Below are 227,373 nucleotides of genomic sequence, written 5' to 3'. Positions count from 1 at the left end.
TGTAGGCGCGGCGATCGGACAACCTCTGGTGTTCGACACCTCCGATCACGCCGTCCGGCGTCTGGACGACGTGTTCGGAGACAACTGGGCGCTGGTCGGCGTCGACGTCGACGAAAGCGACTGGCACGCAGTCGAACCACTCACGGATCGACTCGGGGTCACCACCGCGTCGATGGCGCTGGGTGAATACCTGCCCCGCACTCACCGGCGTCTGCTGATCGACGTCGACGGCGCTGCGCTGCGTGAATTCGGCCTCTATCCCAACCAATTCGTACTGATCCGCCCTGACCGGGTTGTCGCGGCCGCGTGGTCACCACGCGACTCCGCCGAGACGGTCGCCGCGATCACGTCCTGGACGCCGGAACCGGTGTCGGCAACTTCGACAGAGAGGGCTATGAGCCATGGATAAACCACAGCGGGTCGTACTGCAGGAACGCGATGCGGCCGGAACGCTCACGCGCACCACTGTTTCCCATATCGGCTTCTCGGTCCCCGACGTCGAGGCCACCGCCGCGTTCTACGGCAGAGTCCTGGGCTTGGTCGTACAGGAACAGCTCGCCAACGGCGGCCTACGTCTGGGCTGGGGAGCCGGCCATCACGTCATCGAACTCGTGCCAGGCGAGAAGAGCCTGCACCACTACGGGTTCGAGGTCCGGGACCTCGACGGCGTCGAAGGCATCGCGAAAAGACTGACCGCTGCCGGGCATCACGTCGAGACACTGGACGCCGCCTACCTCGACGCCGCCGTGGGTGTCGGTGTCGGCATCGTCGTTGCCGACCCTCACGGCACTCCGGTCCATTTCCATACCGCCGTGCAGCGTCAGGGTGAGAACGCTGCCGACACCGGCCGCCGACCTATCAAATACCAGCACATCACGCTGGCCACCGACGACGTGGTGCCGGTCGTGCAGTTCTTCGTCGACGTGATCGGCTTCCGCATTTCTGATCAGCTCGAGGACGGCCGCTTCGCGTGGCTGCGCAGCGATCGTGACCACCACACCCTCGCGGTGGTGAATGTGGGTCGTGGTGGGGACATCGACCACTACTCCTACGATCTCGCGGAGTGGGAGGACTTCAAGTCCTGGTGCGACCGGTTGACCGACGAGAACGTCGATGTCAGCTGGGGTCCGGGCCGGCACGGTCCCGGCAACAACCTGTTCATCTTCTTCGATGACCCCGTCGGCAATCACATCGAACTCTCCGCGGAGATGGAGAAGTTCCATGACGATCGCGTGACCTACGTACCGCGCCGATGGAAGCCGGTACCCAACTCCGTGAATCTGTGGGGCGGACAGCTCGCCTCGTGGCGCAAGACGAGCGAAGGACACTGACATGGCGTACGCAACCTACGAGCATCGCGGCGTACGCCGCGTCGGTGAGGTACAAGGCTCGACACTTGTGCCGTTGGACGGGCTCACTGAAATCGGTGCTGCCACCACGTCGGAGATACTGACCAACGCCGACCGCAATGCCCGCGGCAGTGTGGATATCGACGCGGTCACGGTGCTGCCGGTGGTGCCGAAACCGTCGAAGGTGTTCTGTGTCGGTTTGAACTACCGCGAGCACGTCACGGAAACGAAAAGGGAGCTGCCCACCTATCCGGTGCTGTTCCCCAAATACGCGGCCAGCCTGATCGGCGCGTACGACGACATCGTGCTGCCGCCCGAATCCACACAGGTCGACTACGAGGGTGAACTCGCGGTGATCATCGGACGGGCGGGTCGTCGCATCCCCGAGGCCGACGCTCTCGACCATGTGCTCGGCTACACCGTCGCCAACGACATCACGATGCGCGACTTCCAATACAAGACCCATCAGTGGATGCAGGGAAAGGCCTGGGACGCAAGCACTCCCATCGGTCCGTTCCTGGTGACGCCCGGTGCACTCGATCTGTCGAGCGCGGGCATCCGCACCGTGCTCAACGGTGAGAAGGTGCAGGAGTCGGATCTTTCGATGCTGATCTTCTCCATTCCGCGCCTCATCGCGGACATCTCGACCTTCACCGCACTCACTCCCGGCGATGTGATCCTGACCGGCACTCCGGGTGGGGTGGGCTACCGCCGCGACCCACAACTCTTCCTGAAGGACGGTGACTACGTGACTGTCGAAATCGACGGTGTCGGTATGGTGCGCAACCGCATTCGAGTGGAGGCCAACTCATGAACACACGACCCGAGGCCCCGAGCATCGACCGATCGATCACACTTCAGCTGAAGGGCGATTGGGGTACCGCCAACCTGCATCGGGTCTGCGGTTGGATCAGCCAGGAACTGACCGACCGTGCCGGGCCGCACACCCGAGTCGGCATCTGGAATGGACGCGGGTTCTCCGACAACGTGCGCGCGGTCGGACGAGGCGAGGTCGATGTCGCGCTGACCACGCCGACCGCCTTCACGGTGGCCGCACTCGACGGGCGAGGCGTTTACCGCGACGAGTTCTACCCGGATCTGCGCGCGTTGGGTGTTGTGCCGCAACGTGACCGGCTCGTCGTGGCCGTGCATGCGTCGCTGGGAGTCAACTCCTTCGCTGAACTGCGAGAGAAGAAGCCGGTTCTACGGGTCGCCACCTCGGTGAACGACGGCGTCAATCATGTCGGCCTCGCCGCGCATGCGATCTTGCAGCGTTCGGGAATCAACGTGCTGGACTGGGGAGGGCACTTCCTGTCCGATGAACGGCCGTTCGAATCGCTGGACAATGTGCTCGACGGGCACGCCAATGCCATTGTGCACGAGGCGGTTATGCTGCCGCATTGGCAGCAGTTCGGTGGCGACTACCGATTCTTGGAGATCGAGCCAGAAGTACTCGACTCCTTCGAGCACGACTTCGGTTGGCCGGCAGCGACGGTAGCAGCAGACTTCTTCCCCGGTCAGCCGGAATTCCGCACATTGGATTTCTCCGACTTCTTGGTGCTGGCGCGCGCAGACCTGCCCGACGATGTCGCGTATGCGATCGCGTGGATCCTGGGCGAGACCCGCCATCTCATCGAGGCCCAGTACCGGCACCTGCCGCCCGAGCGCAGTCCCATCACCTATCCGCTGGATCCGCCGACCATGGGCATCACCCCGGTCCCGTTGCATCCGGGCGCGGCAACGTACTACCGGGCGCTGCCGACCGCTGCACTCATTCGGTAGCCGAAACGCGCTGGTACACAGCGCTACCCGAGACAAGGAGGTCTCCATGAGCGTCGTCATCGAAGACGTCATGATCATGACATCGGATCAGCCGTTACGCAGCCTCGAACGCGACGAGCACAGCTTGCTCGCCCCGCCTCATCCGAGCAAGATGCCGGTGAAGCTGTGGCGTGATCACCCGCCACTGAATGTCGTACATTTCCCGCAGCAATACCAGGCGCAACCATTCGCTCCGCCACGGGGCGTCTACGAAAACGATCAGATCCGTATCGAATGGCAGACGATGGACAATCGTCAGCCCTTCTATCACCGCAACTGCGACGTCGATGAGATCTCGTACCAGATCGACGGCGAGCGCACACTGATGACCGAACTCGGCATCATCGAGCACAGACCGGGTGAGTTCTCTCGCATCCCGCGCGGCGTTGCCCACGACAACTACGGTCGCGCGGAAAGCCATCTGTTGTTCTATACCCCCGCCCCGGTCGCTGAAATAGCCGCGGCTGCAAGGACTTCAGAACCGGTATCGCCACCCTTCCCCGGCTGGGTACCCGGCCCTATCAATGAGGCTGTCACCCAGTGCATGGGCTCGCTCGGTCACGACATCACCGTCTTTCCTGCTGATGAACAAGCTCTGCTCGACCGGGTCAATCAAGAGAGTGACCGGATGGCAGTCCTGACAGCCCCCGATGCGCCTGGCGCGGCATGGCTGTACCAGGCCGAGCAATTCCGTATGGGGACCATAGGCTTTACTGCGCAAGGAGGTTCGGCGCGTCGTTATCGGCGCACTCTCGATGCCGATGAGATCCAATATCAGATCAGCGGCACCCGCACTGTGCTGACCCAGCGGGGGGTTGTCGACCTCGGTCCAGGAGATTTCGTGCGCATTCCGCTCGGCATCGCCCATGCCACTGTCGGGCACGAGGTCGGGAGCTATATCTCGCTGCTCTCGCACCGCGAGCTGCCGCAGGTCGCTGAGACCTCCCGTACAGCGCAACCGTATTCACCTCAACAGCTTGCCGCCTTCACCGGGGAAAGTAGCTCGCGATGACCATGCTCGCCGCACGTGCGCACCAAGGCTCGGATTCTCTGACGCTCGAACGGATTTCGATCCCGGAGCCGGGGCCGCTCGACGTCGTGGTCAAGGTGGTCTCCGCCGGCCTGGCGCCCGGGATGATGAATCTGCTGAAGATGGGTGCGTTCAAGCATCTTCCGACCACCCTCGGCCACGAGGCGGCCGGCACCGTGGCCGCGGTAGGCGAAGAGGTCATCGATGTTGCCGTCGGAGACCGAGTGCGTGTGCATCCGAATCTCAACTGCCGCAACTGCGACTACTGCCGCACCGACCGCGACATGATGTGCGCACAGCAGGCCATGCTCGGGCATGCGGGATTCGGCAGTGTGCCGATGCCGCTGTACGAGCGCTACCACGACGGTGGCCTGGCGGAATATGTGCGCGTACCGCACTGGTTGATCGATCAGCTGCCGGCAAATGTCAGCTTCGACGTCGCCGCCAAAGTGCACGACCTGGCGAACGTGGTGCGAATCCTCAAATGTGCCCAGCTCCCGCTCGGAGCAACCGTTGTGGCCACGGCCGCCACCGGGACGATGGGAACCGCCACCATCAAGCTCGCGGAACACTTCGGGATTTCCCGGCTGCTACTCGTGGGCCGCAGTGCAGAACGACTGTCCGCAGTCGCTCCGCTGGCAGGCAAGGTCGAGGTCGACACCATCGCCCTCGACCAGCTACCCGAAAACTGGGAAACCACCGGCGCACTCACCCGGCGACTGCGCGAGCTGGCACCGGAGGGCGCGCACGCCGTCGTGGACTACATCCCGACCGGCATGGCCACCAGCCAGGCGATGGCAGCGCTTCGCACCGGCGGTGTCCTGGCACACATGGGTGGGAACACCACGCCATTGGCGTTGCCACCGATCGCGCTGATGGTCAACTGCTGGCGTTTCGTCGGGACCCGCGCCTGCACCCGGTCCGACGCCGAAGACGTACTGGCCCTGCTCAGGTCCGGCGCTCTGAACGTGGATGAACTGATCAGCCAGCGCTACCCACTCGCAGAGGTCGACGAGGCGATCGAAGCGATGGTCAACCGCAAGGAACCCATGTGGATGACCGTGGTCAATCCCTGAGCAGCACATCAACGATAGGAGGCTATCCGGCATGAAGATCACCCACTACGGACATGCCTGCGTCCTCGTGGAAATTCCCGGGGCCGAAGGCTCGACTCGGGTTCTGTTCGACCCAGGCACGTATTCGCAGGGTTTCGAGGAACTGCGGGACCTGGACCTGATCATGATCACCCACTCGCACCCGGACCATCTCGATTCGGATCGGCTTGCCGCTCTGATCACGGCCAATCCGCAGGTGCAGCTGGTAGTCGGCGCGGGAAGTCTTGCCGCCCTGAACAACCCGCAATATCCGGAGCCCATGCGAGAGCCGCAACATGTCGTCGTACCAGGGGAGAAGATCTCACTGCACGGCGTCGAGATCGTGGTGACCGGTGGTGAACACGCCTGCATCCATTCAGCGCTGCCCGCCTCGGAGAACCTGGGCTATCTGCTCGACGAGAGCGTGTTTCACCCGGGAGACTCCTTCGACGAGGTTCCCGGTTCGGTCGAGTTGCTGCTGCTGCCGATCGGCGGGCCTTGGATGAAGATCGGCGAAGGAATCGACTACCTGCGCGCGATCGCTCCGAAGACCGTTGTTCCGATTCACCAAGCGGGCCTGGCCGCAGTACATCAGAACATGCACTGCCAGCTCCTGAAGAACCTCGCACCCGAGAACACGACAGTACTGGTGCTGGAACACGCCACAACACAACACATTTCGCACTAGCGAAACCCGACACGCGTTCAGCGTCGCCGAACATCGGCGCTGCGCGCGGGCCCGGACCAGGAATATCCCAGGTTGCTTCTGATGTCTGTTGTGTTGCCCCGCCCGGCGGCACGCCAAGGGCGACGGTAGCAGTCCCACCTGGTCCCGGCCGCCTGCGAGGTGCTGATCCTCCTCGCCGGCACCTGGCCTTCCACCACCGGACTCACGGTGGTGGAAGGCCATCCGACTCTACGGCCCACACCCGAGACGGATGAACGCTCTTCGCAGGAGGACGCATGCGGCGCAAAGTATCCAGATCCACTGTCTGGCAGCACTTCACAGCCGGTCTGATACTCCTTGGAGTCGGCGCAACGGGTTATGTCAACGCCTACCGCGAATACACCCTGTACCACCATCTGAACGACGCTGTCGACCACGCTGAATGGGATTGGAACGTCCCGGACCAGTGGTTTGACCAAGCGTCCTCATGACCGGGTGACCCGGACGAACATATCCTCGCGACGAGCATGGGTGCGTGATCGGCGTCTGCGACATGGACCAACAGGCGTCGCGCAGCGATCCAACGGCTGTACGTGATCCTGTGAGAGCGATATGGCTTCAGCGGCGATTTCCGTTGCGCGCGTGGGTATCCGGCGAGAAGCAGTGGGATGGCGGCGGTATGAAGGGAGGTCGAACTCCGGGGTGCTTACTGAACTGCGGTGCAACGCCACCGTTTGGCGCCCGGATCGGATCTGGATACTTCCGCTGAAATGGTTGCCGATGCCGGTCGAGAGTTTGAGCTCGCGCCCATCGGCACCCCGCCGACGGTGTCGAGCTGTCACAGGTGCATCGGCACCTCACGCCGCAAGCGGTAGATCATCTGATCGGCTTCGTCATGCGGATGTGTGCGATGAGTATGGCAGCGGTTATGTGCCGGGGCGATGACGTTCTTGAAATTCAGGACACGCCCCGCATTGCGTCGACCGGAAGGTGCCCTGCCGGCGCTTGCGGGATCCGTTATTTGTGCAGTCTCGCGGACGGGCCAGTCGCGGTCCCGCACAAGGCGTGTTGCGATCGCTTGATCCTATATATCAGGATGATGGTTACGTATGGCAGTACGTATTTCTATGATGGCGTGATCCCTGTTACTTGCTGTGAGTGGCGGGTCCGCTCAATGTCGAGAAGGATCGCGATGATCACGCTGAATGATCTCACCCCGGCTGCCTTGAACAGGCCCGGTGAAAGATCGGTCCTCGTTGTCAACACTTTCGTTGTTTCGGAGGGGGTGTCGGCAAGGTGCGATCCGTGCGCAGCGCGCGGATCTTCTCTACGTGAACGGTAGTGGGAGCACTCCGAAATTCATCACGCACACACCTGACGACCGGGCCGGCCGCTTTAGTGCGTGCCGAATTATCAGTTTGATCGGCTGACGCCATATGGCAGTGGGATTTGCCGACATTCTTCGATTCGCAGGGTGACGGCTAGCTGATTACGTCGCTCTGCGCTCGGTCAGTTGCTTGCCGCAGTGCGGCATCCCGTACCGCTCAGAAAGAATAGAATATGTCCGACGTCAATCACCCTGTCCTGCATGGAAAAGAATCTTCCGATGCACGCTCGGGTGGAATACCGTTGATGCTCGCATTAATGTTGCCCGCCCAACTGTTGACCATCAGCGGTATCGCTGGTGGCGCAGCTCAACCGCATATTGTCCAGTACTTTCACACCAGTCACATCGTCTGGTTCAACCTGGCCACAGTGATGGTATCGCTGTTCAGTCTGCCGTTCGCAGTCAGGCTGGGCGAGATCTACGGCAAACGCCGCGTAATGCTTATTCTTGCAGCCCTCGGAATTGTGGGAGACATTGTCTCGGCGATCGCACCGACATTCATCGTGCTGATTCTAGGTCGCGCGATCGCCGGCCTCTACGGTCCGATTGTCGCGCTCGTGCCGGCCTGCATCCGAGATTGCTTCCCGGCCAAGCGAGTATCCATGGCGTACGGCGTCGTCATGGGATCGATCGGCATTGTCGTCCTGGTAAGCCCGGTCGTGGTAGGGCGCATTATCGATTCGTTCGGCTGGCGCGGCACAATGTGGTTGCTGACTGGGCTCACGGTTATCGCCATCGGCATGATTGCCCTGATGCCGGAAACTCCTCGGAGAGCTCGCTTCTCGTCGGAATTCGACTGGGCGGGAGGAATTCTGCTCGGTATCGGAGTCTCCGCGCTGGTGTACGGAGGCGGCAACTTCTACAACCTGGGCTGGGGCTCGCTTCGGACCTTCGGGCCGCTGCTCGTGGGAGCGCTTGCCCTTATCGCTCTTGTGCCGGTGGAACTTCGGGTGGCAAGTCCGATCGTCGATGTGCGAATGCTCGCACGGCGAGGCATAGCCGTAGTCATCGTCACTGCGGGCTTCGTTCAGTTCGCGTTCATCGTTTCCCCGCTGGTCCTTTCGTTTATTGCCCAGTATCCGAAGATTCCGATGGTCTCCGATGGGTTCGGATGGACAGCGACTCACTATGCTTTTGTGGGTATACCAGCGGGTGTCGCCACGGTTGCTGCTGGTGTGGTGACAGGAGTGCTGCTGAAACATGTAGGGCCACGGCTGCTTTGGCTCGCCGGTTCGACTCTGCTGGTTGTCGGTCTTTTGGCTTTCAGTGAATACCACTACGATACGATGCAAATTGTTATCTCGTCGGTTTTGGTGGGGTTTGCGGGCGGCATTGTGATGGCATGTGGCGCTGCGATGGTGGTATCTGTCGTCACCGAAGACGAGCAGGCGACAGTCAACGGCATCGCATACTTGGCTCTACAGGTCGTCGGCGGCTTTTGCTACCAACTGTTGTTCGCTGCGCTCGCGTCGCATCAGGTTGTCATGCAAGGTGTTCCGTTCTACTTGGACGCCGCCTACATCAACTCCTATCGTCTGCTCGTCGGAGTTGCCGGAATCGGCCTGTTGATGGCATTCCTGCTTCCCCGTCTCAAGCGTCCTTCCGTTGCACTCGAATCTTCCGCCTCCGAGGGCACGCCCGTGCAGGCGGCCTGAAGTAGCTGGCCTGCATAGGCTGAGCTGTCGGACGAGGCGAAATTCCGGTCACGATTAAGCTTTCGAGATTCACAAACAAGGAGCCGCATGGGTTCGATAGAACACCGCTGCCGGAAACCGCCAAGGCGGTCGGGATATTCGAACATTTCGGGTCGGAGTGCCTCGTGTGCAAGGGCTTTCAACTCGAACCGACTGGCTGCGTGATGTGCTCGCCGCAGTGCACTCGAGGCTGGTATCAGGATGGGATCTCGGATTCAGCAGTGGTGGGGGCAGGGGGAGATGAACCTCCCCGGCCGGCGGGATATGCCGATGTCTAGTCGCAGGGTTGGTATCCGGGTCCGAATCCTCGCCATCGCGCTGATTCCGAGTTTGGCACTGTTTGCTGTGGGGGTCGGCGCCGCGGGCTACCTATCGCGGCAAAGCGACCACGTCAAGACCTGGTCCTCGGTGTTGGCGAACGCGAATCTGCAAGCACGCGACATGATCTCAGCGGTTCAGCAGGAGCGGCTACTTTCGCTGGCACAACTCATTGCGCCGCAGCCCAAGAACGTCGATCTTGTGCTGGCTCGCCATAGGCTGGACCAGGCCCTCGATGCGCTCACCACGTTCGAATCCCAGCTGTCAGTATCCGGGATCTCCCAAATAGATTCTGTCACAGCAGGATTCGATGTTCTCAAGACGCGCCTTCCAGAGGCTCGGGCCCAGATCGACACGGGCACGATCTCGATCGCCGACACTTACGGCTTGTACAGCGGTCTGTTGGAAGGTGTGGCGGTCGGAACTGAACTCATCGGGAAGTCTGCCCCGGACCCTCGCGTCGCGTTCGAGTTCGCGAACGAGGTGCGTGTGGTGCGTGCGATGGAAGCAATGTCGCGCAGCAGTGCGCTCGCGGTCGCCATGCTCGGTGGCGCCGAACTTCCCGGCTCCTTGTCGGTCGAGTACCGGAACATGGTGGGCTACTACCACACCGAACTCGCGCAATTGTCAAACGATCTCGGTGGCGCACGCGCAAAGACCGCCGAATTGCTGATCGCCGCGCCTGAGTGGCAACGGATCTCGGCGATGGACGATCTCGTGCTCCAACGTTCGTCGACAGAGAAGCCCGGCCTGGTTCCGATGCCGGCGAGCACGGTCGCCTCCTGGCGCGATGACATCGACCGAGTTCATGATCAATTGCTCGAACTCTGGCAGGCCCAGAACGAGCAAGCCAATCAGGTAGCGACCGATTACGCGGCGCAGACCTCTCGGTACTCGCTGCTCACAGGTTCTGGAGTGTTGCTGCTCGCGGTGATCGCGTTCTGTGCTTCGCTGTGGATTGCGAACAGGCTCAGCGGACGTCTGCAACGACTACGGGCGGAGACTTTGGCGCTGGCCGAACACGCACTCCCCGAAACTATGCGCCGACTTGCAATGGGCCAGTCTGTAGCCGTCGAGAACAAGTCGGGGGAGCTGGACTTCGGTGGCGACGAGGTGGGAGAAGTCGCTGACGCATTCAACCGAGCATATGCCGCCGCGATTGCAGCCGCCGTCACCGAAGCCCGTACCCGCGAAGGAGTTCGGCGCGTCTTCCTGAACATTGCTCACCGTAGTCAGCTGGTTGTGCATCGCCAGTTGGAGCTTCTCGACGAAGCCGAGCGAGAACAAGAGGATCCGCAACTACTCGACATATTCTTCAAACTGGACCATCTGGCGACTCGTGAGCGCAGAAATGCGGAGAACCTGGTGATTCTCGGTGGCGGACAGCCGAGTCGGCGCTGGAGTCGCCCAGTGCCGCTCCTCGAACTGGTGCGCAGTGCGGCCGGCGAAGCCTTGGAATATTCCCGCGTGCGTACTACGCACATGCCCCAAGTCTCGGTCGTCGGCGATATCGTCGCTGACCTCATCCACCTCTTCGCCGAGTTGGTCGACAACGCGACCCATTTCTCGCCACCGCAATCCCGGGTGGACATAGTTGGCAAGCTGGTCGGCAAAGGGGTCGCCGTAGAGGTCAACGACCAGGGAATAGGCATGCCTGAGGACGCCTCGGTCCGTGCCAACAAGCTCCTTTCTCACCCCGCAGACTTCGACGTGATCGCTCTATCGCAGGATGTACAACTGGGGCTGTTCGTAGTTGCGAAACTCGCTATCCGACACGGTATCTCGGTGCGTTTGACCGAGTCCGACCACGGCGGCCTCAAAGCGATAGTCCTCATTCCGGTTTCACTGTTGGTCGACGAGACCTCTGCACTCGATCGAACCTCTCAGGAATACAAACCGGGCGTTCGGTGAGCCCGGACGGCGGTGAATGAGCCGCAGTGGACCACCGGTACTGACCGGCGCCTTTGTCCCCGCAGTCTCCCGTCGTGACGCTACGCGCCGCAACCGATCCAACACAAAGGAGTCGTATGAATTCCGAAGCAGCGCTACCGGAAACTACCAAGGCGGTCAGGATCTTCGAGCACGGAGGACCAGAGTGCCTCTTGTACAACGACTTTCCCCTGGCTCCGGTGGGGCCCTGCGATGTGCTCGTCGCCGTGCATTCGGCGTCGGTATCAGGATGGGACCTGAGATACCGCGGTGGCGAGGTCGTGGGATTGAACCTGCCCGGTCGGCGAGGGCTACCGATGCCTCAACAGCTCGGTCGCGAGGCATCCGGAACGGTGGTCGCCGTGGGGTCCGAGGTGGCCAGTTTTCAGCCCGGACAGAGGGTTGTGGCGGTCGTGCATCCGGAGAATCCCTACTCGCCCGAGACTTACCGCGGCTTGGGGAATCTGTCGACCGGTATCGATGTCCCCGGCCATGCCGGACTCGGTTGCTACGCACAGTATCTTCTTCGCGATCAGCACCTGTGGATACCGGTACCGGAACATGTCGACATGGAACAGGCGGCGCTGACATTGTGGCCGTACGCCACTGCGCATCGTGTCATCCGAGATCGTCTACGTGTACAGCTCGGCGAGACTGTGCTGGTAGGTGGCGCCTCGGGTGGGATGGGCGAAGCGACGATTCGGCTCGCCAAGTTAGCGGGGGCGAGGGTCGCTGTCACAACACGTTTTCCGGCCAAGGCGGAGGCCTTACGCGATATGGGGGCCGAAGAGGTCATAGTCACCGAGGACCTCGATGCTGCGGTTGATCGGCTTCGAGAGTGGAGTGGTGGCGGTGTCGACCATGCGGTCGACTACAGCGGAAGCGCGCTGGTTCTGCGACTCGCCATAGATTCCCTGCGACTCGGCGGACGAATCTGCCCTGCGGCCGGCGCGCAGCGTGGCACCGAGCCGATGCCTCTGACGATGCACGACTTCACGCGGCTGGAGATGAGCATGATCGGTGTGCGCGGCGCACGCCACCAGGATACGGTGACGGTGCTGGATCTGTTGGCGCGCGGTCTGATTGGCATTCGCGTGGCGGCGAGATTTCCGCTGTCGGAGGCGGCAGCCGCGCATGCTCTGTTGGAGAACGCGACAGAGCTGGTTGGTCGGGTGGCGCTCTATCCGGATCGTTGACCGGAGTCTGTCGCCCGCACCGGTCGGGATTCGCGATCACTTCGGTGGAGAGGCCGCGGACGCCGGCCACGGCCCCACCCTTCCGTTCTTGCTGCGGGGCAGGTCGACTCAGGTCACGATGAGGATCGGATTTTCCAGCAGATTCCTGAACAGTTGCAGGAAGGCCGCAGCGGTAGCTCCGTCGACAGCGCGGTGGTCGGCGGAGAGAGTGACTCGCAGGATCTTGCGGATGACGACTCGGTCCTCGACCAACTGCACGGTGTCGATGGCCGCGCCGACGGCGAGGATGGCAGCTTCGGGAGGGTTGATGATCGCCGCGAACTGCTCGACTCCGAACATGCCCAAGTTGGAGATCGTGAAAGTCGAGCCTGACATCTCCTCGGCGCGCAGCCGACCGGCGCGCGCACGCTCGGCTTTGTCCTTGCTTTCCGCTGCGATCTCGGAGATTGTCTTGCGGTCGGCGTCACGAATCGTCGGCACGACCAGTCCGGCGTCGATGGACACGGCCATACCGAGGTGAATTCCTCGGTGTTGCAGCAGCGTATCTCCCGCGAAGGAGACATTGAGCCGGCCGTCCCTGCGCAGAGTGGCGGCTACCGCTTTGATGATGAGGTCGTTGACGCTGACCTTCGCCGCACCGGTCGATTCACGGGACCGGTTCACCTGCGCGCGGAATGTGAGCAGGTCCGTGACGTCGATTGCGTTGGTGAGATAGAAGTGCGGGGATTGTTGTTTGCTCTCGGTGAGACGTCTGGCGGCGACCTTCTGCACGCCGCTCAGAGCGACGCGGTCAGTGTCTGTGGTGATCAGAATCGGTGAGGGGGGCCTGTGAGTGGCAACGGTGGATTCCTTTCGGGCAGAAGCAGATTCGACGTCTTGGCGGGTGATGCGACCGCCGGGTCCGGTTCCGGTAATCACGGCGATATCGACGTTCAGCTCGCGGGCGACTTTCCGGGCCAGGGGCGACGCCTTGGCTTTGTCGCTGCCGGCACGGGGTCCGACAGTCGCCAGGGCGGGTGCGGGTGCGTTCGACACTGTCGGTGTCGAAGCATCCGAGGTCTGAGCGGGAGGAACAGTCGGTTTTGTGCCAGTTCCGTCTCCGACCACAGCGATCGGGGTGCCGACGGCGACTCTGGTTCCGGCGTCGGCGAGGATCTGCTCGAGCACTCCGTTGTCGTAGGCTTCGAGGTCCATCAGCGCCTTGTCGGTCTCGATCTCGGCGAGGATTTCGCCGCGAGCGACCTTGTCGCCGACCTGTTTGAGCCAGGTGACGACGACCCCTTCCTCCATGGTGTCGGACAGTCGAGGCATGGTGATTTCTGGCATACGTTTCTCGATTCCGATCAGCGGCGGCGGCCCACGGCGGCCAGGGTTTCCAACGTGGCGGTGTACAGGGATTCGGCCGATGGCAGAGCGATCTGCTCCAGAGTCTTGGCGTACGGCAACGGAACCTCCGCCGCGGCTACGCGACGGACAGGTGCATCGAGATAGTCGAAAGCACCGTCGGAGATCGTTGCGGCGACCTCTGCTCCAATGCCGTAGGTGAGCCAATCATCTTCTGCGACAACGGCACAGCCGGTCCGGCGCACCGAGGCGACGATGGTGTCGCGGTCCAGTGGCCGCAGACTACGCAGATCGATCACCTCGGCGGAGATCCCCGATTCTTCGGATAACCGCTGCGCGACCTGGGTCGCGATCGTCGCCATCCGTGAGTAGCCGATCAAGGTGATGTCGGTGCCGGCGCGGGTGATGGCGGCCTTGCCGATCTCCGCGGGGGGAAGATCGTCCGGTACTTCACCTTTGGTGTTGTACAGAGCGAGGTTCTCCAGGAAAAGCACCGGATCGTCATCCTCGATGGCGGCCCGCAGCAGCGCTCTGGCATCGGCCGGGGTGCTCGGGGCGACGACTTTCAGTCCTGGCACGAAAGCGTAATAGAGTTCGATGTTCTGTGAGTGAGTGGCAGCCAACTGCTGCCCACCGCCGCCTGGGGTACGGATGACCATGGGCACGCTGGTTTGCCCACCGAACATGCCGTAGATCTTGGCGGCGTGATTGACGATCTGATCCAGGGCCAGTAACGAGAAGTTGATGGTCATGATCTCCACGACGGGGCGTAGCCCGAGCATGGCCGCGCCTACCGCAGCACCGACGAACCCTTCTTCGGCGATCGGGGTATCGCGTACCCGTTTGTCGCCGAACTCGGCGAGCAAACCTGCGGTGATCTTGTAGGAGCCTTCGAAGACCCCGATTTCCTCTCCGATCAGGAAGACATCGTCGTCGCGACGCATTGCCTCGCGCAGGGTTTCGCGCAGAGCTTCGCGATAGGTGATGACAGGCAACGGATTTCCTTACGGTCGGAACAGCGGGTCGGCGGGAAGTCTGCGGGAAGCGCCGGCGACCGGTGTCGCATACGTGTAGTCGAACAAGGTCGACGGCTCGGGGTGAGGACTGGCATCGGCGAATTCGACTGCTGCATCCACCTCGGTCTCGATGGACTGCTCGAGTTTGGCCGCTTCGTCCTCGGTGAGCGCGCCAGAGCCGATGAGCTCGGCGCGCAGCTTGGCCACCGGGTCGTGCGTGCGTGCGGCGGTGGTGTCGGTTTCATTGCGGTACTTTGCCGGATCGACGACCGAATGGCCCTTGAGCCGGTGGCTGACTGCTTCGAGTAGCGCGGGTTTGCCCTCGCTCCGCGCGGCGTGCAGCAACTCTGCCGCGATGTCCCGCACTGCCAGCACGTCGGTGCCGTCCACCTGCTCACCCCGCATGCGATAACTGCTCGCGCGCTTGTACAGATCCGGCTCGGACGAGGCGTTTTCGACTGTGGTTCCCATGCCCAGGTGATTGTTGATCACCACGAAAAGCACGGGTAATCCCCACAGTGCAGCGATATTCAGCGATTCGTGAAAGGCGCCGATGTTCGTGGTGCCGTCGCCCATCTGGCACACCACCGCATCGTCACCGCCTCGATAGTCGATGGCCAGTGCTGCACCGACAGCCAGGGGGAGCTGCCCGCCGACGATGCCGTATCCGCCGAGCAGGCGTGCGGAGGTGTCGAACATGTGCATCGACCCGCCCCAGCCCTTGGATGTGCCGGTGGAGCGACCGTAAAGCTCCGCCATGACTCGGCCGGGTGCAATGCCTTTGGCAATCGCGTAGCCGTGTTCGCGGTAGTTGGTGAACAGGTAGTCGGTAGGCCTCATGGCTGCGGTCAGCCCGACCACAGTGGCCTCCTCACCGAGATTCAGATGGCAGTAGCCGCCGATCTTGGCTTGGGTGTATCCCTGGGCGGCGCGCTCCTCGAATCGCCTGATGAACAACATGTCCCTGAGATATCCGCACAACGTTGCGGTATCTTCCGTGCTTGGTCCGTGTGGTGAGTGGTCGAGCGTCTCGGTCATGATCATCCTTCTCAGCGCTTACGCGGTGCGATATGTACAGGCAGACCGAGTGCGGCGAGCGCTGTCTCCATGCCGATTTCGCCGAGGGTGGGGTGGGCGTGGATGGTGTCGGCGAGCTCGTCGAGGGTTGCTTCCATCGACATCGCCAACGCGCCCTCGGCAATCAACTCGCTGGCGGATGGCCCGATGATGTGCACACCGAGGATCTCTTGATGTTTTTGTCCGGCAACGATCTTCATAAATCCCTCGGTGTCGCCGAATGATTTGGCGCGACCCAGCGCGGCGAACGGGAAACGTGCGGTGAGCACGTCGTGACCGGCCGCACGGGCGGCATCCTCCGTGAGTCCGACGCTGGCGATTTCGGGATGGGTGAAGGTCGCCGCCGGGATCACCGTGTAGTCGATGTGCGCCTCGTGCCCCGCGATGACATCCGCGGCGGTCAAACCCTGATGGGAGGCCACGTGGGCCAGCAGTGCCTTCCCGGTGACATCGCCGATGGCGTACACGTTTTCCGCGCTGGTGCGCAGCTTCTCGTCGACGGCAATGAACCCACGCGCATCGGTCGCAACCCCCGCGATATCCAGGGCGAGGTCCGCGATGTTCGGGCGCCGGCCGACACCGACCAGTACGACGTCGGCGGCAAGTTCGCGAGCCTGCGCTCCTTCGACGGTGACCCGCAACGTATCCGCCTCGGCGATCGCGGCGACCATCGACCCGGTCAATACGGTGATTCCGCGTTTGGCGAACGACCGGCCCAGCGCGGCACCGATGTCGCTGTCTTCCGCAGGGACAAGCCGATTCTGCGTTTCGACGATGGTGACTTCGCTACCGAAGGCCGCGAACAGACTGGCCCACTCCACACCTACGGCGCTACCTCCGACGATGACTATCCGACCGGGCACCTCCGTCAGCCCGAACGCGCCATCGGAAGTGATCACGCCGGGCAGGTCGGCTCCGGGCACCGGTAGATGGACCGGTACCGAGCCGGTCGCGATGATCACATCGCGTCCGGAAACTCGGCGGATCGGCGTCGTAGGCGGTGCTGCGTAACCAGGGCCGCCCGGCCCGAGCGGTGCAGGCCCGACTTCGTGGACCTCAACGGTCGTAGGGCCAATGAACCGGGCGTGCCCGGTGATGGTCGTGACCCCGTTAGCGGCGAGCAGGCTTGCGACGCCATCGGTCAACTCTTTGACGATGCTCTCCTTGCGCTGGAGCACCGTCGCGTAGTCGAACGTCAGATTCTCGGCGAAAACGCCGTAATCTGCTGCAGCTCTGACTGTTTCCAATACCTCTGCGGATCGCAGCATGGCTTTGGTGGGGATGCATCCCCAGTTCAAACACACGCCGCCCGGTCGTTCCTTCTCTACCACGGCCACCGACAGACCGCGTTGTGCCATACGGATCGCGGCCACGTATCCTCCGGGACCGCCCCCTATGACCAGAAGATCGAATTCCGGCACTGGTGATGCTCCTCAATCTCATACCCGCGCGAAGGTGTTGCGCGGCCGTACCGACGAGTCTCATCGCCAGAATCGAGGCCGAACATGCCTCGAGCGCACAGGGATTGCGTTGTGAGACTGGGCAGCGTGCACAAGGAGGGGTAAGCCCCGAGATGCTTATATCTGTTCGGATCGGCGGCTGACCACGTCAGCCGCCCGGACTTGGGCCTACAACAGGTCTGGAGGTGCATCGGGACAGCCGAGTTCGTCGCTGATTCGTCGCATCCGAGTCGGGCGTGAGCGCGCCAAGACGAACCGGCTTGCGGCCGCGGACGATTCATCTCGACTGCAAGCATCCAGAGGATTCCGACACGGATTCCGGAATCGGCTGAGTGCTGAGTCGAGCATCTGCACCTCGCGAGCCGGACATTCCTGTTTTTCAGGACGGCACTTATGTCATCTAGGACGAATTTCTATCATTGGCGCGATCAGTGGCGATGCAATCGCCCGTGCTGATCTGCTCAATGACGAGAGAGGATCCCCATGATCACGCTGAATGATCTCGACTCCCGTGCGCCGTTTTTCGCGCAGTTGAACGAAGCCGGTGATGAGCCGGTCACGATCGTGAACACGTTTCTGGCGCCCGAGGGTGGGATGGACGATGTTTTCGAGATCTGGCGGCAGGACTCGGAGATCATGAAGTCCAAGCCGGGGTTCATCTCGGCCCAGCTCTACCGCGGAACCGCGGGCAGTCGGGTCCTGACGAATGTCGCAGTCTGGGAATCGGCGAGCGCGTTGAATGCCGCGTTCCTCGGTCCGGAGTTTCAGCAGCTGCTTCCGTCCTATCCGGATGGCTCGGTGGCCTACCCGCATCTGGTTCGCCCCGTCGCGGTCCCGGGCATCTGTATCGGTGTGTCATCGAACTCCGAACCCGCAGTGAGTGATTCGCTTCACCCGGCGTCGGAACCGCCTATCGAGTTCTTCGAACTGACCCCGGAACTGCCCGCCGTGGAACAGCTCAAAGCCACAGGCAGCCCGTTTCTGTTGCTGGACATTCTGATCGCGCCCGACGGCGCGGTCGAGCAGGCGATCGCGGCGTACGAGAAGATCGCTGCCTTCATGAAGAAGAAGCCGGGATTCATCCAGGCCCAGCTGTATCGAGGTACGAGCGGCAGCAACGTGCTCATCAACCTGGCGGTCTGGGAATCAGGTCGAGACTTGTTCGAGGCAGTGGCGGACCCGAGCTTCGCCACGATCACCGCGGCATATCCGACCGGGAGCCGCTGCACCCGCCATGCGCTACAGCGGGCCGCTGTTCCCGGCGTGTGCATCGCCTGACAGTTCCAGCCGACCGAGTACGACACGACCACGGCCCGCATCGAATCCGCTCACGCGGGGCCTGATTCGACTCGGGCCGTGGTCGTTCGAGGAGAGGGCAGTCGCATGAATCCCATGATCCTGCTGCTGCCGACAACCATCAAGGCGGTGCGGATATTCGATCACGGCGGACCAGAACGCCTCGTGTGCAACGATTTCCCCTGGAGGCACTGGCGTCCAGGGACGTTCCGGTTGCGGTCCATTCGGCGTCGGTGTCGGGGTGGGACCTGAGTACCGCAGTGGCGAGGTGCGAGCAGTGAATCTTCCCGGTTGGCGAAGACCGCCGATGCCGCAACAACTCCCTTGGTTGTGTTCCACCAAGACTGTTGTGGGACAACAAGTCCAGCACCGGAAAGGGTGGACATCTAACGTCCGGGGTGAGCGCATTCGCGGGGATGCTGGGCACCCGGATCGTGTAAAGGATCACGATCGCGCGAACTGCAGCGCACTACGTTGCCGCAACCAGGGCGTTGGTCGGCCGTCCAAACTGGTTGGCCGCCAACGCTTTCGAACATCCTCCACTGCCGCTTGGCGCGCGGTTCCAACCGGCCAAGTGGCGTGTCCGAAGATCAACTGGCTGAGCTCATCTCGGGGCCGAGCGTCGCACCATAATGGCGCTCCTACTTATCTTCGAACGAGCGTGGTGCTGATTGTTGGCTCGCTTTTAGGCCAAGACCTGGTTTTGTTAGCTGCCTGCCAAACCTTGGACTGCTAGGTACCTATCAGATGGAACGGGTGACGTCGTCACAGAGCGCCTTCGGCGGCGGCCTGATACGCGCTGCGGACGAGCGGCCGGAAGCCGAGCTCGCGCGCGAGGGTCCCGTCGACGTGCCCCTTCCAGGGGTTCTCCAACGGCTCCGCTGACTCCTTGTACTCGGCGCCGACGAGGCGGGCGATCTCGTAGACCGACATGGGGGCATCATCGGAGAGGTTGACGACGCGGCCGTCCATCGCGCCGGTCAGCGCGAGCAGCATCGCGGTGGCGATGTCGCGGTGGTGTATGAGACTCATCATCGCCGCGGGGTGCCAGTTCCAGGAACCCAGGAGCCCGGGCGCGGACTGCAGGTGACCGTCGCCGTCACCGTAGACGAACGAGAATCGCAGCACATTCCACGTCAGTCCGCTCTCGCGCAGGAGGCGCTCGGCGACGATCTTGGTCGCCGGGTAGGGCAACTGCGCGTCGGCCGGGTCCTCCTCACAGGCCGGTCGCGACAGGTCGTCGTTGTAGACGAGGCTGGTACTGGCCATGATGACGCGCGCCGCGGGAGCGTGGGTCTGCACGGCCTCGATGAGGTTCCGTGTGCCGCCGACGTTCACCTGTTCGATCAGGGCGGGATCGGGGGCGCGCAGGACCGCGGCCAGATGGATGACTGCGGAGACGCCGTTGACGGCCTCGGGCAATGTCGTCGGGTCGAGCAGGTCACCTTCCACGGGAGTGACACCCTCAGGAAGTTCTTTGCCCGCGCGGACCAGTGCACGGCACTCGATACCCGCGTCGACGAGTCGGCGGAGCAGGCGGGTGCCGACGAGGCCGGTGCCGCCGGTGATGAGGACGGTCATGATTCGTTTCCCTTCGGAGAAAGACTGGTGAGTCTTGCGGTCGCCTCGCGCAGGACGCGGGCGGTGGTGTCGATATCGGCTTGCGGGACGCAGTCGAAGGCGGTCTGCAGGATCAGCGCGATCGGATCGGGCAGCTCGCGCCAGAGAGCGGCGCCGGCGGGGGTGACTGTCAGCACCTTCTGACGCTGGTCGGTGGCATCGGGTTTCTGTTTGACCAGGCCCTTGCGAACCAGGGCAGCCACCACACCGGTCAGCGTCGCGCGCTCGACCTCGAGGATGCGCACGAGGTCACGTTGTGGGGTCGGCCCCACGGTCATGAGCTGATACAGCACATACCACTGTGTGGGCCCGAGATCGAACGGGCGAAGCACCGACTCCATCACGACCCGGCTCGCCAAGTGATACTTCTTCGCCCACGCACCCGCCGATTGATGCTCGGGATCCGCTTGTTCGTTAGCCACCAAACAAATATAGCTAGGTGGCTAACGATGTGTCGAACAGCCTGCGCTGGGATCGTCGGCTGCCCGCCGTCGTCCGCGCTATCAGGTGTGCACGCCGCGAAGGCTTTTGCGGGTGTCCGTACCCGGGACATGACACGCGGATCGCGCGCCGGGACGGTGGTGATGCCGAAGCCACTCGCAACCAACTGCAGTTTCGCGATAGCGGTCGCAGCGCGGCAAGACCGACACACACGGTAAGCAGACTGTCTCGGTCTCCAAGGTTCGCGGTTCGCGACCGGAAACGACGGAATGACACACCGCGCACGATGGCGCCGGCGAAGCAGGTACGGGCATAGCGGGATCGCCTTCCACTGGGTCGAGAAACGACAAACGCCGCGACGGAGGGAATTCCGTCACGGCGAGAAAGGATCGAGCATTCTGAGCAGAAGAAATGAAAGTACGGTCTGCCGCGGAGTGGTATCGGAGGGAGGCCGGCCCTGCGGTCAAACTCTCACCATGTGCAACGCATATGACCTCGGGGAGATCGCTACTCAGGCGACATGAGGGATTACAACGCCGCGCAGATCCAACTAATGTCGCCTAGTGTGTGCCCACTGCTCGGTGCTGCGAATTGTTGGCCAGGCGTTCGTGACGGAGAGATAGGGCTGCCGAAATTTCGACGCAACTATTCCAAAGTCGTGGGACTCAATGAGAGTGCACGATGTTGCCAGACGTACCCGGCACGGTCGTGCGGTCTGGATCTCCCAATGCCGTTAGAGGTGGGCGTAGCCGCCTACACTCCAGACGATCCAACGGAAGTTCTCGGTAGAAAGAGGTTGCCGCGCTGGAACTCCGGGAGCGACGGGGTACGGCCAGAAGCAGTAGCCACACCGATGGCAGTAGCAGCCAGCACTCCACACACTTCGAGCGGCATAGCGGCCACGCAGAATTCGATTATTGCGACGGGTTCGACGCGCAGCCGCTGTGAACAGCAAGAGTGCAGGTGCTGCGACTGTCAATGAGAATCCGAAGCCAACGAGGATGAGCATCGGTAAGCTGACATCCCCATCTGGCTCACGGATCGCGAGAATAGAGAATAAGACAGCGAACAGCGCGGGTATCGACAGTACGATGCCGAGCAGGACCAACTTGCCAGAACGGCGCTGTGTTGGCTCCGGTGCGAGCGACTGCGCAAAGCCTGGTGGAGCGGGTCCGTTCAATTGTCGCGGAGCCGAACACTGGGACGAGACCACCGGTGCCGATGCCGACCCCGGAGTAGTAGTCGGATCCGTAGTACGTCGTTGTTCCCGATGCCCGGATGGCAGGCACCTTCTGTACCTGGTCGTCGTGTTGGCATGTGGGGCAGTTGAAGTCGTATCCCACGATGGCATCCTGTCCCACTGCGGTTGCGCCGCGATGGAGACGATTGCCGCGCAACAGCGCCTGTGCTGGTTCCCGGTGGTGCGATGTTTCGATCCATCGAACACCGTTGCGGCGCGACTGTCGAGTGGGAATTGTGCGGTCGGTCTCCGATGTCATCAACGGTCCCTTTCTGGTTCGACGCCCTCTGCTCGGTCCGGGGGAGTGTTATCAGTCCACGCAGGCTGCGACGAAGACGATCGACTGCGGCTCGCGGAACAGCAGGGTGCAGTTTCGTGGCTCGCTACCCGGGTCAGCGCGCGGGCGTGGATACTTCGCGGCCCTTGCTGCGGGCTCGCCATTCGCTTGGGTCGGGAGCGACCGATGAATCCGCCTGCTCGCCGGTCAGGATGTTGTTGCCGTGCAGGGTGCTCCTGGCAGAACGCCAGGAACTCTCGAACACCTCTCGGTCGGCTCCTACCCGGGTCACCCAGATCTGCTGCGGCACCACGGGTCTCCATCGTCGGGCTATTCGCCCGGCGCACGGCTGTGGCTTTGCCGACCGTGGGGCTGTTGGTCTCGTGCAGATTCGACCCATCCAGTCGGTGGTCTGGACGGGCGAGCCGACTTGCCAAGGGGTCGCTGTTCGGCCAGTTCAGATGCGTTTTCCATCTTGCCAAGAAGTTGCCAAGACAGCCCCGAACGGGCCGGACGAGGCGGCACAGGAAGGACGGAACGCGTCCGGCAGGCCGCCGATCCGCGACGGCTCCGCATACCGAATCTGCGGTCTGCGGAGGTGATCCCGCACTCCGGAGCATCGCGCATCCAGGCCGGCGCCCTCAGCCCGCAATCGGACCGAATGATGTCTCCACCTGCGTAAACGTTCCCGCGGTGGCCGCCTACTCGATGCCGACCGTATCGGCGTGGCGGCGGGATCGCCACGCCAGACCCGCCCACGACACGATCACAGCCACTGCTACCAGCACTCGCACCAGATCCAGGGCGCTGCGCGGGTACAGGGTGCCGGTGATGTAGTGATCGATGAATCCGGTCGACGGCAGCCCGGCCTCGCCGGCCCGATGCCGCGACCAGTTCTCCAGATCTGTCAGCGGGCATTCGAATCCGAACAGCACCGTGCTGAATCCCCATGCGAAGGCAAGGATGTGCAGCCAGATGGTGCGCGGCCATCGCCAGGCGATGAAGCCGCCTGCAACGACATAGGCCACGAAGAGAAAGTGCACGACCGCGGTCGCATCGGCGAGGAGCCGGTACTGCATAGCTCCAGGATAGGGGCGATGGGAAGGTGCGCGGGGGAGTGAACGACATATGTAGACGTAGATATGCGCATCTATATATGTAAAGCGGGGGATTGACCACACGCGAAAGACCAGCATGGGGTGGGGGAGCAGCTGCGGGATGGCTTGATGGCCCGACGCCTGGCGCATGGGTGGTGTGTCAGCATGCAGGGATATCCCAGTTCAGGCAGTTGTGATTGAAAATATATCTGTACGTAAATATGCGCATCTAACTATGTATCAGACTATTGAGTTCACCTCAGCTACTCCGAACCTCACGATTCAGAAGGACAAAGACAACCCAGAGGGGAGGGGCCGAGTCGCGGCCCCTCCGTATCACCAGTCGGAGGGCTTGTAGTCCTTGAGGAAGACGCCGTGCACGTCATCGCCGCTTTCGCCGCGGACGATCGGGTCGTACACCCGGGCCGCGCCGTCGACGAGATCGAGGGGAGCGTGGAAGCCCTCCTCGGCGAGGCGGATCTTGGTGTAGTGCGGGCGCTCGTCGGTGATCCATCCGGTATCGACTGCGGTCATGAGAATGCCGTCGGCTTCGTACATTTCGCGAGCGCTGGTGCGGGTCAGCATGTTCAGCGCGGCCTTGGCCATATTGGTGTGCGGATGGCCGGCGCCCTTGTACGCCCGGCCGAAGACACCCTCCATGGCGGACACATTGACCACGTACTTGCGCGGTCCGGCGGCAGCGGCCATGGCGGGCCGCAGTCGCGAGATGAGGATGAACGGCGCCGTCGAATTGCACAGCTGCACTTCGAGCAGTTCGGTCGCATCGACCTCACCGACGGTCTGCACCCAGCTGTTGGTATGCGCCAGATCCGGCACCAGCCCGCCGGCGTCGATGGCCACGCCCTGTGAAATGCGTTCGGGCGTAGCCGAACCCGCGAGCAGCGCCAGATCGGTGATATCGGCTGCGGTCAGGCTGGGGGTGAGGGATGCGGTGAGTGCGGTCGGATGCGCCTGCATCGTCTTGCCGAAGGTGATGACCTCCGGCAGTTCACCGGCGGGCAGCGGCCCGGATTCGGCGTCGATGAGCGCGCTGTACGAACCGGCCGAGCGCCGCACGGTCTGCGCGGCATTGTTGATCAGGATGTCGAGCGGGCCTTGTGCGGCAACATCATCGGCGAGGGCGAGCACCTGCGCGGGGTCGCGCAGATCGATGCCGACCACGCGGACCCGGTGCAGCCAGTCGGCGCTGTCGGGCTGCGCGGCGAAACGGCGGATGGCGTCGTTGGGGAATCGGGTGGTGATGGTGGTGTGCGCACCGTCGCGCAGCAGCCGCAGCGCGATGTACATGCCGATCTTGGCGCGTCCACCGGTCAGCAGTGCGCGCTTGCCTGTGAGGTCCGTCCGCGCATCGCGCTTGGCGTGGCTGCGTGCCGCGCATTCGGGGCACAGCTGGTGGTAGAAGGCGTCGACCTGCGTGTACTTCTGCTTGCAGATGTAGCAGGGGCGCGCTCGCAGCAGCGTTCCCGCGGTGGCGACACCGCTGACGCTGGAGCTGATGGGGATTCCGGCGGTCTCGTCGTCGATCCGGCTGGGTGATCCGGTGGCCGTGGCCGCGATGACCGCCCGGTCGGCCTCGGAGATGGTGTCGCGGGCTTGGATTCGCCGCCGCTGCTTGAGTTTTTTGAACATGTGCCCGACGGCGCGCTGCACGGTCATCGAATCGGGGTGCTCTTTGTCGAGCTGCGCCGCCTGTTCGAGTACCCGGAGGCAGATCGCCAGCTCGTCGGGGGCGATGGCCGGGGATTCGGGTGCTTGCTGCGTGCTGTGCTCGACCATCGGGGGGTGCGGGGATCCTTCGTGCGTGCGGCGGTTGACCGAGTCATTCTCTCATCGCGGCAGGCGGGTCCGGGCCGTCGGGGGCTGTGACCTGAGCCGGGGGCCGGTGCAGAGTTGACGCGGGGCCCGGCCGCTGAAATGCGGCCGGGCCCCGCGTCGGGATGGTGCGTGCGCGCTATTCGGCTGTCGCGCCGACGGGTTCGAGCTTTTCGGCATCGTCGTCGCGATCGAGTTCGCGGGCGCGTTCGGCCAGCAGGCCGAGCAGTCCGGCGGGGATTTCGGCGCGGACTTCGATGAGTGCGTGCCACACCACATCGGGGGTTTCGGTGGTGAGGGCGGCGAGGAATTCTTCGACGTCATCCATGCCGTCGATGAGTTCGAGCACGCGGGCGCGGCCGGCCTGGTCCTGGGCGAGGGCGATATCGACGAGGGTGTGGATATTGTCGCTGCGCGAGGCGGTGCGGACCGCGGCGAGCAGTTGGTCGCGGGTGAGGTCTCCGATGGTGCTCGCGAGTACCGGTTTCACCGCTTCCGGTAGTGCGTCGACCAGCGGCAGTGCCTGTGCCCACAGGTCGTGTTCGGCGGTGCTGGTGATGACGGCTCGCAGGACGTCCGGGTCCTGCATGACGGGCAGTGCGGCCATGCGGCGGCGGTTGTCGTCGGTCATGGCCAGGGCGAGCGGGATGAGTGCGTCCCAGAGTCCGGCGGTATCGGCTTCGCGGACCAATTCGCCAAGGCGCTCATCGGGTTTCGCGGCGACGCGGGCGGCGATGAAGGCGAGTTGCGCATCGGGCAGGTGTGCGGCGAGGGGTAGCAGGTTGAGCCAGTGCCCGCCGTCGAGTGCGGTGTCCATGACGGCTGCGAGGACGGGTTCGGCGTGCACGGCGGGTCGTTCGGCGAACAGGCGCAGGCTGTCGTGGCTCATGGCGCTGGTGATGGGCAGCAGGGTGGTCCAGGCGTCGAGTTCGTAGACGGCCTGGACGAGGGCGTCGAGGACGTCGGGGCCGAGGCTTGCGGTGATATTGCCGATCCAGGCGCGATTGTGCGGTGCGATGGAGTCGAGCAGGTCGATGCCTTCGGCCCACATGCTCTGTTCGGCGGCGGCGCGGATGACGCCGGGCACCCGGTCGGAGACGATGTGCAGCACATTGTCGATGGCGGATTTGTCTTCGAGCAGGAAGGCGATGCGCAGCAGGTCGACGTCGCTCATGACGGGTGCGGCGGCGCGCAGTGACGGTTCGGGGACGACGTGGACGAAGCGGCCCATGGTGATGTGGTCACCGACGGCGAGCAGTTCGCGCGCGGCGTCCACGACCATGCGCGGCGGGACTGCGGAGATGATGGCGGCTGTGCGGCGCGGGTCGAGCTGCACGGCGATTTCGGCGAGGAACGACGCGGGCAGCGATTTGGCGATGTCGATGGCCTTGCCCGGGTCGACGGCGCTGGCCACGGCGGCGCACAGCACAGGCCCGAAGGCGCGTTCGGCGACTTTGGCGCTGATGGCGACGGGTACGAGCTTGGCTCCGGCGGCAACACCCCTGAGCCGCTTGGTGTCTCGGTCGAAGAGCCGGTCGGTGACGCGCTCACGGAATTCGCGGATGGCCGCGGGCGGCAGGTCGACGAGGAAGTCGAGTTCGGTGGGGTCCGTGATGCCGAGAATGCGTGCGAGTTTGGTGGTTTCGGCGACGGCTACGAGATGTTCGCTCACAAGCCCAGTGCTTTCTTGACGGCCGGGCGCATGAGGCGCGGCACGAAGTCGAGGGAGGATCCGATGGCGGCGTCGAGGTTGGCGCGGCGGCGCGTCATGGCCTGCTGCAGGAGCCGGTCGAGTTCGGTGTGGTCGGCGTCGGTGAGCCGGTCGAAGGCGTCGGGGAGCGGGGCCCGCAGGGTGTCGCTGAGTTGGCTTGCTGCTTCTGACATCGGGTTCTTTCCGGTTCGGTGTCACGTTCGACTGGTTTCCGTGCCCGGGGCTTCCCTCTGCGCCACGGGTGCGTACTGCCGGTACGCCTACCGATACTGGCAGTACGTTTCAGGTGAAAGCAATGCCGGTCGGTTGACCTTGGTTGTGGCCTCCATCACTTGACCTGCCGGTAACAAGCACTTTTCCGGTCTCGATTCGAAGCCGGTGACGCGTACCGTCGGTACGTGTAGGCTCCTCGCCGTGGTTCGTATGAGTGCCGGGGCGGCCCCGCGGACAGTGACCCGCGACGACATCGTGGATGCGGCGATCCGGGTGATCGACCGGGACGGCCCGCGCCCGAGCATGGAGGACATCGCCCGCGAGGCGCGCATCACCAAGCCCCGGCTGTATCGGCAGTTCGCCGACAAAGGTGATCTGTTCACCGAGATCGCCGATCGTATGGCGCGCCAGGCGTTTTCGGCGGCCGGCGGGGATATGACGCTCATGCTGCAACCGCCGCGCGCGGCGCTGCGCCGGATTTTCACCGAGTACGCCCACGGAATCCTGGAGCATCCCAACGTCTTCCGCTTCCTGGGTCAGGCGCCGGTGCTGCAGCAGTCCGGGAACGGTGTGCTGCAACTGGATCTGGGTCGCGAGGCGGCAGGCCGGTTGACGAAGATTTCCCGCTCGGTCGCCGAGGCAGTGCCGCTGAACACCGACGGGCTGGACTATCTCTCGCGCGCCCTGGTCGGGGCGGTGGTGGCGATCACCGATCTGTGGCTGTCGGATTCCGATACCCCGACCGCGGCGCAGACGCAGGAGTTCATCGGCCAGGCCACCGAGCTGGTGTGGGGTCTGATCGACGGTTTCCTGCGCCGCCAGGCGATCGTGGCCGATCCGGACACGCCCATGTTCACCACGTTCGCGGAGGTCAACCATGCGCGCACGGGAGAGAACTGACCGCTTGTTGACACTGCGCCAATAGCGGTGCACCCTGGTGCCCAGGCGCGAAAGCGCGCGCCTGGGAAGCGAAGGAACTTTCATGGCACGCCCCGCATGGAGCGACGACGAGGTCGAAGCGGTACGAGGACTGGCGCACACCTTCTTCGAGAAGGAGGTGATCCCGCACGAGGAGAAGTTCATCGCGCAGGGCCATCCCGATCGCGAGCTGTACAACCGGGCCGGTGAACTGGGCCTGCTGTGCGCGGCCATCCCGGCCGAATACGGCGGTGGCGGTGGCACATTCGCGCACGAGGCGGCCATCATCGAGGCGCAGGCGCATCTGGGTGACGGTGCGCTCGGCATGTCGGTGCACTCCTCGATCATCGCGCCGTACATCCACCAGTTCGGTTCCGAGGAGCTCAAGCGGCGGGTGCTGCCCAAGGCCGCCAGCGGTGCGGTGCTGCTGTCGATCGGCATGACCGAGCCGGGCACCGGCTCGGATCTGCAGAACATCAAGACCCGCGCGGTGCGTGAGGGCGATGAGTACGTCATCACCGGTTCGAAGATCTTCATCTCCAACGGCTGGCTCTGCGACGGCATCATCCTGGCCGTCAAGACCGATCCGACCCAGGGCGCCTCCGGTGTCTCGCTGATCTACGCCGAGGTCGGCGACGACGTGCCCGGCTTCACCCGCGGCCGCATCCTGTCCAAGATCGGCGGCAAGGGCCAGGACACCGCGGAGCTGTTCTTCGACGGCCTGCGGGTGCCGGCCTCGAATCTGCTGGGGGAGGCCGAGGGTCAGGGCTTCTATCAGATGATGCAGATGCTGGCCCAGGAGCGCCTGGTCACGGCGATTCTGGCGGTGGCCATGACCGAGAAGGCCGTCGAGCTGACCATCGACTACACCAAGGGCCGCGAAGCGTTCGGCAAGCCGCTGTTCGCGATGCAGAACACGCGTTTCGAGCTCGCCGAGTGCGCGACCGTCGCCAAGGTCGGCCGCGTTTTCCTCGACGACTGCATCGGCAAGCACCTGCGCGGTGAGCTCGATATTCCCACCGCTGCCATGGCGAAGTACTGGTTGACCGACCAACTCGGTAATGTGGTGGATCGCTGCCTGCAGTTCTTCGGCGGCTATGGCTACATGACCGAGTACCCCATATCCCAGCTGTACACCGGCGCCCGGATCCTGCGGATCCTCGCGGGCGCCAACGAGGTGATGAAGGACCTCATTGCCCGCTCACTCTGACACCACGCTCGAGCCGGTGCCCGCCGACGACACACCGTCACGGCGGCGCCGCCTCGAACCAGACGAACGCCGCGCGCAGATCCTGTCCTGCGCCATCGACATGTTCGGCGAACGTCCGTACGCCGCTGTCTCCACCGCGGAGCTGGCCCAGCGCGCCGGGGTGGCGCGCGGGCTGATCAATCACTACTTCGGCAATAAGCGCGACCTGTATCTGGCGGTCGTGCGCCGCATGGTGACGCTGCCGCGGCTGGACAATATGCTCGTGCCCTCGGGCAATATCCGTGAGCGGGTGGAGGCCAGCGTCTCCTGGCTGCTGGACACCATCGGCGAGCACGGCACCACCTGGGTCAAGGTCACCGGCCTGGAAGGCATCGGCGACGATCCGGAGGTGCAGCGCATTCTCGACGAGGCCGACAATGCCGCCGCCGACCGTGTCGTGCAGATGATGGGCCTGAGCGATTCGCTGCACAACGACGAATTGCGCGCCCTGGTGCGCTGTTACGGCGGCCTGGTCAAGGCGGCGGGCCGGGAATGGATCGTGCGCGGGGCCCTCGACCGCGCCCAGGTGCACGAAATGTTGTCGGACACCCTCACCACCCTGATCGCGGTGTCGTTTCCGAAGGTCAACGGCACCAGATGAATTCACGCTGAACCCCGCGGCAGAAAGTGAGCCGCGGGGTTCAGCGCTGTCTTGCGGGGCCCGGTCTAGGGGACCAGCACCAGTCGTCCTCGCAGGCCGCCCTTTTCGAAGCGGGCGTGTGCGGTGGCGGCCTCGGCGAACGGGAGGGTTTCCGCGACGCGCAGGGTGAGGGTTCCGGCTTCCACCAGGGCGACCAGTGCGGTCAGGCGCGGACCGTCGGGGGCCTGGAAGACCGTGGTCACCGTGATGTCGCGTTCGGATTCGGGGAGCGCCGGCGGGAGCACAGCGACGAATGTGCCACCGTCGCGGACCACCGGGAGGACCTCGGCGCCCAGTTCGGCGGCGTCGATCACGGCGTCGATGCCCTGTGCGCGGAGGGTATCGATGTCGGTGCCCCGGGGGATGAAACCTGTTGCACCCAAAGACAGTACGAGCTGCTCGTCGCCCGCACCGGCCATGCCGAGCACGTGCGCCCCGGCGGCGGCCGCCAGTTGCACCGCGTATCCGCCGACACCGCCCGCCGCGCCGGTCACCAGTACTGTCCGCCCGGCGATCGGGCCGAGCTCGGCCACCACCAGATCCGCGGTGATGCCATTGAGCGGAAGGGTCGCGGCCGCCACGAGATCCACGCCGCTGGGGGCTGCGGCCAGTGTGTCGGCTGCGGCCACGAGGTATTCGGCGGTGCTGCCGAGCGGGTCCGAGAGCCACGGCAGCAGCCCGATGACCGGCTGACCGAGGGCGAAGCCACTGACCTCGGGGCCGAGCGCGTCGACGTACCCGGCGAATTCGACACCGGGGACATACAGCTCGCGGGCCGGCAACATGGATCCGAACACACCGGCGCGGGCACGCACATCGACCGGATTCACCGGGCTGGCGGCGACCCGCACCCGGACCTGGCCGGGACCGGGGGCGGGGACGGGTGTGTCGATGAGGCGCAGCACGTCCGGTCCACCGAATTCTTGAAATGCGACAGCACGCATGGGAATGCTCCTGAGTGTGTGAACAGTTGGAAGATCCACCGGTGGAACGCCTTCCGCCGGAGTTCGACCGGCGGCGGGGCGTGTCATCAACGTACGGCGAGCAGGTGCCCCGCGAGAAGAAGGCACCGGAAAGTACCTAGCTCACCACCAGGAGTGCACATGGCCACCACCACCGTTGCTCAGCAGCGTGAACAGCGCAAAATCGCCTACAACGCGTACGTCGCGGCCTGCCCCACCAACAAGCTGCTCGACACCCTCGGTGACAAATGGACCGGGCTGGTGATGTCCACCCTGACCGACGGTCCGCGCCGGTACGGGGAGATCTCCGCCATCGTCGCGGGCATCAGCAACAAGATGCTCACCCAGACCCTGCGCATTCTCGAACGCGACGGCCTGCTCGAACGTCACCTGACCGCGCAGGTGCCGGTGCGCGTGGACTATTCGCTCACCCCGCTGGGGTCCACCCTCATTCCGATCCTCGGCATGCTCAAGGACTGGGCCGAACTGAATATCGAGGATGTGCTGGCTGCCCGCGCGGCCTTCGACGATGAGTACCGCTAGGCGACGCCGCCGTTGACCCGCAGCACCTGCCCGTTGACCCAGGAAGCGGCGGGACCGAGCAGGTACACGACGGCGGCGGCGATCTCGCCGAAATCGCCGAGGCGATGCAGCGGGGCCTGGGCGGTGAAGCGGTCGATATCGGCGGGGGTTTTGCCCTCGCGGAACATGGGGGAGTCGACCAGGCCCGGTGCGACCGCATTGACGCGAATTCCTCTGGTGCCGAACTCTTTTGCCGCGACCCGGGTCAAGGTCTCGACCCCGGCTTTGGCGGCGAGGTACACCCCGAGACCCGGTGTCGCGGTGGCCACGGCGGTCGAGGAGATGTTCACAATGCTGCCGCCGTCCGCGAGACGAGCCGCGGCCTCCTGCATGCCGTAGAGGGCACCGCGCAGATTGACCCCGAGCAATTCCTCGATGAGCGCGTCGCCGGTGTCGGCGACAGGTTCGACCGCCGACACACCCGCATTGTTGACAAGTCCTGCGGCAGTGCCGAATTCGCGTTCCGCCCTATCGAACAGTGCCCGCACATCAGCCCGCTCGGCCACATTCGCCCGGACCGCCACCGCGCGGGCGCCACGTGTTTCGAGCTCGGTGACCAATGCGCGGGCCGATCGTTCACCGCTGCGGTAGGCGATGACCACGGGGTGCCCGGCGCTGCCCAATCGCCGGACCACCGCGCGCCCGATGCCGGAGGATCCGCCGGTCACAATCACAGGAGTTGTCATAGCAACTAGTAGAGCACCGCTGGGTTGTCATAGCAACTAGGATATGTCCATGGACTCTCTCAGTGACGACGAACTGGCCGCCTGGCACGCCTGTAAAGCCCTGGGCGACCAGGTGACTCGCCGCGTCGGCGCCGATATCGCCGCCGGTACCGGCTACTCCGGCACCGATTACGGGGTGCTCTCGCGCGTGGCGGAACTCGGGGGCGGCCGCCTGCGCCAGCAGCTGCTCGCCGACTCGATCGGGCTGCACAAAGGCGCCATGTCCCATCAGCTCACCCGCATGGAGAGCCGCGACCTCATCCGCCGCGAACGCGCACACGGCGGCGTCGACGTGGTGCTCACCGCCCACGGTGAGCAGGCCCTGCGGCAATTGCGCCCGGTGCACGCCGCCGCGGTCCGCAAGCACCTGCTCGATCGCCTCACCGAGCAGGACCGCGCCGCACTGCTGCGCATCGCCGCCGCGCTCGGCTGAGAATCGCGTGATCGGGGAATGTGGTTCGCGCCGGCGCTGTTGGCCGCAGGTATGGCCAATGAACAGTTCGGGAAGTTCGGTGTGTGGCAGCCGCATTCGCTGGTGACACCCGAGGCGGTGCGGGAGCTGGAAGAGCTCGGCTACGGTGCGGTGTGGCTGGGAACCTCCCCGCCCGCGGACTGGGACGGGTACGACGCGCTGTTCGCCGACTCGCAGTCCATCATCATCGGTACCAGCATCGTGAATGTGTGGGCCACCCCCGCCAAGGCCTCCGCGGACCTGTTCCACCGCCTCGAGAGCAAATACCCCGGCCGCTTCCTGCTGGGCATCGGCGCCGGTCACCGCGAATTCAACGACGGCTACACCAAACCCTATGACGCCCTGGTCACCTACCTCGACGAACTCGACGAGGCAGGCGTCCCGAAAAGCGGCCGCGCGCTGGCCGCCCTCGGACCCAAGGTGGCGAAACTGGCCCGCGACCGCACCGCCGGCGCCCTGCCGTACCTCACCACCCCGGCGCACACCGCCGACCTGCGCGCCCTCTTCGGCCCCGACACCCTGCTCGCCCCCGAACAGAAGGTCGTTCTCGAGGAAGACCCGCAGCACGCCCGCACCATCGCCCGCGAACGCGCCGCCTACTATCTCAACCTCGCCAACTATGTGAACAACCTGCGCCGCTACGGTTTCGACGAGCAGGACCTCACCTACCCCGGCAGCGACCGCGTCATCGACGCCATCGCCCTGCACGGCACCCCGGACCAGATCGCCGATGCCCTCACCGCCCACCTGACCGCCGGCGCCGACCACGTAGCCATCCAGATCCTCGGCGGCGACTACGTCGGTGCCCTGCGCACCCTGGCTCCCTACCTCGCCGCCCGCACCAGCTGAGCGCTGTCGCCTGCCCGGCCATTGGCGGACCGGGCAGGCGACCAACTATCAGCGCGCTACCGCCTCACTCCCGGCCGCGAACCGGTGGACACCCGCGCGAACAGTGTGTCGCGAAGCCGTCGAATCTCGGCCCCGAAACAGGGCCTGCGCGAACACCTCCCGATTCGCTGCTCGCGACCGGGTGAGCACACCACCGACGAAGTCGGTCACACCGGTCACCCGCAGTCCGGTGTCGGCGGCGGAATGGGCACGTTCGCGTGCAGGCCGCAGAGGGATGTCCGGTGACTCGGGGCGGGCGGGTTGTGCTCGTCCCAGTCAGCAGGGCGAGGGATCGCATGTGCCGCCTATTCGGTCAGCATTCTGCGATGGCGGCCGGCCTAGAGGCGTGGGTCGTGGACCAGCAGGAAGCCCGAGAGGGTGAGGGAGTCGTCGGGGGCGTGGCCGGCGTCGGCCCAGAATTCGCGGCCGGGCAGTTCGTTGGCGGGCAGGCCCGCCTGGGCAGCGATCTGGGCGGCGGGCCAGCTCAGGGGGGAGCGGGCGGGATGCCAGGGGGTTTCGAGGTAGGCGAGGGCGGCATCGCTGTCGCCGAATACCAGGACGCACCGCACTCGCACCCGCTCTGTTGCCACAGTTCCATCATCGTCCTCCGGGGCGGTGCCGCGCACCGGTCATTCGGCGGCCGGGTCACTGTCCTTGCGGGCGCGGCTGGGCTGGACGCGGGAGGGCTCGTTCGGCATCTTCGGATACTGCGGCGGCCAGGGAGCGTCCATCAAGCCTGCGGCCATATCCTTTTCGGACATTTCCAGCAGGGGTGCGAGGGACTGGGGGGTGCGGTCGGCCCAGGGATCACCGAGTTCGGCCAGGCGAGCGGGCACCGTGGCGATGGTCATCTCGTCGTTGGTGACCTGTGGCAGCGCGTCCCAGCTGATCGGGGTGGAGACCTGCGCGCCGACCTTCGGGCGCACGCACCAGGCGCCGAAAACCGTTTTGTGGGGCGCGTTCTGATTGAAGTCGACGAATACGCGGGAGCCGCGCTGCTCCTTCCACCACTGGGCGGTGATGGTGCCGGGGTGGCGGCGTTCGAGTTCGCGGGCCAAAGCCACTGCGGCCGAACGTACTTGGTAGCCGTCCCATTTCGGCTCCAGCATGGCGTACAGGTGCAGGCCGCGCGAGCCGGAGGTTTTCACCCGCACATCGATGCCGAGTTCGGTGCACAATTCGCGGGTGTGCACGGCGGCGGCGCGCAGATCATCGAAGCTGATGCCCGGTGAGGGATCCAGATCGATGCGCAGCTCATCGGTGACCCCGGTGGGCGGCAGCACCGCACCGGCGGCGTCGTGCACGGGCGGGGCGGTGCTCACCAGATCCGCCCCGGCATGGGTGGGCCAGACGTGAAAACCCAAGCAGCCCAGGTTCACCGCCCACAGAATGTGCGCCATATCGGCGGCGACCAGTGCGTCGCTGGTGGTGCCGTTCGGGGTGGACACGACCGTGGTCTGCAACCAGTCCGGCACCGATTTGGGCACCCGCTTCTGAAACCACGACTTGCCGCCCGCCCCTTCGGGATAGCGCTCGAGCAGTACCGGGCGATCCTTGATGGTGCGCATGATCGGCTCGGCGACCGCGAGATAGTAGTTCGCCAGATCCTGTTTGGTCTCACCGCGTTTGGAGAAGTAGATCTTGTCCGGGCTCGACAGGGTGACACTGCGCCCGTCCACCTCGATCTCGATGGAATCGCTCATCGCGCAGTACCTTTCGCCTCATCGAAGATGGCCGAGAGTTCGGCCGGGGCGACCTCGTCGAGCTGGGCGTAGGTGCACGAGGCCGGGGTGCGGTCGGTGCGGAACCGCGCCAGCCGCCCACCGTGGCGGAACCGCCCGGCCATCACATGCTCGTAGCGGACCTCGGCGACCAGTTCCGGCCGCAGCGGTTCCCAGGACAGATCCTTGCCGCCGGTCCAGCGGCTCACCCCGCCCGGCATCTTGCCGTCGGCTCGCGCCTGCGCCGCGGCATCGGCCCACTCGCGCCACGGATGGTTCTCGAGGGCGTCGACGCGCAACGGTTCCAGCTCGCCGACCAGTTCCCTGCGGCGCGCGGCGGTGAAACTGCTGGCCACCCCGACATGGTGCAGATTGCCCTCGGCGTCGAAGAGCCCCAGCAGCAGCGAGCCGACCCCTTCGCCGTCCTTGTGCCAGCGGAATCCCGCGACCACACAGTCGGCGGTGCGTTCGTGCTTGACCTTGAACATCACCCGCTTGTCCTGCAGATAGCCCAGATCCGCGGCCTTGACCATCACCCCGTCGAAGCCCGCGCCCTCGAACCGGGTGAACCAGTCCTGCGCCACGTCCGGGTCATCGGTGAGGGGCGTGAGGTGAATGCGGGTCACGCCGCCCTCACCCGCTCCGTCGCCGCCGCGCTCGAGCACGGTCTCGAGCAGCCGCCGCCGCTCGGAGAACGGTTCTGCGGTCAGATCGCGATCCCCGAGCGCCAGCAGATCGAAGCCGACAAAACTGGCCGGTGTCTCCACCGCCAGCTTGTTCACCCGCGACGCCGCCGGATGCAGCCGCTGCTGCAGAGTGTCGAAGTCCAGTCCCTGATCGGTGACCACGACGATCTCACCGTCGATCACGCACTGCTGCGGCAGTGTCTGACGGAAGATCTCCACCAGTTCCGGAAAATACCGGGTCAGCGGGCGATCATTGCGCGATCCGAGTTCGATCTCGTCCCCGTCGCGAAAGACGATGCACCGGAACCCATCCCATTTGGGTTCGTAGCGCAGTCCCTCCTCGCGCGGCAGGGCCGAGACCGATTTCGCCAGCATCGGTTTGACCGGTGGCATGACGGGCAGCTTCACACGACCTCCTAGGGTTGGGTTCACCCAGGTAGACGGCGCGACCGGCCGAAACTCACCGGTCGGCTGCCTCCCACGAAGATCGTACGGGGCCAGCGGTCTGTTTTGCGGTACTGCTCAGCTTTCGAGCCAGCCGTGCTGATCGGCGAACGCCGTCAGCCTGTCGCGGATGGTCAGTATTTCCCCGGCCGTGAGCGCGGGGCTGGCATCGAGCAGCAGTTCGGTGATGAGCCGGCGATGTTCGGCGGCACTGAGCTGCCCGGCGCCACCGGCCCGATCCTTGACCTTGTGGGCGCGCACCGGCGGCGGCGCACCGGCGACCAGGGCGAGATTGATGGCCTTGGGCCCCCGATCACCCTCGGTCACGTCGAATTCGAACACCCGCCCCTGCCGCAATTCGTCTTCATCCAACCCGATGTCGTTCACATGAACGAACACGTCCGGCCCACCGTCTTCCGGACGGATGAAACCGAACCCCCGAGAGCTGTCGAACGACACCAATTTCCCGATGGACACCTAAACACCTGCTCCTCGTCGCCGCGTCCCTCTTGCGGCAAGCCTAGTCCGCAGCACGATCATTATTGGAAGAAAGTGCCTTTTGTAACGAATTGAAAACAGTGAGGCCCTGACCCACCATGCCGTTGACGAGCTCGCCCACGCCCTCGGGACCGTTGAGCACCGTCAGGTTGGCATTGGCCAGCCCCGCCGAGGCCGCCTTCACGATCTCCGGCAGCTGTTCGATGAGCAGCTGATCGAGCGCGATGCGGTTGTTGGAGGAGGCCGCCTCGGCCTGGATGCGCGTGCGATCGGCCTCGGCCACCGCCAGGATGCGCACCCGTTCCGCTTCTGCCAGAGCGGGTTTGACCACTTCGGCCTGCAGCTGCTGCTCGCGCAGCTCCGACTGCTTGCGCGCCTGCTCGGCCTGCGCGGTCAGCACGCCCTGCAGGGCGACGGCTTGGGCGAGCGGACCCGACTGCGCCGCTTCGGCATTGGCCTTGTCGATGTCCTGCTGATACTGCGCCCGCAGGATGGAGGTCTCGCGCGCGTATTCGGCCTGCCGGCGCAGTGATTCCTGCTCGGCCTCGGCGGCGGCCTGGGCGGCGGCGGCCTGCGCGATCTGCGCATCACGCTGGATCGCGGCATTGTGCGGGGCCGCGAGTGCGGTGATGTAGCCGAGATTGCCGTCGTCGATGGACTGGATCTGGAACGAGTCGACCGACAGCCCGATATTGCCCATCTCCACCTTGGAGGCCAGCAGCACCTGATCGGCGAGCTTCTGCCGCTCCCGGATGATCTCCTCCACCGTCATCGACCCGACGATCGAGCGCAGATGGCCGGAGAAGATGCGCCCGGTCAGCACCGACATCTCCCGCTCCTGCTCGGACAGGAACCGTTGCGCCGCATTGACTATCGACTGCGTGTCATTGGCGACCTTGAACGCGATGACCGCCCGCACATCGAGCTGGATGGCCTGGGTGGTGACGCAGCGCTCCTGTATCTCCGATTCGAACATGGCCAGCGACAGGAAGCTGACCTTCCGGAACAGCGGCAGCACCCAGGTGCCGTGTCCGATCACCACACGAAACGGGGCATTCTCCTTGGGCCCGCCACCGCTGACGAGCATGGCCTCGTCCGGATCGGGCACATGGTAACCCAGCACTGTTGTCTCCCTTGATGTCTCAGATATCCCCACGATGGTCGTCCGGGAGTGGAATCCACGGCACCACATCCACGATCCGCCCCGGATGCACGGCCACCACCAGCACGCTGGCTCCGGTGTCCAGTGCCTGGTCGGCTCGCGCGATGTACAGCTCGGTTCCCCCTCGGATTGCGACCAGCACCTCTCCGAGCATGTGCTCGCCCCGGATCGGCGTCGTCAGCGTACCGGTCAGTCCCAGTACCGGGTCGGACATCGCGGGCAACTCCTTGTATTTACGGTGAAAGACCAGCGTAGTTGTCGTGGCGGCAAGTGGGCGGACCGTGCGGTCGGATTTTGCGACCGAATTGATAACTGAAGCTTTGCGACACCTCGGTATCATTTGGAACGGCCCGCCGCTCCCGCACTCGTGAAAGGTGCTGAAAATATGCCTGCGCGTGTCGATGTGAAATTGTTCTGGTTCCCAGGCGGTCGAGCTGGCAGGCTGAAGCGGTGACCACCCCTCCGGATATACCGGCCACAGATTCGGCCAACGATAAATTGGACGCCCGCGTCTTCAAGATCGCCGGCGTCGTCGTACTGGGCGCCATCATGTCGATCCTCGACGTGACCGTGGTGACCGTGGCAATTCCCACCTTCCAGCACGACTTCAGCACCACCTACGCCGTCGCGGCCTGGTCTATGACCGGCTACACCCTCGCGCTGGCCACCGTCATTCCACTCACCGGGTGGGCGGCCGACCGATTCGGCACCAAACGCCTCTACATGGCGGCCCTGATCTTCTTCGTGCTCGGCTCCATCCTGTGCAGCTTCGCATGGAATATCAGCTCGCTCATCGCATTTCGCGTGATCCAGGGCCTGGGCGGCGGCATGCTCATGCCGCTGGGCATGACGATCATGACCCACGCGGCCGGCCCGCAGCGCATCGGGCGCGTCATGGCGGTGCTCGGCGTGCCGATGCTGCTGGGCCCCATCGCCGGCCCGATCCTGGGCGGCTGGCTGATCGACAGCTTCAGCTGGCACTGGATCTTCCTGATCAATGTGCCGATCGGCATCATCGCGCTGGCTCTGGCGTGGATCGTGTTCGACGCCGACCGGCCCGAACCGTCGGAGAGTTTCGACTTCCTCGGCATGCTGCTGGCCTCACCGGGTCTGGCGCTGTTCCTGTTCGGCGTGTCCTCGATTCCCGGTGAGGGCACCGTACTGGCGGCGAAGGTGCTCATCCCGGCGATCATCGGCGCGCTGCTGCTGGTGGCGTTCGTCTTCCACGCGCTGCGCACCGAACATCCGCTCATCGATCTGCATCTGTTCCAGAACAAATCGCTGCGCTACGCCGTCATGACCATGACCCTGTTCGCCATGGCGTTCTTCGGTTCGGGTCTGCTGCTGCCGAGTTATCTGCAGCAGGTGCGCGGGGAATCGACCCTCGCGGCCGGTCTGCTGATCGCCCCCCAGGGTTTGGGCGCCATGCTGACCATGCCGATCGCCGGACGCCTGGTGGACAAGATGGGCCCGGGCAAGATCGTGCTCACCGGTATCAGCATCATGGTGCTGGGCATGGCCTTCCTGACCCAGGTCAAATCCGATACCCCGTACGCGGCGCTGTGCGCGGCGCTGTTCGTCATGGGTCTGGGCATGGGCTGCACCATGATGCCCACCATGACCGCCGCCATTCAGACCCTGACCCACGGTCAGGTCGCGCGCGGTTCGACGCTGATGAACATCGTCAACCAGACGGCCGGATCCATCGGCACCGCAACGATTTCCGTGGTGCTGACCACCCTGCTCAATCACCGGCCCCTGGCGGGTGCGGCCATCGGCTCGCGCTACAGTCCCGAGCTCGCAGGCAAGATTCCGCAGCCCGATCTCGATCGCGGATTCTCCGATGCCGCACAGGCTTTCGGCCACACCTTCGTGGTCGCACTGGTGCTGCTGCTGCTCACCCTGATCCCGGCGTTCTTCCTGCCGAGGGTCAAACCGAAGAATCCGGAGCTCACCGAGGCCCCGGTGGTCGTCGCGCACTGAGGTTTCACCCTCGTGCGCGCCGAGGCGTCGCCTCCCCGCGCACGGAGGTTTTCGCACACATCGCCCCCGTTCGGCAGTATCCGAGCGGGGGCGATGTGCGTCTGTCCGGCCGGCGCGGGGGAGCGCTACCGGGCCTGGCTGCCGGTCACCGGCTGCAATACCCGCTCGACCAGAGCGGTGTCGCAGTGCTCGATGACCTCGGTGATCCGGCCGTCCGCGAGCCGAAAGACGAAGCAGTAGGTCTGGTGATACGGGCCGTGCGCGGTGGTCCCGTAGCCGCGAGCCTGGACCACCACACGGTCGCCGTCGGCGAGCAGGAAATCGGGCTCGAAGCGGTAGCCGTCGGTGAACTGGGCCATGATCGGGCGCAGCAGTCCGGTCAGCACCTCGGATTTGGGCTCCCAGATGCCCGCCCAGGACCAGGCGCCCGGAAACACCCAGCGGCAGTCCTCGGCCAGCGCGTCGCCCAGCGCGCGAGTAGTGCCCAGCGCCAGCTGCGCGAAGATCCCGCGAATGAATTCCTTGTTCTCGATTGCGCTCACACCCCGAAACTACGGTCGCCGCAGCCATGCGACCAGCGGCAATCACGCATATCTGGTATCACAATGACGCATGGCAGAGTTCACGGTGACCGGGCTGCGCGTGGTCCGGGAGGCAGCGCGCGGGGGATCGTTCACCCGCGCCGCCGAGCGGCTGGGTTATACGCAGTCCGCGGTCTCCCGCCAGATCACGCTGATGGAGGCGGCGGCCGGGCAGGCGCTGTTCGAGCGGCAGTCTCGGGGCGTGCGGCCCACCGACGCCTGCCGGATCGTGCTGCGGCACGCCGACGCCGTCCTCGACGCGCTCGATGCCGCGCGGGAAGAACTGCGTACTCCGCTCCCGCCCAGCCGAATACGGGTCGGGGCATTCTCCACCGCCACCGCCGCGCTGGTGCCGCGCGCGATCGTCGCGGCGTCGCGGCGCTCTCCGGGATTGCAGGTGCGATTGCGGGAGGGCACCAGCGCGGCGCTGCTGTCGGCCCTGACCCGCAACCGGATCGATCTGGCCGTACTGTCCGGAATCGCAGAGCTGCCCGAGGGCTTGGAAGCCGCACCGCTGCTGCAGGATTCGCTGTTCGTCGCCGTGCCTCCGGGGCATCCGCTGGCCGCGGCCGCCGGCGTGCGGCCCTCGGCGCTGCGGGAGGAGAGCTGGATCGTCGGCAGCGCGGACCCGAGAACCACACTGCTGGGCGCATGGGCCGACCCGGCCTGGGAACCGCGCATTGCGCACGTCGCGCGCGACTGGGTCGCCAAACTGGGCCTGGTGGCCGCCGGACTCGGCATCACCGTGGTGCCCGGTCTGGCCGTACCCGCGCTGCCGCCAACGGTTTCCATCGTCCGCATCGACGATCCCGCCGCCGTGCGGCCCACCGTCCTGGTCTACCGGCGCTCCGGACTCGCCGCCGATCACCCCTTCGCCGAGGCGCTGCGCGACAGCGCCGCCGAACTGGGCGCCGAACTGCGGCAACGACTTCGGCCCTAGCGCGATGACCGGCCCCGGACTTCGGCAATAAGGGTGGTATTCCAGCGCGCGGGCTTCGGCAGGTGGCGGGCGCGGGCTTGGGCCCGGTAATGGTCAACGGCCGTTCGCTCCCGCACCCGCGAAGACTTCGGCTGTAGACACTGGTAGTCGCCAGACACTGGTAGTCGCCGTGGGAAGTAGCCGCCTAGGCGGTGGCCGACATGCCCACCCGGTCGGCGGTGATGCGGCCGGAATCGGTGTCGTAGTCGTACAACTCGCCGTAGCGGCCCCATTCGATGGCCAATTCCAGCTGCCGGCGCGCATCCTCGTCGGAGAAGCCGCGCCGCAGCAGATCCTGGAAGAAATCCGCGCGCGCACTGCCGTCGGAACTGCCGATCAGCGCACTGCAGATGGTGCGCACCAGGGGCGCGCGGCGGCGCGCCTGGGTGGCGAAGAGGTTCTTGCTGGTCTGGATATCGGCGGTGGTGAAGTTCGCGCCGATATTGGTCAGGATCACATCACCGGAATCGGCGATCAGGAATCCCAGCAGGGCGGCCGCATCGACCAGGGGCAGCAGATCGTCGAGTTCGAAGTTCAATTCGTCGGCGATCACCGGCAGATCGGCGCGCCCGTCCTTGGCATAGACCAGCTCCAGCAGACCCGCGATCCCGCCGACCGAGGCATCGGGCAGCGGGATGGCGAACGGGGTGCCGGTATCGGGTGTGGCGGCGGCGATTTCGGTATCGCGGCCGGTGAGCAGCCCGTAGATCTGATCGACCAGGGCGATGAAGCCGGGCGCGCGGCGATTGCGCGGGCGCGGTTGATCCACCACGACCTCGGCGATGATGTGCCCGGGATTGGCGCCCAGCACCACCACGCGATCGGCCAGCTGCACCGCCTCCTCGATATTGTGGGTGACGATGCAGATCGCGCGGGTCGGAAAGTCCTTGGTGGACCACAGATTCACCAGTTCGGTGCGCAGATTCTCCGCCGTCAGCACATCCAGCGCCGAGAACGGCTCATCCATCAGCAGCAGATCCGGCTCCAGCACCAGGGCGCGCGCGAAGCCCACCCGCTGGCGCATACCGCCGGAAAGCTCCTTGGGATAGGCGGTTTCGAAACCGTCCAGGCCGATGCGGTCGATCGCCTCGAGCGCGCGCTGACGGCGCTGCCCCGGCGGCACGCCGCGCGCGGCCAACCCCAGTTCCACATTGTCCTGCACGGTCAGCCACGGCATCAGCGCGAAGGACTGGAACACCAGTGCCGCACCGGGATTCGCCCCGGTGAGCGGTGTGCCCCGGTAGCGGACCTGCCCGCTGGTGGGTGCCAGCAGTCCGGCCACCGCCCGCAGCAGCGTGGACTTGCCCGAGCCCGAGCGGCCCAGCAGCGCCACGATCTCCCCGTCGCGCACTTGCAGATTCACGTGTTCGAGCACATTGAGGCGCTCGCCGGACGCGCCGTCGAACGACATACCGACATCGTCGATATCGATGAGGACTTCGCCGGTGGTTGCGGTCGTCATATGAAGTCTCCTTAGAACGAGTAGCGGCGTTGCGCCAGGGCGTAGAGCCGCCGCCAGAAGAGTCGATTGAGGCCGACCACATAGGCGCTCATGATGAGCACGCCCACCAGAATGCGCGGGCCGTCACCGACGCTGGTGGCATCGGCGATATAGGAACCCAGACCGGTCGCCGTCAGCGTGGTGTCACCGAATTTCACGACCTCGGCGACGATGGCGGCATTCCACGCCCCGCCCGCCGCGGTAATGGCGCCGGTGACGAAGCTGGGGAAGATGGCGGGCAGGATCAGCCGCCGCCACCACAGCGAGCGCGGCAAGCGCAGACTGGTCGCGGCCTCGCGCAGATCATTGGGCACCGCCGAGGCGCCCGCGATCACATTGAACAGGATGTACCACTGCGCACCCAGGGCCATCAGCACGATGCCCGCCCACTGCAGGCTCGCACTGGTCGCCAGCAGCACCGCGCCGATGAGCGGGAACAGGAAATTGGCGGGGAAGCTGGCCAGCACCTGCACGATCGGCTGCGCGATCCGGGACACCTTGGGGTTCAACCCGATCCACACCCCGACCGGCACCCAGATGACGGTGGCGAAGAGCAGCACCACGATCACCCGCGCCAGCGTGATCGCGCCCAGGCCCGCGGCATGGGCCAGTTCCTCGAAACCGACGGTGGACCGGATATAGCGCAGCATGAGGAAACAGCCCACCGCCAGCGCGGCCCAGACGATGAGTGTGAACACCAGATCATTGGCGCGGCGGCGCTTGTCGGGCACATACAGCTGATGTTCGGCCAGGCCGAACACCCGCATCATCCGGTCGATCGGATACACCAGCGGCCCCAAGACCCGCCCCAGCAGCACCGTGATGTGGCTGCGGCGCAACAGATTCAGCACCAGGCTGCGCGGGGCCTGCGCGGATTTGCTGTCCTCGAAGCGGAAACGCTCCACCCACACCGTGATCGGCCGCCAGAACAGCACATTCAGGCCCACCACCATGACGATCATGGTCACGATCGCCAGCAGCACCTTGCCGGTATCGCTCTCGCCGGCCGCACTGGCCACATAGGAGCCGATGCCCGGCAGCGCGTACTCGCGATTGTTGACGCTGATCGCCTCGGCCGCGGTCAGGAAGAACCAGCCGCCACCGAAACTCATCATCGCGTTCCACACCAGCGGGAACATGCCGCTGGGCACATCCAGTCGCCAAAACCGCTGCCAGCGCGACAATCTCAGATTGCGGGCCGCCTCATCGAGTTCCCGCGGCTGCGAAACGAGGCTGTGGTGGAACGCGAAGGCCATATTCCAGGCCTGCGAGGTGAAGATCGCGAAGATCGACGCGGCCTCCAAACCCAGTGTGGAGCCCGGGAACAGGGCGATGAACCCGGTCACCGTCACCGACAGGAAACCCAGGATCGGCACCGACTGCAGAATGTCCAGCGCCGGCAGCATGACCTTCTCCGCGCGCGGCAGCCGGGCCGCGGCGGTGGCGAACACGAAGGTGAACACGATCGACAGACCCAGCGCCAGGAACATGCGCAGCAGCGACCGCGCCGCGTAGTAGGGCAACTCGGCGGGATCGGTGGAAATGCTCGACGGTGCCGACGAATCGTCGAAAGGCACATTCATGCCTTGGGAGACCCGCACCACCAGCCAGATCAGGACCGCCGCGCCCGCGAAGACCGCGATATCGGCCCAGCGCGAACGCGGGCGATCGAGCACACCGCGGGTGGGATAGGTGGTGCTCATGCCTCCACCTCCGGTTGCGGCACCGTACGCCAGCCGACACTGGTGACCGACGGCTCCAGGCTCAGCCGGCTCACCGCGGACTCCATCTGCCGGTCGTCGCGGCGGTCACCGGTCAACTCCGCCCGCACCTCCACCCGCCCGGGCACGGTGTTGTGACTGGAGATGGACACCAGCCGGAAGTCCGTGCGCGTCAAGGACTGCACCAGCAGCGAGCGCACCGCGGCCTCGTGCGCGTCATCGGTGACGGCGGTGAACGCGTACAGCGCGTCCTGATCGCGGTCGACCGGCCGATCCACCGCGCGGGCGGCGGTGCGCAGCGCGGTATTGACCACCACGACCGCGACCGTGCCCGCCGCGGCGGTGGTGAACATCCCGGCGCCGGTCAGCGCGCCGACCGCCGCCGCACACCACAGCGTGGCGGCGGTATTGAGGCCGCGGATATTGAACCCGTCGCGCATGATGACACCCGCGCCGAGGAAGCCGATACCGGAAACGATCTGTGCCGCAACGCGAGTCGGGTCAGCGTCGCTGCCGCTGAAACCGTGTGCCGACAGCAGCACGAACAGGGTGGCCCCGGCGGATACCAGGGCATTCGTGCGCAATCCGGCCATGCGTGCCCGGTACTGCCGCTCGAAGCCGATCACCGCACCGAACCCGACACCCGCGCCGAGCCGAAGCAGCATTTCCCACGTGGTCATGACGCCCTCCACTAAGAGGTCGGCGCACTCGTGAACGCACGCTACAGGGGGAAAAGCACCGCGCAGCGGAGAAAGGGAGTGTCGCCTGGTGAACGATTGGCTAACGGAACTTTGTCCGGTCCATCGGGCATGACACTCACCTCCAGCTGCGTCTGCGAGCGCGCCAGGGGAGTGGTTTCCGGCGCGAATCGCCGAACGGTGACCACCCCTCGTAAGACCTTTGGCACTCCACGGCGTAACCCGCACCAGGGGCGGGAGCCGGTCGGGATCACCCCTTGATCCGGGGAGACCTGTCCTGACCCGGGGCGTCTCTCGACGTTCGGGGTCGCCGGCCTGTATCCGCAGAGGAGCCTCAGCTAACGACGGCACCTTGCGGTTGCGAGTAAACACCCTGGTCGGTGCATTAGGCAACCCGGTGTGGCGCCCGTCGCACCCATGTCACCGCGGGGCGGCATACTCGGGAGCGTGGTTTCGGTACCGATCGCACGGCATCTGCTGCGGGCGAAAGATCTCGCCGACGCGCGCTACGGCGAACCCCTCGGGGTGGCCGATATGGCGGCGGCGGCCGGACTGTCGTGCGCGCATTTCAGTCGCGAATTCCGCCGCGCCTTCGGCGAGTCACCGCACAGCTATCTGCTCACGCGCCGGATGGAACGGGCTGCGGCGCTGCTGCGCTATACCGATCATTCCGTCGCCGATATCTGCTTCCGGGTCGGCTGGCAGAGCGTCGGGTCGTTCACCACCACCTTCACCCGCACCTTCGGGCGGTCACCGACGCTGTATCGCGCCGCGTATCCGCCCGCCGCCCAGCATGTGCGCGTCCCCTCCTGCATGGTGCGCTTCTTCGGCCGCCCGCAGAACAGCCCGTCCTGACGGCGCCTCCTCTCCCGGGGCGCATTCTCCACCGGGCGGCGACCCGGAAATCGGTTCTCCGACAGGCGAACCGGGGACTTTCGTGCTGGAGTTCCGCCGATCACGCGCCGACGGCCGCGCCCTGCGAACCTGTGGTCGGACCGGCCTTCGCGAGGACGGGGATCTCGCCGGACTCGGGCACATCGGTGCCGCGCAGCGAGGCGCCCGCGGTCTCGCGCAGGAAGAACCAGGCGATCAGGCCGATACCGCAGCCGAAGACCATGTAGAGCGCCGGGAACAGGGTCCAGCCGGTGCCGTCGATGACCGCCTCGTTCACCAGCGGTGCGGTACCGCCGAAGACGGCGGTGGACACGTTGTAGCCCAGCGCGAAACCCGCATAGCGAACCTGCGTGGGGAAGATGGCGGGGAAGGTGGCCGTGATGGTCGCCAGCTGCGGCAGATACAGCAGGCCCAGCGTCACGAAACCGACGACGGCCCAGGCGGTTCCGCGGCCCATCAGCCAGTACATCGGCACCGCCAGCACCGCCAGGCCGATGAGCGAATACAACCACATGGGCCGGCGCCCGACCCGGTCGGACAGGCGGCCGAACCACGGCAGCGCCACCATCATGATCACCTGGCCGATCAGCATCATGGCGGTGGTGGTCGATTCCCCCATGCCGAGGGTGTGCTGTAGATAGGTCGGCTGATAGGTCAGCAGGGTGTAGTTCGCGATATTGAGCGCCACCACCAGTCCGGCCAGGGTGAGCAGCTCGCGCCGGTACTCGGTGAACAGCACCCGCAATCCGGTCGGCGGCTGCTTCTGGGCCGCCACCTCGGTGAAGACCGGCGATTCCTCCAGGCGTGAGCGCAGATACCAGCCGATCAGCCCCAGCGGCACCGCCAGCAGGAACGGAATGCGCCAGCCCCACGCGTACATCGCGTCCGAGCCCAGTGCCAGCTGACAGGCCAGCACCACCGCGGAACCGCCGACGAAACCGCCCAGGGTGCCGAATTCCAGGAAGCTGCCCAGGAAACCGCGACGGCGATCGGGACAGGATTCGGCGAGATAGGTTGCGGCGCCGCCGTATTCACCGCCGGTGGAGAAGCCCTGCACCACCCGCAGGGTGATCAGCAGAATGGGCGCCAGCACGCCCGCGGTGGCGTGGGTGGGCAGGATGCCCAGGGCGCCGGTCGCGCCGGCCATGAGCAGAATCGTGGTGGCCAGCACGGCTTTGCGGCCGACCCGGTCCCCGAGCGGGCCCCACACCATGCCGCCGAGCGGGCGCAGCAGGAACGACACCGCGAAACCCAGCATGGTACCCAGGGCGCCGAGGTGTCCGGGGAAGAAGGCGGCGGTGATGTAGGTGGCAGCCGCGGCGTAGACGCCGTAGTCGAACCATTCGGTGGCATTGCCCATGGCCGCTGCGGCCACCGCACGGGTCTGCTGCGCGGATTTCGGGTCGCGGGTCGTCATGAGCGGCTCTCTTCCCTGGTCGCGAGATCGGTGGTGCGGCACGGCTGCGGTGCCTGCACGAAGAGTCGACATACCCGCGGGTTTGTTCGAGCAAACTCGCGGTGCTGCCCGCCGCGTCGCGAGCACCGGCGATCACCAGCGGGTTCAAGGGGTTTGTGACATGGATCGCACTGGCTCGAATGTGACGGGCAAACGAGAGGCCATCGCGCGGCAAAACAGCACGTTTCGAGAAGACCGGGCGCATCCGGGCCGGTTAGCGTTCAGCACAGTCCGCAACAGGTCCGATCAGGGAGAACCGGTAATGAAGATTTCCAGCGTGCAGCTGTGGGTGCACGACCAGGCCGCCGCACTCACGTTCTATACCGAGAAGGTCGGTATGGAATTGCGCAGCGATGTGACCATGCCGGAGATGGGCAACTTCCGCTGGCTCTCGGTCGGTCCCGTCGGGCAGCCCGAGATCGACATCGTCCTCATGGCCGTTCCCGGTGCGCCGGTGATGGATTCGGAGACCCAGGCACAGGTGCGCGACCTGATGTCCAAAGGCTATGCCGGAGCGGTCTTCCTGACCACCGGCGATGTGCAGCGCGACTTCGAGACCCTGCAGTCGCGCGGGGTGGAATTCACCGAGAAGCCGCAGGAGCAGCCCTATGGCATCGACTGCTCCTTCCGCGACCCGTCGGGCAACAACCTGCGCCTGGCGCAACTGCCCGCCCAGGGCTGATCCGGTCGCAGCCGGCACATCATCGCCGGTGCGGGTGCCCCGAGGGCATCCAGCGGGAAGCCCCGGCACTCGGGTGGGCCCGGCCCGGGACGAATGATCCTGGGCCGGGCCGGGATTCACCTGCCGGTCAGTCGACCGTGGCCGTGAACGCGCCGGGCTCGTAGGACCCGCCCTGCTGGCGCAGGATCACACCGAGCCGATTGGCCGCATTGATCTGAGCGACCAGCGCGACCAGCGCCGCGAGCTGCTCATCGTCGTAATGCTTGCGCGCCTGCGCCCAGGTCTCATCGGATACGCCGTGGTGGGCGTCGGCGAGACGGGTGCCCTCCTCGGCGAACGCGAGCGCCGCCCGCTCGGCCTCGGTGTAGACCGTGCTCTCGCGCCAGGCCGCCACCAGATTGATCCGCACCGCGGGCTCTCCGGCATGCGCGAGATCCTTGGCGTGCGCGTCGGTGCAGTAGCCGCAGCCGTTGATCTGACTGACCCGCAGCATCACCAGCTCCTGCGTGACCTTCGGCAGCGCCGACCCGATGATCACCATCGCCGCATTGGCGAACCGCTTGGCGAACTTCGCGCCGACCTCGGTGTCGAACAAATTCAACCGTGATTCCATGACATCGTCCTCACTCGTAGCGCTGCGCTGTGCAGCGGACGACCATGAGATGCCGGTGACCTGTTTTCTGTGACAGCGCCTCGCTGTGGCGGGCGCCACCCCCCGCGCACCGCGTGCGGCATCGGCGGTCCGATCGGCATCGGCGCCACGGTCGGCCGACCGGGAATCGTGACGTGCTTCGGTTGTGAATCGTGGTGGCGCGGAGGGTGTTCGGCGGCCGAATCAGGCGGGATCCAGGCCGAGGTGACGGGCCAGCAGGGCCATCTGGTCGGCGTAGTGGGCGATGAATTCGGGGGAGCGCGGGTCGGTGTCGCAGATGCCCTCGATGACGTGCGGCAGGGTGGTGGGGGCCATGGCGGCGGCCATGAGCATCACCAGCAGGCAGTGCGGATCCAGCTCGGCGGGCAGGTGACCGCGCTCCTGCAGCTCGCGCAATTGGTCCACGCCCTCCCCGAGCATGCGGGTGCGCGGCGCGTGCTCGGGATCGCCGTCGGGGCCGGTGTACTGCAGTCCGGTCCAGGCCAGCAGGCGCGCGCCCTCGGCATTGTGCGCCGCCTCCATCGCATAGGTGCGCAGCTGCTCCGGTAGTGCGGTGCCCGGGGGGATCAGCTCGCGCCGGCGCTGCTGCCACTGCTGCGAAACAGCTTGGTAGAGGCCCTCTTTGCCGTCGAAGTAGTACGAGATCAACTGCACGTTCACCCCGGCCCGGGCGGCGATCGCGCCGATGCGCGCGCCCGCGTAACCGTGCGCGCCGAACTCCGCGACCGCGGCGTCGAGGATCAGCGCCCGGGTGCGTTCGGGATCGCGCTGGCGTTCCTGGGGCTTGGGCGACCTGCGAGGTTTCGGATCGGGCACAGCAGCGAGCATACCCAACACCTGACTGGTTCAAGTGGATGTATGAATTAATCAAACGAATGCTTGACAGCGTTGTCGCGGCGGGCCGACCATGAGGGGGTGACGCAGGGGCGATCGGCGTCCCGCACAACGAAGGACAAGCGATATGCCGAAGACAGCGAGAATTCTCATTGCGGGTGCCGGCGTCGGCGGACTGGCGCTCGCGCAGGCGCTGCACCACGGCGGGCTCGAGGTCGCGGTGCACGAGCAGGACCCGACGCCGCGAATTCGCCACCAGGGCTTCCGTATTCACATCGACGAGAACGGTAATCGCGCCCTGCGCACCTGCCTGCCCGCCGCGACCTTCGAGCAGGTGCGCCGCAGCAGCGGGACCAATGACGATGTGGTCGCCATGTACACCGCGCAGCTCGATCCGGTGATGACACAGACCTTTCCGGGGATCACCGATGAGCTGATCACCAATGTCGACCGCAATACCCTGCGCCAGGGACTGCTGACCGGGCTGGGCGATATCGTCCACTTCGGGCACGAGGTGCACGGTTACCGCTACACCGATTCCGGCCGGGTGCGTGTGGAATTCGCGGACGGCACCGCCGAGGAGGCGGATCTGCTGATCGGCGCGGACGGCGTGGGATCGGCGGTGCGGCGGCAGTTGCTCCCGCATGCCACCGTGCGCGATCTGGGCTTGCGCTGCCTCTACGGCCGCATGACGCTCACCGAGGCCACCCGTGCGCTCATCCCGCAGGCGGTCGATCGCGGTTTCTCCTGGGTGTCCGATACTGCCGGATGCGGCGCCGGATTCGCGCCCGTGCGGTTTCGTCGCCCGCCCGCCGGTGCCTCGGACTATCTGATGATCACCCTGCTCGCGACCCCCGAACATCTGGGCGTACCGCACGAGCGGCTGGCCGAACTCTCCCCGCAGCAGCTCTGGACCCTCGCCGTGCAGGCCACCGCCGCCTGGCATCCGGCGCTGCGGGAGCTGTTCGCGCACGCCGACGCGGACTCCTTCTTCCCGATCGCGCTGCGCGCCGGGCAGCGGGTCGAGGCCTGGACGCCCGGCCCGGTCACCCTGCTCGGCGATGCCATCCACACCATGCCGCCCACCGGCGGCGTCGGCGCGAACACCGCACTGCAGGACGCGCAGACCCTGGCCACCGAACTGCTCGCCGCGGCGCGCGGGGAGCAATCGCTGATCGCCGCCGTCGGCGCGTACGAAGCGGTCATGCTGCCACGAGGTTTCGCCACCGTCGACGCCTCCCTGGAGATGGCCGCACAATTGTTCGGCAGCAGCGTCTGAGGCCCGAATTGTCGTTGCCGCACCAATTCAGGATGCCGACGCGCCGTCGATTCGCGGGTTTCCGTGATGGCAAAGGGTGTGGAGGACAATGCGTTAGGCAATTGTGTGGTGTGCGGTCTCGGGTCCTGGAGTGGCGGGGAGAAGCAATGGGTGTGACGTATGAGCAGGCGCGGCAGAATATTCGAGATGTATTGCAGCCCGAATGGCGCTGGGGCACATTCTGTGTGGATGACCGCACCATTGTCGAAAACGACGAGGTGTTCGTCTTCAACGTAGGGGCGCGCGAACTGCTGGTGGATCGGGACCTGTCGTATGCGGTCGCGAGCGGAGTGTCGGTCGTCTACAAGGACGACGGTCGTCTGGGCGCCCTGCCTTCGACGATGGTGGCCACCGACCCCACCGTCCGCATCCGCCCCAACCCCAGTCCGACCATGCACGACTGATTGCGCAGGGCTCAGCGGTACATGCCCCGATAGGCCGCGATCGTCTGCACCAGATGATCGACGATCTGATCGCGCGTCGCGCGCAGCGTGCCGTTGAGCCAGGCCGAGAACATGCCCGCATTGCCACTGGCCATGGTGACCGCGGCCAGACGGCGGCGGGTGGGATCGGCGATATGGGCGAACAGATGATCCTGGATCAGCCGGGTGAAGGCGGGCATGACCGCGATGGTGGTCTGGCCCAGGCCGGTGGAGGAGTACGGCTCGACCAGGAACAACCGGGATTTGCGGGGATCCTGCAGCACCTTGTCGACCAGCACCTCCGACAGCGCGCGATCGCGCAGCGGATCATCGCCCACCGCGAACGCGGTCATCGGCTCCAGGAACTCCTCGGCGATCTGCCGATACAGCACATCCAGCAGTTCGTCTCTGCTGGTGAAGCTTTCGTAGAAATAGCGGTCCGTGAGCGTGGCCTTGCGGCAGACCGCGCGCATGGTCACCGCACCCGCGCCGGACTCCCCGATCAGGTCGAGGGCGGCGTCGAGCAGCGCGGCGCGACGGGCCTCACGGCGTTCGGTGAGGGTCGTTCCGCCCCAGATACGGGGTTCGGCATCGGAGGGAGGTTGCTCGGTCTGCACCTTCTGAAGAGTAGTGCCCGGCCCCGGGTGGCGGCGCACACCCGGGGCCGGGCCGCGCGATCACGCGGCGCGCACGCTCAGCTGACCACGCAGGCGCTGCCCAGATTGATGCCCGTGCCGACCTGCACCTGCGCCCACTGCTGGCCGTTGTAGGACCAGGCTTCGATGTAGTGCGAACCGGTCGAGGTAGGGGTCCAGGTGGAGGTGCCGGTGCCGCCGCTGCCCAGGTTGAACTGCTGCTGGCCGAAGGTGGCGGTATTGGTGTCGTAGAGCCAGACCTGTTCGTACGGACTGCCGTTCACCGTGACCGTGTACGAGCAATTGGTGCCGTACCCGCCGCTGCCGAGCGGGATGCTCGAGCCCGAGGACACGCTCACACTGTTGATGTACGCCGACGCGCCGGGCGCGGCCAGTACCAGCGCAGCCGCCGCGGCGCCGAGAGTGGTCACTGCGAGGGCCGACTTCCGGAATCGGATCATGCCGATCATCTCCAGGGATAGATCAAGTATTGCCAGGTGAGAGGGCAATTTTACCGCTCGTGGGGTGCCCTGGTCCCGGCTTTGTGCCCACCGCTGTGCTGAGGCCGGGTCGTTGTTCTCCGCTAGCGGTCCGGGGTGCACGGAATGCTCAGGGCGAGCAGAGCCACATCGTCGTCCACGCCGTCGCCGAATCCGGTGAGCAGTTCGGTGACGGCGGCTATCAGCGCCGGGGCCGTGCTCGCCCCGAACGTGCCCAGGAATTCGCGTAACCGGTCCTCGCCGAAGCGTTCCCGGTCGTGGATGCGCGCTTCGGTGAGTCCGTCGGTGTAGAGCAGGAGGGTGTCGCCCGGGTCCAGGCGCACCTGCGCGCCGGTGAACACCGCGTCCGCCAGCGCGCCCACCAGCATGCCGCCCGGGGTGTCGATCGCCGCCACGGTGCCGTCCGCGCGGATCAGCAGTGCGGGCGGGTGCCCGCCGGCAGCCACAGTGAGTGCGGCGCCGCAGGACTCGGGCTGCAGAGCGCCGTAGATGACGGTGCAGAAGCGCGGGCCGGTGCCCCGATGTCCTTGGTGGAGCACGGTATTGAGATTTCCGAGCACCGACAGTGGATCCGGATCGTAGACCGCGGCGGCGCGCAGCGTGTAGCGGGTCAGGGAGGTCACCGCGGCGGCGGGTGCGCCCTTGCCGGACACGTCGCCGAGGAAGAACCCCCAGGACCCACCGGCGAGCGGGAACAGGTCGTAGAAGTCGCCGCCCACCTCGTCGGCCGAGGCGGGGTGGTAGTAGGCGGCGACCTCCACCCCGGGCACCGCCGGCAGTGCCGGGGGAAGCAGAGTCTGCTGCAGGGTGGCGGCGAGCTTCTGCACGCGGTCGCGTTCGTAGTCCGCCGCGCGGCGAGCGCGAAGCAGTTCCTGTTCGTAGGCGCGGCGTTCGCGGGCGTCGAAAATCGTGGTGCGGATCAGCTGCGCGGTACCGTCCGACCCGGCCTTCACCACCGACGTCACCAGGACCGGCAGCCGGGTCCCGTCCGTGCATCGCAATTCCAGTGCCAGACCGTCGACTCGGCCGTGCATCGCCAGCATGGGCGCGAGGTGGGTTTCGTGATAGATCCGCCCGCCCACGGTGAGCAGATCACTGAACCTGCGGCGGCCGACCAACTCCGCACGCTCGAAGCCGAGCCACCCGAGCAGGGTGGTGTTGATCTTGGCGATGGTGCCGTCCATCAAGGTCGAGAGATATCCGCAGGGGGCATGCTCGTAGAGGTCCTCGGCGCTGTCCTCCAACAGTGCCGAGAACGCCGGGTCCGCACCGTCCTCGCCGGACGGGTGATCGTCTCCACCGTCCACCTGATCGGCGTTGCGGCACATCATCTTTCGTCCACAAAGCCGATAATCGCCGCCGCCGTGAGTTCCGGTGCGCTCAACTGCGGGCAGTGCCCGATCGCGTCCAGTGTGACCAGGGAGCTGCCGCGGATCTCGTCGTGGACGAACTGCCCGACCTCACGCGGAGCGATCGCGTCCTGCGCGGTCTGGATCACCAGCGTCGGGACCGCGACCTCGGGCAGATCGGCGCGATTGTCCGACAGGAACGTGGCCTGGGCGAAGACCCGCGCGATCACCGGGTCGGTACGGCAGAAGCTCTCGGTCAATTCGTCGCCGAGCTCGGGGCGGTCCGGAGTGCCCATGATCACCGGGGCCATGGTGGCGGACCAGCCGAGATAGTTCGCGTCCAGCGAATCGAGCAACTCGTCGATATCGGCCCGGCTGAACCCGCCGCGGTAGTCGCCGTCATCGATGTAGCGAGGCGATGGCGTGAGCAGCACCAGTTTCGAGAATCGCTCGGGGACCCGGTTGACGGCCAGCACGGCGATCATCGCCGATACCGAATGGCCGACGAGCGCAACATCACGGAGCTCGAGCTCGGCGCAGATGTCGATGATGTCCTCGGCGTAGGCATCGAGGCTCGCATAACGCTCGGCCGACCACGCCGAGGTGTCCGAGCGGCCGGCGCCGACATGATCGAACAGCACTACCCGATAGCGCTCTGCCAGTTGCGGCACGATCAGGCGCCACAAATTCTGGTCGCAGCCGAAACCGTGCGCGAGCACGACCGTCGGTCCCTCGTCGGAACCGGTGACGACCACGTTGTTCCTGCTGCGCACACTCATCTGTTCTATCCTTCCATGCCCGATCGCCACGCCGCGGACCTACGAATCTCAGAATATCTACACTCGTGAGCGTAGATATTCTGGAAGCGGAAGGTACCGGCTCTGCGATCTACAAGCAAGGAAGTTGCGCGCGGGGGCTTCAGTAGCTCATGGGTACCTTGCCGGTGACCAGGGCCAGGACCAGTGGCACCGCCGCCAGCACCAGGCACGCGACGATATTGGTCCACTTGTAGGCGACCAGGAGTGCGACGAATTCCCGCAGGATCGCGCTCGGCAAGAAGTAGAACGCCGTGCGTGCGCCGGTGACCTCCGCGTCCAGCTTCAGGCGGCGGGCCATGATCGCCGTACGCAGCACATGAAAGTTGCTGGTGACCAACACCATTCGAGTGGAGGCGCCGCGCTCGCCCAGCAGGCGCTTGATGAACAGCAGATTCTCCCGGGTGGTGGTCGAGCGTTCCTCCAGCGCCACACTCTCGCTGGGCACACCCCGTTCGGTGAGATAGGCGGCCATCGCGGACGCCTCCGAGACCGCCTCGTCCGAACCCTTGCCGCCGGAGGTGATGATCACCGGACTCCGCCCCGCGGCGACCTCCTCCCAATAGATCTGGATCGCGCGATTCAACCGGCTCGCCAGCAGCGGCGGTACGCGCGCGCCCATGAGCCCGCAGCCGGGCACCACGATCGCGTCCATGCCGGGCTTATAGGGCAACCAGCCGTAGATCAGCGCGTACAGCGCGAAACTGGCGAACACGAACCCGAAATAGCCGACCGCCATGATCAGCGATGCCAGCGCGGCCGATCGCAGATTCCCGGTGGCCGCGGCGACACCCAGCAGCACATACGGGACCAGCAGCACCAGACCCGGCGCGATCGACATCAGGTTCCCGGACCGGGCCCCTTCACGCCGAATCATTTCCCGGCCGTTGCCGATCAGCAGACCCGCCAATAGCAGCACCACCAGCGGCGGCAGCACGACGAGCAACCGCACCAGCACCAGCGCCAGATCGACATCGCCGCCGTTGCCGACCAGCCACACCCCGGTGCACGCCAGCGCCAGCATCAGATACACGCCATTGCTCACTCGACGACGATCCATGTGGAATCGCACCGCGAACACACCGAGCAGAGCCAATCCGACCGTGAGCAGAATCACGGGGACACCCTAGAGCCCACTCGAACCCCGAGTCGAATGCGGTCACCTCGAAGTCCGTTTTGCGAAATGTGATCATGGCCGGTCATACAGCGGGCAGTACCCAAGTCGGCGGCCGGTATTACCAAGTGGGAGGGCGATTTACCGTCGGCGTGGTGTCCCGGCCCCGGTCGGGTGCCGTCCCTGGTGGTGTGCGGGACCCGCATGGTGATGCTGCTCCTCGGATCGGGCCGGGAGATGATGGTCAACCGTGACCGATGATCGCAAGACTCCCGATATGAAGCCCCGCAGTCGCGACGTCACCGACGGACTGGAGAAGACCGCCGCGCGCGGCATGCTGCGCGCGGTGGGGATGGGCGATGCGGACTGGGTCAAACCCCAGATCGGCGTGGCGTCCTCGTGGAACGAGATCACCCCGTGCAACCTCTCCCTCGACCGCCTCGCGAAGGCCTCCAAGGACGGCGTCTTCCAGGGCGGCGGCTTCCCGATGCAGTTCGGCACCATCTCGGTCTCGGACGGCATCTCGATGGGCCATGAGGGGATGCACTTCTCGCTGGTCTCGCGCGAGGTGATCGCCGACAGCGTCGAGACGGTGATGCAGGCCGAACGACTGGACGGCTCGGTGCTGCTGGCGGGCTGCGACAAATCGCTGCCGGGCATGCTGATGGCCGCGGCACGACTGAACCTGGCGAGCGTATTCCTTTATGCCGGTTCGATTCTGCCCGGTATCGCGAAGCTGTCGGACGGCACCGAGCGCGAGGTGACGATCATCGACGCGTTCGAGGCGGTCGGTGCGTGCTCGCGCGGGCTGATGAGCCGCGAGGATGTCGATGCCATCGAACGGGCCATCTGCCCGGGCGAAGGCGCGTGCGGTGGCATGTACACCGCCAACACCATGGCCAGCGCGGCCGAGGCGATGGGCATGTCGCTGCCGGGCAGCGCCGCGCCGCCGGCCACCGATCGCCGCCGCGACGGATACGCCCGGCGCAGCGGGGAAGCGGTGGTGGAGTTGATCCGCCGCGGCATCACCACCTCCGACATCCTGACCAAGGAAGCCTTCGAGAACGCCATCGCGGTGGTCATGGCCTTCGGCGGTTCCACCAATGCCGTTCTGCACCTGCTGGCCATCGCGCACGAGGCGCGGGTGGATCTGGCTCTCGCCGATTTCGCGCGCATCGGCCGCACGGTCCCGCATCTGGCGGACGTCAAACCCTTCGGCAAGCATGTGATGACCGATGTGGACCGCATCGGCGGCGTGCCGGTGATGATGAAGGCACTGCTGGATGCCGGTCTGCTGCACGGGGATTGCCTCACCGTGACCGGGCGGACGGTGGCGCAGAACCTCGCCGATATCGCCCCGCCGGATCCTGACGGCAAGGTGCTGCGGGCCATGTCCGCGCCGATTCATCCGACCGGCGGCATCACCATTCTGAGCGGATCGCTCGCGCCCGGTGGTGCGGTGGTCAAGTCGGCCGGTTTCGACTCCGATGTATTCGTCGGCACCGCAAGGGTTTTCGATCGCGAGCGGGCGGCGATGGACGCACTCGAGGACGGCACGATCGCAGCCGGCGACGTGGTGGTCATCCGCTACGAGGGCCCCAAGGGCGGGCCCGGCATGCGCGAGATGCTCGCCATCACCGCGGCCATCAAGGGTGCGGGACTGGGCAAGGATGTCCTGCTGCTCACCGACGGCCGCTTCTCCGGCGGCACCACCGGACTGTGCGTGGGGCACGTCGCACCCGAGGCGGTCGACGCGGGCCCGATCGCGTTCGTCCGCGACGGGGACCGGATCCGGCTCGATGTCGGCACCGGCACCCTGGATCTGCTGGTCGAGGACAGCGAACTGGCCGAGCGCCGCATCGGCTGGGAACCGTTGCCGTCCAGGTACACCCGCGGTGTGCTGGCGAAGTATTCGAAGCTGGTCGGCTCGGCGTCCTACGGCGCCGTCTGCGACTGAGGTAGCACCGGGGCAACGGCTGAGCGCTCAGGTCCCGAGCGGGCTGGCGTTCAGTATCGGGAGGGCGCCAGTGCCGAGAGGGGCGAGCGCTTCGGCGGCTGCCGGTGAGCGCTCCGTGGCGGGCGCGCTGCGCGCCCGCCACCCCTCTCCGAGGTCCGCGATCACGATTGCGGTGCGTCGGGGTCGGCCAGCATCAGTGTGACCGGTTGCAATGTGGTCCTGAGAAATTCGGTGAGCCACGCACCGGACGGGTGCGGCTCGGTGACCCCCTCCAGGGCGATTCCCCTGCCCAGAGCCAGGATCAGTCTCGCCAGGGTGGGGGGATCGATCGGGAGTGTGATCCCGATATCGGTCATGACCCGTTCGATGAGCACGGTGACGGTGGCGCGGGCCTGCTCGTCGCGGGCGGCCAGTTGCTCGAGCAGTGCGGGGCTGCGGCGCGCGGCCAGTGCCAGTTCGGCTTTGAGCAGCGCCCACTGCTGCTCACCCAGTGTGTGGTCGAGCCACTGCTGGAATTTGGCGAACCGGTCGGCCACCGTGCCGTGATCGAGCGCGCGCTCGACCGCCTCGAACTGCCGGGCCATGTGCTGATCGAGCACCGCGAGCGCCAGCTCTTCCTTGCTGGCGAAGTTCGAATACACCGCGCCGCGACTGTATCCGGCGGTTTCGGCGACCTGATCGTTGGACGTCGCGGCGAATCCCGCACGCAGATACAGCGCGGTCGCCGACTCGATCAGCTGAGCGCGCGTCCGAGCCTGGGACTCGGAACGACTCAACCGCTTGGACACCCGCCGGAGTATACCGAGGAAATGCGAGAGACCCGGCGCGCTGCCACTCACCGCCGCAGCCGCCAATCTGCTTGCCGCTGTTGACAACTCCCGCATCGAGCCGAATATCCTGGGAAGTACAGATGTCAACGACATCTGACTGCTGAGAGCATCCAAACACCGTGGCCGCGGCGCCGCAAAGCGGGACCGGCCTTCGGATCGATTCCTCGGCGTTGTTGATCCGGTTAGGAGCATGTCCTCATGTCCGACTACCCCCAGCACGCGGTCACCGGCCGCCGAATCATCGTCACCGGCGCGACCAGCGGAATCGGCAAGGAGATCGCGCGAGCGCTCGTGCGCCGCGGCGCCGCCGTGACGATCCTCGCGCGCAATGCGACCAAGGCCGAGGCCACCGTGCGCGAACTCGCCGACGAGGACGGCGCCACCGCCACACCGGAGGTGGTTCTCGCCGATCTGTCGGATCTGGCCTCGGTACGCACGGCCGCCGCGGAGCTGGCCCGCCGATACGACCGGATCGACGTGCTGGTCAATAACGCCGGCATCCACTCGATCCCGGCCGAAAGCTCCGGCGACGGCTACGAGCTGATGATGGCCACCAACCATCTCGGCCCGTTCCTGCTGACCAATTCGCTACTGCCGCAGCTGGAATCGGGCACCCAGCCGCGCATCGTGGTGACCGCCTCGGAGGCGCACCGCATGTGGCCGCGCGTGAACCTGGCCGAATTCGCCGAACCGGCCCGGTACAGCCCGGTCGGCTCCCTGTTCGCCTACGCCCGATCGAAGCTGATGAACATCCTGTTCACCCAGGAGCTCGCCCGCCGCCTGAGCTCAACTCCGTTGACGGTCAACAGTTTCTGCCCCGGCATGGTGGCCTCGGGCCTGACCCGCGACAGCGGCATCCTCACCACCGCCACCCGGGCGCTCTCCCGCACCCCCCTGGTGCGCACCCCGCAGCAGGGCGCGGCCATGGGCATCCGCCTGGTCCTGGATGCCACCCTCACCGACAGCACCGGCCACTTCTTCTCCTCCACCCCCGGCGCGCACCTGCTTCCCCCCGTGCGCATCCGCACAGACGAGGACCTGCAACGCCGCGCCTGGGACCGCTCCGCCGAACTTGTCGGCATCGCCTCCAGCGCCCACTGAGTGCGATCCGCACACGCCGGCCCGCCCTGCCTCCGGGAGCTGAGATGCGTTTTCCGCGGCGGGAATCCGAGGCGATGACAAGGTGCCCGGCGGTGGCGCCGACGAGATCGATCGACAACGTCTGCGACCTGCGTGCGGCCGGCGGTGAGGTCGTAGGATCGAGTCGCTTGTTGCGGAACAGCTGACTTCGCGCGGGGTCGGCGGTGGGCGGGGATGGGGTGGTCGATGTGTCGGTGGACTGGACGCGGGCGGCGGAGCTGCTGGTGGAGCAGGTGCTGGATCGGCATGCGGCCGAGGTGGACAGGTCCGGCGTGATTCCCGAGGCGAACTTCGAAGCGCTGGCCGCGGGGAGTTTCTACGACTTCGTGTTGTCGGAGGGGATGACACCGCAGGTGCTGATCGACACGGCGGCAACGATTATCGGTGGTTGCCTGTCGACCGGATTCCTCTGGGCCCAGCACCTGGGCGCGCTGCGCTCGGTCGCCTTTGCCGACAACACGCAATTGCGTGACACGTATCTGCCGCAGATGAGAACCGGCCGGTATCGCTGCGGGGTGTCCTACGCGGGCGCACGGTCGACTCCCACGCTTTTCGCGGAACTCGACGCCGGGAGTTACACACTGACCGGCAGTGCGCCGTTCGTCACCGGCTGGGGTTACATCGACGCTCTGGTGACCTCGGCGCGAGTGCGTTGCAGCGCCGGGGATTCGGTGGCGACGCTGCTGATTCCAGTGCAGGACATCGACGGTGTGTCCGCTGAGCGCATGACCCTGATCGCCGCCGACGCCAGTGCCACGGTGCGCCTGCTGTTCGACGGCGCGCGCATTCCGAGTTCCCTTCTGATCGGTGCCACCTCGATCGATACGTTCGGCGCCGGTCGCGGCGGCACCCTGGTCGACTGGGTGAACGGCGCGCTCCCGCTCGGAGTTCTGTCTCGCTGCCTACGGCAGTTGAAAGATCTCGGCGTCGAATCGACCTCGTATGAAGCGCAATTCATCGCCCTGCGCGCACGATTCGCCTCCGCCCTCGGCGATGCCGAAGCAACCTACAGCCTGCGCGCCGCCGTGGCCGAAGCCGCTGTGGTAGCCGCGACCGCCGGAGTGGTAGCCGCGGGAAGCACCGCGACCATGGCCGGTTCGACAGCGGAGCGGCTCATGCGCCAGGCCACCTTCGCACTGGTATGCACCACACGCGAGCCCATCAAGAACGCACTGCTCGAGCGCCTGGCTCCCGCCGACCTCCGAGAATCCGGATCGAGTCAGCCCAGAAGTTCGTCGAGGTAGCACCAGCGCCAGGATTCGCCGGGTTCGACGCTGCGCATGACGGGGTGGCCGGTGTTGTTGAAGTGCTTGGTGGCATGGTTGCCGGGGGAGGAGTCGCAGCAGGCGATGTGGCCGCAGCCCAGGCACATGCGCAGGTGGACCCAGACCAGGCCCTCGTCCAGACATTCGGAGCAGGCGTCGGGGTGGTCGGGGACGCGCACGCAGGGGGCGTCGCGCAGATGTTCGCAGCCCCCTTCGATCGGGGCGGCGGGGGGGTCGCCGGAGTCGGTGGCTTCCTCGACGCGATCGATGACCGATTCCTCGAGGTCGAGGGTGGCCATCACCTGCTGCAGGACCTCTTGATCCAGGGTGCCCGAATCACGCACGCGCAGCACGGTTTCGCGTTCGGCCGCCAGCATGACCAGGCGCAGGCGGCGGTATTCGCCGCTGGGGGTGACACGCTGGGATTCGGAGCGGCCCAGCAGTTCCCACGAGGACTGCGCGCGCTGGCTGACCCGATGGCGCAGCGAATCGACGATCTCCGGCGGAGTGTCCTCGCTGATGTTGTCTTCCAGCGCTGCCAGCCCCGCGGAGGTGGCCTGCTGCAACAGGTTCGCCTCCTGCAGCAGATCTTCGGCATGGCTGGGTCCGCGCAGGCGCAGCAGGCGCACCAGCCACGGCAGTGTGATGCCCTGCATCAGGGTTCCGGCCACCACCACGACCGCGAGCAATCGCAGTGTCGCCAATTCCGGTGTGTCCGAAGGCAACAGCAGCGCTGCCGCCAGCGTCACCACGCCGCGCATGCCCGCCCACGACACCACGGTCGGCCCGGTCCACTGCGGTTTGAGTTTGCCCTGGCGGCGGCCCTCGATCTGCCAGGCCAGATAGGTGGAGGGGAACACCCACAGCGGGCGCGAGACGATGACGGTGACCAGCACCGCCGCACAGGTCAGCAGCAGCGTCGTATGCGGCAGATCGCTGTTCCAGGCGTCCTCGAAGATATGGCGCATCTCCAGGCCGATGAGCAGGAAGACCGCGCTCTCGAGCAGGAATTGGATGGTGCGCCAATTGGTGTGCTCGGCAATGCGCGAGGCCGCGCTCTGCCAGCGCGGTGCGCCGTAGCCCAGGATCAGCCCGCAGGTCACCACCGCGATCACCCCGGAGGCGTGCAGCGCCTCGGCGGGCAGATACACACTCCACGGGGCCAGCAGCGAAACGCTCGTATCGAGAACGGGATCGGTGATGCGGCGGCGCAGGAACGCCAGCACCATCGCGGCCACACCGCCGATGAGCGCACCACCGCCGGCCGCGCCCAGGAAATCCGCGCCCGCCTCCCACATGGTGAAGGTGCCCGCCATGGCCGCGATCGCGGTGCGCAGCGTGACCAGCGCGGTGGCGTCGTTGAACAGCGATTCGCCCTCGAGCAGGGTCACGATGCGCCGCGGCATACCGACCCGTCGCGCCACCGCCGTCGCGGCGACCGCATCGGGCGGGGCCACCACGGCGCCGATAGCCACCGCGGCCGAGAACGGCACCGGCAGCAGCCAATACACCACCCCGGCGACAGCGAAGGTCGTGAACAGCACCAACCCCACCGACAGCAGGGCGATGGACACCTTCTTGGGCCGGAAGTCGATCAGCGAGGTGCGAATGGCGGTGGTGTAGAGCAGCGGTGGCAGCAGTCCCAGCAGCACCAGTTCGGGATCGACATCGAATTCCGGCACGAACGGCAGGTAGGAGGCGATCACGCCTGCGATGGTGAGCACAAACGGCTCGCCCACCTCGAACCGGCGTGCCAGTGCCGCCAGTGCGACAGCTGCAGCCACCAGTAGGACAAGCCCGAACGCCACGTTCACGAGATCATCGTGCCAGGACGAGTGTCCGAATCGCGCATCGGCCGCGCCGATCGGCATTGCCGGCGCCCGGCGGCCGCGCACCCGATATTCCGGTGACGACGGCCCTGACCATGCGAAATCCGAGGATCAGCGTTGCGCGTCGTAGTCTTCGCGGGCCGTCAGCACCTGGTCCATATGAGTTTCGGCCCAGCCCTTGATGGTGCGCATGACCGGCAGCAGGCTCGCTCCCAGCTCGGTCAGCTCGTAATCGACCCGCACCGGCACCGCCGCGGTGATCGTGCGCTCGACGAGTCCGTCGCGTTCCATCACCCGCAAGGTCTGGGTGAGCATCTTCTGGCTGATGCCCGCCACGCGCCGGGACAGGTCGCCGTAGCGCTGCGGTCCGTCCGCGAGGGCATTGATCAGCAGGCTGACCCATTTGTTGGCAATGCGGTCGAGCAGTTGCCGGGTCGGGCACTCCGCGACGTACGCGTCGTAGTGCCGGCGCGCCTCGGCGCGCTGCTGTGCCACGGTCTGCGTTGCCATCACTCTCCGATCGGTGCGGTACGCACCTCGAGGTGCCTACTACCCAATAGAGAGTAGCGCTCCTTACGGTGGCGGTGTTCCTTCGATCTGTGAGGTGACCATGCGAGCAATCGTCGTCCGTTCCTACGGCGGACCGGAAGTACTGGAAATGATGGAATGCGCGGTGCCGGAACCGGGTCCGGGGCAGGTCCTGGGAATCTCGGCGCTGGGTGCGGTGCGCACCCGAGGCCGATTCGTGGCGGTCGTTGGGGGCGCGCAGCCGATTCCCCTGCGGGGCATCACCGTCATGAATCAGTGGATCGCCGCTGATGGTGCCGCCTTGTCCGAACTCGTGCGATCGGCGAACCACGGACAGCTGACCACCCGAATCGCCGAAACGCTCCCGCTCACCGAAGCGGTACGCGCACACCAACTACTGGCGAAGGGCGGCTTGCGCGGGCGCATAGTCCTGATCCCTTGAACGCCCGCCGCCGAAGATCAGCGGCCCGCCCGCTCCGGCGCCGGGCCTGCCCCAGCTGGGTGAATCACCCAGTCCGGGGCGCGGATTCCATCGGTATGCCGCTGTCGCGCCATGCGGCGATACCGCCCGCCAGACTCGACGCGTCATAGCCCGCGCGCCGTGCCAGCGCGGCGAAGCGCAGGGACACCTCGCCGATCGGGCAGACGAACACGAGCGGACGCGAGCGGGAGAACGGGATGCCGTGCGCGAGCATATCGTCGAGTTGATCGTCTCGAATATTGATTGCGCCCGGAACATGCGCGATGCGGTAGGCCATCGCCCCGCGCGTATCGACGATGGTGGGTCGCGCGGTGCGATCGAGTTCCTGCAGCTGCTGCGGTGACAGTGCCGGGGTGGCGGCCAGTTCCGCGGCCGAGGGCGGGGCGGGGCGGCTGCTGCGGCCGAACAATTCGGGGCGGCGCTTGCGGATATAGGACAGATACGGCTCGATGCGGTCGCAGACGATGAAGACCGCGACCAGCGGCCGATCCGCGTCGATCGCCGAATGATCCAGTGCGCTCAGATGTTCCAGCGCCGCCGCGTACGCGGCCCCGCTGGTCGGGCCGGCCAGCACGCCGTAGCGGGTGGCCAGCTCCACGGTGGCATCGACCGCCCGCCCGGCCTCGACGGCAATGATGCGATCGTAGAAATCGGGCTGGAACAACCCCACATCCCACAGCTCGGTCTCGGACCGAATGCCCGGAATGAAGTCGGTGCGCTCGGAAACCACCGCGAGGGTGCGCAATTCCGGATTGTGCTTGCGCAGGAACGTCGCCGCACCCCGCGTGGAACCGGTGGTGCCCAGCCCGCCCGCGAGATAGTCGACGCGGGTGATGCCGTCGCGGGCCAGATCCTCGTGGATCTCGCGCCCGGTGCCCTCGTAGTGCGCCTCGATATTCTTCTCGCTGGTGTACTGCGACGGATGCACCCACGCACCGGGTGCCTTCGCCATGGTCGCGTCGATCACCGAGTACACATCATTGGGCGCGGTCGGATCGGGGCATTCCGACAGTCCCGGCAGCTCTTCGATCTCGGTGCCGAACAGCTGCAGCAGTTCCCGCACCTCGGTCACCTTGATCCGATTGGTCACCGCGCGCAGCCCGACCCCGTGCATGGCGCCCAGAATGCGCAGCGCCTTGGCGGTATTGCCGCTGGAGGCCTCGATGAGCGTCTGCCCGCGCGCGACGATGTCATCGAGATCGTCGCGGATCATGCCCCACGCCACCCGATCCTTGACCGAACCGAACGGGTTGTAGAACTCCAATTTCGCGTACAGCTCGATATTGCGCAGTCCGTGCACGGCCGGATCCAGCCGCAGCAGGGGAGTATTGCCGATGAGTTCGGTGATGTGGTCGTAGCGCATCTCACTGCACCCCGTGCCATTCCGGGCCTGCGAATCGTGATGGACCGCCGGCGATCAGCTCGGGTTCGTAGTCCTCGTCCCGGCAGATCTCGTACTTTCCCTGTTCGGAGAAATCGCTGGACCGGTGCACCACCGCGAGTTTGGGTGGCAGTCGATGCATCGAGGCGCGCGCTGCCGACAAATCCATATGGTAGGCAGCGGTATTGGGAAACACCATCAGATCCCCGGGGCGCGGCCGCTGCGGAAACCACACCTTGTGATTGGTGACCAGATCGCGTTCCAGGCACAGCCGCCCCGCCACGAACACTCCGACCGGATCGTCCTGTGCGCGCACCACACCGGGCAGCAGCAGCGGATCCACCATCACCTCCTGATCGGCGGGGGTGACGGTATCGCGGCTGATATCCACATTGACCAGCACGCTGCCGTCGGCGGTCTCTTTCACGAATTCCACCCGGGCCAGGGTGATTCCGGCGTGGTCGACCAGCGCCTTACCCGGCTCCAGCCACACCTCGAGCAGATTCTCGGCCGCGATCTGCGCGAAACTGCGCCCGCCGTGCCCATCCAATTCGGCCGCGAGCAGATCGGCGAGCATCCGATCGGCGGGCACCGTATTGGCATATTTGTGGAATACCGGGGTGCCGTGCACCGCGCCGCCCTCGAGCTGGAATCCGAAGGTATTGCCGCCCCACGTCATCGGTTCCCCGTGCCCGAGCAGCGATTCGCGCAGTGCGTGCACATACGCGTCGAACGCATCGGCGTCCTCGGTGAACACCTGCCGGAATCCGCCGCCGATATCGAGCACCGCCGGGGAGAGTCCGTACGCGTAGGCGCGTTCGGTCAGTTCCAGGCAGGCCTCGACCGCGCGCAATCGCTCACCGGGCTCCCCGGAATCGATATGAAAGGCGAAGCCGCGGAAATCGATCCGCCCGCGATGCGCCGCCAGTGCCGCCAGAATTTCCTCCGCCTGCCCCAGCGGCACCCCGAACCGGCTCACCGGCGTGCCCGCGAACCCCGACAGCCGCACCAGCACCGGCACATTGGCGTGCAGGCCCGCGAGCTCGGCCACCCGATGCAGCTCCCAGAGGTTGTCGATATTGATCGTGACACCGGTGGCGACGAGCTCGCGCAGGAACTCCTCACCCTTGGGCCCGGTCACCTCGATCCGCGCCGACCCGAATCCGGCCCCCATCGCTCCGGCCAGCTCCGCCTCCGACGCCACATCGATGCCGACCCCCGCCCGCTCGGCGGTCCGCACGAACGCCCGCGACTGATTCACCTTGTGCGCATAGCAGATCCGATATCCCGGCAACCCCTGCTCCAGCACCGCCCGCAACCGCGCCAGATTGTCCGCGAACACCTGCGGGAACACCAGATGCGCGGGCGACCCGAACCGCAGGAGCGCCTCCTCCGCCGCACCGGGCGCCTGCACGAAAGCGCGCACCAGCGGATGAATCTTCGCCGGCAGCCGCGGCGGAGCCCCAGCCGTCATACCGCGGATTCCGACGTCGCCGGGGCGGGCACATCGGTGGTCGGGTTGTAGCCGCCGTCGCGCAATGCTTCGAAGGCGCGATGGCGATTGCGCGGGCTGCGGAATTCGGCGGCGACGCGTTTGCTGATCAGGTCGATATCGTGCACGGCGATATCCATCGATTCCAGTACCCCGGTAATGGTGCGCACGCAGTGTTTGCAGTTCATATCGGGGACGTAGAACACCTGGTCCTCGGCGGTGAGTTCGCCGGTGGCCGTACCGGTGTCGGCGGGCGCCTCGGTGATGGTCAGGCGTTCGGCGATCGCGGTGAACACCTCGGTGAAGCGGTCCAGCACCACCGGCAGAATGCTGTAGTGCACGCCGTCGAGCTGATGCGGCATGGCGGCCAGGCAGGCCGGGCGGGTGCCGGGCGGCAGCAGCGCGTACTGGCGGGAGATCAGATCGAGCTCATCGTGATATTTGGCGATGGCGTCAGGCACGCTCAGGCCCTCGGAGACGGTGGCGCGGCGCATGATCCGGTGCGCGTCCTCGATGGTGGAGTCCTTCATCGAGCGCAGGATGGCGACGGTATCGGCGGAGTAGCGCACGGTGCCGTCGGGCTGGGTGCTCAGGGTGACCGCGATCATGCCGCGCCGATAGCTCGAGGCCTGCAGTTCCCAGTACCAGCGGGTGGCCACCGCCCCGTAGATCCCGGAATCGCGCATACCGGCGGCGAATTCGGCCGGGGTGCGATACGGCGTCCAGCGCGCCAGCAGCGCGTGCTGTGCCAGTGCCCGCCCGGCCGCCTCGATCCCGACCCGGAAGATGTCGAGGGGTTCGTGATCGGTGGTGGTGCCCTCGAGCACATCCCGATCGCGCTCACTCAAGCTCGAAATGCGGTGCGCCAGCCCGGTATCGGCGCCGAGCGCATGCCACAGCGTGAGCACCGCCTCCCGCATGGCAATCGGCACGATCGGCCCCAGCCCGCCGGAATGGAAATGCCCGGTATTGGGGATCCCGTCGCTGTCGGTCCAGGCGATGCGATGGGTGGCGCTGGTGACCTGATCGGCCCGGCACGGGCGCATGAACCGCTCCAGATACAGCCGCTGCGACAGGGTCAGATGCGATCCCGGCTCCGGACGCAGTGGCGCACAGGTGTATTCGATGCGCTGCGCCTGCGCCGACGCGGCACCGGCGAACAATCCGGGCCGGGCCAGCACGGCCAGCACCCGGGACGCAGCGCGCCGATCGTAGCGGGGTTCGTGGCCATTCGTGCTCATGCGACCTCCTCGGCAATCGTGGCTACACAGTCGGTGAAGCGGTCGATCTCGTCGAAGGTGTTGTAGATGTGGGTGCTCACCCGCACCGAATCCTCGTCCTCGGATTCGCCGGGCACACAGTGCGCGCCGGTGCGCACCAGGAACCCGAGTTCGCCGAGCACGAACCCCAAGTCGTTCGCGCCGATACCGTGCAGTGTGAAAGACACTATGCCGTAACCGGTTTCACAGGGGGCGTATGCGGGACCGGGCCGGAAATCCAGTCCCGGGACCGGGCGCAGCCCGGCGATGAGGCGCTGGGTCAGGGCACGATTGTGGGAGTGGATGGTGCCCAGGCCGATCTCGCCGAGCACCTCGAGGGCCGCGCCCAGGGCGAGGATGCCCGGAATATTGTGGGTGCCGCCCTCGAGCAGCCGCGGCATCGGCCCGGCGTGCAGGCCGCGATCATCGAGGGACACACCGGAATTGCCGCCGGGCAGGAACGGAGACAGCTCCGCGTGGCGCCGGCGGCGGCAGTACAGCACCCCGGTGCCCGGTGCTCCGAACATCTTGTGCGCGGCGAACACCGCGAAATCGGCGTCGAGCTCGTCCACCCGCACCGGCAGATGCCCGCCGCTCTGACTGCAGTCGAAACACAGCGCGATCGCCGGGTCGATGCGCCCGCGCAATTCCTCCAGCGTGCTCAGCGCGCCGAACACATGATGCAGATGCCCGACGGTGATGAGCCGGGTGCGCGGCCCCGCCTTCGCCAGGATGTCCTCGATATCGGCTTCACCGAGCGCGCTGATCCGGTACGGCACCAACCGGATCGTCCGCCCGAACCCGGCCAGGATCTGCCGCAGCTGCACCCACGGATACACATTCGAGGCGTGATCTCGTGGGCTGTAGAGGATTTCGTCGCCGTCGCGCAGATTCGCCAGCCCCCACGACAACGCGACCGCATTGAGCCCGGCGGTCGACCCGCCGGTGAAGACCACCTCGTCGGGATCGGCCCCGATGAATTCGGCCATACGCCCGCGCACCTGCTCGATCTCGCGGCTGAGCGTGGTCGCCCACGCATATCCGCCGCGCCCGGCATTGGCGGTCCGCGAACTCAGATACCCCTGCACGGCAGCGATGACCGCCTGCGGTTTCTGCGTGGTGGACGCCGAATCGAGGTATGTCTCAGTACTTTCGCGCAGTGCCGGGAACATGCGCGCGGACACCGCTTCCGGGGCGGGAACCGGCCCGGCGGTGGACGCAGGCGCACAAGACCGCACCGTGCCGCTCCCTCCGAGGAGTACGCGCTGGACGCCACCAACGATACGCACATTTTCCCAGCGGCTCGAAGGTTCTCGCGGGCAAGCCCTTTCGCCCCCACCGTCCCGTCACCGCGCGGAACGCACCCTCAGCGTTCGGGTCCACCCGGATTGCACAGCGCGTTCACGGTCTCCTGATAGCCGACCGCGGGCCGCCACGGCTCCAGATTCCAGCTCGGTTTGTTGGGTGCGACAATGCGCGCGAAATCCCAGTGGCACATGAACTGATCCCGCATACCGGGGGAGTCGGCGTCCGGGGCGTCGACGAGGATTTCCTGCCAGGCGCGTTCACCGGCGGTCGGGAAGGTGTCCTGGCGGCCGGCATCGGTGGGGTAGACCAGCAGACGGCGCCCGTCCTCGGCATCGGTCCATTCGGTGCGGTCGATGAGCGCCTGATCGGCGTAGGTGTCCACGGCGGGGATCTGGGCAGCGGACACGGCGATGGGATGGCCGGTGGCAGTGGTCGGCGCCGGCACTGCGGCGCCGGCTGGATGGGTCGAGGAGGTGCTCAGCGAACCGACGATGACAGGGGAGGATTCCTCGGCGGCACCGCAACCTCCCAGCACTACCGTCAGCGCGAGCAGGCCACCTGATAGTTTCCAGCGCTGCCGCATCGGCCTCGCCCCTTTCCGTTCCTCGTTCCCGCATCGGGCCCGGTCACCGGTGATCACTACCCGATCATGGATACATCACCGGCACTGAAACGTAACCGTCTCGCATTTGCCAGCGCTGGTGTATTGGCCCAGACGGACCCTACGATGTCACGCGCGGGCGGTTCTCGGAAGTGGGGGCCGCCCACACCGTGGGACCGGAAGTGGTTGCCGCACCCACTGTTGTGATCGAGTGGTACGGGTGCGGGCTGGACGACTGTAGGGGCAGGATGAACACACCGACAGTGAAATGTCTTGTCTGGGAGGTGGACAACTCCCTGTGGGACGGAGTGGTCTGCGATTCGACCGACGGCGCACTGCGCGCCGAGGCGGTGCGTGCGCTGCGCATTCTGCGGGAACGCGGAGTGATGCACGCGGTCGCCAGTCGTGGTGAATTCGCGTGGACGGTCGAACAGTTGCGTAAACACGGGCTGCACGACCGCTTCGCCGTCATCGAGGTCGGCTGGGGTCGCAAATCGGCGGCCATCACCCGTATTGCCGAGACCCTGGGCGTGAGCCTGGACCAGGTCGGTTATATCGACGCCGAACCACTCGAACGCAGCGAGGTCGCGCATGCGCTGCCGCAGGTGCGCTGCTATGCCGCGCGCCATGTGGATGTGCTTCCCGCGCTGCAGGAATTCCGGGCGCCCGTGGGTGCGGTGCCGCCGCCGACCTCCCCGATGGGGTTCGCGCACATTCACGCCCGCTGACTGTTGATCGGGCGCGGTCGGGCGCCGATCGCGGGCGGGGGCCGTGCACTGCCGGGTGGCAGTGCGAATTCCGGTGTCGGCTAATTGTGAGTGACCAGCCTCACTTTTGACGCTCGCAGTCAGTGAAAAGTGCTGGTTAACAGCCAATTTCGACTGCGCTGAGCCGCGTTCCGGGCGGAAAAATGTCTGAAATTGGTCGGTGCGTCCGGGGATACTGACGCCCGACCGATGAGTTGTGCGAGCCGGTCCCGTCTGATCTGGTGTGGCACCGGGACGCGGGAATGCGGTGACTCGGCATCGGGCCACACGTCCTACGCTCACGAACGCCCGGAGGTATCCGATGCACGCCGAAGTATCCACTCAGTCCACGGCGGGAGGCAGGACCCCCACCGTGATCCGGGTGCTGGTGCTCGCGACCTTCGTGGTGATTCTCAACGAAACCATCATGATCAACGCGATCCCGCGCCTCATGACCGATCTGCACGTCGGCGAACGCTCGGCGCAGTGGGTCTCCACCGCCTTCATGCTCACCATGGCCGCGGTCATTCCGACCACCGGGTGGTTCCTGCAGCGGGTCACCACCCGCCGCGCCTACTCCCTGGCCATGGGCATCTTCCTGTTCGGCACCGCGCTCTCCTCGGTCGCGCCGACCTTCTCGGTGCTGCTGCTCGGGCGCGTCATTCAGGCCTGCGGCACCGCGGTCATGATGCCGCTGCTGATGACCACGCTGATGACGGTGGTCCCCGAACAGGACCGCGGCCGGGTGATGGGCAATGTCACCCTGGCCATCTCGGTCGCCCCGGCCATGGGCCCGGTCATCTCCGGCCTGGTGCTGCAGATCGGTTCGTGGCGTTGGCTGTTCGTGCTGGTGCTGCCGATCGCGGCCGGTGTCACCTGGTTCGGCCTGCGGCACCTGGAGAATGTCGGCGAACCGCAGTCCGGTGCGATCGACGGATACAGCGTGGGCTTCGCGGCGCTCGGATTCGGTGGTCTGGTCTACGGGCTCAGCAAGATCGGCGGCGGCAATGACGCCGAGGCCATCGGTATCGTCGCCGCCGGCGCGGTCCTGATCGCGGTGTTCGCGGCGCGTCAGATTCGCCTGCAGCGCACCGGCAGTCCGCTGCTGGACCTGCGCGTGCTGCTGATCGGCACCTACACCAAGGCGCTGGTGCTGATGGCGGTCGCGTTCCTGGCCATGCTCGGATCGATGATGCTGCTGCCGCTGTACCTGCAGAACCTGCGCCATCTCAGCGCCCTGGAAACCGGTCTGCTGGTCATGCCCGGCGGTCTGGCCATGGGTCTGCTCGGCCCCACCATCGGCAAGCTCTTCGACCGCTTCGGCGGCCGCTGGCTGGTGATTCCCGGCTCGATCGGCATTACCGCCGCGCTGGCCGGCTTCACCCAGATCTCCCTGCACATGCCGTACTGGCAGCTGCTGGCCCTGCACATCCTGCTGATGGTCTCGCTGGCGGCGACCTTCACCCCGGTCTTCACCCTGGGCCTGGGCGCCCTGCCGCCGCACCTGTACTCGCACGGCAGCTCGATGCTCGGCACCCTGCAGCAGGTCTCCGCGGCCTTCGGTACGGCGCTGGTGATCACCGTGATGACCACCCGCGCCACCTCACTGGTGAACAGCGGCCACGATCCGATCTCCGCCCACCTGGACGGTATGCGCCTGGCCTTCGCGGTCTCCGCGGTCCTGGCCCTGGTGGTCATCGTCATGGCGATCCTGCTCCCGAGCCGCGCCGCCGCCTCCGCCCACGCGGAGGATCACCCCGCCACCGAGCCCGCGCTGAGCTGATCAGCAGGTCCGCAGGCAACGAAATTGCCCGCCCTGCCAATTGGCAGGGCGGGCAATCTTTTCGGTGGATGTCTGTTTCGGTGGATCTCGCCGTCAGGCGGATTCGCTCGTGCCGCTGCGGATCTCGACGATCGGCAGCAGCAGGGCCGCGGGTGCGCCGGCCGGGACCACGGGCTGGTTGGGGGCCACCGGCGCGATGCGCTCATAGGCGCTGCCCGGCTCCGGGCGGGTGTCGACCTCACCCTTGTTCGGCCACATGGCCGCCGCGCGCTCGGCCTGCGCGGTGATGGTCAGCGACGGGTTCACCCCGAGGTTGGCCGAGACCGCCGCCCCGTCGACCACACTGAGGGTCGGGTAGCCGTACACGCGGTGGTACGGGTCGATGACACCGCTGTCACGATCCGCGCCGATGACCGCGCCGCCGAGGAAGTGGGCGGTCAGCGGGATATTGAAGACCTCACCCCAGGAGCCGCCGGCCACGCCGCCGATCTTGTCGGCCACCGCGCGGGTGACCTCGTTGCCCGCGGGAATCCAGGTCGGATTCGGTTCGCCGTGGCCCTGTTTGGAGGTCAGGGAGCGGCCGAAGAGTCCGCGCTTGGTGTAGGTGGTGATGGAATTGTCGAGATTCTGCATGACCAGCGCGATGATGGTCCGCTCGCTCCAGTTCTTGACCGACATGAACTGCAGCAAGGTCAGCGGATGCCGCAGCACCGTCAGCAGGAAGCGCAGCCAGCGCGGAATGCGGCCGCCACCGTCGACCATGAGGGTCTGCAGCAGGCCCATCGAATTGGAACCCTTGCCGTAGCGCACCGGCTCGATATGGGTGTCGGGCGTGGGGTGAATCGAGGAGGTGATGGCCACGCCGCGCGTGAAATCGATGTCCGGGTTCACCTTCCGGGTGGCCGCGCCGACGATCGATTCGGAATTGGTGCGCGTCAGCACGCCCAGGCGCGCGGAAAGCTGTGGCAGCGTGCCCTTGTCGCGATTGGCGAACAGCAGCTTCTGGGTGCCGCGGGTGCCGGCGGCCAGTACCACGTGTGCGGCGGTGTAGGTCTTGGGCTGTTTGCGCACCCAGGCGCCGGTGCGCTCGGTCTCCACATCCCAGGTGCCGTCCGGCAGCGGCCGCACGGTGGCGACGGTGGTCATCGGAATGACCTGCGCCCCGGCCGTTTCCGCTAGGTATAGGTAGTTCTTGACCAGGGTGTTCTTGGCATTGTGGCGGCAGCCGGTCATGCACTCGCCGCATTCGATGCAGCCGGTGCGCTCGGGTCCCGCGCCGCCGAAGTACGGGTCGGCGACCTTCTTGCCCGGTTCACCGAAGAACACCCCGACCGGGGTCTGCACGAAGGTGTCCCCGACGCCCATATCCTCGGCGACCTGCTTGAACACCTCGTCGGCGGGCGTCATATGCGGATTGCGCACCACACCGAGCATCTTCTGCGCCTGCTCGTAGTACGGCATGAGCTCATCGCGCCAGTCGGTGATCTCCCGCCACTGCGCGTCCTCGAAGAACGGCGTCGGCGGCACATAGAGGGTGTTGGCGTAGTTCAGCGACCCGCCGCCGACACCCGCGCCCGCCAGAATGAGCACATCGCGCAGCGGATGAATGCGCTGGATGCCGTAGCACCCGAGCTTGGGCGCCCACAGGAATTTGCGCAGGTCCCAGCTGGTCTCGGGCAGCTCGTCATCGGCGTAGCGCTGACCGGCCTCGAGGACGCCGACGCGATAACCCTTCTCGACCAGGCGCAGCGCGGTCACGCTGCCGCCGAATCCGGATCCGACGATGAGCACATCGAAATCGGTCTCGCGTTGGGTCATCGCAAACTCCCTGGTCGTCGTCGACACGTGTGGCGGCGGTTACGGTAATGCGGACAGTTGCAACTGTCAACGTTACTGTCCGCGTCTTCTATGCTGACCCGGTGCCCCGATACAGCCGCGCGCAACTCGCCGAACTCAGCGGAGTGCCGGCGCGCACCATCCGCTACTACCAATCGCTGGATGTGCTGCCGAAAGCCGGGCGGGCCGGAAAAGAGGCCGTCTACACCGACGAACACCTGGACCGGCTCCGCGATATCGGCGCTATGCAGGCGCGGGGCCTGCGACTGGACGCCATTCGCGAGGTGTTCGCGACCGAAACGGCCGGCACCGACTGGCGCACGGTCTTCGGCCCGAGCCAGCCCGTGCCCGCGGAACCGGCGGTCGTGGTTTCCGATGAGCAACTCTCGGAACTGCTGGGCGATCGGCGGGCGGAAATTCTCGACGAACTGCGCGCCGCCCAATACCTCGAACCGTGCGAGGAAGGTTGGCGTATCCCGGATCAGCCGATGCTCAAGGGCGCGCTCATCCTCTACGACGTGGGCACCGACGTCACCCTCGCCGGCGCCCTGCGCAAACTCATCCGCGCCCGCATCGCCGACCTCGCCGACGAAATGGTCCGCACCTTCGCCGACGCCGCGGCGACCAGCTACGGCGGCGAAGGCATCGGCACCGACCTCACCCGCTTCCGCGACCGCTACCGCGCCGCGGCCTGGGAAGTGGGCGGCGCGACACTGGCTGACGAAATCGAGCGTGCCGTCAAGGAATTCGCGAGCGAACAGGACAGCTGACCTCGCCGAGGCGCCGCCATCCACGCACGGCCCGCTGTCCGAACCGGCGATACGTCGGTGCCTCGCTCTACCATCGGTATTCGTGACATCCCTTGCGAATCGGCCGAACTCCGCGGTCATCGTCGTCGATGTGCAGAACAGCGTCGTCGCCGACGTGTACGAGCGAGACGCCGTGGTGGCAGCGATCGGGCGCCTGGTCGGCAAGGCACGTTCCCTGCGGATTCCCGTTCTCTGGATCCAGGACATCGGCGAAGACCGTCTCCCCGGGACCGAACCGTGGCAGATCGTCCCGGAACTTGTTCCAGCCGATGATGAAGTGCGCCTGGACAAGCGCTACGGCGACAGCTTCGAGGACACCGATCTCGAGGCGGTCCTCGCGCGTCTCGGGATCGGCCGAGTGTTCGTGGCGGGCGCGCAATCGGACGCCTGTATCCGGTCGACCCTGCACGGCGCGTTCGTCCGCGGCTACGACACCGTCCTCGTCTCGGACGCGCACACCACCGAAGACCTCTCCGCGTGGGGCGCGCCGTCCCCTGACGCCGTCATTCGCCACACCAATCTCTACTGGCACCACACCACCGCGCCGGGCCGCACCGCGTCGGCCATCGCCACCGACGACATCGAATTCGCGAACTGACCATCGCGTGTCCGCACGGTCCCGGTCGTCAGCTGCGCAGATCGTGGATCAGCACATCGAATCTCGGTGCCTTGGGCCAGCTTTGACGCAGCACGCCGACCCGGTACCAGCCCCAGCGCAGGTACGTGTCGTACGCGCGGGGGTTACCGGGATGAACCAGCAGGGTGGCGCGGCTCTCGGGGCGGCTGTCGAGCAATTCGTTGTGCAGCGCCTGGGCGATGCCCTGCCCGGCCAGTTCGGAGTGCACCATGATCTCGCTCAAAGCGAAGGTCCGCGTGCCGTCCTCGACGATGAACTCGTCGATATCGTCCGAGTCGAGCATCAGGCCGCCCCACCACGCGGTATTGCGCTGCAGCGGCCACCCCCAGGCCTGGCCGCACGGTTGCTCGCCGCGGCGGGCGATGACGAGTTCGAATCCGGTGGGCCGGTTCGGGGCGGTGTACGCGTCGAACCGCTGCATGAAGGCCTGCGGTGATTCCACCGCCATACCGGAGTGGATCGCTTCGAGGTATGAGCCGCGGAAGATCGCTTCGACTTCCTCGCGGTGCTCCTGGGCCTGGATGGCGTCGAAATGCTCGAAGTGAAGTTGGTGAGTCGCTGACGTCAGGGGATCGGTGTCCATGATGTACTCCCACGCGCTGACGGGCAGTGCGGCCCTTGTCGAAACCGCAACGCTCGTACTCAAAAGCGTATTCCTTGTGCGCGTTTCCGGGGGACGAGATCGAAATATGCAGCGTCACACAACGATTCGGATACTTCCTGACGAAAACCCGGGTGCTCCGCGTGCTCATCGAGCACTCGGCGGGTGTGCCCGCGATCAACGCAGGATCGCCGCGGGTGTCGGTCCCGGTGGTCTGATGCCAGGATGGAACCAGTTCCAGGCCGGACAATCAGGGGGTTTTCATGAATGACGAATCCGAGCCGCGGCCCAAGGGCCTGGGCAAACGCGCCTGGGTGACCACGAAGCTGGTGCGGCGGGTGCTGCGCGGGCTGGCATGGTCGAACATCGTGCACGTCACCGTGATCGGACGAGAACTGGTGCCGAAGGACGGCGCGGTGATCGTGGCGAGCAATCACATCTCGATGCTGGACGCGGTATTCCTCTGGGGCGCGTTGCGACGGCGGGCCGTCGCCATCGCCATGGCGGAGCTGTGGTCGTGGCCGGTCGTCGGCTGGCTGGTGCGGCGGCTCGGGCAGATTCCGGTCCGGCGGCGCGACAGTGAGTCCGGGCAGGCCGCCCTCTCGCAGGCCGAGCAGATCCTGCGGTACGGGGGAGTGCTGATCATCTATCCGGAGGGACGGCTGGTCCCGGCCGGTGAACGCGAGCCGTACAAGCCCGGTGTGGCGAAACTGGCGCTGGCGACGGGCGTTCCGATCATTCCGGTGTGCACCGCCGGCACCGACCGGGTGCTGCCGATGCGGCGGGTGCGCGGCGACGGCCCGGCCTTCGACCGCCGCCAGCGGGTGACCATTCATTTCGGGGCGCCCATCGACCCCGCCGATTTCGACGATTCGGACAAACTGCTCGATCACCTGCGGCAGCGCATCGAGGACCTGCGCACCACCGAGTGAGTCCGCACCGCTACGGGTGCGGGAGCGTGCTGCGTTCGGTGGTCGTCGTACTCGACGTATCGCAGGCATAGGAGAGGCCGTGCTCCGGCGTTGTCGTCTTGCCGAGGCAGCCGAAGGGCACCGCGCCCGAGGAACTCACCTGCAGTCCGGAACCGGCCGATTGATCGGCGCACAGCAACCCGGTGCTGTCCATCCGGCAGTCGTAGTCGCCGAACGTGATTCGACTCCCGTACCCCAGCGTATTGCCGGTGCCCGAGGTGAACTGGCCCGGATCACCGTGCAGGCTGCCCACACCCACCGTGCTGCCGGGGTAATCGACCCAGCCGCCCACCCAGTTCCCGTGATTGTCACTCGGCTTCGGCGGTGGGTTGTCGAGTTGGACCAGACACGACAGACCGGTGGATGAGGAGGCGGCCCGGTCGTCGGTCATGCATTCGATCTTCTTGGTCGGGCTGACGAAGGCGATATCGGATCCGAGATCGTTGACCGTCCCGTCCGTAGTGGTGGCGGTGTGGAACTTCGAGATATCGACGGTGCTGCCCGCATGGATCCAGGACACCACCGCGGACAACGGCGCACCGGCGGCGGGCGCCGCGGCGGGCGCGGCCTTCCCGGACGTTGTGGCCCCGCTCGCCGAGGAGCTGACGGTGGTGGGCGCCGCGACATTCGACCCGCTCGGACCACATCCGGTCAGCAGCAGCGGGATCGCCGCCGCTCCCACTCCGTACCTCGCCCAGCGGTGCAGTCTCATCCGATGTTCCACCCTTTCGCGCCCGGCGGCGACGGCGCTCCGAAGCCGGTCAGAGTGTGGCACAACAAGTTTGTGCAACCCGCTATGGGTGGTAGAGCGCGCGGGCGCGGGCGGTGATCATGATCCGGCGGAGCCCGGCCGGAGCTGCTACGGAACCGAGACGGGGGAGTCGCAGCTGGCCGGGGGATCGACCAGCCCGCAGTCGGAGGGACCGCGCACCGGCACATAACTGGCGGGCACACCGTTCCTGGCGACGATCTGCCGGTAGGTGTCCACCGCCTCGGTGGGCTGGCGCGTCAGATTTCCGTCGGCGCGCACGTCCACCGTGTAGAGGCCGAAACGTGGTGCGTACGAGCCCCATTCGTAGTTGTCGGTAATGCTCCAGTAGTTGTAGCCGACCACGTTCATGCCGTCGGCCTTGGCGCGCTGCAGCCAGTAGACGGTATCGCGCATGTGATCGGAGCGGGTGTAGCCGTCCGCCCGCGGATTGCCCGCCTCGGTGGGCATCCCGTTCTCCACGACCCACAGCGGCTTGCTCGGGAACAGCTTCGAATAGTGTTGCAGCGCATAGTAGATGCCCTCGGGGCGTACCGGCAGATTCCACATGCCCACCGCCGTCGGGGCGGAGCCGTCGGGCTGGGCGACGGCATTGGACCTGGGCGGCTCGTAGCCGAAGTAGTAATCCACGCCGATGAAGTCGAGCTTGTCGCCGATGCGATCCATGAGCGGCCCGTTGACCTCGGACTCGGCCCCGGCGACATAGCCGACATTGCTGGTCACCTGCGCATTGGGCTGTACCTGGTGGATGTAGTCGTAGATCTGATTGTGCGCATCGCCGACCCGGTCGAGCATGGTGTCGGCGTCGGTATTGTTCAGCCGCACCTCATGCATGATGTAGGCGACCGGCTCATTGATGGTGACCCACACCGGGTTTCGCACGGCGTACCGGTCCACCACCTTGCGCATATTGGTGAGCCAGTCCGCCACGATGCCGGGATTGTTCCAGCCCCCGCGGTCGGCCTCCCAGCCCGGATACACCCAGTGATCGAGCGTCAGCATGGGCTGCATTCCGGCCTGGACAATGTCGTTGACGACCGAATCGTAGAAGGCGAACGCATTCTCGTCCCAGGCGTCCGGGGTGGGTTGCAGGCGCGCCCATTCGATGCCGACGCGGAAGACCTTCACCCCGAGCCCGGCGGCGAGGGCGATATCGGAGGGGTAGCGCGAGCGGAAGTCGATGGAGTTCTGATACGGGTCCCAGCTCGGATTGGCCGCGATATAGCGCAGCCAATTGCTGTCGGGCGCATGGCCCTCGGATTGAAATCCCGAGGCCGCGACACCCCATCGGAAGTTCTCGCCGAGCGACCCGTGCGCGGCGGAGGCCGCCGCCGGTGGGGTGGCGTGTCCGACGGCAGCCACCGGCAGCAGTGTCGAGGCCGTGGCTATCCCGGCCAGGACGAGTCGGCGCAGGCGTCTGTGCATCGGTGCTCCTCCTCCGGGACGAGTGGTCGAAATGTCCCGTTTGGAGGTTAACTGTTGGATTGCTGAAACTCGGTGCAGCAGGATGCGTGTCGCGGGACGGGCCGGTGCGGCTGGTCACATACCGCCGGTCGAGGTTCGAGGCGCAGTCGCCGCGCCGGTTACCGCGGCAGCGCCACCGGATCGGTGCAGCTCTCCAGCGCATCCACCAGTGAGCACGTGGTCGGCGCCCTCGTCGGCAGATAGTCCGCCGGAACACCCCCGTCGTGCGTGATGCTCCGGTAGGCCGCCACCGCATCGGTCGGGCGGCGGGTCAGCGCCGGATCGCCGAGTACATCCACCGTGTACAGCCCGAAACGAGGTGTGTAGGAACCCCATTCGTAATTGTCGGTCAGACTCCAGTAGTTGTAGCCCATGACGTTCACGCCGTCGGCCTTGGCGCGCTGGATCCAATACATGGTGTCGCGCAGATCATCCGCGCGGCTGTAGCCGTCGAAGCGCGGCTGCCCGTTCTCGGTGGGCATGCCGTTCTCGATGATGTAGAGCGGCTTGCCGGGGAACAGCTGCGCGAAATGGCGCAGCGTGTAATAGATGCCGTCGGCCTGCAGCGGCAGCTTCCACAGCGCCGACTGCGCGTACGCGGTGTATTCGGCGGCCACCTCGGCGGACATGCCGTAGTAGTAATCGATCCCGACGTAGTCCAGCTTGGCCGCGATCTTGTCCAGGATCGCGCCGTTGACCACCGGATCCGCCGCCGGAATGTAGGCGACATTGCTGGTGACCATCGCGCCGGGCTGCACCTGGTGGATGTAGTCGTAGATGCTGTTGTGCGCGGCGGCGAGCCGGTCCTGCATGGTGAGCAGGTCGGTGATCGGCAGCCCGCCGTTGCGCACCTCGTTCATCATGTACGCGGTCGGTTCGTTGATGGTCACCCACAGCGGATCATCGCCCGCGTACCGGTCCACCACGGTGCGCATATTGGTCAGCCAGTCCGACACCATGCCCGGATTGCCCCAGCCGCCGCGATCGGCCGCCCAGCCCGGATACACCCAGTGGTCCAGGGTCAGCATGGGCCGCATGCCCGCCGCGCGGATGGCGGCGATCACCCTGTCGTAGAAGGCGAATCCGGCCTCGTCCCACACCCCCGGCTGCGGCTGCACGCGCGCCCATTCGATGCTGAGGCGGTACACGTTCACGCCCAGATTCTTGGCGAGCGCGATATCGGAGGCGTAGCGGGTGTAGAAGTCGACGCTGTCGCCGTAGTGGTCGTAGTCGGGGTGCGTAGTGCTGTAGCGCAGCCAATTGCTGTCGGGCGCATGGCCTTCGGATTGGAAGCCCGCGGTGGCCACACCCCAGTAGAAGTCGCCGCCGAGCGGGGGCAGCGCGGCCGGGGCCGGGCGGGCCTGGGCGGGAACAGCACTCGCGAGCAGTGCGGTGGCGACCGCGGCCAGGGTGGCCAGCGCGTGACGGCGGGTGTGCGGTCGCAAGGGGACTCCTCATCGGGCGATCATTGAACTGGGCGGCCGTCCAGCATTATGGCGGACCCGGGCCCGCAGGACACGGGGTTCGCTCGAATGCGTCGATCCGATCGGGCGATCGAGATAGCGGGAGGCTAACTCCCGGGGCCCGAGATCCTCCAGCATTTCGAACCCCGTGTCGTTCGGCGATGCCAGGGCAGAGGTGCGGTGCGCCGGATGGCCGACGACGATCTCCGGAACCTGTACGCGCGCAATCGATCACACGTCCGATGACGGCCGCTGACCGGGCTGCGGCGGCTGACCCGGCTGACCGGGCTGACCTGGTTGACCGGGCTGACCTGGTTGACCGGGCTGCGGCGGCGGGCCGGGCCGGGGTGGCTGGCCCGGCTGCGGCGGCCAGCCCATGGTCGGCGGGGTGGGCGGCCAGCCCGGAACCTGCGGCATCTTCGGCATTTCCGGCATCGGCGGCATCTCGGGCATGGTGTGGAACGGCGCAGGCGGCGGAGGCACGATCGGCATCCCGCCCCCGCCTCCGCCGAACCGCTGGAACGCGGCCTGCCGGGAGGTCCCGAAGATCTCGCCGACCTCGGCCCAGGTGCGGCCCTCGTCGCGAGCCTGCTGCACTAGCGAGCGCAGGACATCGTCGACCACATTGTCGAGACTGCGCGCGGCCCGCAGTGCGGCCATGACCGAGGGGGTCGGTGTGCCCTCGGCCGGGTGCAGTACCTCGGAGACGAACGTGGCATTGGTGGACAACATTTTTGCCAGGATGGCCCGCTCATCGGCGGGGTCCCTGTGCTGTGCATCGGTCATGTGTAAACGATGCATTTACAAGCGGCACCTTGTCAAGGAATGATTTACATACCGCCGCTGCTCGGAGGTTGCCGAACCGCTATGCGGTCGCGCCACCGTCGATGACCAGATCGTGGCCGACCATGAAGCTCGACTCCGCGGAGGCCAGCCAGAGCACGGCGGCGGCGATCTCGGCGGGTGTGCCGACCCGTGCGACCGGGACGGCGGAACTGATTCGCGCGTCGCGATCGGCCCGGGTCTCATTGGGCCGGAAGGACATCGGAGTGTCGGTGGCGCCCGGGCTGACGGCATTGATCCGCACGCCGTCGGCAATGTGATCGCGCGCCGCGGTGCGGGTCAGCACGCTGACGGCGGCCTTGGAGGCGGCGTAGGCGGCCATGCCCGGACGCCGTCCGTGCGCACCGATATTGGAGGCCATATTGACGATGACTCCGCCGCCGTGCGCGCGCATATGCGCGATCTCGTATTTCATGGCCAGGAAGACGCCGGTCAGATTGACCCCCAGCACGGTCGACCACATATCCTCGTCGAGATCGGCGACGGGCGCGGCCTTGCCGAAGATCCCGGCGCTGTTGAACGCGATATGCAGGCCGCCGTGCCGGCGCACCACCTCGGCCACCAGCTCCGCGACCTGCGTGCCGTCGGTGACATCGGCGGCCACCCAGTCGATCGCGCCGTCGCCGGCGTGGATTCGGGCCGCGGCCGCGGCGAGGGTATCGGGGTTGTGGCCCGCCAGCACCACCGTGGCCCCGAGATCGGCGAAGGCCCGCGCCGTCGCACCGGCGATCACTCCCGCGCCGCCGGTGATGAGCACGACCTTGTCGTCGAAACGTGCGCCCATGGTTCAACCCTTCTTTCTGTAACGATCAGTCTTGAATCAGGCGAGTGCCGCGATCGCGACGTCGGCCGCGTCGCGTAATCGCGCCGCCGCGCCGGGTGTGCGCTCCAGCACCCGGACGCCCTGCAGGAAGACGAGCAGGAAACGTGCCGATGCCCGCGGATCCGTCTCCGGCCGCAGCTCGCCCTGGGCCTTGGCGCGCATCAGGGCTGACGTCAAAGTCGTTTCCAGATAAGCCCAACTGGCCTCGACCAGTCGCGCCACCCCCGGCTCCCGCGCCGCCAATTCCACCGCACTGTTGACGACCAGGCATCCGCAGTGCCGCCCATCGTCACCGGCGTCGCGCGTATAGCGCTCGATCAGCCCGCGCACGGCGGGCAGTACCGGCCCCGGCTGTGAGAGCTCGACCATGATCTGCGGATCGGTGAGCTCCATATACCGTTGCAGCGCAGCCTCATACAGCTGCTGCTTGCTTCCGAAGGTCGCATAGAGACTGGCCTTGCCGATCCCCAGGTGCTCGACCAGGTCGGTCATCGACGTCGCTTCGAACCCGCGCTCCCAGAACAGTTCCAGCGCCCGCTGCAGCACGGAGTCCGGATCGAACTCCTTGGTTCTCGCCATGCCGGGGACTGTAGCTGTATCTGGACTGATCGGTCAAAAAAGAAAGGTGAATACCGAACGGCCGTGCTCAGCGGAGCAGGTTGACGATCTGGCGGTACGCATTGCGGGTCGGTGGCGCCAGCTGCGACCAGGTGACCGGGCCGCCGCCCGCGAGGTGGGCGTCGTACGGAATCTCGGTCACGGCGCGCACGAACTTGCCCAGGTAGGTGCGAATGTGTTTGGCGACGCTCGGGCCGTCGCTGGGGTGCTGCCTGGTCACCACAATGACCGACTCGGCCAGATGATATTCGCTGTAATTGTCATCGAGCCAGATCAGAGCGGGTTTGAGGCGGTTCACGGCATCGGCGCGCGCGGCCAGGGTGATCACCAGCGCGATCCGCGAATCCGACAGCAGCGGCGCGATCATCGGATTGGTGACCGGGGACCCGCCGTCGTACACCGGCAGGCATCCGGCATCGCAGAGGCTGCGGTGCACTGAGGAGTAGCTCTCCCGTCGCGGCAGCGCCTCGGGCCCGCGCGGCAGGATGCCCACGCTGGAGCTGTTCTCGCCGCAGGTGTCGAGCACGGTGGAGGCCAGACCGCGGTGGCTCATGTTCAACCAAGTCTGCACGGTGCCCGCGGGATCGATGGCGTCGCAGCCGCGCCGGGCCAGATCGCCGCCGGTAGCGGTGGCATCGACCACGATCGGGGAATGCTCGCGATAGTTGTAGGACGCGGCGGTGGCGACGCCGAGGGCGGTGGTCGTGGTGCCGGCGCCGCCGGAGCTGCCCACCACGAGCACCGGCGGTAGGTCGGCCCACATCAGAAAACCATTGCCGCCGTGCAGGCGAACCAGATCGGTCGGCGCTCCGGGCGGAGCCGGGCGTAGCAGCAGGGACAGATCCGTCGGCGTCGAGGAAAGCCGGGCCGGGTGATCGGGGAAACGGTCGAACACTCGAAATTCCTTTGTGCGAGCGGCATTCGATTCTGCGGAATCGGGACGGTCGGCACGGGTCGATTCGACGGTGAATTCAGCGAGAAACAGTTCTTCTGTCATCGACTCGCCTCTCATCGACACCCACACCGTGCCGACGAGATACCCCTGCGCTACGACATCTTCGATGAGTCCTTCGGTTCCTGCTCCGCATACCCCCTACAGTCGCGCACCACCCTGTGCAGCTCTCAAAAGAACTGCCGTGCAACGTCTTTCAACTGCGCAAGATAATACACCGATCACCGCAGTGTGAGGGTTCGATGCGAATCACCGGCACCGCCGGGCCGAATCTGTTCCCGCACGACAGTTCGTCGTTAGCATCGTAGTCGTGATCAAGTGCAGAGCGCGCGGTGAATTGGGCCTGATTCTGCTCGCGGCATGCGCGCTTCTGACCGCATGCGGTGGCACAGAACAGCACACGCGGCATTCCTCGTCAGTCGCGCAGCCCACGATATCGGCTCTGCCGCAGCCGAGTTCGACGGTCGAGCCCACACCGCCCAGCCAGCCCACTCCGGCCGTACCGGTCGCGGTCGGCGAGGTGCCCGGCAATCCGCGTGCCGCGGCGGCCCTGCGGCCCTGGGTGCAGGATCTGATCGGCACCGATATCGATCAGCTGATAGGCAAATGCTGGACCATAGAACCCGCGCATGCGCGAGAGATGTACGCCGACAAGGCCGATATTCTCGCCGCCGTCGCACAACCGGGTATCGACGGACAATTCGCGGTGATCTGGAAGGGGCCGGTGCGGTCGGTGAGTGTGAAGCGCGCCGAAATCGCTTCCGGATATGCGTGCCCCTATGTCTACCCGGCCGGATCGGTGAACTTCTACACCGAGGCCGATGCGCGATACGCCGTGCAGCGCTACCTGTCCCGCTGGGTCGGTAAGCCGGTGGACGCCGACGACGTCGAGGGCAGGTATCCGCTCGTCTGCGCCGGATCGGTGCTGGCGAACAATCCCGGAAGGCTCACCGGCGTCACCGCATTCGGCACGCTCACCTCGAAGTCCACCGGTGATACCGGCGCCGAAGTCTCGGGGCCGGTGACGAATTCGTCGAACGTCACGCAGCCGATGACCTTTACGCTGTCCATCGGCGCCGGCGGCTACTGCATCGACAACATCAGCGGCTGACGGTTGCCGACTCCGGGCCCGATCGCGCGATACGGATAATGGGGGAGTACCGAAAGCGCCGATAGCGCGCCGCCGGCCGATTCATGACCGAAGTATGACGTCCCGGCAGGCTGGGGACTTTACGAGGCGTACCGCCCGTTGTACGGGCAGTACGAGACTCTCTTCACGAAGGAGGACGCGTGAGCGACACGCGGAAGGCGATTCTGGCCGGTGGCTGCTTCTGGGGCATGCAGGACCTGATCCGCAGGCAGCCGGGGGTGCTGTCCACGGAGGTCGGCTACACCGGCGGCCGCAACGACCACCCCACGTATCGCAATCACCCGGGCCATGCGGAGGCCGTGGAGATCACCTACGACCCGGCCCGGACCGACTACCGGGCACTGCTGGAGTTCTTCTTCCAGATCCACGATCCGTCCACGAAGGATCGGCAGGGCAATGACGTCGGCACGAGCTACCGCTCGGCCATCTTCTACCTCGACGACGAGCAGAAGCGCGTCGCCGAGGACACCATCGCCGATGTCGACGCCTCGGGCCTGTGGCCCGGCAAGGTGGTCACCGAGGTGACCCCGGCGCGCGATTTCTGGCGGGCCGAGCCCGAGCATCAGGATTATCTGGAGCGCTACCCCCAGGGCTACACCTGCCACTTCCCGCGCGCGGGCTGGAAGCTGCCGAAGCGCCAGACGGCGCAGTAGGACCGTCGAACGGAGACCTTTTCTGAAACATGTTCTAATTCAGAAAAGGTCTTCGAACTGACAAGGGGTCCGCCGCCGTGGTCGCATTCTTCACCGAGGTCGATGGTCGATACCTCGCCACCGAACTGGCGGTCAGCGCCTGGGCCCCGACGCAGGTCGCCGGCACCTCGGTCTGCGGGCTCCTGGCCCGCGAGCTGGAAACGCACAGCCCCGGAGCGGCCTTCATTCCCGCACGCTTCACCGCGGACCTCTTCCGCCCGGTACTGAACGAGCCGATCGCGCTGCGCAGTGAGGTCGTGCGGGACGGCACCCGGGTTCGCGTGATCGATGCCTCGATCGTGCAGGGCGGCGAGGTGCGGGCGCGGGCGAGCGTCATGTATCTGGCCATCGCGCAGCAGCCGCCCGGACAGGTGTGGCAGGCGGCGCGGCAATTGCCCACTCCCACAGACAAACTGGATGGCCCGCACGGTAATCCGCCGCTGTTCAAGGTCGGCGACCTGGACTGGACCGGCGACTTCGCCGCCGGCCAGAACGGTGAACGGAAATCCGTGTGGCACAACCTGCCCGCCCTGGTGGAAGGCGAACCCATCTCGCCGTTCCAGCGCGCCGCGTTTGTCGGTGATGCCACAAACCTGGTGTGCAACTGGGGAACCGAGGGCGTTGGCTATATCAACAGTGACGTCACCGTCACCATGTCCCGCCTGCCCGAGGGGGCCGAACTGGGATTGTTCGCCCAGGATCACGTCGCCGCGGACGGAATCGCCGTCGCCACGGCCACGCTGTACGACCGTCGCGGCCCGCTCGGCACCTGCGTGGTCACCGGCATCTCGAATGTGCGCCGCCAGGTGGATATGGTCGCTTTCGCCGAAAATCGCTTTACCGATGCCGAGTCGGCGTCGATCATCGTGCAGTGACTTCTACCCCGCAGGAACGCCTCAAACTGGTCGGCCGCGCGGAGCCCGCGGCTGCGGCGCTCACGTGGGCGATGAATCTCGACGACTCCGATTCGCCGCGCGATGTGATCGATGCGCTGGCGCTGGCGCTGTATGTCAGTGGTGAACAGCCGCACGCGGTTTCGCTCGAACTCGAGCACGTCAAGCCCGATGCCCCGCTGTGCCCCGACGATGCGCGGGTGCTGCGCACCAGCGATGACGACGGTATGCGCGCCACCCTGTCCGTGGGTGACGGCTGGACGCTGCGCGTCATCCGCCGCACCAACGGAACCGCGGTGCTCACCGTCTGCGCGATCACCGAGGCGCTGGCCCGCGATGTGCTCGCCATCTGCGCCGCCGATGCCACGGTGGAACCCGAATCCGATGCCAGCCAGGTGTCGATGGGCTTCTGGCACAGCGGAGCTCACGGCCCGCAGCGGCGCGAACGCCCCATTACCGCCGCCTCCTGGTCGGAGATCCACGGCAATTACGGCACCGATATCAGTGCGGCCATGCAGCGGCTGATGGCGCTGCGCGCCGACGATGTGACCGGCCGTCTGCTCCTGCTGCACGGTCCGCCGGGCACCGGAAAGACCTCCGCGCTGCGTGCGCTGGCCCGCGAATGGGCCGAGTGGTGCCAGGTCGACTGCATCCTCGATCCGGAGGTGCTGTTCTCCAATCCGGGCTACCTCATGGAGGTTGCCATCGGCGTCGATACCTACGACGAATCCAAGCGCCGCTGGCGACTGCTGGTGCTGGAGGACTGTGATGAACTCATTCGCGGCTCCGCGAAAGAGTCCACCGGGCAAGGTCTTTCCCGCCTGCTCAATCTCACCGACGGCATGCTCGGCCAGGGCCGCGATGTGCTGGTCGCCATCACGACCAACGAAAACCTCTCCCGCCTGCACCCGGCCGTCATCCGCCCGGGCCGCTGCCTGGCTCAGCTGGAAGTGGGCCGACTCTCGCCCGAGGAAGCCACCGCCTGGCTGAATCGCGAACTCGCGGACCGGCCGAAGCCGGTGGTGGGCCCGGAGGGAATGACGCTGGCGGAACTGATCGAATCCCGAGACGAACGCTCTCGAATTCAAGCGACCCCAACGCCTTCGGCCTCTGACACCGTCGGCTATCTGTAGTCGGCGCCCCGTCGAGGTGTAATCCGATCTGCCGCCGGAGGGTTCGGCCCGCTTCCCTTGACGGGCCGAACCCTCCGGATCGGCTGATGGCCTGGCGCTGAATCTCGGTATTCAGTGTGTGATTTCCGAGTGGGCAGTGTGGTATTCGCCTTCTGGGGATGTCCCGATGCGGCTAGGCGAAGCTAGCATTCGTGTTCTGTGCCAGCCAATGACAATACGTGCCAATCCATTCACGGAATGCGCGGCCTCGAATGACCGAAGCGGCTCGGCATTGAGGAATAGGTTTCGCGGTGCTGCCGAACCGAATTCGATATGTCGCGCCGGTGTGCGGGGCTCTCACGAATCGGTATGTGAGTCCGGGCCGTCGGCGCGCAACAGTTCGGCCAGCTCGTCCAGTAATTCCGAAACGCGTTGGCGCTGTGCGGGCATCAACTGCGGCAGCTCGGCGGCCAGGGCGGCGTCGATCGGCTTCCGCCCGCGTTTGCGCAACACATCCACCAGCATCACCGGGTCCACGCTCACCCGGACCCGGCGGCCGTCGGACGGATCGGGTTCGGTGCGCAGCAAACCGTCGTCGCGGTAGCGGGCCACGATGCGTGACACCAGACTCTGCACGATGGCGGTGCGATCGGTGATTTCGCGAATCGATGATTCCGGGTGCAGCGCAACATCTTCGATGACGGCGAATTCACTGGGCGCGAAGCGGCGCGAGCCGGTGGTGCCGGTGGCCGTGAAGGCGATGGTCCGCAGTCGGCGAGCGATGAGGTGCAGGCTGGCGGCGTCCATGACTGGCAATGTACATCACTAGTTATGTAATTTAGGATTCATCACTATGTATGGAATTGGTGAGCTTCCGCGTCTGATCAAGTACAGCCTCGACACTCAGATAAGCCTGGCGCGGCTGCGGCGGTCGCACACCCTCGAGGATCGGGTGGCGGGACGAACCGTGCTGGTCACCGGTGCTTCCTCCGGGATCGGGCGGGCAGCGGCTATCCGCATCGGAGCGGCCGGCGCGACCGTGGCGCTGGTCGCCCGGCGGGCGGAGGAACTGCGCGAGGTCGCCGCGGAGATCGAAACCGCGGGCGGCAAGGCCTCCGTGTACCCGTGCGACCTCAATGATTTCGATGAGCTCGATGCGATGGTGGCGCAGGTGCTCGCCGATCACGGCGGCGTGGACATTCTGATCAACAATGCGGGCCGTTCCATCCGGCGCCGGCTCGACGAGTCGTACGAGCGGTTCCACGATTACGAACGCACCATGAAGCTGAACTACTTCGCGCCGACACGGCTGATGCTCGCGTTCCTGCCCGGTATGCGGGAACGGCGCGACGGTCAGGTCGTTTCCGTACTGTCCCTGGCCGTGCTGTTCGGCGGCGCGGGATACAGCGCCTACATCGCCTCCAAGGCCGCTCTCGACTCGCTCACCGACAGCCTGCAGGCCGAAACCCTCACGGAGAACATACGATTCACCACGATCTACATGCCGCTGGTCCGTACGCCGATGATCGCGACCAATTCGCTGTACGTGAATGCGGTGGCGCTCACGCCCGAGCAGGGCGCGGCGGCCATCTGCGACGCCATCATCGATCGGCCGCGGCGCATCGGCCCGGTGCGGGGGCGTATTGCCAATCTGCTCGATCGCGTCGTGCCGGAGCGTTTCGACGTCGTTCGGAACGCGCGTTTCCAGCAAGGTATGTGAGCGCACAGAAAAGGGAAGGAGAGCGATCACTCCTTCCCACTCTCAACTTATATCGCACCCGGGGGCTTGCCGCAAGACCCGGGTCATGGCGCAGAATCGCTCATCAAGGCCGGAACCTGCAGAAATAGGAGTTGCGTGAAACCCTTGATGACGAGTGCCTTCGACCTGCCCGACCGTCTGGCCGCCAAGGCGGACCCGGCATTGATCGCCGAGGACGAGCGGCATTTCGCGGCGATCGGGACGAGTCTGGAGCAGTCCATCGCGGATCTGTCCGCTCGCCTCGATGCCGTGCGCAAGGCGCCTGTTTCCCTGGGGCAGGAGGCGGTGGAGCGGGATCAGGAGGTCCGTCAGCTGACCGCTCGGCTGCGTGCGCTCAGCCGCTTCGGGCTGGACCTGTGCCTCGGTCACATCATCAGCGCGGACAATCCCGAGCCGGTGTACGTCGGCCGGCTCGGCCTGACGGACAGCGCGGGTGAGCGACTGCTGGTGGACTGGCGTTCGCCGGCGGCCGAGCCGTTCTTCGGAGCGACACACGGCAATCCGATGGGTCTGGTCCGCCGCCGCAGGTATCGCTGGACCCTCGGCCGAATCAGCGACTACTGGGACGAGGTATTCACCGCGGACGGTCTGGAGAGCCGCGCCGCGCTGGACGATCAGTCCGCCTTCATCGCCAGCCTGGGCAGCAATCGATCGGCCCGCATGCGCGATGTGCTCGGCACCATCCAGGCTGATCAGGACGCCATTGTGCGTGCGGGCTCGCGCGGCGCGCTGGTCGTGGACGGCGGTCCCGGCACGGGCAAGACCGTTGTCGCCCTGCACCGCACCGCCTATCTGCTCTATTCGGATCCGCGACTCGCGCATCGCCGGGGCGGCGTGCTGTTCGTCGGCCCGCATCAGCCGTATCTGGCGTATGTCGCCGATGTGCTGCCCAACCTCGGTGAGGAAGGTGTGCAGTCCTGCACTCTGCGCGAACTCGTCGTCGAGGGTGCGACGGCAGCGGCCGAGACCGACCCGGAGGTGGCACGCCTCAAGTCCTCCGCGGATCTGGTGCGGGCGATCGACACCGCGGTCAAGTTCTACGAGGAGCCTCCGGCCAGGGGCATGACGGTCGCGACCGACTGGGCCGATATCTGGCTCAGTGCCGACGATTGGGCCGAAGCCTTCCGGGCGCCGGACCCGGGCACTCCGCACAATGAGGCGCACGAGCAGATCTGGCAGGTGCTGCTCGAGATCGTGAAGGACAAACACCAGGACGATGTTCCGGCCGACGAGCTCTGGAATTCGTTGCGGCAGAACAAGGAACTGCGCAGCGCGCTCAACAACTCCTGGACCTTGATCGAAGCGGCCGATCTGGTCGCGGACCTGTGGTCGGTGCCCGCCTACCTGCGCAAGTGCGCACCCTGGCTGAGCCCCGAGGAGGTCCGGACGCTGCAGCGCGCGGATGCCAAGGCCTGGACCGTATCCGATCTGCCGCTGCTGGATGCCGCCCGGCAGCGGCTCGGTGATCCGGATGCGTCCCGGCGCAAACGTCGGTACGAAGCCACGGTGGCGGTCGAACGCACGCGCATGTCGAATGTCATCGACAACCTGATCGCCTCCGCCGAATACGACGACGGTGAGGGCGTAATGACAATGCTGCGCCAGCAGGACCTGCGCGACAATCTGGTCGACGAGACCGCACTGCCCACCACCGACCCGGACCTGCTCGCCGGTCCCTTCGCCCATATCGTGGTGGACGAGGCGCAGGAGTTGACCGACGCGGAATGGCAGATGTTGTTGCTGCGCTGCCCTTCCCGCAGTTTCACCATTGTCGGAGATCGCGCGCAGGCCCGCCACGGCTTCACCGAGTCGTGGCAGGAAAGGCTCGAACGGGTCGGCTTCGATCGAATCAGCCTGGCGTCCTTGAGCATCAACTACCGGACGCCGGAGGAGGTGATGGCCGAGGCCGAGCCGGTCATTCGCGCCGCACTCCCGGATGCCAATGTGCCCACGTCGATTCGCAGCAGCGGTATCCCCGTCGTCCACGGTTCCACTGCGGACCTGGGCTCGATCCTGGACGCCTGGCTCGCCGAGCACGACGAGGGAATCGCCTGTGTCATAGGCGATCCGGAGTTCCCGCCGACACCCCGAATCCGATCGCTGACCCCGGAACTGGCCAAGGGGCTCGAATTCGACCTGGTCGTCCTCATCGACCCGGAGGAGTTCGGCGAGGGCATCGAGGGAGCCGTCGACCGCTACGTCGCAATGACCCGAGCGACCCAGCAACTCGTCATTCTCACCAGTCCCTGACGCCCACAGCGGATCTTGCGGTAGTGCGGCCATCGGCGATACGCTGAATTTTGTCTCAGACGGTGAGGGTCAGCCATGGTCGGCGAGGTCAATTCAACACTTCGGCGATTCCTGCGCCCACCCGAAGGCGTGGTCCGCACCCGCACCGACCATGGCATGACCGATGAGATGGCAATCGTCATCGACGCAGCGCCGCAAGAACTGTGGGATCTGATCACCGACGTCACCGGCATGGGCAGATGGAGTACAGAGAATCGCCGCGGCCGGTGGCTCGGCGGCGCTTCAGGTCCGCAGGTGGGCGCCTGGTTCGTCGGTGTCAATCGCATCGGTCCGGTTGTGTGGGTCACGCCGTGCGAGGTCACCGTCGCCAGGCCCCTGGCGCACTTCGAGTTCCAGGTCCACATCGTGGGCCCGCGTTGGGGTTACCGCCTCGAGCCTGATCCGGGCGGGACGCTGATCACCGAATATCGTGACTGGTCCTACTCCTCCGGATTCAATCGTCTCCTGCGCTGGTCCGGTCCGCTCGGCAAGCCCCGGGACAACCATGCGCTGCACGGCATTCCCGAGACTCTCCGAGCGCTGAAGCAGCACGCCGAATCACGATCCCGGACGTAGTAGCATTGCGTATTGAGCTGGCGCTCACGCTTTTACGGCGTTCCATGCCGCCTGGCCGAGGGTCGGGGCGGCGCCGAGCATGTCGAAATCTGCCGAGCGCGCGAGCCACAGGCGGGCGTATTCGACGCACGGTCCCATCCACAGGGCCTGGCACAGCCTGGGCGGCAGGGGTTTGATGCGGCCCTTCTTCACGTGTGGCTGCAGCCAGGCCGTCGCTTCGCCGTAGAAGTGCTCGTTCAGGGCGTTGATCACCGGCCGGGATTCGTCGATGATCTCGTACTCGCGGCAGTGGAACAGATAGCGCGCCCGCAGCTCGTTGGCGGCGACCCATTCCAGGTGGGTGCGAACGGAGCCTTCGATTCCGCCGCGTGCGGTCGAATTGCTGTGCAGGGCAGCGAGATAGGCGTCGAAGTAGTCGCGCAGCGTCTCGATGTACAACTCGGCGGCCACGCCCTCCTTACTTCCGAAGAAGTGGTAGATGCTGCCCACGCTGGCCCCGGACGCGCGGTGCAGCACCTCGACGGTGGTGCCCGCCACCCCGCTTTTCAGATAGACGGTCAGCGCGGCGTCGAGGATGGCGCGCCGGCGCACAACGCCGGCATTCGAGGAAGTGGGCACCCTCGAACGATACCGAACCGGCCACGGAACTAGAAAAGCGTTCTAGAATATCGTTCTAGTTTGACGAGATTGTTTGAGCCGGAAGGGCTGTGGCGTATGAGCACGAGTACCAACGACCGCACGACGGAGGAAGCACGGCGGGTGAATCCGGTCGATGTGGCACTCGGTATCGCCTGCGTGGTGTGGGTGGTGATGACGCTCTGGTCGGGAATTCAGACCGGCGGCAAGGGCTTACCGGTGATCCCGCAGACGATCACGTCGCTGGCGCTCGTGGTGGCGGTGTTCGGCCACATGCTCAAACACCTCGGCGTCAAGCTCGCCGCTGCGTATTTCGTGATCGGATCCGTGATCGAGTGGTCCTTCGAACAGGCCAATATCTCGTTCAGTGGCTTCGTGTGGGGCGATCTGCGCTACGGCGATCTGGCGATGATGGGTCCGCATATCGGGAGTGTTCCCCTCTTGGTTCCGCTGGCGATGGTCGCGCTGCTGTGGCCGGTGTACGTGATCATCAATGTGGTGCTCGACGGGAAGATCGTGGTGAATCCGCGCTCGCTGCGGCCCTGGCAGGTGGTGTGGCGCTGCGTGCTCTACGGCATGCTGCACGCCTGGCTCGCCTTTCTCACCAATGGTTTCTGCACGAAGTTCGGTGTCTACGAATGGGTCGGCAAGTCCAAAGCTCTTGCGCCGCAGGACTCGTTCTTCGGCGACCCGCAATTGCCGATCGGATGGACGGTCTGGGGGTTCCTCACCACCCTTGTCGTCTCGTTCATACTCATCCCCGCCTTCGGTAAGGAAGCGCTCGTCCGATCGGAGACCCGTCCACTCAGCTGGGTCGACGCCGCACCGATCGTGGTCATCGGCTCGTACGCATTCGCACTGTTCCTCAACCCGGTGAACAAATCCGTCGGCAGCGTCATCCTGTTCATGTTCGGATTCATCTCGCTGCTGGCGCTGTATCGCTTCGCGGCGGTCCTGCTGGAGCAGAGCCGATCCGGTCGAGAAGTCGCGACAGCCGAGTAAGCACGTCGGCTCGCTGGAAGATCGTGGTGTTCCTGGATGTTTCTCTCGCCATGCAGATCAGTGAAGCGTCCAGGGCCACCGGTGTGAGTGCCCGATCGTTGCGCCACTACGAGGCGGAGGGGTTGATCGTCTCCGGCCGGTGCAGTAACGGGTTTCGCGACTACTGCCGGTCCACTATCGACCGGGTGCTCGTCATCCGCTCGCTGCGGGAGTCCGGGTTGCCCGTGCGGTTGATCAGGGAAGTGCTGCCCTACCTCACGGGCGAACCCGGCGGCGGGGATGCGGTGTGCGAGGAGTTCCTGCGCGAGGTGCAGACCTATCGCGATCGGCTCGCCGCACGTGCCGCCGATCTCGCCGCTCAGCAGGCGGCGCTCGACGCCTACCTGCGGACGGCCCGCCGCACCGCCGTGTGGCCGACGCCACGTTGACCTTGACGTAAGCGTGAAGCTTCTACGTTCACCGCATGGGAATCGATGAGCAGCAGCACATTCCGGGCCGGACGGTGCGGGCACTGGTCCAGCGGTCGGATCAGGGTCCGAAGGACCTGACCCTCACGACCGACGGACTGCGCCCCACCCCGGGGCCCGGCGAATACCTGATCCGCGTGCTCGCCGCCGGGATCAACTTCGCGGACGTCATGCAGACGCACGGAACATACGATGGCGGCCCGCAAGCGCCCTATGTCGCCGGGTTCGAAGCCGCAGGCGAGATCGTGGCCGCCGGCCCGGGTATCGAGACACCGCATCAGGTCGGCACCCACGTTGTGGGCAGCGGTCCCGGCGCGTTCGCGCAGTACATGATCATGCCCGCTGCGGGTGTGCTCCCCGTGCCCGCTGGTTGGAGCGATGCCCAGGCGCTCGGCCTGGTGCTGAACTGGGCAACCGCGCTGGCCGCGCTGAAGCCGTTGGGCGAGATCAAGTCCGGTGATGTGGTGCTGGTCTACGCGGCGGCCGGAGGTGTGGGACAGGCCGCCGTCCGCCTCGCCCGCCACTACGGTGCCCGGGTAGTCGCCACGGCCTCGCCGGCCAAGCACGCCATTGTCCGGGCGCTCGGCGCCGACGAGGTCCTGGACAGCACACGCCCCGATCTCGCAGCGGAGATCCTCCGACTGACAGGCGGGGTCGATCTGGTCCTGGAATCGGTGGGCCAGGCCACGTTCGAGACAAGCCTGTCGGTCACCAGACCGGTGACCGGACGGATCGTGGTCTTCGGCGCCGCATCCGGCCACGCCAGCCTGACCACCCGCGACCTGATCTTCCGCCACCGTGTCCAGATCAAGGGCCTGCACATCGGCGATCTGGCGACCGCCGCACCGGACCTCTACCAGTCGTTGCTGCTCGAGCTCGAGTCGCTCATCGCCGTCGGCGTGTATCAGCCCGGAGTCCCTCAGATTCACGCGCTGGCCGAAGGCCCGGAAGTCCTGCAGCAACTCGAAACCGGTCGGACCAGCGGCAAGTACGCCCTCGATCCCTGGCGCTAGAACCGAGCGCCCGCGTCTTGATCGTGGTGTCGAGTTCAGGAATCGTCGTTGGTGCTGCTCTGCCCCTCAGAGGCCGAGTTTGGTAACGGCGTTGTCTTCCAAGGGGTTTGCGGTGCGGATGTAGCCGTGGACGGTGCGGGGATTGGACCAGCGGCCCTGGCGCATGATCTCGCGATCGCTGGCCCCGCCGAGGGCGGCCTGGGTGGCGAAACCGGCGCGGAGGGAGTGGCCGGAGAAGAGGTCGGGGTCCAAGCCCGCGCGGGCCGCATAGCGCTTCACGAGTTCGGCGACGGCTCGGCCGGACATGGGGGAGTCGGCCAGGCCGCCATGGCGAGAGATGGTGGGGAACAACGGAAGTGCCGGATCGGTGAGGGTGGTGCCGGTGAAACCGTGGCAGCGGTGGATGTGGGTGTCCGAAGACGGGTGGGCGGTGACCCAGGCGCGCAGGTCGTTATCGGCGAAGTGCGCCTCGCGCAGGCGAATCCAGTCCGCGAAGGCGCAGACCGGACAGGTGTGCGGGCGCTGACCGCGGGGGAGGACCACCCGCTGCTCGTTGACACCGGTGGGGTCGGTTTTGGTGGTGGGGAGATGGATGAGCAGCAGGGGCTCACCGCTGGCGTGATCGGTGTCGACGCGGACATCGGTGATGCACAATCCGGCGATCTCACTGCGGCGCAGCGCTCCTGCGAAGCCGACCAGCAGCAGCAGGGTGTCGCGGCGGCGCGCGGGTTCGGTGGGCCAGCCCGGTGCCGGGAGCTCGGCGAGCAGTTGGTCGAGGGTGTGCAGGAGTACGGGCCGTTTGCGCTTCGGCAGTGTGCGCCGGGTGCGGCGGATACCGCGCAGGGTCAGGCGAACCACATCGGCGCGGGTGGGGGACGGGAGGCCGTTGGCGGCGTGCACGGCTGCCAGCGCCGCGGACTTGCGTTCGAGAGTGCCTGCGCTGAAGGCCCATTCGCCGTTCGCCCGCCGGGCGTCCGCGGCGGCCGCGAGGTAGACCGCCACATCCAGGGCGTCCGCGGGCAATGCCTGCCGCCCCTCGGCCAGACACCACGCGGCCCAGGCGATCCAGTCGGTCCGATAGGCGCGCAGCGTATTCGCGGACTGGGACGCCTCGAGATAGCGGCGCAGCGACCCGGCCTGCTGATCGTCGAACCGTTCCCGAACCAGGTGCAGCGCCGCGGAATCCACCAGCACACTGCGCACGCCACGCCGCAATTCGGTGCGCACCGCCTCGGGCACCGCGATGACGGCGCCGTGCAGGGTGTCATCGGACAGGCTGTTATCGGACTGCTCGGCGGGCTGCGCTGCACTGCGACCGGACATGCGCCCGACCCTACGGCACCGCGCGCGGTCGGCCCGTTGCACACGACAGTAGTGTCGGGTGGCGAATATTCCCGGCGACTCAGGAGACGAGTTTGCACATCGAAGCCACCTCGGAAAATCGTTCGTTTCCCCTGCTGCAGCAGCCGATTCACGTGCCCGACAGCGTGCTGGAGGATCTGCGGCAGCGGCTGGCGCTGACCCGCTGGTCCGATGATGCGGGCAATGCGGACGGCTCCTACGGCGTGCCCAAGGCGTATCTGCAGCAGCTCGTCGAGTACTGGCGCACCGAGTTCGACTGGCACACCGCCGAATCCGCCATCAACGCCTATGAGCACTACCGGGTCGAAATCGACGGTGTGCCGGTGCATTTCATGCGCAAGCCGGGTGTCGGACCCGCTCCGACCCCGCTGATCCTCACGCACGGCTGGCCCTGGACGTTCTGGCACTGGTCCAATGTCGTGGACGCGCTGGCGGATCCGGGCGCGCACGGCGGTGACCCGGCCGACGCCTTCGATGTGATCGTCCCGTCCTTCCCCGGCTTCGGCTTCTCCACGCCCGTCCCCGACCGCCCCGACCTGAACTTTTGGAAGGTCGCCGATATCTGGCACACCCTCATGACGGAGGTGCTGGGCCATGCCAAATACGCTGCCGCGGGATGTGATGTGGGCGCGCTGGTCACCGGCCAGCTCGGTCACAAATACGCCGACGAGCTCTACGGCATCCACATCGGCTCGGGTCAGCGCCTGGACCTGTTCAACGGCGACCGTGCCTGGGACATCACCGGTGGCCGCCCCATCCCCGAGGGTCTGCCCGCCGATGTGCACGCCCGAATCGTGGAGCTGGAGAAGCGCTTCGCCGTCCACCTGTCCGCGCACATGCTCGCCCCCAGCACCCTCGCCCACGGCCTCTCCGACTCCCCGGCAGGCATGCTGTCCTGGATTCTCGAGCGCTGGACCACCTGGAGCGACAACCACGGTGATATCGAAACCGTCTTCAGCCGGGACGAGTTGCTCACCCACGCCACGATTTACTGGGTAACCAATTCGATCAGCACCTCAATGCGCATCTACGCCAACCACAACCGCTACCCGTGGGAGCCCTCCCACGATCGGCAGCCCGCGATAGAAGCCCCCACCGGCATCACCTTCGTCGCCCACGAAAACCCACCCGGCGTCACCACCGCCGACCGCGTCTCCCACTTCCTGACCACCGACCGCGCCGACTGGTACAACCACGTCAACCTCACCGCCCACGAACACGGCGGCCATTTCATCCCCTGGGAGATCCCGGACGAATGGGTAACCGACCTGCGCCGCACCTTCCACGGGCGGCGTTGACAGGGTCGCCCGACAAATTTGCAGGGGGGTGGCGTCAGGAGGTCGCGCTCGGTGACAACCAGTCCAGTTGCCGAGCTCGGCCCAGATCGTCGCGGGCAGCCCAGTGTTCGATCACCATGCCGTCCGACATGCGCATCCAATGCGTTTGCGCGACCGAGAATCTCTTCCCGGTGCCGGGAAACACCTGATCCACTTCGCCCTCGGTGTTGTAGACGACGAACGAACCGACCTGTCGGCCAGTCATAATGGTGTCCAGGCACACGAGATCTCCATCGGCTACAGCGTGCCGGATCTCGTGACGCATATCGGTGAAAGCCGCCCGCAGCCACAACGCCGTGGAGTAGAAACCATGGGGCCCTCGCAGCCGGGTCGTCGGTGGCTCATGCAGGCTCTCGCGATTCCGCGCATCGGGATGAATGACAGCCTCGAAGTCGGCGCGAGTTCCGGTTGCCATGATCTCGAGACTGCGCACAGCCACGGCCTTCGAGTTGGTAGGTGCGCTCATGCGGCTCCCAAAAGCAGTAAACGAGGTCGGGCCCGGTGCCGGCGACACCGCACTCCGATCAACGACGCCTTTCCGCTCGGTCTGTCGTTGTCGGCATGTTATTGACGATCACGGATCCGAGCGCCGCGTTCATTCCCAGTCACGGGAAGACCGGCCGTCGACGTGGTGGAGAGAGCCTCCGACGGCGAACGCGGCACCGAACATCCGAAACCGCCAGTGTGGCAACCCAATCCGATCCGATAGAATGGAGCCGGCAATGACATGGTCGATACCGCAAATCACGACCGGTGCGGAGCGCCGTCTGCTCGAGTACATGCTCGACCGCAACCGGGCCGAATTGATCAATACGGTGCGCGGGCTGTCCGAACACGATGCCCGCCGCCGCCTCGTCGCATCCCTGACTACTCCGATCGGACTGCTCAAGCACGCCGCGGTCGCTGAACGGATCTGGTTCCAGCACGTTTTGGCCGGACTCCCCGAGAGTGAATGCGACGGTGGCACAACGCCGGGCGACGCCAGTTTCGTTGTCGACGACAACGAGACCCTGGCCGACGTGATCGCCGAATTCGAGCGCGCCAGTGCACGTTCCCGCGCAATCGCGGCCCAATTCGACCTCGACGACGTCAAGGCGCACCCCCGCGTCGGGGACGTCAGCCTCCGCTTCATCTACCTGCTCGCGCTCGAGGATTTCGCGCGTCACGCCGGTCACGGCGATATCCTCACCGAGCAGATCAACCACCCCACGCCACCGGGCCTCGACGGTCCAGGACCCTCTTAGCCGAGTTCACCGCGCGGTTCACTGAAAAGCCCTGTCCACCATGGAATGTCCCATCTTGCGGCACGCCGTCCAGTCCGAAACGATTGTGAGACAGCGTCGGCGGAAAGTAGGTTCCGGTGAGCATGGGGGAGGCGCAATCACATGGCTGCACAACCGAACTGGCGGGAAACCTGGATCGGCCAGCTCTTCACCGTCGCGGCACTTCTACTCGGCGTAGTCTCGTCGATCGGAATATTCCTCGGATGCCAACGCGGGCAGTGGTTTCTGGTTGTGTTGGCGGCAGTAGTGCTAGCGGCCTGCATCCCGATCGTCATACCAGCGGTGATCGCAGATCTTCTCGGCCAGGCCATGCTCGCCGTGATGATTCTGACGCTCCCAATGCTGCTCGTCCCGCGCGGCAGACGCTGGTGGCTAAGGACGTGGGGCCCCGCACTCGCGGGCTCCCCGACCCGAAAACCATCTCCTGACAGCGAATCCATTCCTGTAGTCGCCGACAGTATCCCATCGCAGAAAGAGCTCGAACACCTCCTCGAAATGATGGACGCCGCCGACCCGGCCGTCTGGTCGAAGACTGCGAGAGACCAGCTTTCGGTCCCGAGATTCCTGGAACTGAACCCAGAATTCCCAGCCAACGCCAGATCCCAGTTCTCGCACCTTCTGCAATCCCGATGGATGACGACATCCCACTACCTCGACCTGACGGGCGTCCTGATCGAGGATGACGACCTGCTCTACGACTTCCTTGAACGTTCCTATCGATACATCTTCGAGGCCGACAACCCTGTCGACCCCCCAGCCTCACCGTCTCAGACCGCACCAGTGGGGGCTCGAAACGGTCGGCCGACTAAATGCGGTGTGGTCCGGTGATTGATGTCAGGAGCAGATTCGATTCGAGTTCTTGGCAACGATTCAGATCGACGCCCCCAAGAACGCACCGCGCTCTGTTCGTATCTGACCTGGCAGACTCGCTCACTGTGTCAACAGCTGATGAGTCTCCGGTCGCACCGCCTCTGCCTCCACATCCGCACCCCGAGGTGGTAGGGCGCCGTGTAGGTCGGGTGATACTGGGATTGGGCAGCCTGGGAACGCTTTTCGGCCCGTACCTCCCACTGGTGCATTACCCCGGCCTCAATCCCGACTACACATTGATGGAGACGTCGCAACAACTCGGAACCCCCGGTGTCGTGCTGTTGATCGCCGGATCGGTGGTGTTGCTGGCGGCAGCATGCTTGCTGTTCGAGAGAGTCCAGACCCCCGCGAGGCTCGGGGTGGTACTGGTGCTGGCGTGCCTCGAGTCCATCGGCTCTCTGTTCGTCTACGCGATCGCCTTCACTCTGATATGGACCGCAGCCCCCGAGCTCATCGACACCGACTCCCACAGGCACTATTTCGTCGAAGCCCACTTCAGATACGCCGCCCTCGTTCCGGTGCTGTCGTGCGGGTTGATGATCGCCGGTGCGGTCTGGTGGTACGTCGATACTCGCCAGGTTCGGAAGAGTGCGATATAACCGCTGCTGACGGCTGCAAGCAGCTTGGAGACACGGCATATAGTTCTGAAACACATTGCCCTGCAACGAGAGTGCCTTCAGTCCGGTGAAGCAGAAAAGGTATCGCGCAACGCCGATGGGGGTTGTTACAGTCGCTGGCAGCAGCGTTGATCCGGCCATCACCGGGTAGCTTCCGGAAGAACAGAGGTTTGTGCCTCCCAGTAGAACCGGACGTGGGCCGCACGTCATAGCGGTGAATGAAGTGGCACCGGCTTCGGCCGGTGTAAGCGGGGTGGTACCGCGGGGTTCCTTGGCATCCAAGGTGGGCTTCGTCCCCGCATGAGTTGTTCTCATGCGAGTCGATGAAGCGAGGGATCTGTTCGATGATGAGACGGGTTGTGGTTTCGCCGTTCACCGCGTTGCCGACGCGGGTGGATCTGCCGGAGTTGGATGCCCGGATTATCGACTTCTGGTCTGCCAATGACGTTTTCCGCCGCAGCGTGGAACGTACTCGCGAGGGACCGAGCTGGGTGTTCTACGAGGGCCCGCCGACGGCGAACGGCCCCCCGGGTACCCACCATGTGGAAGCGCGGGTGTTCAAGGACATCTTTCCGCGGTACCGCACGATGAAGGGCTTCGCGGTGCCGCGGCAGGCCGGATGGGACTGTCATGGCCTGCCGGTCGAACTGGCAGTGGAGAAGGAACTCCACCTTTCCGGAAAACCTGATATCGAAATGGTCGGCGTTGACGTGTTCAACGCGCGCTGCCGCGAGTCGGTGCTGCGACATGTCGGGGAATTCGAAAAGCTGACCCGCCGAATGGGGTACTGGATCGATCTGGAGCAGGCGTACACGACAATGTCACCGGAGTACGTGGACAGTGTGTGGTGGTCGCTGAAAAAGATCTTCGACGACGGTCTCCTGGCCGAAGATTTCCGGGTGACACCGTATTGCCCGCGCTGCGGCACCGCGCTGTCGGATCACGAAGTCGCCCAAGGCTATGAGACAGTAACCGATCCAGCTGTGTACGTGCGTTTCCCGCTGGCCGACAAACTAGCCGGGCTCGACGATGTGCACCTGCTGATCTGGACCACAACCCCTTGGACACTGGTGGCCAACACCGCTGTCGCCGTGCATCCGGACGTCACCTACGTCCTCGTACGCACCGCCGCCGGCGCGTTCGTTGTCGCCGAGCCGCTGCGGGAGACGGTCCTCGGGCAGCAGACCGAGACGCTGGCGCGTTTCACCGGCGATCAGCTGGCCGGACTGAGGTATTGCCGCCCGTTCGACCTGGTCGATATCCCCGATGCGCACCGGGTCGTGGTAGCGGACTACGTAACCACCACCGACGGAACAGGTCTGGTGCATCAAGCCCCGGCATTCGGTGCCGACGACCTGAAGGTGTGCCGTGCCAACGGCTTGCCGGTAGTCAACCCGGTCGCCCGCGATGGGCACTTCCTCGACACCGTGGGATTGGTCGGCGGACTGTTCTTCAAAGACGCCGACCCAGTGCTCATCGCCGACCTCACCACGCGCGGACTGCTGCTGAGATCCCAGCCGTTCGAGCATTCCTACCCGCACTGCTGGCGCTGCCACACGCCCCTGATGTACTACGCGCAGCCGTCCTGGTACATCCGCACCACCAGCGTCCGGGACGCGATGCAGCGCGAGAACCAGCACACCACGTGGTTCCCCGACCACATCAAAGAAGGCCGCTTCGGCGACTGGCTGGCCAACAATATCGACTGGGCCTTGTCGCGCTCTCGCTATTGGGGGACACCACTTCCGTTGTGGCGCTGTGAGACCGGACATGTCACTGCCATCGGATCACGGGCCGAACTGGGCCGACGTGTTGGGTGCGACCTATCGGAACTGGATCCGCACCGTCCCTACATCGACGCGGTTACCTTCGCCTGCCCCGAGTGCGGGCAGGCTGCCACCCGGGTCTCGGAGGTGATCGACGCCTGGTACGACTCGGGCGCAATGCCGTTCGCCTCGCTCGGCTATCCCCACGTTCCCGGCAGCGCAGAAGCCTTCGCGAAACGCTATCCCGCGCAATATATCTGCGAAGCAATCGACCAGACACGCGGCTGGTTCTACACCCTCATGGCCGTCGGCACCCTGGTCTTCGACCGCGCCCCGTACGAGAACGTGGTCTGTCTCGGCCACATCATGGCCGAGGACGGCCGCAAGATGAGCAAGCATCTGGGCAATACCCTGGCTCCAATTCCGCTGATGGACATCCACGGCGCCGATGCGCTGCGCTGGTTCATGGCCTGTGCCGGCTCTCCTTGGTCACCCCGCCGGATCGGTCCCGGCCCGCTCGCCGACATCACCCGCCGCGTATTGCTGACGTACTGGAACATCGCTGCGTTCTTCGCCCTTTACGCCAGCCACACCGATTGGCTGCCCGGCACTGCCCACTCTCCCAGCACTCGGCCGATCCTCGATCGGTGGATCCTCGGCGAACTACACATCCTCGCCCGCGGCGTCGACGAGATGCTCGACGGCTACGACACCGCAGGTGCGGGACGACTGCTGACCGGATTTCTCGATGATCTGTCCAACTGGTACGTGCGCCGCAACCGATCCCGCTTCTGGGACGGCGACCAGGACGCGCTGTCGACCCTCTACGAATGCCTGGATGTGCTGACGCGTCTGCTGGCGCCGATCGTGCCGTTCGTCACCGAAGAAATCTGGCGGACCGTCATCCTCCCCGGCAACCCGAGCGCTGCGGACTCGGTTCATCTCACCGATTGGCCCACCACCGATACAACATTGACCAGTGCCACCCTGTCCGAGCAGGTCGCGGCTGCTCGCGCCGTGGTAGAGGCCGGCCGTGCGCTCCGCAAGACCAGCGGCCTGCGGATCCGCCAGCCCCTGGCGCGTGGATTCGTCGGCGTGCCTCCGCACATCCATTTCCCAGCGGAGCTGATCGAGATCATCGCGGACGAACTGAACGTCAAGACGATCGAACGGTTCGATACCGCTGCCGGGCTGACCGACATAGTGGTCAAACCCGAGTTCCGTGCGCTGGGCAGACGTTTCGGCAAACAGACCCCAGCGGTTGCCGAGGCGATCCGCACGGCCGACGCCACGACTCTGGTCACTCGACTGCGTGAGGACGGAACCGCCACGATCACCGTCGGCGCCGAGACAGTCGACATCACCCGCGACGAGGTGACGATCACCGAAACTCCCCGCACCGGCTGGCTCGTCGAAACGCAGAACGGCACCACCATCGCTTTGGACATCGACATCACGCCTGAACTCGCCGTCGAGGGAATTGCCCGCGACGTCATCCGTGTCATCCAGCAAGCGCGCCGAGACGCCGGACTCGATATCTCCGACCGCATCACCGTGACCATCGCAACCAGCAGTGAGGTGTGCACGGCAGTCCAGCAACACCAGGCGCTCATCGCCGATGAAACCCTTGCAGAACAGGTCTGCCTCGTCGAAGAACTCGACCACGGCTACCACGGAACGGCCGGATCCACCGACCTCCTGGTGCACATCCGAAGAACGAGCTGAGATCCAGTAGAGCCCCGGATGTCGAGGAGCGCCGTCAATGTGATCGGCGGTATGGGTTGTGCGGGGGGTTATGGCATCAGGTTGCAGGATTGGCCGGACATGAGGCCTAGGCCGCACAGGACGATCACTCGGAGGGTGGCCAGTTCGGAGGAATTGATCGAACCTGTTGACGCTGAACCGGAATCGGCTATGGAGGTGGTTGGGCTGGGGGTGGCGGGGGCGGCTTGGGCGGTGCCGGCGGCTAGTGCGCCGGAGATCAGGCAGGCGGCCAGGAGGTGGGGGAGTTTCGGTCGCAGAATCGAATTCATTGTTGTCTCCTCGAAGTCGTGCTTCGTAGCACTCTAGGAGGGGGCTGACTCGGAGGGATGCCGCGAATTTCGGGGGCCTGCGGTGGGGTTCCGGTCGATCGTCGTTGCCTGGTTGGTAGCCGCGCATCGTCTTTCATACGCTCGGCGAGGGGCCGCCGCTGGTGGTGCTGCACGGCAATTTGCGTCAGGCCGACTTCATGGGGTGTGATGGCGGAAATCAGGGGATCGAGGGGGAAAACTATGAAGCGCATCGGATTTGGCGTGGCGGTGCTGGCCGCTGTGATCGTCGTGTCGGGGTGTTCGGACGGCGTCAAGGAGTTGAAATTCGGTGAGAGTACCGATGTTTCGGCTCTCAAGGGCGGCACGATCGGCGTGAGCGTCACGCGAATCGACGCCGGGAGCAACGCCGATCTCGCCAGCCTGGAGAACGCCTCGAAATACGCGGGGCAGACGCCGTATTACGTGCACTACGCGGTCGTGAAGAAGACCGGCGACCTGCGCGAGGACGGTGACTATGCCGCATATGACGGCGACAAGCAGCTGACACACCTGTCGGTGCAATCCGCCCTGGACTTCAGCAGTCCACTCGATCCCAAGTTGCATAAGTTCGACAAGTGCACCGACCAGGGCAGTTGGGCGCAGACCGCACCCGGTCAGACGCTGGAGGACTGCATGATTTTCCTCGCCGACCCGGGTACCGGCCGGCCGACGAAGATCGAACTGGTCTCGAGCGGCGATCACAAGGCGAAGGTTCGCTGGAGTTGATCACGAGAGTCGCTTACGCGGGTGGCCCGGCGAGTCCGTACAGCTCCGAGGGCTCCCAATACCCCTGAACGCCAGGCAGTTCGGACAGGTAACCGAATATTCGGGCATGCCCCCAACCGTGCGATTCACGCAGACCCGCGGCCAGCATCCCGAGATACCGCGCGGAGGGTTTCTGCAACACAACGGTCGCGGGATCCCAGGGAGAGGTAAAGGTCAGAACAGGAAACCCCTCGAGATCATCGACGTGGACAACGGTCTCGTACCGGCCCGGCCCGAACTGCACCCGGCTGGTGTCGAGTACTGCGTCGATGTCGAAATCGGTTGTCCGGCCGGGAATTCGATGCATCTCCTGGGTGAGGAGATCGCTGAACTGCTGCCGAGTCAGCAGGTAGCCGCGTGCCGCCGCGCCGCGCGGCCAGCCGGGTTCGGGCCGATCGGCATAGAACGCCACACCCCCGGTCCAGACGAGACTCTGCCAGGCGAAGTAGACGGTCCCCGGCAGTGCGAGGGGAGTGGTCTTCAATGGTGGTGTGCGGTCACGGAATCCGGGATAGGTGTGCGTCGTGCCCGGGGGAGTGCCGCCCTCGGCGTAGTACGCCAGCCTGCGAGCGTGCAGGTTGGAGCCGTACGCGCAGTACCAGACATGCGTCATCGTGCGCGATCGGGACGTAGCACCAGCGGCAGATACACCTGATCGACGATATCGATGATGACCGCGTCATCGATCGGAGTCCCGAACATCAGGAACTCGTTGCGCAACAGGTCTATTGCCACCATGGCCCGCCGGGAGTCCAGGGTCGAGCGGTCGACCTCACCGCGTTCCACGGCACGCTGCAACAGCATTCGGATCGTCGCGGGCCCGGCACCGTGCACGCGTTCCCTGATGAGCCGCCCGAACTCGGGATCGCGGTTCATCTCGGCGATCAGGCCACGCAGCAGGCCGCCGAAAGGCGTGGTCATCTTCGCGGATATCTGGCGCAGCAGGGAGATCACATCCTCGCGCAGCGAGCCGGTATCGGGGACATCGGCATCGGAGATGCCAATCCCCTTGTACGCGTCCATAACCAGCTCGGCGCGCCCGGACCAGCGGCGATAGAGAACGGCCTTGCTGGTGCGCGCCCGGATCGCGACCCGTTCCATGGTCAGCGCGGAGTATCCCCGTTCCGCCAATTCCTCCAGCGTGGCCATCAGAATGGCGCGCTCGAGTTCCGCACCACGGCGGCGCGGTCCCTTGCGATGGTCGAGTGTCGTCTCGACGGATTGCTCGAGGTTCACTGCCGGCGCGACTCCTGCGGACTGATCGAGAGAACGTTGCGTTCCCTCGGTTGAGGCTTTAACGTGAGAAATAGAGTACCGATAGTATCTTATGATCTTGAGGGAACCTATGACCGAGACTGTTGTGCCACTTCAGGCCCAGGATGCCCCCGCATTTCCGAGCGACCGCACCTGCCCGTATCAGCTCCCCGCCCAGTACTCCCGGCTCCGCGACGAAGCGAGCTCGCTGCGGAAAGTGACTCTCTACGACGGCCGTTCGGCCTGGGTGGTCACCAAACACGAAACGGCCCGCACGCTGCTGGCCGATCCCCGCCTGTCCTCCGATCGGGCCCACCTCGATTTCCCCGCCACCTCGGCGCGCGTGCTCAGCTTCCGGGACCGGAGACCAGGTTTCATCAGTCTCGACCCGCCCGAACACGGCCCCAAGCGGCGGATGCTGATCAGCGAGTTCACCGTCAAGCGCGTCAAGGGCATGCGGGCCGATATCGAGCAGATCGTGCACGGCTGCATCGACGATATGCTCGCCGCCGGCCCACCGGCCGATCTGGTCAGCCAGTTCGCACTGCCGGTCCCGTCCCTGGTGATCTGCCGGCTGCTCGGTGTGCCGTACGAGGATCACGAGATCTTCCAGGACGCGAGCCGACAGCTGTTGCAGGCGACGACCGCCGCCGATGCGACCGCCGCGCGAGATGACCTCTCCGCCTATTTGGATGGCCTGATCACCACGTTGCAGACCACACCGCGGCCCGGTCTGCTGGGCAGCCTGGTCGCCGACCAACTGGCCCACGGCGAGATCGATCGCGAGGAACTGGTCGCGACCGCGGTCCTATTACTCGTCGCCGGACATGAGACGACTGCCTCGATGACCTCCCTGTCGGTGATCACCCTGCTCGAGCATCCGGATCAGCACGCCGCCCTGCGCGCCGACCCCGGTCTCATCCCGGGCGCCGTCGAGGAACTGCTGCGCTATCTCGCCATCGCCGACATCGCGACCGGCCGAATAGCGAAGGCCGACATAGAGATCGACGGCCAGGTGATCAAAGCCGGTGACGGCGTGATCGTCAGCAACTCCATCGCCAATCGCGATAGTGCGGTCTTCGCGGAGCCGGACATCTTCGATGTCCACCGATCGGCCCGCCATCACATCGCGTTCGGCTACGGCGTCCACCAGTGTCTCGGCCAGAACCTGGCCCGCCTGGAACTCGAGATCATCCTCGCTGCACTGTTCGATCGCATTCCGACACTGCGGCTGGCGGTTCCGGTGGATCGACTGACGCTGCGGCCCGGCACCACGATCCAGGGTGTCAACGAACTCCCAGTCACCTGGTGACCGGTGTGCCTCCGATCGGAAAGGAGTACGCATGCGAGTGACTGCCGACCGGAACATCTGCATCGGCGCCGGCCTGTGTGCGCTGACAGCGTCCGCCGTCTTCGATCAGGACGACGATGAAGGCCTCGTCATAGTCCGAGAGGCCTACCCGGACAACAACACCCAGCCCGCCGTCCGCGAAGCGCTCAACATTTGCCCATCCGGCGCCATCGCTCTCACCGAGTAGCACCCAGTGCCGTGTGCGTCCTCGGGGACTACCCGGCCATCTAGCCCTGACCGCAAGGGGTCTGCGGGTGTGCGTGTTCTTTGCTGCCGCAGATTGTTTGTGTGTACTGGAATCGGCGGATTCCCAGGATGATTCCGATTCGGCTCCGTGGGCAATGCTGTTGCCCTCAGGGTTTGTCAATGGCAATCTGCCAGATATCGGTACGTCTTTGCTGTGATTCTCAGGTTGCCGACGATTAGCTTACGCGGTAGGTTCAGCTCACCGAGGGGCATGCGGCACGGCATATCCGAATGTCCTGCAAGCGATTCCAGCCATGTCGGTAATGGTCTGACTGAGGGCGTAGATATGAAGCAGCAGTGGGTTGGCCAGGCATGTTTCAGCAATGACGATTCCGAGTCTTGGCGTGAGCGAGCGCTCTGCGCCCAGACCGATCCTGATTCCTTCTTCCCCGAAAAAGGGAGTTCGAGCACCGCCGCCAAGCGGGTGTGCCATTCCTGTGCGGTGCGGTCGGAGTGTCTCGATCACGCCCTGCTCCACGATGAGAGATTCGGCGTCTGGGGCGGAATGTCGGCGTACGAGCGGCTCCAGCGTGGAGGAAGAACCGCCGACGGCGGGAGTTGAACGATGAGCGGCTGACGATCAGGTCAGTACGGTATCGGCTTTCGAGGTGGGGTCGGCTGTTCGCGGCTGGGCGGGTTTGCGCGACATACGGCTCGGCCACCAGTTCCACCGTCCGGCCAGTACCGCCATCGCCGGGATCATGACGGTGCGCACCACGAGCGTATCGAGCAGCAGCCCCGTGGCGATAGTGAACCCGATCTGGGCGATATTGGTGATGTCGGAGAACATCAGCGCGAACATGGTGATCGCGAAAACGATTCCCGCCGTAGTGATTACGCCGCCGGTGCGGCTGAGCGCCCGGGCTACGGCCGCGCGCAGGCCAGCGTCGGGCGCGGCACGTAACTCATCGCGGACCCGTGACATCAGGAGCAGGTTGTAGTCGGCGCCGACGGCGGTCAGGGCGATGAAGGCCATCGACGGCACCGCCCAGTGCAGCGGCTTGCCCAGAATATGCTGCCACAGCTGCACACTGAGCCCGAGCGCGGCGAGATACGACAGCAGCACCGTACCGAAAACGTACAGCGGTGCGATCAGGCTGCGCAGCGTCACCGCCAGCACCAGCAGGATCAGGATCGATGCCGCGGCGATGATGGTCGCCAGATCTCGGAAGGCCATCGCTCGCAGATCGACATAGGACTGGGACATACCGCCGGTCTCGAAGCTGGCGCCGGCGAGTGAGGTGCGGCCGGACGCCGCGCGCGCGGCATCGGCCACCTGCTGGGTCAGCGCCAAGCCCTCGGCGCTGAACGCATTCGCCTTGCCGAACACCATCATTCGTGCGGCATGCCCGTCCGGAGACAGGTAGATCTTGGTGGCGGTGGCCAGATCCTTGTTCGTCATCGCCAGGTCGGGGAGGTTGAATCCGCCCGCTGCCGGAGCGATGGTCGGGTTCTGCGCCAGGCCGTTCAGGAAGCCGACGGCTTGATCGAGTCCCGCGGGTAGCTGGTCGTATACCTGTGCCACCTGCGTGACGCCGTCGTGCAGCTGACCGGTGCCGGCGGCGAGTCCGTCGGCGCCGGTCTTGGCCTGTCCGATACCGGATCCGAGCGCACCGATTCCCTGCTGCAGCCGAGTCTGACCGTCGACCAGCGCGGTCGAACCCGCCTGTGCCGTTTGCAGACCGGTAACGAGCTGGGTGATCCCGGTCGCCAGCTGTGCCTGGCCGTCCGACAGCGCCCGCACGCCCGCACGCAGCTGCGCCAGCTCGCTCACGGCATTGCCCGCCGAGCTGCTGTCGAAGGCCGTCAGTGCGGCCTGGGCGGTGGCACACATCGGCGTGGCCGCGCACTGCGGATCGGCCGACACCATCGCCCGCAGGCCGTCGATGGCGGACAGTGGCCCCTGAACCGGGGCCAGTGCGAGATCCACCCGATTGGCGAGATCGGCGCTGCCCGTTTGCAGGCGCTGTGCCCCGGAGCTGAGTTGCACTGCGCCACCGGCCAATTGATCGATGCCATCGGCGAGCGTGTGCGAGCCGTCGACAAGTTGGGCGGCGCCCTGCCCGGCCTGCGCGGAACCGCTTGTGAGACTGCCCATTCCGGCGGCCAGCGCCTGTGCTCCGTCGTTCAGCTGCGCCACACCGCTCGACAGCCGCTGCACATCGGGCCGGGCGGCCGAGAGTTGCGTTGCCGCCGCGCCGAGCTGATTGCTCACCGTGCCGATCTGCTTGTCGACCGCGGCCTCCGGGATGGGGACACCGAGCGGTCGCGAAATCGACCGCACGGCAGCAACTCCGGGTAGTCGGGTGATCTCGGTGGAGAGTGTTTCGATCGCAGCGTAGTCCCGGGCGGTCCGCATGTCATGATCGGAGCGGATCAGCACATAGATCGGCAGCAGTTCATTGGCCGGGAAATGCGCTGCGGCAGCGGCATATCCGCGATTGCTGGGGGTGCCGGACGGCTGCGTCGCGCGTTCGTCGTAGCTGATGACCAGTGTGGGCAGCACCGCCGCGAGGGCGGCGGTGACGGCCAGCGAGGCGGCCAGCATGCGGACGGGGTGGCCGGTGACCGCGGCGGCCATCCGTTGCCAGTAATTCGCGGTCGGCCGCGCAGCGGGTTCGGCCAGACCCCAATCGGCGGCGATCGTCAATAGCGCCGGCGTGAGGGTGATCGCCGCGGCCACCGTGATCAGCACACCGATCGCACACGGGATGCCGATGGTGCGGAACACCCCGATGCGCGTGAAAGTCATGGTGGCACAGGTCAGGACAACGATGAGACCGGAGGCCAGGATGATCGGCGTGATCCGCCGGTAGGCGACCCGATACGCCTCGTGCGGGGACAGCGCCTCCCGGCGACCCTCGTGATAGCGACTGATCAGGAAGATCGCATAGTCGGTGCTCGCGCCGAGAATCATCGCCGACAGCAGCGCCACCGAGAAGATCGAGGTAGGCAGGCCGTGGGCGCCGAACAGGGACACCACCGGCCGCGCGGTCGCCAGCGCCAGCCCGATGGTGAGCAGCGCGACGAAAACGGTGGACAGTGACCGGTAGGTCGCCATGAGCAGCAGTGAGATGAGCACGACGGTCATCAGCGTGATGATGGCCAGCGCATGGTGAATGCCGTCGAGCTCGTCGGCGAATGTCGGTCCGGGACCGGTGATATCAGCCTGCAGACCCGGTGGCCGCGGGATAGCTGCCACCGCGGCGCGCACCGCGGCGATCGAGCGGGTGGCCTGGGTGGTACCGGTATCGCCGACCAGGCGGATCTGGGTGTACACGGACTTCTTGTCCGCGCTGACGACAGATCCGGCGGTGGCGGGGGAGGCCCACAGATCCATCACCGAATCGACGTGCTCGTGATCGGCGGTCAGCGCGGCCACGATCTTGTCGCAGTAGGCGCGATCGGTCGCATCGAGCGGCTCGGCGCCGGTCAGCATCAGGTAGGCAATCCCCGAACTGCTCGATTCCCCGAACTGCTTACCCATCTCGATCAGCATGCGAGAGGCAGGCGTGTCCTGCGGAATCATCGGCGTGGAGTTGTCGAAAACCGTCGATTCCAGCTGCGGCACCACAAGATTCAGAATTCCGGCCGACAGCAGCCAGATGGCCACCACCACGTACCGGAATCGCTTGACCAGTGCACCGAGTTTGTCGAGTCGGTCGGCCTGCATCCAGAAGCCCCTATCGTCACATCGTTGCCAGGATCATAGGCACAGGCGCCGAGAATTCCGCTACGGAGGCAATCTGCGCTGCATTGTTCGAAAGGCGTTCGGCGCGTGCGGGCTTGGTATCGCCGGTAGCGCGTGCGGTGCGTCGCAGACAGGGAATGCGCCCCGCTCGGACGCGGAGTCGAAGGGGGTGTTCCGGCCCCCGGGAGAGGGCTTCCGAGGCCGTCCAGTGCGGACGTGATACCCCGAAACGTACTCGGCGGTAACGTCTCTCGCGATCCGACCCGCCACCCTCGGCAATCGTTATCGTCGCCGGTCCATGCCATATCGAGGCGATTCAGCAGTGCGTGGGCTATCCTACGGTTTTAGTGGCGCTCGTCACTTCGCGAGGCATGGATGCTGGGTCCAGATGTAATCTCTTCGGTACCTGTTACCTTCAGTAACTTCCAAAGATTGCTGGGGGACAACAGTATTGAGGCATTTGACGCGCCGTGGGCAATGTGGCTCGCTATGACGATGGTGTCGACCCAGTTGCGGTGAATCCAATTCCATTTTCCCGCTGTCGATTTCGTGTCGAGTCGATGTGCGAATACGAGACATGCAGTCCCCCAGTGCTATTACCGAACTCATTGCCCATCCGGTAATCCGAACGATCGCAGCTGTGGCGTCATTGGCGACGGCACTGTCCGGCGAAGTACCCCTTTTCGCGGCGTCCGGGCCGAACCGGATCGGCCTCGCGGCGCCGACACTGTCGTCGGCTTTCTGCCAACCACCTCCCATTGACCCGGCCCCGACGGGCAGGGGGCTGCCCGCTGCCCCCGACCGTCCACCGTGACCATGCCAAAGGAGTTCAGCGCCATGGACAACCCCGCGCTACCGTCCGTACTACGCCAGAGTGTCGGCCTGGCTGTGCGCCCAGAGTTCTCGGCGGATCCAGTCGAGCAGCACGCTCCTTCGCCGGTCGACCAGCTGACCTCGGTCACCCACAGATTGCGCGAAATCCTGTACACGGGTGAGGAATTCGACTCCGTATACCGTCACGTGCTTGCGGCTCCCGGCAAGCGGGTGCGCGCCCGTCTGGTGCTGGCCTGCTCCGGCTTGCTTCCGGGCGCCGTCGCGGCGCCGGTGGATGATGCTGTCGACCTGGCCTGCGCGATGGAGATGTTCCACGAGTCCTCGCTCGTGCACGACGATATCTGCGACGGCTCGCTGCTGCGGCGAGATGCACCGTCGGTCCCCGCGGCCTTCGGCGTCCGCACCGCCGCCCGTGCCGGATTTCACTTGGCGGGCATAGCTTTACAGGTGGTTGCACGGGTGCTGGCCGACAATCCGGTGGTATTCGAGCGGGTCGGTGAGGCTCCCGGCATCACCTATGCCGACCGGCTCTCGGACCTGTCGTTCGGTCAGCTCATCGAGACTCTGCCGCCCTCGGTCGACGACGCCGCGCTGCGCCGCCACTACGAACTGGTGGCCGGCGCGAAGACCGGCACCCTGTTCCGGCTCTCGTGTTCCTACGGCGGTACCGCAGGCGGCGTCGACATCGAGCGATTGCACGCCCTGATGGAGTACGCCGATCAGCTCGCTCTCGCCTTCCAGATCATGGACGACGTCCGGGACATCGAGGGCGGTCCGGCCCTGGGCAAGGATGCCGGCGGCGATCTGGAACGCCGGGTGCCGACCTGGCCGGTGATCGAGTGGCTGTCCAGCCGGCCCGGCGCTCGCGAAATGTGGCTGTCCGAAGACACTTCCAGCGTCACGCTGCAGGACGATCTGATCGACAGCGGCGCGACCCAGGTCGCCCGGGCGGTCGCCGTGCGGGCCACCGAGGCGGCCGACAAGGCGCTGGATGTGTTCCCCGCTTCACCCGCGCACGACGATCTGCGAAACCTGTTGCAGCAGGTGATCTCCCGATGAGCGGAACCAGACTCGGCACCCTGGCCTACGGTCTGCGGCACCTGCGCCGCGCACCGGATATCGCCGCACTGCGGGCGGCCCCCACACCGGACGAACTGGCTCGGCTGGCACTGATCCCCGCAGGCCGAAACCTGGGCATCGCAGTCGGATTCCTCGCGCCCGGACTGCGGGCCGAGGCCACCGCCGCCCTGCTGTCTTGCCGCGTGCTCGACGCGTACGAGGACCTCATGGACCGCGCGGTGGCCAGCAGTGCCGTGCGCGCCGCGGCGGCGTACCTCGCCGGCGACGACACCCCGCCACCGCCGCTGCCCGCGGTCACCGTCCGCGACAGCGAAGCGGTCGATCTGGTGCTGGCCGAACGCATTGCCGATGTGCGGGCGCTGCTGTCGGCGCTGCCCGGCGACGGGCGCGAACGCGTCGGCCGCATGCTGGTCGACATCGGCGACGTCATGGCCCGCAATATCGATTCGCCGCTGCCCCGCTTCGCCTACGGCGAGGGCGTACTCGGGCGAGTCACGCACTACGCCTGTGCCCTGGCCGCCGAAGACGCCTTCGCCGAGGCGGATCTGCGTGAGCTGACCGCCTGTGTCGGCGTCATCGCACAGTCGGCCAACGACCTGCGTGACGGCGAATTGGCACTCTACGGTGCCGCCGATGACGAAGAACTGACCCGCATGGTGATGCTGCGGCTGCTGACCCCGGCGCTGGGCGGTGTCGCGCTGCTGGCCCGGATGGGCCCGCGCACCAGGAGCCGGGGAGCGCGCGCCGCGATGGCGTACATGACGATCACCACGGCCGGATTCCTCTGCCGCGCAGTCGATGCGCCCGCGCCCTACCGGCGTCAGATCGGCGCGGCGGCCCTGGCGGCATGTTCGGCCACGTACTGGAACAAGATGCTCGAGCGGGTGCGGAACTCCGCCGATGCGGCGATTCACCTGGTGCTCAACGGATCTCCGGATCCCGAGGGCGAGCCGGGGCCGGCGACGGATGTGCTGAGTTCGGGGGATGCCCGGGCGATGTCGTCCTCGATCGTGCCGCTGATCGTGGACACCACCTTCGCGCTGGTGCGGACCCTGCCCGACGAACCGCTCACCGGCAAACTCCCGGACCCGGACGTGCGCGCCATGATGATCGCCGATCACCTGGCCTTCGGTGCGCTGGAACGGTTGCCGGCGCACCGCCCCGACGCGATGGCCGCACTCGCCAAGACACTTCAGCTCGCCGCTCTCGACACCTCGACCCAAGGAGCCCGACCGTGAGCACCCTTCGCACACCCCGCCCCCTCGACACCACTACCCAAGGAGCTCTGCGATGAGCACCGCAACGCCTCCCTCTCGCACCGGAACGCCCGTAACAGCCTCTGAGGCAATACCTTTCAGCAAGAGGGTGCTGAAGCTCGAATACCCGTCGAATGTCGGCCCGCTGCTGCACATCGCGCTGTGGCTCGGGTTCCTGTCCATCGGCCTGTTCGTGCCGATCGCCACGAACTGGTACCTGGCGGTGCCGCTGATCATCCTGCTGTCGCTGCTGAATCTCTCGCTCACCATCGGTGTGATGCATATGCACACCCATCGGCCGCTGTTCGTCTCGCATCGACCGAACCGGGCGGTCGACATTCTGTGCTCGCTGCCGGGCAATCTGACCGCGGCGGAGATGCGCGAGGTGCACGTCCTCAATCATCACCGCTTCAACGACGGCCCCGGTGACGTCACCACCACCGTCGGATACGAACGCGGACTCTCCGCCATCTGGTACTGGGTCCGATACGGCGCGATCGTCAAATACAACACGATGCGAACGATTTTCGCCGCCGATCCCACGCCCCGCCGCCGGAAGACCCGCCACCAGTTCATCTTCGATCTCGCAATGTACGTGGCGATCATCGGAACCACCTGGTACTTCGTCGATTTCAACCGGTTCGTGCTCTTCTACTGGGTCCCGTTCTTCATCACCCAGGTCAACGCCGGCTACTTCGCCTGGCTCAGCCATGCCCCCGCGCGCGAATACGAGGACGACCCCAGCACCTCGCTGAACAATGCGGGCAATATCCTCAACTTCCTGATCTTCAACCAGGGCTACCACAGCGTGCACCACCGCTACCCGGGCATCCACTGGAGCCAGATCCCGGACAAGCTCGACTACATGCGCAAGGTCGATCCCGGCGTCATCGTTCCCTACTGGATGGTGGCCCAGTCCGGATGGCGACTGGCGGTGCCCGGCGGCTTCCTCAACGAGCGCTACGGCAACAAGTGGAAGGCGCGGCTGGAGACCCGGCTCGAGACCGATACCGTCCGCAATCGTTTCCTGCCGTGGTTCGCATGGATCTGATCACCCAGGAACAGGCACGGGGCGTGCTGACGACTCGTTCTCGGCTCGTCCCGTTCCTGATCGCCTTCGCCGCATACGGTTTCGCCGGCATCACCGTGCCGATCATGCTGCTGTTCGCCGGCGGCTGGTGGCTGCCCAAGACGGTGGACAAGGGACCGCACCTGGCGACGCTGCCCTCGATCGTCATCGATGTGCTGCTGCTGGCGCTGTTCGGCCTGCAGCACTCGGGCATGGCACGCCCCTCGTTCAAGGCTTTCATCACCCGCTGGGTGCCGGAGGCCCTCGAGCGGACCGTGTACATCGTCATGGTCTGCGCGGTGATGTGGACGATCTTCCTGTGCTGGCAACCGATTCCGGCGCAGCTCTGGTCCGCACACGATTGGGCCGCAACGGTTTTGGACGCCGGTTTCTGGCTCGGCTTCGTGCTGGTCTACGCCGCCACCATCCTGCTGAACCACTTCCACCTGCTCGGCATCAGTCAGGCCTACCGCCAGTACGTGATCCGGGTGCCCGATGCGACGGTCGACCGGCTCCAGGTGCAGGGACCGTACCGGCTGGTGCGGCACCCGCTGATGACCGGCCTGCTGATCTCCTTCTGGTTCGCCAGCACATTCACTGTGGGACATCTGATCTGGGCGCTCGGGGTCACCGGGTACATCCTGCTCGGCACCTTCCTGGAGGAGCGTGATCTCATCGCTCGCTTCGGTGCGGCCTATCGCGCCTACGCCGCCGAGGTTCCGGCCTTCTTTCCCGCGGTGCTCAGCCCGGCCGCGCGGGCCCGTCTTCGTGGGCGGTCGTAAGAGCCCCGCTACCTGGCACTTTCCCCGATCAGGGAACACGCAGGCGACCGTTTCCGAGTGAGGAGAGGAATCGACGTGAACAGTCATCGAGTTCGCGAGCGCGGCACCCGCACCACCGCCCGGACGGGCATCGCCCGAGGAACCGGGCGCGCCCACAGTAAGGCGATTCTGCTGGGCGAACACACTGTCGTGCACGGCACGCCCGCTATCGCGTTCCCCGTTCCCGCCCTGTCGGTGAGCGCTATCGCCTGGCGGGGGCGGCCGGTGACAATACCGCAGCCCACCGATTCGCCTGCGGGACTGCGCTTTACGGCGGGCAACCCGCTCACCGCCGACACCGAGATGTCCGGGCCACGTGTCGCGGTCGACGAGGCATTGCGGAGGTGGGGGCTTGCCGAGGAGGTCGTCGAGATCGTTCTCGATTGCGGCGATATCCCGCCGGCGCGTGGCCTGGGGTCCAGCGCGGCGTGCGCCGGCGCCGCGGTGCGCGCGGTCGCAGAGCTCTACGGCAGGAGTATCGACGCCGAGACCCTCTACGAATTGGTGCAGTGCGGTGAACAGGTCGCGCACGGCCGGGCCAGCGGCGTGGATGCCAGCGCCGTGCTCGCGTCCGGGCCGATCTGGTTCCAGCAGGGTGCGGCCCGCCCGGCGCAGGTCGGCCTGGACGCGGTGCTGGTGCTCGCCGACACCGGAATGCCCGGCGCCACACAGCATGCGGTGGCCGCGGTCCGCCGCACACTGGATCGCAACCCCGTCGATGCCGGGCGGATTCTCGATCGCGCGACAGAGCTGGTCGAGTCCGCCGCCGACGACCTGGAGGCGGGGCGCGTACAGCCTTTGGGCGCAACACTTCTCGACTTCCAGGACCTGCTCGCCGAACTGGGCGTCAGCACCCCGGAGATCGACACGCTCGTCTCCGCCGCTGTCGGCGCCGGAGCGCACGGCGCCAAGCTCACCGGCGCCGGACTCGGCGGCTGCGTTCTCGCGCTCACCGACATCGGCGGTGCCGCTGCGGAGGTGAGCGCGGCGCTGCGCCGGGCCGGTGCCGTGCAGACCTGGATCGTGCCCGTCACCTCTGGCCAGCACCCATTCCCTTCCCATACGAGACCGGAACGCGGTACCCGCCAATGACATTCACACCTGTAGAGCTGGAAGTCGACACCCGCGTCGAGATCGGCAGCGAGGCGATCGCGGTCGCCCATCCGAATATCGCCCTGGTCAAGTACTGGGGCAAACGCGATGAAGCACTTGCCCTTCCCGTCACGGGCAGCCTGTCGATGACGCTGGACATCTACCCGACCACCACCACCGTGCGGCTGATCGAGGGGCCGTCGGACGTGGTCGAGCTCAATGGCAGCACCGCGACAGGAGCGTCGTACGCCCGAGTCGCGCGTTTCCTGGATCTGATCCGCGCCCGCTCCGGCCGCAGTGAGCACGCCCTGGTCGTCTCCGCGAATACCGGGCCGACCGGTGCGGGCCTGGCCTCCTCGGCAAGCGGTTTCGCCGCACTGGCCGGCGCGGCGGCGGCTGCCTACGGGCTCGGGGCCGATTCCCGCGCACTGTCGCGGCTGGCCCGGCGCGGTTCCGGTTCGGCGTCCCGATCCATTTTCGGGGGATTCGTGGTCTGGCATGCGGGGGAGGGCGAGGGCGAAGCAGGCGATCTGAGCTCGTACGCGGAACCGATCGGCGGCGAGGCACTGGACCCGGCGCTGATCGTCGCTGTCACCGATCACCAGGAGAAGGCGGTCTCGAGCCGCGAGGCCATGCGGCGCACCTGCGCGAGCTCCCCGCTCTACCCGGGATGGGCCGGTGATTCGGCGCTCGCGCTCGACGAGATGCGCAAAGCGATTGCACGCCAGGACCTTCCGGCGGTCGGCGAGATCGCCGAGCGCAATGCCCTGGGCATGCACGCCAGCATGCTCATGGCCAGGCCGCCGATCCGGTACCTCTCACCGCAGTCGATCGCGGTGCTGGATGCGGTACTGGCTCTGCGCGCCGACGGCATTGCCGCCTACGCCACAATCGATGCCGGACCCAATGTGACAGTCCTGTGCGCCCGCGCCGACGAGGACCGGGTGGCCGCGACCCTGCGTGCGGTCGGCGACTTCGTCGATACCCGCACCGCGCATCTCGGACCGGGCGCGACGCTGGTCTCGGGAGGTGATCGATGATCACCTCCCGCGCCCCGGGCAAGCTGTTCATCGCCGGTGAGTACGCCGTGGTCGAGCCGGGTCACCTGGCGGTTCTCACGGCGGTCGATCGCTTCGCGGAGGCTATGGTCAGCGAGTCGAAAGACGCTGATACGCAGCTGCATTCGGATCTGGACGGCGGTGCGACGCTATCCTGCCGACGCGTCGGCGACCGCATGATCCCCGCGACCGCCGACGGCGCCGTGCCCGCGTCGTTCGCATACGTCTTCGCGGCTGTCTCGGTGCTCGATCGGTTGCTCGTCGAGCGCGGAATCCCCGCGCGTGCCTACCGGCTCGATATCAGCAGCGGCCTCGGCGACGCGGACGGCAGGAAGTTCGGCCTAGGCGCGAGCGCGGCCGTGACCGTGGCGACCGTTGCGGCCCTGGGGCGGTTCTACGGGCTCGGGCTCAGCGCGATGGACCGGTACCGATTGGCGATGCTGGCCACCGTATCGATCAATCCGAAGGCCTCCGGCGGCGATATCGCCGCCAGCACCTGGGGTGGCTGGATCTCCTACCGCTCGCCCGACCGCGCCCTGATCTCAGAGGTGCTCGCGCACAACGGCGTCGATGCCGCACTGAGTGCGCCGTGGCCGGGACTCGCGGTGCACCCGCTGCCCGCGCCGACCGAGCTCACCATGCAGGTCGGCTGGACCGGAAAACCCGCATCCACACCGGCATTGGTGGCAGGACTGGGCAAGAGCTCCCGGCAGCTGAGCGACCGCACCGCCTTCCTGTCGCACAGCAACGCATGCGTCGACCGACTCACCGCCGCCCTCGAATCCGGCAACTCGATCGGCATCAGTGACGAGATCCGCTGCGCCCGAGACCTTCTCATCGACCTCGACACCACTGCGGGGCTGGGCATCATGACGCCGCTACTGGAGGCGCTGTGCGAGGCGGGGGAGGCGGTCGGCGCCGCGGCCAAGCCCTCCGGCGCCGGCGGTGGTGACTGCGGTATCGCGCTCCTCGACCGCACCCGCTCCGCCGCCCTGCACGAGCTCACCGACCGCTGGGTCACCGCGGGTATCCGGCCGCTGCCGCTGCGGACACATCCATCCGAGGGGGAGTGTCGATGATTGCCGACCGCAAGGACGACCATGTGCGCCATGCCGTGAGTCAGCGCCGCCAGGACAGCGGCGCCAGCGATTTCGACTCGGTGACCTTCGTGCACCATGCGCTCGCGGGAATCGACAGCCAGGACGTTTCGCTGGCCGTCGAATTCGCCGGAAAAAGCTGGGACACACCGCTTTTTGTCAATGCAATGACGGGAGGCAGCCCCCGGACCGGAGAGATCAACCGGCTGCTGGCCATCGCCGCCCGCGAGACCGGGGTTCCGATCGCCTCCGGATCGATGAGCGCCTATTTCCGTGATCCCGAGGTCGCCGGCACCTATCGCGTACTGCGACAGGAGAATCCGCACGGCTTCGTCATGGCGAATGTGAACGCCACGGCCACCGTGGATCAGGTGCATCGTGCGATCGATCTGCTCGAGGCCGATGCCCTGCAGATCCATCTCAATGCGGTGCAGGAGGTCGTCATGCCCGAGGGCGACCGGTCCTTCGGGTCCTGGCCCCGCCAGATCGAGCAGATTGTCGCGCACAGTCCCGTTCCGGTGATCGTCAAGGAGGTCGGATTCGGTCTCAGCAGGCAGACCGTCACCTGGTTGCGCGAGGCCGGGGTCGCGGTCGCCGATGTCGGCGGCCGGGGCGGCACCAATTTCGCCCGCATCGAGAACGACCGGCGCAGCACCGCGGATTTCGGCTTCCTCGACAGCTGGGGTCAGTCCACGCCGAACTGCCTGCTGGACTGCGCCGGCGTCGCGGGCATCGATATCGCCGCCTCCGGTGGCATTCGCTCGCCCATCGATATGGCGCGGGCATTGGCCCTGGGCGCGAAGGCGACCGGCGTCGCCGGGGCCTTCCTCGAGATAGTGGTCGGCCGCGATGAGGCGGCGCTGGTCGAGACGATCCGTACCTGGCTCGGGCAACTGCGGCAACTACTGACCGTGCTCGGCTCCCGCACACCCGCGGATCTGGCCGGATGCGATCTGCTGCTCACCGGTGACGTGGCCACATTCTGCGGGCTGCGCGGTATCGACGTGGATTCCTATGCCCACCGGAGCTCCTGGTGGAGCGAATCGAAGAGTTCGACAAGGAGTCACCCATGAACGACATGTCCTATGCGGCAGTCCCGATGCAGTGGGTGGGACCGCTGCGGATTACCGGCAATATCGTCGACGACAGCGTGGACGTACCGCTCGCGACCTACGAAACGCCCCTGTGGCCCTCGGTCGGGCGCGGCGCGCGAATCACCACGCTGACCGGAAAAGGCGTGGTGGCAACACTTATCGATGAGCGCATGACCCGCTCGATCCTGCTCGAAGCCGATGACGCGTACACCGCGCACACCACCGTCACCCGGCTCAAGGCCGAATTCACCCAATTGCAGGCGGTGGTCGCGGGCAGCAGCCGATTCGCGGAACTCATCGATCTGCACCACCAGATCACCGGGAACCTGCTGTTCCTGCGCTTCGAATTCACCACCGGCGACGCCTCGGGCCACAATATGGCCACGCTCGCCAGCGACCATCTGATGGACCACATTCTCGAGACGATGCCCGGCGTGCGGTACGGCTCGATCTCCGGGAACTACTGCACGGACAAGAAGGCCACCGCTGTCAACGGAATCCTGGGCCGTGGCAAGAACGTTGTCACCGAACTGCTCATACCCCGGGATGTCGTGGAGAACCGACTGCACACCACCGCCCGGCAGGTCGTCGAGCTGAATATCCGCAAGAACCTGATCGGCACGCTGCTGGCCGGTGGAATCCGTTCCGCCAATGCGCATTACGCCAATATGCTGCTCGCGTTCTATCTGGCCACCGGGCAGGACGCCGCGAATATCGTCGAAGGATCCCAGGGCATCACCCATGCCGAGGATCGCGGCGGCGACCTCTATTTCTCGTGCACGCTGCCCAATCTCATCGTCGGCACGGTCGGAAACGGCAAACACGCGAGCTTCGTCGACGAGAACCTGACCCGCCTGGGCTGCCGGGCGGAACGCGAGCCGGGCGGCAATGCCCGCCGGCTCGCCGTCCTCGCCGCGGCCACTGTGCTGTGCGGCGAACTCTCGCTCATGGCGGCGCAGACCAATCGCGGTGAATTGATGCGCGCACACACCCAATTCGAACGGCCCACCTCGAGCAACGGAATACAGCGATGACCACACAGCCGGTCGGGATACACGACCTTTCGTTCGCCACCACCCACTACGCCCTCGATCACGCGGTACTCGCCGAACGGCTCGGCGTGGACGTGGACAAGTACTACCTCGGTATCGGCCAGGAAAAGATGAGCGTGGCCGCCGCCGACGAGGACATCGTCACCATTGCCGCGGCGGCCGCGCGGCCTATTTTGGCGCGGCACGGCACCGACGATATCCGGACGGTGCTGCTGGCCACCGAAAGTGGTGTCGACCAGTCCAAGGCGGCGGGCCTCTACCTGCACTCGCTGATCGGCCTGCCCAATACCGCCCGGGTCGTCGAAATCAAACAGGCCTGCTACGGCGGCACGGCCGGGCTGCAGTTCGCCGCCGGGCTCATTGCCCGCGATCCGTCGCAGCGCGTACTGGTCATCGCGACCGATATCGCCAAGTACGAGCTCGATTCCCCGGGAGAGCCGACGCAGGGCGCCGCCGCGGTCGCCATGCTGGTCAGCGCGAATCCGGCGATCCTGCAACTGGATCCGCAGTCCGGGCTCTACAGCGCCGACATCATGGACTTCTGGCGGCCCAATTACAGCACCGCCGCCATGGTCGACGGCAAGACCTCCGTCAACGCCTATCAGAAGGCCGCCCAGGAGGCGTGGACCGATTACCGGCGCAGGGGTGGCCGGGAGCTCACCGAGTTCGCCGCATTCTGCTATCACCAGCCCTTCACCAAAATGGCCTACAAAGCGCACCGCCACCTGCTCGAAAGCCAGGGCCACACGGCGGACGCGGCCGAGATCGACGCCGCGATCAAGGACACCACCCTCTACAACCGCACGGTGGGCAACAGCTACACCGCCTCGCTCTACCTCGGCCTGATGTCGCTGCTCGATCACGCGGGGGATCTGACCGACCGGGCGCTCGCCTTCATCAGCTACGGATCCGGCAGTGTGGCCGAATTCTTCAGCGGCACTGTGCAACCCGGATACGCCGAGCATCTGCGCACCGATGCCAATCGGCAGGCCATCAGCACGCGGGAGACGCTCGATTACGAGCGCTATCGCGAACTGCACGAGGCGCACTCGCCGACCGACGGCATGTACCACCCCACCCTCGAGGAGACCAGCCGCCCATACCGGTTGTCCGCCCTCTCCGGCCACAAGCGCATCTACGAATCCCGGTGAGGGGCACCATGACACACAAGCATGTTCTGATCATCGGCAGTGGTCTGGCCGGGCTGGGCACCGCCATCCGGCTCAGTCAGCAGGGGTACACCGACTTCGTGGTGCTCGAACGCGGTAATGACGTCGGCGGCACCTGGCGGGACAATACCTATCCGGGTGCGGCCTGCGATGTGCCCTCGCACCTGTATTCGTACTCCTTCGCGCTGAACCCGGAGTGGACGCGCTCGTTCTCACCGCAGGCGGAGATTCACCGGTACATCCGCGGTATCGCCGACCGGTACGACGTCCGGGACAAGCATGTCTTCGGGTGCGAAATGACCGGTGCGAGCTGGAACGAGACCGATTCCCGGTGGGAGATCCAGACCAACAAGGGTCAGTTCACCGCCGATATCGTGGTCTCCGCGGTCGGGGTGCTCTGCGAGCCGAGTCTGCCGGATATCAAGGGAATTCATACTTTCGAGGGGAAGATCTTCCACTCCTCGCGCTGGGATCACGAGACTGATCTGGCGGGCAGCCGGGTCGCCGTGATCGGCGCCGGCGCCTCGGCCGCCCAGATCGTGCCGTCCATTGCCTCCGAGGTCGCGCACCTGGACGTCTACCAGCGCACTCCGCAGTGGGTGCTGCCGCATTTCGGGCGCCGGTACCTGGCGTTCGAGCGCTTCGCCTTCAAACATGTTCCCGGCCTGCAGCGTTTGATCCGTGCGGCCATCTACGCGAACCGTGAGCTGTTCGTGGTGTTGCAGACCAAGTTCCCGCAGGCAGCGGTGCTATTGGAACTGATCGCACGCATCAAGATGCGGTACGAGGTCCGTGATCCCGAGCTGCGCAAGCAGCTGACCCCGGACTACCGCCTGGGCTGCAAGCGCATGCTGATCTCGAATGAGCTGTACCCCACGCTGGTTCGCGACGATGTCGATCTGGTCAGCGATGGCATCAAGGAGATTCGGGGACACTCGATCGTATCGGAGGACGGCACCGAGCGTGAGGTGGACGCCATTGTGCTGTGCACCGGCTTCCGGGTCACCGACTCGCCGACGTGGGAGGTGTTCCGCGGCCGCGATGGGCGCACACTGTCCGAACTGTATGACGCCGAGGGTATTTCGGCCTACAAGGGGACGGTCGTCGCCAACTTCCCGAACGCCTTCGTCATGCTCGGCCCGAACTCCGGGCTGAACTACACCTCGCTGATCTACATCATCGAATCCCAGATCAACTACGTTCTCGACGCGATCAAGACGATGGAGCAGCAGGGTCTGCAATCGGTCGAGGTCCGAAAGGACGTGCAGGACAACTACCATCAGCAGTTGCAGGAGAAGATGGCCGACAGCGTCTGGGTGACCGGCGGCTGCACCAGCTGGTTCCTGGACAAGAACGGCAAGAACGCCACGCTGTGGCCGGACTTCAGTTTCCGCTTCCGGCAGAAGCTTCGGAAGTTCGATGTCGAGTCCTACGACACCACGCCTCGCGTGGCCGAGGTGAATGCTTGACGTGGTGATAGCGGATTCGTCGCTGGTCCTGTGAGACGATGCCCGTTGTCCGGCAACACGTCTGGACGGGGTCGATCGGCAGGAGTGAACGTGGAGTCGGGGTCTTTCCGGCCGGATCTGTCACATCGGCATCTGGCGCGATTCACCGAGCAACTGCGTGCGGCGATGCCGCCGGCGCTGTGGCAGGTGATCGAACCGTGGTCGCATCGGCCGCTGCACTGGCACGACGGCACAGGCGACAATACGGGCGATGTCTATGGCTTGGACCGGGCGCAGGGGAGTGAACCGGCCGTGTGCCAGGTCCATGCGCCGATCGCCTGGCACCGCGTCGTCGCCGAACTTCCCGAGGTGTACTTCCGTCATCCCGCTCCGAGTGCGGCGCAGTTGGGCGCGCTGTGGGAGTTGTTGGCTGCCAGGGGACTTCGTCCCGCAATCCATGTCAATCTGATGCCCTGGCTGCCGACCTGGACGCACGAGAATGTGACGCCGGGGGCGTGGGCGGTGGATGTACTCGGCGTCGCCGCATCGGGAGGCGAGATCGACCCTGCGGAAGCCGATGAGCTGGCAAAAGTACTCAACGGTCCCGGTTCCGAGCTGCCCGTGTACCCGACCTTGTTCCGCCCGCATCAGTGGACGTACTGGCCGACGGCTTGAGGGATTCGGTCAAATATCAACGGGCGAAAGCTGTTTGAGTCGCAACCGGCAGTGTCGGCGGTTATGATTCGAAGCGCATCGGGCCGGAGAGAGTGCTCCCGCGCCCCAAGCAGAGCTACCTGTGCCGAGCGGTTTCGCGCCGCGCGCTTCACGGAGGGTCACCTGCTATGGGGATCGATGTCACCACCGCCGAACTAGCCGGGGCTCGCGCGTACTCGCGCACCTGGCTCAACATCTACGACCTATATGTGCTGGGCTTCAACAACCATCTGGTATGGCGTTGCCCCACAAGACATTTGCGGGCACTCTATGACAGCAACATCTCGAACGATCATCTCGATATCGGGGTCGGCACCGGCTATTTCCTGCGCCGTGCGACCTACCCGAGCACTCATCCCCGGCTCACCCTCGTCGATCTGAGCGAACCCGCGCTGGCCGTGACCGCCGACCGCCTGCGCGCCCGCGGCCTCGATCCGGAGGTGCATATCGGATCCGTACTCCAGCCACTGCCCGTCGAGCGCCGCCGATACGGTTCGGTCGCCGCGAGTCTGCTGATGCACTGCGTACCCGGAGGCTGGGACAGCAAGGGCATCGCATTCGCGCATATCGCAGACACTCTCGCCGGTAGCGGCGTGTTCTTCGGGTCGACCGTGCTCAATGTCGGTGTGCCCACCAATTGGCTGAGCCGGGCCACCTCGCGAGCGTTCAACTCCAATGGCATCTTCCACAATGAAGACGATGACCTCGAGGGCCTGCGGGCTGCTCTCGAACGCGAATTCAGCCTGGTGGACATCCAGATGCGGGGATCGATGGCCCTGTGGACCGCCAGACATCCACGGCGCGAACACTGATCGGGCCGCTGAGGTCAGGCCGCTGTACCGCCCTCGGCGTGCAACATGATCGCCAGCGGATGCACCGGCCGCTTCTGCGAGGTGGGCATGAGGAAGGCCGAGGCGTGGTAGCGCCCGCCGCCGGCGAGCGTCACGGTGTCCTCGATCAGTGCGGAAGCATCGGCGCTGATCTTGTCGATATCGAGCTGTCCCAGCAGTTCGGCCACCACGCCGTCGTCGGCGAGCAGATCGGTGAGCTTGCCCCACACCGTGACCGGCACCCGAGTGCCCGGGTCTACGATGACCAGGGTGCCCCCGCCGGTGATCATGCCGCGCGTGGATTGCGGGGTGTACTCGCGGTGTGCGAGCTTCACGGTGATTCCGTGGACGAACAGCGCACCGGCTTCCGGGACTATCGCCGAGGACCAGAAGTGGGTGAATTGGTCGGTGCCGGTGGGGAGCACCGACCAATACGCCTCCGCGCGTGTGCCTTTCGGCCCGGTCCGGGCGTCGTAGTACAGACTCAAGAACGCTTGCACGTCATCGGGGTTCATGAATTTGAGTAGCTCGCGGATCGGCCGGTACTCACCGACCCGGCGTCCGTCGCCGATGCTCGCGAGATCGTCGCCGGCGCTGGAGGTGGCCACGGCTTCGAGATCCATTATCCAGCTGTTGTAATCGGGCCGGGGCGGGACCGGCCCGGGGCCCAGCCAGACGACCAGCCCCACCGGGACCTCGTCCGGTGTCAGCACCCAGTGGGTGCGGAATTCGATCGACCCGGCGCGGGACTGCCGGTCCTCGCGCGGGCCGAAGGTGAGCGCCTCCCGGACGAGCTGCTCGAACAACACCCGGCCCTCTTTGTTGAATCCGAGGGCCATGTCCTCCCTGCGTAGTCTTTTGGCCACCCGTAGCCCCGCTGCGCTGTGAATGACGATGTCCTCCGCCGCCGCCAATCGTGTCGCGATGACGTCCACACAGAGCCAAGATCCCGGAAAGCGCACGCCAGAAACACTAGTCAATCGGCAATGACGTGTGTCAATCGCCGAAAGCGTTGCGGCACAGCAGGTTTGCTGCCCGGTTACCACGGGCTTCGTCATGCGGTTGTGCTATAGTTCGAAAGGCACCGGCTGGAGAGAGATCGCTCCCATTTCGGAAGCAGAGTCCCGTTTCTGGGACGTAGCTTTCGGTTGCATGTGATGAGAAGGATCACCAGCAATGTCCGTGCAAAACATTGATCACCGGCGCGTCGCCGAGGCCGCCGCGGGCGATGCGCTCGATCCGGCGGCACTGCGCCGGCAGATCGGCTGCTATCAGCATCTGGCCGCCATTACCGCCGAGTTGCAGACGCGCCGATTCGGCGGTGTGTGGAGTCCGCCGGAGCGGGGAGCCCTGCACCGCATCGCCGCCGACATCACCCTGCGCCGCAAGGCGCTCGGCGCCGGTATCGACTACGAGCAGTTCACCCTCGAGGACGTCCCGGCGCCGGTGCGAGCGCAGTGGCGCGATGCCTCCGATGCCATGCTCGGGGCCGCGTACGCCATCTATGCCGGTGCTGGATTATTGGCCGCACTCAAGAGCGTTTCCCGGTGAATTCGGCGCCGACCGGGGACGATCTGATCCCGGTCTGGGTGCCGGCGGGCCGAAACTATTGTGTGGGACCGCGGGTCCCATATATCCTCGGAACGGGTGGCGGTCCTGCGCCGCCCCACTGCACGAGGAGACATCGATGACGCTGTCCGATTCGGTTCGCACCGAGTTCTTCGACGCCGACTATCGCGCGGCGCTGGCCACCCTGTCCGACGGATCTGTGCACCGCAGATTCGATCCGTATCTCGATATCGATTGGGATGCACCGGATTTCCAGCTGGATCCGCACGATCCGCGCTGGGTGCTGGCCCCCGAATACGATCCGCTGGGCGCCACCGAGTGGTACCGCAACCTGCCGCTGGACCGGCAGATCGAGATCGGCCGCTGGCGGATCGCCAATGTCATCAAGGTCGGCGCGGCCTTCGAGAGCGTCCTCATTCGCGGAATGATGCAGTACATCATGAAGTTGCCCAACGGTTCTCCGGAGTTCCGCTACTGCCTCCACGAGATGACCGAGGAGTGCAACCACATCCAGATGTTCCAGGAACTGGTCAATCGGATCGGCGTGGATGTGCCCGGCATGCGGCCGCTGTTCAAGATGCTCTCGCCGTTCATCGGTGTCGCGGGCGGCTATGCGCACGTCATTCTGTTCATCGGCATTCTCGGTGGTGAGGAGCCGATCGACCACTATCAGAAGGCGCTGATCCGGCAGGGCGGCAATGTGCCGCCGGCGGTGTTGCGCACCATGGAGATCCACGTCGCCGAGGAGGCGCGGCACATCTCCTTCGCCGGGGAATTCCTCGAGGCGCATCTGTCCCGGATGGGTAAGGCCGGGCGCGCGGTCTCCTCGGTGGCGTTCCCGCTGGCCATGCGCTGGCTCGCGAGCGAGATCATGGCCCCGCCGCGGTCGTTCGCGGCGCAGTTCGACATCCCGGAAGAGGTGATGCGCGAAGCCTTCTGGGAGGGCCCGCATTCGCGCCGCATACTGTCGGGCTACTTCGGCGATATGCGTGCGCTCGCCCGCGATCTGGGGATGATGAATCCGGTGTCGCGGCGGCTGTGGTCGATGCTGCATATCGACGGCGTCGCCTCGCGCTACCGCAGCGAACCAGACAGGCGCGCGGCGTAGCGAATCATTCCAGCGGGAGCGGGCTCGCCGCGAGTTCGCTCAACACCGTGAGCAGCGGACGCTCCGGGTCGAGCGTCAGCCCGTGCCCGCGCGCGACTCCGTCGAGCACACTCCACGCGTAACCCGACACCGCCGCAACCAGTTCCGCACGGCTCAACGCCGGATTCGGGTCGCGGGTCCACCGATTCACCGTCGTCTCGGTCATCGACACGATCGCGAAGGTCATGGTGTCGACCGCCGGCTCATCAACCACGCCGACCACCCCGGCCAATCCCGACACCAACCTGCGAGCCCGCCCGGCGATCTCCGCCTGCAGTCCGACCATCGCCGACAGATCATCCGGATCCCCGACCCCCGGCCCCCGCCGGACGAATTCGTCCCGCCGCGGATGCTCGGCGATCCAATCGACCACCGCCCCGACCGCCCGCGACAAGATCGTACTGATCGACCCGTCATTGACATCCAGCGCCGCATCCACGGTCGCCGCGAACTCGGCACAGATGGCACTGCGCACATGCCGATCCAGGTCCTCCCGCCCGGAAAACTGCCGATACACCACCGATTTCGCAAGTCCGGCCTGCTCAGCGATCTGCTGCATCGGCAGCTCCGCCCCAGGCGTACTCGCATCGAGCAATTCGATCGCAGCGGCGATGATCCGCTCCCGCCGCTCATCATTGTGCGGCTGCCAGCGCGCCTGCCGCCCCCCGACCGCAGCGGGCGTGACTGGCTCGGCACTGGACACCCCGCCGAGTCTAGGCGGGATGTGTCCAGACCCGGAACAGCGGGCGGTGCGGCAGGTTTGTCGATTCCGACGCAGTGCCTGCCACGCGCATATACCCGTGATGGTATCGCTGAGTGATCCGGTGAATCTGACTTACGGGCAGCCGTACCGTAATCGTTGCTACGATTCGTATTATGAAGGCTAATACATCGCTGAGCTTGGACGGCACCGTTCTCGAGCAATCCCGGGAGGTCGCTGCGGCGCTCGGCATCACCTTCTCGGCGTTCGCCGAAGAGGCGCTGCGGGACAAGTTGCTCACCGCCTCCGCGCACATCGCCGCCGACTACGAACGCGCTCAGGGCCGTGCCGGCGCCGAGTACTTTGCCGAGGTCGAGGCCGAACGCGCCGCCATGGCCGAGGCGATTCGCGCCGACGGCGCCCAGTGGTAACTACTGCCACACCCGCGCACGGGGAGCTGTGGCATTACCTGCCCACCATCGCCGGACGCGAGAAACCCTCCTCCCTCGGCAGCGACCGCGTGCTGATCCTGTCCCGCACCGCCGCGAACGCGATCCTGCCGACCGTGCTCGCGGTCCCGGTCGAGCTCGCCCCGAGAATGCCCGGGCTGGCAGTCCCGTTCTCCGACACCGACCCGCTGCCGGGCCTGTCCGCTGTCATCTACCGAATAACCCCTATGTACCGACCGTGGCTGCAAGAACGCATCGGCGTGGTCAGCGAATCCACTCTGCGGCAGGTCGTCGGCGCCCTGGTGAGCCTCATCGCCCCCGACACCGTGATCTCCCCGGAACGGTAGCCGACTCATGCCTGGGTCGCGGTTCCCTCTGGTGCACAAGCAATCTCGTCGCGAGAAGTCAGACCAGTGCAGACCGGGTTCGCGCGTAGGCGCTGACGTCCTCGGCGTATGCCGAAGTATCGCGTTCCGCGAACTGTAGTAGTTGGTGCAGGGCGTCATCGAGTTGCGTGCTGGGGCCGCGGTCTGCGAGTAGGACGACGATCGCCTCCCAGGTTCCGAGGTGCGGATTGGTTTGTGCCAGCAGCTCATCGAGATACCGGTCGGGTTCGAGCAGGCGCAGGGCTCGGCGGGCGTAGGCGTGTACGCGGCGGGCCAGCTCGGCGCGGATGGCCTCGACATCGCTCTTGTGGACATGGCCCTGGAGCTCGGGATCGAGTCGCAGGGACCACATCTCGGTCATCGCGTCGGGTAGCTCGGCGTCGGTCAGCAGGGCGGGACCGGTGGCCTGCTCGATCGGAACGGCGGGGAGGGTGAGTCGTTCGGCACGCCATTGGCAGAACTCCCACCAGGCGGCGGGGGTGGCGCTCAGGCTCAAACCGAAGCGGAGCACCTGCTGTCCACCGGTCCAGGTTCGGAATGTGCGGGTGCGGCCCACGGTTGCCACGCCACCCGGCTCGACCCGAACCCAGGTTGGCTCGTCCCCGTGAAAGCCGTACGGCTGCAGCAGTGTTCCCGTATCCCGCATCAGTCGGCGCAGGGCCGATTCCGGTTTGACCATAGTTCGCACATTAACGGCGTCCGCCGACAGAACGCCCAAACCGGCCGCCCGCCACGCCTGCAAAATTGCGGAACGGGCCGCGATGGCATCGCATGCCGACACGGCGGGCGAGATCTACTGCTGCCCAGGAGATCCCACTGTGACGAAACACCGTCTGCTGCGCTGGATTATCGGCGGTCCGCCGTGGAAAGGTGGGGAGATGTTCGGATCCGTTGAGGTGGTGCACCGGTGATATCTGATTCGGAATTGAATCCTGCCGCAGTCGAAATCGGCAGCTTCTTCCCCCGGTCGCCGGATGCGGTGTGGCATGCGCTGACCGAACCGACTCTGGTCGAGCGGTGGTTGATGCCGTCGATCGGGTTCGTCCCGGCCATCGGAACGCACTTCATCTTCGCGGTGCCCAGCGGCCGGAACGCGACGCAGCCGACCGATGAGATCGCCTGCGAGGTCCTGATGGCCCGGCCCGCGGAGCAGCTGACCATCACCTGGGTCGATCTGCGCGCCGACTATCCGGCGCGCTGGGTGGTGGATTTCACGATCCAGCCCCAGGGCCGCGGCACCCGATTGCTGCTGACCCAAACCGGTTTCGATATCGAGAACCGGCGGCAGAAGATGGCCCGCAATGCCATGGAACGAGTCTGGAAGGGCGCCCTGTCACGACTGCGGCAGGTGCTGGACGACTGACGGGTCGAGCCCGTCAGCTCACCGCTACTGGTTCCCGAGCGGCCTGCTTGCCGACGGTATTGAGGTGACGCAGCGCCTGCGCGTAGGAGTCGAACAGACTGGTCTCGCAGTAGGGCAGTCCGATTTCCGCGCAGAACTCCTCGACCAGCGGCTGCACCCGCAGCAGGCACGGCCGCGGCATGGACGGGAAGAGGTGGTGCTCGATCTGATAGTTCAAGCCGCCCAGCGCGGTATCGGTGAGCCAGCTGCCGCGCACATTGCGTGAGGTCAGCACCTGACGACGCAGGAAGTCGGTGGCATCGCCCTCGGAGAGCACGGCCATACCCTTGTGATTGGGCGCGAACGTGCAGCCCATGTACAACCCGAACAGACCCTGCTGAACAGCGATGAACACCAGCGCCTTGCCCGGCGACAGCACCAGGAACACCGTGGTCAGATACCCGAGCGCGTGTGCGCCGAGCAGCACGCCCTCCCAGACCCGGTGCGGGATCGGCCATTTCACGACGGCCCGGACGCTGGAGTAGTGCAGGCTGCCGCCCTCGAGCAGCAGCATCGGGAAGAACAGCCAGGCCTGGTAGCGGAAGATGAACCGCCGGAAGCCCTTTCCGGCCGCCGCGCGCTCGCCGGAATGCGCCAGCACACCCGAAACATCCGGGTCGGCGCCTTCGGTATTGGGGTGCGCATGATGCCGGTTGTGATTGCTGGTCCACCAGCCGATGCTCAGCCCGATGCCGAGATTCCCCGCGATCACCCCGAACAGGTAGTTGGCCCGCCGGGTGGCGAAGATTTGCCGGTGCCCGGCGTCATGACCGAGGAAGGCGATCTGGGCGAACACCGCCGCCAGGAACACCGCCGTGACAAGCTGCCACCACGAGTTGCCGAGCGCGATGAACACCGCCCACCCGCCTGCGAATGCCGCTGCGGTGACGGCGATCTTCCAGCCGTAGTACCGCAGCTTCCGATCCAATAGCCCGGCCTGCCGTACTCGTCGCAACAACACCGCATATTCACTGCCGCGCATCGGTACGGAATCGGACGCCGTCGGCGATCCGGTCTCCGCCGTCGACGCAGACCGAAGTTGCGCCATATCTACCACCACGGGCTCTGCACATCCTGCCGTCGCTGTTGTAATTGAGCAGTCGGTGTGCCAGCGTATGCCGCTGCACGCGATATCCGAAGTCGGCACAGAACCGTCGGCCTGCCTCGACACCAGCATGTCGCATCGGAGCCACCATCGGGTGAACGGATGTGCGGAACAGCGACACATCTGCGTGACGATTTCGCCCCGGTCAGCGCACGGACGGCACGGTGGTCCGGAAGACCGGCCAGCCGACCTCGGTGCGCCATCGCGCGGTGTCCGAGGTATCGCGCTGGCCGACCAGGTAGTACTCGCGCAGCGGGCCGTCGACGGCGAGCGCATGGCGGGAAACGAATTCGGCCAGCGCCCCGTAGGCCTGATCGACATCGGCCGGCGATCCGGCATGTTCGATGACGGCCATCTCCACCGCCGGAATTTCCAGCGCGACAACCCGGCCGATCGGGCGCACCTCGCCGGTGCAGGGCAGGAAGATCGTTGCCTGGCCGAGGTGTTCGGTGAAGATGCTGTCGCCGAAGATGCCGCCCGGCGGGCCGTCGATGCGCAGCTGCTGCGCATGGAGTGTGGCGGTCAACTCGCCCAGCGCGCCCTGCGACCAGGCCGCACCGCTCGCGGCGTCGACGATATCGGTGATCGCGGCCGCGGGCGTCGCGGGCAGGCTGCGCAGTTCGATACGCGGTTCCTGCTGGGATACGCCGGGGGAGAGCAGGTTTCGCAGGGACGACACCGCGCGCTGGGTGCGGCCGAGTTCGTCCTCGAGCCGGGCCAGGTGGGCGGAGATCCGCTCATTGCGGGTCATCAGATCCGGTGCGGACAGCACCGCCTGGATTTGTTCGAGGGGCATGTCCAGGTCGCGGAAGCGCCGAATCACCTGTGCGATCGGAATCTGATCGGCGGTGTACTGGCGATACCCGGTATTCGGGTCCACTCCGGCCGGTTCGAGCAGCCCGATCCGGTGGTAGTGGCGCAGCGTCTTGACGGTCATGTGGGTGGCGCGCGAGAAGTCACCGATCGACAGATACGACAGCATGGGATCCATTCTGGATGCTCCCCTCGGGGGAGAGTCTCGCTGCCCGCAGCGCCCGGCAGCGGAGAGCGCAGGAGTCGGACCCGAAACGCGCAGCGTTCGATCCGCTTAGCAAGCGGTCCCGCGAACCGTCGCGGATCACTCTCCACGCTGGGGTACGAGGATTCGAACCTCGATTCACGCAGTCAAAGTGCGTTGGCCTGCCGGTTAGCCGATACCCCAGTGTGGGATGACGGTCTCATGAAACCGGCAGGGCAGCAACGGATTTACTGTCAGTCCTCCACGCGCAGGGCCTGGCGAATGGTCAGGCGGCCTTGAGTTTGCATGAGGGAGCGACGGTAAAGCTTCTCGGCGATGGATACCGTGCCGTAGGTCGCGGCCGCTGTCAGCAGGAGCGCGATGATGGGTTCCCACCAGGAGGCCGTGCCGTCGGCGAGGCGGCTGGGCATGGCAACGACGGAGACGAGCGGGATATAGGACGCGATTACCCGTGCGGGGCCGGAGAGGAAGATTCCGGCGAACAACACGATCATGATGACCATCGACAGTGGGGTAGAGGTGGATTGGAGGTCCTCGCTGCGGGTGGCCAGCGCGCCCGCCACGGCCCACAGGCTCGCCAGCGCGAGGAAGCTCACCACGAAGAACACGATGAACCAGCCCGCGGCTCCGGCGATCGGCGCGAGCTGATCACCCTTGCCGGTGGCGACCAGGCCGATCAAGCCCGCACCCACGAACAGGGCGAGCTGACCGAAGGCCATGGTGGTATTGCCGACCACCTTGCCGATCAGCAACTGCCGCAGGGGAATCGCGCTGGCGAGGATCTCGACAATGCGATTCTGCTTCTCCTCCACCACGCTCTGGGCGATGGCGATGCCGAACAGCACCGACGCCAGGTAGAACAGCAGGGCGAAGACGATGGCCGCGAGTTTCGCGAGCCCGGGATCGACACTCGCCTTGTCGAGCAGAATGTAGTTCACCGTGCTGCCGCGGCCGAGTTGCTCCAGTGAGGTGCCCGCGGCAGTGGCATTGTGCTGCAGCGTGATCTGCTGGACGGCGGCGCTGAGATAGGTGGAGGCGTCGTCGTTCTTCGCCGCCTTGCCGATCAGCTGCCAGCCCGAATCCGCGGGCAGCAGGCCGACATCGACGGTGCCGTCGCGAACCTGCTGGTCGAGGGTGGCGGCATCGGTCACCTCGTGCGTTGTGAAATCGATCTTCTTATTGGCGCTGTGGGCCAGGTTGGTCGCGGTGGTGACGATCTGAGCGGTATCGCTGCCGACGATCGCCACGGCGACATTCGTGGTGCGACCGCTGATGATGCCGCTGATCGTCAGTGAGGCCACGATGGCGACAATCGTCACGATCGTGGAGATCAGGAAGCCGCGATCCCGGAGCTTCACCGCGATTTCCCGCTGGGCGACGATGCGCCAAACACCGGCCGGGGCGGATTCGGCTGTGCGCTGGGCCGATTCGGGTGTTGGGGAACTCATGCCGTCACCTCTCGGTAGATCTCCGACACCGTCGGCCGCACCTCGGCCAGCTCCCGTACCGAACCGTGCGCCAGCGCGGCGGTGAGCAGATCGTCGGTGCTGGCCTCGGTGAGTTCCAGGAGTACGCCCGCGCTGTTGTTCTCGATGATATGAACTCCGGCGAAGTCGTCGAGCCAGCCGCTGTCGCCGCCGACGACCAGTCGATACCGCGCAGGACCCGAATTGCGCAGCTGCGCGGCCGGTCCCTGCGCGACCACACGACCCTTCGCGAGAATGACCAGATGGTCGCACAGGCGCTCGACCAGATCGAGCTGATGCGAGGAGAACAGCACCGGAACGCCTTGCGCGGCATACTCGCCCAGCAGTTCGGCCATGGCATCGACGGCGACGGGGTCCAAGCCGGAGAACGGCTCATCGAGAATGAGTGCGGCGGGCTGGGTGATGACGGCCGCCGCGATCTGCACCCGCTGCTGATTGCCCAGCGACAATGACTCGAGCTTGTCTTTCGCCCGATCGCCGAGCTGGAATCGCTCCAGCAATTGCAGCGCATGCTTTCTGGCATCGACTGCCGCCAGCCCGCGCAAACGCGCGAGATAGACGAGTTGATCGAGTACCGGCTGCTTCGGATACAGGCCGCGTTCCTCCGGCATATAGCCGAAGGATCGCCGATCCGCCGCGGTCACCGCCCGGCCCTGCCAGTTCACGGTGCCGCCGTGGGTTGCCAAGACGCCCATGATCATTCGCATGGTGGTGGTCTTGCCTGCGCCATTACCGCCCACAAATCCGGTGAGCGCACCGGGCTGCACGGTGAAGGACACATCGTCAACAGCGACATTGTCGCCGAATCGGCGCACCAAATGCGCGACTTCCAGCATGAATTCTCCCCATACGGTTCGACCGGCCGACTCGGGCCGGCCGGTTCTCATCTACTGCTAGCGGCGTCCGGTACCCGGTTCGTCGGCGACCAGGTGCAGTCGTCGATCCATATCGGAGACGAACACCCGCTCCGGGTCGACGGAATCGCGGATGCGCCGCCATTCTTCCAGTCGCGGATACATTGCCCGCACCATCTCCGGTGAGGTGCGCGAGTCCTTGGCGAAGTACAGCCTGCCCCCGGCCGCCAGCACCCGCTCATCCAATTCCGTGCAGAACTCGTGCAGTCCGGGCGCGATCGGAAAGTCCAGGCTGAGCATGAATCCCGGATGCGGCCACGACAGCGGCGCGCGGTTGCCCGGGCCCATGCGCTTGAACACATTCAGGAACGAGGGATGGCCCGAATGCGCTATCGCACGCACCGCATCGGCCAATTGGTCCTCGGCCCCGAACGGCATCGACAGCTGGTACTGCAGGAAACCGCGCTTGCCGTAGGCGCGATTCCATTCCCCGAGTAGATCCAGGGGGTGATAGAACTGCGTCAGATTCTGGATCCGCCCGCGCGCATGCTTCGGAAGCGCGTGATGTGCGGCCTCGGCGAGAATACGGGCCGTGAACCTGTTGACCATCCCGCTCGGGAAGATATCGGGCACCGTGAACAGTTGCGGCGCATCGAACTTCAGTGGATCGGCGCGCATTTCGACCGGCAACTGGTCGAGTGTGGCAAGCGATCCCCGGCTGAACCCGGCTCGCCCGAGCTTCGCCCCGGTGCTGATGGTGTCGGGCACCGACATCGAGTATTCGTAACCGTCGTCCGAACCGCCCGTGAGCAGTTCCATGGTCTCTTCGAGTGATTCGGTGCGGTCGTTGTCGACAATGAAATACGCGGTCTCGGTGTGCTTCATCCGCACTCGCGCCCGCACGACGATCCCCGTCAACCCCATCCCGCCGATGGTCGCCCAGAACAGCTCCGACCCCGCCCCCTCCGGCTCGAGCCTGCGCACCGAGCCGTCCGCGGTCAACAGCTCCATCGACACCACATGATTGCCGAAACTCCCATGCGAATGGTGGTTCTTCCCATGGATATCGCACGCAATAGCACCGCCCACGGTCACCTGCCGCGTCCCCGGCAACACCGGCACCCACAACCCGTGCGGCAAAACGGCTCGCATCAACTTGTCGAGGCTGACCCCCGCATCCACATCGACCACACCACTATCCGGATCCACACTGTGAATCCGATCGATAGCAGTCATATCGACAACCAGCCCACCCCCATTCTGCGCCGGATCCCCATAACTCCGCCCCAGCCCCCGAGCTATAACCCCCCGAGGCCCCACCTCCCGCACCGCCCGAGCCACCTCATCGACATCAGCCGGCGAAAGCACATCCGCCACAGAGGAAGCCGTCCGACTCCACCCACTCAAAGCCCGCCGATCGATCACCGTTCCCCCTGAAGTGATAGTCACCCGGCCACGGTAACCCCGCTTCCCCCACCTCGTCCGCCCCCGCCCCCGACCAGGGGGTGCTCCGCGAGCATTGTGCTCTGCCCATCCGGTGGGGGCTTGGCGGTCATCGCCGAAGTCGAGGGAAATCCACATTGGCATCACATGTCGCGTACCCCGACGACCGAGACGCACGTTCACAGACAGACGCAGACTTACTTTCTATGTGTGAAGATCTGAGCGTCACGTACGAATCATGTTGACATATGGGGGAATTGAATGGCATTCGCTGAAGCTGCCGCGCGTCAGCTCGTTGAGCGGATCGGCGGTGGGGTGCGACAGCGGCTCGACGCTGTCGGCCGGCTCGTCTCCCACAGGATCGGACTCATGCTGGCGGGGAACCCGCAAGCGCTCGGGGAGGCGCTCGGTGACGAGAACCGCTCTGCCGTACCCGATCCTGTCGTGAGAAACAACTGACGCTGGACCTCGGTCTGACATGTGCCGAGTGGAGGCGCCCTCCGGTCGGCACCGTTGATCCGGCCTGAACCGGCTCCAGCCCGCTAGTGGCCGGTATCGCAGACAGGTGCATCGGCGCCGAAATGCGGCACGCGCAGGGGTGAAGTATCGTCCTCGGTATCGGCGGAAATTATGTCGGTATGGCTCGAATAGTCGTGCGTGCCAGCGTGATTGGAACTCCGATGATCGCGCTGTCCCGGAAAGACTCGTCCCGCAAGGAGACAGATGATCACCGTTCCTGCGTTCTTCGAACGATCCGGCGAGGAGTTCCGGCCGCTACCACTCGCCCGCAGCCTCTGGTCAGATCAAGCTCTGCTGGGCCCTGCGGTGTGCGGGCTGCTCGCACACGAACTCGAGCGTCAGTGTCTGCCGGAGGGCTTCAGCCCGGCGCGGTTCTTCGTCGAACTACACCGTCCCGTGCCCGCGGTCCCACTCTCGGTGCGCACCAGCACCTCTCGCAACCAGCGGCGACTGTGTGCCGCCAGCGCGGAACTCATGGCAGGGGACACGCCCGTCGCGCGAGCCACTCTCGCGTTCCTGCGGAAGTCGGGGCCACCACCGGGTGAGATGTGGACCAGCACTCGCAAACCGCCAGTTCCTCCGGACGACTTTCCCGACGACCAACAGCTCTACGCAAGTGACGAGTTCGGCGGCTGGTCGACCGAACTGAGCGACCACATGAACTCATCGCGTAAGAGGACGTGGATGCCGCGGGTGGGCGAGCTTGTCGCCCGCGAGAAACTGAGTGCCTTCGTAGCCGCGGCGATCCTCGGTGACCAGGCGAATCTTGTGTGCCACTGGGGGACGGAGGGGGTGGGCTACATCAACATTGATCTGTCGATGACGTTCGCCCGACTACCTGAGTCCGTTCCGATGGGGATGGGGATCGAGGTGGACAGCCAATTCGCCGCCGAGGGCATCTCCTCCGGAACCGCGATCGTCTACGACCATGACGGTCCGATCGCCACCGCGACGGTCAGTGCCCTCGCCAATCCGCTCCGGCAGGTCGATCTGGCATCCCTCGGCAAGGAATCGGTCGCCGAGGCCTCCTGAGCTTGATCTCATCCCTGGGTGTTGTGGCGGATCGAGTCGCTGGTCCGCCACAGCGACGGCGAAGTCCTGCCGACACGTAATGCGCGCTCAACGTGGCCACGGTCGGCGATTCACGACATCCGCATCCGGCCCCCGCGGCGATGTCGGCCGTCGTGTGTGGGTCTCCTCGGGGCTCACAATGATCAAGTCGAGTTGCCTGAGCAATGACTGTGGAACCTGTCCGCCCTCGAAATGGTCGGATCCGGGCACGATCACCGCCTGCGCGTCGAGGCGGGTGGCCTGAGCCTTGAGCCGGGCCAGCGGCCGCCGTCCCGACAGCGGGTCGTAGCGGACCATGCCGGAGAAGTCGTATCCGAGGCGAGCTGCGAGATCGCGAATCTGCGATTCGTCCCAGAACCGGCTGGCGCCGGACACATCGGTCCGCAGATAGCCCAATGCTGTTGGCTTGTAGAGCATTGCCTCCCCTTGCGGTCGATCGCCGTTCTGTCCGACGGGCAGGAAGTGCTCCATGTACACCCCCGGTTCGTTGGCGGACTCCCCTTCGTAGGCGAGGACCTCTAGCAGGCCGCCAGGGAACTGCACGAGCCTTGTGCGCCAAGTCATTTCGACCTCTGTCCGTTTTGGGTATGCGCTCGAGGCCAGCGATGGGTTCGGCTACGAGCGTCCATCTGTGACGGTAGGAGGCAGTTGTCTTGCAATGCCACGAAATTGCTTGAGATTTCTTGACAAGAGAGCGGACGTGCACTGAATTTCGCGCGATACTGGGAGTCTGGTAACTCTCATACGGAGGCACTGTCATGCGCTTGCGTTTTCTCGGTAAGAACACCCAGGGCAACCATTCACCGACGCTGTACGCCTCGGACCGCGGCACCTACGTGTGCCAGGGGTGGCGGGTGCCGAATCAGCCGGAGTTGATCGAAATACCGCACCCGCTACTGGCTTACCTCGAGCCTGGTACGTGCCTCGGTGCACTGTTGCACGACACCGGGCACGGCACGTTTACCCTAACCGGCGACCCGGTCATCGATCCGGAAGCGCTGGCACAGATGGATACTCCAGCTCACGAACGCAGTGTCGAAGTGCCTGTCGGGAAAGAGATTCGCCGCGATGCTGCACATGATTGACGACAACTTCACGAGCCTGTTCCGTACGTGCCAGCGGTCGGCATTCCATCTGGAAGTGCAGGACAGCTACGAGACGCCGGAGGAATCGACGCCGTTCCAGAAATTCTTGAACGGCGAGCGTGACGATTTCGCTTGGCTGCAAGGCTGGTTGGATCTCGTCCGGGAGTCCGGGGATCGTGGGGTGGCCTTCACTCGCGTGCGGGTCGTCACGGAACCGCATGTCGACTACGTCCGATGGAGTCTGGTCGTCTCGCCGCTGAATATCGAAGCAGGCGAGGATGTTCGGTATCTGCCGCGCCACCTCGTCAATGCCGATGAGCTGCCTGCAGACGATTACTGGCTATTCGACGACGCGACCGTCGCGTACACGATGTTCAGCCCAGACGGTGCAGCTGCCGGAGCGGCTGTCACCACGGACCCCGCGTTCGTGAAGCATTGCGTCGAGATCCGCAATGCTGTGTGGGGGCAAGCGATTCCGTATGCCGATTACCGGCGGACTACCGTCACTGCGTGACCACCGTCCACAAGGCGCGCGAAGCGCTCGGAGCGCAGCTTCGAGATCATCGCAGAGATGCTGAACTGAGCGGACGCCAGCTCGCCGAGCTTGCGGGCTGGCATCCGTCCAAAGTCTCGAAGATCGAGTACGGCAAGCAGACACCGACCGAGGACGACATTCGGACCTGGTGCACGCTCACGAACGCGGAAACCTGTATAGCCGACCTGGTTGCGAGTCTCCGCAATATCGAGTCGGCATACCTCGAATGGCGGCGCTCGCTCGGAGCCGGCATCCGCCGGGCGCAGCAGAAGGTCAACGAAATCGAGTCGGCAACTACGCTCATTCGTGGCTACGATCCTGCTCTGATACCCGGCCTGCTCCATACTCCGGAGTACGCGGAAGCGATCTTCCGGCAAGTCGCGGACTTCAATGGAACTCCGAATGATGCCGAGGAAGCGGTCGCGGCACGGATGGACCGGCAGCAGCGGTACCTGTATCGAGGCAATCGGCGCGTCCACTACCTCATCGGTGAGCAAGCCCTCTATACGACGGTGGGCGATGACGATGTCATGTTCGGGCAGCTCGACCGGCTCCTGACTGCGATGTCACTTCCTCGGGTGCTCCTGGGCATCATTCCGTTGATGGCCCAATACCTGGTGTCCGCAACGAATTTCATCATCTACGACAATCGCCTGGCGGTCGTCGAAGGCGTGACCGCAGCACTGACCATCACGCAACCGCGTGAAGTAGTGGCATACGGGCGTGCCTTCGAGATGCTCGCCGACCAGTCGGTAACGGGAGACGCGGCGCGAAAGCTGGTCACCAAGGCGTTGGAGGCTCGACGAGAGTCCGCGTTTCGGCCCCGTCGCTAGTGACTGTCAGCAGATCGGGTGAGGGTGATGAGGGGGATTTCCCATGGGACTTGGGATTGGAATTGGGTGATGGAGTCGGCGACGGCGGGGGAGGAGTCGACTATTGTGTGCCAGATTTGGGGGCGGGTTTCGGCGGTGGCGACTGTTGCTGAGACTGGCCAGGATTCGGTGCCTACCTCGATGGTGGCGGTGGGGGTGGCGATCAGGTTGAAGTACCAGCCGGGGCGGTGGGGGCGGCCACCGTTCGCGGCGAAGATGACCACGTCGTCGCCGCGGCGAATGTAGGCCAGGGGCCAGGTGCGGGGTTCGCCGGTGCGGGCGCCGATTGTGGTGAGAAGCAGGAGGTTACGGTCGGTGAACTGTGCGACCTGTCCGCCGTTGGCGCGGAATTCGTCGATGATGCCTTGGTGGAGTTGCTGGCGTGTTACATCGGTCATGCGCCTACCAACTGATCCGGGCCGCAGGATATTGCCGGAACTGCCACATCATTCGAGGAGAATCATGGAATTGCTGAGCCCAGTACCCACCATCAAAGGGCCGGACACGCTCTTCACCGGCCACGTGTGGATCGACACCATCTACCGCGGTGAAGACCCGTCCCGCACCCGGTTGAACTCGGTGCGCTTCAGCCCCTGCGCTCGCACTGCCTGGCACACCCATTCCGTCGGCCAGACCCTGCACGTCACCGAGGGTATCGGGGTGGTCGCGACTCGTGACGGGCGAGTGATCGTCATGCGACCCGGTGACACTGTGTGGACGCCGCCAGGTGAGGAGCATTGGCATGGTGCGACCGCAGAACACTTCATGACACATCTCGCGCTGTGGGAAGGCGACGAGGTCACCTGGGGCGTGCACGTCACTGATAAGGAGTACGCCGACGCGCAGCCGACTGCGAACGGCGAATCGCGCTGACTTTCAACACAATCGGGTACTTGAAGCCATCGGTGGCGGCGCGCGGGTTCAGGGAACCAGCACGATGCGCTGCCCGGGGGCGGTGGGGGTCTTCCATGCCTGCTCGACCTGATCCAGTGGCATCGGGAGCGGATCCACGGCCAGGGTGCCGGAGGCGATTTCTGTTACGAGGGAAGGTAATTCGGCCAGGATGCCCGCGGTCGTCACTGAACCCTGGCCGCTGCCCATGATATTCAGATTTCCCGCGCGCAGCAGGAATGACGGGAGCGTGATGTCGGCGCCGGCCATCGAGCCGATCTGTATCCAGGCCAATGCTTTCGAGCGGTCGGTGCGGGCGGTCAGAAGTGCGGGCATGGCCAGTTCGGTGGGGTGACCCCACAGGTAATCGATGACGACGTCGACATCTGCGGCCGCCCGGGCGAGACGGTCGGTGATCTCGGTGTCGCTGCCATCCAGGCTCACCACCTCGTCGGCGCCGAGACTCTTGACCAGTTCGAGGCGTTCCGCATCGCGGCCCGCGCCGATCACCCGGGCGGCGCCGAGGTGTTTGGCAATCTGGACCGCAAGCTGTCCGGCATTGCCGGTCGCGCCCATGACCAGCACGGATCCGCCCGGTTGGAAGGCGACGCGGCGGCGCAGCGCCACCCAGGACGACATGGCGGGATTCATGGCGGCGGCCACGGCAATCGGATCGGTGCCCGGGGGCAGGGCGATGGCCCGCCGACGGTCAACGACGGCATATTCGGCCATGGTCCCCAATGCGGTGTCCAGGGCGACGAAGTAGAGCAGTTCACCCTCAGCCGTGCGACCCACCGCGTCGACGCCGGGGATCATCGGCAGAGAACCGTCGGAGCTGTAGTGGCTGCCGTCCGCTGCTGAGCGGACTCGTGGATGTAGCCCTGCCGCAACAATATTCACGAGGACGTCGTGCTCGCCCGAGGCGGTCGGCGTCGGGAAGGTGTCGAAGGTTGGCGGGCTGTCGAAGGAACGGACAACTGCGGCATGCATGAGGTCTCCTGATTCTGCGCCGGCGGGATAGTGGCCGGCGGCCGGAAGGTGTCGCAGCCAAATTGGTTCGCGGCACGTACTAATTTCCCTCAGGTTAGTTTGTGTCGCGTACTAGGTCAAGTAGGCTGGCGGTATGACCACTGATCCCGTCTCGACCGTGTTCACCGACAGTAAGCCGCTGAACACGGTGGACGCCCTGGTCCAGCTGTCTTTTCTCATCCAGCGCGTACTCGGCGCGGTCGGTGCCGAGCACGACCTGTCGATCATTCAGATCAGGCTGCTCGGCGTCCTGCGGGACCGTCAGCCCGGAATGCTCGAACTCGGCGCTCACCTCGGCCTGGACAAATCCTCCATGACCGGCCTGGTCGGTCGCGCCGAGAAACGCGGCCTGGTCCAGCGCTCGCCGTCCCCGCGAGACGGCCGTGCGGTCCTGGTCTCCCTCACCCCGGCGGGCAGTGCGCTCGCCGAGCAGTGCACCACGGAGATCGGCCGCCGAATCATCGGTCTCACGGACGGGCTGACCACCCCCGAACTCGTCGAGCTCACCCGGCTCAGTGATGCCGTTGTGCGCGCGGCCGGAGCGAACGACTAAGTCAGACAACGACTCCCGAATCCGGCACCCCTGCGTAATCGGGCAGTTCGACACCGTTGATCGCGCGATCGATCAGGTCGGTATCCCACTCGGGTTCGGCGCTGGGCTCGGCGTCAGGATCGGGGACGGCGAGGCTTCGAACGTGCAGCCGGCCGATCTCCTGATTGGCCTCGACGAACGAGCGCATCCGCTTCTCGTAGCCGGCGAACCCGGCCTCCGGGTCCCACCCGGACGCGGCCAGCTCTCCGGCCAGCAGGTAGGCGCCGACCAGCGCCAGCCCAGTGCCTTGACCGGACATCGGCGACGGGCTGAACGCCGCGTCCCCGAGCAGCACCACGCGCCCATTCGACCAGCGGTCCATCACCACCTGGGCGACCTGGTCGAGGTAGAAGTCAGGGGTGTCGTCCAGATGCGCGAGGATGCGCGGGGTCAACCAGCCCATATCGGCCGTCCGCTCGCGCAGTAGGCGCTTCTGGGCCTCGATATCGCGGTAGTCGACCTGGAAATCCCCGGCGGAGAAGGAGAGCATGGCCATCGCCCGGGTGGTGTCCCGGAGGGGCCGCAGCCCGGCCGAGCGACCGGACTCCTGGAAGTCGATGAGCCAGCGGTCCAGCCCGAATTCGTTTGGCACACTGTAGAAAGCCAGCACGAGCCCGAGATGGCGGATGAACCGCTCCCGCGGCCCGAAGACCATCTCGCGCAGCGAGGAGTGCAGCCCGTCCGCCCCGACCACCAGATCGAAGCGCCGCCGGTCGCCGCCGGCGAAGGTCACATCGACCCCGTCCGCGTCCTGGGTGAGCTCGGCGATCCGATCGCCGAAGAGGTATTCGACCTCATCGCGGGTGTCGTTGTACAGCACCTGGGACAGGTCCCCGCGCAGGATCTCGATCTCCGAGATGTACCCGTCGCCGCCATCGTCGTCCGCACGATAGGTCTCGAGCACCTTCCCGGCCTCGTCCACGGTGTACGCGCCGGCGGTCTGAGTCCTAGCGGCGCGCACCGCCTCGTCCAACCCCATGCGCCGGATGACCTCCTTGGTCACCCCGCGCGCATCCACCGCCTGCCCACCGGGACGCAGCTCGGGAGCTCGCTCGACCACGGTCACCTCGGCCCCTCGCCGGCGCAGCCAGTGCGCCAGGGCGGGTCCCGCGATGCTCGCTCCTGCCACCAACACTCTGGTACCGCTCACTGCGCCTCCTGCTCACCTGTCCGGATCACGCCCGGAACGTCTGCTCTGTCCCACCTCTATCGGTGTATTCAGAGGTATGGACGCCGGATCCACCGAAAATTCATCGGTGCGGCCGAGATCGTCTCCACGCTATTGCGAACACCCGGAGCCCACGGACATGTTCGGATATTGGCGGCGACGCGTTGCCGAGTGGCTTCACACGCCGGTCTGGCCGTCGATCCGTTCCCGGATGAGGTCGGCATGCCCGTTGTGCCGGGCGTATTCCTGGATCATGTGCGTGAGGATCCAGTGCAGGCTGTACCGGTCGCCGGTCGGCTGATGGACACCGAAGGTATCGAGCGACTCGCAGGCCTCGGTGATCTCGCGGGATCGGGCACATGCGCTGTGCCACAAGCGGAGTGATTCGTCCGCATCCGCAGTGTCGACGTCGAAGTCCGAGCCGTCCGGGGCGTCGGCCTGCCAATACATGAACGGAGTGTCGTCCGCCTCGGACAGGACCCGGGCGAACCAGCCCAACTCGACATCGGTCAGATGGCGGACGAGTCCGAGCAGCGACAACCTCGACGGCTCAACGGCCCGCAGACGAAGCTGATCGGCGGAGAGCCCGGAACACTTCCGGGCCAACGTTTCTCGATGGAATTCCAGGATGCTGACGAGCGTCTCGCGTTCTCCGGCAAGTTCGTGCGCTTCGGTCTGATGCGTCGACTCCATTCGTTCATGATGCCGGACGGCGATTGTGCAGCGCGCTGCCGAACTGATCTCGCCCCGTTGATCTTCAGACATGCCATGGGGCCGCATGATGGAATTGCGGTGGGGGGTCCCGGCGAGAACGTTGATTATTCGGTAGCGAGTGCGCAACGACAGGGAGTGGCAGATGGTGACGATCATCGGTGGCGGAATTGCGGGTTCGGCGTTGGCGGGAGCGCTTGCGCGGCAGGGGAAGTCGGTGCGGTTGTATGAGGAGCGGCCCTCAGGCTCCGGTGGGGGTGCGTTCCTGTTCATCGATGATCGCGGGCATCGTGCGCTGGCGAGCCTCGGAGTGGATGCTGCTGCCGTTGATGCCGGGTCCTATCCGGTGACCGGGGGCATCACATCGGCGAACAACCTCGGGCGGCGGGGTTCGGCAAACGGTCGCGGACACCGGTTTTGGATGCGCCGCAATCTGATCGCGATCCTGGAAGACTTTGTTGCCACGTCCGGCGCGGAGGTGAACTACGGCAAGCCAGTCACCGATATCGCATTCGCGCCGGGCGGATACACCCTCGTTCAGGGTGATTCCCGCACTGCCGCAGACGATCTCATCATAGGAGCTGACGGCATAGATTCGGTTGTGCGAGCCGCCATCGAACCCGATCGACATCCGGAGTACGCCCGCGATGTGGTGGTGTACGGCATGACGAGTGAGCCCCTCACCCTGCCGACCGATCCGTCGACCCTGCACTTCTATGCGGAAATCGCGGCCGACGGCAGCCCCTTGAGTACCTTCGGGCACATCTGGCGCCCCGGAGACAGCGCAGCGGTCTGGTTCGTGCGAATAACTCGCGCCCCACTGACTTCCGGCGATGACATCGGTATGCGGCCGATCGCCGACTGGGCGGATGCGATTCGCGACGCGACACCGTCGAACAAGGTGCTGATCGACGTGTTTCTGGCAACCACCGAGGAGGTCCATGTGAGCAATGCACGCAACGTCCCGCTGGCCGCGGCTTCCGCGCCGTCCGAGCGGGCACTGCTGGTCGGGGATGCCGATCACGCCATCACCCCGGCTGCTGGCGTCGGCGCCCGCGACGCCCTGGAGGACGTGCACGCGGTCTACGATGCGGTGGTGGCGGGTACCTCGCCCGCAGCCGCCATGGCAGAGCGCCGCCGGCGGATCATCGCGGACCGGGAACTCGTCCGCCGCCGCAGCGCCCGATAGCCCTTTTCAGGAGGTTGCTATGTGTCGCCTGTTCGGAATGTCGGCCGCACCGCAGCGCGTGCGCGCCACCTTCTGGTTGCTGAACGCACCGGACAGCCTCGTGCAGCAGAGCCATCGGGAGCCCGACGGGGTCGGACTCGGCACCTTTTCCGCCGACGGTTCGCCGCTGGTGGAGAAGCAGCCGATCGCGGCGTATCAAGACATGCAGTTCGCACGTGAGGCCAGGGAGCGCGAGTCGGCGACTTTCATTGCGCACGTGCGGTTTGCCTCCACCGGCGGTCTGGAAACACGCAATACGCATCCGTTCGAACAGCGCGATCGTCTCTTCGCGCACAACGGGGTGCTGCAGGGTTTGGATGAGCTGGACGCCGAGCTGGGGGAGTACCGCAGCCTGGTCCAGGGCGATACGGATTCGGAACGGTTCTTCGCCCTGATCACTCAGCGCACCGATAAGCGCGGTGGTGAGGTGACCGCGGGCATCGCCGATGCCGTGCACTGGATCGCCGACCGGCTGCCCGTCTACGCGCTCAATCTGATTCTGACCACGGCCACCGACATGTGGGCGCTGCGCTACCCCGATACGCACGATCTCTTCGTCCTGGAACGCCCCGCGGGCGGTCAGCATCTGGACCATGCCGGTCGCGCCGGAATACGTTCGCACAGTAGACAACTCGCGGACAACCCCGCCGTTGTCGTCGCCACCGAACGCATGGACGCCGACCCGGGGTGGCGGCCGATGGCCTCCGGTGAACTACTGCATGTCGATGGCGCGCTGGGCGTGCACTCGACCATCATCATGAATTCCCCACCGCGCCATCTGCTTTCACTCGCAGACCTCGATCCCACCGCAGCCGCCTCGCAAGCCGCAGTGTGATGGATCTGCCACGTCACACCACCTCGGAACCGCTCGCGAGGCCGACCCGGCCCTCTGATGTGGCGGGCGATGTGCGGTAGTCCTCGATTGTCATGGAGTTGTACAGTCGTGCGGTTTTGGAGACGAGACGGATGAAGGCCCGGCTGGGCCCCGTGGGCAGCGCGGAGATCAAGCGCGTGCCCTGGACCAGCCCCGACACTCCCAGCCGGGACGCGGGGACCAGGGTCTTCGCCGCGCTCAACGCGGCTGCCCGGCTGCCACGCACGTGCTCCGCCATCGCGCGCTCGTAGGCGGGGAAGGCGCGCTCGTGGTCACCGCCCGCCCGCGCCAGCTCCCCGGCGAGGATGTACGCGCCGACAACCGCCAGGGTGGTGCTGCCGCCGACGGCCGGTCCGGGGCTGTAACCCGCATCCCCGACGAGCGTGACTCGGCCCCGGGACCACGTGTCCATATGGACCTGGGTGATCGAGTCGAAGTAGAACGCCGAGGTCCGGTCGAGCTCATCCAGGCAGCGGTCCACATCAGCATGAAAGCCGCCGAATGCCTTGCGTAGCAGCTCTTTCTGCCGGGGCACGTCACGATGGCCGAGGTCGAGCTCATGCTCGCTGCGGTACAGGAACAGTGCCCGCGCATCGCCCAGGTGCCGCGCGCCGTAGATGCCGACGGTACGGCCGACGCCGACGTGGATGCGGAGCTCGCCATCGAGGCCGAAGGTGTTGGGCAGGGTCAGCACGCCGAGGTAGGCCCCGATGAAGGAGCTGAAACGGGACTCGTCACCGAAGACGAGGCGGCGCACATTGGAATGCAACCCGTCCGCTCCGACAATGAGGTCGAAGTGCCGCGGCGCGGTGTGCTCGAACCGCACCTCGCCGTCGGGCGAGATCGCTGTGATCGAGTCGCCGAAGAGATACTCGACATCGTCGCAGGTGGCGTCGTAGTAGATCGCGCTCAGGTCGTCGCGCATGATCTCGAAGTGCCGTTCGGACGTGGCGCCGAAGATCTTCGAGAGGTCCACCCCGACGGGTCGCCGTGCGCCTTCCCGGCGGAGTGTCATCCGCTGTGTCCTGCTCGCCCATTCCTCGACGCGCGGGAGCACGCCCATCTGCTCCGAGATGTCCACAGCGGGCTGGAACAGGTCCACCGCATGGCCGCCGGTTTTCCGCGGAACCGCCGCCCGCTCGACAACAGTCACCGTGAAGCCGTGCCTGGTCAGCCAGTACGCCAGCACCGGACCGGCGACGCTGGCGCCGGAGATGAGAATTCGCATGAGCCTGCTCCTTGGAACGTCCGAGCGTGTGCTTTGACACGTTGTAAGAGTTCTCCATCTCTTACAACGTGTCAAGGTTATGTCCGAACGCCTAACATTCTCGGAATGGCCGACTCGCATGACACCGCCGCGCCGCCGCGCCGCCCTCGATCCGACGCCAGGCGCAGCATCGACGCCATCCTCAATGCGGCCCGGATGGTGCTCGGTGAGCGAATCGACGCGAGCATGGAGGACATCGCCGCCGCGGCCGGCGTCACGCGTCAGACCGTCTACGCGCACTTCTCTTCACGCGACGCCTTGATCGCCGCCCTGGTCGCGGCCGCAGCCGCCGAATACGATGCTCTGCTCGACGACGCGGGCCTCGACACCGCCCCGCCCGCCGAAGCGCTGGCCCAATTCCTCAGCGCCGGTTGGCGATTCCTCGGTCGCTACCCGATGCTGCTGAACGCCACGGCGGCCGCGATCCCGCGGCCCGAAAGCGACCCCCACGACTTCGGACCCCCGCGGCTCGAACAGCTCATCGAGCGAGGCCAGCGCACAGGGGATTTCGACCGGTCATTGCCCGCGGCATGGCTTGCTGCTGCGATCTTCGGACTCCAGCACACCGCCGTGGCGCAGGTCGCCGCCGAGCGCCTCGCCACCGATGAGGCGGAGGCGCTGTGCCTGGAAACTACCTTGCGTCTCTGCGGCGGAGCAGTTCAGCGCTGAGTCTCGAATTCAGCTGCAGCAGTTGGGATCCAGCACCAGGCAGAGCGCCGAGAGCGCTTCCCGCCGGGCCCGGTGATAGATATTCATGCCCTGGCGCTCGGACTCGATCAGTCCGGCCTTCTTCAACTGCCCGAGGTGGTGGCTGACCGTCGACTCGGCCAGTCGCACCGCCACCGCGAGCTCCCCGGTGTTCTCCTCGCCCGCCGGACTGGTCAGCAGCAGTGACATGAGCTTGACCCGCACCGGATCGGCAATCGCCTTGAGGCGCAATGCCACTGCCAATGCGGCATCGTCGTCGATCGGCCCGGCGGCCACGGGTGAGCAGCAGACCGGAGCGGACATATCGATGATCGGCAGTGCCTTGGGCATGAAACCCACCTTACCGACTGTCTTGACATATGTCGAAGAGGTAGCAGAAACTGGACCCACCAGTGATTCGACATATGTCTCACAAGTGGAGGTTCTGATGTCTCGCGTTCAGCTCGCCCTCAATGTCGACGATCTCGACCGTGCGGTCGCGTTCTATTCGACCCTTTTCAACACCGCCCCCGCCAAGCGCAAGCCCGGATACGCCAACTTCGCCATTGCGGAACCGCCGCTGAAGCTGGTGCTGCTGGAGAATGCGGGAGCGGGCGGCACCATCAACCACCTGGGCGTCGAGGTGGAGGCCTCCGACCAGGTGCACTCGGAGATCGCCAGGCTCTCGGCCGCCGGGGTATTCACCGAGGAGCAGATGGCGACGACCTGTTGTTTCGCGACCCAGGACAAGGTGTGGGTCACGGCTCCGGATGCTGAACGCTGGGAGGTCTACACCGTGCTGGCCGACAGCGAAACCTTCGGCGTGACAACGGAAATCGCACTGGCCGGCGATGTCGAACAAGGCCCATGCTGTGGAACCGCCGACGAGGCCGCCGCCGTGAGTGCCTGCTGCGGCAGTGCGGCAAAGGCCGATGCGATCGCGTCCGGCTCCCGCTGCTGCGGCTGAATACATCGATGACCATACTGAAACGACGGCTGCTGGCCGAATTCCTGGGTACTGCGCTGCTGGTATGCGTGGTCGTAGGTTCCGGTATTGCGGCACAGCAGCTTTCGCCCACCGACATCGGGTTGCAGCTGCTGGAGAACTCGACAGCGACCGTGCTGGGACTGGCCGTGCTGATTCTGGTGTTCGGCCCGGTGTCGGGTGCGCATTTCAATCCGGTTGTGTCCGTGGCGGACTGGTGCGCGAGCCGCCGCCACGGTACCGGCTTGACCGCTCCGGAACTGGTGGCATACATCCTCGCGCAGATCGCGGGCGGAAGCCTCGGCGCCGTGCTGGCAAATGTCATGTTCGAGCGGTCCGCGATCCAGATCTCCACCCACCATCGTGTCACCCCGGGACACCTGATCGGCGAGATCGTCGCCACCGCAGGCTTGATCGCGGTCATCTTCGCACTGGCCCGCAGCCATCGCGGCGGGCTCTCTGCGGCCGCGGTCGGCGCGTACATCGGTGCCGCGTACTGGTTCACCAGCTCCACATCCTTCGCCAACCCCGCAGTGACCGTCGGCCGCATGTTCTCGAACACGTTCGCCGGTATCGCTCCCGCCTCGGTACCACCATTCCTGATAGCCCAATTCATCGGCGCCGGAATCGGATTCGCACTCGTCAGCGTCCTCTACCCGAATACTCCCGCTGCAGCCGACGACGTCGTCGTACCCCACCCGCCGAACGGAGCGGACCTCCCATGACCGACAGCCCCAGCGTCCTTTTCGTCTGCGTGCACAACGCCGGACGTTCACAAATGGCCCACGGCTTCCTGAACCACCTGGCCGGTGCCGCGATAGAGGTCCGTTCCGCAGGCACCGCGCCCGCCGAATCCCTGAACCCGATAGCCATCGAAGCAATGGCCGAACTCGGCATCGACATCACCACCCAGCAACCCAAAATCCTGACCCCCGACACCGTCCAAACCAGCACAGTCGTCATCACCATGGGGTGCGGCGACGCCTGCCCTTACTTCCCAGGCATCGACTACCGCGACTGGCAACTCGCCGACCCCGCCGGCCAAAACCTCCCAGCAGTCAGGCTAATCCGCAACGAAATCCACACCCGCGTAACCGCTCTCATAGCCGAACTGCTCCCCGAGCTCGACCCGGGACAGCATCGCACCAACTGAACCGCCGCCACGAAACCGGCCTGAACGGTCAAACTTCCCCGCAGACGGTATTTTTCACCGTCCCCATGAGTTTGTGACCGCTCAGGCCGGTCCGCCCCGATCAGTCGCGGTGCCGCGATCTGGCTACTGTTGATCCGCATGACACACAGCGAGGTCGAGGTCACCGCGGAGTTGGTACGGGACCTGCTGCGTGATCAGCACCCGGACCTGGCCGATTACCCTGTGCGGCTCGGTGCACGCGGCTGGGACAATCAGCTGTGGCGGCTCGGCGGCGATCTTGCCGTCCGATTGCCCTGGGCGACAGAGTCTTCAGATGCGCTGCTGTACAAGGAGTACACGTGGGTGCCCACCCTTGCCCCACGTCTTCCGCTGCCGGTCCCCGTACCGCAACGCTTCGGTGAGCCCTCCGAGCGGTTCCCTCGTCCCTGGATCGTCACGACCTGGGTCTCCGGCACTCCCGCCGACCGCGCTCCCATCACGCGTGCCGTCGAATCGGCCACTGCCCTGGCCGTTTTCGTGTCGGCGCTGCATCAACCCGCTTCGGAACAAGCTCCTCTCGGCCGAGACCGCGGAGGGCCGCTGGCCGACTATTCCGAGGGGTTCGCCAGACAGCTTGCCTCAGCCACCGAATTGGGACTCATCCGCGATCCGGGAGCCGTCCGCGCGGTCTGGGAACACGCTGTCGCCGCGCCGAATTGGGATGGGCCGCCCCTGTGGCTACACGCCGATCTGCATCCCGCGAACGTTCTCACCACTGTGGGCACCCTCTGCGGTGTGATCGATTTCGGCGATCTGTGCGCGGGCGATCCGGCCTGCGACCTCGCCGCCGCCTGGATTCTCCTGCCCGACGGCGCTATCGACCTCTTCCACAACACCTACCAGCCGACCCCGGATGCCGCGACCCTGCGCCGCGCCCGTGGATACGCCGTGCTGCGCGCCCTCGCCGGCCTCCTCATCGGCCACGCCGGCGACCGCGGACTCCCGGGCGGAAAACCCACCTGGGGACCACCCGCCCACAGAGCACTGCGCCGCCTCATCTCCACTGGCGACTACTGATCGCGACGCTCAGTGCATCGAATAGCAACGTGCCGAGAGCATCTCGGGCCATTCTCGCGCCGCCCATATGTGCTTGCGGGCCCTGCCGGCGCACCTTGTGCAGACTTCGGCGGAGGACAACCGCCGCCAGTACCGAGGTGCCAGGTTCGTGGTGAGGTGAGCTCATAGAGTGATGCGGGTGAAGATGCCTGGAGACCTCATCAAGCTGCTGGAGCAGCCCGCGTTGTGTTATCTGGCCACCACCATGCCGGACGGGTCGCCGCAGTTGACCCAGACGTGGGTGGATACCGATGGGGAGCATGTGTTGATCAATAGTGTGCTCACGCATGTGAAGACGAAGAATATTCAGCGGGATCCGCGGGTGGCCTTGACGGTTACCGATCCTGAGCAGCAGCGGCGGTATTTCCAGGTGCGGGGGCGGGTGCTGGAGGTGCGGACCGAGGGTGCGGTGGAGCATATCGAGGCGCTTGCGCAGCGCTACCTCGGCGGGCCGTATCCGTGGTTCGGGGGACGGGATCAGGTGCGGGTGGTGTTTGTCATCGAGCCGGAGCGGATCAGCGGGATCTGAGCGGGCGAGATCGCGGTGTCCGAATCTTGCCAGCCTGGTGAATCGGTCACCGCGAGGATCGGTTGCATGACAGTCGATGTGATGATCACTCTGCGAGCCTTCTACGCGGCCGAGGCGGCGTACCTCACCGAGGGGGCCGGGTTCGAGCAGATGGCCGCGCACTTGGCCTCGGACGTGGTCATGTACCAGGCGTCGAGCCTGCCTTACGGCGGCGAATGGCGTGGGCACGAGGGCTTTCGCGCGTTCATCGCCGCCATGGGTGAGAGCTGGGACGGCTTGTGGTTCGACGAGCAGCAGTTCGTCAGCGATAACGATCGGGTCGTTGTCTACAGCCGCGGTCGCCTGCGTGCTCGCCGCACCGGGCGAACGCTGGAAACGTCACTGCTGCAATGGATCAGCTTCAAAGATGGTCTGATCACCGAGTTCCGGCCGTACTACCACGACACCTCCGCAGTGCTGGCCGCACTGACCGCAGAATCGAATCCCTGATCCGCGCCACGACCTTACGGACGACGAACGGGCGTCAGCTGATCTGAACTCAGCTGACGCCCGTCATCGAGAGCGAACTAGTGCGCTGCGGCGGTCAGATCGAACACCGCGAGCCCACCGACATGCTGTTCGGTGTAATGCGCCATGACCCAGTCGAGGATTTCCTTGTTCCCGGCGGGCCGCCAGATGCCGGCGTTCTTGTCCACCGGGGGAGCGGGCTTCGGATCCTTGCCGTCCGCCGGCGCCTGATCGGTGCGCCAGGAGTCGGGAAGGTGCACCTCGGGGACGATGTAGTACCCGATCTGGTGGTTGCGGACGTCGTCCTGGAACTGCGGGAGCGTCGGGACGGGATCCTCGGAGGTGAAGCCGCCGATGGCCATGACCGAAGTGTGCGTGGCCAATTCGAGGCCGGCGGCCGGGCCGGATCGGTCGATGGCGGCCGACCACTTGGTGGTGGTGGCGCGCAGCAGATCCGCCAGCTTGGGATCGACGTCACCGCCGCCCATCATCATGCTCATCTGACCGCGGAAGGCATTGAGCGCGCCCATATCCCGAGGCGGAGCCGGGGGACCGACGGACGGTCCACCGCCGGTATGCGATTCGGGCAGCGTGGCCGCGGTGTAGGCGATGGAACCGGCCAGGCCCGCGAGCAACCCCGCGACCAGCAGCACCGACGTCGCCCGGGTATCGATGCGGGCCAGGCGCGCCGCCACCGGAACAGCCGCCAGCAGCAGGCCGATCGCGGTCAGCACGGTGACCGCCAGAATCGTCCAGCGCAGCCACGACTGCCAGTCGGCATTACGCTGCAACACCACGAAGGCCCAGATCCCCATGCTGAGAATCAATGCGGCGCTGCCGATTCGGCCGAACCTATCGGCCCGGCGCTGCCAGAGCTCATGCACGCCGAGCGCGAACACACCGGCGATGGCGGGGGCGATGGCCAGCGTGTAGTACGCGTGCATGCCGCCCTTCATCTCGGAGAACGCGATTCCGTCGATGATCATCCAGAGCCCGAAAACCAGTGCCGCGCCGCGAACGATATCGGTGCGCGGGGCACGACCGCGGGCGATGAGCACGAGCACGAACGCGAGCAGTGCGGCCGGCAGCAGCCAGGAGATCTCGAAACCGATCTCGCCGGTGAACATCCGGTCATGTCCCTGACCGAAGCCGCCGAAACCCTGTCGCACGCTGTGCGGGATCTCGTAACCCTCGGGCATCTGGAACGGATTCTTGCCGCCCATATGGTTCTGCCCCAGGTAGCGCGCGAAACCGTTGTAGCCCAGCACCAGATCCATGAAGGTGTTGTCCTTCGACCCGGCCAGATACGGCCGCGACGATTCCGGCCACGCAATGGTCAGCAGCACATACCAACCCGAGGACACGATCAGCGCGGCCGCGGCGCCCAGCAGGTGCACCACACGGTTGCGCAGCGTGGTGGGCGCGACGACCAGATAGGCGAGACCCAGCGCGGGCAGCACCATCAGACCCTCGAGCATCTTCGCCAGAAAAGCGAAGCCCAGCGCGACACCGGCCAGTGCCAGCCAGCGCCAGCTCGCGTGCGGCAGTGCGCGAATGGTGCAGTAGGCGCCGGCGGTCATGAGCAGCACCATGACGGCGTCGGGATTGTTGAACCGGAACATCAGGGCCACAACGGGTGTCACGGCCAGCACCAGACCGGCGAGCAGACCGGCGGTGCGGCTCAGCGTGACCCGGGTGATCGCGCCGTACATCAGCGCGACCGCGGCCACCGCCATGAGCGCCTGCGGCACCAGCATGCTCGCGCTGCTGAATCCGAATATCTGCCCCGACAGCGCCATGACCCATTGCGAAACCGGGGGCTTGTCGACGGTGATGAAGTTGCCCGGATCCAAGGATCCGAACAGCAGTGCCTTCCAATCCTTCGAGCCCGACCAGACGGCGGCAGCGTAGAAGCTGTTGCCCATCTGATTGACGGTGATGTTCCACAGGTACGCGATGGCCGTGCCCAGGATCAGGACGACCAGCGCGACCCGCTCCCAGCGGCGGGCGGGTGGCAGTGCGGCCGGTGCGGCAGCGACCGGGGTTGTCGATTCGGGTGGAGCGGACTCGGCGGCCTCAGCGGTGGTGACGGTCACCGCGGGAGTCTCGCGCGCGAGACGGTGAGGAGTCTGGCCCGGAGCTGGGAGAATCCTGTGAATTCCGGTCAGCGATCGCTTTGCCCGAGTGTGGAACGCTTTCCATTCACCGCGCGTTGGACGGGCGGTTCCCGCAGCGAAACGTTAGGTGATCGGATGAATGTGCACCGTCGAAGCAGTCTCTGGCGATGGGCGGCAGCAATGTCGTTGTCCGTGGTGGTGTCGGGCGTGCTGACCGGGCATGCCTCGGCGGATCCCGCCCCACAGGCTGCGAACGATGGATCACATATCGACCATGTGGTGCCGATCGACGCACGACATTCGACCGTGTACGTCTACTCGGCGGCCATGAACCGGGTGATCGCCATGCGTGTGATGCATGCCGCAGATACGAGCGCGCCGCAGCCGACGCTGTATCTGCTCAACGGCGCGGAAGACGGCATCGCCGACAACGGTGTCGAGACCTCGTGGGAAACCAAGACCGATGTCGATGCTTTCCTGTCCGACCAGAACGTGAATGTGGTGACCATCCTCGACGGCCGCTACACCTATTACACCGACTGGGCCGCCGATGACCCGCGGCTGGGCCGCAATCGCTGGACGACCTTCCTCACCCAGGAATTGCCCCCGCTGCTTGATGCGCAGCTCAATGCCTCCGGGCGCAATGCCATCGCGGGCGTATCCATGTCGGCCGGTGCGGCTCTGTCGCTGGCCGAGGACGCACCCGGTCTGTACAGCAGTGTCGGTTCGTTCAGCGGCTGCGCCGAGACCAGCACCGATCCGGGTCGCCGGTACGCGCAGGCCGTTGTCCTGTCCGGTGGCGGCAATCCGTGGAACATGTGGGGCGTCGACGGCTCTCCGGGCTGGGTCGAGAACGATCCCTCCACGCCCGCGAATCTCGAGAAGCTGCGTGGAGTGAATCTGTACATCACCGCCGGTGACGCGGGCGACGCTGCTGCCGGACGCACCAATGCCGCCGGGGGCATGCTCGAATCCGTCGTCAGTACCTGCACGCACGAACTGCAAACACGCACCGAACAATTGGGCATCCCCGCGACGTACAGCTACACCCCGGGCGGTCAGCACGCCTGGCCGTACTGGCAGGACGCACTGCACGAGGCGTGGCCGAGCTTCGACAAGTCACTGCGGGGCTGATGCGGGGTTCCCGGTCTCGTCCGCTATAACGTGGCAGGGGTGATCGGACGCAACGGGGTTCGGTGGGGCGCGGCTCTCGGCGTCGCCGGACTCGCGATCGCGACCTACCTGATAGTGCGGCAGGAGTCCGCACCCGATGTGAGCATGCAGCCACTGCCGGAGGCTCCCGGCGGTATCCAGGCGATCAATCCGCAGGTTCGGGTGTGGACGCGCACGATCACGCTGGTCCGAGGGGACGGCGCCGCTGCCGCGAGCATCGAGAACGGGCAGCCCGGGGACTCGGCCTGGCTCGATCGCAGCGACAGCAGGTTTCACCCGCGAGACGAGATATTCGGCGCCGCAAGCATTCCCGCATCGACTGCCGCGCAGCGCGGCCCGTTCTACCGGTACGCCGGTGGCCTGCTGCGGGCCTGCGGGAAGGCCGCTGATCGCCCCGAGATCCGGTGCACCCGGTGGGCCGGGCCCGCCGATCCGCCGCCCGATCAGCGCATGCGGGCCGTCGAGCGATTGCTGGAACGTTACGACCATGAGACCGGATTGTGGGAGCACGATGCCAGCACCTGGCAGAGCGCCAAAGCCCTGACGACGGTGATCGACTACATGAGTCGCACCGGTGACCGGCAGTACCTCGGCTATGTCGACGAGACGTATCGGCACGGCGATATCGCGCGCACGGGTGTCCCCGTCCAGACCGGATACAACGACGACGCGCTGTGGTGGGCGCTGGCCTGGATCCGCGCCTTCGATCTCACCCACGAGCCGCGCTATCTCGACGCCGCCCGAAAGATCGTGGACGGACTCGGTGACCAGCGGGCATCGTTCTGTGCTGGTGGACTGGCTTGGGCGCGTACGGGAATCGACCCGGACCTGCATCCGTGGACCCAGGTGAACTCGATCACCAATGGGCTGTATCTGACCGCGACCGCTTTGCTGAGCACTCGGGTCGAATCCTCGGACCGCTCGTCCTATCTCGCGCGCGCCACGACGACCTGGGACTGGTTCACCACCGGGGCGGGGCGCGCGCTGCTCGACCCCTCCGGTGTGATCAACGATCACCTCGACCAGTACGGCGGCACATGCGTGCTTGTCGACGAGAACCGGCGATGGACCTACGACCAGGGCATGCTGATCAGCGGACTGGTGGCGCTCCACCGGGCAACGGGAAATGGCGCTCTGCTCACCTCCGCCGACCGGATCGCCGCGGCCGCGACACACGACGGCTCCGTATTCGTCCAGAATGGAATCCTGAACGAGCCCAGCGCAACAACCTGTCCCGGGCCCGACTGCCATGACGCCGAAACATACAAAGGCGTCCTCGTCCGCGGTTACCGGGAACTGGTGGACACCGGCCGTTCCAAGGTCGCCACAGCCGAATTCCTCACCCGCCAGGCACAGTCGTTGCGCGACACCGCCGATGAGTACGGCTTCCGCTGGCAGGGGCCGCCGCGCGACGACGACCATCCCAATTTCGCCACCCAGACAGCGGCATTGGATGCGCTCAATGCCGTATGAACAACTTCGAGCTAGTCGGCCGGGGTGGTGCGGGCCTTCTTTCGCCGGTGCGCGAAGGCTTCCAGTTGGCCGGAGACCACCAGGATCAGTAGTGACCACAGTCCAATTTGCGGCAATGCCACCGCGACGACCAGCGCGATGGCGGTGGCCGCTACGTTGATCCAGCGCACGGCCAGATCTTCGGCGGTGATCTGGTCGATGTCGGCGAGCATGCCGGCGCGGTAGAGGATGAACTCCTCGATCCGAATCGTGGCCTGGGCGACCACCAGGACGCCCACGTAGAGGCCGACTGCCAGGCGATCGTGGCGCTGCGAGTAGACGTCGAGGACCGTCGCCACCGGGAGGGCGACAATGCAGAGCAGCCACACCATATTGACCCGCAACAGGCGCGGGGTGTAGCCGGTGGCGCGCTCGAACAGGCGGTGATGATCCCGCCAGAGCACGCTGATCACCACGAAGCTGACTCCGGCGGCGGTCAGCGCATAACTGTTGTCGGACAGGAACTTCGCGGTCGACGAGGACGCGACGTCCCGGGCGCTGTCGACGAGGGGGAGCGCGATCAGCGTTATGGCGATGGCGACTACGGCATCGCTGAAGTAGATCAGCCGCTCGAGTCCTCGCTGGGTCCGTACCGGGCCTGCTTCGGGGGCGGTCACCGCGTTGACACTACCGGTTCGCGCTCGCGAGGCAGAGGTTCGCCGATCTGAAGCTGCCGTCAATCGGTCAGGAGAGCTCGCGCGTGGCGCACCTCGGGAATTCCGATTGCCTTCGCGGCGAGCAGGAATGCCACAGCTCCGCCTGCTGCGCCGCCCGTCAGCGTGACGAGATGGGCGAAACCGTGACCGGAGACGGTGTGCTGTGCGATGACCATGACGGCCGCGCACGATGCGCCCGCGATGGCGGTCGCCCACACCACCCGGGTGAATGTCTCACCGACAGCGGTGAATCCGAGCAGTCCACAACGCTTGCGCAGCAGCACATGCCCGAGCGTCGCGCCGACAACATAGGCGAGCGAGCTGGAGACGCTCAGCAGCACGACGACGATATGGTCGGGAAAGACCGCCGCCGAGACGGCGATGACGGTGACCTTCGTGACCACCATCGCGACATTGATCACCGTCGGGGTGCGAGTGTCGTTGTAGGCGTAGAACACTCGCATCTGGAGCATGACCAGCGCGAACGGCGCCAGCCCGAAGGCCGAGCACGCGACGGCCGTTCCGATCAACCGGGCCGCCGCCGGATCGACCCGCCCGCCGAATACCGTGCTGGCCAGCATCGGGCCGAGCAGCGCCATGGCCACCGTGATCGGCACCAGCGCCACTGTCAGATACCGCGCTCCGCGCCCGAGATCCGCGATCACACCGCGCAGATCACCGAGGGCGGCGGAACGGGAGATCCGTGGCATGAGCAGCGTCAGCAGCGATGCCGCGAGAATCCCGTAGGGGACCTGGAACAGCAGATCCGCGTACGAGGAGATGGACATCCCGCCGTGGTCGAACGCCACGCGCATGGTGACGGCGACACCGACCTGACTGATCGCGGCATACCCGAGGACCCAGCCGAGCACCGGAAGTCCGGCGCGCACCGGACGCCAGGTATAGGGGAGCGGGCGGGCGTGCCAGTTCCAGTGGAATCCATTGCGGCGCAGCGCAACTATGACCCAGGCCGCCTGCCCGACCAATCCCGCGGTGGTGCCGAGCCCGATTGTCAGAATCTGCATGGTTGTCATGGCGGCTGGAGTCAACGTGACCGGTCCCGGAACCAGTACGAAGATGCCACAGGTCAGCAGCACGATCACATTGTTGACAACCGGAGCCCACGCGGCCGCGGCAAAGCTGTCCCGAACATTGAGCACAGCGGTCAGCAAGACCGCCACCCCGTAGAAGAAAATCTCCGGCAACAACAGGTACGCGAACAGCGTGGCCAGATGACGCTGCGCCGAATCGGCCACGAAGACTCGCACGATAAGTGGTGCGCACACCACCGTAATCACGGTGATCGCCGCCAACCCGAGCACCGCCGCCACCAGCACCCGCTGCGTGAACTCCCGAGAGTGCTTGCGCCCGTGCCGCCGCGCCCGCATCAGCAGCGGAACTACCGCACTCGCGAACACACTCCCCAACAGCAGCTCGTACACCATATTCGGCAGCTGGTTAGCCCCCGCATAAGCATCACCGACCGCAGCGGTACCGAGCAACGCGGCCAGCACAAGCGTCCGCGCGAACCCCGTCACCCGACTCACCAATCCAGCAAGCGCGACATGGCTTCCCGCCCGAGCCAACCCGCCTCCTACACCGCCCGAGCCACTCCGCGAACCTTCCCCGCCACCGGATCCAGACGGTCCATTGCGCTTACCAGCCCTGACGCCGAGACCTGACCGGTCACCATGTGGCCCGGCCCCCTCTCGCTGAGTTCTGGTTGAGCGGGCGCCCGCCGGGCCGGTCTGCTCGCGACCTCGGCTGCGGACGGGGTACTGATCAGTTGCGTTGCCCGCCCCGGTTCCCAGGTCTGACCCGTAACCGTCCGAACCAGCGGCCCTGCCCTGCTGAGTACTGTTCGAGTGCCCGCCCGCCCACTCGGCCGAGCCGTGAGCTCGACTGAGAACGCGGTGCCGACCGGCTGCGTCCCCCGTCCAGTTGGGCTCTCTCCGCAATGGGGGTGGCCCGGCCAGTCGCGGGATCGGCTGTGTCGGGAGGTGGCCGTAGTCGGTCATAGCCCTCGCTTCGGATATGGGATGTCGAATCCGATGCTGCCGTCCCGGTGAGACTTTCGCCAGGAATCGGTTGCTCGATCGTTCGCGGAAAAGAAGTCGCTCGCGGATGGGTGTGGTTGGTACTGTGCCGGGACCGTGACATCGTGCGAGGAGGTGAGACCCATGAATGCTGCATCGAAATGGGTGCTCCCCCTCGCCGTCACGGTCGGGCGAACGTCGTAGTTGTCGCCGGGAGCGCCTGAAAATCGGCAATCCCGAAAGGCGACAACCATGTATTCACAACATTTCACGTTCGAAACAGGCGAGCCCGCCGCCGTCATCACGCGGGTCGCGATCAATCAATGGCACGCCGAGGTGGACGGCCGAGTCGTCGGCAGTGGCGACGTGGCCCGGCGACCGGACGGACGGCTCTTCGTCAGCATCGATTCCTGGCATGCCACCGTGTTCGACCAACTCGCCGCGACCCTGCGGGCCAAGCTGCCGCGGCCGCTGTACACCGTGGTGGACGAGGCGGAGACCGACCTGACCGCCGGGTGGCGGCGGGCGGGATTCTCGCCCGGGCGCCGCGAGTGGGAGTATTCCGTGCCCACCGATCCGGCGCTCACCGGACTCGACGCGAGCGCGCCACCGCCGGGAGTCGCGATCAAGGCTGCGTCGGAAGCTCCACTGCGGGAATTGGATCGGGCGATTCGAGCCGAGGTCGAGGCCACTGTCGGCTGGCAGAGCATGCCTGCCGAAGTGCGGCCCCGCCCGGTCGGCGACACTGTTGTCGACCCGTCCAAGTACGCGGTTGCCGTGCGATCGGGCCGATACGTCGGGTTGATTCGTGTTGTGCAGGCGACCCGGCAGCCGCGTATCGGCCTGATCGCGGTCCGGGCCGCGGAGCAACGGACCGGCGTGGGGCGGGCGCTACTCGCGCACGCGCTGGGCGTGCTGCACCGCGGTGGGATAGGCCCGGCGTACACCGAGGTGAACGAATCCAACACCGCGGCAACGGCATTGTTCGACGGCATCGGCGCCGAGCGCGTCGAGAGCAATCTGGAACTAGTGCTGCGATGACCGGCCCCGGTGGGTGGCAAGTGCCGTCCTGCGGCGCCTGCCACCCACCGTAGGCGTGAATTACGTTGTGGCGATGAGTATCTGCTCCGAGCTGGACGGACGGAGGTTGTCCGTGCGACCGGAGAAGTAGCGCGCCGCGACGTCGTCCGCGGATACGTGCCGAGCTCCGGAGAATCCGGATTCCTTTGCGAGCGCGATGATCTCATCGGGGGAGTAGAAGGTGATGAAGGGGTTGCCTGCGGCTCGGGCGAGGCGTTCGGTATTGCTGCGGCCGGGCTGTTCTTCGGGTTCCACCAGCTCGAGGGGGAGGGTGAAGGTGGTTGCGAAGGTGGAGCCGGGGGCGAGTTGGGCTGCCTGCCGGAAGGTGTCCGCATTCGCCTCGGCGGTGAGGTACATGGTGACGCCGGTGGAGGCCACCACGGCGGGGCGATCGGCGTCGAAACCCTCGTCCGCCAAGCGGTCCCACCATGATTCGGCTTCGAAGTCCACGGGCACCAGTGTGAGGTGTTCGGGGAGGCCGTAACCGAGGTCGATCAGCCGGTGGCGTTTCCATTTCTGCGGCCCGGTCTGGTCGACTTCGAAAAGCCTTATGCCGGGGGCGATATCGGGTCGACGCTGGGCGAAGGTGTCCAGGCCCGCGCCGAGAATCACGTATTGGTCGACGCCGAGCGCGGCCTGTTCCTCGACCAGGTCTTCGATCAGCCGGGCCCGCGCCACGATGGTGGCGCGAATGCGGGCCATGATCGCCGGGTCCATATCGGGGCGTTCACGCCAATTCCCCTCGGGCGCAGCCAGCTTCAACCCGATGTCATCCTCGAGCACATGTGGTTGCGCATCGACCTGCAGGTGCAGCGCGCGCCACAGCGCGACGCGCAGCGCGGTGTCCTCGGGAGCGATGGTGTGCAGCATGTTCAGTCCTTGCCCGGTGCCTGTAGGTTCCAGAGCCGGCCGTCGGGATCGCGCACGAGCATCTCCCGGGTCCCGTAGTGGGTGTCCTCGAATTCGTTCAGCACCTCGAGTACCGCATCGGGCTGGAACGCCTGCTCATCGGTCACCTTCAGCACGAATTGCGTCCGCGCCTCCTGATCGGCGGGAACCTCGACGAGGAAGACGTATGGCCCGGTGCGGTGCCGCAGCAGCCCGGAGCCGTGGTCGGTGGCGAAATCGAGTTCGAATCCGAGTGCCTGGTAGTACTTCGCTGCCTGGCCCCAATTGTGGGTCTCCAGGAATATGCCGTCGATGCCTTCGATGGTCACGTCAGTCCTCATTCTTCGCTGAATTCCGCTGCTGCTGTGGGCTTTCGAGGTACGCCCGGAGTGCGTCGGCCACCAGGGCCGACAGGGACATGCCCTCTTCGATGGCATGGAGTTTCACCTGCTTGATCAGACTGATCGGCAGGTACACATTGAATTGCTTGACTTCCTCGTCGCCCACAGGACCGATGCTAGCATGCTAGCAATCTAGCCGCCAAGGGGAAATCAGAGCGTCGGCAGCGCCTCCAGGCGATCCACCAGATACGCGCGCTCGACCGCGTTCTCGGTGAGCAGAAGTGCGGCTTCATAGGCGGACTTCGCCTCCGCCGTGCGGCCGAGCTCGGCCAGGAACGCGGCGCGAGCAGCCTCGAAATACCCGTAGGTGGCGATCGCCGGCTCACCGGAAAGGTCCTCCAGCAGCACGAGTGCACGCTCCGGCCGACCCGAAAGACCCACGGCGATCGCATAATTCAGATGTACCACCGGTGACGGCCATTCGCGGCGCAGCAGCACATACAGTCCGGTGATCTCCCGCCAATCGGTCTGCTCCCAGGTCGGCGCTTCATCGTGGACAGCCGCGATGGCCGCCTGCAGCGTGTACCGATCCATATGCGGCAGAGCCTGTTTCACCAGAGCGATACCCTCGTCGATGGCCGGCCGATCCCACCGGGACCGGTCTTGATGCTCCAGCGTGAGCAGCCGCCCCTGCTCGTCCACACGGGCAGGGCTGCGCGCATCGGTGAGCAGAATCAGCGCCAGCAATCCGGTCACCGACGGATCGTCGGGAACCAGCGCATGCATCATGCGCGCCAACTGGAGTGCGCGAACGGTGAGATCCGGCCGTACCAGCACGTCACCGGAAGGAGCGGTGTGCCCGGTCGTGAACAGCAGATGGATGACCGCGCTGATGGCATCGATGCGGTCCGGAAGCTCCCGCACCGACGGCACCCGATACGGGATGCGCGCCAGCGCGATCTTCTTCTTGGCCCGGGTGATTCGGGCCGCCATGGTCGATTCACTGGTGAGGAACGCCCGCGCCACCTCGGCGGTGGTGATGCCGCAGACGAGCCGCAAGGTCAGCGCCACCTGTGCGTCCCGTGACAGCGCGGGGTGGCAGCAGGTACTGATGAGGCGCAGTCGATCATCGGGAATCGCGGACTCCGCATCGATACCGTCGAGTGCGAGATCCGCTGTGTCGGTATCGGTTTCCTCGGTGACCAGCAGTGGCAGCGTCCGCTTCATGGCCGACTCGCGGCGCAGCAGATCCAGCCCCCGGCGTTTGGCGACGGTGGTCAGCCATGCGGCAGGCCGGTCCGGCACCCCGTGCGCCGTCCATTCGGTCAGCGCCTTCGTATAGGCGTCCTGCACGCATTCTTCGGCGAGGTCGAAATCGCGGACCAACCGCACCGTCGCGGCGAGCACAAAGGCCCATTCGCGACGGTGCGCCTGCTCCACGGCCGCGGTGACGCGCGCGGCCGGGTCGAGAGCTGTCATCGGACTATTCGAACGCCATGATCGGCCGCACCTCGACGCCACCGAACGGTGTCGGCACCTGCTTGGCCAGCGCGATCGCCGCATCCAGATCCGGCGCCTCCAGCAGGTAGTAGCCGCCGAGCACCTCCTTCGCCTCCGCGAACGGCCCGTCGGTCACCGTCACCTCACCGCCTGCGCCCTTGCGAATGGAGGTGGCCGTGCCACTCGGCTGCAACGCTTCCCCGCCGAGCCGAGCCGCACCCGCGATCTCCTGGAAGGTCACATGCTCCTGATAGATCGCCCCCAGCTCCTCCTGCGAGGCGGCGGCGTACCCGGCTTCGTCCTCGTACAGCAGTACCAAATACTTGCTCATCGTTTCGCTCCTTCGGTTCCGGCGGCCCGATGTTCGGGCTGCTCTACCTCTCCGACGAGCGGGTTCGCCGGAAATCGACAACTCTGCGGAAAATCTTTCCACCATTGCGCGCTGCTGGGATTGCCGATTTCTGTTGTGTGAAGCAGGAGGAAATCCCGGGGCTCGATTGGCGGCGAGTGATGGCGGCGACGTAACACCGCGAATAGTAGGGCGATTGACCAGCTGAAGCCCTGGCGCGAATCCCCCTACGGGTCAGGGCTTCGTTTATGCGAGTGGGCGCCAGCCCCTGCGCGAGATCGGTCGCGTAATCGCCGAGAGGGTTACGGGGCCACAAGGTTCTCGCCGCTGACCAAATGGATTATCACGGCGGGGGTTTCGCCGGAGCGGGCACGCACAGCGGCCAGCACCAACCCGTCTGCGGCGACCTCGACGCGGTCGGTGCCGAGGCTGGAGGCCACGGTCACGGCGGCCGCGTCCTCGGCGGCGTACCCGGTCAGCCCGTACCAGCCGATCTCGCTGTCGGTCCTGCTGTAAAGCTTGGTGCATTTGCCGTCGAGCGGCCGACCGGGCGCAGTGGTGGCGGCCCGCGTGATGGGACGCCAGAGCGACCCGTTCACGACGTCGGGCAGACGCCACTGCGCGCCGTCGTGTTCGACGAACACGAGCACACGGGCTTCGCCGTCGCTGTCGAACGGGCTGGCGGTGGCGACCAGCACGGCCATGGTGTCGCCGCGGTCGATCGCGGCAACCATACGGGCCGGACTGCCGCCCTTGGAAAACTCGCCGACAGCGAGTTCGATCGCCGGGTGCGACAGGGTGGTCATGAGATCGAATCCTTCCGCCGGGATGGCTCTCAGCATGTCACGATCGTGACGGTGCCCCCGTGTTTCCTCGAGGAGCACCGTCCGTCGTTTCGTCGGCGATATGTCAGCAGGCGATCGCAGGCGGTGCTTCGGTACTGATCACGGTGTCGGTGTCGTGCGCGAATCCCTTGCTCGCGGTGAACTTCACTTCGGCGTGCCAATAACCGATTGTCTGGTTGGCCTTGCACGGTTCGGTGTAGGACTTGTCGACGTCCTGCGCCAGCACGAACGTGTCAGGGCGCATGTCTCCCCGCTGCTGCGGGGTGGCGGTGGGTGAGTCTGCCCTCCACAGCCGTGTTTCCGTCACGATTGTGTCGGCGTCGATGTTGCAGTGCGCCTTGAATCCGAAGTGGACCTCGGCCGCGCCCCGTTCGACGGTGGAGACATCGACGAAACAGTGGAGAGCGTCGGCATGTGCGGCGGGTGCGGCGACGGTGTCGATGCTGCCCGCCAGGAGGAGTGCGGCGGCGATACCCCGGCGCTGGTGGTGATACGGACGATCAGGTTGGTACGCATAGGGTTCCTTCATCCGGGTGTCCTCGTGTTCCGGGTCGGCCGTTACCCCCGCCGCGCAGAAATTCCAGAGCGGCTACGACGCGCGGACACGGGGGAGTGCAGGAAGCGTGGATCTTCGAAATCCCTATGGCGCGTTCACGATCCATGTCCGGGATGTAGCCCGTTTCGCAGCAGTCGTTCACCCAATGCTGGGGTAAGTGGATGCTCATCGGCTCGCCACTGATACGTCGTGGCTCGGCGTGCGCTGGGTGGTGTCCATAGGGGATTCCTCGACTGGTCGCGGGCGGGATGTCGGTGCGGTGTATCTGAGCTCTGTGAGCGGGAGACGTAGTGCGCCGTAAGCGATTGCCGTGAGGGTCGCGATCAAGCCGGGCAAGAAGAGCGATGTCGTCAGCATCGGATGCCTCTGGTTGGCTATTCGGTTCGGTGGGTTGTTTCGATACCGGGGCCGTCGCCGACCAACTGCGAAGGTATGGCTACAAACGCAAGCGGATCGGCGCCCCTCCCATTGCGGGGATTGGGCTACCCGGTGTCGGGATCTGTTTCGAACGTAAGCCCGCTGACACCAGATCGAGTGACACTGAGAGTGCTACTCCCACAGGGGATTCTCTGTACGCTCGAAGGTGGGGAATCCAGCCGAAGGAACCAAGAATGGACGAGACGCTCGGCGCACGAATCAAGCGGCGTCGTGGACGGGCCATGACGCAGGCGAAGCTCGCCGAGTTGACGGGGATCAGCAAGTCGATGGTCTCCAAGATCGAACAGGGAGAAAAGACACCATCGATCCCTGCGCTACAAAAGATCGCTCGGGCATTGGACACTGATGTGCGGGATCTGCTCGACATCAGCAACAACGTCCCATTTGTCGATCCGGAGGCCGGCATCATCGCGATCCGGAGAGCGCTCACGCCCGTCGGTGACTTGATGGATGACATGGGCGACGAGGCCCACCTTTCCCTCGTTGACGCCCGGCGCATTGTTGACCGGGCATGGGGCGCCTACTCGTTCGGTCGTTTCGAAGTACTCGCGGGCCTGCTGCCGGCTGGGATTACTCAGGTCCGCGCCACCGCGCATGCAGCGCAGGGCAACGAGGTAGCAGCAGCTCATGAGCATCTTGCGCGGATCAGCTGGGTCGCAGGTTGCACGCTCGTGCATTTCGGTCAGCCCGATCTGGCATCGATGGCGATTCGAGATGCGTTGCGCGCAGCCGAGAAGGGGAACGACGAACTGCTGCTCGCCGCATTGCGCGGCAGCGTCTCCTGGCAGCTCTTGGTCTCCGGCCGCTACGACGAAGCACAGGGAGTCGCTCTGAAGGCTGCGGAATCGGTAGAACCTCGCGGTGAGGTCTCCGAGCAGCACTTAGCCGTTCATGGTGCGTTGCTCTTACAAGGTGCGACCGCGGCGGGTCGAGGACAACGTGTTCATGATGCCCTGTCGCTCGCGAATGAAGCCGGCGCGATCGCGAAAAGGATCGGTCGCGACACGAAGTGGTATGAATCCGACTTCGGTCTGAGCCAGCAGGTTATGCAAACGGTGGATATCAACATCTCGAACGAGCGGTTCGGTGAGGCGTTGATAGTCGCGAAGGTGATGCCCAATCGTGGGATCGGGTTGACGCCGGTTGCGCAAGGTCGGCATCTTGTTGACAAGGCTGCGGCGGCTGTACAGATCGGGCAGTATCAGCTTGCTCTCGACATGCTGTTGACTGCGGAGCGTGTAGCGGGTGAGGAATGGGTGCGGTATCAGACGCTCCTGCGCACCGTAGTGGGCGTTCTGCTGCACCATGACCGACAGAGCAGTCTGCGCGACTTCGCAAAACGCGTGCACGTTACTGCGTAGACATCATGGGGTTCTATGGCGAACCGCTTTCCATGAGCAGCATCGCGTACTCATGGGCTCCACGCGGCCTTCAGGCCTTGGCACGGTAGCTGATGGCAGGCCCGTTCGAGGCCTGTGCCCCATGCTGATTGCATGAATGATCAGGGAGTCCCGGTGCTGTACGCGATCGTTACCGGATCATCCAGGGCATCGGAGATCTCAGCGTTGGTCGAGCTGGCGCAGGCCGATGGATGGGATGCGTGCGTGATCGCCTCTCCCTCGGGTGCCCGCTTCATCGACTCCAACGTCCTGGCCTCCATGACAGGTTGGCCGGTGAGGTCCACATACAAGGATCCTGGAACGCCCGATCTCCTGCCGCCAGCGGACGCGATGATCGTCGCTCCGCTGACCTGCAACTCGGCCGCGAAGTGGTCCGTCGGCATCTCCGACACCCTTCCTCTAGGGCTGTTGATTGAGGCGGTCGGGAGCGGGAAGCCCGTTGTCGCGGTGCCGTATTCGAATGAGGGCCAGCTGAACTTCCCGCCGATCCAAGACGCTTTGCGCAAGCTCGCCGAGTGCGGGGTAGGTGTGATTGCGGCGAAGCCTGGCACCCCGCTGCCGTTGCCGGCGGCATGGCAGGCGCTCCTTCACCATCCTTGGTTGACGTAGAAGTCAGTCGCTGCAGCGCGTTTTGTGCGGATGATCATCGCGTCGCGGGCCGAGGCTCGCGACCGTATCTCTCTATCCTGGTCGAATGAGCCCAGTTGCGACATCGATGGTGCAGGTAGGACCGGATCTGGACGCGGTGACGACGGTCGGCTACGAGGACGATCCGGCGGGCTCGGCCCACGAGGTCGCGTCGATCTGGGAATCGGTGCGCTCGTGGTATCTGATGGGGACCACGCCTGCGATCCAGGTCTGCCTGCGGCGGGACGGGAAGATTCTGTTGAACCGGGCGATCGGGCACGGGTGGGGCAATGCGCCCGCGGATGGACCCGATTCCGAGAAGCGGCTCGTCACGACCGATACGCCGTTCTGTGGCTTTTCCACGGCCAAAGGTGTTGCGGCAGCGCTCATGTTCATGCTGATCGAGCAGGGCGCGTTCGCGCTGGATGATCCGGTGTCCCGGCACATTCCGCTGTTCGCGGCGAACGGTAAGGACCGGATCACCATCGGCGATGTGCTCTCGCATTCGGCGGGCGTCCCGTTCATCACACCGCCGTATCGCGGGGTCGACCTGGTGCTGGACGAGGAATTGGCGGCGCGGGCGCTGTCCGATCTGGTCCCGAGCTGGCGGCCCGGCCGGTTCCGGGTGTATCACGCCATGACCGGCGGATTGATCCAGCGCCTGCTGGTGCAGCGGACAACGGGCAAGGCGATGCGCGAGCATCTGCGCGAGCAGGTCCTGGACCCGCTCGGATTCCGCTGGACCAATTTCGGTGTAAGTCCCGAGGATGTGGACCAGGTCGTGCCGAGCGTGAAGGTCGGCCCGGGTCCCTCCCGGATCTGGCGGCATCTGGCGGGCAGGGCACTCGGCGGCGGGCTCTCCGGGCCTACCACCGCTGAGGCCGAGCGCGCGTTCCTCACCGCGGAACTTCCCTCGGGCAACCTCGTGACCACCGCCTACGAACTCTCCCGTTTCTACGAGATCCTTGCGCGCGGAGGCGAATTGGACGGCGTCCGCATCATGCGCCCGGAGACACTGCGCACCGCGATCCAGCCGGCCCGCTGGATTCCCGGTGTGGCCGGTCGAGTCTCGGTGGCGGGCTATGAACTCGGCGCCCGCCGTTCGAAGTTCGGCCGCAATACCGAAACCCATTTCGGCCGAAGCGGATTGACCACCCAGTACGGCTGGGCCGACCAGTCCCGCGGCCTCTCGGGCGCAATCCTCACCAGCGGCAAAGCCGTTGCCGATATGTCCCGCCCCTGGGAATTGGTCGCACAGATCTCCAATTCCATCGGGCGGCACGAGTAGCCCGAAGTAGGCAGCCTGCGGCATCGCGACCGCCGGCATCAGATTTCGGGTCGTTGCGTCCGGGTGCTCCTCAGTCGGGGAGCATCGGGATCGAAAAGCCTTCTCCACGACCGAGGAGGGCGGCGCGCGTGACGGCGCCGGAGCCGAAACGACTGTGCAGCGCATCCAGGGTCGAATCGAGAGTGGAGTCCGCACGGGATTCGAGGGGGAGTGCCAGCTGCATGGTGTCGGCATTGTCGAGGTTGGTCAGAGACAGGCCGATGAGGGTGACACCCCGCTCGTGAATGGCGGGCAGCGCGGCGGTCAGGAGTGTGCGGGCGGCATGCAGGACCACCGCGCTGTCGTCGGTCGCCTGCGGCAGGGTGTGCGAACGGGTCGCCCGGGTGAAATCGTCGAATCGCAAGCGCAGCACCACGGTTCGGCACACGCGGTCGGCCGACCGCAGGCGGCGGCCGAGCCGATCGGCCAACCCGTGCAAATACGCCTCGAGTTCGTCGTCGGCACGGGCGCGCCGCCCGAGGGCGCGCTGCGCGCCGATGGACCGCCGGCGTCTGCCGGTATCGACCCGGCGCGGGTCCCGCGCCCACGACAGCGCATACAGATGCCGCCCGGCGCCCTGCCCGACCGTCGCGGCCAAAGCGCCCTCGCCCAATTCCGCGAGCTGCCCCACCTTGGTGATGCCCCGCTCGCGCAATTCCCGAGCGGTCACCTCGCCGACGCCCCACAGTCGCTCCACCGGCAGCGGATGCAGGAACTCCAGCTCCCGATCCGGCGGAACCTCCAGTAGCCCATCGGGTTTCGATACCGCACTGGCCACCTTGGCAAGGAATTTGGTGCGCGCCACACCGACCGAAATCGGCAGTCCGGCCTCATCACGCACCCGCGCGCGCAGCCTCCGAGCGATCTCCACCGGAGTCCCCGCGATCCGCCACAATCCGCCGACATCCAGAAACGCCTCGTCGATCGACAGCCCTTCCACCTCCGGCGTGGTGTCCCGGAAAATATCGAATACCGCCCGGCTCGCCTGCGCATAGGCATCCATCCGCGGCGGCACCACAATCGCGTGCGGGCACAGCCGCAGCGCTTGCCGTGCATTCATGGGCGTGCGCACCCCGAACGCCTTCGCCTCATAACTGGCCGCGAGCACCACGCCGGACCCCACCAGCACCGGCTTCCCGCGCAGCCGCGGATCGTCCCGCTGCTCGACCGAGGCATAGAAGGAATCGAGATCCGCATGCAGAATCGACGCCCGCTCGGGGCGACTCGGTTTCTCGATCCCAGCACCGGACACGAACATATGTTCGCATACACCACGGCGTGTCTGCCTCGCCGCGCCGGAAATGATGCTCTGACGCGGGGTTCGGGCCAGACCGTGCGCGGGGATGCCGAAAGATCGGTTGATCAACCCCAGCGCGCTCGCTCGCGGATTCAGGGTCCGGGAGATTCCCGCTCGCGTCCAGGCGTCCACCATTCGCACGGCCATGGCCGACATGGCGGGCAGTCGTCGGCACTCTTCGTAGCACTCGGCTGACCCCGGATGTAGCTCGGTCCCATCGAGTTCGATTGCGGGACAATGTGACCGGCCGTATGCGGCGCTCGGAGTGGCAACGCAGTGGATGGCGGCCAGTGTTGATCTCCGGTTAACAAGCAAGTGCTTGTTTAAGTCGACCCGGCCGTTGATGATCATTGCATCGTGTCGGTGATCTGCGGGGAGGGCCCAGTGGGGCTGCGTTTCGATTTGTACGACTTTTCGATCAACCAGGACCCGTATCCGGTCTATGCGAGATTGCGGGAGGAGGCGCCGGTCTTCCGCAATGAGGAGCTGGACTTCTGGGCGCTGTCTCGGCACGCGGATGTCACTACGGCGCTGCGGGATACGCGGAGGTACTCCAATTCGCACGGCGTGCTGTTGGAGGAAGGAGCGTGGGATCCGGAGGTAGCCCCCAAGTTCCTGTCGTTCCTCGCTATGGACGCGCCTCAGCACACTCGGATGCGGTCTCTGGTCTCTCGCGGATTCACTCCTCGTCGCATCGCGGCGCTGGAAGACCGGATTCGGGGCATTGTGCGCGGGTATCTGGATGAGGCCCTGCAGTCCGACGAGTTCGACCTGGTGAAGGATCTGGCGGGGAAGGTCCCGACGGACGTGATCTGCGAGCTGAGCGGAGTGCCCGAATCGGACTGGCCGGCGGTGGGCCGGATGATGATCAACGTGATGTACCGGGTGGACAATGTGCCCGGCATTCCGCCCGAGGCAATGGAAGCGGCTGTCGGACTGTACGGCTACTACGCCGAACTCGTCACCGACCGGCGCAGCCACCCGCGTGACGATATGGCCTCGACCCTGGTGCAGGCCTCGGCCGATGGCGACAGCCTCACCGACGAAGAGATCATCGGCTTCATGTTCCTGATGATCGGAGCGGGCAACCAGACTACCGCGCATCTGCTGGGCAATGCCTGGTACTGGGCTTGGCACAATCCGGATCAGCGCAAGGCCGGACTCGGCGGGCGGATCGCCGACTGGGTCGAGGAGTCGCTGCGCTACGACCACCCGTCTCCGGCCTCGGCCCGATTGCTCACCGAGGACGTCACCCTGCACGACGTGACCATCCCCGCCGGGGAGCGCGTCCTACTGCTCATGGGGTCCGCCAACCGGGACCCCCGAGTCTTCCCCGACCCCGAGCGCTTCGACCTGGACCGAGATACCAAGGCAATGGCCACCTTCGGCGGCGGGCCGCACTTCTGCCTCGGTTCCTCCCTGGCCCGCCTGGAATCCCGGGTGGTCCTGGAGGAACTGTCGGCCCGCATCACCGACTACGACATCGATGAGCAGCGAGCTGTGCGCACCCACGCGGCGAGCGTCCACGGATTCACGGCTATGCCAACCACACTCACCCTGCGCTGACCCCGATCGCCCGCTGCGGCGATCGGGTCACCGCCACCGACTTCGCTGTCGAATCACCCTCTGGTGCACAGGGATACGCTCAGTCCTCCGGGCCCAGTTCGACCACGGTGCCCGGGTGGGCCAGGGAGGCGACGGTGATGTGGCCGCCCTTGGCCTGGTCGATGATCTGGCCCTGCCAGGCGACCAGGCAGGAGGCGGCCTCGCTGTTGTAGGCGTGATCCAGGATCGGGGCCAGGGTCTTGGCGAAGTCGCCCTCAGCGGCTATGAGCTGCGCACGGTAGGGGCCGTAGTAGGGGAGTATCGCCTGCAGCACAACGGCTTCCACCGCTTGCACATTGGCGATGACGGGATCGATCAGCGGCTGGTTCTGGGTGATCACCGGCGCGATCTCGGCCAGTATCGGCCCGGCCAGCTGCAGGATCGGCTGATAGACCGAGCCGAGCGCGAACGCCTCGGAGGAGAACGGCCCGGCCAGCGGAGCCAGGCCGATCAGCGAGGCCAGTCCGCCCTGCTGCTTCGGCGCGGGCCAGCCCAGCGGGCAGGCCGGCTGGGATTCGACCGGCCGGGTGGCGAACGGGTTGCCTGCCGCGAGCGGTACCGAACCATCCTGTCCGGGAGCCTGATTCAGCGGCACGGACGCATTCGGCGCGGTACCCCCGCCCAGCGGAACAGACGCATTCGGTGCGGTGGCTCCACCCAACGGGACGGACGCATTCGGTGCGGTGGCTCCACCCAGCGGCACGGAGGCGTTCGGAGCAGTCCCCTGGCCGAGCGGCACCGAAGCTGCCGGAGCTCCACCCTGACCCAGAGCAACGGCGGCGCCCGGGACCTGACCGATCGGAACTGCGGCATTCGGCGCCTGACCCAAGGGCGCGGCGGCATTCGGGCCACCGGGGGCTACGGCTCCGGGAGCAGCGCCGTCGGCGAGCGGTGCGGGCGCTACCTCCACCTTGCTCGACGCGGCGGATATTGTTGTGGTGGAGGTCTGTTCCCTCGCGACCACGGTGGTCGTGGTGTGGTCATCGGCGCGCACCGTCAGGGTGGTGACCGCGGCGGCGCTGCCGACGACGGTCAGGGCGGCGATAGCGCGGATGGCCGCGACCACCGCCGGTCGGCGATACTTTTCGGCGGAAGTCATCGGCCGGTACTCCTAGGTGTTGTCGCAGGCGAGCCCGCGGCGTCGGGTTCGAAAACGCCTTCCAGATGCCAGACGCCGGTGAAGCCGTTGAACGGACCCCCGACGATCAGGCTGGTCCACTGGAGGGTGAAGGCGCGGGACTTCGGGTCGTAGGTGCCGGTGGCTGAAGGACCTTGGGCGGCATCGGAACTCGGCCGATCGAACCAGCGCTGAGCGACCCAATCCCAGGCCTTCTGCACCTGCTCCGCGCCGGCGACCTGCGCACCCTGCTTCTCCGGCGGTTTGGGTGCGCCCTGATTGAATTCCTGATCGTTCCAGGACGCGGCCCACGCGGACAGATCGGCGGTCAGCTTGCCGTTATTGTCGGTCACGGTCGGCGGCGGCACCGCGCGCTGAGTCTGCGGATCGACCGCATTGGTGGAGGTGCCGAATTCCACGGCGAAGAACTTGGTCGGCTTCGTGATCGAGGCCGCCAGCGAATTGCCCTGCGCGAAACTGGGATTGGGCTCACTCTGATAGCCGCCGACGCGCAGTCCGCCCGCCGTTCCCGGTTCCAGCAACGTGGTCGAGCCGCCCTGTGCGGGCGAATCGCCATTGGGCATGTACGGCCCGTTCTCAGGGGTGCCGCCCGGCTGCACCATGCGGAACCAGGTGCCGGTCACGGCGTTTCCGTTCGCCGCGCCGGGTGTGAAGCGCAGTAGTCCGACGAGCTGCTCCGGTCCGCTCGCGGATTTGGCGGAATCATCACTGCCGCAACCGGTTGCTAGCACCGCGGTGGCGGCCAGCAGGACCGCGAATGCGCGACCCGTAGTACGTCCGAAAATCCTCACTTCGAGGTACCTCCCTTGGAACCGCCGCGGCGAGAACCGATCAGTGCCGGCCGCAACCCCGCGGCAGCGACCGCCAGGGCGAGGAATCCGGGTATGACAAAGCCCCAGCCCAGGCCGCGGAAAGCGGTGATGCCCAGCGGCTTCGTCGAATCATTGAGTGCGACAACGGCATCGAAATTGCCGACATTGTCGTTCAGCACACCGACCAGCGCCGCGAACCGAGCCGTCATGGGCTGCCAGCGCGCTTCCAGCGCCGTGATGCCGGTGCGATCGGCGTCCGGGCGGGCGGTCTTCAACGCGCTCACATAGCGGCTGTTGAGCTCCCCGTCCGCGGCGACGATGGTGACGAAATAGCCCTGGACCGTGCGGACTTCGTCGTGGGTGAGAATCGGCCGGAAATTATTGATGAGCGGCTGCGCCGCCGGCGCGGCCTGAAACAGGCCACCGGTGAGGGGTACCGCGAGCAAGGCCGCTCCGGCCAAGGCCGCCGCTCCGTGCCAGAACACACCACGCCTACCGTTTCGCGCTGCCCGCAGCCCGAAGGCGCCCGCCGCGATCAACACCAGTCCGGGCAGCGCCAGCAGCCAGGGCAGGGCTCCGAAAGGCGCGGTGCTGGAAAGCTTCCGGTAGTTGTCCTGATTGGCGTCGATACTGTTGACCATGCCGGTCAGGTTGGCGTTGATTCGCGGGTAGTCCTGAACGAACTTGTCGACGTATTCGAACTTGCCCGGCTCTCCGCCGTTCGCCTGAATCGCGAGGACGTTCGTGCGGGCCTCGTCGAGGACATGCAGGTCATCTCGATAGTCCTGAATGCTTTTCGAGGCGATGTAGGGATGGAAGGCGTCGATCATGGCCTCGCCCTTGATCGCCCGGGGGAACATGCCGGTGATCAGCGGTGCGGCCACCAGCAGCACGCCGAGCACGATCAGCGCGACGAACGGCCAGCGGGCTGCCACCCGCTCGGGTGCGCGTTCGATGGTGGAGACGAATTCGCTGTAGGCGGGCAGTGCGGACGAGGGTGGTGCGGAGGTCATCGCCGGATCCGGATCTTGGCGAGGCGTCCGGCGCTGAAGAACGCGGCGGTACCGACCACGGCGACCACGAACAGCACCGGTATCAGCCACGAATTGCGCTGATTACGTGGAATTTCCACGCTCTGCGCGAGGGGAGCGGGATCGGCCTGTGCAGTTCGCGGGCTGGCCGCGGCATTGACGGGCGCAGGCGCGGCGTTGATGGGCGCGGGATTTGCATTGACGGGCGCGGTATCAGCCGGTGCAGGTGCCGCGGCGACCGGCGGTTGCGCCGGACCAGCGGCCTGCACGGGCGCTGCCGCCTGTGGCGCGGCCGGTGCGATCGGGGCCGCCGCAGGCGCGGCCTGCAGCCCGCCACCGCGGTACTGCCCCGCCAGATGCCAGAGCCCGGTGAAGTTGTTGAACGGCCCGCCGACGATCTGACTCGTCCACTCGATGACGAAATTGCCTGCGCCATCGATGCTTCCGCTGATCGGGCTGGTCTTGCCCGGCAGCCCGCCGCCGGGCTTCGGGGAGCCCTGATTGAAGAGCTGGTTGTTCCACGTCACGCCGAGGCTGCTCAAGTCACCCGACAGGTGCCCGCCGTCGCTGTAGATCTGCGGCAGGCCCGCGCCCGTACCGGTCTGCGGATCGGTCGCATTGGTGGCCGTCGCGAAGTCCACGCCGTAGAACCGCACCGGTGTGGTGACCCGTCCGGACACCGCATTGCCCGCTCCGTCGAATGCCGCCGCGGGTTGTGGCTGATAACTACCGCTGACCAGTCCGCCGTCACTGCCCGCGGACAGTGGAGTCACCGTTTGATCGCTGCACCGCGAATCGCTGTTCTGCAGATACGGCCCGTTCGCATCGCCGGTGGGCAGGATCATCCGGAAGAAGCTCCCGGTGACCACCCCGTTCGCGCACACCCCGGAGGAGAGCGCGAACAGCCCGTTGAGCGGCGCGGGTTCCGCATGCGCGACCGGCGCGGCCAGGGCGGCGAGCCCGAGCGCGGCCAGGCCCGCAGCAAACCGATACGAATTCCGTGCCATAACTTGTCCCTCGATTGATTCGGTGCTGATGTACTCCAAGTGATCGGACAGCACACACATAGCAACTCGAGTCGGCCGAAAAGTAACCCCTTGAAGTCACGGTGAACGGAATCCGGTAAACCCCTGTTAATTGGCTGTGAGAAGTGTGTGCGGCACGATCGCGGGGCGACTATTGGTGAGTACGAGATCCGTTGTGGTCGTGCGTCAGCGGCCTGACGGAACGACCGATCTTGTACTGCACCAACCAGTAACGTGGGGAGGTCGTACCAGATGAGGGATAGGAGCCGAGCGATAGATACCACCGATATCGCCATTTCACGCAGCATGTTTCTGCGGGGAGCACTCGGGATCGCAGTGGCTGGTTGGGCATCTGCCAGCGAGTTGCCTGCGCATGCCGACCCTTCACCGTCGTCGGCCGAGTTGGCCGCCGCAGCGGATTGGGATGAGTTGCAGAACCACATCGAGGGCCGCGTGGTGCGGGCCGACGATGCGGATTATGGGATGGCCAAGCAGATCTTCAACACCCGGTTCGACGATGAGACGCCGTCGGCGGTCGTCCAGGTGGCCACCGCGGACGATGTCGCGGCGGCAGTGACATTCGCGGCGCAGAACAAGTTGCGCCTGGCGGCCCGTTCGGGTGGGCATTCGTACGCGGGGGTGTCTTCCGCGACCGGGGTGATGATCGTTGATCTGCGTGGCTTGACGGGTGTCAGTTATCAGGACGGGACCGCGGTGGTGGCGCCCGCTCTGACATTGAGTGATGTGTACCAGGAGCTCGATCAGTACGGGCAGACCATTCCGGCCGGGATGTGCCCGTCGGTGGGCATTGCCGGGCTGGCGCTCGGCGGTGGCCTGGGCTTCGAATCGCGCCGCTACGGCATGACCTGTGACCGGCTCAGCGCGGCGACGCTGGTGCTGCCCGATGGCACCGTCACCGAGGTGTCGGCGACTTCGCGCCCGGATCTGTTCTGGGCGTTGCGAGGTGGTGGGCACTTCCTCGGAATTGTCACGTCCTTCACCTTCAAGACTTGCGAGGCGACCTCGAAAGATGTTGTGGCGCTGACGTTCCCCGGGGACCGGGCGGCGGATGCCATTGCGGGATGGGCGGAATGGGTACGCGGCGCCGACCACGAGCAGTGGGCCGATATCAGCGTGGACGCCGACGGTCAGGGCGGGCTGCGCTGCTGGGTGCAGCTGGTATGTCCCGCGGGTTCCGGCGCACTTGCCGGTGCGGCGCTGGCGAGCGCGATGCGGATGTTGCCACTGACGGTGGAGGCTCGCACGCTGTCGCACATGGAGGCGGTCACCTATCTCGCCGGCGGCAGCAATACCGAACCGCGCGCGAGCTTCAACAACGGTTCCGACATCGTCAAGGAGCTGTCCTCCGACGTGATCGCGACGATCATCGAGGCGATCACCATGTTCTCCCGGGACGGCAATACCGGGTGGGTGCAGATCAATACGCTCGACGGTGCGATCCGTGACACCACGCCCGCCGACGCGGCGTTCCCGTGGCGCAATCACGCCGCGATGGTGGAGTGGGGTTGCTACGAACCGACACCGACGGACATAGCACGAGCCTGGGTGCTGGAAGCCCATCAACTCATCAAATCCGCCACCTCCGGCGCCTATGTCAACTACCTCGAGCCCGGCGATCCGGTCGACCGCTATTTCGGAGACAACTTCACCCGGCTCGATGCGATCCGCACCAAACTCGACCCCGACAACCGGATCTACACGGCGCTCGTCAACTGACCTGCGGCCGACGGGTTTCGAGGGGCAACGGCACTCACGTGAGTGCCGTTGCCTGCTCGGACCGGTCGACGCCGATCATCCCCGGTAATCCATCCTTGACAGTTAGTGACCGATCGGTTGCAATGTTGAGTGTGGGCTATGACACGATCATCAAGGGCGGCCGCTGGTTCGACGGCGCCGGATCCCCTTCTGCCATCCGCCATCTCGGTGTGAGTGGGGATCGCGTTGTCGCGGTGTCCGCCGAGCCGCTCGATGAGACCGATTGCCCGAACGTTGTCGATGCCGCGGGCAAGTGGGTGATGCCGGGGATGATCGATATGCACACCCATTACGACATCGAGGTTTTGCAGGCGCCAGGACTGACCGAGTCTGTGCGGCACGGGATTACGACGGTGATCCTCGGCTCGTGTTCGCTGTCGACAGTGCATGCTTCGGCGACCGACGCGGGCGATCTGTTCGGCCGGGTCGAGGCGATTCCGCGGCAGCACGTGATCGCGGCCGTCGAGGGCAAGACCTGGAAGTCGGCACATGAGTATGTCGCCGCCCTCGAAGAGCTGCCGCTGGGGCCCAATCTCGGTGCGATGATCGGGCATTCGGATATTCGGACCGCGCTCATGGGCCTGGATCGGGCCACCCGCAAGCAGGTGCGCCCCACCGCATCCGAGCAGGCGGCGATGGAAGCCGCGCTCACCGAGGCGCTGGACGCGGGGTTCGTGGGGATGTCGGCGCAGCAGTTGCTGTTCGACAAGCTCGACGGTGAAGTAGCCCGCTCCCGGACGCTGCCCTCGACCTATGCCCGGGCGCGGGAACGGCGGCGGCTCAATGCGATTCTGCGGCGGCGCCGGCGCGTACTGCAGGGCGGGCCCGACGTCACCTCGCCGCGCAGTATCGCCGCGATGACGTTCAGCAGCGTCGGCCTGTTCCGGCGACAGCTGAAGACCACCCTGATCTCGGCCGCCGACCTCAAGGCGAATCCGCTGCTCGTGCACCTGATGGGCGCGATCACCCGGGTCGTGAACGGGCTGGGCGGCGACTTCCGCTGGCAGCATCTGCCGATTCCGTTCGAGGTGTATGCCGACGGCATCGATCTGGTCATCTTCGAGGAGTTCGGTTCCGGCGCGGCCGCACTACACCTGGCCGATCAGGTGGAGCGCAATGCGCTCATGCGAGATGAGGCGTACCGCAGGCGATTCCGCAAGGATTACGACTCGAAGTTCGGGATCCGGGTCTGGCACCGGGATTTCTTCGACGCGGAGATTGTCGACTGCCCGGATGCGAGTGTCCTCGGCAAGACCTTCGGGCAGGTAGGTGTCGCACGCGGTGGTCTGCATCCGGTCGACGCCTTCCTGGACCTCGTCGTGGAGCACGGCACCAAATTGCGCTGGCGCACCACGATTTCCAATCATCGTCCCGAGATGCTCAACAAGCTCAGCGCGCATCCGGGGGTGCAGCTGGGGTTCTCCGATGCCGGTGCGCACCTGCGCAATATGGCCTTCTACAACTTCGGCCTGCGCTTCCTGTACCGGGTGCAGCGCGCGGAACAGGCCGGAACGCCGTTCCTCACGCTGGAGCGGGCGGTACATCGGCTGACCGGTGAACTCGCCGACTGGTACGGCCTGGATGCCGGTCACCTGCGCGAAGGCGATCGCGCCGATGTGCTCATCGTCGATCCGTCCGGCCTGGACGATTCGCTCGAGGCGTACGCCGAATGCCCTGTGCCCACCTACGGAAACCTGCCACGTATGGTCAATCGCAATGACAGAGCCGTGTCGGCCGTGTTCATCGGTGGTCGGTACGTCTTCGGCGACGGAGTGCCCGCCGAGGTCCTGGGCACCGGCCGGACCGGGCGATTCCTGCGAGCTGGAGGCTAATTGACGACCGCGCGACGAACTCAGGCCGAGCGCCGCGCCGCCACCATCACCAAACTCGTGGACGCCACCATCGAGGCCATTGCCGAGATCGGCTACCACAACACCTCACTGGGCGAGATCAGCAGTCGTGCCGGGGTTTCCAAGGCCGCCATCTTCCGGCACTTCGAATCCCGGACCGATCTGGTGGTGGCCGCCGCGGACGAGGTTCGCCGCCGGCATATGGTCGCGGTCGCGGACCTGCGGCTGCCGGAGAACACCAGCCATCCGGTCGATCTCACCGGGCTCATGCACTTCATTCGCCGCGAGATCCGCGATACCACCAATGTGGTCTGGCTGGAACTGCTCGTCGCCGCCCGGACCGAACCGGAATTGCGCACCCGGTTGGAACCCGTCCTGCGCGGCCTCATGAGCGAGGTCGAGGAGGTCGCGGTGGCCACCCTGAGCCCCGATGTCTCGCCGGAGGTGGCCCGGCTGGTCACCACCTCGCTGCTGCACATGTTCGACGGCGAAGCGATCTTCCGGCACACCTACCCTCGGCCAGATCTCGAGGAAGCCCGAATCGATCAGATTGCCGATGCCTTCCGCCAGTTGACGAGCGTCCGCCGGAACTGAGCCGGATTCAGCTGTCGCGCAGCGGGTTCGATCAGCCTGCGGTCCGTGCGCTATCGAATACCCGCCGGAAGATCTCGTCGGCGTGACTGCCCGGTTCCGGTGTCCCCGGTGTGATGTGGAAGGTGCGGCTGCCATCGGGCAGACGTCCGGCGCGCAGGAAAAGGTCGGTCGAGTGGGCGGCTCGGTAACGCTGGTGTGCGAACTCGTACAGATGGGTGACGAAGACAATCTTCACGCCGGCGTCGACCATGGCTCCGATGAGCGGGGCAGCGATGCGGGAGGCGTCTCGCTCGCTGGTCGAGGCGAACGATTCATTGCACAGCAGCAGGGAGTTCGGGCCGATCCGGTCGACGATGGCGCTCATCCGGATCAGCTCGTCGACAAGTTTGCCGTGTGCCATGGTGCGGTCTTCGTCGGTGACGAAATGGGTGAAAACGCCGTCGCGAATATCGGATTCGAAGCTGTCGGCAATGACGAACATGCCGGCCTGCATCATCAATTGCGCGGCGCCGAGACTGCGCAGGAAGGTGGACTTGCCGCCGTTGTTCGCGCCGGTCACGACAATGAGCGAGCGTGCGTCGGCTGCCACATTGTTGCCGATCACCGCTCGATCGGCGGTCAAGGACAAAGTGACGTCGCGTAGTCCGATGCAACGAAGTGCTGGGGTACCGGCCGGGTGAATGATCGGAAGGCAGGTCGGCAGTCCCGCCTCTGTCAATCGATCGCGCAGGTTGAGACAGCCGATGTAGAAGCCCAGTTCGGTGCGCAGCCGCTGGAAGAAATCGTGCACGTGGTCGGCGGCATAACTCACGACCTCCGCGATCTCGGTGAGCGCGCGGTCTTTCAGCTGCTTGACGGGGTTCAGGCCGGGATTGGACCTGGCTTCGGGGTCTTCGATGGGCTGGAAAGCCCGGCTGGAACGCCGGTCGAGTCCGAAGCGGCCGCGCCGCGGGCGAATCGGCTCGTGCAGCACGATATTTGTGATCTTATTGCCGGTCCCGAGCCCTGCGCTGAGATGTACGCCGTGCTCGAAATACATTGTGTCCAGCCGTGCTTCGACGGCGTCGAGATAGGCATCGTCGAACTGCTCCGTCACCGTCGCCAATAGGTCGGTGAGGCCAGCCGAGTTGAACAGCGACGCGTGCCGCTCACACAGTGTGCGCAGCCGCCGCACGCAGGCAATGAGATCGGTGAACGGCTGCAGCGCGAGCATGAGTTTGCCGCCTGATCGGCGACCGCCGCCGACCGGCCAGCGCTGGATCCGGGTGGGCTCGACGGAGATTTCGAAGAGTTCGCGAATGACTGCCGGATGGGCGCAGCAGTCGGTCAGCACGGCTTGCCGGTGGCGAATCACCTCGGGATCGATAACCGTCGCGGGCAGGATTGCCCGGACCGAATGCAGCACGATCTCGTCCTCGGCTGCCATTGCGGCATACAGCGATTCCATTCCCAGATCACCGAATGCGCGATCACCGTTGACGGCGCTGCTGCGAACCCCGCCGGCCGGATAAAGCAGGCTGACTCTCATTGCGCGATCCTTGCTGTGACGAGGTCGTACGTCAGGCCGTATCGCTCGGCGAGCACCACCGCGTGGGCATTACCGTCGGCCGGTCTGCGTACGATCCGAAACGTGCGCTGCGAGGGGTCATCCGAGTCGGTGGCGGCAACCATGCTGACCGTGGCCGGTCCCGCGTGGGCGAGTTCGTCGAAGAAGGTCACCCATACGGCAATCGACCCGCGCGCGATAATCTGATCGAGGACTTCGAAGCCGATCTGCACGCCGTCGACAGTGCTTGTCGAGCTGAAGCTTTCGTTCAAAATGATCACACTGTCGGGCGTGGCCTGGTCGAGTGTGTCGCGCATTCGCTCGAGTTCGGCCAGCAGGCGGCCGTCGGAATCGGTGGCCTGTTCCGCGCGTTCGAAATGCGAGCAGATTCGATCCGGTAGTGCGAGCCGGGCCGAGCGGGCCGGAACCGGGCAACCGAGGGCGGCGAGGTAAACGAGTTGCCCGAACATGCGCGCGAATGTGGTTTTCCCGCCCTGATTCGGACCCGTCACCACCAGTACCCGCTCCGTGCCCGACAGTTCGAAATCGTTGCACACCAAAGGTTGTTCCGTTCGCCGCCGACCAGCGAGCGCCAAGTCGAAGGCCTGTACGGCGCGAATATCATCGGGCGGAACCACCAGCTGCGGCAGGCACATCGTCCGGCCGTCGCCGGTGACGCTCCGGGCGAAGTCGAGGTACAGCAGATAGAAGTGAATCTCCCGGTCGAACGTCGCCACCGCTGATTCGATGAAATGCTCGTGCCGTTCCGAGAACTCGGCCAGCCGCCCGAAAGCGTCCGGATACAGGGCGACAACCCGATCGAGGATCTGCTCCTCCATCTGATTCATATCGGCCCATTCCGGTTCCTGCGGCAGCGGGGGAGGAGCGCCGGATCCGAAGCGCGCGAACAGATCCGCGATCGTTGCGCTGTAGTTCTGTTCGCCGGTGTCGGCGCCGACTTCGATGGTGTTGTCGACGATCCGGATGCTGTAGCGAACAGTGGCAAATACCTGCTGTACGTCTCGCACGCCGTTCACCAGACGACCGAAATCAGCGCCCCCGGTGTAGAACTCGACGAAATTGCGCCACTGCGCCAACGCTCCTGACGATAACGGCAGCACGGTCATCGCATCGGCTATCCGCGTGATCGCCATGATGTAGTCCGCGGCCGCGTCGAGCAGCCAGCGCTGTTTCTGAAGTGGATGCGTCAGCCGCGCCGCCCCCGCCAGCCGTCGCCGCACGCGCCGCATTCCTCCGGCGAACTCCACGAATACGGCGCGTACCGCGTCATTTCCCAAGTCGCCGAACACTTCCTGGCGGTAGCGCACCGTCTCCCGATCACGAACCGGCCGCCGAAAGAACGACTCGAGTTCGTATTCGTCCCCATCCCGGAGCACCGCGGCGATCACCTGATCGATATTGAGGTCGGTCAGGGTGTCGGCATCGACGATCACCTCCGCGACCCTCGCCGACCGCTCCGGCCACAGAACACTGCCTGCCCGCATCCCCACCTCCGTAAGCCTGTGCCTCTCTTGCAGATTAGGGAGATACCTAGCCGGTCGTCAAGCTATCGTAGTGGAGCGAGCTGTCCCGGACCCGGGTCAGTGCCCACACGAGTAGCCCGCACAGGGCGTAGAAACCACCGAAGACGCAGGAAGCCCACCACCCCCACAGGCTGTACGCCCAGGTGGTCGTGACCGCGCCGAGCGCCGACCCGAGCGAGTAGAAGGCCATGTAGGCGCCGATGACGCTGCTCGCATTCTCGGGGTGCGCAGTGGTCAGCAGATGCTGGCTGCTCACATGCACGGCTTGAACGGCGAAATCGAGTACAACGATTCCGGCGATGAGCAGTGCCAGGGTCGGCCCGGTCCACACGATGAGCAGCCAGGAAGTGGCGAGCACCAGCAGCGACCAACCGCTGATCGTCTGAGCGTGGCCGCCGTCGGCCCATCGGCCCGCCCGGGCGGCGCCGAGGGTTCCCGCGAGCCCGGCCACTCCGAAGAGCCCGATCGCGGTCGTCCCGAACGACCAGGGTTCGGCGCTCAGCGGTAGCGCAAGTCCGCTCCAGAGGGTTCCGAAGGATGCGAAGAGAAAGAAGGCAATCAGCCCCCGGCTCAGGAACATTCGATCCGTGGACACCAGTCGTCCCATCGACCTCAGCGCCCGTCCGTACTGATCTCTGGACGTTCTGGCATCCGGACGCAGCCCGACCTGAGTAATGAGAGCGAGCGCCCCGCACAACACCGCCAGCAGGACATAAATAGCCCGCCACCCCACCGTGTCGCCCAGCACTCCAGCGACAACGCGAACACCGAGGATTCCCAACACCACGCCCGAGGTGACAGCGCCGATATTGCGTCCACGTTCTCCCTCTGGCGACATGGCCGCGACATAGGCCACCGCCACCTGCACAACCACCGCGAACACCCCGGCAACCGCGAGCCCCACCATTGCGACAACCCCATTCGGCGCGACCGCCGTAATCGCAGCACCCACTCCGGCGAGGGCCAGCATCCCGCCGATGAGGCGTCGCCGATCGAGCAAATCACCAAGCGGCACAAGCAAAATCAGCCCCGCGAAGTACCCCACCTGTCCTGCCGCTACCAGTCGCCCCGCCGACTCCGGCGACGAGCCCAGGTCGGCCCTTGCGGCCTCCAGCACAGGCTGAATCGCATAGATCGTGGACACCGCTACGGCACACACCAACGCCAGCACCAACCGCTGCGGTCGCGTAACTCCTGCCATGACGCCTCCGGAAAGTAGCAAAATGCAACTAATCAAACCTAGAGGGTATTAGTTTCAAAATGCAACTCGATACGACTCATCCGCGAGATCGATGACGCTCATCGCGACAGCGCGAGCTGGGTGAATGCCTCGAGCGCCTCGTCGATGGGATGCGGCTGCGGTAGGGAGCCGAATCGGTTCCAGCGCTGCAGGTTCACCGCGAGGGACAATTGCCGAATGCCGTCGGCGCTGGTCATCGACAGTGCTCCGCCGCCCCAGACGGAGCCGTCATGGCCCCAGTGGATGCCGTGACCGGGCACCGTCCGCTTGTGCAGGCCGAGGCCGTAGTCGATGGTCTTGCCCTCGAAGGAGATGACCGGAACGGTGCGCTGCATCTGCGTCAGCGACGACCGGCTGATGATTTCGCCGTCCAGCAGCAGGCCGAAGAAGCGGTTGAGGTCTGTGACGGTCGATATCAGTGAAGCCGCGGGCCCCACCCACGACATGTCGTAGACGCTGTAGTCATGCGGCGGGTCGATCATGCCGAACCACGCCTCGTAGTGGTGTGAGTGGGGTCCGTTGATATGAGGTCCGGTGGGGAGCTCGGTGCCACGCAGGCCGGCGTGCTCGATGACGTTGCGGGTGATGTATTTCTCCGCTGAGGCGCCGCTCACCAACTCCAGAAGTTGGCACAGGAGCAGGTAATTGGTGTTCGAGTACACTCCCGGCGTTTCACCCGGTGCCCTGGTGGCAGGCGCCGAGACCCCCATCTCGATCAGCTCGGTCGGAGGAAATTTTCTGAACCGGTTGTCGTCGAAGCTTTTCGGTGTCGTTTCCGGGAGGGGAGGGGATGCCGCGAGGGACGGGAAGGCCTGCGGAAGGTAGTCGGCGAGTCCGCTGGTGTGGTTGAGCAACATCCGGACCGTGATCGCCGCACCTCGTTCTCCGGGAACCAGCCGCGGCAGGTAGTGGCCTATCGGTGTGTCGAGGGCTATCTCGTCATTCTCGACCTGCTGCAGCACAGCGGCGGCGGCGAAGGTCTTGCTGATGCTGCCGACGCGGTGCCGCATATCGGCTGTGACAGGCCGGCGGGTGGCGATATCGGCGAATCCGGCTGCGCTGCGCCAGATTTCACCGTCGTCTCGCACCTCGGCAAAAATTCCGGGCATACCCGCGTGATGGACGGCATCCAGGGCGGCTTGTAGTTTCTCGGGATCAAGGGTGGTGGTCATGAGACCACTATCGAGAGAGAGACCCCGCGCGGTATTGGAAAAATTCTCCCCAGGCACGGTGCCGTTGCCGTGAAATGGCGGGGAGGTACAGCTCCGGCAGCGCCCCCGGCGTGTGATCCGTGAAGATCGAAACATCCCGGGACAGATGCGCCTGATCGGTATACCCGCTGTCCACCGCGACGTCGGCAATAGGCCGCCCCGCCAGCAGGCCGTCGACCGCATGCCGGAATCGAACCAGCATCGCCGCCCGCTTGGGCGCCAGCCCGATCTGCGCCTCGAACCGCGCCCCCAGCCGCTTATAGCTCCATCCGAGCGATTCGGCGAGCTCGCCGATTCTCACCTGACCACGGGACGCGACTATGCGATTCCACCCGGCGAGCACCTCCGGATCAGGTGTCCGCAACGGCCGCTCACACTGCGCCAGAAACGTTTTCGTCAATGCGAACCGCTCGTCCCAGGTCCGGCTGTCCGCCAGTTGCTCACGCAACCGCAGAGCTCGCGACCCCCACAGATCCTCCAGATCGACAACGCCCCGCCCCAGATCCGCCGGGGAAACGCCCAACAGCGAATACGCCTGTACCGGCGACAACCGCACCTCTACGCACTCAGCCCGCCGGCAACGTACCCGCATAGCCTCGATGGGAAGCCCGACAACGAACCCGCCGAGTTCCCGCCGCCCCACAGCATCGTCGACGACCACCTCCTGATCCCCGAACCCGATCACCACGGTCACCGCCGCAGTCCCCGCAATCCGAAGGTCCAGCCCACCACCACCCACGTCGCGGTAACCGATCATCGCGGCACCCACCGGCTCGATACCGGCCCCGACGGCGAAATCCCAACCCGCATCAGTCTCGCGGCCGAAGTCCACAGCTCCCACCCGTCCAGGCTACGGACATGCGAGCGGTTTCAGCCCAGATAGGGCTGCGCCCGCTGCTCGGCGTGATGTCGCAGCCGCAGCCGCACAGTGTCATGAACCGGAAGGTCTGCAACCTCATCCAGCCCCACGAACCGAACCTCGGTCGACTCATCACTCACCGCGACCTGGCCCCCACGGACCCGCCCGTAAAACGTGACACTGAACTCCTGCCGAATCTCACCATCGGCGTACGCGATGACATGCTCCGGATCGGTGTAAATCCCGAGCAGCCCGGTGATCTCGATATCCAGCCCCGACTCCTCCTTGGTCTCCCGCACCACACACTCCTCGAGCGTCTCCCCGATCTCCATAATTCCCCCCGGCAACGACCAGTTCCCCGAATCCCTCCGCCGCTGCAGAAGAATCGCCCCCTGATCATCGACAACCAGCGCAGATCCACCGGGAACAAGACTGTTTGCCTTGGGCGCATTGGGATCTCGGTAATAGTCACGCCGTCCGCTCATCACTATCTCCTTGAATGCAGGGAGCCGTTGTATCCAATATCTGCCCGACCTGCCCGGCACAGGAATCGATTGCGGCGGAGCCGGGGTCGTGGACTACCGGGAGTAGATCGGCGATTGTGAACGGCTCGCCCACTATGCCGTCTGGCCAGACCGGGGCCCACGACCCGTCGTGGTATTGCAGCCATCCGGCAGGTTGTTCCTCGCCGAAGAGTGCAAGTACGTCATCGACATTCATACGAATCGGTCCCGGCCGGCGGCCGCCCTGGTTGTCGAAATTCGCGGTAGGGCGGTGCCTGCAGGAGCGTTCGTCCTCGATTGGTGATCCTCCATCGGGCGGGACTTGTCTGGGTGCCGTGAGCAAGTCCTGCACCAGCGAGCGCGTTCACCGCCGCCCTGGTGCAGCCTTCCTTGAAACCCGCCTGGTTGCACAGCTGTTGGATGGTCAGTGTCTGCGTCGGATCCAGCGTTGCCAGTGCGGCAAGCACTTTTGCCTGCGGCTCAGTGAGCGGCATCTGTATCCCCTGTCTTGGTGGAGGCCAGGACAACGCCCCGAGCGCTCGCCCTGACGTTATGAGGCCGGTGAGGCTGGGATCCAGGAACTTGCTCGAGCTTGCGAACTGAGCTCTGTTCTGGCCCGGAGCCGCCGCATGCGCGCGACCATGGAACCAGTGGGCAGGTAGCCCACGCATATTCGCCGACAAGATTAGGACTGATCATGGTGGAGTCGTTACGTTTCCTGGGTCGGAGTGGGTCGCCGTCCGGCGGGTGTCCGGCCCTGTACGAAACCGACATCGATACGTTCTTGATCGTGGGCTGGCTGACCGATTCCGGAGCCACGGTCGAAATCCCACATGTGCTACTGGGATTCGCTGAACACGACCTGTTCATCGGTGTGCCGCTCACAGATACAGGGCGAGGAACGTTCACCCTGAGTGGTCAGCAAGTCACCGATGGGGAGACGCTCGCGGTGCTGAAGCTCGAGGAGAATGAAACCGCGATCGTGGTTCCACGCCGCAAGAGGACGTATTTCGGTGCAGCAGCTTGACATTGAAGAAGTCAACAATCTGATTCGCAGCAGCAAGAGCGAGGCGTTTCACCTCGAGTTGCTGGACGACTACGAGTCACCTGGAGGTGATCGGCCGTATCGGAACTGGCTGGCCGGAGGCACCGAGGACGATTACGCCTGGTTCCAGGACTGGCTGAGCCTGGTGCGAGAGATCTCTTCTCGCGGCGCAACGATGCGCCGGGCTCGGGTCGTCACAGTCCCTCTCACTGATTACCAACGGTGGATGCTGGAGATCACCCGGCACAATGTCGACGCAGGGGAGGAGATCCGATACCTGCCAAGGCATCTGGCCGACCGCCTCCAGCTCGGTACAGATGACTGGTGGCTGTTGGACGATGCGATCGTATCCTTCACCACGTTCGATCCGGCCGGCAATTGGGTGGGAGGGGCCGTCACGAGCGACCCCCGAATTGTGGCCTATTGCCAGGGAATTCGAGATTACGCCTGGCGTTTGGCCGTCCCCTATCTCGACTTCCGTGAGTCGGGGGCGCAGTGACCCACAGCGGTGCCGCGCATGAACAACGGGAAGCTCTCGGGGCACGTCTCCGGGAGCTTCGCCGTGACGCCGGACTCACCGGGCGCAAGCTGGCGGATTCGGCCGGCTGGCACGAGTCGAAAACCAGTAAAATCGAGTACGGCAAGCAAACTCCGTCAGAGGCGGACCTTCGGACCTGGTGCACGCTAACCGGCAGCCTCGACGAATTCCCGGACCTTATCGCCTCGCTGCGGAACATCCAGGCTGCGTACATGGAGTTTCGCAGGGTCCTCGGAACCGGCACACGTCGGCGCCAGCGGATGCTCTCGCACATCGAAGGCCAAACCCAGATCATGCGATGGTTCGAGCCCATGATCATTCCTGGCCTCTTGCAGACGCCGGACTACATCGAATGGATTCTCGGCAGAATCATCCGCTTCTACGACATCCCCAATGACATCGACGAGGGTGTGACGGCGCGGATCGAACGCCAGCAGGTGCTGTACCGCGGAACCCGCCGCTTCTCGTTCGTGATTGCCGAGCAGGTGCTCCACACGACTGCGGGACAAGACTCGGTGATGGTCGAACAACTCGATCGACTTCTGACGGCCATGGCCTTGCCTCGCGTGCAATTGGGAATCCTGCCCAGCGCGGCCATCTACGAAGGGCCGGCAACGAACAGCTTCGTCATGTACGACAACAAGCTGGTGATTGTCGAGACAGTCACCGCCGAACTGACAATCACCCAGCCGCGAGAGATCGCGCTGTACGGCAAGCTGTTCGATCTGCTCCGTACACAGACCAGCTACGGCGAGGCCGCCCGCGGTCTGATTCAAAAAGCGATAGCGCAGCGTCGCTGATCCACTGCACTCCATAGGTGGTTTGCCGTCCGTACCCCGCATTCTGGCTGAGCGGATACCTCCGTTCGATGACTGCTCAGCCGCGGAGCTGGGCTTTGAGGCGGGCGGCTTGGCGGGTGAGGTGGTCGCGTTCGGGGAGGTTGGGGGCTGCGTGGGCGGCTTCGGTGTAAAGGGTTGCGGCGGTTGCTGGGTCGCCGGCTCGTTCGTGGAGGTAGGCGGCGACGGCGGTGTAGCGGGGGAGGGTGGGGTCGAGGGGGGTCAGGGCGGCCAGGCCGGCTTGGGGGCCGTCGGCTTCGCCTACTGCTACGGCGCGGTTGAGGTGGGCTACGGGGTTGTCGGTCAGGTGCAGGAGTTCGTCGTACCACTCGACTATTTGTACCCAGTCGGTTTCGTCGGCTGTTCGGGCGTCGGCGTGGAGGGCGGCTATGGCGGCTTGGGCCTGGAATTCGCCCAATCTGTCTCGGGCCAGCGCTGTTTGGAGGATGTCGACGCCCTCGGCGATCAGGCGGGTGTTCCACCGGGTGCGATCCTGTTCGGCCAGGGGGACGAGGCTGCCGTCGGGGCGGGTTCGCGCGGGGCGGCGGGCGTGGTGGAGCAGCATCAGTGCGAGTAGGCCTGCGACCTCCTCATGCTTGGTTTTGACAGCCAGTTGGCGAGTGAGGCGGATTGCCTCTACGGCAAGGTCGACGTCACCGGAGTAGCCCTCGTTGAAGACGAGGTAGAGCACGCGCAGTACGGTGCCGACATCGCCGGGCTGGTCGAAGCGGATGCCTGAGACGGTTCGCTTGGCTCGGCTGATGCGTTGCGCCATAGTCGTTTCCGGCACGAGGTAAGCCTGCGCGATCTGCCTTGTGGTCAGACCGCCTACCGCGCGTAGCGTCAGCGCGACGGCGGAAGCCGGTGTCAGTGAAGGATGCGCGCAGAGAAAATACAGCTGGAGTGTGTCGTCCGCTGCTTCGGTCGGGCCGGGAGCTGGTTCGGCCTCGACCCGCTGTTCCCGGTCGCGACGCGCGGCTTCGGAGCGGTGGGCATCGAGGAACTTGCGCCAGGCGACGGTGACCAGCCAGCCCTTCGGATCAGCGGGCTGCTGGTCCGGCCAGGACAGCGCGGCCTGGATGAGTGCTTCCTGCACAGCGTCTTCGGCCGTCGCGAAGTCGACTCCGCGACGCACGAGGACGCCGATCACCGCGGGAGTCAGCTCCCGCAGCAGCAACTCATCCAGCACCTGATCTGCCCCGGCCGGTCCGGTCACTCGGTGATCGTCGGTGCGTGGCCCAGGAACGGGCGCAATTCGAGCCATTCGTGAATCGGCTTCCCGCCCGCGCCCGGAGCCGCCGACAATTCACCGGCCAGCTCGAGCGCCCGCGCGTACGTATCGACGTCGATCACCATCCACCCGGCGATCACGTCCTTGGTCTCGGCGAACGGTCCGTCGGTGACCGGCGGCCGGCCCTCGCCGTCGAAGCGGACGAACGTCCCCTCCGGAGAGAGCGCCTGACTGTCGACGTACTCGCCGGTGTCCTCGAGCCGGGCGGCGAAGTCGTTCATGTACTGCACGTGGGCCGAGATCTCCTCCGGAGTCCACTGGTCCATCGGCACATCGTTGATTGCCGCGGGCGCGCCACGGTAGTGCTTGAGCAGCAAGTACTTAGCCATTATTTCTCCTTGATGCGGTACAGCCCATTGCGGCCGCTTCACCTCGGGGACGGAGCCGGGTCCGGGATCTCGACATCCCGTCACGACATTTTCCGGCGATCCTGCAACACAACCCGCTCACGAGGATATGACTGCGCCATGGCCGCGGCGTCAACCGGCAGCAGCGCCGAACCATTTCGGTAGGTGGTCGAGCAGGTCCCGCTGATCGTCGCCGACCCACGCCACATGGCCGTCCGGCCGCAGCAGCACCGCGGGCGCGTCCAGTTCCTCGCTGACATCGATGACATGGTCGACTCGATCCGCCCAGCCCTGCACCGATAGCAACCCGGTCTGATCGAGCAGCAATCCGCGACCGTCGTGCATGAGGTCGTAGAGCCGCCCGCGCTTCAGCGTGATGTCGCGCAGCCGCCGTCCGAGGAGTTCGTGCCCCTCGCCGAAGTCGTAGCGCACTCCGATCGCTGTGCTCTTCTCGGTCAGGTACCGATTCACCTCATCGAAGTCCATCAGTTCCGACAGCAGTCGGCGCAAGGCCTGCGGGCCGGGCTCGGTGGACATCAGTTCCGACTGCACACGGGTGTTGTTCAATACATCGGCGGCGACCGGCTGCCGTTCGGATTGGTAGGTGTCCAACAACCCTTCAGGCGCCCAGCCATTGACCACCGCAGCCAGTTTCCAGCCGAGGTTGAAGGCGTCCTGGATACCGAGATTCAGCCCCTGCCCACCCATCGGCGGATGGACATGCGCCGCATCACCGGCCAGCAGCACCCGGCCGACCCGATAGCGCTCGGCCAGGCGAGTGGCGTCGCCGAAACGGGACAGCCAGCGCGGTGAGTGCACGCCGAAGTCGGTCCCGGCGAACACCCGCAGCTGCTGCTTGAACTCTTCGAGGGTCGGCGGAACCGACCGCTCCTCGGCCACACCCTCGGCGGGCACCACAATGCGATAGACCCCATCACCGGAGGGTCCGGCGCCAAACCCCTTGTGCGTCTTGCGAACTTCGGCCACCACGGCGGCCAGCGTCTCCGGCGGCGCGGTCACCTCCATCTCGCCCAGCAGCATCTCGATCCGGGCGGGCTCGCCGGGGAAGCCGACACCGAGCAGCTTGCGCACTGTGCTGCGCCCACCGTCGCAACCGACGAGGTAGCGCGAGCGCAACCGAGTGCCGTCGGCCAGATCGACGGTCACCCCGTCCGCGTCCTGGCTCAGCCCGACCAGTTCGCTGCCGCGCCGGATCTCGACACCGACTTCGATGGCGTGCTCGGCCAGCAGGCGCTCGGTGACCGGCTGCTGAATCCCGAGAACATACGGATGCGCGGTATCCAGCCGCTCGGGCCGCGGCTTGCTGATGCCGCCGAAGTAGCCGCCGAGCGGATGTTGCTTGCCGACCGCAAGGAATCGGTCCAGCAGACCGCGCTGGTCCAGTATCTCGGCACTGCGTACATGCATGCCGAGCGACCGGACGTGTTTGGTCGGCTCGGCCTCCTTCTCCAGCACGACAGCCTGTACGCCGTGCAGCCGAAATTCGCTGGCCAGCATCAAGCCGGTCGGTCCGCCACCGGCAATGATCACATCGATCATGAAAACCCCTTATCTGCTGTGCCACAGGGCATTACGGTCATCAGACCGAAGCGCCGAACCATTTCGGCAGGTGATCGAGCAGATCCTGCTGATCATCACCGACCCACGCCACGTGCCCGTCCGGCCGCAATAGCACCGCGGGTACGTCCAATTCCTCGCTGACGTCGACGACGTGGTCGACTCGATTCGCCCAGCCTGCCACCGACAGCAACCCGGTCTGATCGAGCAGCAGTCCGCGACCGCTGTGCAGCAGCTCGTACAGGCGACCTCGCTTCAGCGCGATGTCCCGCAGCCGCCGCCCCAGCAGTTCGTGCCCCTCACCGAAGTCGTAGCGGATGCCGATCGCAACGATATTCTCGATCAGATACCGGTTCACCACATCGAAGTCCATCAGCTCCGACAGCAGTCGGCGCACCGCCTGCGCGCCAGGCTCGAGAGACATCAGCTCCATCTGCGCGCGGGTGTTGCTCAGCACGTCGGCGGCGACCGGATGCCGTTCGGCCTGATAGCTGTCCAACAGCCCGTCCGGCGCCCAGCCATTGACCGCGGCGGCGAGTTTCCAGCCGAGATTGAACGCGTCCTGGATACCGAGATTCAGCCCCTGCCCACCCATCGGCGGGTGCACATGTGCCGCGTCACCGGCCAGCAGCACCCGGCCGACTCGGTAGTGCTCGGCCTGCCGGGTGGCATCGCCGAATCGGGACAGCCAGCGCGGTGAGTGCACACCGAAGTCCGTGCCCGCGGTCGCCAGCAGCTGCTGTTTCACCTCATCCAAAGTCGGTGGGACGCTGCGGTCTTCGGCCACACCGTCGGCGGGCACAACCAGCCGGAAGATTCCGTTGCCGAGCGGCATGGCGCCGAATCGCAACTGCGTCTTGCGGACTTCGGTCATCACGGAAGTCAGCGTTTCCGCCGCGGCGGTGAGCTCCACCTCGCCCAGCAAGGTGTCCACTGTGCTGGATTCACCGGGGAATTCGACGCCGAGCAGCTTGCGCACCGTGCTGCGGCCGCCATCGCAACCGACGAGGTAGCGCGAGCGCAACCGGGTGCCGTCAGCCAGGTCGACGGTCACTCCCTCGTCGTCCTGGATGAACCCGAGTAGTTCACTGCCACTGCGAATTTCGACGCCGACCTCGAGGGCATGTTCGGTCAGCAGTCGGACGGTGACCGGCTGCGGGATGCTCAGGACGTACGCATGCGAGGTGTCCAGCCGCTCGGGTTGCGGCTTGCTGATACCGGCGAAGAAACCACCGAGCGGGTACTGCTTGCCGAGCGCGAGGAACCGGTCCAGCAGACCGCGCTGGTCCATCACCTCGATGGTGCGCGCGTGCATGCCCAGCGCCCGCACAATCTCGGTCGGCTCAGCATCCTTCTCCAGCACGAGCGCCCGCACACCCTGCAGCTGCAACTCGGTGGCCACCATCAAGCCGGTCGGCCCGCCACCGGCAATGATCACATCAATCATCAAACCCCCTGTTTCCGCTGGTTATGGCTTCGGCTGGAGATTCTGCAGCACCACCGGGGTCTTGCCGCAAGCCCCCGGGTGCGCTATATGTTGAGAGGGGGAAGGGCATACATCCGGACATGGACACTGAGCAGCCGGCAGCGCTCGCACCCGGAATCGCACCACCGCAGCACATCGACCTGGGTGATCTGGTGCTGCGAAACTGGCGGCCCGAGGACCTGATTCCACGGTTCGAAGCGATCACCGCTTCCTTCGATCACATACATCCCTGGATGGACTGGCTCGCCGAACCCATGACACTGGAGCGGCAGCGCGCGTTCAGCACGGCGATGGCGGAAAGCTGGCCGAGTCCCGGGGGCAGTTGCAACTACGGCATTTTCGATACCGCGGGCACTGTGCTGGGTGCGATCGGCATCCACGACCGCGTCGGCCCGCGCACGCTGGAAATCGGTTACTGGTGTCACGCCGCGCATACCGGTCGCGGCGTGATCACCCGTTCCGCTGCCGAGCTGACTCGAATCGCTTTGGCGCTGCCCGGTATCGATCACGCCGAAATCCATTGCGATGCAGCCAATATCCGCAGTGCCGAGGTTGCTCGACGGCTCGGCTACCGTCTCGACCGGATCGAACCACGCGAGGTTCGTGCGCCCGCGGAGTCGGGCCGCGGCATGTTCTGGATCAAAGACCGGCGGGGCTGAGTTTCGATGATCGGTTGCCGTTCGATCCGGTGGTCAGGTTCGCGGGCAGCGGGCCGTGCGGAATGATCGAGGCGCCGAGATACGGATGCCCGCCGAAGATCTGTATTGCGGCGTAGACCGGTTCGATAATGGCCTTACCGTCGGTCGTGGTCCCCTTGTAGTTGCCGATCACGGTGATGCTGCCGTCGGGCCGGTAGCTGTAGGCGGGCGAACCGGAGTCGCCGGGACCGCCGATCCAGCTCCCGGCCGGGGGCGCGACCAGCAGTACGCACGTGCTGGTTCCGGTGCCGGCGGCTTGGCATTTGGCGGTCGGCCCGATCGAGTCCGCGACGCCGCAGGCCTCGTGCATGGCCGCCGTCGTGGGGTTCCATCCCGAATGGCACACTCGCTCACCCGTTTTGACATCGCCTTCGGAGGCGTAGCCGGACGCGGTCAACACAGTGCCGTCCGACAAGGTGATCGACGAGGACAGATCCGCCGACACCGCCGACACCACGGACAGATCGGCGTCATGCGTGCTCTTCAGCGTCGTCATGGTGGTCGCGGGGACACCGTTGAACGCCGTGGACGTAACCTGCTGTCCCACTTCGGAGACCAGATGTGCGACGGTGACATGCCCTACCGGGGCGCCGGAATCATCGGCCCAGGCATAGCCGATCGTGCCGCAGGCCACCGCGGTACAGGCTTGGAACCCGCCACCTGGCGCGGGCAGACCAGGCTGTGCCGAGGCCACGGGCAACACCATCGACGCACTCACGGCCACGGTGGCGACGGCAAATTTGCGAATTGATAACGGTGCGGTCATAGCGCTGATATTTACACCAAAGAATGAGCAGCATCTCACAACGCGCAGAGCCTGATTCAAATGTTTGCCGTGAGTACGCTGCCTGGATGATTGCGCCTGTTGCACACATGCTGTGGCTGCAGATTGCCGCTGGAGTTCGGGCTCTCGGAGGAGGACGATTCGTCGGCCCCGGAACTGTTCCGTGAAGGGTTCCGGGGAACTACCGCTATCTGGAATATGCTGTAATGCGCTGGAGGCCAGTGCGGTACAGCACATTCGCCGTTTCCGCTACTCACCCTCACCGAAGCGGGCAGATGGCGACTCGACGAATGGGACGTGACGCTGACCGCGGTCCAGGACAATCTGTGCAGCGCATTATCGGCGACCGAGCGAGACAGTCTTACCGTGCTGCTGACTCGTGTTCTGGGACTGGCGGAACCGATGCGGACCGGCCGATAAGGGAATGTGACAGCAGGTCATGGACCAGGCTGGGTGGTGGCCCTGTCCAGCTTCTTGCGGGCGGCGGCGAACCAGGCCTGGGTGCCGACCAAGCCGGACTCGATCTCCTTGCGGGCGCCCTGGAATCCGTAGAGTTTCCCGGCGTAACGGGTCAGCACCGCGCCCTCGTGCTCCTCGAGTTCCTCCAGGAGCGCGGTGTCGCCCAGTAGATATGCGACACCGGCGACGTCCCCGGCCGACCAGACATCGCGATAGTCGTCCCACCCGCGCTGCTTCACCGCGACAGCCCGCTCGATCAGCTCTGCTTGCAACGCAGCACGTTCGGCGTCGCTGGGCTGCCGCGACTTCAGATGGTCCCAGCTGATCGGTTCTGCATCGGACAAGTCGGATTCCGTCCCTGTGGTCGGTCGGCAGCGGTGGTGGTGCTCTAGTCCAGCTTTGCATGGGGGAGCTGGGCGAGGGACCGCGGGTGACCGTGTCGGGTAGGCGAAACTGCCTGTCCTGATTGTGCCTTCCCGACACATCGGCTCGTCATTAGCGTTGGTGACGCACCCTGGCCGGCGGGGTGTGTCCACCGAATCGCCAGGGTCGCCGCAGCTCGATGTGCTGTGCGTCCGCTCAGAATCAGGGGTTTTCATGGCCACGACTGCCGGTGCTGTGCTCGGACAAACCAAACGACAAGTCGAGGGTGCACCCACCCGGCCCGGGGTGGTGCTGTTCATCGTGTGCACTGCGATTTTCATGCTGATGCTCGATGCCACCGTCGTGTCGGCCGCACTCGCCGATATCCGGAGTGATTTCGACTCCTCCATCGACGGGCTGCAGTGGGTGATCGACGCCTATGCCCTGCCTCTCGCCGGTCTGCTGCTGACCCTCGGCACGGCCGGTGACCGGTTCGGCCGCAAACGGGTATTCCTGTGCGGCATGGCAGTTTTCACCGGAGCCTCATTGGCGCTGGTGCTGTCGGGAACCATTGTGCAGTTGAATGCGCTGCGGGCCGTCCAAGGTATCGGTGCGGCAATGCTTTTCGCCACCGCACTGCCGCTGCTCGCGGCGGCGTACCCGGATGCACGCGCACGGGCCAAGGCAATCGGGATCTACAGTGCGGTGATGGCCGGGGCGACCGTGGCCGGTCCGGTCTTCGGTGGCGCGCTGGTCACCGCATTCGGGTGGCGATCCATCTTCACGATCAATGTGCCGATCGGAGTGGTGATCTTCGCGCTGGCCCTGCGGCGCCTGCCCGAGACGCCCCGTCATCCCGACCGCCGCACGGATTGGCTTGGATCGATCCTGCTGTCGGGCGGGCTGCTGGCTGGAGTGCTGGGTCTGACCCGCGGTAATGCACTCGGGTGGACCTCCCCGACGATCTGGATGCTCGCGGCCGCATCGGCAGTTCTGCTGACGTTGTTCATGGTGTGGCAGTTCCGCGCCGCCCATCCGCTGTTCGACGTGTCCATGCTGCGTAAGCCAGGATTCGCCCCAATCGCGATCGTCGCGGTGGCACATATGGCGACGCTCATGGCCGCCTCCAACTACCTGGCCATCTTCCTGATCAACACCATGGGCTTCACACCGCTGCAGATGGGCGTGCGCCTGGTGCCGCTGAGTATCGCTGCCCTGATCGCCGCACCTCTGGGAGCGGTACTGGCCAAACGGATTCCGACCGCGGTATCGCTCCCGATCACCATGGGCCTGGTCGTCCTCGGCATGTGGCTGCTGGGCGGTGTCGAAAGTACCGATTCCTGGACGCATTTCGTGCCCGGCATGCTCATAGGCGGCGCGGGACTGGGTGCGATCACGACCGTGAATCAGGCGGCAGCACTGACCTTCGCCTCCGACGAGAACGCGGGTATGGCCAGCGCGACCTTCGGAACCCTGCGCCAGGTCGGCATGGCGGTGGGCGTGGCGGGACTGGGAGCGATGTTCAGCCACCGTGCGCGCGATGCGGCGGCGCACGGACTGGATGCTATCCAGTCCGCCCGCAATGTCACTGTGACGCCAGACCTGCGCGCCCAGTTCTTGGACGGCGTCGCCGCCGGCGGCGGCACCACTGTGGTCCACGCCGTACCGCCGGAATTCGCTTCGGCGACTCCACTATTGACCGGTACCGCACATGCGGCGTCCATCGAAGGCCTGAACGCGCTGTTCACACTCGGTACCGACACCGCCCTGGCCTCCACCATTGCCGCCGCAATCTTCTTCGCGGCCGGGAAGTGGTTCGCTACCCGCCCATAGCGTCACCGAGGCCGGTACCGCTCCCGCCGAAGAACACCGCCGGGGTGGTACCGATTTCGCGGCGGAACGCGGTGATGAACGAACTCGCCGTGGTGTAGCCGACCGCCCGGGCGACCCGCGAAATCGGCTGTCCCGCACCGAGTAGTGGCAGGGCGGAGTTGAGGCGCTCGAGCGCCCGCCAGCGTTCGAAGCTCGTGCCGGTCTCGGATCGGAAGCGTCGCGACAGCGTACGAGACGAGACCGAGAGTTCCCGGGCCCACATATCGAGACTGCGCGCATCCGCGGGATTCTGCTTGAGGGCGAGCGCGACTCGGCGCGCACCAGGATCGGTCGGCAGTACCACCGGCATCACCGTCGCCGGCATGGGAACCATCAGATCCCACAGCACCGCATTGCCGCGAGCGCGCCGGTCGGGGAGGAGGTCACCGAGCGTCGAGAGATACGTCATCAGGGGACCGATCAGCCCTGACGCGTCAACGACGGTGGGCTGCTGCCAATCCAGCGGGCAATCGGCGGCATCGAAGTACAGCGACAACATCTCGGCCGAGGCCGCGGGCACCACCGAATGCGGTGTCCCACCGGGAATCCATAGCGCCCGCGCTCGCTGCACAACCCACCGGCAGTCCTCGGCCACCATCGTGAGCACACCTTCCGGCGCCCAGGTCAGCTGATGCTGCGGGTGTGCGTGCGTCACCAGCCCGGTCGCGGACTGCAGCGGAATCACAATGCTCGGAAAATCCGCGTAGTCGAGGGTGGGGTAGAGATCCTGCCGCATAGGACCAAAGTAGTGGCCCTCATTCGAACTTCTCACTTCTGCGACGGAAATGGGACGGGTGTACAGGGGTGCACAGTTTTTGAGTGGTTCCGTTGCGGTTACGTAGCGTGTGCTGCAACCAAACGAAACGTAATAGATTCTGGCGTTGACGGGGGATATGGGGAAGCCTGACCTCCGATAACGTTCACTTATCGGAGGTCAGGACGGCGGGGTTTGGTTTGGGGGCCAAAAGGATTCGTTTCGTGTTGTTGCGTTGGAAACGATGAAACCAACGCTACGATTTGCCGGTGGCGAGCACCTGTAACTACCCGGGCTGTACCCGAACGATTACGCGCGACGGGACCCCCGGACGACCCTCCGAATACTGTGATCACCCGGACCACACCCGCTGGCGGGCCTGGCGAGAGCGCCAGCGGATACAACAGGGGGAGGTCGAGGCACCTACCGCGAACGTCACTGTGACGCAACAGGGTCCGGCTGGGGTCGCTCGAATGCGGGCCGATGAGCTGCTGATTCAGTTCCGGACGCTGGCTGACCAGCTGGGGAACACCTTGTCGGGGGCGGTGGCGGAACTGTCCACGCTCGCAGATCCCTCGGTGGCCGAGGCGCAGATTCAGGCCGTGCAGGCCGATGCGGCACGACGGATTGCGGAGTCCGAGATGGCGGCGTCCGCCGCGGAGCGACTGCGCCGCGAGGCCGAAGAGTCCAGGACGGCAGCGGAGGCAGCGGCAGAGGACGCCGCGGCGGCAGCCGAGGTGGCCGAGGCGCGAATCGCGGAGGCGCACAGCTCTCGTGACGATGCACTGCGGGAAGTCGAGCGCATGACCAAGCAGGCGGCCGAGGATGTCTTCGCCGCCCGCACCGATGCGGACGCCGAGATCCGTACCGCCCGAAGCGAGGCCGCCGATGATATCGAGCGTGCCCGCCAGCAGGCGACCGAGGAGATCGAGAAGGCGCGGTCCAAAGCGGTGACCGAGGTCGAGCAGGTGCGGCGCGACAGCACCCAGCGCATGACGGCCGCGGCCGCCGAACGCGATCTCGCCGTACAGCGCGCCGCCGATGCCGAGCGTGCCATCGAACGCGCGGAACAGGCTGTGGCCGAACGCAATCAGGTGCTCGCCGAGACTCGCGACGAGGTCAGGCGTCTGCGCGAAGAGCTCGAGGGCTCCCGTGCCGAACTTGCCGATTTCCGCCGCCAGGCGGCTGTCGATATTGCTACGGTGCGTACCGAATCGGCGACGGCCCTGGAGAAGGCGAGCAGGGAGTCCGCCGCCCGGCTGGCAACCCTCGACGACGCGCGCTCGCAAACCCTGGCTCGGGCCGAGCGTGCGGAAAGCCAACTCGACAGTCTGCTGGCCGAACGGACCAAGAAGGCGGTGGAGACCGAGCGGGTATAGCCGGGAAAGCCCAGCTCGCGAGTGTTTGTCCGGTTCAGCACCTTTCAGCGTCTCGCCCAACTGTCCAGTACATCTGAAAAGACATTGGAACGTGCAACGATGCGGCAGATTTCCTGGGGTGTGCAGCTGTATCGTCAGGGTGAAAGAGCGCTCAGCGTGGACCTGATCTGGAATGATCTTCAGGCAAAGGTTCTGGCCGACAGGACTACCCGTGCCACCGGCGACCGCCGGCGCACGGAAGGTAAAGGGGTGTCACTTGAATATCAACGCCATGCGAGCGCGGCAATCCCGGCCGAGTGTGGCGCGCGTGTACAGCTACGTGCTCGGTGGACGAGACAACTACGGCGTCGACAAGAATGTCGGCGACTACTTCATGGGCGACTTGCCCGGGTCCGAGCAGCTCGCGATTACCAACCGGGAGGCTGTCCTCCGCGCTGTGCAAAGTATGGCGGCCGACGGCATTCGTCAGTTCATCGATATGGGGTGCGGGCTGCCCGCGGAGCAGAACGTCCATGAGGTGGTCCGCCGGCAGCAGCCGGACGCACGGGTCGTCTACGTGGACAATGATCCGTTTGTGGTCGCGCACGGGCGAGCGCTGCTCGCCGTGGACGACGGCATCGAGATGGTCGAAGGCGATGTCAGCAAAACGTCCTGGATTCGCGAACATCCGGCCGTCGCGCGCCTGATCGACTTCGAGGAGCCGGTCGGGCTCCTCTTCGCGGTCACGCTGAGCTTCCTGGAGGATGAGGAAGACCCGGCGGGCGTGGTGAAGTACTGGGCTGCCCAGGTACCGGCCGGTAGCCGAATCTACCTCTCGCACTTCCGTTCCGGCCGTACCCGCGAGGCCGTCGCCACCGAACGGAAGATTCTGGAGGCCTTCGGTCACGGCCGCTGGCGCACCGATGAGGAGATCGACGCGTTGTTCGGCGATCTGGAACTGCTCGAGCCGGGCGTGACCCCGTGCGTGAAGTGGCGTCCGGTATCCGATGCGACCGTGCACGAACTCAGCATCTGGGAGGAGATGATCGTCTCCGGGATGGCCCGCAAGGGTTAGTTCGGCACGGGCACAAGAGATTTCGGCCCCCGATCCGGCGATATCGCCGGATCGGGGGCCGTTTCGTTTACTCGCGTGGTCGCCTACAGGCTGAATGCCACCGACCGCAGCACCAGCGCGATGATGAACACGATCGTGAAGGCCAGATCGATCGCCAACCCGCCCGCGCGCAGTGGCGGCAGGACCCGCCGCACCGGTGCGAGAATCGGCTCGGTCAGCCGATGGGTGATATCGCGCGCCTTCACCGCCCACTCCGGCAGATTTCCGGACATCGAGATCCAGTCCAGCACCATCCTGGCCAACATCACCAGCACGAAGGCCGTCAACAGGTATCCGAGCACCGCCCCGATGAGACTCATGACCAACTCCTTTGTGGTGGCCGTGCCGGCCGCCCTACCTGTAACAACGCGGGCGGTCGGTGTGAAAGTGCCTGACGAGCCGTCTTCTCAGTGGACTGTCAGGTCGAGCCTGCACGGTGCGAATCCGGACATACCGCTCAGGGTCGACGTTCCGCCGATCGTAGCGCGCAAGATCACGGCCGACCGGCTTCCGACCGGCGTGTTAACGCTCTCCGAACGGTAGGTTCATGCGGTGCGGGAGGCGCGCCACATGGGCCAGAGCAGCGGTCCGCCCTTGGTTGCGTCGAGTTCGCCGGTCTTGTCGAAGCCGAATCGCTCGTAGTACGGCACATTCTCGGGCTTGCTGGATTCCAGGTAGGCGGGGGAGCCCTCCGCATCGCAGCGCTCCAGGCGCGAGTTCAGCAGCGCCTGACCGTAGCCGCGCCCGCGCGCACTCGGCAGCGTCCCGATGATCGCGAGGTACCAATGCGGTTCTCGCGGATGAGCCGCGGCCATGCGATCGGACATCCGGCCCGCCTTGATCAGGCGATGGCGGAATACGCGCAACAGGCTGGGGAACTGGCGGAGCAAATCGGACTCGGAGGCGTGCCACTTACCGGGTGGCGACCATACCGCTGCGCCGACGATCGCTCCGGTGTCATCCAGTGCCACCTCCACCGCGCCGTCGGCCAAGTACTGGTGTCTGACCAGACTGTCGAACATGATGGCCGCTCGCTTTGTGCGAGTGGCGGTTTCGGGAATCAGCCAGGCGATGAGCGGATCGTCGGTGAAGGCCAGTCCGAGCACCTCGGCGAGTGCGGGAATGTCCTCTTGCAGTGCCGGGCGAACCGTGACGTCCATGCGTTCACGGTACTGGGTGGACGCCGCGGCGGTTGCCATCAAGCGCCGGTGGTGTCGCCTGGTTGCGCGGCGAGGTGGCGAGCCGCCGCGCAAATCGCGGGGCGGAGGGTGTCCAGATCCGCATTGGGGCCCAGCATCATTCGACGCACCTGCGGCATGGCCAGACTCCAGCCGACCAGACCGAGGGTGAAGAACATGAGGCTGTTCGGATCGGGATGGTCCGGCGAGAACGTCGCCTTGGCCGCCTCGATCTTGTTCGCGTAGTGCTGGGTGCGCGCTTCCTCGTCCGGCACCGGGTTGTCGCCCATTTCGAGGGCTTCCCACAGCAGCAGGCGCATGGCTTCGGGGTGCGCGCGGTGATAGTCGAACAGGAGCCCGGCGTAGGCGCCGAGATCACCGTCACTCGGCGAAACAGCCTCGGCGAGTTCGGACATGAGGTTCTCGAGCACCGCGGCGAAGAGCGCCTTCTTGTCGCCGAAGTAGTCGTAGATGGCGCGCTTATTGGCCTGCGCATTGGCCGCGATGCGGTCCACCCGGGCGCCGGCGACGCCGTATTCCGCGAACTCGGTGGAGGCCGCGGCGAGTATTCGCTCTTTGGTTGCCGTCGAGTCGTATGCCACGGAGACGATTGTAACGAACCGGTTCGTTTGACAGTGGGATCTCGTCTCCCTAGGCTTCCGAACTAACTAGTTCGCTCGAATGGAGGCTGGATATTGATTTCTCACGCTGGACCCGACTCCAAAGCGGGAGTGCGGCCGGTCCTGTTCCTCGTGATGGCGGTGTGCAGTGCAGCGACAGTCGCGAATGTGTATCTGGCCCAACCACTTCTGGCCCTGATCGCGCACGGCTTCGGCACCGCGCCCGCGGCGGCGGGGATCGTGGTGACGTGTGCCCAGCTCGGTTACGCGGCGGGCATTCTGTTCCTGGTTCCGCTGGGTGACGTGCGGCGGCGCCGGCCGCTGCTGATGATTCTGCTGTCCGCGACCGTGGTGGCCCTGCTGCTCGCTGTGGTGGCTCCGGCGCTGTCGATGCTCGCGGCAGCGACGGCATTGATCGGTGGAGTGACGGTCATCCCGCAGGTACTCGTTCCCCTGGCTGCTGAACTCGCGCCGCCCGACCGCCGCGCCTCGGTGGTGGCCAATGTCCAGATCGGCTTGATGACGGGAATTGTCGGCTCCCGCGTCATCGGCGGCGCGGTCGGCGAGCTGCTCGGCTGGCGGGCGGTATACCTGCTGGCCGCCGTATTGACCGCTGCGACAGGCGCTTTGACCGTCGCCCTGCTGCCCGGAGAGGAGCGGCGAGCCGATACGACCGGATATGGCAGATTGCTGGTGTCGCTGCCGCGGCTATTGCGTTCCGAACCTGCGCTGGCGCAGTCATGTCTATTGCACGCTGCACTGTTCGGGGCGTACACCGCAACGTGGACGACATTGGTGCTGGTGCTGACCCACGCGCCATACAACTTCAGCAGTGCGGTGGCAGGACTGTTCGGGCTGCTCGGACTGGCCGGTGCCGTCGCCGCGCCGTGGGCGGGCCGATTCATCGATCGCCGCGGTGCGCTGCCGGTCATCATGGCCGCCCACTGCCTGATGCTCGTCTCGGCGGCGGCCTATGCCTTCGGCGCGACCGCTCTGATACCGATGATCACCGCGATCGTGCTGGCCAATATCGCTGTGCAGTGGAGTCAGATCGCGAACCAGGCAAGGATTTTCGCCTACCTGCCCGACGCTCGCAGTCGCGCCAACACGGTGTACATGGTCGCGGTATTCCTCAGCGGTGCACTCTGCGCGGCACTGGCCGGGCTCTGCTATTCGGCGAACGGCTGGGGTGGCGTCTGCGCCCTGCAAGCCGGCCTCGCCTTCATCGGATTCGCGGTCGTGCCGTGGGCGCGCCGCTTCGAAAAACAAGGAGAATCATGACCTTTCCCGCCATGCCCGCCGCCGTGACCCAGTTCTTCGCCGCCTCGCAGACGGGCGACGCCGACACCTGGTCGGCCGCATTCGCCGAGAACGGTGTCTTCCATGATCCGGTCGGTCAACCACCGATTGTTGGGCGCACCGCGATCCGGGAGTTCATTGCCGATGTACTGCCGAACTTCCAGCCGTTCCTGGGCCTCACTCCGCTCGTGGCGCACACCGTCGATCGGTGGGTCGCAGTGTCGTGGAGCGGCGCGGCGGTCGCTCTCAACGGCCGACCGGTCAACTGGTCGGGCATCAATATCTACGAACTCGACGACGACGGCCGCATCCGCGATGCCAAGGCGTACTTCGATCGCTCCATCTTCCAAGCCCAGCTCGCCCACTGAACACTTTCGGAGAAACGATGATGATCACTGACATTCACGCACATGTGACGATCGATCCCGCCGCCCAGGTGGCCCGCGCTCGGCAGGCCGGTGTGGACCGCACGGTGCTGCTGTCCACCCGCATCCATCCGGAGGCGGCCGAGACGCTAGACGGGGTCCGTGCCGAGTTCGCCCGGCTCACGGCAGTACTCGGCGGCGCCGCGGCCTCGATCGACGAGGTTCGGCGGGTGACCGCCGAGGTGATCGCGGCACTCGAAGCGCATCCGGAGGAGACGGTCGGATTCGTCAGCGCGCCACTGATTCTCGGGGATACCGAGATGAAGGAGTGGTTCGACGACTACCTGCGGCGCCCGGATATCGTCGGCATCGGCGAACTCACCCCCGCGCCCAACCAGGCCGCGAAGATCGAGCCCGCCCTCGCGGTCAGCGCCGACCACGGCGGATTGCCGGTACTGGTGCACGGCTTCGCACCCAATACCGCCGATGACCTCCGAACCTACGCCGCTCTCGCCGAGCGCTACCCGAGCGTGCCGATCATCGTCGGCGCACTGGGCGGACTCAATGCCATGGACTTGATCGACCTGGCCGTCGCCCGCCCGAACCTGTACATCGACTTGTCGAGTGCGCTACAGGTTTTCATGGTCAAGGCGGCGGCGCACGCGGTTCCCGAGCAGTGCTTGTTCGGATCGAATACGCCGTACGGTGATGTGCTCGCGGCACGTACCACCGTGGAAGCCGCTATCACCGACCCCGATGTGCTGCGCCGGGTGCTGGGAGAGAATTTCGATCAACTGATCAACCGCTGACTCGGCGTGTGTATGCGGGTACGCTGATTCCCCGCCTTGGGAACAGCGCTCGCATGAACCGGCTTGTCGGACAGTATTGTTCGGCGCCGAGCGCAGTCTGCCTGCCTCATGACCGGAGCTTGAAGGGTGGCGACCGTGGCCGGAACCAAGATCGTCATCGACTGGGATCAGTCGGTCGCATGGTGATATGAGCGAGCCCCTGGACGTGGATCCGAACGCGCTCCGCGCGTCGCTTCCGGAATTGCAGTGGCTCGCGGATGAGGCCGCGTCCGCTCTCGCCGAGCTGACCGGCGCCGTCGATCGGGTAGGTGCGTGCTGGGGGAACGATGCCGGCGGCAAAGCCTTCGCGAAGAACTATCTGCCCGACGTGGAACAGGGGATCCGCAATCTGACCGCGCTTGTATCCGGTATGAGGGCACTCGGTAGCGAAGTATCGAATGTGGCAAACGAGTTCGACAACCAGGACTCGGATAGTGCTGCCCTGCTGCAGAACCCGGAAGCGGCCGCAGCTGTCGACCTTGCGGCCAACGTGAGCCGGGAAACTCCGAATGGACTTTCTGGCACTCCAAACGGCGTTCTTCCCACCTCCTTCGCCGGCCGGAGTGAACCGGCAGCGCGGTCACTGCGGCAGCCGGCATCGCTGTCGCAGCAGCAGGGCGGATCGAGACAGGCAGGCGTGCCGCACCTTTCGTCAGCATCGACTTCGCCGGAGACGACGTCCAGCCCCAGCGCCGTGTCGCAGCCCAGTGCCGTGGCCGGGCCTGATCTGCCAGCGCCCGTCCCGTCCCATGGCGCGGCCACCTCGGCCGATTTCCCCGGCGCGCTCGATGCGGGCCGATCCTGGGATTCGAGGTCCAGGGATCCCGCCGAGGATGATGCGAAAACCGGCTATTCGCCTGCGGATTCGGCCAACGTCGAGGTCGACCCGCAATCCGGCGTCCCTGCCGCGTCACCATGGATGCCCGCGGAGCGGTCCTGCACACCCTCGCCGCCGACCTCCGTGCGGTCCGACGTAGCCGCACCCGAAGGTACGCCTTGGTCGCGTTCATCCGTCGACACACCGTGGTCCAAACCCGGTCCAGCGTCCGACGCACCGGCAGGCAACAGGCCGCCGCGTATCTCGGCGCCGAAAGACACTCCGCCGCGTGCCCGGCCACCGGTCAAATCCGTGTCGGCGCGACGCCGTGCGAAAGCCCTCGGCCGCCCGACGCCGATTGTCGGCGCGGAGGCCGAGGCGCTGGGGATCGTCCGTGAACTGGCTGCCAGGCATCGACTGGAGCTCTCCGGTTTCGAAGCCTCCGGCATGGACGAGCCCGCGGCAGTGGAGCTTGCATCGGCCGTGGACTCATTGCTCGCCAAATACCCGGTGCCACTGGACGGTATCGAGATCCGGGTCCCGCAACCGGCGACCTCCGGGGCGAGGGAGCCGCGTCCGTGGATCATTCTCGATCAGGCCACGATCAGCCGTCGCCGTCTGGGCGCTACGGCCGTCCCGGACCGCGCCGCAGCTGTTCGGGATCGCCCGATTCATACCGCGGTGGTCCTCGAATTCGCCCGGATTCTGGACCTGGCCGGTGCCGGCCGGGCGCGCCGAACCGCCCAGCGCACGCTGATCGCCGAGTATCTGCGAATAAGTGGCGCCCGCAGCACCGACCATATGGCCACCGTGGTCACGGGCTACCGGCGGTGGCGCGGGCAACTCGGAGCGTCCAGCACCGGATTCGATCCGATGTCCGCCCTGGCCGCATCGTTTGCCGCCGCCGAGCTGGACAAGGCCCCCGCTCGCGCGGCAAAGGTCCTGCATCGCTTGCTGGTCGAGTGCGCAGCTGTTTCCGAGCCTTCGCGATCGCCCTGAGGTATCTGCTACGGCTGTGGGTCGCACCGATCGGACGTCGCCGATTGCGGGCCCGGGAACGCTGAAGCCGACCCGGGACGCAGTGCGCTTCAGGATGCCGGGGCAGGGCAGGGCGGGTCGCCATCGCGGCGGAACAGTGCTCGAATGTCGTGCAGGCTGGGCGCTTCCGAGGCGAGGTCGGGCAGGTCGGGCAGGGATTCGAGACCCGCGGTGATCGCGGCCGCACGGGCGGCGGTCTGCTGCTGCGCCAGCCGCGTGGCAGTGCGGGCGGCCTCGACAATGGATCGGCCGAGTCGCTCGGGTGCGGTTCGCATGGCTGCGGCGGTCAGGCGCACCTCGACGATCTCGCCTGCGCCGTCTGCGACGATCTCGACCAGCTTATCGGCCGAATCGGCCTGCACCCGTGCGGTATCGAGGTGATGGAACAGCTCTGCGAGTTCGGATTGCTGCCGCTCGTAGGCGTCCACGGTGTCCTCGATCTGGTCGCGCAGACCGTTGTCGGCCGAGCGCAGGCTTTCCCTCTTCCAGCGGTCCATCGGCAGCGCACACCTCATTTCATGTACTGAGAAAGCCTTGCAAATCATTGTTTTCAAGCAGATACGCCCAATCGGGCAGGGGGAGCGGCAGTGACTCGGCGATCTGAACCGACGCCGTCTTGGCAGCATTGCGGAGGTGTGCGGATTCCGTGGCGGGAGGGCGCGCGAGATACGCGTCCCGCTCGGCTCGAAAGTACTGCGTAGCAACAGGAGTCACATCCATGGCCATCATGTGGGAGACCTCTGGAAGCAGATGAAGTCTCGCCGTGCGAACCAGACCGGCCAGAACGGTTCCGTGCGCGGGCGGCGTGAACGGATCATTGAGTCCCTGGACGACATCGACCGGTACTCGGTAGTTGGTGAAGTCGATATGCGAAGCCGTTGTCAGCTGGGCCGAGTCGTCGGTCCACGCGCGCTCATTGACGCGTAGAGCGCGCTCATATCCGCGGACGTATGCGTCGAACCCTTGCATCAGCGGGGGATAATCATTGCGGGCATACGAATCCGCGTTCGTACGGATCAATGATCCACCGTCTCCGGCCGTGTCGTGGGACATCTTCCGAACAGTCTCGAGCCCCCGCTGGGCGAGCGCGGCGCGGCGTTCGGCCACGGAAAGCTCGGAGTTCTCGCCACCCTGTGGTCTCGTATACGCGAGACGGTTGGACTCGCCCATTCCGGAAATCCATTTCTGCAGATCGCCCGGGACAGGCGCCGTTCCGCCGACGGTGACGACTCGCTCGCAATGCTCGGGGTCCAGGCTGCCGAGTGCGTATGTCACCATTCCACCGCCGGACCGGCCGATGGCGCCGTATTTGTCGACGGCCAGCAATTCGGTCATGACGTAGCTGATATCGCGGGCGCAGTCCGAGACTGATCGCCCCGGTAGGGGGGTCGAGTTGCCGTAGCCGGGGCGCTCCACCACGATGAGGGCAAATCCCCTGTCGGCCAGAATATTTGCGTTCGGCAGCAGGCCATCGACACCGACCGGGGTGCCCGGTGAGAGTACGAGGGGATACCCGTGTGGGTCGCCGAGTATGCGAATATCCACTCTGCGCCCATCGGGCATCTGCGTGGCATGCAGTGTCGAGTAATACCCGAGGTCCGTGGTCTCCTTCGGTTCTGGAAGTTGGCGGGCAACGGAATCGGGAAGTTCGTCCAGTGCGGCGCGATATCCCCGCACGCTGACCTCCGATGCTTCGCGCCGCGACTCGATCGAGGCATGAATGGCGCGCAACTGCGTGTGATCCGCGATATCTGACCAGTGGGGGGATGCGGTTTCTCCCGGATCGATAGAGGCGAGCAGTTCGGCGGACGGACGCGGGATGCCGTCCGGGCCGTCCGGGTCGACCAGTTGATGGCTCGGGTCCTGATCGGTCCAGGTGATTGCCGCCGCCAGGGTGGTCAGGTCGAAAAGGTCGCCGGGATGGGCTGGGTCCAGTATTGCCGCGGCGTCGGAGAGCATCCGGTGGGCGGCGCGCAATGTTTCCTGGGCTCGATCCGACCATGGGCCGATTTGGCCGCGCTCGACGATCGAGGCAGCCAGGGCAGTGCGAGCCAGCCCGACCACATGCGGATAGGCCTGTTTCGGTTCGAACAGCCACTTGAGTGCCAGCGTATTGTCCGGGCCCGCGATGATCGGGACATCCCTGATCACTGTGCCGGTACTGCGTAAACGCTCCATCTCCTGATTGATTCGGCTTTGCGCATCCTCGATCAGTTCCGTCCGGGGCGATCTGCCTGCACGGAAGTAGTGCATTGTTGCCGCCTGCATCGTCACCGTGCGGTCGTGCAGCAGTTGCAAGCGCTCGATCACGTCCGGACCCAAGGGGGCCGGTGGATGCGGGTCAACAGCGCGGATATCGCCCGAATCATGCTGTTCCACAGCATCATCAGGCACTCGCGTCTCCGGATCGGGTGTGTGCGCCATCGGCTGATCGAATCGCCCGCGTATGGGTGGTTCGACGCCGAGGGGATGCGTTCCGCCGGGTACCTTGCCGAATGCATGTTCGGGTTCAGCGAGAGCGCGGACTTCGGGACTCTCGTGCGCCCTCGGGGTGAAGCCGGCGTGGACGGCATGCGCGGTGCCGCCGAGTGCGCCTCCGATCAATCCGCCGGCCATGCCGGAAAGGAACTCGCGGTCGAACAACGAGGGCAGATGCCCGGTGTAGATCCCGGTCACCACGGCCGAGGCGAGCGATCCGGTGACGGCGCCGCCCACTCCGCCGAGACCGCCCAGCAGCAGGGTGGAGCCGATCGTGGCGCGCGCCGGTGTGCTGAAGCGCTGCAACATGAATCGGCTGAGCGCGGGAGCCACCGCATGGGCCAGAGCCGCGCCCCCGAGTCCGCCGAAACCACCGCTCACGGCTGCGGTGACAATCGACTGGCCGTCGAGGTGGCTACGGTGTCCCTGCGCCTCCTGAACCAGTTGTGCACCGGTGGCGACGAGCGTGTTCACGCCCGCGCCCTGTGCGGCGGCGGCCATGAGCAGGCCGCGCCGCGTCACCGTGAAGGTGACCCCGGCGCCGCTCAGGCGATCGAGCAGTTGCACCAGGAAGCGTCGCCAGCCTTCCCGCGCGGCGGCTCGATCGGCCACGGCTTTGACGGCGCCGGCATTGAGAAGCATTGCGTCGGCGATCAATTGGGCGACGGTGACGACGGCCATGCCGTCCCAGGTCAGCTGACCCAGATCAATGGAATTGGCGCCGTCGTAGGTTTGCTCGGCGAAACTGTCGCAGGCGTCGGCGGTCCGGGTGGTGTCGGCGGCGCACGATTCATAGCTCGCGGCGAGCTGGTCGATGGTGGCGCCGCTACCCGAAGACCGAAGTGCCGTGGCCAGTTGGGTGTAGGAGTCCGCTACGGTGCGCAGGGTGTCGGCGCTACTGGACCAGGTGTCGCCGAGGCGGCGCATTTTGTCGGGTCGGCCCTCCGGTCGTGGACCGAGCACCGCCTCGGCCAGCGCCAGCGGGAAATTGCCGGGCAGCGCCATGGATAAATCTTCATTCACCCGAGCCCGGGCGCCCTTCCCATAGTTGGGAGACGGTGTACCCCCGATGGAAGTCGCCCAGGGTGCAACGCCGAGCCGATGCCGCGCGAAACTATAGGTATCGCTGAGTTGCTCACTCGAGGGGTGGATACATGAGCACGACGACAGCTCTATTCGCAGGAATCGTGACCTGTTGCGCGGTTGCGGGGCTCACGGGCTGTGCAAGCGGTACTGGTGATTCCGGGCAGCAGGTTTCCGCTGTCGCCACACCGGCTGCCACCGCATCCGCGGTGAGGACATCGGTTGCGGCGGGAACCGGGGAGCCAGCCGACAATGCGCCGGCACAGACGTCGCAATCGCCCGCGCCCTGTGGTGCGGGTCAGGTGATCGTCGGCGGCACGGTCATGTCACCGGGGATGGGGCATCGGGGCGTGCGACTGAGTTTCTCGGTGGTCGACGCCAGCCCGCCCTGCACGCTGAGTGGATATCCGGGTGCCGATTCCGGCAGCGGTGGCCCACTGCTGCACGCCGAGCGGACACCGCGCGGCTACCTGGGCGGGCTGCCCTCCGGCCAGGACACTAACCCGGTGATCGTTCTCGACCGCACGCACGGCGCGCAGGCCGTGGTCGAAGGCGTGGCCTTCGACGACTCGGGGAATCAGTGCCCCACGTACACCGATCTGCTTGTCACTCCGCCGAATACCACCGACACCGTGACGGTCGCCGCGCGAATCGACACCTGCCGATTACAGATTCACCCGGTGACCGCAGCGCAGTAGCGTGATCAACGGCCGACCGCTTCGGGGTGGTTCGGATGGGAGGTCTATCTGCAGCACCGGCCGCAGACGGGATGGCCAGAGCGCATCTAAGATCAGGCTCCATGACGTCACCAAGGTCGTATGCCTCGTAGGTCTCCGCGCGTGGTACGCGCCACCCTGACTGGTCGTTCAGGTTGCCCCTCCGTGAGCACGTTGCTGATCAGCGTCTGCTCCGGACCACCGATTTGCAGCGCCGTGCATACGTACCTCTTTGTTGATGGCCTCGACTTCATCGCCCGCAGCAACAGCGGCGCGGTCGGCGGCCACCCGCGCCGGCTACTCAGGCCGGGAGGACCGCTCTATCCGACTGAGCAGGCCCGGATCGCACAGGTAACTGAGCAGGGTGAAGCGTCCAGCGGCTCCTCGGGAGTCGAAGTCCGGGTCAAACTCCGAGGCCAGACTGTCCTCTGGAACGATCTGATGTACCCCGGCGCCGGCGACCGGGTCGTTGAGGAAGTCCGCTTCGACCTGAGCCAGTACCTGGCTGAGATCGAGCGAGGCTACCGGTGTTGGGGCAGAGAGAGGTGACTGCGAACGTGATTCACGCGGCGACAGCAGTAGTCGCTGTCAATTCGGTGACGGCTGAATCGATTCGGTGGCCAGTTGCCGGGTCGCTTCGTGATCGTGGGTGGGTATGACGGTGGCGAAATGCTTGGCCAGGTGCAGGCGGTGCAGCGTTTTGAAGGTTTCCTCGCGGTCGGTGTCGACGAAATTGCCTGGGAAGCTGGACTTCTGACGGATCTTGTCGATTTGCAGCGTGTGCCAGGCGGCGTCGCCCGCGAGCAGGATCCAGCCGCGCTGGGTGTGGGCGAGTACACCGATGCTGCCGGGGGTGTGGCCTGCCAGGTCGACCAGCACAATGCTCCCGTCGCCGAACAGGTCTCGGCTGCGGGTGAAGGTCAGGACGGGCGGGCCGTCGAGGTCGTATTCGATGACCGGACGATCCAGCAGGGAGTCGCGCACGCCGCCGACGGGGGCGATGGGTCCGCTGCTGACCCACTCGCGTTCGGGCCGGTGCATGTGGATCGGCAAGCCGGGCATATCGAGCAGTCCGCAGACGTGATCCCAGTGCGCATGGGTGGGTAGCGCGAATTCCGGTGCAGGAAGAGCGGGTTCGAGGCCCAGGGCGGTAATCGTCGCGAGGGTCTCGGCGGGCGGGCGGACCACGCCGCGCAGTGCGGCGGGCAATTGTGCGATCGCGCGGTCTTCCGCGTCGAGGCAAACACTCGGATCGACGACGAAGGTCGCCTCCGGATGCTGCACGATGAACGAGGTCAGCGAGTTGGTGATGCGCCGGGGCGCGAAGGTTCCCTCGACGACCATGGCGGTCGGCACCACACGCGGGGCCTGGGCCAGCGCGGTCACCCGCACGGTGCGGCGCGGAGTGGGCAGACCCGCATCGGTGAGGGACCGCAGGAATCGCTCGTCGACCGGTCGCGGTCGCACCGCGCCCCGCAGCAGGCCGGTTGCCGCAGCGCAGCATTCGAAGAAACTCGGGCCGTGTACTGGATCGGACATGTTCTCGCTCTCCGTTCACCCTGCCCGGCGGACTGGTGTGGCGCCGGGCTCGGTGGAAGGCTAAAACTTAAGGTCGACATGAAGTAAAGGGGCAATCGTGAGCACCATGCAGGATATGAAGATCGGGGATGCCGCGGCCGCCCTCGGCATCGAGGCGCATGTGCTGCGGCATTGGGAATCGGTCGGCCTGCTGCAGCCGTCGCGCAGTCCCTCGGGACATCGCAGCTATGACGAGAATATTCTCGACGTGGCCCGGTTGATTCTGAAGTTGCAGCGAACCGGGCTGTCGCTCGGTCAGATTCGGCAGCTCGGCGTCGGTGCCCACGACGAGCGGCTGACCTTGATCGCGGAGAAACGCGCCGAGATCCAGGAGCAGATCGTCCTGCTGCGGGCGACGGATCGCTTCCTGCAACACCTCGCCGACTGCCGGCACGGGGTTGTGGCCGAATGCGCCGAATGCTCGGACTTCAGCCGGGCGAATCGCAGACGCCGGCCGTTGCGCTGATTCAGCTCACAGCGTGGTGGCCACCACGGGTGCGCCGTGGGCTGGTACGTGGGTGATATTGCGAATTCGGGACTGCTCGTCCGTGGTCCCGGCAGGCAGTGACAACCGGTAGTGGGTCAGCAGTTCACGCAGTACCGCGGTGCCCTCCATCAGTGAGAACCCCGCGCCGATGCAGCGGCGCACGCCGCCACCGAACGGCAGCCAGGTATTCGCGGCCACCGAACCGTCGAGGAAGCGCTCGGGCCGGAAGTCGGTCGCATCCGGGAAGCTGTCGGCCCGCTTGTGCGCCAGCAGAATCGACGTCGAGACAACGGTGCCGCGCGGCAGGTCCCAACCACCGATCGTCATATCGCGAGTGAGCCTGCGACCGGTGGCGGCGATGACGGTGCGCAGGCGCATGGATTCCTTGAGCACCGCCTCCAGATACTTCTCATCGCCCTCGTGTGCGGCGGCGCGCGCGGTGTCCTGAATATCGGGATGCGCTGCGAGTTCATGGCAGGCCCAGGACAGCGCCGAAGCCGTGGTCTCGTGCCCCGCGAGCAGTAGCGTGATGAGCTGGTCGCGCAGTTCCGCATCGGACAGTGCGGCGTCGGAAGGATTCTCACCGGAGCCGAAGGCGAGCAGACGGGAGAGCACATCGGCACGCTGATCGAGGTCGGGATGGGCGCGCCGCTGGGCGATCTCGCTGTAGAGCAGTTCGTTCATGGCGCTCTGATTGGCGCGGAAGCTCTTCCAGGGCCCGAAGCCCTGCAGCTGCGGATACTTCCAGCCGAAGAAGACGATCGGGTTCACGTTCACAATGCGCCGCAGCCGCGGCGCCAACTGCTGACGGCGGCGCTCATCGGTCATGCCGAACACCACCTGCATGATGACATCGAGTGTCAGCTCGTTCATACGGTCGAGCGTGTGCACTGTCGACCCGCTCGCCCAGCGGTCGAGATGCGTTTTCGCAATGGCTTCCACCATGGTCCGATACCCGCGCAGCGAGGATCCGGCGAAGGCGGGCATGAGCAAGCGCCGGGCCCGCGCATGCTCATCCTCATCGGTGAGCAGCAGCGAATGCTCGCCCATAATGTGCACAAGCAGCCGATTGCCTTCCCCCGCATGCAGATCCGCCGGGTCGCCGGCGAAGATCTCCCGAATATGCTCAGGCCGCGAGAACACCACCAGATTCTCCGCATACGGCGCAACCAGATGCAGCGTGAACACATCGCCATAACGCCGAGCCGCCCGCCCGAGCAGCACACCCCGCCACTTCGCATACAGCAGCGTCTGAACGATGACCGGCAATCGAGGGCCTGGTGGATATGCGTTGGTCACAACGATCCCTTCACGCGAGCCGCATCGATGCGGCAGCCTCACCCCAGCGTAGAACGCCCGGCTGGTACTCCGGCAGTGTCTCGAGGTCGCCGCTGAACTAGGACCTACTTTGGCCTAGTTGGCTTCTACCGTTGAGCCATGACCAATTTCGAGCCCTTCCGCATCGATATCCCGGCCGCCGCTATCGACGATCTCAATGGCCGCCTCGCTGCGACTCGCTGGCCTTCGGAATTGCCGGGAGTGGGCTGGAGTTACGGCATCCCGACCGGATATGTGCGGGAGCTCGCTGAGTACTGGGGTAGCGAATACGACTGGCGGGCGCATGAAGCGGCGTGGAATCGGTACCCGCAGTTCGTCACTGAGATCGACGGGCAGCGGATGCACTTCTTGCATATTCGGTCGACTGAGCCCGGTGCGCTGCCGTTGGTTCTGGTGCACGGGTGGCCGTTTCAGGATTTCAGTGAGGTGATCGGATCGCTGACGGATCCTCGTGCGTATGGGGGAGTGTCGGAAGATGCGTTCCACCTGGTGATTCCGACGCTGCCGGGGTTCGGCTTCTCGGGGCCGACCCATCAGCCCGGCGAGGCTGCGACGGAGCGAAGTGCTGAGTTGATTATGAAACTCATGGCGGGGTTGGGGTATGACCGTTATGGCGCGCAGGGGGGAGATGCCGGGTCGTTCATCGTGCCGGAGCTGGGCCGGATCGATGCTGCGCATGTTGCGGGCGTGCATCTCAACGATCCGATCACCATCCCGGCCTGGGGTGATGACGGATCCGGGTTCAGTGCGAGCGATCAGGAGAAGCTTGCGGCGATGGCGGATTGGAGTAGCAAGGAGACGTCCGGTTATGCGGGCATTCAGGCCACGCGCCCGCAGACCCTGGCGCCCGCTGTCGCTGATTCTCCGGCGGGTTTGCTCGCGTGGGTTCTGGATGTGGTCAATACCTTCAGCAATCCGGCCAAGGCCACGCCCGATGCGGCGATCGACCGCGACATGCTGCTGACGAATATCTCGGTGCTGTGGTTCACCAACACCATCGGATCGTCGATGTACCTGTACAAGGAATCGAAGCAGTGGGGCGCAGAAGTATCGAATTCCGGAGTGCCGACCGGTGTCGCGGTCTTCCCCGGCAACAACACCATTCGTGGTCTCGCGGAGCAGCGGAACACCGTCGTGCACTGGTCCGAATTCGATCGCGGGGGACACTTCGCCGCCATGGAGACCCCGGATCTGCTGACCGCCGACCTCCGCGACTTCTTCCGCAAACTCCGCTGATCCGTCTGTGGGCTGGGCGTTCGCCGCGCTGCCCACATTTGTACACCCGGATCTGAGAGTCTGGGGCCATGGCTATCGTTCATCGCACCACCATGGTCCCCGGCAAATTGGAGCTGCTGGCGGCGTGGCTGCCGACTCGCGCCTGGTACACGGGCGGTTCGCAGCCGCGGCTCGCCAAGGCCGGCGGGTTCCGGCTCGACGATCCGGCCGGCGCGGTCGGCATCGAAGTCATGGTCGTGAGTGACAGTTCGGGTGCGCGGCCGGTGACCTATCTGGTCCCGATGACCTATCGCGGCGCACCGCTGCCCGATGCGGCCGACGCTTTGATCGGTACCTCCGAGCACGGCGTGCTCGGCACCCGCTGGCTCTACGACGCCACACGCGATCCGGTGTTCGTCGAGCAGATCGTCCGCCTGCTGGCCGCCCAGGCGCAGCCGCAAGCCCAGAGCGAGAGCGATACCCCCGACCCCACGGTCACGGTCCGGGCAGCTGAAATCCCGGTTCCGGCAGCGGGATTCGGCGGCAGCTCGGTGCTGGACGCGGCACGCTGGACCGATATCACCCCGGCCGGAACCGAGGTGCCGGCGCTTCGGCTCCATCGAATTCTCGGCGACGAGTTGCCCGCTGACCTCTACGCATGGGTCGAAGCACCGTGGTCGTCCCCCGACGGTGAGATCAGCCGCGGGGTGTTCGTATCGACTCAGGCCGGATAGCCGCGCCGTCGCTGATGTGCAGGACCGCATCGGCGCCGTCGAGGGTCGCCGCGTCGAGCGGGAAATAGCCCTGCTGCGGGGTGGTGTCGGTCCGGCTCCGGGCGGCGGCAACCGCACTGCTCGCGATCAGGCCCCAAGTGCTGATGCGGTTGTCCAGAAAGGCTTCGGAGGTATCGGGTTCCGGCTCGTGAAGCCCGAAGTGATCGTGTCGACCCAGGCTGCCCGCAATGAACGAGTACTGGTCACCCATCAGCGAGCTTGCGATCGAGCCGGCGCCGGTCCAGGTGATATCGCTGTCCGCCCGGCTGAAGTGGCTGGGATTCCGCTGCAGGTGCGTATTGTTCGCGAAGACCAGTGTCGGGCCGCGACGGGATTCGATGCGCCGGATGGCGAGCAGGTTCTGCGCCATGATCACATCACGGGCGCCGAGTAGTAGGGCGATTCGCTCATTGAGTTCGCGGCGCTGTGCTGCGACCCTGTGATAGCGCAGCAATCCGATACCGGCGGCGAGATATGTTTCCGCCCTTTGCCATTCGGTCCGCGAGGTTGCCGCGATTCGCTGTGGGGCGCATTCGTACAGTGCGTCGACGAGGTCGTCGGCAATCGATCGCAGTCGCCCGGCCGCTTCCGATTCGCCCATCGACATCTCCGGGTCCAGGATCGCCTCCTCGCGGCCCCATTGCTCATCGTCGCCTGCGGCGCTCGCGATATCGATGTCGAGTCCCAGGTAGTCGCGGGCGTATTCGAGATATCGGCGCGGGCTGGGCGCGCTGGTGTTCTCGGTCTGCGCATCGATGCCGTAGAAGGTCAAATGTGCTGCAGGAGTGCGACTCCGGTTGTATTCACGCATCCAGGCAACCAGCTGCCTGTTCGTCTCCAGTGCGCCGAAGTCGTGCGAAAACCCTTCGCGCATCACGGTATCGAGATCGCCGAGGCCGTTCTGGACGAAGTCGTTCACGGCCAGAGCCGCTACCCGATCAGTCTCCAAGCCGATGGATCGAAACCCGAGCTCGACCAGCTGAACGAACAGTTCGTTGCGGACCCAGCCGAAGGCCGGTACCTGATGGGTCGGTTCACCCAGCGCCAAAAGCTCCGATGATGATGTGACGAAGTCCTGAATATGCTGACTCATGAGCCTCAATCGTATCGTTGAAAGAACGGTTGATACTTTGTTCGACTGACTCAGGTATTCGACAGGTAAAGTCTCAAATCGATGTCTACCCTGCGACCAGCTGACCTCGCCCGAGAGCACGGGATCTCGACCCAGGCGGTCCGCAACTACGAGCAGGACGGCTGCATCCCACCCGCTGCCCGCACGCCCACCGGCTACCGGATCTACACCGAGGCGCATGCCGCGGCCCTGCGCACCTACCTCGCACTCATCCCGGCCTACGGCCACTCGGCCGCCGGTCAGATCATGACCGCACTCCACAACAACAAACTCGACACCGCCCTCACGGCCATCGACCACGGCCACAATCAATTGCTCCGAGACCGGGAAACCCTCGCCACGGTTCGCAGCGCAATCGATCATCTGACAACGGAGTCCGCCCCGGGGCGCCCGGTAGCCGACAGCGCCCGAACCATCGGCGAACTCGCCCATCGACTCCGTGTGACTCCGGCAACCTTGCGAAAATGGGAGGACGCCGGAATCCTCACCCCGGCAAGAGATCCCGCCACCGGATACCGCATTTTCGACGCCACCGACCTCCGCGACGCCGAACTCACCCACCTCCTCAGGCGCGGCGGCTACCCCCTGGCGCATATATCCACCGTGGTCCACCAGATCCGAACCGCCGGCGGCACAGCCGCACTCGCCGCGTCGATGACCGACTGGCAAGCCAAGCTCACAGCCCGCGGCCTCGCCATGCTCACCGCATCCACCCACCTCAGCACCTACCTGCCCCTGCTCAATCGTGGTGAGTCGCGGCAGGAGTTCTAGCCGCGGCCGACCCCGCCGCTCGGCGATTGGCAAAATGCTCATCGTGGAGCACTCGACACCCGAACCCGATCGCCGCACCGCCGACCACCTGCAGCCTGTTCTCGTCGAACTGGAACGCCGTGAACCGATCTTCCACCGTCCCGAATTCGACACCACGCGGGCCGATTTCGAACGCTCGACGGCACCGGACTTCTGGGAAACCGGCGCCTCCGGCCGGCGCTACAGCAGGGAATTCGTCTGGGCCACTCTCGAACAGCGGCAACTCGATACAGCGCAGGATCAGGGCGAGCCCGACTCGTGGAAGACCAGCGACTTCCAACTACGCGAGATCGCCCCGAACACCTACCTACTCACGTACACCCTCGAACAAACGGATCGACTGACCCGGCGGCTGACCGTCTGGCAGCGCACCGCAGACGACTGGACGATCCTCTACCACCAGGGAACAGTCGTCACCGATTAGCGGTGTCAATCGTGTTTCACCTCGTAGCGCAGCAGGACCGTGCCGCCCGGGAAGGTCCGGTTCTCCAACAGTCGCAGCGATATCCAGGACGGCAGGCTCGGGAAGAACGGGGTGCCGCCGCCCACGGCGGTGGGCGCGACCACGATCCGGAACTCGTCCACCAGCCCGGCCTGCACGATCGGTGCGGCCAGCGTCGCGCCGGCCACCTCCAGCCTGCCGTCGGTTTCGGCTTTCAGTTTCCGCACCACCTCGACCGGGTCGCCGCGCTCCAGACGGGAGTTCCAGTCGACCGACTCCAGGGTGCGTGAGAACACGACCTTGGGCATATCGCGCCAGATGCTGGCGAAGTCGACGATCAGCGAGGTGGCGTCCGGAGCCTTGTCAGCGGTCGGCCAGTATGCGGACATCAGTTCGTAGACCCGCCGCCCGTAGAACGACAGGGCGGTCTCCCGCTCGAAGTCGTTCCAGTACTGGTGAAGCTCTTCGCTCGGTTCGGACCAGTCGATATTGCCCTGTGCATCGGCGATGTACCCGTCCACCGACACATTGAAGCCATAGATGAGTTTGCCCATACAGATCAGACTGCACCGGGGGACAAAACTCATCGCTGTCTGCCTACTGTTGTCGGTCGAATCGCCGGTAGGGTCGGTCCGATGGAGTGGAGTTTTCAGTCGGCCGAAGAGCTTTCGGCGGCATTGCGGGCGGGTGAGGTTTCCTCGGTGGAATTGACCGAGGAGGCGATTGCTCGTATCGAGCGGGACGACAAGGCGATCAATGCGGTGTGCGTGCCGGATTTCGATCGGGCGCGGGAGGCCGCGCGCGAGGCTGATGTGGCGCGCGGGCGAGGGGAGCACGGCGCACTGCTGGGGATTCCGGTGACGGTCAAAGAGTCCTATAACGTTGCCGGGTTGCCGACCACCTGGGGTGTGCCGGAGCAGCGGGACTTTGTGCCGCAGGAGGATGCGGTACAGGTTTCGCGGTTGAAGGCCGCGGGTGCGGTGGTGCTCGGGAAGACCAATGTGCCGATCATGCTGGGGGATCTGCAGAGCTACAACGAGATCTACGGGACCACCAATAATCCGTGGGATCTCGGGCGGACCCCGGGCGGATCGTCCGGTGGTTCCGCCGCGGCGCTGGCGGCGGGGTTCGGGGCGCTGTCCATCGGGTCCGATATCGGCGGTTCGCTGCGCACGCCCGCGCACTTCTGCGGGGTGTACGCCCACAAGCCGACCTACGGCCTGGTGCCGACGCGCGGGCATGTCCCGCCGCCCGCACCGGCACTGCCGTCCGACCGCGACCTCTCCGTCGTCGGCCCGATGGCACGCACCGCCCGCGATCTCGCCCTGCTGCTGGACGTGATGGCCGGACCGGATCCACTGACACTGGGCGTCGGATACGACTTGGCGCTGCCGGCCGCGCGCCACGAGCGGCTCGGTGATTTCCGCGTCCTGATTCTGGAGGAGCATCCGCTCATTCCGACCGGGTCCGCGGTGCGGGCGGCCGTGAACAAGGTCGCTGACACGCTTGTCGCCGCGGGCGCTCGCGTCGAACGGCACAGTCCGCTACTTCCCGACCTGACCGAAGCCGCAACGCTTTACACCGAGTTGCTGCTGGCGACCCTCGCCGCCGGCTTCCCCGAGGACCGGTACGAACTGATGCGGACCTTCGCCGCCGCAGTGGGCCCGGACGACCGGAGTCTCGATGCGGCACGGTTGCGTGGTGCTGCATTCAGCTATCGCGATTGGATCGCTGCCAACGATCGGCGCGAGCGCCACCGCCACGGCTGGCGGCAGCTGTTCGCCGAATTCGATGTCGTGGTCACCCCGATCACGCCGACGCCGGCGTTCCCGCACGACCACAACCCCAACTTCGTGGAGCGACGGCTCGACATCGACGGCGCCGCATACCCGTTCGGCGATCAGCTCGTCTGGGCGGGCCTGGTGACAATGCCCGGACTTCCCGCCACCGTCATCCCCGCGGGCCGGTCACCCGAGGGCCTGCCGGTGGGCGTGCAGCTCATCGGCCCGATGCTGGAGGACCGCACGCCGCTGCGGCTGGCCGAACTGCTCGAGCGGGAGATCGGCGGCTTCGTAGCACCGGAGTAGGTCGCGTCGTCTCGGCGAAGCTCAGGGCGCCGGCCGTGCCCGGCGCACGCTGTTCCCGATGCTCCTCGGTCTGCCCGTGGAGCATCGGGAACAGTCCAGCGGATTACGTTGCCAGTCCGAGGATTTCACCTGTTCGAGTCAGATAGTCGTCGACCGAATGCTGATCGGAGTCGATGGCGGGCATCATCTTCCGCAGTGCCGGCTCCCACGCCAGTTGCTGCTCGGAGAAGCATCGGTTCAGTAGCTCGATCATGATCGCCGGGGCCGTCGACGCACCGGGAGAAGCACCCAGCAGGCCCGCGATCGTTCCGTCCGCCCCGGTCACCAATTCGGTGCCGAAGGTCAGAATTCCGATCTTGCCGGGATCCGGTTTGACCAACTGCGCACGCTGACCGGCCTGCACCGGATACCAGTCGGCAGGATCAGCGGCGGGGTAGAACCGTTGCAGCTGTGCGAATTTCCTGCGGCGCGTCGACAACAGCTGCCCGATCAGATAACCGACAAGCGCGAGATTCTGCACTCCGACCGCGAGTAGTACGCCGATATTGCGCAGCCGCAGGGTCGTGAACAGATCGACGAGCCGACCGTGTTTGAGCAGCCGTGTGCTGAATGTCGCGTAGGGACCGAACAATAGCGATTCGCGGCCGTCGACCACCCGTTTGTCGAGATGCGGTACCGACATGGGCGGTGCGCCGAGTGCGGCTTGGCTGTAGACCTTCGCATCGTGCTGCTCGACGATTTCGGGATTGTCGGTACGCAGGAACTGGGCTCCGAAGGGGAACACCGCATAGCCCTCGACCTCGGGAATCCGCGCCTTCTGCAACAGCTTCAGCGCGTATCCACCCGCCCCGACGAACACGAACCGCGCGCGGACAGTGAAGCGCCGCTTGGTATTCCGATCCCGGCCGGTGACGGTCCAGAGTCCGTCGAAGTCTCGATGCAGTCCGGTCACTTCGTGCCGCGTCCGTACCTGCGCGCCCGCAGCGGTCATGGATTCCACCAGTGCCCGCGTCAAAGCACCGAAGTCGACATCGGTACCGCCCTCGTATCGAGTGGCTGCGACCGCTTCCGCACGGTCACGCCCGGCCATCAGCAGCGGCGCCCATTCGGCGATGACCTCGGGATCCTGGCTGTACCGCATTGCCGAGAACAATGGCAGGTCCCGCAGTGTCTCGAATCGCGTTCGCAGATAGGCGATATCGCACTCACCGAAGACGACATCCATATGCGGTGTGGAATTGACGAACGAAGCCGGATCCGCAATATCGCCGTCCGCGACCAGCGATGCCCAGAACTGCCGCGACAGCTGGAACGCCTGCCCGATCTGTTCGGACTTCGCGGACTCGCCGGGATCGGGCATGTAGTTCAGTTCGCACAACCCCGAATGCCCGGTCCCCGCGTTGTTCCACGCATTCGAGCTCTCGGCGGCGACCTCGTCGAGGCGCTCGAACATGACCGTCGACCACTCCGGCCGCACCTTCGCGAGCAGTGCGCCCAGCGTCGCCGACATAATGCCGCCCCCGATGAGAACCACATCGAATACCGCTGCCGCTGCGGTGGATTCCGCTGCCTCGCGCACGCCTTCCATACGACTGCCTCCTGGTCTGTGGTCCTGAAGACATCGTCACGCCGCACCGTCTCATCCGTCCAATGTCGATTTCGGGCGCTTATCATCCGAATATGGATGGATATCTGTCGGCCGAGGTCGAGGCGCTGGTGCCACTGCTCGCCGCCTTCGACGCAGCCGCCGGTGAGGGTCACATCACACGCGCCGCACAGGTTCTGGGCATCCCGCAATCGTCGCTGAGCCGCCGCTTGAAGAGCGTCGAGAAGACGCTGGGCGTGCAGCTGTTCCAGCCGGTGGGCCGCGGTGTCACGCTCACTCCGGCAGGTCGTGAACTGTTCGAGCGCACCCGGC

Annotated in this window: 222 protein-coding genes, 1 tRNA gene, 1 pseudogene and 1 riboswitch (2 of these 225 only partly in view); of the genes and pseudogenes, 114 read left to right on the top strand and 110 right to left on the bottom strand. The window is 65.6% G+C overall.

Annotation, left to right across the window (positions count from 1 at the left end; genetic code table 11):
• The 10 genes from ABZX86_RS29700 to ABZX86_RS29655 all read left to right on the top strand — a co-directional run.
• Positions 1 to 409: the 3' end of a bifunctional 3-(3-hydroxy-phenyl)propionate/3-hydroxycinnamic acid hydroxylase gene (locus ABZX86_RS29700; protein WP_355127965.1), read on the top strand. The gene continues 1,217 nt to the left of window position 1, outside the view; only the last 409 of its 1,626 coding nucleotides appear in the window; its start codon lies beyond the left edge, outside the window; the stop codon is at positions 407 to 409.
• Positions 402 to 1,331 carry a VOC family protein gene (locus ABZX86_RS29695; protein ID WP_355127963.1) on the top strand — a complete coding sequence of 310 codons (930 nt, stop codon included), beginning with the start codon at positions 402 to 404 and terminating at the stop codon, positions 1,329 to 1,331. The genes ABZX86_RS29700 and ABZX86_RS29695 overlap by 8 nt, the downstream gene beginning before the upstream one ends.
• Before the next feature lies 1 nt (position 1,332).
• The gene (locus ABZX86_RS29690) at positions 1,333 to 2,163 is read left to right on the top strand and encodes a fumarylacetoacetate hydrolase family protein (protein ID WP_355127961.1); all 831 of its coding nucleotides are present in this window, start codon (positions 1,333 to 1,335) and stop codon (positions 2,161 to 2,163) included.
• Entirely contained in the window at positions 2,160 to 3,131 is a 972-nt protein-coding gene (locus ABZX86_RS29685; protein WP_355127959.1) for a TAXI family TRAP transporter solute-binding subunit, read from the top strand. The genes ABZX86_RS29690 and ABZX86_RS29685 overlap by 4 nt, the downstream gene beginning before the upstream one ends.
• Before the next feature lie 46 nt (positions 3,132 to 3,177).
• Positions 3,178 to 4,182: a hypothetical protein gene (locus ABZX86_RS29680; RefSeq protein ID WP_355127957.1), complete on the top strand. Its 1,005-nt coding sequence runs from the start codon at positions 3,178 to 3,180 to the stop codon at positions 4,180 to 4,182.
• Complete coding sequence (locus ABZX86_RS29675) at positions 4,179 to 5,276, top strand: alcohol dehydrogenase catalytic domain-containing protein (protein WP_355127955.1); 1,098 nt, start codon at positions 4,179 to 4,181, stop codon at positions 5,274 to 5,276. The genes ABZX86_RS29680 and ABZX86_RS29675 overlap by 4 nt, the downstream gene beginning before the upstream one ends.
• A 31-nt stretch (positions 5,277 to 5,307) precedes the next feature.
• On the top strand, positions 5,308 to 5,982 hold the full coding sequence (locus tag ABZX86_RS29670; RefSeq protein ID WP_355127954.1) for an MBL fold metallo-hydrolase: 675 nt from the start codon (positions 5,308 to 5,310) through the stop codon (positions 5,980 to 5,982).
• A gap of 1,539 nt (positions 5,983 to 7,521) precedes the next feature.
• Positions 7,522 to 9,003, top strand: a complete 1,482-nt coding sequence (locus tag ABZX86_RS29665; protein ID WP_355127953.1) for an MFS transporter — start codon at positions 7,522 to 7,524, stop codon at positions 9,001 to 9,003.
• A 309-nt stretch (positions 9,004 to 9,312) separates the two neighbouring features.
• Complete coding sequence (locus tag ABZX86_RS29660) at positions 9,313 to 11,271, top strand: nitrate- and nitrite sensing domain-containing protein (RefSeq protein WP_355127952.1); 1,959 nt, start codon at positions 9,313 to 9,315, stop codon at positions 11,269 to 11,271.
• Positions 11,272 to 11,387: 116 nt separating this feature from the next.
• A complete protein-coding gene (locus tag ABZX86_RS29655; RefSeq protein ID WP_355127951.1) occupies positions 11,388 to 12,485 on the top strand; it encodes a medium chain dehydrogenase/reductase family protein in 1,098 nt (365 codons plus the stop codon).
• Positions 12,486 to 12,593: 108 nt separating this feature from the next.
• Here ABZX86_RS29655 and ABZX86_RS29650 read toward each other — a convergent pair whose 3' ends face one another.
• From ABZX86_RS29650 to lpdA, 4 genes are read right to left on the bottom strand one after another with little or no spacing between them, the layout of a single operon-like run.
• Positions 12,594 to 13,811: a dihydrolipoamide acetyltransferase family protein gene (locus ABZX86_RS29650; protein ID WP_355127950.1), complete on the bottom strand. Its 1,218-nt coding sequence runs from the start codon at positions 13,809 to 13,811 to the stop codon at positions 12,594 to 12,596.
• A gap of 17 nt (positions 13,812 to 13,828) precedes the next feature.
• The gene (locus ABZX86_RS29645; RefSeq protein WP_355128306.1) at positions 13,829 to 14,815 is read right to left on the bottom strand and encodes an alpha-ketoacid dehydrogenase subunit beta; all 987 of its coding nucleotides are present in this window, start codon (positions 14,813 to 14,815) and stop codon (positions 13,829 to 13,831) included.
• Positions 14,816 to 14,833: 18 nt separating this feature from the next.
• Entirely contained in the window at positions 14,834 to 15,883 is a 1,050-nt protein-coding gene (gene pdhA, locus ABZX86_RS29640; protein ID WP_355127949.1) for a pyruvate dehydrogenase (acetyl-transferring) E1 component subunit alpha, read from the bottom strand.
• 11 nt (positions 15,884 to 15,894) lie between these two features.
• Entirely contained in the window at positions 15,895 to 17,343 is a 1,449-nt protein-coding gene (gene lpdA, locus ABZX86_RS29635) for a dihydrolipoyl dehydrogenase (protein ID WP_355127948.1), read from the bottom strand.
• 522 nt (positions 17,344 to 17,865) lie between these two features.
• On the opposite strand from lpdA, the gene ABZX86_RS29630 reads away from it, so the two are divergent.
• Entirely contained in the window at positions 17,866 to 18,660 is a 795-nt protein-coding gene (locus ABZX86_RS29630) for an antibiotic biosynthesis monooxygenase (protein ID WP_355127947.1), read from the top strand.
• A 783-nt stretch (positions 18,661 to 19,443) separates the two neighbouring features.
• Here ABZX86_RS29630 and ABZX86_RS29625 read toward each other — a convergent pair.
• The 7 genes from ABZX86_RS29625 to ABZX86_RS29595 form a co-directional block, all read right to left on the bottom strand.
• Positions 19,444 to 20,259: an NAD(P)-dependent oxidoreductase gene (locus ABZX86_RS29625; protein ID WP_355127946.1), complete on the bottom strand. Its 816-nt coding sequence runs from the start codon at positions 20,257 to 20,259 to the stop codon at positions 19,444 to 19,446.
• The gene (locus ABZX86_RS29620; protein ID WP_355127945.1) at positions 20,256 to 20,720 is read right to left on the bottom strand and encodes a MarR family transcriptional regulator; all 465 of its coding nucleotides are present in this window, start codon (positions 20,718 to 20,720) and stop codon (positions 20,256 to 20,258) included. The genes ABZX86_RS29625 and ABZX86_RS29620 overlap by 4 nt, the downstream gene beginning before the upstream one ends.
• Positions 20,721 to 22,371: 1,651 nt before the next feature.
• Entirely contained in the window at positions 22,372 to 22,566 is a 195-nt protein-coding gene (locus ABZX86_RS29615; RefSeq protein WP_355127944.1) for a hypothetical protein, read from the bottom strand.
• Between the two features lie 391 nt (positions 22,567 to 22,957).
• Entirely contained in the window at positions 22,958 to 23,335 is a 378-nt protein-coding gene (locus ABZX86_RS29610; protein ID WP_355127943.1) for a DUF2784 domain-containing protein, read from the bottom strand.
• 354 nt (positions 23,336 to 23,689) lie between these two features.
• Positions 23,690 to 25,150 carry an SDR family NAD(P)-dependent oxidoreductase gene (locus tag ABZX86_RS29605; RefSeq protein WP_355127942.1) on the bottom strand — a complete coding sequence of 487 codons (1,461 nt, stop codon included), beginning with the start codon at positions 25,148 to 25,150 and terminating at the stop codon, positions 23,690 to 23,692.
• A 175-nt stretch (positions 25,151 to 25,325) separates the two neighbouring features.
• A complete protein-coding gene (locus tag ABZX86_RS29600; protein WP_355127941.1) occupies positions 25,326 to 26,858 on the bottom strand; it encodes a hypothetical protein in 1,533 nt (510 codons plus the stop codon).
• Positions 26,855 to 27,070, bottom strand: a complete 216-nt coding sequence (locus ABZX86_RS29595) for a hypothetical protein (protein ID WP_355127940.1) — start codon at positions 27,068 to 27,070, stop codon at positions 26,855 to 26,857. The genes ABZX86_RS29600 and ABZX86_RS29595 overlap by 4 nt, the downstream gene beginning before the upstream one ends.
• Before the next feature lie 250 nt (positions 27,071 to 27,320).
• Between ABZX86_RS29595 and ABZX86_RS29590 the strand changes: the two genes are divergently transcribed.
• The 3 genes from ABZX86_RS29590 to ABZX86_RS29580 all read left to right on the top strand — a co-directional run bounded on the left by ABZX86_RS29590 (position 27,321) and on the right by ABZX86_RS29580 (position 29,878).
• The gene (locus ABZX86_RS29590; protein ID WP_327146556.1) at positions 27,321 to 28,010 is read left to right on the top strand and encodes a TetR/AcrR family transcriptional regulator; all 690 of its coding nucleotides are present in this window, start codon (positions 27,321 to 27,323) and stop codon (positions 28,008 to 28,010) included.
• 82 nt (positions 28,011 to 28,092) lie between these two features.
• The gene (locus ABZX86_RS29585) at positions 28,093 to 29,238 is read left to right on the top strand and encodes an acyl-CoA dehydrogenase family protein (RefSeq protein WP_355127939.1); all 1,146 of its coding nucleotides are present in this window, start codon (positions 28,093 to 28,095) and stop codon (positions 29,236 to 29,238) included.
• Positions 29,222 to 29,878 carry a TetR/AcrR family transcriptional regulator gene (locus tag ABZX86_RS29580; RefSeq protein ID WP_355127938.1) on the top strand — a complete coding sequence of 219 codons (657 nt, stop codon included), beginning with the start codon at positions 29,222 to 29,224 and terminating at the stop codon, positions 29,876 to 29,878. The genes ABZX86_RS29585 and ABZX86_RS29580 overlap by 17 nt, the downstream gene beginning before the upstream one ends.
• A 65-nt stretch (positions 29,879 to 29,943) precedes the next feature.
• Here ABZX86_RS29580 and ABZX86_RS29575 read toward each other — a convergent pair whose 3' ends face one another.
• Entirely contained in the window at positions 29,944 to 30,861 is a 918-nt protein-coding gene (locus ABZX86_RS29575; protein WP_355127937.1) for an NADP-dependent oxidoreductase, read from the bottom strand.
• A 159-nt stretch (positions 30,862 to 31,020) separates the two neighbouring features.
• Here ABZX86_RS29575 and ABZX86_RS29570 point away from each other — a divergent pair, with 159 nt between their 5' ends.
• Positions 31,021 to 31,422, top strand: coding sequence for a helix-turn-helix domain-containing protein (locus tag ABZX86_RS29570; protein ID WP_355127936.1), 402 nt, complete (start codon positions 31,021 to 31,023; stop codon positions 31,420 to 31,422).
• On the opposite strand, the gene ABZX86_RS29565 is transcribed toward ABZX86_RS29570, so the two are convergent.
• A complete protein-coding gene (locus ABZX86_RS29565; protein WP_355127935.1) occupies positions 31,419 to 32,147 on the bottom strand; it encodes an SDR family oxidoreductase in 729 nt (242 codons plus the stop codon). The two genes, ABZX86_RS29570 and ABZX86_RS29565, sit on opposite strands and share 4 nt — an antisense overlap.
• Before the next feature lie 49 nt (positions 32,148 to 32,196).
• On the opposite strand from ABZX86_RS29565, the gene ABZX86_RS29560 reads away from it, so the two are divergent.
• On the top strand, positions 32,197 to 32,619 hold the full coding sequence (locus tag ABZX86_RS29560) for a MarR family transcriptional regulator (RefSeq protein WP_355127934.1): 423 nt from the start codon (positions 32,197 to 32,199) through the stop codon (positions 32,617 to 32,619).
• A gap of 51 nt (positions 32,620 to 32,670) precedes the next feature.
• A complete protein-coding gene (locus ABZX86_RS29555) occupies positions 32,671 to 33,507 on the top strand; it encodes an LLM class F420-dependent oxidoreductase (protein ID WP_355127933.1) in 837 nt (278 codons plus the stop codon).
• 377 nt (positions 33,508 to 33,884) lie between these two features.
• On the opposite strand, the gene ABZX86_RS29550 is transcribed toward ABZX86_RS29555, so the two are convergent.
• From ABZX86_RS29550 to ABZX86_RS29525, 6 genes are all read right to left on the bottom strand, one after another.
• On the bottom strand, positions 33,885 to 34,136 hold the full coding sequence (locus ABZX86_RS29550) for a hypothetical protein (protein ID WP_355127932.1): 252 nt from the start codon (positions 34,134 to 34,136) through the stop codon (positions 33,885 to 33,887).
• Positions 34,137 to 34,175: 39 nt separating this feature from the next.
• Complete coding sequence (locus ABZX86_RS29545; RefSeq protein ID WP_355127931.1) at positions 34,176 to 35,249, bottom strand: ATP-dependent DNA ligase; 1,074 nt, start codon at positions 35,247 to 35,249, stop codon at positions 34,176 to 34,178.
• Positions 35,246 to 36,361, bottom strand: a complete 1,116-nt coding sequence (locus tag ABZX86_RS29540; RefSeq protein ID WP_355127930.1) for an ATP-dependent DNA ligase — start codon at positions 36,359 to 36,361, stop codon at positions 35,246 to 35,248. The genes ABZX86_RS29545 and ABZX86_RS29540 overlap by 4 nt, the downstream gene beginning before the upstream one ends.
• Positions 36,362 to 36,475: 114 nt before the next feature.
• The gene (locus ABZX86_RS29535) at positions 36,476 to 36,874 is read right to left on the bottom strand and encodes a cold shock domain-containing protein (RefSeq protein ID WP_327139086.1); all 399 of its coding nucleotides are present in this window, start codon (positions 36,872 to 36,874) and stop codon (positions 36,476 to 36,478) included.
• Positions 36,875 to 36,917: 43 nt separating this feature from the next.
• Positions 36,918 to 38,018, bottom strand: a complete 1,101-nt coding sequence (locus tag ABZX86_RS29530) for an SPFH domain-containing protein (protein ID WP_327139087.1) — start codon at positions 38,016 to 38,018, stop codon at positions 36,918 to 36,920.
• Positions 38,019 to 38,037: 19 nt separating this feature from the next.
• Positions 38,038 to 38,271, bottom strand: a complete 234-nt coding sequence (locus tag ABZX86_RS29525) for a hypothetical protein (protein ID WP_355127929.1) — start codon at positions 38,269 to 38,271, stop codon at positions 38,038 to 38,040.
• Between the two features lie 236 nt (positions 38,272 to 38,507).
• On the opposite strand from ABZX86_RS29525, the gene ABZX86_RS29520 reads away from it, so the two are divergent.
• A complete protein-coding gene (locus tag ABZX86_RS29520) occupies positions 38,508 to 40,040 on the top strand; it encodes a DHA2 family efflux MFS transporter permease subunit (RefSeq protein ID WP_355127928.1) in 1,533 nt (510 codons plus the stop codon).
• A 125-nt stretch (positions 40,041 to 40,165) separates the two neighbouring features.
• On the opposite strand, the gene ABZX86_RS29515 is transcribed toward ABZX86_RS29520, so the two are convergent.
• Positions 40,166 to 40,582, bottom strand: a complete 417-nt coding sequence (locus tag ABZX86_RS29515) for a nuclear transport factor 2 family protein (RefSeq protein WP_355127927.1) — start codon at positions 40,580 to 40,582, stop codon at positions 40,166 to 40,168.
• A 70-nt stretch (positions 40,583 to 40,652) separates the two neighbouring features.
• On the opposite strand from ABZX86_RS29515, the gene ABZX86_RS29510 reads away from it, so the two are divergent.
• Positions 40,653 to 41,561, top strand: a complete 909-nt coding sequence (locus ABZX86_RS29510) for a LysR family transcriptional regulator (RefSeq protein WP_355127926.1) — start codon at positions 40,653 to 40,655, stop codon at positions 41,559 to 41,561.
• A 184-nt stretch (positions 41,562 to 41,745) separates the two neighbouring features.
• On the opposite strand, the gene ABZX86_RS29505 is transcribed toward ABZX86_RS29510, so the two are convergent.
• From ABZX86_RS29505 to ABZX86_RS29495, 3 genes are read right to left on the bottom strand one after another with little or no spacing between them, the layout of a single operon-like run.
• Positions 41,746 to 43,062, bottom strand: a complete 1,317-nt coding sequence (locus ABZX86_RS29505) for a nitrate/sulfonate/bicarbonate ABC transporter ATP-binding protein (protein ID WP_355127925.1) — start codon at positions 43,060 to 43,062, stop codon at positions 41,746 to 41,748.
• A gap of 11 nt (positions 43,063 to 43,073) precedes the next feature.
• Positions 43,074 to 44,804, bottom strand: coding sequence for an ABC transporter permease subunit (locus ABZX86_RS29500; RefSeq protein WP_355127924.1), 1,731 nt, complete (start codon positions 44,802 to 44,804; stop codon positions 43,074 to 43,076).
• On the bottom strand, positions 44,801 to 45,502 hold the full coding sequence (locus ABZX86_RS29495) for an MgtC/SapB family protein (RefSeq protein WP_355127923.1): 702 nt from the start codon (positions 45,500 to 45,502) through the stop codon (positions 44,801 to 44,803). Before ABZX86_RS29495 ends, ABZX86_RS29500 begins: the two co-directional genes overlap by 4 nt.
• 197 nt (positions 45,503 to 45,699) lie before the next feature.
• Positions 45,700 to 45,873: riboswitch (M-box (ykoK) riboswitch) on the bottom strand.
• A gap of 94 nt (positions 45,874 to 45,967) precedes the next feature.
• Here ABZX86_RS29495 and ABZX86_RS29490 point away from each other — a divergent pair.
• The gene (locus tag ABZX86_RS29490) at positions 45,968 to 46,375 is read left to right on the top strand and encodes an AraC family transcriptional regulator (protein WP_355127922.1); all 408 of its coding nucleotides are present in this window, start codon (positions 45,968 to 45,970) and stop codon (positions 46,373 to 46,375) included.
• Between the two features lie 100 nt (positions 46,376 to 46,475).
• On the opposite strand, the gene ABZX86_RS29485 is transcribed toward ABZX86_RS29490, so the two are convergent.
• Positions 46,476 to 47,831 carry an MFS transporter gene (locus ABZX86_RS29485; protein WP_355127921.1) on the bottom strand — a complete coding sequence of 452 codons (1,356 nt, stop codon included), beginning with the start codon at positions 47,829 to 47,831 and terminating at the stop codon, positions 46,476 to 46,478.
• 301 nt (positions 47,832 to 48,132) lie between these two features.
• Between ABZX86_RS29485 and ABZX86_RS29480 the strand changes: the two genes are divergently transcribed.
• Entirely contained in the window at positions 48,133 to 48,552 is a 420-nt protein-coding gene (locus ABZX86_RS29480) for a VOC family protein (RefSeq protein WP_355127920.1), read from the top strand.
• Positions 48,553 to 48,679: 127 nt separating this feature from the next.
• Here the strand turns inward: ABZX86_RS29480 and ABZX86_RS29475 are convergent, their stop codons facing one another.
• Both ABZX86_RS29475 and ABZX86_RS29470 read right to left on the bottom strand, forming a co-directional pair.
• Positions 48,680 to 49,165, bottom strand: a complete 486-nt coding sequence (locus ABZX86_RS29475; RefSeq protein WP_355127919.1) for a carboxymuconolactone decarboxylase family protein — start codon at positions 49,163 to 49,165, stop codon at positions 48,680 to 48,682.
• A 222-nt stretch (positions 49,166 to 49,387) separates the two neighbouring features.
• Positions 49,388 to 50,032, bottom strand: a complete 645-nt coding sequence (locus tag ABZX86_RS29470) for a TetR family transcriptional regulator (protein ID WP_355127918.1) — start codon at positions 50,030 to 50,032, stop codon at positions 49,388 to 49,390.
• Between the two features lie 133 nt (positions 50,033 to 50,165).
• On the opposite strand from ABZX86_RS29470, the gene ABZX86_RS29465 reads away from it, so the two are divergent.
• Positions 50,166 to 51,317, top strand: a complete 1,152-nt coding sequence (locus tag ABZX86_RS29465; RefSeq protein ID WP_355127917.1) for an NAD(P)/FAD-dependent oxidoreductase — start codon at positions 50,166 to 50,168, stop codon at positions 51,315 to 51,317.
• Between the two features lie 146 nt (positions 51,318 to 51,463).
• Complete coding sequence (locus ABZX86_RS29460; protein ID WP_355127916.1) at positions 51,464 to 51,760, top strand: hypothetical protein; 297 nt, start codon at positions 51,464 to 51,466, stop codon at positions 51,758 to 51,760.
• 11 nt (positions 51,761 to 51,771) lie between these two features.
• Here the strand turns inward: ABZX86_RS29460 and ABZX86_RS29455 are convergent, their stop codons facing one another.
• The 5 genes from ABZX86_RS29455 to ABZX86_RS29435 form a co-directional block, all read right to left on the bottom strand.
• On the bottom strand, positions 51,772 to 52,395 hold the full coding sequence (locus ABZX86_RS29455) for a TetR/AcrR family transcriptional regulator (RefSeq protein ID WP_355127915.1): 624 nt from the start codon (positions 52,393 to 52,395) through the stop codon (positions 51,772 to 51,774).
• Between the two features lie 77 nt (positions 52,396 to 52,472).
• Positions 52,473 to 52,874: a hypothetical protein gene (locus ABZX86_RS29450; protein ID WP_355127914.1), complete on the bottom strand. Its 402-nt coding sequence runs from the start codon at positions 52,872 to 52,874 to the stop codon at positions 52,473 to 52,475.
• Positions 52,875 to 52,996: 122 nt separating this feature from the next.
• The gene (locus tag ABZX86_RS29445; RefSeq protein WP_355127913.1) at positions 52,997 to 54,244 is read right to left on the bottom strand and encodes a SpoIIE family protein phosphatase; all 1,248 of its coding nucleotides are present in this window, start codon (positions 54,242 to 54,244) and stop codon (positions 52,997 to 52,999) included.
• Positions 54,241 to 55,041 carry an alpha/beta hydrolase gene (locus ABZX86_RS29440; protein ID WP_355127912.1) on the bottom strand — a complete coding sequence of 267 codons (801 nt, stop codon included), beginning with the start codon at positions 55,039 to 55,041 and terminating at the stop codon, positions 54,241 to 54,243. The genes ABZX86_RS29445 and ABZX86_RS29440 overlap by 4 nt, the downstream gene beginning before the upstream one ends.
• A 139-nt stretch (positions 55,042 to 55,180) precedes the next feature.
• A complete protein-coding gene (locus ABZX86_RS29435) occupies positions 55,181 to 56,194 on the bottom strand; it encodes a YdcF family protein (protein ID WP_355127911.1) in 1,014 nt (337 codons plus the stop codon).
• 274 nt (positions 56,195 to 56,468) lie between these two features.
• On the opposite strand from ABZX86_RS29435, the gene ilvD reads away from it, so the two are divergent.
• A complete protein-coding gene (gene ilvD, locus ABZX86_RS29430; protein ID WP_355128304.1) occupies positions 56,469 to 58,148 on the top strand; it encodes a dihydroxy-acid dehydratase in 1,680 nt (559 codons plus the stop codon).
• Positions 58,149 to 58,309: 161 nt separating this feature from the next.
• On the opposite strand, the gene ABZX86_RS29425 is transcribed toward ilvD, so the two are convergent.
• Positions 58,310 to 58,936 carry a TetR/AcrR family transcriptional regulator gene (locus tag ABZX86_RS29425; protein WP_355127910.1) on the bottom strand — a complete coding sequence of 209 codons (627 nt, stop codon included), beginning with the start codon at positions 58,934 to 58,936 and terminating at the stop codon, positions 58,310 to 58,312.
• Between the two features lie 240 nt (positions 58,937 to 59,176).
• Here ABZX86_RS29425 and ABZX86_RS29420 point away from each other — a divergent pair, with 240 nt between their 5' ends.
• Together ABZX86_RS29420 and ABZX86_RS29415 are read left to right on the top strand one after the other, a co-directional pair.
• Complete coding sequence (locus tag ABZX86_RS29420) at positions 59,177 to 60,079, top strand: SDR family oxidoreductase (protein ID WP_355127909.1); 903 nt, start codon at positions 59,177 to 59,179, stop codon at positions 60,077 to 60,079.
• A gap of 203 nt (positions 60,080 to 60,282) precedes the next feature.
• Positions 60,283 to 61,362: an acyl-CoA dehydrogenase family protein gene (locus ABZX86_RS29415; protein WP_355127908.1), complete on the top strand. Its 1,080-nt coding sequence runs from the start codon at positions 60,283 to 60,285 to the stop codon at positions 61,360 to 61,362.
• Here the strand turns inward: ABZX86_RS29415 and ABZX86_RS29410 are convergent.
• Together ABZX86_RS29410 and ABZX86_RS29405 are read right to left on the bottom strand one after the other, a co-directional pair.
• The gene (locus tag ABZX86_RS29410; protein WP_355127907.1) at positions 61,338 to 63,254 is read right to left on the bottom strand and encodes a Na+/H+ antiporter; all 1,917 of its coding nucleotides are present in this window, start codon (positions 63,252 to 63,254) and stop codon (positions 61,338 to 61,340) included. The two genes, ABZX86_RS29415 and ABZX86_RS29410, sit on opposite strands and share 25 nt — an antisense overlap.
• A gap of 69 nt (positions 63,255 to 63,323) precedes the next feature.
• Complete coding sequence (locus ABZX86_RS29405; protein ID WP_355127906.1) at positions 63,324 to 63,722, bottom strand: helix-turn-helix domain-containing protein; 399 nt, start codon at positions 63,720 to 63,722, stop codon at positions 63,324 to 63,326.
• 100 nt (positions 63,723 to 63,822) lie between these two features.
• Between ABZX86_RS29405 and ABZX86_RS29400 the strand changes: the two genes are divergently transcribed.
• The gene (locus ABZX86_RS29400) at positions 63,823 to 64,182 is read left to right on the top strand and encodes a zinc-binding dehydrogenase (protein WP_355128302.1); all 360 of its coding nucleotides are present in this window, start codon (positions 63,823 to 63,825) and stop codon (positions 64,180 to 64,182) included.
• Between the two features lie 64 nt (positions 64,183 to 64,246).
• Here the strand turns inward: ABZX86_RS29400 and ABZX86_RS29395 are convergent, their stop codons facing one another.
• The 5 genes from ABZX86_RS29395 to ABZX86_RS29375 all read right to left on the bottom strand — a co-directional run bounded on the left by ABZX86_RS29395 (position 64,247) and on the right by ABZX86_RS29375 (position 70,244).
• Positions 64,247 to 65,584, bottom strand: coding sequence for a pyridoxal-phosphate dependent enzyme (locus ABZX86_RS29395; protein WP_355127905.1), 1,338 nt, complete (start codon positions 65,582 to 65,584; stop codon positions 64,247 to 64,249).
• A gap of 1 nt (position 65,585) precedes the next feature.
• Positions 65,586 to 67,076 (bottom strand): alanine racemase, encoded by a 1,491-nt coding sequence (locus ABZX86_RS29390; protein ID WP_355127904.1) that lies wholly within the window; start codon positions 67,074 to 67,076, stop codon positions 65,586 to 65,588.
• Positions 67,073 to 68,335 (bottom strand): heavy-metal-associated domain-containing protein, encoded by a 1,263-nt coding sequence (locus ABZX86_RS29385; RefSeq protein ID WP_355127903.1) that lies wholly within the window; start codon positions 68,333 to 68,335, stop codon positions 67,073 to 67,075. Before ABZX86_RS29385 ends, ABZX86_RS29390 begins: the two co-directional genes overlap by 4 nt.
• Positions 68,332 to 69,591 (bottom strand): aminotransferase class V-fold PLP-dependent enzyme, encoded by a 1,260-nt coding sequence (locus ABZX86_RS29380; RefSeq protein ID WP_355127902.1) that lies wholly within the window; start codon positions 69,589 to 69,591, stop codon positions 68,332 to 68,334. The genes ABZX86_RS29385 and ABZX86_RS29380 overlap by 4 nt, the downstream gene beginning before the upstream one ends.
• Before the next feature lie 128 nt (positions 69,592 to 69,719).
• Positions 69,720 to 70,244: a DUF2599 domain-containing protein gene (locus tag ABZX86_RS29375; RefSeq protein WP_355127901.1), complete on the bottom strand. Its 525-nt coding sequence runs from the start codon at positions 70,242 to 70,244 to the stop codon at positions 69,720 to 69,722.
• 266 nt (positions 70,245 to 70,510) lie between these two features.
• On the opposite strand from ABZX86_RS29375, the gene ABZX86_RS29370 reads away from it, so the two are divergent.
• Together ABZX86_RS29370 and ABZX86_RS29365 are read left to right on the top strand one after the other, a co-directional pair.
• Entirely contained in the window at positions 70,511 to 70,990 is a 480-nt protein-coding gene (locus ABZX86_RS29370; protein ID WP_327139116.1) for a hypothetical protein, read from the top strand.
• A 340-nt stretch (positions 70,991 to 71,330) separates the two neighbouring features.
• Positions 71,331 to 72,791 carry an MDR family MFS transporter gene (locus ABZX86_RS29365; RefSeq protein ID WP_355127900.1) on the top strand — a complete coding sequence of 487 codons (1,461 nt, stop codon included), beginning with the start codon at positions 71,331 to 71,333 and terminating at the stop codon, positions 72,789 to 72,791.
• 93 nt (positions 72,792 to 72,884) lie between these two features.
• Here ABZX86_RS29365 and ABZX86_RS29360 read toward each other — a convergent pair whose 3' ends face one another.
• On the bottom strand, positions 72,885 to 74,609 hold the full coding sequence (locus ABZX86_RS29360; protein ID WP_355127899.1) for a GMC family oxidoreductase: 1,725 nt from the start codon (positions 74,607 to 74,609) through the stop codon (positions 72,885 to 72,887).
• Between the two features lie 101 nt (positions 74,610 to 74,710).
• Between ABZX86_RS29360 and ABZX86_RS29355 the strand changes: the two genes are divergently transcribed.
• Both ABZX86_RS29355 and ABZX86_RS29350 read left to right on the top strand, forming a co-directional pair.
• Entirely contained in the window at positions 74,711 to 75,397 is a 687-nt protein-coding gene (locus tag ABZX86_RS29355; RefSeq protein ID WP_355127898.1) for a MerR family transcriptional regulator, read from the top strand.
• A gap of 82 nt (positions 75,398 to 75,479) precedes the next feature.
• A complete protein-coding gene (locus ABZX86_RS29350) occupies positions 75,480 to 76,034 on the top strand; it encodes an isochorismatase family protein (protein WP_355127897.1) in 555 nt (184 codons plus the stop codon).
• A gap of 28 nt (positions 76,035 to 76,062) precedes the next feature.
• Here the strand turns inward: ABZX86_RS29350 and ABZX86_RS29345 are convergent, their stop codons facing one another.
• Positions 76,063 to 76,719, bottom strand: coding sequence for a GNAT family N-acetyltransferase (locus ABZX86_RS29345; RefSeq protein WP_355127896.1), 657 nt, complete (start codon positions 76,717 to 76,719; stop codon positions 76,063 to 76,065).
• Positions 76,720 to 76,937: 218 nt separating this feature from the next.
• Here ABZX86_RS29345 and ABZX86_RS29340 point away from each other — a divergent pair, with 218 nt between their 5' ends.
• The gene (locus tag ABZX86_RS29340; protein ID WP_355127895.1) at positions 76,938 to 77,606 is read left to right on the top strand and encodes a lysophospholipid acyltransferase family protein; all 669 of its coding nucleotides are present in this window, start codon (positions 76,938 to 76,940) and stop codon (positions 77,604 to 77,606) included.
• A 10-nt stretch (positions 77,607 to 77,616) separates the two neighbouring features.
• Here ABZX86_RS29340 and ABZX86_RS29335 read toward each other — a convergent pair whose 3' ends face one another.
• From ABZX86_RS29335 to ABZX86_RS29305, 7 genes are all read right to left on the bottom strand, one after another.
• Positions 77,617 to 78,357 carry a hypothetical protein gene (locus ABZX86_RS29335; protein ID WP_355127894.1) on the bottom strand — a complete coding sequence of 247 codons (741 nt, stop codon included), beginning with the start codon at positions 78,355 to 78,357 and terminating at the stop codon, positions 77,617 to 77,619.
• A gap of 147 nt (positions 78,358 to 78,504) precedes the next feature.
• Positions 78,505 to 79,839, bottom strand: a complete 1,335-nt coding sequence (locus ABZX86_RS29330) for a family 1 glycosylhydrolase (protein ID WP_355127893.1) — start codon at positions 79,837 to 79,839, stop codon at positions 78,505 to 78,507.
• Between the two features lie 158 nt (positions 79,840 to 79,997).
• Positions 79,998 to 81,323 carry a family 1 glycosylhydrolase gene (locus ABZX86_RS29325; RefSeq protein ID WP_355127892.1) on the bottom strand — a complete coding sequence of 442 codons (1,326 nt, stop codon included), beginning with the start codon at positions 81,321 to 81,323 and terminating at the stop codon, positions 79,998 to 80,000.
• A gap of 249 nt (positions 81,324 to 81,572) precedes the next feature.
• Positions 81,573 to 82,127: a hypothetical protein gene (locus tag ABZX86_RS29320; RefSeq protein WP_355127891.1), complete on the bottom strand. Its 555-nt coding sequence runs from the start codon at positions 82,125 to 82,127 to the stop codon at positions 81,573 to 81,575.
• Positions 82,128 to 82,206: 79 nt separating this feature from the next.
• Entirely contained in the window at positions 82,207 to 82,968 is a 762-nt protein-coding gene (locus ABZX86_RS29315; protein ID WP_355127890.1) for an SDR family oxidoreductase, read from the bottom strand.
• Between the two features lie 36 nt (positions 82,969 to 83,004).
• A complete protein-coding gene (locus ABZX86_RS29310) occupies positions 83,005 to 83,586 on the bottom strand; it encodes a TetR/AcrR family transcriptional regulator (RefSeq protein WP_355127889.1) in 582 nt (193 codons plus the stop codon).
• Positions 83,587 to 83,653: 67 nt separating this feature from the next.
• Entirely contained in the window at positions 83,654 to 84,520 is an 867-nt protein-coding gene (locus ABZX86_RS29305; RefSeq protein WP_355127888.1) for a hypothetical protein, read from the bottom strand.
• Positions 84,521 to 84,887: 367 nt separating this feature from the next.
• On the opposite strand from ABZX86_RS29305, the gene ABZX86_RS29300 reads away from it, so the two are divergent.
• From ABZX86_RS29300 to ABZX86_RS29285, 4 genes are all read left to right on the top strand, one after another.
• Positions 84,888 to 85,688, top strand: a complete 801-nt coding sequence (locus ABZX86_RS29300) for a hypothetical protein (RefSeq protein WP_355127887.1) — start codon at positions 84,888 to 84,890, stop codon at positions 85,686 to 85,688.
• Between the two features lie 179 nt (positions 85,689 to 85,867).
• Entirely contained in the window at positions 85,868 to 86,380 is a 513-nt protein-coding gene (gene msrA / locus ABZX86_RS29295) for a peptide-methionine (S)-S-oxide reductase MsrA (protein ID WP_355127886.1), read from the top strand.
• Positions 86,381 to 86,457: 77 nt separating this feature from the next.
• The gene (locus ABZX86_RS29290; RefSeq protein WP_355127885.1) at positions 86,458 to 87,294 is read left to right on the top strand and encodes an acyl-CoA thioesterase domain-containing protein; all 837 of its coding nucleotides are present in this window, start codon (positions 86,458 to 86,460) and stop codon (positions 87,292 to 87,294) included.
• Positions 87,291 to 88,445: a DUF5925 domain-containing protein gene (locus ABZX86_RS29285; RefSeq protein ID WP_355127884.1), complete on the top strand. Its 1,155-nt coding sequence runs from the start codon at positions 87,291 to 87,293 to the stop codon at positions 88,443 to 88,445. The genes ABZX86_RS29290 and ABZX86_RS29285 overlap by 4 nt, the downstream gene beginning before the upstream one ends.
• Before the next feature lie 336 nt (positions 88,446 to 88,781).
• Here the strand turns inward: ABZX86_RS29285 and ABZX86_RS29280 are convergent, their stop codons facing one another.
• Positions 88,782 to 89,231, bottom strand: coding sequence for a helix-turn-helix domain-containing protein (locus tag ABZX86_RS29280; RefSeq protein ID WP_355127883.1), 450 nt, complete (start codon positions 89,229 to 89,231; stop codon positions 88,782 to 88,784).
• Between the two features lie 46 nt (positions 89,232 to 89,277).
• Here ABZX86_RS29280 and ABZX86_RS29275 point away from each other — a divergent pair, with 46 nt between their 5' ends.
• The 3 genes from ABZX86_RS29275 (at position 89,278) to ABZX86_RS29265 (ending at position 93,048) form a co-directional block, all read left to right on the top strand.
• Entirely contained in the window at positions 89,278 to 90,144 is an 867-nt protein-coding gene (locus tag ABZX86_RS29275; protein WP_355127882.1) for an SDR family NAD(P)-dependent oxidoreductase, read from the top strand.
• 135 nt (positions 90,145 to 90,279) lie between these two features.
• Entirely contained in the window at positions 90,280 to 92,433 is a 2,154-nt protein-coding gene (gene helR / locus ABZX86_RS29270) for an RNA polymerase recycling motor ATPase HelR (RefSeq protein ID WP_355127881.1), read from the top strand.
• A 75-nt stretch (positions 92,434 to 92,508) separates the two neighbouring features.
• Positions 92,509 to 93,048, top strand: a complete 540-nt coding sequence (locus ABZX86_RS29265) for an SRPBCC family protein (RefSeq protein WP_355127880.1) — start codon at positions 92,509 to 92,511, stop codon at positions 93,046 to 93,048.
• A 24-nt stretch (positions 93,049 to 93,072) separates the two neighbouring features.
• On the opposite strand, the gene ABZX86_RS29260 is transcribed toward ABZX86_RS29265, so the two are convergent.
• Positions 93,073 to 93,666: a TetR/AcrR family transcriptional regulator gene (locus tag ABZX86_RS29260; RefSeq protein ID WP_355127879.1), complete on the bottom strand. Its 594-nt coding sequence runs from the start codon at positions 93,664 to 93,666 to the stop codon at positions 93,073 to 93,075.
• Positions 93,667 to 93,762: 96 nt separating this feature from the next.
• On the opposite strand from ABZX86_RS29260, the gene ABZX86_RS29255 reads away from it, so the two are divergent.
• Genes ABZX86_RS29255 through ABZX86_RS29245 form a run of 3 tightly spaced genes read left to right on the top strand, consistent with a single transcriptional unit; the run spans position 93,763 to position 96,166 of the window.
• Positions 93,763 to 94,686, top strand: coding sequence for a hypothetical protein (locus tag ABZX86_RS29255; protein WP_355127878.1), 924 nt, complete (start codon positions 93,763 to 93,765; stop codon positions 94,684 to 94,686).
• 50 nt (positions 94,687 to 94,736) lie between these two features.
• A complete protein-coding gene (locus ABZX86_RS29250) occupies positions 94,737 to 95,114 on the top strand; it encodes a MerR family transcriptional regulator (RefSeq protein WP_355127877.1) in 378 nt (125 codons plus the stop codon).
• Between the two features lie 35 nt (positions 95,115 to 95,149).
• Positions 95,150 to 96,166, top strand: a complete 1,017-nt coding sequence (locus ABZX86_RS29245) for a zinc-binding dehydrogenase (RefSeq protein ID WP_355127876.1) — start codon at positions 95,150 to 95,152, stop codon at positions 96,164 to 96,166.
• 66 nt (positions 96,167 to 96,232) lie between these two features.
• Here ABZX86_RS29245 and ABZX86_RS29240 read toward each other — a convergent pair whose 3' ends face one another.
• Positions 96,233 to 97,489 carry a site-specific integrase gene (locus ABZX86_RS29240; protein WP_355127875.1) on the bottom strand — a complete coding sequence of 419 codons (1,257 nt, stop codon included), beginning with the start codon at positions 97,487 to 97,489 and terminating at the stop codon, positions 96,233 to 96,235.
• 92 nt (positions 97,490 to 97,581) lie between these two features.
• Between ABZX86_RS29240 and ABZX86_RS29235 the strand changes: the two genes are divergently transcribed.
• A complete protein-coding gene (locus tag ABZX86_RS29235; protein ID WP_355127874.1) occupies positions 97,582 to 98,826 on the top strand; it encodes an epoxide hydrolase family protein in 1,245 nt (414 codons plus the stop codon).
• Positions 98,827 to 98,860: 34 nt separating this feature from the next.
• Here the strand turns inward: ABZX86_RS29235 and ABZX86_RS29230 are convergent, their stop codons facing one another.
• A complete protein-coding gene (locus tag ABZX86_RS29230) occupies positions 98,861 to 99,331 on the bottom strand; it encodes an ester cyclase (RefSeq protein ID WP_355127873.1) in 471 nt (156 codons plus the stop codon).
• Between the two features lie 256 nt (positions 99,332 to 99,587).
• Here ABZX86_RS29230 and ABZX86_RS29225 point away from each other — a divergent pair, with 256 nt between their 5' ends.
• The 4 genes from ABZX86_RS29225 to ileS all read left to right on the top strand — a co-directional run bounded on the left by ABZX86_RS29225 (position 99,588) and on the right by ileS (position 105,126).
• Positions 99,588 to 100,109, top strand: a complete 522-nt coding sequence (locus tag ABZX86_RS29225; protein ID WP_355127872.1) for a DinB family protein — start codon at positions 99,588 to 99,590, stop codon at positions 100,107 to 100,109.
• 141 nt (positions 100,110 to 100,250) lie between these two features.
• Positions 100,251 to 100,976: a hypothetical protein gene (locus tag ABZX86_RS29220; protein ID WP_355127871.1), complete on the top strand. Its 726-nt coding sequence runs from the start codon at positions 100,251 to 100,253 to the stop codon at positions 100,974 to 100,976.
• A gap of 203 nt (positions 100,977 to 101,179) precedes the next feature.
• Positions 101,180 to 101,617: a hypothetical protein gene (locus ABZX86_RS29215; protein WP_355127870.1), complete on the top strand. Its 438-nt coding sequence runs from the start codon at positions 101,180 to 101,182 to the stop codon at positions 101,615 to 101,617.
• Between the two features lie 362 nt (positions 101,618 to 101,979).
• A complete protein-coding gene (gene ileS / locus ABZX86_RS29210) occupies positions 101,980 to 105,126 on the top strand; it encodes an isoleucine--tRNA ligase (RefSeq protein WP_355127869.1) in 3,147 nt (1,048 codons plus the stop codon).
• Positions 105,127 to 105,194: 68 nt separating this feature from the next.
• On the opposite strand, the gene ABZX86_RS29205 is transcribed toward ileS, so the two are convergent.
• A complete protein-coding gene (locus ABZX86_RS29205; RefSeq protein ID WP_355127868.1) occupies positions 105,195 to 105,434 on the bottom strand; it encodes a hypothetical protein in 240 nt (79 codons plus the stop codon).
• 240 nt (positions 105,435 to 105,674) lie between these two features.
• Here ABZX86_RS29205 and ABZX86_RS29200 point away from each other — a divergent pair, with 240 nt between their 5' ends.
• A complete protein-coding gene (locus ABZX86_RS29200) occupies positions 105,675 to 106,199 on the top strand; it encodes a hypothetical protein (protein ID WP_355127867.1) in 525 nt (174 codons plus the stop codon).
• Between the two features lie 13 nt (positions 106,200 to 106,212).
• Here the strand turns inward: ABZX86_RS29200 and ABZX86_RS29195 are convergent, their stop codons facing one another.
• A complete protein-coding gene (locus tag ABZX86_RS29195) occupies positions 106,213 to 106,851 on the bottom strand; it encodes a histone deacetylase (protein ID WP_355127866.1) in 639 nt (212 codons plus the stop codon).
• On the bottom strand, positions 106,848 to 107,474 hold the full coding sequence (locus ABZX86_RS29190; RefSeq protein WP_355127865.1) for a TetR/AcrR family transcriptional regulator: 627 nt from the start codon (positions 107,472 to 107,474) through the stop codon (positions 106,848 to 106,850). The genes ABZX86_RS29195 and ABZX86_RS29190 overlap by 4 nt, the downstream gene beginning before the upstream one ends.
• A 109-nt stretch (positions 107,475 to 107,583) precedes the next feature.
• Here ABZX86_RS29190 and ABZX86_RS29185 point away from each other — a divergent pair, with 109 nt between their 5' ends.
• From ABZX86_RS29185 to ABZX86_RS29175, 3 genes and pseudogenes are all read left to right on the top strand, one after another.
• Positions 107,584 to 108,804, top strand: coding sequence for a cytochrome P450 (locus ABZX86_RS29185; RefSeq protein WP_355127864.1), 1,221 nt, complete (start codon positions 107,584 to 107,586; stop codon positions 108,802 to 108,804).
• A 31-nt stretch (positions 108,805 to 108,835) separates the two neighbouring features.
• On the top strand, positions 108,836 to 109,030 hold the full coding sequence (locus ABZX86_RS29180; protein WP_355127863.1) for a ferredoxin: 195 nt from the start codon (positions 108,836 to 108,838) through the stop codon (positions 109,028 to 109,030).
• A 393-nt stretch (positions 109,031 to 109,423) separates the two neighbouring features.
• Positions 109,424 to 109,651 (top strand): annotated as a pseudogene (locus tag ABZX86_RS29175) (WhiB family transcriptional regulator); the annotation flags it as partial.
• Positions 109,652 to 109,669: 18 nt separating this feature from the next.
• On the opposite strand, the gene ABZX86_RS29170 reads toward ABZX86_RS29175, so the two are convergent.
• The gene (locus tag ABZX86_RS29170) at positions 109,670 to 112,762 is read right to left on the bottom strand and encodes an MMPL family transporter (RefSeq protein ID WP_355127862.1); all 3,093 of its coding nucleotides are present in this window, start codon (positions 112,760 to 112,762) and stop codon (positions 109,670 to 109,672) included.
• A gap of 855 nt (positions 112,763 to 113,617) precedes the next feature.
• Here ABZX86_RS29170 and ABZX86_RS29165 point away from each other — a divergent pair.
• The 13 genes from ABZX86_RS29165 to ABZX86_RS29105 all read left to right on the top strand — a co-directional run bounded on the left by ABZX86_RS29165 (position 113,618) and on the right by ABZX86_RS29105 (position 127,376).
• Positions 113,618 to 114,673, top strand: coding sequence for a polyprenyl synthetase family protein (locus ABZX86_RS29165; protein ID WP_355127861.1), 1,056 nt, complete (start codon positions 113,618 to 113,620; stop codon positions 114,671 to 114,673).
• Positions 114,670 to 115,932: a hypothetical protein gene (locus ABZX86_RS29160; RefSeq protein ID WP_355127860.1), complete on the top strand. Its 1,263-nt coding sequence runs from the start codon at positions 114,670 to 114,672 to the stop codon at positions 115,930 to 115,932. The genes ABZX86_RS29165 and ABZX86_RS29160 overlap by 4 nt, the downstream gene beginning before the upstream one ends.
• Positions 115,933 to 116,059: 127 nt before the next feature.
• Positions 116,060 to 117,001 carry a fatty acid desaturase gene (locus tag ABZX86_RS29155; RefSeq protein ID WP_355127859.1) on the top strand — a complete coding sequence of 314 codons (942 nt, stop codon included), beginning with the start codon at positions 116,060 to 116,062 and terminating at the stop codon, positions 116,999 to 117,001.
• Positions 116,992 to 117,801 carry an isoprenylcysteine carboxylmethyltransferase family protein gene (locus tag ABZX86_RS29150; RefSeq protein WP_355127858.1) on the top strand — a complete coding sequence of 270 codons (810 nt, stop codon included), beginning with the start codon at positions 116,992 to 116,994 and terminating at the stop codon, positions 117,799 to 117,801. Before ABZX86_RS29155 ends, ABZX86_RS29150 begins: the two co-directional genes overlap by 10 nt.
• Positions 117,802 to 117,876: 75 nt before the next feature.
• On the top strand, positions 117,877 to 118,932 hold the full coding sequence (gene mvk, locus ABZX86_RS29145) for a mevalonate kinase (protein WP_355127857.1): 1,056 nt from the start codon (positions 117,877 to 117,879) through the stop codon (positions 118,930 to 118,932).
• Positions 118,929 to 119,972, top strand: a complete 1,044-nt coding sequence (gene mvaD / locus ABZX86_RS29140; RefSeq protein WP_355127856.1) for a diphosphomevalonate decarboxylase — start codon at positions 118,929 to 118,931, stop codon at positions 119,970 to 119,972. Before mvk ends, mvaD begins: the two co-directional genes overlap by 4 nt.
• The gene (locus ABZX86_RS29135) at positions 119,969 to 121,069 is read left to right on the top strand and encodes a phosphomevalonate kinase (protein WP_355127855.1); all 1,101 of its coding nucleotides are present in this window, start codon (positions 119,969 to 119,971) and stop codon (positions 121,067 to 121,069) included. Before mvaD ends, ABZX86_RS29135 begins: the two co-directional genes overlap by 4 nt.
• Positions 121,066 to 122,160, top strand: coding sequence for a type 2 isopentenyl-diphosphate Delta-isomerase (gene fni, locus ABZX86_RS29130; RefSeq protein ID WP_355127854.1), 1,095 nt, complete (start codon positions 121,066 to 121,068; stop codon positions 122,158 to 122,160). The genes ABZX86_RS29135 and fni overlap by 4 nt, the downstream gene beginning before the upstream one ends.
• A complete protein-coding gene (locus ABZX86_RS29125; RefSeq protein ID WP_355127853.1) occupies positions 122,157 to 123,215 on the top strand; it encodes a hydroxymethylglutaryl-CoA reductase in 1,059 nt (352 codons plus the stop codon). Before fni ends, ABZX86_RS29125 begins: the two co-directional genes overlap by 4 nt.
• The gene (locus ABZX86_RS29120) at positions 123,212 to 124,384 is read left to right on the top strand and encodes a hydroxymethylglutaryl-CoA synthase (RefSeq protein ID WP_355127852.1); all 1,173 of its coding nucleotides are present in this window, start codon (positions 123,212 to 123,214) and stop codon (positions 124,382 to 124,384) included. The genes ABZX86_RS29125 and ABZX86_RS29120 overlap by 4 nt, the downstream gene beginning before the upstream one ends.
• An 8-nt stretch (positions 124,385 to 124,392) precedes the next feature.
• Positions 124,393 to 125,871: an NAD(P)/FAD-dependent oxidoreductase gene (locus ABZX86_RS29115; protein WP_355127851.1), complete on the top strand. Its 1,479-nt coding sequence runs from the start codon at positions 124,393 to 124,395 to the stop codon at positions 125,869 to 125,871.
• A gap of 90 nt (positions 125,872 to 125,961) precedes the next feature.
• Positions 125,962 to 126,525, top strand: a complete 564-nt coding sequence (locus tag ABZX86_RS29110; protein ID WP_355127850.1) for a hypothetical protein — start codon at positions 125,962 to 125,964, stop codon at positions 126,523 to 126,525.
• 167 nt (positions 126,526 to 126,692) lie between these two features.
• The gene (locus tag ABZX86_RS29105) at positions 126,693 to 127,376 is read left to right on the top strand and encodes a class I SAM-dependent methyltransferase (RefSeq protein ID WP_355127849.1); all 684 of its coding nucleotides are present in this window, start codon (positions 126,693 to 126,695) and stop codon (positions 127,374 to 127,376) included.
• 14 nt (positions 127,377 to 127,390) lie between these two features.
• On the opposite strand, the gene ABZX86_RS29100 is transcribed toward ABZX86_RS29105, so the two are convergent.
• Positions 127,391 to 128,356, bottom strand: coding sequence for a hypothetical protein (locus tag ABZX86_RS29100; protein ID WP_355127848.1), 966 nt, complete (start codon positions 128,354 to 128,356; stop codon positions 127,391 to 127,393).
• A gap of 214 nt (positions 128,357 to 128,570) precedes the next feature.
• Between ABZX86_RS29100 and ABZX86_RS29095 the strand changes: the two genes are divergently transcribed.
• On the top strand, positions 128,571 to 128,945 hold the full coding sequence (locus ABZX86_RS29095; protein ID WP_355127847.1) for a hypothetical protein: 375 nt from the start codon (positions 128,571 to 128,573) through the stop codon (positions 128,943 to 128,945).
• A 136-nt stretch (positions 128,946 to 129,081) separates the two neighbouring features.
• Entirely contained in the window at positions 129,082 to 130,071 is a 990-nt protein-coding gene (locus tag ABZX86_RS29090) for a diiron oxygenase (RefSeq protein WP_355127846.1), read from the top strand.
• A 4-nt stretch (positions 130,072 to 130,075) separates the two neighbouring features.
• On the opposite strand, the gene ABZX86_RS29085 is transcribed toward ABZX86_RS29090, so the two are convergent.
• The gene (locus tag ABZX86_RS29085) at positions 130,076 to 130,813 is read right to left on the bottom strand and encodes a TetR/AcrR family transcriptional regulator (protein ID WP_355127845.1); all 738 of its coding nucleotides are present in this window, start codon (positions 130,811 to 130,813) and stop codon (positions 130,076 to 130,078) included.
• Between the two features lie 173 nt (positions 130,814 to 130,986).
• On the opposite strand from ABZX86_RS29085, the gene ABZX86_RS29080 reads away from it, so the two are divergent.
• Positions 130,987 to 131,241 carry a hypothetical protein gene (locus tag ABZX86_RS29080; RefSeq protein ID WP_355127844.1) on the top strand — a complete coding sequence of 85 codons (255 nt, stop codon included), beginning with the start codon at positions 130,987 to 130,989 and terminating at the stop codon, positions 131,239 to 131,241.
• Positions 131,235 to 131,606 (top strand): hypothetical protein, encoded by a 372-nt coding sequence (locus tag ABZX86_RS29075; RefSeq protein WP_355127843.1) that lies wholly within the window; start codon positions 131,235 to 131,237, stop codon positions 131,604 to 131,606. Before ABZX86_RS29080 ends, ABZX86_RS29075 begins: the two co-directional genes overlap by 7 nt.
• Positions 131,607 to 131,664: 58 nt before the next feature.
• Here the strand turns inward: ABZX86_RS29075 and ABZX86_RS29070 are convergent, their stop codons facing one another.
• Positions 131,665 to 132,324, bottom strand: coding sequence for a hypothetical protein (locus ABZX86_RS29070; protein WP_355127842.1), 660 nt, complete (start codon positions 132,322 to 132,324; stop codon positions 131,665 to 131,667).
• Between the two features lie 228 nt (positions 132,325 to 132,552).
• Here ABZX86_RS29070 and ABZX86_RS29065 point away from each other — a divergent pair, with 228 nt between their 5' ends.
• Complete coding sequence (locus ABZX86_RS29065) at positions 132,553 to 133,008, top strand: SRPBCC domain-containing protein (RefSeq protein ID WP_355127841.1); 456 nt, start codon at positions 132,553 to 132,555, stop codon at positions 133,006 to 133,008.
• Positions 133,009 to 133,021: 13 nt separating this feature from the next.
• On the opposite strand, the gene ABZX86_RS29060 is transcribed toward ABZX86_RS29065, so the two are convergent.
• The 6 genes from ABZX86_RS29060 to ABZX86_RS29035 form a co-directional block, all read right to left on the bottom strand.
• Positions 133,022 to 134,029 carry an acyl-CoA desaturase gene (locus tag ABZX86_RS29060; protein ID WP_355127840.1) on the bottom strand — a complete coding sequence of 336 codons (1,008 nt, stop codon included), beginning with the start codon at positions 134,027 to 134,029 and terminating at the stop codon, positions 133,022 to 133,024.
• Between the two features lie 268 nt (positions 134,030 to 134,297).
• On the bottom strand, positions 134,298 to 135,143 hold the full coding sequence (locus ABZX86_RS29055) for a MerR family transcriptional regulator (RefSeq protein ID WP_355127839.1): 846 nt from the start codon (positions 135,141 to 135,143) through the stop codon (positions 134,298 to 134,300).
• Between the two features lie 138 nt (positions 135,144 to 135,281).
• A tRNA-Gln gene (locus tag ABZX86_RS29050) sits at positions 135,282 to 135,353 on the bottom strand.
• Positions 135,354 to 135,403: 50 nt separating this feature from the next.
• On the bottom strand, positions 135,404 to 136,618 hold the full coding sequence (locus ABZX86_RS29045; RefSeq protein WP_355127838.1) for an ABC transporter permease: 1,215 nt from the start codon (positions 136,616 to 136,618) through the stop codon (positions 135,404 to 135,406).
• Positions 136,615 to 137,493, bottom strand: coding sequence for an ATP-binding cassette domain-containing protein (locus tag ABZX86_RS29040; protein WP_355127837.1), 879 nt, complete (start codon positions 137,491 to 137,493; stop codon positions 136,615 to 136,617). Before ABZX86_RS29040 ends, ABZX86_RS29045 begins: the two co-directional genes overlap by 4 nt.
• Before the next feature lie 57 nt (positions 137,494 to 137,550).
• Positions 137,551 to 138,936 (bottom strand): FAD-binding oxidoreductase, encoded by a 1,386-nt coding sequence (locus tag ABZX86_RS29035; protein ID WP_355128300.1) that lies wholly within the window; start codon positions 138,934 to 138,936, stop codon positions 137,551 to 137,553.
• 741 nt (positions 138,937 to 139,677) lie between these two features.
• Here ABZX86_RS29035 and ABZX86_RS29030 point away from each other — a divergent pair.
• Positions 139,678 to 140,505, top strand: a complete 828-nt coding sequence (locus tag ABZX86_RS29030) for an acyl-CoA thioesterase domain-containing protein (RefSeq protein WP_355127836.1) — start codon at positions 139,678 to 139,680, stop codon at positions 140,503 to 140,505.
• Positions 140,506 to 140,592: 87 nt separating this feature from the next.
• Here the strand turns inward: ABZX86_RS29030 and ABZX86_RS29025 are convergent, their stop codons facing one another.
• Positions 140,593 to 141,108 carry a hypothetical protein gene (locus ABZX86_RS29025; protein WP_355127835.1) on the bottom strand — a complete coding sequence of 172 codons (516 nt, stop codon included), beginning with the start codon at positions 141,106 to 141,108 and terminating at the stop codon, positions 140,593 to 140,595.
• Between the two features lie 194 nt (positions 141,109 to 141,302).
• On the opposite strand from ABZX86_RS29025, the gene ABZX86_RS29020 reads away from it, so the two are divergent.
• Genes ABZX86_RS29020 through ABZX86_RS29010 form a run of 3 tightly spaced genes read left to right on the top strand, consistent with a single transcriptional unit; the run spans position 141,303 to position 142,997 of the window.
• The gene (locus ABZX86_RS29020; protein ID WP_355127834.1) at positions 141,303 to 141,629 is read left to right on the top strand and encodes a hypothetical protein; all 327 of its coding nucleotides are present in this window, start codon (positions 141,303 to 141,305) and stop codon (positions 141,627 to 141,629) included.
• Positions 141,613 to 142,143 carry a DUF6879 family protein gene (locus ABZX86_RS29015; protein WP_355127833.1) on the top strand — a complete coding sequence of 177 codons (531 nt, stop codon included), beginning with the start codon at positions 141,613 to 141,615 and terminating at the stop codon, positions 142,141 to 142,143. The genes ABZX86_RS29020 and ABZX86_RS29015 overlap by 17 nt, the downstream gene beginning before the upstream one ends.
• Positions 142,140 to 142,997 carry a helix-turn-helix transcriptional regulator gene (locus ABZX86_RS29010; RefSeq protein ID WP_355127832.1) on the top strand — a complete coding sequence of 286 codons (858 nt, stop codon included), beginning with the start codon at positions 142,140 to 142,142 and terminating at the stop codon, positions 142,995 to 142,997. The genes ABZX86_RS29015 and ABZX86_RS29010 overlap by 4 nt, the downstream gene beginning before the upstream one ends.
• Here ABZX86_RS29010 and ABZX86_RS29005 read toward each other — a convergent pair.
• Entirely contained in the window at positions 142,994 to 143,434 is a 441-nt protein-coding gene (locus ABZX86_RS29005) for a nitroreductase/quinone reductase family protein (protein ID WP_355127831.1), read from the bottom strand. The genes ABZX86_RS29010 and ABZX86_RS29005 overlap by 4 nt on opposite strands.
• Before the next feature lie 64 nt (positions 143,435 to 143,498).
• Between ABZX86_RS29005 and ABZX86_RS29000 the strand changes: the two genes are divergently transcribed.
• Positions 143,499 to 143,909 (top strand): cupin domain-containing protein, encoded by a 411-nt coding sequence (locus ABZX86_RS29000; RefSeq protein WP_355127830.1) that lies wholly within the window; start codon positions 143,499 to 143,501, stop codon positions 143,907 to 143,909.
• 48 nt (positions 143,910 to 143,957) lie between these two features.
• Here ABZX86_RS29000 and ABZX86_RS28995 read toward each other — a convergent pair whose 3' ends face one another.
• Entirely contained in the window at positions 143,958 to 144,917 is a 960-nt protein-coding gene (locus ABZX86_RS28995; protein WP_355127829.1) for a zinc-binding alcohol dehydrogenase family protein, read from the bottom strand.
• Positions 144,918 to 145,050: 133 nt separating this feature from the next.
• Between ABZX86_RS28995 and ABZX86_RS28990 the strand changes: the two genes are divergently transcribed.
• Complete coding sequence (locus ABZX86_RS28990) at positions 145,051 to 145,509, top strand: MarR family transcriptional regulator (RefSeq protein WP_355127828.1); 459 nt, start codon at positions 145,051 to 145,053, stop codon at positions 145,507 to 145,509.
• A gap of 1 nt (position 145,510) precedes the next feature.
• Here ABZX86_RS28990 and ABZX86_RS28985 read toward each other — a convergent pair whose 3' ends face one another.
• Together ABZX86_RS28985 and ABZX86_RS28980 are read right to left on the bottom strand one after the other, a co-directional pair.
• On the bottom strand, positions 145,511 to 146,698 hold the full coding sequence (locus tag ABZX86_RS28985) for an FAD-dependent monooxygenase (protein WP_355127827.1): 1,188 nt from the start codon (positions 146,696 to 146,698) through the stop codon (positions 145,511 to 145,513).
• A 195-nt stretch (positions 146,699 to 146,893) separates the two neighbouring features.
• A complete protein-coding gene (locus ABZX86_RS28980; RefSeq protein WP_355127826.1) occupies positions 146,894 to 147,586 on the bottom strand; it encodes a DinB family protein in 693 nt (230 codons plus the stop codon).
• Here ABZX86_RS28980 and ABZX86_RS28975 point away from each other — a divergent pair.
• Positions 147,573 to 148,616 carry an FAD-dependent monooxygenase gene (locus ABZX86_RS28975; protein WP_355127825.1) on the top strand — a complete coding sequence of 348 codons (1,044 nt, stop codon included), beginning with the start codon at positions 147,573 to 147,575 and terminating at the stop codon, positions 148,614 to 148,616. The two genes, ABZX86_RS28980 and ABZX86_RS28975, sit on opposite strands and share 14 nt — an antisense overlap.
• A 19-nt stretch (positions 148,617 to 148,635) precedes the next feature.
• Positions 148,636 to 149,490 carry a class II glutamine amidotransferase gene (locus tag ABZX86_RS28970; RefSeq protein ID WP_355127824.1) on the top strand — a complete coding sequence of 285 codons (855 nt, stop codon included), beginning with the start codon at positions 148,636 to 148,638 and terminating at the stop codon, positions 149,488 to 149,490.
• A gap of 13 nt (positions 149,491 to 149,503) precedes the next feature.
• Here the strand turns inward: ABZX86_RS28970 and ABZX86_RS28965 are convergent, their stop codons facing one another.
• Complete coding sequence (locus ABZX86_RS28965) at positions 149,504 to 150,757, bottom strand: FAD-dependent monooxygenase (RefSeq protein ID WP_355127823.1); 1,254 nt, start codon at positions 150,755 to 150,757, stop codon at positions 149,504 to 149,506.
• A 105-nt stretch (positions 150,758 to 150,862) separates the two neighbouring features.
• On the opposite strand from ABZX86_RS28965, the gene ABZX86_RS28960 reads away from it, so the two are divergent.
• On the top strand, positions 150,863 to 151,465 hold the full coding sequence (locus ABZX86_RS28960) for a helix-turn-helix domain-containing protein (RefSeq protein ID WP_355127822.1): 603 nt from the start codon (positions 150,863 to 150,865) through the stop codon (positions 151,463 to 151,465).
• A gap of 9 nt (positions 151,466 to 151,474) precedes the next feature.
• On the opposite strand, the gene ABZX86_RS28955 is transcribed toward ABZX86_RS28960, so the two are convergent.
• Positions 151,475 to 151,834 (bottom strand): Rv2640c family ArsR-like transcriptional regulator, encoded by a 360-nt coding sequence (locus tag ABZX86_RS28955; RefSeq protein ID WP_355127821.1) that lies wholly within the window; start codon positions 151,832 to 151,834, stop codon positions 151,475 to 151,477.
• Positions 151,835 to 151,931: 97 nt separating this feature from the next.
• Between ABZX86_RS28955 and ABZX86_RS28950 the strand changes: the two genes are divergently transcribed.
• The 6 genes from ABZX86_RS28950 (at position 151,932) to ABZX86_RS28925 (ending at position 155,734) form a co-directional block, all read left to right on the top strand.
• Positions 151,932 to 152,450 carry an ArsI/CadI family heavy metal resistance metalloenzyme gene (locus ABZX86_RS28950; RefSeq protein WP_355127820.1) on the top strand — a complete coding sequence of 173 codons (519 nt, stop codon included), beginning with the start codon at positions 151,932 to 151,934 and terminating at the stop codon, positions 152,448 to 152,450.
• Positions 152,451 to 152,458: 8 nt separating this feature from the next.
• On the top strand, positions 152,459 to 153,193 hold the full coding sequence (locus ABZX86_RS28945; protein WP_355127819.1) for an MIP/aquaporin family protein: 735 nt from the start codon (positions 152,459 to 152,461) through the stop codon (positions 153,191 to 153,193).
• Positions 153,190 to 153,621 (top strand): arsenate reductase ArsC, encoded by a 432-nt coding sequence (locus ABZX86_RS28940; protein ID WP_355127818.1) that lies wholly within the window; start codon positions 153,190 to 153,192, stop codon positions 153,619 to 153,621. Before ABZX86_RS28945 ends, ABZX86_RS28940 begins: the two co-directional genes overlap by 4 nt.
• 138 nt (positions 153,622 to 153,759) lie before the next feature.
• Positions 153,760 to 154,677 carry an aminoglycoside phosphotransferase family protein gene (locus ABZX86_RS28935; RefSeq protein WP_355127817.1) on the top strand — a complete coding sequence of 306 codons (918 nt, stop codon included), beginning with the start codon at positions 153,760 to 153,762 and terminating at the stop codon, positions 154,675 to 154,677.
• Positions 154,678 to 154,849: 172 nt separating this feature from the next.
• Positions 154,850 to 155,245: a PPOX class F420-dependent oxidoreductase gene (locus ABZX86_RS28930; protein WP_355128298.1), complete on the top strand. Its 396-nt coding sequence runs from the start codon at positions 154,850 to 154,852 to the stop codon at positions 155,243 to 155,245.
• A gap of 66 nt (positions 155,246 to 155,311) precedes the next feature.
• A complete protein-coding gene (locus ABZX86_RS28925; RefSeq protein WP_355127816.1) occupies positions 155,312 to 155,734 on the top strand; it encodes a nuclear transport factor 2 family protein in 423 nt (140 codons plus the stop codon).
• 77 nt (positions 155,735 to 155,811) lie between these two features.
• Here ABZX86_RS28925 and ABZX86_RS28920 read toward each other — a convergent pair whose 3' ends face one another.
• A complete protein-coding gene (locus ABZX86_RS28920) occupies positions 155,812 to 157,770 on the bottom strand; it encodes a glycosyltransferase family 39 protein (protein WP_355128296.1) in 1,959 nt (652 codons plus the stop codon).
• 279 nt (positions 157,771 to 158,049) lie between these two features.
• Between ABZX86_RS28920 and ABZX86_RS28915 the strand changes: the two genes are divergently transcribed.
• Both ABZX86_RS28915 and ABZX86_RS28910 read left to right on the top strand, forming a co-directional pair.
• On the top strand, positions 158,050 to 159,003 hold the full coding sequence (locus ABZX86_RS28915; RefSeq protein ID WP_355127815.1) for an alpha/beta hydrolase family protein: 954 nt from the start codon (positions 158,050 to 158,052) through the stop codon (positions 159,001 to 159,003).
• 39 nt (positions 159,004 to 159,042) lie between these two features.
• Positions 159,043 to 160,515, top strand: coding sequence for a glycoside hydrolase family 76 protein (locus ABZX86_RS28910; RefSeq protein WP_355127814.1), 1,473 nt, complete (start codon positions 159,043 to 159,045; stop codon positions 160,513 to 160,515).
• A gap of 11 nt (positions 160,516 to 160,526) precedes the next feature.
• Here ABZX86_RS28910 and ABZX86_RS28905 read toward each other — a convergent pair whose 3' ends face one another.
• Together ABZX86_RS28905 and murJ are read right to left on the bottom strand one after the other, a co-directional pair.
• Complete coding sequence (locus ABZX86_RS28905) at positions 160,527 to 161,171, bottom strand: TMEM175 family protein (RefSeq protein WP_355127813.1); 645 nt, start codon at positions 161,169 to 161,171, stop codon at positions 160,527 to 160,529.
• Between the two features lie 59 nt (positions 161,172 to 161,230).
• Positions 161,231 to 162,796 (bottom strand): murein biosynthesis integral membrane protein MurJ, encoded by a 1,566-nt coding sequence (murJ, locus tag ABZX86_RS28900; protein WP_355127812.1) that lies wholly within the window; start codon positions 162,794 to 162,796, stop codon positions 161,231 to 161,233.
• A 702-nt stretch (positions 162,797 to 163,498) separates the two neighbouring features.
• Between murJ and ABZX86_RS28895 the strand changes: the two genes are divergently transcribed.
• Positions 163,499 to 164,287 (top strand): GNAT family N-acetyltransferase, encoded by a 789-nt coding sequence (locus ABZX86_RS28895; RefSeq protein ID WP_355127811.1) that lies wholly within the window; start codon positions 163,499 to 163,501, stop codon positions 164,285 to 164,287.
• Between the two features lie 60 nt (positions 164,288 to 164,347).
• Here the strand turns inward: ABZX86_RS28895 and ABZX86_RS28890 are convergent, their stop codons facing one another.
• The 7 genes from ABZX86_RS28890 to ABZX86_RS28860 form a co-directional block, all read right to left on the bottom strand.
• Positions 164,348 to 165,196 carry a class I SAM-dependent methyltransferase gene (locus ABZX86_RS28890; protein ID WP_355127810.1) on the bottom strand — a complete coding sequence of 283 codons (849 nt, stop codon included), beginning with the start codon at positions 165,194 to 165,196 and terminating at the stop codon, positions 164,348 to 164,350.
• A 2-nt stretch (positions 165,197 to 165,198) separates the two neighbouring features.
• On the bottom strand, positions 165,199 to 165,543 hold the full coding sequence (locus ABZX86_RS28885) for a VOC family protein (protein WP_355127809.1): 345 nt from the start codon (positions 165,541 to 165,543) through the stop codon (positions 165,199 to 165,201).
• Between the two features lies 1 nt (position 165,544).
• Positions 165,545 to 165,721 (bottom strand): CopG family transcriptional regulator, encoded by a 177-nt coding sequence (locus ABZX86_RS28880; RefSeq protein ID WP_355127808.1) that lies wholly within the window; start codon positions 165,719 to 165,721, stop codon positions 165,545 to 165,547.
• A gap of 44 nt (positions 165,722 to 165,765) precedes the next feature.
• Complete coding sequence (locus ABZX86_RS28875) at positions 165,766 to 167,034, bottom strand: sigma-70 family RNA polymerase sigma factor (protein WP_355127807.1); 1,269 nt, start codon at positions 167,032 to 167,034, stop codon at positions 165,766 to 165,768.
• A gap of 4 nt (positions 167,035 to 167,038) precedes the next feature.
• A complete protein-coding gene (locus tag ABZX86_RS28870; RefSeq protein WP_327139217.1) occupies positions 167,039 to 167,386 on the bottom strand; it encodes a YciI family protein in 348 nt (115 codons plus the stop codon).
• Positions 167,387 to 167,706: 320 nt separating this feature from the next.
• Positions 167,707 to 168,210: a hypothetical protein gene (locus ABZX86_RS28865; protein ID WP_355127806.1), complete on the bottom strand. Its 504-nt coding sequence runs from the start codon at positions 168,208 to 168,210 to the stop codon at positions 167,707 to 167,709.
• Between the two features lie 103 nt (positions 168,211 to 168,313).
• Positions 168,314 to 168,778, bottom strand: a complete 465-nt coding sequence (locus ABZX86_RS28860; protein ID WP_355127805.1) for a hypothetical protein — start codon at positions 168,776 to 168,778, stop codon at positions 168,314 to 168,316.
• Positions 168,779 to 169,416: 638 nt separating this feature from the next.
• On the opposite strand from ABZX86_RS28860, the gene ABZX86_RS28855 reads away from it, so the two are divergent.
• The 3 genes from ABZX86_RS28855 (at position 169,417) to ABZX86_RS28845 (ending at position 172,558) form a co-directional block, all read left to right on the top strand.
• Positions 169,417 to 170,604, top strand: coding sequence for a helix-turn-helix transcriptional regulator (locus ABZX86_RS28855; protein ID WP_355127804.1), 1,188 nt, complete (start codon positions 169,417 to 169,419; stop codon positions 170,602 to 170,604).
• Positions 170,605 to 170,736: 132 nt separating this feature from the next.
• The gene (locus tag ABZX86_RS28850; protein ID WP_355127803.1) at positions 170,737 to 171,252 is read left to right on the top strand and encodes a flavoprotein; all 516 of its coding nucleotides are present in this window, start codon (positions 170,737 to 170,739) and stop codon (positions 171,250 to 171,252) included.
• An 85-nt stretch (positions 171,253 to 171,337) separates the two neighbouring features.
• Positions 171,338 to 172,558 (top strand): serine hydrolase, encoded by a 1,221-nt coding sequence (locus tag ABZX86_RS28845; RefSeq protein WP_355127802.1) that lies wholly within the window; start codon positions 171,338 to 171,340, stop codon positions 172,556 to 172,558.
• Positions 172,559 to 172,628: 70 nt separating this feature from the next.
• On the opposite strand, the gene dinB is transcribed toward ABZX86_RS28845, so the two are convergent.
• The gene (dinB, locus tag ABZX86_RS28840) at positions 172,629 to 173,855 is read right to left on the bottom strand and encodes a DNA polymerase IV (protein ID WP_355127801.1); all 1,227 of its coding nucleotides are present in this window, start codon (positions 173,853 to 173,855) and stop codon (positions 172,629 to 172,631) included.
• A 429-nt stretch (positions 173,856 to 174,284) separates the two neighbouring features.
• On the opposite strand from dinB, the gene ABZX86_RS28835 reads away from it, so the two are divergent.
• Positions 174,285 to 175,460 carry a cytochrome P450 gene (locus tag ABZX86_RS28835; protein WP_355128294.1) on the top strand — a complete coding sequence of 392 codons (1,176 nt, stop codon included), beginning with the start codon at positions 174,285 to 174,287 and terminating at the stop codon, positions 175,458 to 175,460.
• Between the two features lie 79 nt (positions 175,461 to 175,539).
• On the opposite strand, the gene ABZX86_RS28830 is transcribed toward ABZX86_RS28835, so the two are convergent.
• The 4 genes from ABZX86_RS28830 to ABZX86_RS28815 are packed head-to-tail and all read right to left on the bottom strand — an operon-like array spanning position 175,540 to position 179,487.
• Positions 175,540 to 176,598 carry a hypothetical protein gene (locus ABZX86_RS28830; RefSeq protein WP_355127800.1) on the bottom strand — a complete coding sequence of 353 codons (1,059 nt, stop codon included), beginning with the start codon at positions 176,596 to 176,598 and terminating at the stop codon, positions 175,540 to 175,542.
• A complete protein-coding gene (locus ABZX86_RS28825) occupies positions 176,595 to 177,422 on the bottom strand; it encodes a hypothetical protein (RefSeq protein WP_355128292.1) in 828 nt (275 codons plus the stop codon). The genes ABZX86_RS28830 and ABZX86_RS28825 overlap by 4 nt, the downstream gene beginning before the upstream one ends.
• A 2-nt stretch (positions 177,423 to 177,424) precedes the next feature.
• On the bottom strand, positions 177,425 to 178,462 hold the full coding sequence (locus tag ABZX86_RS28820; protein WP_355127799.1) for a hypothetical protein: 1,038 nt from the start codon (positions 178,460 to 178,462) through the stop codon (positions 177,425 to 177,427).
• Complete coding sequence (locus ABZX86_RS28815) at positions 178,459 to 179,487, bottom strand: hypothetical protein (protein ID WP_355127798.1); 1,029 nt, start codon at positions 179,485 to 179,487, stop codon at positions 178,459 to 178,461. The genes ABZX86_RS28820 and ABZX86_RS28815 overlap by 4 nt, the downstream gene beginning before the upstream one ends.
• A gap of 420 nt (positions 179,488 to 179,907) precedes the next feature.
• On the opposite strand from ABZX86_RS28815, the gene ABZX86_RS28810 reads away from it, so the two are divergent.
• The 3 genes from ABZX86_RS28810 to ABZX86_RS28800 all read left to right on the top strand — a co-directional run bounded on the left by ABZX86_RS28810 (position 179,908) and on the right by ABZX86_RS28800 (position 183,725).
• Complete coding sequence (locus tag ABZX86_RS28810; RefSeq protein ID WP_355127797.1) at positions 179,908 to 181,242, top strand: FAD-binding protein; 1,335 nt, start codon at positions 179,908 to 179,910, stop codon at positions 181,240 to 181,242.
• Positions 181,243 to 181,373: 131 nt separating this feature from the next.
• On the top strand, positions 181,374 to 183,113 hold the full coding sequence (locus ABZX86_RS28805; protein WP_355127796.1) for an amidohydrolase family protein: 1,740 nt from the start codon (positions 181,374 to 181,376) through the stop codon (positions 183,111 to 183,113).
• Complete coding sequence (locus ABZX86_RS28800; protein WP_327139237.1) at positions 183,114 to 183,725, top strand: helix-turn-helix domain-containing protein; 612 nt, start codon at positions 183,114 to 183,116, stop codon at positions 183,723 to 183,725. It begins immediately after the preceding gene.
• Positions 183,726 to 183,756: 31 nt separating this feature from the next.
• Here ABZX86_RS28800 and ABZX86_RS28795 read toward each other — a convergent pair whose 3' ends face one another.
• From ABZX86_RS28795 to ABZX86_RS28770, 6 genes are all read right to left on the bottom strand, one after another.
• On the bottom strand, positions 183,757 to 185,253 hold the full coding sequence (locus ABZX86_RS28795) for a DNA mismatch repair protein (protein ID WP_355127795.1): 1,497 nt from the start codon (positions 185,251 to 185,253) through the stop codon (positions 183,757 to 183,759).
• Entirely contained in the window at positions 185,250 to 186,776 is a 1,527-nt protein-coding gene (locus ABZX86_RS28790; RefSeq protein WP_355127794.1) for a DNA mismatch repair protein MutS, read from the bottom strand. The genes ABZX86_RS28795 and ABZX86_RS28790 overlap by 4 nt, the downstream gene beginning before the upstream one ends.
• Before the next feature lie 46 nt (positions 186,777 to 186,822).
• Positions 186,823 to 188,016: an MFS transporter gene (locus ABZX86_RS28785; RefSeq protein WP_355127793.1), complete on the bottom strand. Its 1,194-nt coding sequence runs from the start codon at positions 188,014 to 188,016 to the stop codon at positions 186,823 to 186,825.
• Positions 188,017 to 188,114: 98 nt separating this feature from the next.
• Complete coding sequence (locus ABZX86_RS28780; RefSeq protein ID WP_355127792.1) at positions 188,115 to 189,227, bottom strand: serine hydrolase domain-containing protein; 1,113 nt, start codon at positions 189,225 to 189,227, stop codon at positions 188,115 to 188,117.
• Between the two features lie 7 nt (positions 189,228 to 189,234).
• Positions 189,235 to 190,107 (bottom strand): helix-turn-helix domain-containing protein, encoded by an 873-nt coding sequence (locus ABZX86_RS28775; RefSeq protein ID WP_355127791.1) that lies wholly within the window; start codon positions 190,105 to 190,107, stop codon positions 189,235 to 189,237.
• Between the two features lie 29 nt (positions 190,108 to 190,136).
• Positions 190,137 to 190,610, bottom strand: coding sequence for an NUDIX domain-containing protein (locus ABZX86_RS28770; RefSeq protein ID WP_355127790.1), 474 nt, complete (start codon positions 190,608 to 190,610; stop codon positions 190,137 to 190,139).
• An 808-nt stretch (positions 190,611 to 191,418) separates the two neighbouring features.
• On the opposite strand from ABZX86_RS28770, the gene ABZX86_RS28765 reads away from it, so the two are divergent.
• From ABZX86_RS28765 to ABZX86_RS28755, 3 genes are read left to right on the top strand one after another with little or no spacing between them, the layout of a single operon-like run.
• Positions 191,419 to 191,655: a hypothetical protein gene (locus tag ABZX86_RS28765; protein ID WP_355127789.1), complete on the top strand. Its 237-nt coding sequence runs from the start codon at positions 191,419 to 191,421 to the stop codon at positions 191,653 to 191,655.
• Positions 191,642 to 192,172, top strand: coding sequence for a DUF6879 family protein (locus ABZX86_RS28760; RefSeq protein ID WP_355127788.1), 531 nt, complete (start codon positions 191,642 to 191,644; stop codon positions 192,170 to 192,172). Before ABZX86_RS28765 ends, ABZX86_RS28760 begins: the two co-directional genes overlap by 14 nt.
• Positions 192,169 to 193,011 (top strand): helix-turn-helix transcriptional regulator, encoded by an 843-nt coding sequence (locus tag ABZX86_RS28755; protein WP_355127787.1) that lies wholly within the window; start codon positions 192,169 to 192,171, stop codon positions 193,009 to 193,011. The genes ABZX86_RS28760 and ABZX86_RS28755 overlap by 4 nt, the downstream gene beginning before the upstream one ends.
• 76 nt (positions 193,012 to 193,087) lie before the next feature.
• Here the strand turns inward: ABZX86_RS28755 and ABZX86_RS28750 are convergent, their stop codons facing one another.
• The 4 genes from ABZX86_RS28750 to rox (ABZX86_RS28735) form a co-directional block, all read right to left on the bottom strand.
• A complete protein-coding gene (locus ABZX86_RS28750; protein ID WP_355128290.1) occupies positions 193,088 to 194,233 on the bottom strand; it encodes a sigma-70 family RNA polymerase sigma factor in 1,146 nt (381 codons plus the stop codon).
• 26 nt (positions 194,234 to 194,259) lie between these two features.
• Positions 194,260 to 194,667, bottom strand: coding sequence for a YciI family protein (locus ABZX86_RS28745; protein WP_355127786.1), 408 nt, complete (start codon positions 194,665 to 194,667; stop codon positions 194,260 to 194,262).
• A gap of 150 nt (positions 194,668 to 194,817) precedes the next feature.
• Positions 194,818 to 196,245, bottom strand: coding sequence for a rifampin monooxygenase (gene rox, locus ABZX86_RS28740; protein WP_355127785.1), 1,428 nt, complete (start codon positions 196,243 to 196,245; stop codon positions 194,818 to 194,820).
• Between the two features lie 40 nt (positions 196,246 to 196,285).
• A complete protein-coding gene (rox, locus tag ABZX86_RS28735; protein ID WP_355127784.1) occupies positions 196,286 to 197,710 on the bottom strand; it encodes a rifampin monooxygenase in 1,425 nt (474 codons plus the stop codon).
• 119 nt (positions 197,711 to 197,829) lie between these two features.
• Here rox (ABZX86_RS28735) and ABZX86_RS28730 point away from each other — a divergent pair, with 119 nt between their 5' ends.
• On the top strand, positions 197,830 to 198,408 hold the full coding sequence (locus ABZX86_RS28730; RefSeq protein WP_355127783.1) for a GNAT family N-acetyltransferase: 579 nt from the start codon (positions 197,830 to 197,832) through the stop codon (positions 198,406 to 198,408).
• Here ABZX86_RS28730 and ABZX86_RS28725 read toward each other — a convergent pair.
• Positions 198,389 to 199,153, bottom strand: coding sequence for a hypothetical protein (locus tag ABZX86_RS28725; protein WP_355127782.1), 765 nt, complete (start codon positions 199,151 to 199,153; stop codon positions 198,389 to 198,391). The genes ABZX86_RS28730 and ABZX86_RS28725 overlap by 20 nt on opposite strands.
• Positions 199,154 to 199,668: 515 nt before the next feature.
• On the bottom strand, positions 199,669 to 200,034 hold the full coding sequence (locus tag ABZX86_RS28720) for a hypothetical protein (RefSeq protein WP_355127781.1): 366 nt from the start codon (positions 200,032 to 200,034) through the stop codon (positions 199,669 to 199,671).
• A gap of 253 nt (positions 200,035 to 200,287) precedes the next feature.
• On the opposite strand from ABZX86_RS28720, the gene ABZX86_RS28715 reads away from it, so the two are divergent.
• Positions 200,288 to 201,886 carry an MFS transporter gene (locus ABZX86_RS28715; protein WP_355127780.1) on the top strand — a complete coding sequence of 533 codons (1,599 nt, stop codon included), beginning with the start codon at positions 200,288 to 200,290 and terminating at the stop codon, positions 201,884 to 201,886.
• Here the strand turns inward: ABZX86_RS28715 and ABZX86_RS28710 are convergent.
• Positions 201,873 to 202,661, bottom strand: a complete 789-nt coding sequence (locus tag ABZX86_RS28710) for a helix-turn-helix transcriptional regulator (protein ID WP_355127779.1) — start codon at positions 202,659 to 202,661, stop codon at positions 201,873 to 201,875. The two genes, ABZX86_RS28715 and ABZX86_RS28710, sit on opposite strands and share 14 nt — an antisense overlap.
• Positions 202,662 to 203,152: 491 nt before the next feature.
• On the opposite strand from ABZX86_RS28710, the gene ABZX86_RS28705 reads away from it, so the two are divergent.
• Complete coding sequence (locus tag ABZX86_RS28705) at positions 203,153 to 204,058, top strand: hypothetical protein (protein ID WP_355127778.1); 906 nt, start codon at positions 203,153 to 203,155, stop codon at positions 204,056 to 204,058.
• A gap of 256 nt (positions 204,059 to 204,314) precedes the next feature.
• On the top strand, positions 204,315 to 205,112 hold the full coding sequence (locus tag ABZX86_RS28700; protein ID WP_355127777.1) for an SAM-dependent methyltransferase: 798 nt from the start codon (positions 204,315 to 204,317) through the stop codon (positions 205,110 to 205,112).
• An 83-nt stretch (positions 205,113 to 205,195) separates the two neighbouring features.
• Here ABZX86_RS28700 and ABZX86_RS28695 read toward each other — a convergent pair whose 3' ends face one another.
• The 3 genes from ABZX86_RS28695 to ABZX86_RS28685 form a co-directional block, all read right to left on the bottom strand.
• Positions 205,196 to 205,471 (bottom strand): YggT family protein, encoded by a 276-nt coding sequence (locus ABZX86_RS28695; RefSeq protein WP_355127776.1) that lies wholly within the window; start codon positions 205,469 to 205,471, stop codon positions 205,196 to 205,198.
• Positions 205,472 to 205,696: 225 nt separating this feature from the next.
• Positions 205,697 to 206,311 carry a GNAT family N-acetyltransferase gene (locus tag ABZX86_RS28690; RefSeq protein WP_355127775.1) on the bottom strand — a complete coding sequence of 205 codons (615 nt, stop codon included), beginning with the start codon at positions 206,309 to 206,311 and terminating at the stop codon, positions 205,697 to 205,699.
• A 38-nt stretch (positions 206,312 to 206,349) separates the two neighbouring features.
• Complete coding sequence (locus ABZX86_RS28685; protein ID WP_355127774.1) at positions 206,350 to 206,931, bottom strand: TetR family transcriptional regulator; 582 nt, start codon at positions 206,929 to 206,931, stop codon at positions 206,350 to 206,352.
• Between the two features lie 93 nt (positions 206,932 to 207,024).
• Between ABZX86_RS28685 and ABZX86_RS28680 the strand changes: the two genes are divergently transcribed.
• From ABZX86_RS28680 to ABZX86_RS28665, 4 genes are all read left to right on the top strand, one after another.
• Positions 207,025 to 208,230 (top strand): MFS transporter, encoded by a 1,206-nt coding sequence (locus tag ABZX86_RS28680; protein ID WP_355127773.1) that lies wholly within the window; start codon positions 207,025 to 207,027, stop codon positions 208,228 to 208,230.
• Positions 208,227 to 208,616, top strand: coding sequence for a nuclear transport factor 2 family protein (locus ABZX86_RS28675; protein ID WP_355127772.1), 390 nt, complete (start codon positions 208,227 to 208,229; stop codon positions 208,614 to 208,616). Before ABZX86_RS28680 ends, ABZX86_RS28675 begins: the two co-directional genes overlap by 4 nt.
• Positions 208,617 to 208,633: 17 nt before the next feature.
• Positions 208,634 to 209,422 (top strand): amidohydrolase family protein, encoded by a 789-nt coding sequence (locus ABZX86_RS28670; RefSeq protein ID WP_355127771.1) that lies wholly within the window; start codon positions 208,634 to 208,636, stop codon positions 209,420 to 209,422.
• 187 nt (positions 209,423 to 209,609) lie between these two features.
• The gene (locus tag ABZX86_RS28665; protein ID WP_355127770.1) at positions 209,610 to 211,277 is read left to right on the top strand and encodes a hypothetical protein; all 1,668 of its coding nucleotides are present in this window, start codon (positions 209,610 to 209,612) and stop codon (positions 211,275 to 211,277) included.
• An 89-nt stretch (positions 211,278 to 211,366) separates the two neighbouring features.
• Here the strand turns inward: ABZX86_RS28665 and ABZX86_RS28660 are convergent, their stop codons facing one another.
• A complete protein-coding gene (locus ABZX86_RS28660) occupies positions 211,367 to 211,813 on the bottom strand; it encodes a YbaB/EbfC family nucleoid-associated protein (RefSeq protein WP_355127769.1) in 447 nt (148 codons plus the stop codon).
• Positions 211,814 to 211,832: 19 nt separating this feature from the next.
• Positions 211,833 to 214,817, bottom strand: coding sequence for an alpha/beta hydrolase (locus ABZX86_RS28655; RefSeq protein WP_355127768.1), 2,985 nt, complete (start codon positions 214,815 to 214,817; stop codon positions 211,833 to 211,835).
• Positions 214,818 to 215,086: 269 nt separating this feature from the next.
• Here ABZX86_RS28655 and ABZX86_RS28650 point away from each other — a divergent pair, with 269 nt between their 5' ends.
• Both ABZX86_RS28650 and ABZX86_RS28645 read left to right on the top strand, forming a co-directional pair.
• Positions 215,087 to 215,575, top strand: a complete 489-nt coding sequence (locus tag ABZX86_RS28650) for a DUF4232 domain-containing protein (RefSeq protein WP_355127767.1) — start codon at positions 215,087 to 215,089, stop codon at positions 215,573 to 215,575.
• A gap of 183 nt (positions 215,576 to 215,758) precedes the next feature.
• A complete protein-coding gene (locus ABZX86_RS28645) occupies positions 215,759 to 216,142 on the top strand; it encodes a hypothetical protein (RefSeq protein WP_355127766.1) in 384 nt (127 codons plus the stop codon).
• A gap of 39 nt (positions 216,143 to 216,181) precedes the next feature.
• Here the strand turns inward: ABZX86_RS28645 and ABZX86_RS28640 are convergent, their stop codons facing one another.
• Positions 216,182 to 217,132 carry an MBL fold metallo-hydrolase gene (locus ABZX86_RS28640; RefSeq protein ID WP_355127765.1) on the bottom strand — a complete coding sequence of 317 codons (951 nt, stop codon included), beginning with the start codon at positions 217,130 to 217,132 and terminating at the stop codon, positions 216,182 to 216,184.
• A gap of 106 nt (positions 217,133 to 217,238) precedes the next feature.
• Between ABZX86_RS28640 and ABZX86_RS28635 the strand changes: the two genes are divergently transcribed.
• Positions 217,239 to 217,637, top strand: a complete 399-nt coding sequence (locus tag ABZX86_RS28635) for a MerR family transcriptional regulator (RefSeq protein WP_355128288.1) — start codon at positions 217,239 to 217,241, stop codon at positions 217,635 to 217,637.
• Positions 217,638 to 217,643: 6 nt separating this feature from the next.
• On the opposite strand, the gene ABZX86_RS28630 is transcribed toward ABZX86_RS28635, so the two are convergent.
• The gene (locus tag ABZX86_RS28630; protein WP_355127764.1) at positions 217,644 to 218,957 is read right to left on the bottom strand and encodes a cytochrome P450; all 1,314 of its coding nucleotides are present in this window, start codon (positions 218,955 to 218,957) and stop codon (positions 217,644 to 217,646) included.
• Positions 218,958 to 219,095: 138 nt separating this feature from the next.
• Between ABZX86_RS28630 and ABZX86_RS28625 the strand changes: the two genes are divergently transcribed.
• Both ABZX86_RS28625 and ABZX86_RS28620 read left to right on the top strand, forming a co-directional pair.
• Positions 219,096 to 220,232: an epoxide hydrolase family protein gene (locus ABZX86_RS28625; RefSeq protein ID WP_355127763.1), complete on the top strand. Its 1,137-nt coding sequence runs from the start codon at positions 219,096 to 219,098 to the stop codon at positions 220,230 to 220,232.
• Positions 220,233 to 220,300: 68 nt separating this feature from the next.
• Positions 220,301 to 220,945 carry a 1,4-alpha-glucan branching protein gene (locus tag ABZX86_RS28620; RefSeq protein ID WP_355127762.1) on the top strand — a complete coding sequence of 215 codons (645 nt, stop codon included), beginning with the start codon at positions 220,301 to 220,303 and terminating at the stop codon, positions 220,943 to 220,945.
• On the opposite strand, the gene ABZX86_RS28615 is transcribed toward ABZX86_RS28620, so the two are convergent.
• The gene (locus ABZX86_RS28615; RefSeq protein WP_355127761.1) at positions 220,908 to 222,077 is read right to left on the bottom strand and encodes an erythromycin esterase family protein; all 1,170 of its coding nucleotides are present in this window, start codon (positions 222,075 to 222,077) and stop codon (positions 220,908 to 220,910) included. The two genes, ABZX86_RS28620 and ABZX86_RS28615, sit on opposite strands and share 38 nt — an antisense overlap.
• An 81-nt stretch (positions 222,078 to 222,158) precedes the next feature.
• On the opposite strand from ABZX86_RS28615, the gene ABZX86_RS28610 reads away from it, so the two are divergent.
• Positions 222,159 to 222,887: a TioE family transcriptional regulator gene (locus ABZX86_RS28610; protein ID WP_355127760.1), complete on the top strand. Its 729-nt coding sequence runs from the start codon at positions 222,159 to 222,161 to the stop codon at positions 222,885 to 222,887.
• 43 nt (positions 222,888 to 222,930) lie between these two features.
• Positions 222,931 to 223,350 carry a DUF4440 domain-containing protein gene (locus ABZX86_RS28605; RefSeq protein ID WP_355127759.1) on the top strand — a complete coding sequence of 140 codons (420 nt, stop codon included), beginning with the start codon at positions 222,931 to 222,933 and terminating at the stop codon, positions 223,348 to 223,350.
• 5 nt (positions 223,351 to 223,355) lie between these two features.
• On the opposite strand, the gene ABZX86_RS28600 is transcribed toward ABZX86_RS28605, so the two are convergent.
• A complete protein-coding gene (locus tag ABZX86_RS28600) occupies positions 223,356 to 223,922 on the bottom strand; it encodes a dihydrofolate reductase family protein (protein ID WP_355127758.1) in 567 nt (188 codons plus the stop codon).
• An 81-nt stretch (positions 223,923 to 224,003) separates the two neighbouring features.
• Between ABZX86_RS28600 and ABZX86_RS28595 the strand changes: the two genes are divergently transcribed.
• Entirely contained in the window at positions 224,004 to 225,455 is a 1,452-nt protein-coding gene (locus tag ABZX86_RS28595; RefSeq protein WP_355127757.1) for an amidase, read from the top strand.
• Positions 225,456 to 225,558: 103 nt separating this feature from the next.
• Here ABZX86_RS28595 and mqo read toward each other — a convergent pair whose 3' ends face one another.
• Complete coding sequence (mqo, locus tag ABZX86_RS28590; protein WP_355127756.1) at positions 225,559 to 227,043, bottom strand: malate dehydrogenase (quinone); 1,485 nt, start codon at positions 227,041 to 227,043, stop codon at positions 225,559 to 225,561.
• Positions 227,044 to 227,135: 92 nt separating this feature from the next.
• Between mqo and ABZX86_RS28585 the strand changes: the two genes are divergently transcribed.
• Positions 227,136 to 227,373 carry the beginning of a LysR family transcriptional regulator gene (locus ABZX86_RS28585; protein WP_355127755.1) on the top strand. Its footprint extends 677 nt past the window's final position, so only the first 238 of its 915 coding nucleotides appear in the window; the start codon lies at positions 227,136 to 227,138; the stop codon falls past the right edge of the window.

The sequence above is a fragment of the Nocardia sp. NPDC006630 genome, assembly GCF_040611495.1.
In the GTDB taxonomy this organism is placed as follows: Bacteria; Actinomycetota; Actinomycetes; order Mycobacteriales; family Mycobacteriaceae; genus Nocardia.
The sequence above is the reverse complement of the archived record's forward strand: the minus strand, read 5'-3'. Positions and strand labels throughout refer to the sequence as shown.

Coding starts and splice junctions, on each gene's coding strand:
- ABZX86_RS29695 (WP_355127963.1), top strand. CDS start 402: ATGGATAAACCACAGCGGGTCGTACTGCAGGAACGCGATGCGGCCGGA.
- ABZX86_RS29690 (WP_355127961.1), top strand. CDS start 1,333: ATGGCGTACGCAACCTACGAGCATCGCGGCGTACGCCGCGTCGGTGAG.
- ABZX86_RS29685 (WP_355127959.1), top strand. CDS start 2,160: ATGAACACACGACCCGAGGCCCCGAGCATCGACCGATCGATCACACTT.
- ABZX86_RS29680 (WP_355127957.1), top strand. CDS start 3,178: ATGAGCGTCGTCATCGAAGACGTCATGATCATGACATCGGATCAGCCG.
- ABZX86_RS29675 (WP_355127955.1), top strand. CDS start 4,179: ATGACCATGCTCGCCGCACGTGCGCACCAAGGCTCGGATTCTCTGACG.
- ABZX86_RS29670 (WP_355127954.1), top strand. CDS start 5,308: ATGAAGATCACCCACTACGGACATGCCTGCGTCCTCGTGGAAATTCCC.
- ABZX86_RS29665 (WP_355127953.1), top strand. CDS start 7,522: ATGTCCGACGTCAATCACCCTGTCCTGCATGGAAAAGAATCTTCCGAT.
- ABZX86_RS29660 (WP_355127952.1), top strand. CDS start 9,313: ATGTCTAGTCGCAGGGTTGGTATCCGGGTCCGAATCCTCGCCATCGCG.
- ABZX86_RS29655 (WP_355127951.1), top strand. CDS start 11,388: ATGAATTCCGAAGCAGCGCTACCGGAAACTACCAAGGCGGTCAGGATC.
- ABZX86_RS29650 (WP_355127950.1), bottom strand. CDS start 13,811: ATGCCAGAAATCACCATGCCTCGACTGTCCGACACCATGGAGGAAGGG.
- pdhA (WP_355127949.1), bottom strand. CDS start 15,883: ATGACCGAGACGCTCGACCACTCACCACACGGACCAAGCACGGAAGAT.
- ABZX86_RS29630 (WP_355127947.1), top strand. CDS start 17,866: ATGATCACGCTGAATGATCTCGACTCCCGTGCGCCGTTTTTCGCGCAG.
- ABZX86_RS29625 (WP_355127946.1), bottom strand. CDS start 20,259: ATGACCGTCCTCATCACCGGCGGCACCGGCCTCGTCGGCACCCGCCTG.
- ABZX86_RS29610 (WP_355127943.1), bottom strand. CDS start 23,335: ATGCAGTACCGGCTCCTCGCCGATGCGACCGCGGTCGTGCACTTTCTC.
- ABZX86_RS29605 (WP_355127942.1), bottom strand. CDS start 25,150: ATGGTCGAGCACAGCACGCAGCAAGCACCCGAATCCCCGGCCATCGCC.
- ABZX86_RS29595 (WP_355127940.1), bottom strand. CDS start 27,070: ATGTCAGAAGCAGCAAGCCAACTCAGCGACACCCTGCGGGCCCCGCTC.
- ABZX86_RS29590 (WP_327146556.1), top strand. CDS start 27,321: ATGAGTGCCGGGGCGGCCCCGCGGACAGTGACCCGCGACGACATCGTG.
- ABZX86_RS29585 (WP_355127939.1), top strand. CDS start 28,093: ATGGCACGCCCCGCATGGAGCGACGACGAGGTCGAAGCGGTACGAGGA.
- ABZX86_RS29575 (WP_355127937.1), bottom strand. CDS start 30,861: ATGCGTGCTGTCGCATTTCAAGAATTCGGTGGACCGGACGTGCTGCGC.
- ABZX86_RS29570 (WP_355127936.1), top strand. CDS start 31,021: ATGGCCACCACCACCGTTGCTCAGCAGCGTGAACAGCGCAAAATCGCC.
- ABZX86_RS29565 (WP_355127935.1), bottom strand. CDS start 32,147: ATGACAACTCCTGTGATTGTGACCGGCGGATCCTCCGGCATCGGGCGC.
- ABZX86_RS29560 (WP_355127934.1), top strand. CDS start 32,197: ATGGACTCTCTCAGTGACGACGAACTGGCCGCCTGGCACGCCTGTAAA.
- ABZX86_RS29555 (WP_355127933.1), top strand. CDS start 32,671: ATGGCCAATGAACAGTTCGGGAAGTTCGGTGTGTGGCAGCCGCATTCG.
- ABZX86_RS29545 (WP_355127931.1), bottom strand. CDS start 35,249: ATGAGCGATTCCATCGAGATCGAGGTGGACGGGCGCAGTGTCACCCTG.
- ABZX86_RS29525 (WP_355127929.1), bottom strand. CDS start 38,271: ATGTCCGACCCGGTACTGGGACTGACCGGTACGCTGACGACGCCGATC.
- ABZX86_RS29510 (WP_355127926.1), top strand. CDS start 40,653: ATGGCAGAGTTCACGGTGACCGGGCTGCGCGTGGTCCGGGAGGCAGCG.
- ABZX86_RS29505 (WP_355127925.1), bottom strand. CDS start 43,062: ATGACGACCGCAACCACCGGCGAAGTCCTCATCGATATCGACGATGTC.
- ABZX86_RS29500 (WP_355127924.1), bottom strand. CDS start 44,804: ATGAGCACCACCTATCCCACCCGCGGTGTGCTCGATCGCCCGCGTTCG.
- ABZX86_RS29495 (WP_355127923.1), bottom strand. CDS start 45,502: ATGACCACGTGGGAAATGCTGCTTCGGCTCGGCGCGGGTGTCGGGTTC.
- ABZX86_RS29485 (WP_355127921.1), bottom strand. CDS start 47,831: ATGACGACCCGCGACCCGAAATCCGCGCAGCAGACCCGTGCGGTGGCC.
- ABZX86_RS29480 (WP_355127920.1), top strand. CDS start 48,133: ATGAAGATTTCCAGCGTGCAGCTGTGGGTGCACGACCAGGCCGCCGCA.
- ABZX86_RS29475 (WP_355127919.1), bottom strand. CDS start 49,165: ATGGAATCACGGTTGAATTTGTTCGACACCGAGGTCGGCGCGAAGTTC.
- ABZX86_RS29470 (WP_355127918.1), bottom strand. CDS start 50,032: ATGCTCGCTGCTGTGCCCGATCCGAAACCTCGCAGGTCGCCCAAGCCC.
- ABZX86_RS29465 (WP_355127917.1), top strand. CDS start 50,166: ATGCCGAAGACAGCGAGAATTCTCATTGCGGGTGCCGGCGTCGGCGGA.
- ABZX86_RS29460 (WP_355127916.1), top strand. CDS start 51,464: ATGGGTGTGACGTATGAGCAGGCGCGGCAGAATATTCGAGATGTATTG.
- ABZX86_RS29450 (WP_355127914.1), bottom strand. CDS start 52,874: ATGATCCGATTCCGGAAGTCGGCCCTCGCAGTGACCACTCTCGGCGCC.
- ABZX86_RS29445 (WP_355127913.1), bottom strand. CDS start 54,244: ATGATGTGCCGCAACGCCGATCAGGTGGACGGTGGAGACGATCACCCG.
- ABZX86_RS29440 (WP_355127912.1), bottom strand. CDS start 55,041: ATGAGTGTGCGCAGCAGGAACAACGTGGTCGTCACCGGTTCCGACGAG.
- ilvD (WP_355128304.1), top strand. CDS start 56,469: ATGAAGCCCCGCAGTCGCGACGTCACCGACGGACTGGAGAAGACCGCC.
- ABZX86_RS29420 (WP_355127909.1), top strand. CDS start 59,177: ATGTCCGACTACCCCCAGCACGCGGTCACCGGCCGCCGAATCATCGTC.
- ABZX86_RS29410 (WP_355127907.1), bottom strand. CDS start 63,254: ATGCCGATCGGCGCGGCCGATGCGCGATTCGGACACTCGTCCTGGCAC.
- ABZX86_RS29405 (WP_355127906.1), bottom strand. CDS start 63,722: ATGGCAACGCAGACCGTGGCACAGCAGCGCGCCGAGGCGCGCCGGCAC.
- ABZX86_RS29400 (WP_355128302.1), top strand. CDS start 63,823: ATGCGAGCAATCGTCGTCCGTTCCTACGGCGGACCGGAAGTACTGGAA.
- ABZX86_RS29395 (WP_355127905.1), bottom strand. CDS start 65,584: ATGCGCTACGACCACATCACCGAACTCATCGGCAATACTCCCCTGCTG.
- ABZX86_RS29390 (WP_355127904.1), bottom strand. CDS start 67,076: ATGACGGCTGGGGCTCCGCCGCGGCTGCCGGCGAAGATTCATCCGCTG.
- ABZX86_RS29385 (WP_355127903.1), bottom strand. CDS start 68,335: ATGAGCACGAATGGCCACGAACCCCGCTACGATCGGCGCGCTGCGTCC.
- ABZX86_RS29375 (WP_355127901.1), bottom strand. CDS start 70,244: ATGCGGCAGCGCTGGAAACTATCAGGTGGCCTGCTCGCGCTGACGGTA.
- ABZX86_RS29370 (WP_327139116.1), top strand. CDS start 70,511: ATGAACACACCGACAGTGAAATGTCTTGTCTGGGAGGTGGACAACTCC.
- ABZX86_RS29365 (WP_355127900.1), top strand. CDS start 71,331: ATGCACGCCGAAGTATCCACTCAGTCCACGGCGGGAGGCAGGACCCCC.
- ABZX86_RS29360 (WP_355127899.1), bottom strand. CDS start 74,609: ATGACCCAACGCGAGACCGATTTCGATGTGCTCATCGTCGGATCCGGA.
- ABZX86_RS29340 (WP_355127895.1), top strand. CDS start 76,938: ATGAATGACGAATCCGAGCCGCGGCCCAAGGGCCTGGGCAAACGCGCC.
- ABZX86_RS29335 (WP_355127894.1), bottom strand. CDS start 78,357: ATGAGACTGCACCGCTGGGCGAGGTACGGAGTGGGAGCGGCGGCGATC.
- ABZX86_RS29330 (WP_355127893.1), bottom strand. CDS start 79,839: ATGCACAGACGCCTGCGCCGACTCGTCCTGGCCGGGATAGCCACGGCC.
- ABZX86_RS29320 (WP_355127891.1), bottom strand. CDS start 82,127: ATGACCGATGCACAGCACAGGGACCCCGCCGATGAGCGGGCCATCCTG.
- ABZX86_RS29315 (WP_355127890.1), bottom strand. CDS start 82,968: ATGGGCGCACGTTTCGACGACAAGGTCGTGCTCATCACCGGCGGCGCG.
- ABZX86_RS29310 (WP_355127889.1), bottom strand. CDS start 83,586: ATGGCGAGAACCAAGGAGTTCGATCCGGACTCCGTGCTGCAGCGGGCG.
- ABZX86_RS29280 (WP_355127883.1), bottom strand. CDS start 89,231: ATGGACGCCGCCAGCCTGCACCTCATCGCTCGCCGACTGCGGACCATC.
- ABZX86_RS29275 (WP_355127882.1), top strand. CDS start 89,278: ATGTATGGAATTGGTGAGCTTCCGCGTCTGATCAAGTACAGCCTCGAC.
- ABZX86_RS29265 (WP_355127880.1), top strand. CDS start 92,509: ATGGTCGGCGAGGTCAATTCAACACTTCGGCGATTCCTGCGCCCACCC.
- ABZX86_RS29255 (WP_355127878.1), top strand. CDS start 93,763: ATGAGCACGAGTACCAACGACCGCACGACGGAGGAAGCACGGCGGGTG.
- ABZX86_RS29250 (WP_355127877.1), top strand. CDS start 94,737: ATGCAGATCAGTGAAGCGTCCAGGGCCACCGGTGTGAGTGCCCGATCG.
- ABZX86_RS29245 (WP_355127876.1), top strand. CDS start 95,150: ATGGGAATCGATGAGCAGCAGCACATTCCGGGCCGGACGGTGCGGGCA.
- ABZX86_RS29240 (WP_355127875.1), bottom strand. CDS start 97,489: ATGTCCGGTCGCAGTGCAGCGCAGCCCGCCGAGCAGTCCGATAACAGC.
- ABZX86_RS29230 (WP_355127873.1), bottom strand. CDS start 99,331: ATGAGCGCACCTACCAACTCGAAGGCCGTGGCTGTGCGCAGTCTCGAG.
- ABZX86_RS29225 (WP_355127872.1), top strand. CDS start 99,588: ATGACATGGTCGATACCGCAAATCACGACCGGTGCGGAGCGCCGTCTG.
- ABZX86_RS29220 (WP_355127871.1), top strand. CDS start 100,251: ATGGCTGCACAACCGAACTGGCGGGAAACCTGGATCGGCCAGCTCTTC.
- ileS (WP_355127869.1), top strand. CDS start 101,980: ATGATGAGACGGGTTGTGGTTTCGCCGTTCACCGCGTTGCCGACGCGG.
- ABZX86_RS29205 (WP_355127868.1), bottom strand. CDS start 105,434: ATGAATTCGATTCTGCGACCGAAACTCCCCCACCTCCTGGCCGCCTGC.
- ABZX86_RS29200 (WP_355127867.1), top strand. CDS start 105,675: ATGAAGCGCATCGGATTTGGCGTGGCGGTGCTGGCCGCTGTGATCGTC.
- ABZX86_RS29195 (WP_355127866.1), bottom strand. CDS start 106,851: ATGACGCATGTCTGGTACTGCGCGTACGGCTCCAACCTGCACGCTCGC.
- ABZX86_RS29185 (WP_355127864.1), top strand. CDS start 107,584: ATGACCGAGACTGTTGTGCCACTTCAGGCCCAGGATGCCCCCGCATTT.
- ABZX86_RS29180 (WP_355127863.1), top strand. CDS start 108,836: ATGCGAGTGACTGCCGACCGGAACATCTGCATCGGCGCCGGCCTGTGT.
- ABZX86_RS29170 (WP_355127862.1), bottom strand. CDS start 112,762: ATGCAGGCCGACCGACTCGACAAACTCGGTGCACTGGTCAAGCGATTC.
- ABZX86_RS29165 (WP_355127861.1), top strand. CDS start 113,618: ATGGACAACCCCGCGCTACCGTCCGTACTACGCCAGAGTGTCGGCCTG.
- ABZX86_RS29160 (WP_355127860.1), top strand. CDS start 114,670: ATGAGCGGAACCAGACTCGGCACCCTGGCCTACGGTCTGCGGCACCTG.
- ABZX86_RS29150 (WP_355127858.1), top strand. CDS start 116,992: ATGGATCTGATCACCCAGGAACAGGCACGGGGCGTGCTGACGACTCGT.
- mvaD (WP_355127856.1), top strand. CDS start 118,929: ATGACATTCACACCTGTAGAGCTGGAAGTCGACACCCGCGTCGAGATC.
- ABZX86_RS29135 (WP_355127855.1), top strand. CDS start 119,969: ATGATCACCTCCCGCGCCCCGGGCAAGCTGTTCATCGCCGGTGAGTAC.
- fni (WP_355127854.1), top strand. CDS start 121,066: ATGATTGCCGACCGCAAGGACGACCATGTGCGCCATGCCGTGAGTCAG.
- ABZX86_RS29125 (WP_355127853.1), top strand. CDS start 122,157: ATGAACGACATGTCCTATGCGGCAGTCCCGATGCAGTGGGTGGGACCG.
- ABZX86_RS29120 (WP_355127852.1), top strand. CDS start 123,212: ATGACCACACAGCCGGTCGGGATACACGACCTTTCGTTCGCCACCACC.
- ABZX86_RS29115 (WP_355127851.1), top strand. CDS start 124,393: ATGACACACAAGCATGTTCTGATCATCGGCAGTGGTCTGGCCGGGCTG.
- ABZX86_RS29105 (WP_355127849.1), top strand. CDS start 126,693: ATGGGGATCGATGTCACCACCGCCGAACTAGCCGGGGCTCGCGCGTAC.
- ABZX86_RS29095 (WP_355127847.1), top strand. CDS start 128,571: ATGTCCGTGCAAAACATTGATCACCGGCGCGTCGCCGAGGCCGCCGCG.
- ABZX86_RS29090 (WP_355127846.1), top strand. CDS start 129,082: ATGACGCTGTCCGATTCGGTTCGCACCGAGTTCTTCGACGCCGACTAT.
- ABZX86_RS29080 (WP_355127844.1), top strand. CDS start 130,987: ATGAAGGCTAATACATCGCTGAGCTTGGACGGCACCGTTCTCGAGCAA.
- ABZX86_RS29070 (WP_355127842.1), bottom strand. CDS start 132,324: ATGGTCAAACCGGAATCGGCCCTGCGCCGACTGATGCGGGATACGGGA.
- ABZX86_RS29060 (WP_355127840.1), bottom strand. CDS start 134,029: ATGCGCGGCAGTGAATATGCGGTGTTGTTGCGACGAGTACGGCAGGCC.
- ABZX86_RS29055 (WP_355127839.1), bottom strand. CDS start 135,143: ATGGATCCCATGCTGTCGTATCTGTCGATCGGTGACTTCTCGCGCGCC.
- ABZX86_RS29045 (WP_355127838.1), bottom strand. CDS start 136,618: ATGAGTTCCCCAACACCCGAATCGGCCCAGCGCACAGCCGAATCCGCC.
- ABZX86_RS29040 (WP_355127837.1), bottom strand. CDS start 137,493: ATGCTGGAAGTCGCGCATTTGGTGCGCCGATTCGGCGACAATGTCGCT.
- ABZX86_RS29030 (WP_355127836.1), top strand. CDS start 139,678: ATGATCACCGTTCCTGCGTTCTTCGAACGATCCGGCGAGGAGTTCCGG.
- ABZX86_RS29025 (WP_355127835.1), bottom strand. CDS start 141,108: ATGACTTGGCGCACAAGGCTCGTGCAGTTCCCTGGCGGCCTGCTAGAG.
- ABZX86_RS29020 (WP_355127834.1), top strand. CDS start 141,303: ATGCGCTTGCGTTTTCTCGGTAAGAACACCCAGGGCAACCATTCACCG.
- ABZX86_RS29015 (WP_355127833.1), top strand. CDS start 141,613: ATGCTGCACATGATTGACGACAACTTCACGAGCCTGTTCCGTACGTGC.
- ABZX86_RS29005 (WP_355127831.1), bottom strand. CDS start 143,434: ATGACCGATGTAACACGCCAGCAACTCCACCAAGGCATCATCGACGAA.
- ABZX86_RS29000 (WP_355127830.1), top strand. CDS start 143,499: ATGGAATTGCTGAGCCCAGTACCCACCATCAAAGGGCCGGACACGCTC.
- ABZX86_RS28995 (WP_355127829.1), bottom strand. CDS start 144,917: ATGCATGCCGCAGTTGTCCGTTCCTTCGACAGCCCGCCAACCTTCGAC.
- ABZX86_RS28990 (WP_355127828.1), top strand. CDS start 145,051: ATGACCACTGATCCCGTCTCGACCGTGTTCACCGACAGTAAGCCGCTG.
- ABZX86_RS28975 (WP_355127825.1), top strand. CDS start 147,573: ATGGTGACGATCATCGGTGGCGGAATTGCGGGTTCGGCGTTGGCGGGA.
- ABZX86_RS28980 (WP_355127826.1), bottom strand. CDS start 147,586: ATGATCGTCACCATCTGCCACTCCCTGTCGTTGCGCACTCGCTACCGA.
- ABZX86_RS28970 (WP_355127824.1), top strand. CDS start 148,636: ATGTGTCGCCTGTTCGGAATGTCGGCCGCACCGCAGCGCGTGCGCGCC.
- ABZX86_RS28965 (WP_355127823.1), bottom strand. CDS start 150,757: ATGCGAATTCTCATCTCCGGCGCCAGCGTCGCCGGTCCGGTGCTGGCG.
- ABZX86_RS28960 (WP_355127822.1), top strand. CDS start 150,863: ATGGCCGACTCGCATGACACCGCCGCGCCGCCGCGCCGCCCTCGATCC.
- ABZX86_RS28955 (WP_355127821.1), bottom strand. CDS start 151,834: ATGCCCAAGGCACTGCCGATCATCGATATGTCCGCTCCGGTCTGCTGC.
- ABZX86_RS28950 (WP_355127820.1), top strand. CDS start 151,932: ATGTCTCGCGTTCAGCTCGCCCTCAATGTCGACGATCTCGACCGTGCG.
- ABZX86_RS28945 (WP_355127819.1), top strand. CDS start 152,459: ATGACCATACTGAAACGACGGCTGCTGGCCGAATTCCTGGGTACTGCG.
- ABZX86_RS28940 (WP_355127818.1), top strand. CDS start 153,190: ATGACCGACAGCCCCAGCGTCCTTTTCGTCTGCGTGCACAACGCCGGA.
- ABZX86_RS28935 (WP_355127817.1), top strand. CDS start 153,760: ATGACACACAGCGAGGTCGAGGTCACCGCGGAGTTGGTACGGGACCTG.
- ABZX86_RS28930 (WP_355128298.1), top strand. CDS start 154,850: ATGCGGGTGAAGATGCCTGGAGACCTCATCAAGCTGCTGGAGCAGCCC.
- ABZX86_RS28925 (WP_355127816.1), top strand. CDS start 155,312: ATGACAGTCGATGTGATGATCACTCTGCGAGCCTTCTACGCGGCCGAG.
- ABZX86_RS28915 (WP_355127815.1), top strand. CDS start 158,050: ATGTCGTTGTCCGTGGTGGTGTCGGGCGTGCTGACCGGGCATGCCTCG.
- ABZX86_RS28895 (WP_355127811.1), top strand. CDS start 163,499: ATGTATTCACAACATTTCACGTTCGAAACAGGCGAGCCCGCCGCCGTC.
- ABZX86_RS28890 (WP_355127810.1), bottom strand. CDS start 165,196: ATGCTGCACACCATCGCTCCCGAGGACACCGCGCTGCGCGTCGCGCTG.
- ABZX86_RS28875 (WP_355127807.1), bottom strand. CDS start 167,034: ATGACAGCTCTCGACCCGGCCGCGCGCGTCACCGCGGCCGTGGAGCAG.
- ABZX86_RS28870 (WP_327139217.1), bottom strand. CDS start 167,386: ATGAGCAAGTATTTGGTACTGCTGTACGAGGACGAAGCCGGGTACGCC.
- ABZX86_RS28865 (WP_355127806.1), bottom strand. CDS start 168,210: ATGACCACCCTGTCGCACCCGGCGATCGAACTCGCTGTCGGCGAGTTT.
- ABZX86_RS28860 (WP_355127805.1), bottom strand. CDS start 168,778: ATGAAGGAACCCTATGCGTACCAACCTGATCGTCCGTATCACCACCAG.
- ABZX86_RS28855 (WP_355127804.1), top strand. CDS start 169,417: ATGGACGAGACGCTCGGCGCACGAATCAAGCGGCGTCGTGGACGGGCC.
- ABZX86_RS28850 (WP_355127803.1), top strand. CDS start 170,737: ATGAATGATCAGGGAGTCCCGGTGCTGTACGCGATCGTTACCGGATCA.
- ABZX86_RS28845 (WP_355127802.1), top strand. CDS start 171,338: ATGAGCCCAGTTGCGACATCGATGGTGCAGGTAGGACCGGATCTGGAC.
- dinB (WP_355127801.1), bottom strand. CDS start 173,855: ATGTTCGTGTCCGGTGCTGGGATCGAGAAACCGAGTCGCCCCGAGCGG.
- ABZX86_RS28830 (WP_355127800.1), bottom strand. CDS start 176,598: ATGACTTCCGCCGAAAAGTATCGCCGACCGGCGGTGGTCGCGGCCATC.
- ABZX86_RS28820 (WP_355127799.1), bottom strand. CDS start 178,462: ATGACCTCCGCACCACCCTCGTCCGCACTGCCCGCCTACAGCGAATTC.
- ABZX86_RS28815 (WP_355127798.1), bottom strand. CDS start 179,487: ATGGCACGGAATTCGTATCGGTTTGCTGCGGGCCTGGCCGCGCTCGGG.
- ABZX86_RS28795 (WP_355127795.1), bottom strand. CDS start 185,253: ATGAGAGTCAGCCTGCTTTATCCGGCCGGCGGGGTTCGCAGCAGCGCC.
- ABZX86_RS28790 (WP_355127794.1), bottom strand. CDS start 186,776: ATGCGGGCAGGCAGTGTTCTGTGGCCGGAGCGGTCGGCGAGGGTCGCG.
- ABZX86_RS28785 (WP_355127793.1), bottom strand. CDS start 188,016: ATGGCAGGAGTTACGCGACCGCAGCGGTTGGTGCTGGCGTTGGTGTGT.
- ABZX86_RS28780 (WP_355127792.1), bottom strand. CDS start 189,227: ATGACCACCACCCTTGATCCCGAGAAACTACAAGCCGCCCTGGATGCC.
- ABZX86_RS28770 (WP_355127790.1), bottom strand. CDS start 190,610: ATGAGCGGACGGCGTGACTATTACCGAGATCCCAATGCGCCCAAGGCA.
- ABZX86_RS28745 (WP_355127786.1), bottom strand. CDS start 194,667: ATGGCTAAGTACTTGCTGCTCAAGCACTACCGTGGCGCGCCCGCGGCA.
- rox (WP_355127785.1), bottom strand. CDS start 196,245: ATGATCGATGTGATCATTGCCGGTGGCGGACCGACCGGCTTGATGCTG.
- rox (WP_355127784.1), bottom strand. CDS start 197,710: ATGATTGATGTGATCATTGCCGGTGGCGGGCCGACCGGCTTGATGGTG.
- ABZX86_RS28730 (WP_355127783.1), top strand. CDS start 197,830: ATGGACACTGAGCAGCCGGCAGCGCTCGCACCCGGAATCGCACCACCG.
- ABZX86_RS28725 (WP_355127782.1), bottom strand. CDS start 199,153: ATGGTGTTGCCCGTGGCCTCGGCACAGCCTGGTCTGCCCGCGCCAGGT.
- ABZX86_RS28715 (WP_355127780.1), top strand. CDS start 200,288: ATGGCCACGACTGCCGGTGCTGTGCTCGGACAAACCAAACGACAAGTC.
- ABZX86_RS28710 (WP_355127779.1), bottom strand. CDS start 202,661: ATGCGGCAGGATCTCTACCCCACCCTCGACTACGCGGATTTTCCGAGC.
- ABZX86_RS28705 (WP_355127778.1), top strand. CDS start 203,153: ATGCGGGCCGATGAGCTGCTGATTCAGTTCCGGACGCTGGCTGACCAG.
- ABZX86_RS28695 (WP_355127776.1), bottom strand. CDS start 205,471: ATGAGTCTCATCGGGGCGGTGCTCGGATACCTGTTGACGGCCTTCGTG.
- ABZX86_RS28690 (WP_355127775.1), bottom strand. CDS start 206,311: ATGGACGTCACGGTTCGCCCGGCACTGCAAGAGGACATTCCCGCACTC.
- ABZX86_RS28675 (WP_355127772.1), top strand. CDS start 208,227: ATGACCTTTCCCGCCATGCCCGCCGCCGTGACCCAGTTCTTCGCCGCC.
- ABZX86_RS28670 (WP_355127771.1), top strand. CDS start 208,634: ATGATGATCACTGACATTCACGCACATGTGACGATCGATCCCGCCGCC.
- ABZX86_RS28665 (WP_355127770.1), top strand. CDS start 209,610: ATGAGCGAGCCCCTGGACGTGGATCCGAACGCGCTCCGCGCGTCGCTT.
- ABZX86_RS28660 (WP_355127769.1), bottom strand. CDS start 211,813: ATGGACCGCTGGAAGAGGGAAAGCCTGCGCTCGGCCGACAACGGTCTG.
- ABZX86_RS28640 (WP_355127765.1), bottom strand. CDS start 217,132: ATGTCCGATCCAGTACACGGCCCGAGTTTCTTCGAATGCTGCGCTGCG.
- ABZX86_RS28635 (WP_355128288.1), top strand. CDS start 217,239: ATGCAGGATATGAAGATCGGGGATGCCGCGGCCGCCCTCGGCATCGAG.
- ABZX86_RS28625 (WP_355127763.1), top strand. CDS start 219,096: ATGACCAATTTCGAGCCCTTCCGCATCGATATCCCGGCCGCCGCTATC.
- ABZX86_RS28620 (WP_355127762.1), top strand. CDS start 220,301: ATGGCTATCGTTCATCGCACCACCATGGTCCCCGGCAAATTGGAGCTG.
- ABZX86_RS28615 (WP_355127761.1), bottom strand. CDS start 222,077: ATGAGTCAGCATATTCAGGACTTCGTCACATCATCATCGGAGCTTTTG.
- ABZX86_RS28610 (WP_355127760.1), top strand. CDS start 222,159: ATGTCTACCCTGCGACCAGCTGACCTCGCCCGAGAGCACGGGATCTCG.
- ABZX86_RS28600 (WP_355127758.1), bottom strand. CDS start 223,922: ATGGGCAAACTCATCTATGGCTTCAATGTGTCGGTGGACGGGTACATC.
- ABZX86_RS28595 (WP_355127757.1), top strand. CDS start 224,004: ATGGAGTGGAGTTTTCAGTCGGCCGAAGAGCTTTCGGCGGCATTGCGG.
- mqo (WP_355127756.1), bottom strand. CDS start 227,043: ATGGAAGGCGTGCGCGAGGCAGCGGAATCCACCGCAGCGGCAGCGGTA.